157 protein-coding genes, 2 tRNA genes and 3 pseudogenes are annotated in these 196,712 nt (G+C 70.6%); 82 read left to right on the top strand and 80 right to left on the bottom strand.

Translation table 11 applies throughout. The annotated features are described in order from the left end of the window. Positions 1 to 114: 114 nt before the first annotated feature. The 10 genes from NYP07_RS13880 to NYP07_RS13835 all read right to left on the bottom strand — a co-directional run bounded on the left by NYP07_RS13880 (position 115) and on the right by NYP07_RS13835 (position 11,525). Positions 115 to 975, bottom strand: coding sequence for a type II secretion system F family protein (locus NYP07_RS13880; protein WP_268151422.1), 861 nt, complete (start codon positions 973 to 975; stop codon positions 115 to 117). Further along, complete coding sequence (locus NYP07_RS13875; protein WP_268151420.1) at positions 972 to 2,687, bottom strand: TadA family conjugal transfer-associated ATPase; 1,716 nt, start codon at positions 2,685 to 2,687, stop codon at positions 972 to 974. The genes NYP07_RS13880 and NYP07_RS13875 overlap by 4 nt, the downstream gene beginning before the upstream one ends. Before the next feature lie 10 nt (positions 2,688 to 2,697). Then, positions 2,698 to 4,800 carry a pilus assembly protein N-terminal domain-containing protein gene (locus tag NYP07_RS13870; RefSeq protein ID WP_268151418.1) on the bottom strand — a complete coding sequence of 701 codons (2,103 nt, stop codon included), beginning with the start codon at positions 4,798 to 4,800 and terminating at the stop codon, positions 2,698 to 2,700. Positions 4,801 to 4,855: 55 nt separating this feature from the next. Next, on the bottom strand, positions 4,856 to 5,758 hold the full coding sequence (gene cpaB, locus NYP07_RS13865) for a Flp pilus assembly protein CpaB (protein ID WP_268151416.1): 903 nt from the start codon (positions 5,756 to 5,758) through the stop codon (positions 4,856 to 4,858). 16 nt (positions 5,759 to 5,774) lie between these two features. Then, complete coding sequence (locus NYP07_RS13860; RefSeq protein ID WP_268151414.1) at positions 5,775 to 5,969, bottom strand: hypothetical protein; 195 nt, start codon at positions 5,967 to 5,969, stop codon at positions 5,775 to 5,777. Further along, positions 5,966 to 6,664 carry a hypothetical protein gene (locus NYP07_RS13855; RefSeq protein WP_268151412.1) on the bottom strand — a complete coding sequence of 233 codons (699 nt, stop codon included), beginning with the start codon at positions 6,662 to 6,664 and terminating at the stop codon, positions 5,966 to 5,968. Before NYP07_RS13855 ends, NYP07_RS13860 begins: the two co-directional genes overlap by 4 nt. After that, a complete protein-coding gene (locus NYP07_RS13850) occupies positions 6,664 to 7,410 on the bottom strand; it encodes a hypothetical protein (protein WP_268151410.1) in 747 nt (248 codons plus the stop codon). The genes NYP07_RS13855 and NYP07_RS13850 overlap by 1 nt, the downstream gene beginning before the upstream one ends. After that, the gene (locus NYP07_RS13845) at positions 7,407 to 8,255 is read right to left on the bottom strand and encodes a hypothetical protein (RefSeq protein WP_268151408.1); all 849 of its coding nucleotides are present in this window, start codon (positions 8,253 to 8,255) and stop codon (positions 7,407 to 7,409) included. The genes NYP07_RS13850 and NYP07_RS13845 overlap by 4 nt, the downstream gene beginning before the upstream one ends. Next, positions 8,252 to 11,155, bottom strand: a complete 2,904-nt coding sequence (gene lnt / locus NYP07_RS13840; protein WP_268151406.1) for an apolipoprotein N-acyltransferase — start codon at positions 11,153 to 11,155, stop codon at positions 8,252 to 8,254. Before lnt (NYP07_RS13840) ends, NYP07_RS13845 begins: the two co-directional genes overlap by 4 nt. A gap of 103 nt (positions 11,156 to 11,258) precedes the next feature. After that, positions 11,259 to 11,525 (bottom strand): hypothetical protein, encoded by a 267-nt coding sequence (locus NYP07_RS13835; protein WP_268151430.1) that lies wholly within the window; start codon positions 11,523 to 11,525, stop codon positions 11,259 to 11,261. A gap of 494 nt (positions 11,526 to 12,019) precedes the next feature. On the opposite strand from NYP07_RS13835, the gene NYP07_RS13830 reads away from it, so the two are divergent. From NYP07_RS13830 to NYP07_RS13760, 15 genes are all read left to right on the top strand, one after another. Beyond that, entirely contained in the window at positions 12,020 to 12,769 is a 750-nt protein-coding gene (locus NYP07_RS13830) for a TorF family putative porin (RefSeq protein WP_268151404.1), read from the top strand. Positions 12,770 to 12,787: 18 nt separating this feature from the next. Further along, positions 12,788 to 13,126, top strand: a complete 339-nt coding sequence (glnK, locus tag NYP07_RS13825; protein ID WP_268151402.1) for a P-II family nitrogen regulator — start codon at positions 12,788 to 12,790, stop codon at positions 13,124 to 13,126. A gap of 34 nt (positions 13,127 to 13,160) precedes the next feature. Then, the gene (locus tag NYP07_RS13820) at positions 13,161 to 14,699 is read left to right on the top strand and encodes an ammonium transporter (RefSeq protein ID WP_268151400.1); all 1,539 of its coding nucleotides are present in this window, start codon (positions 13,161 to 13,163) and stop codon (positions 14,697 to 14,699) included. A gap of 161 nt (positions 14,700 to 14,860) precedes the next feature. Next, positions 14,861 to 16,126, top strand: a complete 1,266-nt coding sequence (gene gshA, locus NYP07_RS13815; RefSeq protein WP_268151398.1) for a glutamate--cysteine ligase — start codon at positions 14,861 to 14,863, stop codon at positions 16,124 to 16,126. A 118-nt stretch (positions 16,127 to 16,244) separates the two neighbouring features. Beyond that, positions 16,245 to 18,266: a M13 family metallopeptidase gene (locus NYP07_RS13810; protein ID WP_268151396.1), complete on the top strand. Its 2,022-nt coding sequence runs from the start codon at positions 16,245 to 16,247 to the stop codon at positions 18,264 to 18,266. Between the two features lie 146 nt (positions 18,267 to 18,412). Next, positions 18,413 to 20,296, top strand: a complete 1,884-nt coding sequence (locus NYP07_RS13805) for a potassium transporter Kup (protein WP_268151394.1) — start codon at positions 18,413 to 18,415, stop codon at positions 20,294 to 20,296. A 22-nt stretch (positions 20,297 to 20,318) separates the two neighbouring features. After that, positions 20,319 to 21,491: a benzoate/H(+) symporter BenE family transporter gene (locus NYP07_RS13800; protein ID WP_268151392.1), complete on the top strand. Its 1,173-nt coding sequence runs from the start codon at positions 20,319 to 20,321 to the stop codon at positions 21,489 to 21,491. Positions 21,492 to 21,557: 66 nt separating this feature from the next. Next, on the top strand, positions 21,558 to 22,517 hold the full coding sequence (gshB, locus tag NYP07_RS13795) for a glutathione synthase (protein WP_268151390.1): 960 nt from the start codon (positions 21,558 to 21,560) through the stop codon (positions 22,515 to 22,517). After that, positions 22,514 to 24,205, top strand: coding sequence for a DUF885 domain-containing protein (locus NYP07_RS13790; RefSeq protein WP_268151388.1), 1,692 nt, complete (start codon positions 22,514 to 22,516; stop codon positions 24,203 to 24,205). Before gshB ends, NYP07_RS13790 begins: the two co-directional genes overlap by 4 nt. A gap of 46 nt (positions 24,206 to 24,251) precedes the next feature. Beyond that, positions 24,252 to 26,660 carry a tetratricopeptide repeat protein gene (locus NYP07_RS13785; RefSeq protein ID WP_268151386.1) on the top strand — a complete coding sequence of 803 codons (2,409 nt, stop codon included), beginning with the start codon at positions 24,252 to 24,254 and terminating at the stop codon, positions 26,658 to 26,660. Continuing rightward, complete coding sequence (locus NYP07_RS13780) at positions 26,657 to 28,777, top strand: FUSC family protein (protein ID WP_268151384.1); 2,121 nt, start codon at positions 26,657 to 26,659, stop codon at positions 28,775 to 28,777. The genes NYP07_RS13785 and NYP07_RS13780 overlap by 4 nt, the downstream gene beginning before the upstream one ends. Before the next feature lie 63 nt (positions 28,778 to 28,840). Further along, on the top strand, positions 28,841 to 29,245 hold the full coding sequence (locus NYP07_RS13775) for a hypothetical protein (RefSeq protein WP_268151382.1): 405 nt from the start codon (positions 28,841 to 28,843) through the stop codon (positions 29,243 to 29,245). A gap of 12 nt (positions 29,246 to 29,257) precedes the next feature. Next, on the top strand, positions 29,258 to 29,611 hold the full coding sequence (locus NYP07_RS13770; RefSeq protein WP_268151380.1) for a hypothetical protein: 354 nt from the start codon (positions 29,258 to 29,260) through the stop codon (positions 29,609 to 29,611). 10 nt (positions 29,612 to 29,621) lie between these two features. Then, complete coding sequence (locus tag NYP07_RS13765; protein WP_268151378.1) at positions 29,622 to 30,419, top strand: carbon-nitrogen hydrolase family protein; 798 nt, start codon at positions 29,622 to 29,624, stop codon at positions 30,417 to 30,419. Between the two features lie 76 nt (positions 30,420 to 30,495). Next, positions 30,496 to 31,788, top strand: a complete 1,293-nt coding sequence (locus tag NYP07_RS13760; RefSeq protein ID WP_268151376.1) for an MFS transporter — start codon at positions 30,496 to 30,498, stop codon at positions 31,786 to 31,788. Here the strand turns inward: NYP07_RS13760 and NYP07_RS13755 are convergent, their stop codons facing one another. The 3 genes from NYP07_RS13755 to NYP07_RS13745 form a co-directional block, all read right to left on the bottom strand. Continuing rightward, on the bottom strand, positions 31,789 to 32,343 hold the full coding sequence (locus NYP07_RS13755) for a hypothetical protein (protein ID WP_268151375.1): 555 nt from the start codon (positions 32,341 to 32,343) through the stop codon (positions 31,789 to 31,791). A gap of 70 nt (positions 32,344 to 32,413) precedes the next feature. After that, positions 32,414 to 33,040: a hypothetical protein gene (locus NYP07_RS13750; RefSeq protein WP_268151373.1), complete on the bottom strand. Its 627-nt coding sequence runs from the start codon at positions 33,038 to 33,040 to the stop codon at positions 32,414 to 32,416. 17 nt (positions 33,041 to 33,057) lie between these two features. Continuing rightward, the gene (locus NYP07_RS13745) at positions 33,058 to 34,239 is read right to left on the bottom strand and encodes an FAD-dependent monooxygenase (protein WP_268151372.1); all 1,182 of its coding nucleotides are present in this window, start codon (positions 34,237 to 34,239) and stop codon (positions 33,058 to 33,060) included. A gap of 73 nt (positions 34,240 to 34,312) precedes the next feature. Between NYP07_RS13745 and NYP07_RS13740 the strand changes: the two genes are divergently transcribed. From NYP07_RS13740 to NYP07_RS13730, 3 genes are all read left to right on the top strand, one after another. Beyond that, positions 34,313 to 35,293 carry a potassium channel beta subunit family protein gene (locus NYP07_RS13740; RefSeq protein WP_268151370.1) on the top strand — a complete coding sequence of 327 codons (981 nt, stop codon included), beginning with the start codon at positions 34,313 to 34,315 and terminating at the stop codon, positions 35,291 to 35,293. 142 nt (positions 35,294 to 35,435) lie between these two features. Beyond that, positions 35,436 to 35,564 carry a hypothetical protein gene (locus tag NYP07_RS13735; RefSeq protein ID WP_268151368.1) on the top strand — a complete coding sequence of 43 codons (129 nt, stop codon included), beginning with the start codon at positions 35,436 to 35,438 and terminating at the stop codon, positions 35,562 to 35,564. 49 nt (positions 35,565 to 35,613) lie between these two features. Next, complete coding sequence (locus NYP07_RS13730; protein ID WP_268151366.1) at positions 35,614 to 38,814, top strand: ligand-binding sensor domain-containing diguanylate cyclase; 3,201 nt, start codon at positions 35,614 to 35,616, stop codon at positions 38,812 to 38,814. On the opposite strand, the gene NYP07_RS13725 is transcribed toward NYP07_RS13730, so the two are convergent. Next, complete coding sequence (locus NYP07_RS13725; RefSeq protein WP_268151364.1) at positions 38,739 to 39,350, bottom strand: hemerythrin domain-containing protein; 612 nt, start codon at positions 39,348 to 39,350, stop codon at positions 38,739 to 38,741. The two genes, NYP07_RS13730 and NYP07_RS13725, sit on opposite strands and share 76 nt — an antisense overlap. A gap of 112 nt (positions 39,351 to 39,462) precedes the next feature. Here NYP07_RS13725 and tkt point away from each other — a divergent pair, with 112 nt between their 5' ends. The 4 genes from tkt to NYP07_RS13705 all read left to right on the top strand — a co-directional run bounded on the left by tkt (position 39,463) and on the right by NYP07_RS13705 (position 45,566). Further along, positions 39,463 to 41,478, top strand: coding sequence for a transketolase (gene tkt, locus NYP07_RS13720; RefSeq protein WP_268151362.1), 2,016 nt, complete (start codon positions 39,463 to 39,465; stop codon positions 41,476 to 41,478). Positions 41,479 to 41,592: 114 nt separating this feature from the next. Beyond that, entirely contained in the window at positions 41,593 to 42,273 is a 681-nt protein-coding gene (locus NYP07_RS13715; protein ID WP_268151360.1) for a 5-methylcytosine-specific restriction endonuclease subunit McrB, read from the top strand. Between the two features lie 93 nt (positions 42,274 to 42,366). Continuing rightward, positions 42,367 to 43,365, top strand: coding sequence for a type I glyceraldehyde-3-phosphate dehydrogenase (gap, locus tag NYP07_RS13710; RefSeq protein WP_268151358.1), 999 nt, complete (start codon positions 42,367 to 42,369; stop codon positions 43,363 to 43,365). 140 nt (positions 43,366 to 43,505) lie between these two features. After that, a complete protein-coding gene (locus NYP07_RS13705) occupies positions 43,506 to 45,566 on the top strand; it encodes a S8 family serine peptidase (RefSeq protein WP_268151356.1) in 2,061 nt (686 codons plus the stop codon). Here the strand turns inward: NYP07_RS13705 and NYP07_RS13700 are convergent. Genes NYP07_RS13700 through NYP07_RS13690 form a run of 3 tightly spaced genes read right to left on the bottom strand, consistent with a single transcriptional unit; the run spans position 45,552 to position 47,414 of the window. Further along, positions 45,552 to 46,226: a hypothetical protein gene (locus tag NYP07_RS13700; RefSeq protein WP_268151354.1), complete on the bottom strand. Its 675-nt coding sequence runs from the start codon at positions 46,224 to 46,226 to the stop codon at positions 45,552 to 45,554. The two genes, NYP07_RS13705 and NYP07_RS13700, sit on opposite strands and share 15 nt — an antisense overlap. Next, complete coding sequence (locus NYP07_RS13695; RefSeq protein ID WP_268151352.1) at positions 46,226 to 46,945, bottom strand: biotin--[acetyl-CoA-carboxylase] ligase; 720 nt, start codon at positions 46,943 to 46,945, stop codon at positions 46,226 to 46,228. Before NYP07_RS13695 ends, NYP07_RS13700 begins: the two co-directional genes overlap by 1 nt. 4 nt (positions 46,946 to 46,949) lie before the next feature. Then, entirely contained in the window at positions 46,950 to 47,414 is a 465-nt protein-coding gene (locus NYP07_RS13690; RefSeq protein WP_268151350.1) for an SET domain-containing protein, read from the bottom strand. Positions 47,415 to 47,606: 192 nt separating this feature from the next. On the opposite strand from NYP07_RS13690, the gene NYP07_RS13685 reads away from it, so the two are divergent. The 4 genes from NYP07_RS13685 to NYP07_RS13670 all read left to right on the top strand — a co-directional run bounded on the left by NYP07_RS13685 (position 47,607) and on the right by NYP07_RS13670 (position 57,168). Beyond that, positions 47,607 to 50,291, top strand: a complete 2,685-nt coding sequence (locus NYP07_RS13685; protein ID WP_268151348.1) for a DNA topoisomerase III — start codon at positions 47,607 to 47,609, stop codon at positions 50,289 to 50,291. Between the two features lie 235 nt (positions 50,292 to 50,526). Continuing rightward, positions 50,527 to 52,374, top strand: a complete 1,848-nt coding sequence (locus tag NYP07_RS13680; RefSeq protein ID WP_268151346.1) for an ATP-binding protein — start codon at positions 50,527 to 50,529, stop codon at positions 52,372 to 52,374. 76 nt (positions 52,375 to 52,450) lie between these two features. Continuing rightward, the gene (locus NYP07_RS13675) at positions 52,451 to 55,291 is read left to right on the top strand and encodes a M16 family metallopeptidase (protein ID WP_268151344.1); all 2,841 of its coding nucleotides are present in this window, start codon (positions 52,451 to 52,453) and stop codon (positions 55,289 to 55,291) included. A gap of 74 nt (positions 55,292 to 55,365) precedes the next feature. Continuing rightward, entirely contained in the window at positions 55,366 to 57,168 is a 1,803-nt protein-coding gene (locus tag NYP07_RS13670; RefSeq protein WP_268151342.1) for a hypothetical protein, read from the top strand. Here NYP07_RS13670 and NYP07_RS13665 read toward each other — a convergent pair. Continuing rightward, positions 57,165 to 58,175 (bottom strand): tripartite tricarboxylate transporter substrate binding protein, encoded by a 1,011-nt coding sequence (locus tag NYP07_RS13665; protein ID WP_268151340.1) that lies wholly within the window; start codon positions 58,173 to 58,175, stop codon positions 57,165 to 57,167. The two genes, NYP07_RS13670 and NYP07_RS13665, sit on opposite strands and share 4 nt — an antisense overlap. A gap of 98 nt (positions 58,176 to 58,273) precedes the next feature. Here NYP07_RS13665 and NYP07_RS13660 point away from each other — a divergent pair, with 98 nt between their 5' ends. Continuing rightward, positions 58,274 to 59,524, top strand: coding sequence for a glutamate-5-semialdehyde dehydrogenase (locus NYP07_RS13660; RefSeq protein ID WP_268151338.1), 1,251 nt, complete (start codon positions 58,274 to 58,276; stop codon positions 59,522 to 59,524). Between the two features lie 104 nt (positions 59,525 to 59,628). Here NYP07_RS13660 and NYP07_RS13655 read toward each other — a convergent pair whose 3' ends face one another. Then, the gene (locus NYP07_RS13655) at positions 59,629 to 61,221 is read right to left on the bottom strand and encodes a DUF4139 domain-containing protein (RefSeq protein WP_268151336.1); all 1,593 of its coding nucleotides are present in this window, start codon (positions 61,219 to 61,221) and stop codon (positions 59,629 to 59,631) included. A 54-nt stretch (positions 61,222 to 61,275) separates the two neighbouring features. Here NYP07_RS13655 and queC point away from each other — a divergent pair, with 54 nt between their 5' ends. Together queC and NYP07_RS13645 are read left to right on the top strand one after the other, a co-directional pair. Continuing rightward, positions 61,276 to 61,980, top strand: coding sequence for a 7-cyano-7-deazaguanine synthase QueC (gene queC / locus NYP07_RS13650; RefSeq protein WP_268151334.1), 705 nt, complete (start codon positions 61,276 to 61,278; stop codon positions 61,978 to 61,980). Then, the gene (locus tag NYP07_RS13645) at positions 61,977 to 62,540 is read left to right on the top strand and encodes a LemA family protein (protein ID WP_268151332.1); all 564 of its coding nucleotides are present in this window, start codon (positions 61,977 to 61,979) and stop codon (positions 62,538 to 62,540) included. The genes queC and NYP07_RS13645 overlap by 4 nt, the downstream gene beginning before the upstream one ends. A gap of 140 nt (positions 62,541 to 62,680) precedes the next feature. On the opposite strand, the gene folE is transcribed toward NYP07_RS13645, so the two are convergent. Further along, positions 62,681 to 63,373, bottom strand: a complete 693-nt coding sequence (folE, locus tag NYP07_RS13640) for a GTP cyclohydrolase I (protein ID WP_268151330.1) — start codon at positions 63,371 to 63,373, stop codon at positions 62,681 to 62,683. 43 nt (positions 63,374 to 63,416) lie between these two features. Between folE and rsmB the strand changes: the two genes are divergently transcribed. From rsmB to NYP07_RS13595, 9 genes and pseudogenes are all read left to right on the top strand, one after another. Beyond that, positions 63,417 to 64,730, top strand: a complete 1,314-nt coding sequence (rsmB, locus tag NYP07_RS13635; protein ID WP_268151328.1) for a 16S rRNA (cytosine(967)-C(5))-methyltransferase RsmB — start codon at positions 63,417 to 63,419, stop codon at positions 64,728 to 64,730. 1 nt (position 64,731) lies between these two features. Next, positions 64,732 to 65,298: a DUF4390 domain-containing protein gene (locus tag NYP07_RS13630; protein WP_268151326.1), complete on the top strand. Its 567-nt coding sequence runs from the start codon at positions 64,732 to 64,734 to the stop codon at positions 65,296 to 65,298. Between the two features lie 22 nt (positions 65,299 to 65,320). Then, positions 65,321 to 67,609, top strand: a complete 2,289-nt coding sequence (locus NYP07_RS13625; protein ID WP_268151324.1) for a sensor histidine kinase — start codon at positions 65,321 to 65,323, stop codon at positions 67,607 to 67,609. 168 nt (positions 67,610 to 67,777) lie between these two features. Continuing rightward, a pseudogene (locus NYP07_RS24135) lies at positions 67,778 to 68,138 on the top strand (response regulator); the annotation flags it as partial. Between the two features lie 155 nt (positions 68,139 to 68,293). Beyond that, positions 68,294 to 68,479, top strand: a pseudogene (locus tag NYP07_RS24130) (helix-turn-helix domain-containing protein); the annotation flags it as partial. A 68-nt stretch (positions 68,480 to 68,547) separates the two neighbouring features. Continuing rightward, positions 68,548 to 68,623 (top strand) — tRNA-Phe (locus tag NYP07_RS13615). A 393-nt stretch (positions 68,624 to 69,016) separates the two neighbouring features. Beyond that, positions 69,017 to 70,399, top strand: coding sequence for a tyrosine-type recombinase/integrase (locus tag NYP07_RS13610; protein ID WP_268151320.1), 1,383 nt, complete (start codon positions 69,017 to 69,019; stop codon positions 70,397 to 70,399). Between the two features lie 29 nt (positions 70,400 to 70,428). Then, positions 70,429 to 71,367 carry a hypothetical protein gene (locus NYP07_RS13605; protein WP_268151319.1) on the top strand — a complete coding sequence of 313 codons (939 nt, stop codon included), beginning with the start codon at positions 70,429 to 70,431 and terminating at the stop codon, positions 71,365 to 71,367. 403 nt (positions 71,368 to 71,770) lie between these two features. Next, on the top strand, positions 71,771 to 72,931 hold the full coding sequence (locus NYP07_RS13595) for a hypothetical protein (protein ID WP_268151315.1): 1,161 nt from the start codon (positions 71,771 to 71,773) through the stop codon (positions 72,929 to 72,931). A 46-nt stretch (positions 72,932 to 72,977) separates the two neighbouring features. On the opposite strand, the gene NYP07_RS13590 is transcribed toward NYP07_RS13595, so the two are convergent. The 3 genes from NYP07_RS13590 to NYP07_RS13580 all read right to left on the bottom strand — a co-directional run bounded on the left by NYP07_RS13590 (position 72,978) and on the right by NYP07_RS13580 (position 75,486). After that, positions 72,978 to 73,898 (bottom strand): nucleotidyl transferase AbiEii/AbiGii toxin family protein, encoded by a 921-nt coding sequence (locus NYP07_RS13590; RefSeq protein ID WP_268151313.1) that lies wholly within the window; start codon positions 73,896 to 73,898, stop codon positions 72,978 to 72,980. Continuing rightward, complete coding sequence (locus NYP07_RS13585) at positions 73,895 to 74,641, bottom strand: type IV toxin-antitoxin system AbiEi family antitoxin domain-containing protein (protein ID WP_268151311.1); 747 nt, start codon at positions 74,639 to 74,641, stop codon at positions 73,895 to 73,897. The genes NYP07_RS13590 and NYP07_RS13585 overlap by 4 nt, the downstream gene beginning before the upstream one ends. 206 nt (positions 74,642 to 74,847) lie before the next feature. Then, on the bottom strand, positions 74,848 to 75,486 hold the full coding sequence (locus NYP07_RS13580) for a hypothetical protein (protein ID WP_268151309.1): 639 nt from the start codon (positions 75,484 to 75,486) through the stop codon (positions 74,848 to 74,850). A 324-nt stretch (positions 75,487 to 75,810) separates the two neighbouring features. On the opposite strand from NYP07_RS13580, the gene NYP07_RS13575 reads away from it, so the two are divergent. The 6 genes from NYP07_RS13575 (at position 75,811) to NYP07_RS13550 (ending at position 82,403) form a co-directional block, all read left to right on the top strand. Then, positions 75,811 to 77,697, top strand: coding sequence for a site-specific integrase (locus tag NYP07_RS13575; protein WP_268151307.1), 1,887 nt, complete (start codon positions 75,811 to 75,813; stop codon positions 77,695 to 77,697). 155 nt (positions 77,698 to 77,852) lie between these two features. Then, positions 77,853 to 78,698 carry a Druantia anti-phage system protein DruA gene (locus tag NYP07_RS13570; RefSeq protein ID WP_276597273.1) on the top strand — a complete coding sequence of 282 codons (846 nt, stop codon included), beginning with the start codon at positions 77,853 to 77,855 and terminating at the stop codon, positions 78,696 to 78,698. A 568-nt stretch (positions 78,699 to 79,266) separates the two neighbouring features. After that, positions 79,267 to 79,506: a DNA-binding protein gene (locus NYP07_RS13565; RefSeq protein WP_268151305.1), complete on the top strand. Its 240-nt coding sequence runs from the start codon at positions 79,267 to 79,269 to the stop codon at positions 79,504 to 79,506. A gap of 171 nt (positions 79,507 to 79,677) precedes the next feature. Further along, on the top strand, positions 79,678 to 80,589 hold the full coding sequence (locus tag NYP07_RS13560; RefSeq protein WP_268151303.1) for a MazG nucleotide pyrophosphohydrolase domain-containing protein: 912 nt from the start codon (positions 79,678 to 79,680) through the stop codon (positions 80,587 to 80,589). Next, positions 80,586 to 81,293 carry a thymidylate synthase family protein gene (locus NYP07_RS13555; RefSeq protein WP_268151301.1) on the top strand — a complete coding sequence of 236 codons (708 nt, stop codon included), beginning with the start codon at positions 80,586 to 80,588 and terminating at the stop codon, positions 81,291 to 81,293. The genes NYP07_RS13560 and NYP07_RS13555 overlap by 4 nt, the downstream gene beginning before the upstream one ends. A gap of 6 nt (positions 81,294 to 81,299) precedes the next feature. After that, a complete protein-coding gene (locus tag NYP07_RS13550; RefSeq protein WP_268151300.1) occupies positions 81,300 to 82,403 on the top strand; it encodes a uracil-DNA glycosylase family protein in 1,104 nt (367 codons plus the stop codon). Positions 82,404 to 82,737: 334 nt separating this feature from the next. Here the strand turns inward: NYP07_RS13550 and NYP07_RS13545 are convergent, their stop codons facing one another. The 10 genes from NYP07_RS13545 to NYP07_RS13500 form a co-directional block, all read right to left on the bottom strand. After that, positions 82,738 to 83,535 carry an alpha/beta fold hydrolase gene (locus tag NYP07_RS13545; protein ID WP_277583791.1) on the bottom strand — a complete coding sequence of 266 codons (798 nt, stop codon included), beginning with the start codon at positions 83,533 to 83,535 and terminating at the stop codon, positions 82,738 to 82,740. A 1-nt stretch (position 83,536) separates the two neighbouring features. Beyond that, the gene (locus NYP07_RS13540; RefSeq protein WP_268151299.1) at positions 83,537 to 84,670 is read right to left on the bottom strand and encodes an MFS transporter; all 1,134 of its coding nucleotides are present in this window, start codon (positions 84,668 to 84,670) and stop codon (positions 83,537 to 83,539) included. Next, positions 84,667 to 85,125: a thioredoxin family protein gene (locus NYP07_RS13535; RefSeq protein WP_268151298.1), complete on the bottom strand. Its 459-nt coding sequence runs from the start codon at positions 85,123 to 85,125 to the stop codon at positions 84,667 to 84,669. The genes NYP07_RS13540 and NYP07_RS13535 overlap by 4 nt, the downstream gene beginning before the upstream one ends. Positions 85,126 to 85,135: 10 nt before the next feature. Then, on the bottom strand, positions 85,136 to 86,539 hold the full coding sequence (locus NYP07_RS13530; RefSeq protein ID WP_268151296.1) for an efflux transporter outer membrane subunit: 1,404 nt from the start codon (positions 86,537 to 86,539) through the stop codon (positions 85,136 to 85,138). Further along, positions 86,536 to 89,691: an efflux RND transporter permease subunit gene (locus tag NYP07_RS13525; protein ID WP_268151294.1), complete on the bottom strand. Its 3,156-nt coding sequence runs from the start codon at positions 89,689 to 89,691 to the stop codon at positions 86,536 to 86,538. Before NYP07_RS13525 ends, NYP07_RS13530 begins: the two co-directional genes overlap by 4 nt. Positions 89,692 to 89,705: 14 nt before the next feature. Beyond that, positions 89,706 to 90,890 (bottom strand): efflux RND transporter periplasmic adaptor subunit, encoded by a 1,185-nt coding sequence (locus tag NYP07_RS13520; RefSeq protein ID WP_268151292.1) that lies wholly within the window; start codon positions 90,888 to 90,890, stop codon positions 89,706 to 89,708. A gap of 145 nt (positions 90,891 to 91,035) precedes the next feature. Next, a complete protein-coding gene (locus tag NYP07_RS13515; protein WP_268151291.1) occupies positions 91,036 to 92,259 on the bottom strand; it encodes a multifunctional CCA addition/repair protein in 1,224 nt (407 codons plus the stop codon). Positions 92,260 to 92,294: 35 nt separating this feature from the next. Next, positions 92,295 to 92,603 (bottom strand): DUF1272 domain-containing protein, encoded by a 309-nt coding sequence (locus NYP07_RS13510; protein ID WP_268151289.1) that lies wholly within the window; start codon positions 92,601 to 92,603, stop codon positions 92,295 to 92,297. A 197-nt stretch (positions 92,604 to 92,800) separates the two neighbouring features. Continuing rightward, positions 92,801 to 93,481, bottom strand: coding sequence for a glutathione S-transferase (locus tag NYP07_RS13505; RefSeq protein ID WP_268151287.1), 681 nt, complete (start codon positions 93,479 to 93,481; stop codon positions 92,801 to 92,803). A 78-nt stretch (positions 93,482 to 93,559) separates the two neighbouring features. Then, positions 93,560 to 95,563 (bottom strand): lytic transglycosylase domain-containing protein, encoded by a 2,004-nt coding sequence (locus tag NYP07_RS13500; protein ID WP_268151285.1) that lies wholly within the window; start codon positions 95,561 to 95,563, stop codon positions 93,560 to 93,562. Between the two features lie 122 nt (positions 95,564 to 95,685). Here NYP07_RS13500 and NYP07_RS13495 point away from each other — a divergent pair, with 122 nt between their 5' ends. Both NYP07_RS13495 and NYP07_RS13490 read left to right on the top strand, forming a co-directional pair. Then, positions 95,686 to 96,231 carry a 5-formyltetrahydrofolate cyclo-ligase gene (locus NYP07_RS13495; protein ID WP_268151283.1) on the top strand — a complete coding sequence of 182 codons (546 nt, stop codon included), beginning with the start codon at positions 95,686 to 95,688 and terminating at the stop codon, positions 96,229 to 96,231. Between the two features lie 11 nt (positions 96,232 to 96,242). Next, the gene (locus tag NYP07_RS13490; RefSeq protein ID WP_268151281.1) at positions 96,243 to 97,898 is read left to right on the top strand and encodes a cation:proton antiporter; all 1,656 of its coding nucleotides are present in this window, start codon (positions 96,243 to 96,245) and stop codon (positions 97,896 to 97,898) included. Positions 97,899 to 98,270: 372 nt separating this feature from the next. Here NYP07_RS13490 and NYP07_RS13485 read toward each other — a convergent pair whose 3' ends face one another. Next, positions 98,271 to 99,230 (bottom strand): LysR substrate-binding domain-containing protein, encoded by a 960-nt coding sequence (locus NYP07_RS13485; protein ID WP_268151279.1) that lies wholly within the window; start codon positions 99,228 to 99,230, stop codon positions 98,271 to 98,273. A gap of 90 nt (positions 99,231 to 99,320) precedes the next feature. On the opposite strand from NYP07_RS13485, the gene NYP07_RS13480 reads away from it, so the two are divergent. Beyond that, entirely contained in the window at positions 99,321 to 99,617 is a 297-nt protein-coding gene (locus tag NYP07_RS13480) for a DUF2917 domain-containing protein (RefSeq protein ID WP_268151277.1), read from the top strand. On the opposite strand, the gene NYP07_RS13475 is transcribed toward NYP07_RS13480, so the two are convergent. Then, positions 99,567 to 99,971, bottom strand: coding sequence for a TfoX/Sxy family protein (locus NYP07_RS13475; protein ID WP_268151275.1), 405 nt, complete (start codon positions 99,969 to 99,971; stop codon positions 99,567 to 99,569). The two genes, NYP07_RS13480 and NYP07_RS13475, sit on opposite strands and share 51 nt — an antisense overlap. Positions 99,972 to 99,996: 25 nt before the next feature. On the opposite strand from NYP07_RS13475, the gene NYP07_RS13470 reads away from it, so the two are divergent. After that, entirely contained in the window at positions 99,997 to 100,575 is a 579-nt protein-coding gene (locus tag NYP07_RS13470) for a 5-formyltetrahydrofolate cyclo-ligase (RefSeq protein WP_268151273.1), read from the top strand. A gap of 260 nt (positions 100,576 to 100,835) precedes the next feature. Here the strand turns inward: NYP07_RS13470 and NYP07_RS13465 are convergent, their stop codons facing one another. Both NYP07_RS13465 and NYP07_RS13460 read right to left on the bottom strand, forming a co-directional pair. Then, positions 100,836 to 101,951, bottom strand: a complete 1,116-nt coding sequence (locus NYP07_RS13465) for a lactonase family protein (RefSeq protein WP_268151271.1) — start codon at positions 101,949 to 101,951, stop codon at positions 100,836 to 100,838. 3 nt (positions 101,952 to 101,954) lie between these two features. After that, positions 101,955 to 103,247, bottom strand: a complete 1,293-nt coding sequence (locus NYP07_RS13460) for an alanine racemase (protein ID WP_268151269.1) — start codon at positions 103,245 to 103,247, stop codon at positions 101,955 to 101,957. 171 nt (positions 103,248 to 103,418) lie between these two features. On the opposite strand from NYP07_RS13460, the gene NYP07_RS13455 reads away from it, so the two are divergent. After that, positions 103,419 to 104,399 carry a lytic transglycosylase domain-containing protein gene (locus tag NYP07_RS13455; RefSeq protein ID WP_268151267.1) on the top strand — a complete coding sequence of 327 codons (981 nt, stop codon included), beginning with the start codon at positions 103,419 to 103,421 and terminating at the stop codon, positions 104,397 to 104,399. A 4-nt stretch (positions 104,400 to 104,403) separates the two neighbouring features. Here NYP07_RS13455 and icmF read toward each other — a convergent pair whose 3' ends face one another. The 10 genes from icmF to NYP07_RS13405 form a co-directional block, all read right to left on the bottom strand. Further along, positions 104,404 to 107,772 (bottom strand): fused isobutyryl-CoA mutase/GTPase IcmF, encoded by a 3,369-nt coding sequence (gene icmF, locus NYP07_RS13450; RefSeq protein WP_268151265.1) that lies wholly within the window; start codon positions 107,770 to 107,772, stop codon positions 104,404 to 104,406. Positions 107,773 to 107,848: 76 nt separating this feature from the next. Next, complete coding sequence (locus tag NYP07_RS13445; RefSeq protein WP_268151263.1) at positions 107,849 to 108,718, bottom strand: LysR substrate-binding domain-containing protein; 870 nt, start codon at positions 108,716 to 108,718, stop codon at positions 107,849 to 107,851. A gap of 13 nt (positions 108,719 to 108,731) precedes the next feature. After that, the gene (locus NYP07_RS13440; RefSeq protein ID WP_268151261.1) at positions 108,732 to 109,799 is read right to left on the bottom strand and encodes a porin; all 1,068 of its coding nucleotides are present in this window, start codon (positions 109,797 to 109,799) and stop codon (positions 108,732 to 108,734) included. 166 nt (positions 109,800 to 109,965) lie between these two features. Next, positions 109,966 to 111,084, bottom strand: a complete 1,119-nt coding sequence (locus NYP07_RS13435; protein WP_268151259.1) for a TIGR03364 family FAD-dependent oxidoreductase — start codon at positions 111,082 to 111,084, stop codon at positions 109,966 to 109,968. After that, entirely contained in the window at positions 111,081 to 111,890 is an 810-nt protein-coding gene (gene phnX / locus NYP07_RS13430) for a phosphonoacetaldehyde hydrolase (protein WP_268151257.1), read from the bottom strand. The genes NYP07_RS13435 and phnX overlap by 4 nt, the downstream gene beginning before the upstream one ends. Then, positions 111,887 to 112,987 carry a 2-aminoethylphosphonate--pyruvate transaminase gene (locus NYP07_RS13425; RefSeq protein WP_268151255.1) on the bottom strand — a complete coding sequence of 367 codons (1,101 nt, stop codon included), beginning with the start codon at positions 112,985 to 112,987 and terminating at the stop codon, positions 111,887 to 111,889. The genes phnX and NYP07_RS13425 overlap by 4 nt, the downstream gene beginning before the upstream one ends. 17 nt (positions 112,988 to 113,004) lie before the next feature. Continuing rightward, positions 113,005 to 114,702 (bottom strand): putative 2-aminoethylphosphonate ABC transporter permease subunit, encoded by a 1,698-nt coding sequence (locus NYP07_RS13420; RefSeq protein WP_268151253.1) that lies wholly within the window; start codon positions 114,700 to 114,702, stop codon positions 113,005 to 113,007. Next, positions 114,699 to 115,805 (bottom strand): putative 2-aminoethylphosphonate ABC transporter ATP-binding protein, encoded by a 1,107-nt coding sequence (locus tag NYP07_RS13415; protein WP_268151251.1) that lies wholly within the window; start codon positions 115,803 to 115,805, stop codon positions 114,699 to 114,701. The genes NYP07_RS13420 and NYP07_RS13415 overlap by 4 nt, the downstream gene beginning before the upstream one ends. Positions 115,806 to 115,828: 23 nt before the next feature. Next, positions 115,829 to 116,377 carry a phosphonate degradation HD-domain oxygenase gene (locus NYP07_RS13410; protein ID WP_268151249.1) on the bottom strand — a complete coding sequence of 183 codons (549 nt, stop codon included), beginning with the start codon at positions 116,375 to 116,377 and terminating at the stop codon, positions 115,829 to 115,831. 35 nt (positions 116,378 to 116,412) lie between these two features. Beyond that, entirely contained in the window at positions 116,413 to 117,426 is a 1,014-nt protein-coding gene (locus NYP07_RS13405) for a putative 2-aminoethylphosphonate ABC transporter substrate-binding protein (protein WP_268151247.1), read from the bottom strand. A 227-nt stretch (positions 117,427 to 117,653) separates the two neighbouring features. On the opposite strand from NYP07_RS13405, the gene NYP07_RS13400 reads away from it, so the two are divergent. Beyond that, on the top strand, positions 117,654 to 119,642 hold the full coding sequence (locus NYP07_RS13400; RefSeq protein ID WP_268151245.1) for an OPT family oligopeptide transporter: 1,989 nt from the start codon (positions 117,654 to 117,656) through the stop codon (positions 119,640 to 119,642). 90 nt (positions 119,643 to 119,732) lie between these two features. Here NYP07_RS13400 and NYP07_RS13395 read toward each other — a convergent pair whose 3' ends face one another. Further along, entirely contained in the window at positions 119,733 to 121,112 is a 1,380-nt protein-coding gene (locus tag NYP07_RS13395; protein ID WP_268151243.1) for an MFS transporter, read from the bottom strand. 204 nt (positions 121,113 to 121,316) lie between these two features. Here NYP07_RS13395 and NYP07_RS13390 point away from each other — a divergent pair, with 204 nt between their 5' ends. From NYP07_RS13390 to NYP07_RS13375, 4 genes are all read left to right on the top strand, one after another. Then, positions 121,317 to 122,354: a branched-chain amino acid ABC transporter permease gene (locus NYP07_RS13390; RefSeq protein ID WP_268151241.1), complete on the top strand. Its 1,038-nt coding sequence runs from the start codon at positions 121,317 to 121,319 to the stop codon at positions 122,352 to 122,354. A gap of 5 nt (positions 122,355 to 122,359) precedes the next feature. After that, complete coding sequence (locus NYP07_RS13385; protein ID WP_268151239.1) at positions 122,360 to 124,147, top strand: branched-chain amino acid ABC transporter ATP-binding protein/permease; 1,788 nt, start codon at positions 122,360 to 122,362, stop codon at positions 124,145 to 124,147. Beyond that, complete coding sequence (locus tag NYP07_RS13380; RefSeq protein WP_268151237.1) at positions 124,144 to 124,875, top strand: ABC transporter ATP-binding protein; 732 nt, start codon at positions 124,144 to 124,146, stop codon at positions 124,873 to 124,875. Before NYP07_RS13385 ends, NYP07_RS13380 begins: the two co-directional genes overlap by 4 nt. A gap of 89 nt (positions 124,876 to 124,964) precedes the next feature. After that, positions 124,965 to 125,276, top strand: coding sequence for a hypothetical protein (locus NYP07_RS13375; RefSeq protein WP_268151235.1), 312 nt, complete (start codon positions 124,965 to 124,967; stop codon positions 125,274 to 125,276). Positions 125,277 to 125,477: 201 nt separating this feature from the next. Here the strand turns inward: NYP07_RS13375 and NYP07_RS13370 are convergent, their stop codons facing one another. From NYP07_RS13370 to NYP07_RS13360, 3 genes are all read right to left on the bottom strand, one after another. Then, positions 125,478 to 126,080 carry a DUF938 domain-containing protein gene (locus NYP07_RS13370; RefSeq protein ID WP_268151233.1) on the bottom strand — a complete coding sequence of 201 codons (603 nt, stop codon included), beginning with the start codon at positions 126,078 to 126,080 and terminating at the stop codon, positions 125,478 to 125,480. Between the two features lie 2 nt (positions 126,081 to 126,082). Further along, positions 126,083 to 126,952 (bottom strand): pirin family protein, encoded by an 870-nt coding sequence (locus NYP07_RS13365; RefSeq protein ID WP_268151231.1) that lies wholly within the window; start codon positions 126,950 to 126,952, stop codon positions 126,083 to 126,085. A gap of 147 nt (positions 126,953 to 127,099) precedes the next feature. Further along, entirely contained in the window at positions 127,100 to 127,714 is a 615-nt protein-coding gene (locus NYP07_RS13360) for an FMN-dependent NADH-azoreductase (RefSeq protein WP_268151228.1), read from the bottom strand. Between the two features lie 117 nt (positions 127,715 to 127,831). Between NYP07_RS13360 and NYP07_RS13355 the strand changes: the two genes are divergently transcribed. Then, positions 127,832 to 128,743 carry a LysR family transcriptional regulator gene (locus NYP07_RS13355; protein ID WP_268151225.1) on the top strand — a complete coding sequence of 304 codons (912 nt, stop codon included), beginning with the start codon at positions 127,832 to 127,834 and terminating at the stop codon, positions 128,741 to 128,743. Here NYP07_RS13355 and NYP07_RS13350 read toward each other — a convergent pair whose 3' ends face one another. Together NYP07_RS13350 and NYP07_RS13345 are read right to left on the bottom strand one after the other, a co-directional pair. Further along, positions 128,744 to 129,484: an energy transducer TonB gene (locus tag NYP07_RS13350; protein WP_268151223.1), complete on the bottom strand. Its 741-nt coding sequence runs from the start codon at positions 129,482 to 129,484 to the stop codon at positions 128,744 to 128,746. It lies immediately after the preceding gene. A gap of 132 nt (positions 129,485 to 129,616) precedes the next feature. Next, positions 129,617 to 130,024, bottom strand: a complete 408-nt coding sequence (locus tag NYP07_RS13345) for a MerR family transcriptional regulator (protein ID WP_268151221.1) — start codon at positions 130,022 to 130,024, stop codon at positions 129,617 to 129,619. 50 nt (positions 130,025 to 130,074) lie between these two features. Between NYP07_RS13345 and NYP07_RS13340 the strand changes: the two genes are divergently transcribed. Then, positions 130,075 to 131,133, top strand: a complete 1,059-nt coding sequence (locus NYP07_RS13340) for an MBL fold metallo-hydrolase (protein WP_268151219.1) — start codon at positions 130,075 to 130,077, stop codon at positions 131,131 to 131,133. Between the two features lie 210 nt (positions 131,134 to 131,343). On the opposite strand, the gene NYP07_RS13335 is transcribed toward NYP07_RS13340, so the two are convergent. From NYP07_RS13335 to NYP07_RS13305, 7 genes are read right to left on the bottom strand one after another with little or no spacing between them, the layout of a single operon-like run. Further along, positions 131,344 to 132,153 (bottom strand): M48 family metallopeptidase, encoded by an 810-nt coding sequence (locus tag NYP07_RS13335; RefSeq protein ID WP_268151217.1) that lies wholly within the window; start codon positions 132,151 to 132,153, stop codon positions 131,344 to 131,346. 7 nt (positions 132,154 to 132,160) lie between these two features. Further along, positions 132,161 to 133,015: a lysophospholipid acyltransferase family protein gene (locus NYP07_RS13330; protein ID WP_268151215.1), complete on the bottom strand. Its 855-nt coding sequence runs from the start codon at positions 133,013 to 133,015 to the stop codon at positions 132,161 to 132,163. Continuing rightward, a complete protein-coding gene (gene gmhB, locus NYP07_RS13325) occupies positions 133,015 to 133,668 on the bottom strand; it encodes a D-glycero-beta-D-manno-heptose 1,7-bisphosphate 7-phosphatase (protein WP_268151213.1) in 654 nt (217 codons plus the stop codon). The genes NYP07_RS13330 and gmhB overlap by 1 nt, the downstream gene beginning before the upstream one ends. Positions 133,669 to 133,671: 3 nt before the next feature. Then, positions 133,672 to 135,822, bottom strand: coding sequence for a glycine--tRNA ligase subunit beta (glyS, locus tag NYP07_RS13320; RefSeq protein ID WP_268151210.1), 2,151 nt, complete (start codon positions 135,820 to 135,822; stop codon positions 133,672 to 133,674). Beyond that, positions 135,822 to 136,751, bottom strand: coding sequence for a glycine--tRNA ligase subunit alpha (gene glyQ / locus NYP07_RS13315; RefSeq protein ID WP_268151208.1), 930 nt, complete (start codon positions 136,749 to 136,751; stop codon positions 135,822 to 135,824). Before glyQ ends, glyS begins: the two co-directional genes overlap by 1 nt. A gap of 29 nt (positions 136,752 to 136,780) precedes the next feature. Then, positions 136,781 to 138,223: an apolipoprotein N-acyltransferase gene (gene lnt / locus NYP07_RS13310; RefSeq protein ID WP_268151205.1), complete on the bottom strand. Its 1,443-nt coding sequence runs from the start codon at positions 138,221 to 138,223 to the stop codon at positions 136,781 to 136,783. After that, positions 138,220 to 139,101, bottom strand: coding sequence for an HlyC/CorC family transporter (locus tag NYP07_RS13305; protein WP_268151203.1), 882 nt, complete (start codon positions 139,099 to 139,101; stop codon positions 138,220 to 138,222). The genes lnt (NYP07_RS13310) and NYP07_RS13305 overlap by 4 nt, the downstream gene beginning before the upstream one ends. Before the next feature lie 113 nt (positions 139,102 to 139,214). On the opposite strand from NYP07_RS13305, the gene NYP07_RS13300 reads away from it, so the two are divergent. From NYP07_RS13300 to NYP07_RS13275, 6 genes are all read left to right on the top strand, one after another. Then, entirely contained in the window at positions 139,215 to 140,267 is a 1,053-nt protein-coding gene (locus tag NYP07_RS13300) for a CobW family GTP-binding protein (protein ID WP_268151201.1), read from the top strand. A 151-nt stretch (positions 140,268 to 140,418) separates the two neighbouring features. After that, a complete protein-coding gene (gene dksA / locus NYP07_RS13295) occupies positions 140,419 to 141,072 on the top strand; it encodes an RNA polymerase-binding protein DksA (protein WP_277583795.1) in 654 nt (217 codons plus the stop codon). Between the two features lie 13 nt (positions 141,073 to 141,085). Beyond that, positions 141,086 to 142,846: a hypothetical protein gene (locus NYP07_RS13290; RefSeq protein ID WP_268151197.1), complete on the top strand. Its 1,761-nt coding sequence runs from the start codon at positions 141,086 to 141,088 to the stop codon at positions 142,844 to 142,846. A gap of 91 nt (positions 142,847 to 142,937) precedes the next feature. Beyond that, positions 142,938 to 143,504 carry an ATP-dependent protease subunit HslV gene (hslV, locus tag NYP07_RS13285; RefSeq protein WP_268151195.1) on the top strand — a complete coding sequence of 189 codons (567 nt, stop codon included), beginning with the start codon at positions 142,938 to 142,940 and terminating at the stop codon, positions 143,502 to 143,504. Further along, a complete protein-coding gene (gene hslU / locus NYP07_RS13280; RefSeq protein WP_268151192.1) occupies positions 143,501 to 144,814 on the top strand; it encodes an ATP-dependent protease ATPase subunit HslU in 1,314 nt (437 codons plus the stop codon). Before hslV ends, hslU begins: the two co-directional genes overlap by 4 nt. Further along, entirely contained in the window at positions 144,811 to 147,540 is a 2,730-nt protein-coding gene (locus tag NYP07_RS13275) for a serine/threonine-protein kinase (protein ID WP_268151190.1), read from the top strand. The genes hslU and NYP07_RS13275 overlap by 4 nt, the downstream gene beginning before the upstream one ends. A gap of 15 nt (positions 147,541 to 147,555) precedes the next feature. On the opposite strand, the gene NYP07_RS13270 is transcribed toward NYP07_RS13275, so the two are convergent. The 4 genes from NYP07_RS13270 to NYP07_RS13255 form a co-directional block, all read right to left on the bottom strand. Continuing rightward, positions 147,556 to 148,224, bottom strand: a complete 669-nt coding sequence (locus tag NYP07_RS13270; RefSeq protein ID WP_268151188.1) for a helix-turn-helix transcriptional regulator — start codon at positions 148,222 to 148,224, stop codon at positions 147,556 to 147,558. Between the two features lie 134 nt (positions 148,225 to 148,358). After that, positions 148,359 to 150,911, bottom strand: coding sequence for an ATP-binding protein (locus tag NYP07_RS13265; RefSeq protein WP_268151184.1), 2,553 nt, complete (start codon positions 150,909 to 150,911; stop codon positions 148,359 to 148,361). A gap of 6 nt (positions 150,912 to 150,917) precedes the next feature. Next, positions 150,918 to 154,268 carry a hypothetical protein gene (locus tag NYP07_RS13260; RefSeq protein ID WP_268151182.1) on the bottom strand — a complete coding sequence of 1,117 codons (3,351 nt, stop codon included), beginning with the start codon at positions 154,266 to 154,268 and terminating at the stop codon, positions 150,918 to 150,920. A gap of 257 nt (positions 154,269 to 154,525) precedes the next feature. Then, positions 154,526 to 155,290, bottom strand: a complete 765-nt coding sequence (locus NYP07_RS13255; RefSeq protein ID WP_268151180.1) for a type III pantothenate kinase — start codon at positions 155,288 to 155,290, stop codon at positions 154,526 to 154,528. Positions 155,291 to 155,405: 115 nt separating this feature from the next. Between NYP07_RS13255 and NYP07_RS23955 the strand changes: the two genes are divergently transcribed. Beyond that, positions 155,406 to 156,956 (top strand): methyl-accepting chemotaxis protein, encoded by a 1,551-nt coding sequence (locus tag NYP07_RS23955; RefSeq protein WP_276597268.1) that lies wholly within the window; start codon positions 155,406 to 155,408, stop codon positions 156,954 to 156,956. Between the two features lie 81 nt (positions 156,957 to 157,037). Further along, positions 157,038 to 157,586 (top strand): annotated as a pseudogene (locus NYP07_RS13240) (RBBP9/YdeN family alpha/beta hydrolase). A gap of 69 nt (positions 157,587 to 157,655) precedes the next feature. On the opposite strand, the gene cobA reads toward NYP07_RS13240, so the two are convergent. Genes cobA through nirB form a run of 5 tightly spaced genes read right to left on the bottom strand, consistent with a single transcriptional unit; the run spans position 157,656 to position 164,744 of the window. Continuing rightward, a complete protein-coding gene (cobA, locus tag NYP07_RS13235; protein WP_268151178.1) occupies positions 157,656 to 158,408 on the bottom strand; it encodes a uroporphyrinogen-III C-methyltransferase in 753 nt (250 codons plus the stop codon). Beyond that, positions 158,405 to 161,146 carry a nitrate reductase gene (locus NYP07_RS13230; RefSeq protein ID WP_268151176.1) on the bottom strand — a complete coding sequence of 914 codons (2,742 nt, stop codon included), beginning with the start codon at positions 161,144 to 161,146 and terminating at the stop codon, positions 158,405 to 158,407. Before NYP07_RS13230 ends, cobA begins: the two co-directional genes overlap by 4 nt. Continuing rightward, complete coding sequence (nirD, locus tag NYP07_RS13225) at positions 161,146 to 161,529, bottom strand: nitrite reductase small subunit NirD (protein WP_268151174.1); 384 nt, start codon at positions 161,527 to 161,529, stop codon at positions 161,146 to 161,148. Before nirD ends, NYP07_RS13230 begins: the two co-directional genes overlap by 1 nt. A gap of 15 nt (positions 161,530 to 161,544) precedes the next feature. Then, complete coding sequence (locus NYP07_RS13220) at positions 161,545 to 162,327, bottom strand: type IV pili methyl-accepting chemotaxis transducer N-terminal domain-containing protein (protein WP_268151172.1); 783 nt, start codon at positions 162,325 to 162,327, stop codon at positions 161,545 to 161,547. Next, positions 162,327 to 164,744, bottom strand: coding sequence for a nitrite reductase large subunit NirB (gene nirB, locus NYP07_RS13215; RefSeq protein WP_268151426.1), 2,418 nt, complete (start codon positions 164,742 to 164,744; stop codon positions 162,327 to 162,329). Before nirB ends, NYP07_RS13220 begins: the two co-directional genes overlap by 1 nt. Before the next feature lie 455 nt (positions 164,745 to 165,199). Here nirB and NYP07_RS13210 point away from each other — a divergent pair, with 455 nt between their 5' ends. Further along, positions 165,200 to 166,954: a bifunctional protein-serine/threonine kinase/phosphatase gene (locus NYP07_RS13210; RefSeq protein ID WP_268151169.1), complete on the top strand. Its 1,755-nt coding sequence runs from the start codon at positions 165,200 to 165,202 to the stop codon at positions 166,952 to 166,954. Positions 166,955 to 167,024: 70 nt separating this feature from the next. Here NYP07_RS13210 and NYP07_RS13205 read toward each other — a convergent pair whose 3' ends face one another. Further along, the gene (locus NYP07_RS13205; RefSeq protein WP_268151167.1) at positions 167,025 to 168,302 is read right to left on the bottom strand and encodes an MFS transporter; all 1,278 of its coding nucleotides are present in this window, start codon (positions 168,300 to 168,302) and stop codon (positions 167,025 to 167,027) included. A gap of 228 nt (positions 168,303 to 168,530) precedes the next feature. Between NYP07_RS13205 and NYP07_RS13200 the strand changes: the two genes are divergently transcribed. Then, complete coding sequence (locus NYP07_RS13200; protein WP_268151165.1) at positions 168,531 to 169,751, top strand: ANTAR domain-containing response regulator; 1,221 nt, start codon at positions 168,531 to 168,533, stop codon at positions 169,749 to 169,751. 131 nt (positions 169,752 to 169,882) lie between these two features. After that, on the top strand, positions 169,883 to 170,125 hold the full coding sequence (locus NYP07_RS13195) for an ATP-binding protein (RefSeq protein WP_338091314.1): 243 nt from the start codon (positions 169,883 to 169,885) through the stop codon (positions 170,123 to 170,125). Between the two features lie 7 nt (positions 170,126 to 170,132). Here NYP07_RS13195 and NYP07_RS13190 read toward each other — a convergent pair whose 3' ends face one another. Both NYP07_RS13190 and NYP07_RS13185 read right to left on the bottom strand, forming a co-directional pair. After that, positions 170,133 to 170,567 carry a VOC family protein gene (locus tag NYP07_RS13190; RefSeq protein WP_268151163.1) on the bottom strand — a complete coding sequence of 145 codons (435 nt, stop codon included), beginning with the start codon at positions 170,565 to 170,567 and terminating at the stop codon, positions 170,133 to 170,135. A gap of 10 nt (positions 170,568 to 170,577) precedes the next feature. Next, positions 170,578 to 172,809, bottom strand: a complete 2,232-nt coding sequence (locus NYP07_RS13185; RefSeq protein WP_268151161.1) for a C1 family peptidase — start codon at positions 172,807 to 172,809, stop codon at positions 170,578 to 170,580. Positions 172,810 to 172,937: 128 nt separating this feature from the next. Between NYP07_RS13185 and NYP07_RS13180 the strand changes: the two genes are divergently transcribed. After that, positions 172,938 to 173,846 (top strand): rhamnan synthesis F family protein, encoded by a 909-nt coding sequence (locus tag NYP07_RS13180; protein ID WP_268151159.1) that lies wholly within the window; start codon positions 172,938 to 172,940, stop codon positions 173,844 to 173,846. Between the two features lie 17 nt (positions 173,847 to 173,863). Here NYP07_RS13180 and NYP07_RS13175 read toward each other — a convergent pair whose 3' ends face one another. After that, entirely contained in the window at positions 173,864 to 174,436 is a 573-nt protein-coding gene (locus NYP07_RS13175; RefSeq protein ID WP_268151157.1) for an NnrU family protein, read from the bottom strand. Positions 174,437 to 174,620: 184 nt separating this feature from the next. Here NYP07_RS13175 and NYP07_RS13170 point away from each other — a divergent pair, with 184 nt between their 5' ends. Beyond that, positions 174,621 to 176,405, top strand: a complete 1,785-nt coding sequence (locus NYP07_RS13170; RefSeq protein WP_268151155.1) for a DEAD/DEAH box helicase — start codon at positions 174,621 to 174,623, stop codon at positions 176,403 to 176,405. A 1-nt stretch (position 176,406) separates the two neighbouring features. Here NYP07_RS13170 and NYP07_RS13165 read toward each other — a convergent pair whose 3' ends face one another. Next, the gene (locus tag NYP07_RS13165) at positions 176,407 to 176,871 is read right to left on the bottom strand and encodes an Lrp/AsnC family transcriptional regulator (RefSeq protein WP_268151153.1); all 465 of its coding nucleotides are present in this window, start codon (positions 176,869 to 176,871) and stop codon (positions 176,407 to 176,409) included. Positions 176,872 to 176,992: 121 nt separating this feature from the next. Between NYP07_RS13165 and NYP07_RS13160 the strand changes: the two genes are divergently transcribed. The 11 genes from NYP07_RS13160 to NYP07_RS13110 all read left to right on the top strand — a co-directional run bounded on the left by NYP07_RS13160 (position 176,993) and on the right by NYP07_RS13110 (position 188,882). Beyond that, entirely contained in the window at positions 176,993 to 178,087 is a 1,095-nt protein-coding gene (locus NYP07_RS13160; RefSeq protein ID WP_268151151.1) for a saccharopine dehydrogenase family protein, read from the top strand. Between the two features lie 10 nt (positions 178,088 to 178,097). After that, the gene (gene amaB, locus NYP07_RS13155) at positions 178,098 to 179,618 is read left to right on the top strand and encodes an L-piperidine-6-carboxylate dehydrogenase (protein WP_378990981.1); all 1,521 of its coding nucleotides are present in this window, start codon (positions 178,098 to 178,100) and stop codon (positions 179,616 to 179,618) included. Positions 179,619 to 179,672: 54 nt separating this feature from the next. Then, positions 179,673 to 179,757 (top strand) — tRNA-Leu (locus tag NYP07_RS13150). Positions 179,758 to 180,088: 331 nt separating this feature from the next. After that, positions 180,089 to 180,430: an HU family DNA-binding protein gene (locus NYP07_RS13145; protein WP_088485602.1), complete on the top strand. Its 342-nt coding sequence runs from the start codon at positions 180,089 to 180,091 to the stop codon at positions 180,428 to 180,430. A 12-nt stretch (positions 180,431 to 180,442) separates the two neighbouring features. After that, complete coding sequence (locus NYP07_RS13140) at positions 180,443 to 181,480, top strand: LacI family DNA-binding transcriptional regulator (protein ID WP_268151144.1); 1,038 nt, start codon at positions 180,443 to 180,445, stop codon at positions 181,478 to 181,480. Between the two features lie 137 nt (positions 181,481 to 181,617). Continuing rightward, entirely contained in the window at positions 181,618 to 182,976 is a 1,359-nt protein-coding gene (locus NYP07_RS13135) for a GH1 family beta-glucosidase (RefSeq protein ID WP_268151142.1), read from the top strand. 320 nt (positions 182,977 to 183,296) lie between these two features. Further along, the gene (locus tag NYP07_RS13130; protein ID WP_268151140.1) at positions 183,297 to 184,598 is read left to right on the top strand and encodes an HD-GYP domain-containing protein; all 1,302 of its coding nucleotides are present in this window, start codon (positions 183,297 to 183,299) and stop codon (positions 184,596 to 184,598) included. A gap of 65 nt (positions 184,599 to 184,663) precedes the next feature. Beyond that, a complete protein-coding gene (locus tag NYP07_RS13125) occupies positions 184,664 to 186,730 on the top strand; it encodes a putative bifunctional diguanylate cyclase/phosphodiesterase (RefSeq protein ID WP_268151138.1) in 2,067 nt (688 codons plus the stop codon). A 33-nt stretch (positions 186,731 to 186,763) separates the two neighbouring features. Beyond that, positions 186,764 to 187,087 carry a DUF1840 domain-containing protein gene (locus NYP07_RS13120; RefSeq protein WP_268151136.1) on the top strand — a complete coding sequence of 108 codons (324 nt, stop codon included), beginning with the start codon at positions 186,764 to 186,766 and terminating at the stop codon, positions 187,085 to 187,087. Positions 187,088 to 187,089: 2 nt separating this feature from the next. Then, complete coding sequence (locus tag NYP07_RS13115; RefSeq protein ID WP_268151424.1) at positions 187,090 to 187,731, top strand: histidine phosphatase family protein; 642 nt, start codon at positions 187,090 to 187,092, stop codon at positions 187,729 to 187,731. Between the two features lie 164 nt (positions 187,732 to 187,895). Beyond that, a complete protein-coding gene (locus NYP07_RS13110) occupies positions 187,896 to 188,882 on the top strand; it encodes a porin (protein WP_268151134.1) in 987 nt (328 codons plus the stop codon). A gap of 79 nt (positions 188,883 to 188,961) precedes the next feature. Here the strand turns inward: NYP07_RS13110 and ruvB are convergent, their stop codons facing one another. The 4 genes from ruvB to NYP07_RS13090 form a co-directional block, all read right to left on the bottom strand. After that, positions 188,962 to 190,020: a Holliday junction branch migration DNA helicase RuvB gene (gene ruvB / locus NYP07_RS13105; protein ID WP_268151132.1), complete on the bottom strand. Its 1,059-nt coding sequence runs from the start codon at positions 190,018 to 190,020 to the stop codon at positions 188,962 to 188,964. Continuing rightward, positions 190,017 to 190,586 carry a Holliday junction branch migration protein RuvA gene (gene ruvA, locus NYP07_RS13100; RefSeq protein WP_268151130.1) on the bottom strand — a complete coding sequence of 190 codons (570 nt, stop codon included), beginning with the start codon at positions 190,584 to 190,586 and terminating at the stop codon, positions 190,017 to 190,019. The genes ruvB and ruvA overlap by 4 nt, the downstream gene beginning before the upstream one ends. A 77-nt stretch (positions 190,587 to 190,663) precedes the next feature. Then, on the bottom strand, positions 190,664 to 191,317 hold the full coding sequence (locus NYP07_RS13095) for a response regulator (RefSeq protein ID WP_268151128.1): 654 nt from the start codon (positions 191,315 to 191,317) through the stop codon (positions 190,664 to 190,666). Positions 191,318 to 191,333: 16 nt separating this feature from the next. Continuing rightward, positions 191,334 to 192,722, bottom strand: coding sequence for a sensor histidine kinase (locus NYP07_RS13090; RefSeq protein WP_268151125.1), 1,389 nt, complete (start codon positions 192,720 to 192,722; stop codon positions 191,334 to 191,336). 119 nt (positions 192,723 to 192,841) lie between these two features. Here NYP07_RS13090 and NYP07_RS13085 point away from each other — a divergent pair, with 119 nt between their 5' ends. Then, positions 192,842 to 193,810, top strand: a complete 969-nt coding sequence (locus tag NYP07_RS13085) for a PhoH family protein (RefSeq protein ID WP_268151123.1) — start codon at positions 192,842 to 192,844, stop codon at positions 193,808 to 193,810. Next, complete coding sequence (ybeY, locus tag NYP07_RS13080) at positions 193,807 to 194,262, top strand: rRNA maturation RNase YbeY (protein WP_268151121.1); 456 nt, start codon at positions 193,807 to 193,809, stop codon at positions 194,260 to 194,262. Before NYP07_RS13085 ends, ybeY begins: the two co-directional genes overlap by 4 nt. Here the strand turns inward: ybeY and NYP07_RS13075 are convergent. Both NYP07_RS13075 and hemB read right to left on the bottom strand, forming a co-directional pair. Then, positions 194,241 to 195,347: a magnesium transporter CorA family protein gene (locus NYP07_RS13075; protein ID WP_268151119.1), complete on the bottom strand. Its 1,107-nt coding sequence runs from the start codon at positions 195,345 to 195,347 to the stop codon at positions 194,241 to 194,243. The genes ybeY and NYP07_RS13075 overlap by 22 nt on opposite strands. Before the next feature lie 4 nt (positions 195,348 to 195,351). Continuing rightward, on the bottom strand, positions 195,352 to 196,368 hold the full coding sequence (hemB, locus tag NYP07_RS13070; RefSeq protein WP_268151117.1) for a porphobilinogen synthase: 1,017 nt from the start codon (positions 196,366 to 196,368) through the stop codon (positions 195,352 to 195,354). Positions 196,369 to 196,712: the final 344 nt, after the last annotated feature.

Below are 196,712 nucleotides of genomic sequence, written 5' to 3'. Positions count from 1 at the left end.
GGCCTGGTTGCGCGTGCTCTGGCGCGCCTGGACCGATCGCAAGACTTACGACGCCAGCCTTCATCTGTCCGCCCTCAAAGCCACTTCTTCTGGCGGGGGTTGACACTGGATGTCTCATACGTCGATGTCCACGATCTTGCGGATGACGACGATGCCGAAGAACTCGAACAGGCCGATCACCGCCAGCGTGGCCCAGCCCATGCGGGTGCTGAACATCAGGTGCATGGCCGCCGGCTCCATCTTGTTGAGCACCAGCATCAGGAAGAGCGGCAGCGCGCCCACGACCCAGGCCTGCAGCTTGCCCTGCGACGTGAGGGCGCGGATCTTGCCCTCCATGGCCAGCTTCTGGCGCAGGGTCTGGGCGGCGCGCTCCAGCGTCTCGGCGAGCTGGCCCCCGGTCTCGGTGGCGATGCGCATGGCCGAGACGGTCAGCGTCACGGATTGCAGCGGCACGCGCTGGCGCAGGTTCTCCAGTGCATCGTCCAGCGACACGCCCAGGCGCTGCTCGCGCAGCACGAGGTCGAACTCCTGCGAGATGGGCGCGCTCGCTTCCAGCACCAACTGCTGCACGGCCTGCGACAGGCTCACGCCGGCCTTGAGGCCGCCGGACAGCATCTGCAGCGCGTCGGGCAGCTGCTGCTCCAGCTTCTCGATGCGTCGCCGGCGCAGCCAGCGCAACACCACGCGCGGCCCGAAGGCGGTGGCCGCGGCCACGAGCAGGGCCGGCAGCGCGTTGCCCGTCAGCCCCCAGGTCAGTGCGCCCAGCAGCAGGATGAGGGCGACGTTCAGCATGTAGAGCCGCGCCGGGTCGATGAAGAGGAAGAGTTCGCGCAGGTCGACGTGGGCTCGCTCCGTGAAAAGGCGCCGGTAGCGCTCCATGCCACGGCTGACGAGGGAGGCGAGCGACCAGACCAGCAGCACGATGGACAGCGCCACGACACCTGCCACCAGGCTGGCCACCAGCGACGTGCTCATGCCGCCCTCCGGTTGAACAGCGACAGGTCGAAGACCACGCCCTGCTCGCGCAGCTCGTCGTAGAAGGTGGGCACTGCGTCGCAGCCGACGAACTCGCCGACGACCTTGCCGTCCGCACCGAAGCCGCGGGCCTCGTAGCGGAACAGTTCCTGCAGCTGGATCTTGCCGTTCTCCATGCCCGAGACCTCGGTGATGCTGGTCACCTTGCGCGAGCCGCAGGCGAAGCGGGACTGCTGCACGATGATGTCCACGGCCGAGGTGATCTGGTCGCGGATGGCGGCGATGGGCAGGTCCATGCCGGCCATCAGCACCAGGGTCTCCAGTCGGGCCAGGGCGTCGCGCGGCGTGTTGGCGTGCAGCGTGGTCAGCGAGCCTTCGTGGCCGGTGTTCATCGCCTGCAGCATGTCCAGGGCTTCGCCGCCGCGGCACTCGCCGACGACGATGCGGTCGGGCCGCATCCGCAGCGAGTTCTTGACCAGCTCGCGGATGGTGATCGCGCCGCGGCCTTCCACATTGGACGGCCGCGATTCGAGCGAGACCAGGTGCGAGTGGTTCAGCCGCAGCTCGGCCGCGTCCTCGATGGTGATGATGCGTTCGCCGTCCGGGATGAAGTTGGACAGCACGTTGAGCAGCGTCGTCTTGCCCGAGCCCGTGCCGCCCGAGACGATCATGTTCTTGCGCTGGCGCACGCACAGGTCAAGGAACTCGACCATCGCCTCGGACGTGGAGCCGAAGCTCACGAGGTCGTCCGACGTGAGGCGCTTCTTGGAGAACTTCCGGATCGTGATCGTCGGGCCCTTGAGGGCCAGCGGCGGGATGATGGCGTTGACCCGCGAGCCGTCCTTGAGCCGGGCGTCGACCAGCGGCGAGGACTCGTCGATGCGCCGGCCCAGCGGCGCGACGATGCGCTCGATGACGCCCATGATGGCGCGGTCGCTGGTGAAGGCCAGCGGATAACGCTGCAGGCGCCCACCGCGCTCGACGAAGATCTCGTCGGCGCGGTTGACCATCACTTCGGTGACGCTGGCATCGGCCAGCAGGTCTTCCAGCGGCCCCAGGCCGACGGCCTCGTCCAGCACCTCCTTGCGCAGGGCCTCGCGGTCGATGTGGGCGGGCAGATCGTCGAAGCGGTCGAGGATCTCGCGCACCAGGCGCTCGGTCTCGTCGCGCAGCTCGGCGTCGGTCATGCGGGTGAGGTCGCGCCGGCGCAGGTCGATGGTCTCGAGCAGCTGGTCGTGTACATGCTTGCGCCAGGGATGGCGGGCCTGGATGGCCAGCACCTCAACGCTCTCGGGCTCGTTGGACGCGGAGCTCGCGGGCCGGACCTCGGCGGGCTTGGATTGCTGAGGTTCGGCCCGGGCAACGCGCTCCTGGCGCGGCATCGTGTTGGGGCTGCGTGCCGGCGCCGCCAGGTCATCGGCCTCGCGCACGCGCAGCGTGGCGCTGCCGATGCGGATCTGGTCGGCGAAGGTCAGCGGCCCGTAGCGCACGATGCGCGCGCCGTTGACCCACGTGCCGGTGAACTGGCCTGCGTCTTCCAATGCCCAGCCGTCGGCCCCCTCGACGAGGCGCGCATGCGCCTTGCCGACGCGCCAGCCGCGCAGCTGTACCTCGCAGTCCTTGCCGCGGCCGATGCGCAGCTCGCGGGCGTCGAAGCGGTGTTCCTGCGTGTCGCCGTCGGCGTCGGTGACCTGGATGATGAGTTGCCCCATGTCTGTCTCCTCAGGGGGTGTTCATCGGCACCAGCCACTGGGCCAGCATCCAGCCGCGCTTGCCGCCGGCGCCGCTGCCCACCTGCACCGGCAGCCAGGCACCCTGGGCCGGCACCGACAGCCGGCGCACCACGTCGCCACGCACGCTGCGCGACAGCACGGCGGCATTCACATCGGGTGTCAGGCGCAGGGCCAGGGCCTCGGGCAGCACGCGCATCGGGCCGCCGAGCAGTTCGTCGTCGGTGCTGCCCAGCAGGGCCGGGCGCGCCGGGTCGGCGGGTTTGGCCGTCGCTGGGCGGGCGGCGGGGACTTCGAGGTCGCTGGGTCGCCAGGCGACCATGTGCTGCGACAGCACCCAGCCCTCCAGCTCGCCGACCCTGACGTCGACCCAGTGGTTTTCGCCGGCCAGCACGGCGTCGGCCTTGCCCAGCGTCACGGTCGCACCGCGCTCCAGCGCCATCAGCGTCGGGGCGTCGGCGGCCGGGCGGCTGCGCAGCTGCGTCTGCGGCACGGTGACGCGCAGCAGCGCACCCTCCGTCGAGCGGCCCACGCCGGCCGGCGCGGGCGGCTCGACCTGGTTGGCCGGCGCGGCGGCCGGGCCGGGCACGCGCTCCTGCACCTGGTCGGGCCGCTCGTAGGCGACGCCGGGCTGCAGCGGGTCGCTGAGGTAGGGCTGGGGGCCGAGGCGTTCGGTGAGCCGGGCCGTGGTCTGTTGAACGCGGTCGAGGTTGGCCGGTGAGTCGGCCGAGGCGATGCTGGGGGTCACGAAGACCACCAGCTCCGTCTCCTTGTTCTGGTAGCTCTTGGAGCGGAACAGTGCACCGAGGATGGGGATGTCACCCAGCCCGGGAAGCTTGTCGATGTCCTTCGAGGATTCGCGCTGCAACAGGCCGGAGAGCACGATGGTTTCGCCGCTGCGCACATTGAACTCGGTCTCGGTCTTGCGCGTCAGCAGGGCCGGGCCGGCCACCGTGGTGACGGAGCGGTCGATGCTGCTGACCTCGGACTCGAGGGTGGCGCGGATCACGCCACGGGCATCGACGCGGGGCGTGATGCTGAGCCTGACGCCGTACTGCTTGAACTGCACATAGACGCCGTCGCGGGTCGTCACCGCATAGGGGATCTCGCCGCCGGCGAGGAAGCTGGCCTTGGCGCCGTTGCGGGCCGAGAGCTGGGGTTCGGCCAGCAGCGCGGCCTTGCCCTCCTGGGCCAGCAGGTTGAGTTGGGCGTTCAGGCCCATGTTGAGCGCGCTGAGGATGTTCAGCCCGCTGGGCAGGAAGACCGGCCCGCTGACGGGGTTGGTGATCGGCGCCGCGTTGTCGGTGCCGGTCTGGATGTTGACTTGGTAGGGGCCGTCCGAGCCACGGCGGATGGGCGCCCAGATCGCGCCGACCGCGCCGCCGCCGGTGCCGTTCCACTTCAGGCCCGTCTGGGACAGCAGGCTGGTCGGGAACTCGACGACCTTGACGTCCATCGAGACCATCTTTTCCCAGCCGACGCGGTTGGTGAAGTTGACGATCTGCGGGTAGCGCTTGGCCAACTCGTCGATCTTCTGCAGGTCGGTGTCCGACAGCTGCTCGCCTTCGACAATGATGTTGGCGCCGATGACCGAGGCCTTGGCGTTGGGGATGGCGGACAGGAAGGCCGCGATCTCTCGGGCGTAGCGCGAGGTGTCGCCGGGGACGATGTTGATCTTGACCCGCTGGTAGCGGCCATCGGCATTCCAGACGAAGAGCGACGAGGTGCCGACGCCGTTGGCGAACAGGATGACCTCCTTGTCGTCCAGCGCGGCGGCCGACAGCAGCTTGCCGTTGCCCACGGCGATGCGGGCGACGCCGGGCGCGGGGAAGACACGCGACTCGCCGACAAACATCTCGATCTCGGCGATCTGGTTCTCGTCGGCCGTGGCCTGGATGGGTGTGTAGGGTGCGCTGGGGGTGCGGCCGCGCTTGGGCGTGACGGGCTTGAGCGTCTGGGCATAGCCGCCCTCGGGCGTGGGCGCAGGAGCAGGCGCGCCGCCGTCGCTGCCGGTCTCGGCCAGCACGGGCGAGGCGATGAGGGCGAGGCAGATGGACAGGGTGCGGGGCCAGGCCTGGGGTCTCGTGGAGATCACGCGAAGAATCCTTGTCGGGCTATGGGGTGGTTAGGCGCGAGGCGCGGCCAGGTGCTCAGGGCTTGGCGGCGGGATGGGCGGCCGACAGAACAGCGGGCGGTGCGGCGGCAGGGCTGCCGTCGTTGCTATCGCCGCGTTCGCCAAGGCGCGGGATGGGCTTGAGCTCACCACGGCCGCCGTAGACAACGGGCACGCCACGGGATTCGCCGCCGCCGGTGCCGCCCAGGCCGAGCAGCGCGAAGGCGTCGGTGCGGCTCTTGGGCGTGAGGGCGTTGTCGCCCGGCGCGCGCAGCATGGCGGCGAGCTTGCCCACCTCGCGCGCAGCCAGAACGCGGCGGGCATCCTCGGGTGTGGCTTCGAGCGTGATCGTGGTGAAGGTGCGCTTGGTGTTTTCCTTGCCGTCCCAGCCCGCCACGGGGATGGCCTGCGAGCCGGTGGCGAGGATGATCACGTTCTGCAGCAGCGGGAACAGATAGGTCTTGGACTCGCGCCGGGCCGATACGACCAGGTCGATGCGGTCGCCAGGCTGGATCAGGCCGGAGATGGAGTTGACCTCGTCCACCGGCACGGTGATGGCGCGCTGGCCGGTGGGCAGGCGGGTGGAGAAGGACGGCGCCCGCTGGCCCTCGAGCATGGCCCACAGGATCATCTCGCCGCTCGCGGCCGGGTAGGCCAGGGCCTGGCCTTCGACACGGTCGAACTGGGCCGGCGTGATGGCGTTGCTGTGGGCCCAGTCGGCCGGCACCTCGCGCACCGCCACGGCGGCCGAGCTCAGCGTGGCGCCCTTGGGCATGTCTTCCTTGGGCACCACCACCTTGACCATCTTCTGGCCGCGGCTGCGGGCCTCGATGTCTTCGACATGCTGCTCGATATAGCGCTTGACGCCATAGGCCGACAGGCCTCCCAGCACCAGGGCCACGCCGAGCAGCAGCCAGCTTCGATTGATCGCGAATTTCATAGCGGCTTGAGTGGGGTCAGACGGGCAGCGAGACGGCGCCCAGGAACTTGGCGAACGCGGTGCGTATGGCCTTGAGCAGCAGCACGATGACGGAGTCGCTGCCGGCGTTGCCGTCCCAGGGCGCGGCGAGCAGGGCCGTGACGATGCAGGCCACGACGAGGAACTCGACCATGGACTGGCCGCGCTGCGGAGGGATGCGATGCGTGTTCATGGCTGGTCGCCTCGCACGCGGTTGATCAGCACGGTGCGGTAGCGGCCGGCGTCGACCAGGGTGATCGTGGCTTCCTCGTGTGGGCCTTCGGCCCAGAGGGTCAGCGTGGGGTGGCCCTGGGGGCTGGCCTTGTCCTCGCGCACAACGCGCAGGCCGTGCTCGCGCAGCCGCTGCAGCACAGCGTCGCGGTTGGCCTCCAGGCCGACGGTGTTGGCCGCGGTCAGCATCAGCGAGCGCCGGTCGCCGTCGCGGCTCTCCATGGATTGCATCACCGCGGAGTCGGCCGGCAGCCAGCGCTGGGTCTCCTGCAGCGCCGCGCTGCGGCTGTCGCCGGAATCGAGCGAGGTGGTGATGACGGTGGCCTCGACGTGGCCGAGCGCGCCGGCGTGCAGTTGCACCGTCTGGAAGAAGGTGCCCTGCTTGGCCGCAATGACCTGGCTGCCGCGCAGCGAGTTCACGACATGCTGTTTTCCAAAGCGTTCACGGTAGAACGCGAGCGCGTCGTCCAGTGTGCCCGGCAGCGAGAGCTTGAGAATGCGGCTGCGCTTGCCGTTGAGCACGGTGTCGGCGGCCACGACCTCGGCACGGCCGCCGCTGGGCAGCTCAAGCTCCGGCCAGACCAGCGGCGCGGCGCGCAGGGCCGGCGGCAGCAGAAGCAGCGGCAAGGCGAGGCAGGCCAGGGAGCGGCGCATCATCAGCAGCCTCCCACGAGGCGGTCGCAGGGCACCACGTCCCAGTCGAAGGCGCTGACCACGATTGCGGGGTCATTCACCATGGGCGGGATGAGGCCAATCAGGGCGACCACTGGCTTGATCTGTCCGATCGGATAGACCAATACACCGCCGTTTTCGATGCGGCTGCGGATCTGGCCGTTGTTGCGCGCGGTCCAGGCATCGGCCAGCAGCACGGTGCGGCGGGTGGTCGACAGGCCGATCTTGTCGAAGGGGGCGAAGTTGGGGATGTCGGCGGGCTTGATCGTGACCGTGGCGTCGTACCAGTTATGAGTGCCCAGGCCGAGCAGCGGCGCAAAGGCTTTGGTGGCCACCACCGCGTTCTTGTCGGAGACGCTGGTGGAGACTTTGACGTCGTCCTCGAACTTGGCGAGCAGCGGGCGGCCGGCGTTGTCGCTCCACATCGGGTTGCGGTTGGCCGTGAAGTCTCCGGCGGCGTCGCCGGTCTTTACCGGCGCGTCGGAGTTGCTGAAGAAGCGCCGGCGCACCTCCAGGCTGAGCTCGGCATCGCTCTTCCATGAACTGGAGGAGTTGCGCGCCATGCCTTCAAAGGCGACGTAGCGGCTGGCCGCCTCGGTGGCCTGGAAGAGGTCGGCGTATTTGCCGAGCAGCGGGATGGCAATGAAGAGCGGCACCAGCACCAGGGCCGCTACGACGAACTCGACGGTGGCCTGGCCGAGGAGCGTGGTTGGTGACATGGAGCGTCTCATGGCGAGGCCTCCTTGAGGGCCGGCCCGGACCGTTCGCGGTAGGCGATGCCAGTGGGCGGGTCGAAGACGCCGCTGTCGACCTCGACATCGACCTCCAGTCGCTGCAGTTCATAACCCAAGCGCATGCGAGGCGTCGTGGGGACATGGGAGTCCGTAGACAGGGGCTCGCCCCACATGATTTTGGGCAGCCTGGGATCGGGCAGGGCGAAGCAGGCCTGCCTGATGGCAGGGCCGGCGGTGAGTTGGCGCAGCTCGCACTTGAAACCAGCCGCGCTGCCGTTGCCGATGACCGGCCCGAACACCGTCTCGAGCGCATCGGGGTGCGGCGGGTCCTTGAGCGGCGAAGGACGGGGAATGATGGCGTGCGTGCCTTTGGCCGTCTCCAGGGTGGCGCTCCAGCGGTTCAGCCGCCCGGCCTTCCAGTGGGTGATCTCGATCTGGTGCTCGACGTTGCGGCGGTAGTTGCAGGCGCATTCATTGCCATGTTTGAGCTTGGCCGGATCGTCGCAACCATAGAGGGTGGCCTCGGTAAAGGTCGCGGTCTGCGTGGCATCAGGTGTCCTGAATTGAACGCTGCGGGTCCGGGCGGGCTCGTCGTAGCCGGGCCCGAACTCGGGCATGCGCTGGGCGACGCCTTGCTCCATAGCGAATTTGCAGAACTCCTCGATGGCTGCGCGGTCGATGTGGTTGGGTACATGGCCGGCCCCCTCGCTGTAGTGCACCTGTCGCAGGCTGCCCGTGCTGCGGACGCCGAAGCCAGCTGGTGGCTCGACTGGGCTTGCGACAGCAGCCAGGGTGGCTAGCAGCAGTGCTGCCGCGAATGGGACGAGAAGGGTCTGCTTCACGGGATGTCCGGCAGTGCCATGCCGCCCTGTTGAGCCGCGGCCCAGGCGCGGTCGCCCGCCGTGGGGGCAACGAGGCGCACCCGCCAATAGGGGTTGTAGAGGCTGCCGATCTCGGTCTTGCCGTCCGCGCGCTTGGCGATGCGGTCGAAATAGACCTGGGCGCGGGCCAGAGCCATCATCCTGGCGCCCGCCGGCTTGTCGTTGAACAAGGCCAGTTCGCCCGCGGGCTTGGCGCTGGCTGCGCCGCCCGAAGTGAGCAGGTCGCTGTGCTGCTTGCTCACCAGGATGGTGATGCCGGTGCTGAGGTCGGCCTTGGGGTCGAGGCTCTTCAGTTCTCGCGCATCGGGAATGCCTGAGAACCGGTAGTTGGCGGGTTCCTCCATTTCGCTTTCGGCACGGCTTGCGGTTCTGCCGTTTTCACCGTAGGCATTGCCGTGGTAGCCCCGGCCCGCGTCGCCATCGCCGGTGTTGACGTTGACGGCCCCCCAGCCCAAGGGCTCCTGGATGTCGTCGCACCAGGACAGATGCCATTTGCCGCAGCCGAAGGTCTGGCCGTGCAGTTCCAGCGTGTCGACCCCGCGCCATTCGTCGTAGCCGACCAGGTCCGTGCCACCGCGCTTCTTGAGTGCACCGTTCTGGCGCACCAGCGGGATGTCGATGGAGCCGATGGTCCAATTGCGCTCACGGGTGAACAGGTCGCGTGAGCGCATCGTGACGTCCGCGAAGCGGCCGCGCTCGTCGCCCGTTTCGCCATCCCTGGCATAGGACTTCGTGAAATCGCCGAAGTCGTCGAAGTGGCCGGGGACGCGAACTACCTGTGCAGTCAGTGTTGGATCCATGGCCCTGGCCACCTGGTTGGCGATCTGCCCCTGGCGTATGCCCCATTTCAGATTTGAATGGGCCGCTTCCTGGGCTATGGACATGGCCGCCGCCACCGCGTCGTGCAACGTGATGAAGGGGCCGATGATCCCGTATGGCTCTTGGAGAACGTAGTCCGCGTATTCGTTGGCGCTACGTTGCGTGTAGTAGCGCAGCGCGACTTCCGTGACGCCAAATATGCCGACGATCTTGCTGGCCTCGAGGCTCGGTTCCAACATCAAGGCGACGTCACCTGCCGTGCCAGCGATGTTGTCTGCTGCGTTGGCAAAGTAGCGCAGCCAGCTGCCAATGCTGACCATCTGCGCAATGGCAATCTCGTTGGCCACCATGGCCCGGTTCAGATAGGCGTCGTAATTGAGCACCCGGGCCTCGACGATGCCCGCGCTGTAGGCGGCGGCATCGGACGCGTTGGTCACGCGCATCTTCTCGGTCACGGCCTGGCCGCTGTTGACCATGAAATAAAGCATCGCCGCGCTGACCAGCAGCAGTGCCACGGTGGCCATCAGGATCTGCCCGGTCTGCGCGACCCGGCCGCGGCCGAGGACGCGCAGCGCGGTGCTGCCGCGCATGTCTTCGCGGGCGGGGCCGGCGAGCAACGCCGCCAGCAGGCAGAGCAACGCAGCGCCGACGGCGAGGCTGTCGCCCAGCATCGCAAAAGGGGTCAGTCCTTGCCGGGGCTGCAGGCGCGCCGTGCCGGCCGGCACATCCAGCACATGGCCCCGATGATCGACAGCCAGGCCGGGGCCGACGTCAGTGCTGCGCAGCACCGGCTTCTGGAACTCCATCGCGCGTGCCTGCGCCAGCTGCCGGGCCTGGCGGGCGAGGCTGTCGCTGGGGTGGCTGCTGTCGCTGGACAGGTTGACGATGAGTTCGCTGGCGGCGGCCTCCTGGCGCCACAGCGACGCGAAGGCGAGTTCGAAGCAGATGTTGAGGCTGACGCGGTGGCCGCCCAGCCAGAGCGGGTCCTCGGGGCCACTGGCACGCGCCATGTCCTGCGCGCGCATGGGCAGCGAGGCTTGCAACCAGTCGCGCAGCGCCCCCCGCACCGGCAGGAATTCGCCGATGGGGAAGAGCTGGCGTTTCAGGTAGTGCTGGTCGCCTGAGGCGCCGAGTCCCAGCACGCTGTTGTAGAAGCCATCGGGTGCCTGGGCATAGAGGCCCAGCAGCAGGTCGGCGTCGTGCATGGCAAGGCGCCGGCGAGCCTGGTCGAGCAGGCCCGGCGGCAGTGCCTGCTCGGTCTTGGCCAGCATGAGCTGGGGCGTGATCAGAAGCCGGGCCGGCGATTCCGCCGCGGCCTGCATCAGCGTGTTCAGGGCTTGGCCGGTGCTGGCCTCGCTTCCGGGCGGGGCCTGGACGAAGGCGGCCTGGAGTTCTCCGCTGGCATGTGTCCAGTCCAGCCGGCCGAGGGCCGAGAGGCTTAACAACGCGAGCAGGGTCACGGCGGCGCGGCGCCTTGCGGGGCCGCGCTGCAGCAGAGCCAGCAGGGCTACGGCGCACCAGCCCATGGCGAGGCCGGCCAGCAGGCTGCCGCCCAGCGGCAGCAGGCCGGCCAGCGGGCCGGAGGCGGCCTGCAACGGGCCCAGGCGTAGCCAGGGCAGGGCGAGGTCGCTCTGGCCGAAGAGCCATTCCTGCAGCGCGTAGAGCGCAGGCCAGGTCAGGGCCCAGCGCAGCAGGCTGTTGCCGCTGACCCGGGCGCTCAGCAGGGCCGCGCCGGCACCCAGCAGCGCGTGCAGCGGGATCAGCAGCAGGCCGGTGAGCAGCAGGGCGCGGCCGTAGCTGGCTGAAAGGCTGAGAACGAAGCCGGCATAGCCTGCCGCGGCCATCATGGTCGCAAAGCAGGCGCCCGCCAGCGCGAGCCGGGCAGGGCGAAAACCCTGCGCGTTGACATGGCGCAGCAGCGCGAGCTGGGCGACCAGGGCGGCCTGGGCCGTCGCCCAGCCCCAGTCCTGGCCGAAGCTGATGCCCAGCATCAGGCCGAGCAGGGCAGAGCACGCCGCTACGGCGCTGGCTCGCGTCGTCATCAACACTCCCTGGATATTGGATTCCGGTCTGCGCCGGGTTGGCGGCACGCAGGGCGTGCCGCATGCGCCGGCCGCTTCCCGCGGCCGGTCCTGTCGTCAGGGCTTACTTGCCCTTGGCAGCATTGCCGGTGAAGTTGTCAAGGTTGCGCTTGGTCGCGGCTTCCGACTCGGCCTTGCTGCTGGCGGCTTGCGCATCGGACTTGGCCGAGGTGCCGTCATTGCCGGAAAGCTCCTGCGCGATGGCGGCGGTCTGGCTGCGCACCGTATTGCCGAAGAGCTGATAGACCGCGATCGCTGCGATGGCGATGAGGGCCACGATGATGATGTATTCGGTCATGCCTTGACCGTGCTGCTTGCGCTTCGTGCTGATAGCCATTGCTGTGCTCCGTCTGGATTTCCGTTGTGGAAGGCTCCTCCCTGGGTTGTTGCGGAGCCAGCTTTCGTCGGGTGGCGCACCGGCTGAGCAGGCGGCCTTCCGAAAGCGAGCGCAGTCTAGGAAGGCAAGTGCACATTACTTCACGTTCAGCGCAACTGGTTACACGAGTTGCTGAATTGGGCGGCTGACGGTGTAACTGTTACTTGACCTCTCCCGTGTTCTTGGGATCGTCGGCGGCGTGGATCCTGATAGAGCGGTGTCTGCTGCGGCTCGCTATCCCACGCAGGTGCGAATCTCGCCCTGTCCGTTGCGTGGCGCACCTATATGGTGCTTCCGCATTGAAGTGCCGAACATCTTTGGTGCGCCCGCCTGTCCCGTGGGCATCGGCGTCCCAGATTTGTGCGGCTTGACCGAGGCATGAGGCTTGGCACGGAAGCTGCAGATAGCTGCCGGACTGCATCCCCCAACTTGAAAACAGGAGCCCCGCCATGAAGTTTTCCCCTTCGCTGCTTGCCCTGGCGCTGTCCGCGGCCGTTCTGCCGGCCTTTGCGGATGAGCCGGCGCCGGCCGACCCGCTGTCCTTCAACATCGGTGCCGTCAGCGAATACCGTTACCGCGGCATCTCCCAGACCCGCCTGCAGCCGGCCCTGCAGGGCGGCATCGACTACGCCGCTGCGAACGGCTTCTACATCGGCACCTGGGCCTCCACGATCAAGTGGATCAAGGACATTCCGGGCGGCGGCAGCGCCGATGCCGAAATCGACATCTACGGCGGCTACAAGAGCGAAGTCGCCAAGGGCCTGACGCTGGACGTCGGCGGCCTGCAGTACTGGTATCCGGGCAACAAGCTGAGCAGCGCCGGGCTGGCCAATGCCAACACCTTCGAGCTCTACGGCGCGCTGAGCTTCGGCCCGGTCACGGCCAAGTATTCCCACAGCCTGACCAATCTGTTCGGCAACCCGGACAGCAAGAACAGCGGCTACCTCGACGTGTCGGCCAGCTTCGACCTCGGTGGCGGCCTCAGCCTCGCGCCGCATGTCGGCCACCAGACCATCAAGCACACCGCCGGCGGCTCCTACACGGACTACTCGCTGACGCTGACCAAGGACTGGTCGGGCCTGGCGCTGAGCGGCGCCGTCGTCGGCACCGACGCCGACAAGAGCTTCTACGCCAGCCCGGCCAACGGCAAGTTCCTGGGCAAGACCACGCTGGTCGTCGGCCTGAAGAAGACCTTCTGAATCTCAAAGGAGCGCGACATGAAACTGATCACTGCCGTCATCAAGCCCTTCAAGCTGGATGAGGTGCGCGAGGCGCTGAGCGCCATCGGCGTGCAGGGCCTGACCGTCACCGAGGTCAAGGGCTTCGGCCGCCAGAAGGGCCACACCGAGCTCTATCGCGGCGCCGAATACGTCGTCGACTTCCTGCCCAAGGTCAAGATCGAGGCCGCCGTGGGCGACGACATCGTCGAGCGGGTCATCGAGGCCATCGAGTCCTCGGCCCGCACCGGCAAGATCGGCGACGGCAAGATCTTCGTGTCGCCGCTGGACCAGGTCGTTCGCATCCGCACCGGCGAGACCGGCAATGACGCGCTCTGACGCGTCGCATCACCACCTGTTGGAGACCACTCAAATGAAGAAACTCCTTGCCGGCCTCGCACTCGCCGCCGGCCTGCTCGCGCCGGCCGCCTGGGCCCAGGACGGGGCCTCGGCGCCCGCCTCGGCCGTGGCCACCGCTGCGGCTCCCGCGGCTTCCGCGGCCGATGCCGCGCCCGCTGCTGCGGCCGCTGCTGCGGCCGCTTCCGCCCCCGCCGAGGCCGCTTCGGCGCCCGCCGTCGTGCCCAACAAGGGCGACACGGCCTGGATGATGGTGTCGACGCTGCTCGTCATCATGATGACGGTGCCCGGCCTCGCGCTGTTCTACGGCGGCCTGGTGCGCAGCAAGAACATGCTGTCCATCCTGATGCAGGTCATGGTCGGCTTCTCGCTGATCGTCGTGCTGTGGGTGCTGTACGGCTACAGCTTCACGTTCACCGAGGGCAATGCCTTCATCGGCGGCACCGACCGGCTGTTCCTGAAGGGCATCTGGAACAACGTCGCCGGCACCTTCGAGAACGCCGCCACCTTCAGCAAGGGCGTGGCGATTCCGGAGCTGGTCTACGCGGCCTTCCAGGCGACCTTCGCCGGCATCACCGGCTGCCTGATCGTCGGCGCCTTCGCCGAGCGCGCCAAGTTCGCCGCGGTGATGGCCTTCCTGGCGCTGTGGTTCACCTTCGCCTACATCCCGATCGCCCACATGGTCTGGTTCTGGCCCGGCCCGGATGCCTACACCTCGGCCGCCGTCGTCGATGCGACCAACGCCAAGGGTGGTCTGCTGTGGCAGTGGGGCGCGCTGGACTTCGCCGGCGGTACCGTCGTGCACATCAACGCCGCCGTGGCGGGCCTGGTGGGCGCCATCCTGATCGGCAAGCGCATCGGCTACGGCAAGGAGCAGTTCACGCCGCACAGCCTGACGCTGACCATGGTCGGTGCGTCGATGCTGTGGGTGGGCTGGTTCGGTTTCAACGCCGGCTCGGCGCTGGAAGCCAACGGCTCGGCCGCGCTGGCCTTCATGAACACCTTCGCCGCAACGGCCGCCGCCGTGCTGGCCTGGTGCGTGGGTGAAGCGCTGATCAAGGGCAAGGCCTCGATGCTGGGTGCTGCCTCGGGCGCCGTCGCCGGCCTCGTCGCGATCACGCCGGCCGCCGGCAACGTCGGCATCGGCGGCGGCCTGGTTGTCGGCCTCGTGGCGGGCTTCGCCTGCCTGTGGGGCGTGACCGGCCTGAAGAAGATGTTGAAGGTGGACGACTCGCTGGACGTGTTCGGCGTGCACGGCGTGGGCGGCATCCTGGGCGCCCTGCTGACCGGCGTGTTCAACGCACCCCAGCTCGGCGGCCCCAGCTTCCCGGTGGACTGGTTCAGCGGCACGCTGACCAGCGCGGACGCCTACTCCATCGGCGCCCAGGTGCTGGTGCAGGCCAAGGCCGTCGGCGTGACCATCCTCTGGTCCGGCATCGTCTCGGCCATCGCCTACAAGCTGGTCGACCTGACCATCGGCCTGCGCGTCTCCGAAGAGGAAGAGCGCGAGGGCCTGGACATCTCGTCGCACGGCGAGACGGCCTATCACAAGTGATCTCCCGGCGGCGGGGCACGCTGCCGGCCGCCTCTCACATGGAGCCGCCCCCCGGGGCGGCTTTTTTGCGCCCGTGCCGGCGGCGGCTTGTGATCGGGGCCCATGTCCCCAAGTGGGTCGCCCGCGCGCAGCCGCGCGCCAGCTTCTGACATCATTCGGCCATGGTTCCCCACCTCATCACCGCCCTGAAAGGCCCCATCAACGAGCTGGAGGCCCGCGTCCTGGAGTCCATGCCGGCCACGGAGCGCTGGTTCAGGCTCGAATGGATGGAGCACACGCCGACCTTCTACGCGTCGGTGGACCTGCGCAACGCCGGCTTCAAGCTGGCGCCGGTGGACACCAACCTCTTCCCCGGCGGTTTCAACCACCTGACGCCGCAGATGCTGCCCCAGGCCGTGCAGGCGGCCATGGCGGCCATCGAGAAGATCTGCCCGGAGGCGCGCAACCTGCTCGTCATCCCCGAGACCGACGCGCGCTGCAGCTTCTACCTGGAGAGCCTGGCCACGCTGGCGCGCATCTTCACGCAGGCCGGCCTGAACGTGCGCTTCGGCACGCTGGACAGCAGCATCACCGAGCCCACCGAGCTGGGCATGGCCAATGGCGACAGCCTGGTCGTCGAGCCGCTGGTGCGCAGGCGCGGCCGCCTCACGCTCAAGGGCTTCGACCCCTGCACCATCCTGCTCAACAACGACCTCTCCGCCGGCACGCCGCCGCAGCTGATGGGCCTGCACGAGCAATACCTGCTGCCGCCGCTGCACGCCGGCTGGACGGTGCGGCGCAAGAGCCAGCACTTCCGCGCCTACGAGGAGGTCGCCAAGCGCTTCGCCAAGCTGCTGGGCATGGACCCCTGGCTGATCACGCCCATGTTCGCCAGCGTGGACCTGCACGGCAAGAAGGGCTTGGAGGCGCTGCAGACCGCGGCCGACGCCCAGCTGACCAAGGTGCGGCGCAAGTACAAGGAATACGGCATCAACGAGAAGCCCTTCGTCATCATCAAGAGCGACGTGGGCAGCTATGGCCGCGGCGTGATGACCGTGCGCGACGCCAAGGACATCGAGACCCTGGCCGAACGCCTGCCCGAGAACCTCGGCCAGCAGGTCATCGTGCAGGAGGGCGTGCCCACGCACGAGCGCGTGCACGAGGCCGTGGCCGAGCCGGTCGTCTACATGATGGACCGCTACGTCGTCGGCGGCTTCTACCGCGTGCATGCCCACCGCGGCATCGACGAGAACCTGAACGCCCCCGGCGCCAGCTATGTGCCGCTGGCCTTTGCCGACTCGCCCCATCTGCCGCGCCCCGGCGAGAAGCCCGGCGCCAGCGCGCCCAACCGCTTCTATATGTACGGCGTCATCGGCCGCCTGGCCATGCTGGCCGCCAGCTACGAGCTGGAGGCGACCGACCCGCAGGCCGAGGCCGAGGCGGCCTGAAGCGCCCCTGACCTTTGGCACCCGGGCATGACTTGAGGGCCGGGGCCGGCGGCTGGTATAGGCTGCCAACCCTTCGCGGGGCGTTGTGCGTCCCTTCGTTCAATTTCCCCCTCAAGTCATGAAGAACACCCTCCGTCTCACGACCCTGGCCCTGCTGATGCATGTCAGCGGCCTCGCGCTGGCGGCGCCCACTGCCTCCGGCCTCGACCTCGGCGGCGCCGACAAGGCCGTGCGCCCGCAGGACGACCTGTTCCGCGCCGGCAACGGCCACTGGCTGGCCACCACCGAGATCCCCGGCGACAAGGCCTCCTACGGCACCTTCATCCAGCTGCGCGACCTGTCCGACAAGCGCGTGCGCGGCATCATCGAAGAACTCGCCAAGCACAAGGCCAGCCCCGGCTCGGTCGAGCAGAAGGTTGGCGAGTTCTATGCCGCCTACATGGACCTGGCCGCCATCGACAAGGCCGGCCTGGCCCCGGTGAGGCCGCTGCTGGACGGCATCGCCGCCATCCAGACCCGCCAGCAGCTCGCCGAGTGGATGGGCCGCAACATGGGCGTCGTCAACACGCCCGTGGGCCTGGGCATCGATGCCGACTTCAAGCAGCCCACCCTCAACCGCCTGCTGACCTGGCAGGGCGGCACCGGCCTGCCCGACCGCGACTACTACCTGAAGAAGGACGACGAGCGCCTGTCCAAGGCCCGCGCCGCCTACCTCGGCTACCTGGAGACGCTGGCGCACGAGGCCGGCATCAAGGAGCCGGCGGGCGCCGCCGCGCGCGTGCTGGCGCTGGAGAACCAGCTCGCCGAAGTGCAGTGGGACAAGGTCGACAACCGCAACCCGGGCAAGCTCTACAACCTGATGACGGTGGCCGAGCTGGCGCAGCAGGCGCCCGGCTTCGACTGGCAGGCCTTCCTCGCCGCCGCGTCGCTGCCCGGCATCGACCAGCTTTCGGCCTCGCAGCCCAGCTTCCTGACCGGCGCGGCCAAGCTGCTCGGCGAGGCGCCGCTGGACGACCTCAAGCTCTACCTGACGCTGCACACGCTGGACGCCGTGGCCGACACCCTGCCCAAGAGCTTCCGCGACGCGAGCTTCGCCTTCCACGGCGCGGCGCTGACGGGTGCCAAGGCCGAGAAGCCGCGCTGGCAGCAGGCCGTCGCCAACGTCAACGGCGCGCTCGGCGAGGCCGTCGGCGAGGTCTATGTGCAGCGCTACTTCCCGGCCGCGGACAAGGCCCGCATGCTGGTGCTCGTCAACAACCTGCTGGCCTCCTACAAGACCTCCATCGAGGCCCTGAGCTGGATGACGCCCGCCACCAAGGCCCAGGCCCAGGACAAGCTGTCCAAGTACATGGTCAAGATCGGCTACCCCGACAGCTGGCGCGACTACGGCCGGCTGGAAGTCAAGACCGGCGACCCGGTGGGCAACGGCCTGCGCGCCGCTGCCTTCGAGTGGCAGCGCCAGGTCGCCAAGGCCGGCAAGCCGGTGGACCGCCGCGAATGGGGCATGACGCCGCAGACCGTCAACGCCTACTACAACCCGACGCTCAACGAAATCGTGTTCCCGGCCGCCATCCTGCAGCCGCCCTTCTACAACACCAAGGCGGACGACGCGGTCAACTACGGCGCGATCGGCGCCGTCATCGGCCACGAGATCAGCCATGGCTTCGACGACTCCGGCGCCCAGTTCGACGGCGACGGCGCGCTGCGCAACTGGTGGACCGACGACGACCGCAAGGCCTTCGAGGCCATCACCGCCAAGCTGGTCGCGCAGTACGAGGCCTATCAGCCCCTCGCCGGCAAGCACCTCAACGGCAAGCTGACGCTGGGCGAGAACATCGCCGACCTGTCCGGCCTGCAGATCGCCTACAAGGCGTATCTGCGCTCGCTGGGCGGCAAGCCGGCGCCCGTCATCGACGGCCTCACCGGCCAGCAGCGCTTCTTCATGGGCTGGTCCCAGGCCTGGCGCGAGAAGGCCCGCGAGGAGCGCCGGCTGCAGCTGCTGACGGTGGACCCGCATTCGCCGCCGGAGTTCCGCGCCAACGGCGCCGCCGTCAACCATGACGGCTTCCACGAGGCCTTCAAGACCAAACCCGGCGACGGCATGTACAAGCCGGCCGAGGAGCGCATCCGCATCTGGTGACGCCGGCCGGCCCCTCTACGCAGATGCGCAGAGGGGCGTCAAGCCTCGTTTGTGCGGTTTGCTGCACTGCACAAAACGCCTCGCGGCGGGCGCAGAATGCCCGCTTTCGGTTCCTGGCCGCCCCAAAGCCGGCGGCGTTTCCCAAAGTGAGTTCCTCCCACACGGCCCCCAGCCGCTCGGCGCTGGCGGGCCTGACCCTCGGCGCCCTCGGGGTGGTCTACGGCGACATCGGCACCAGCCCGCTGTACGCCCTCAAAGAAGTCTTCCACGGCGGCCACGTCGCCACCACGCCCGACAACATCCTCGGCGTGCTCTCGCTGCTGTTCTGGACACTGACCGTCGTCGTCTCGGTCAAGTACGTGCTGCTGATCCTGCGCGCCGACAACAACGGCGAGGGCGGCCTCATCGCGATGCTGGCGCTGGCGACCATGGCCGTGCGGGACCGGCCGCCGCTGCGGCGCGGCCTGATGCTGGTCGGCCTGTTCGGCACGGCCATCTTCTTCGGCGACGCCGTCATCACGCCGGCCATGACGGTGCTGGGCGCCGTCGAGGGCATCGACGTCTATGCGCCGCAGTACCACGACGCCATCCTGCCGCTGACGCTGGTCGTCATGGTCGGCCTGTTCGCCGTGCAGCGCTTCGGCACCGGCGGCATCGGCAAGGCCTTCGGGCCCGTCATGCTGGTGTGGTTCCTGAGCATTGCGCTGCTCGGCCTGCCCCACATCGCCGCCAACCCCAAGGTGCTGGCGGCCGTGAACCCGCTGTATGCGCTGGAGTTCTGCCTGCGCTACCGCTGGGTGGCCTTCGTCGCGCTGGGCGCCGTCGTCCTCGTCGTCACCGGCGGCGAGGCCCTCTATGCCGACCTCGGCCACTTCGGCAAGCAGCCCATCCGCATCGCCTGGTACGGCATCGCGATGCCGTCGCTGGTGCTGAACTATTTCGGTCAGGGCGCCATGCTGCTGAACAGGCCCGAGGGCGTCGAGAACCCCTTCTTCATGCTGGCGCCGTCCTGGGCCGAGATCCCGCTCTTCCTGCTCGCCACGGCGGCGGCCATCGTCGCCTCGCAGGCCCTCATCACGGCCAGCTTCTCGGTGGCCAAGCAGAGCATCCAGCTCGGCCTGCTGCCGCGGCTGCGCATCCTGCACACCAGCGTGCGCGACATCGGCCAGATCTACGTCCCCTTCATCAACTGGGCGCTGATGCTGTTCGTCGTCGCGGCGGTGGTCTTCTTCGGCTCCTCAGAGAAGATGGCCGGCGCCTACGGCGTCGCGGTGACGATGAACATGACGATCACGACGGTGATGACCTTCTTCGTCATCCGCTACGGCTGGAAGTACCCGCTGGCGCTGTGCGTCGCCGCGACGGGCGTGTTCTTCATGATCGACATGACCTTCCTCGCGTCCAACCTGCTGAAGATCGTGGCCGGCGGCTGGTTCCCGCTGATGATCGGCATCGGCATGTTCACGCTGATGCTGACCTGGAAGCAGGGCCGCCGCCAGCTCTCCGACAAGCTGCGCGAGGACGCCATCGCGCTGCCGGACTTCCTCGCCGCCGTGTTCGTGAACCCGCCCACGCGCGTGGCCGGCACGGCCGTCTTCCTGTCGGCCGAGCAGGGCATCACGCCGAACGCGCTGATGCACAACCTCAAGCACAACCGCGTGCTGCACGAGCAGAACGTCTTCGTCAGCGTGCGCCACCACGAGGTGCCCTGGATCGGCTTCGACCGCCGCTGCGAGGTCCAGGCCCTGGGCCACTGCTGCTGGCAGGTGGCGCTGCATTTCGGCTTCAAGAACGAGCCCGACGTGCCGGAGGCGCTGGCCCTGCTGAAGAGCCAGGGCGTGCAGCTCGAGGAGATGGAGACCAGCTACTTCCTGAGCCGCGACATCGTCATCCCGACCGTCGGCGCCGGCATGGCGCTGTGGCGCGAGAAGCTGTTCGCCAGCATGCACCGCAACGCGGCGGCGGCGGCGGACTTCCTGCATCTGCCGACCAACCGCATCGTCGAGCTGGGCAGCAAGGTGGAGATCTGACCCTGGCGGCTATGCTGGCCCGATGAGTTCACTCACGAAAGACTTCTCGCCGTCCACCGTCGTCGCCGGCTTCGTCGCCGTGCTGGTGGGCTATACCAGTTCGGTCGCCATCATCTTCCAGGCCACCGTCGCGCTCGGCGCGTCGCCGGCGCAGACGGCCTCCTGGCTGTGGGCGCTGGGCCTGGGCATGGGCCTGACCAGCCTGGCCCTGAGCCTGTGGACGCGCCAGCCCATCCTGACCGCCTGGTCCACGCCCGGCGCGGCCCTGCTCGCGTCGACGACCGGCGTCGCCATGCCCGAGGCCATCGGCGCCTTCATCGTCTGCGGCCTGCTCATCGCCGCGGCCGGCGCCAGCGGCTGGTTCGAGAAGCTGATGGACCGCATCCCGCTGGCCATCGCGTCGGCCCTGCTGGCCGGCGTGCTCGGGCGCTTCGGGCTGGACGCCGTCGTCAGCGTCGAGACCGCGCCCGGCCTCGTGCTCTCGATGGCGGCGGCCTACGTCGCGGGCCGCCGGCTGTGGCCGCGTTATGCCGTGCCCGGCGTGCTGCTCGCCGGCATCGCGGTCGCGCTGGCCCAGGGGCGGCTCGACTTCGCCGGCATGGCCGGCGCCCAGGTCTTCGCGCTGCCGGTCTGGACGGCGCCCGAGTTCAGCTGGAACGCCGCCATCGGCGTCGCGCTGCCGCTCTTCCTCGTCACGATGGCCTCGCAGAACCTGCCCGGCGTCGCGGCCCAGCGCGCCAGCGGCTACGACACACCGGTCTCCGCCAGCATCGCCGTGACCGGTGCCGCGACGACGCTGCTCGCGCCCTTCGGCGGCTATGCGCTCAATCTCGCGGCCATCACCGCCGCGATCTGCATGGGCCGCGAGGCCCACGAAGACCCGGCGCGGCGCTACACGGCGTCCATGGCCGCCGGCCTGTTCTACTGCCTCATCGGCCTGGCCGGCGGCGGCGTCGCGATGCTGCTGGCGGCCTTCCCGCACGAGCTTGTCGCGGCCATCGCCGGCCTGGCCCTGCTGGGCACCATCGCCGGCGCGCTGGCCGCCGCGCTGAAGGACGAGGCTCACCGCGACGCCGCCATCCTGACCTTCCTTGTCGGCCTGTCGGGCTTCAAGCTCCTCGGCATCGGCTCGGCCTTCTGGGCCGTCGTGGCCGGCGGCATCGCCACCGCGGTCGCCGGCTGGCGCCGCGCATAGCCCCAGCGTCCGTGCCCGGCGCGGCGCTGTGCAACACTGGCCGACGCCTTATCTCAGCGCCAGACCATGAAGCTGCTCTTCGTCGCCGACCCGCTCGACACCTTCAAGACCTACAAGGACTCCACCTTCGCGATGATGCGCGAGGCCGCCCGGCGCGGCCATGCGCTGATCGCCTGCGAGCCGCAGCAGCTGGTCTGGCAGCGCGGCGGCCGCGTGACGGCGCGCGGCGCCCGCCACATCACGCTCACAGGACGGGATCAGAAAGACGGCCACGACTGGTTCAAGGTCGAGGCCACGGCCGACCTCGCACTGGCCGACGCCGGCGCCGTGCTGATGCGCAAGGACCCGCCCTTCGACAGCGAGTTTTTCTACGCCACCCACCTGCTGGGCCAGGCCGAGCGCGAAGGTGCCCGCGTCTTCAACAAGCCCGCGGCGCTGCGCGAGCACCCGGAGAAGCTCGCCATCCTCGAGTTCCCGCAGTTCATCGCGCCGACCCTGGTCACGCGCTCGCCGGCCGAGATCCGCGCCTTCCATGCCGAGCACCGCGACATCATCCTCAAGCCGCTGGACGGCATGGGCGGCATGGGCATCTTCCGCGTGAAGGACGACGGCCTGAACCTCGGCGCCATCATCGAGACGCTGAACCGCGACGGCGCGCAGACCGTCATGGTGCAGCGCTTCATCCCCGCCATCGCCGAGGGCGACAAGCGCATCCTCATCATCGGTGGCAAGCCCGTGCCGCATTGCCTGGCGCGCATCCCGCAGGGCGGCGAGGTGCGCGGCAACCTCGCGGCCGGCGGCAAGGGCGTGGCCCGGCCGCTGACCGCGCGCGACCGCGAGATCGCCGAGCATCTCGGCCCCATCCTCGCCGCGCGCGGCCTGCTGCTGGTGGGCCTGGACGTCATCGGCGAGAACGTCACCGAGATCAACGTGACCAGCCCGACCTGCTTCCAGGAGATCACCGACCAGAGCGGGTTTGATGTGGCAAGGATGTTTGTTGATGCCCTTGAGGATGCCCTGGCATGAAGCGCCGTGAATTCACCGTTCTGGGGTTGGGGGTGCTCACGTTTCCCGCACGGGCGGACCGACTCATCTTCGAGCGCATCGTCAATGACTTCCTCGAAGAACTTTGGGCGATCGATCCGGATGCTGCAGTGGCGGCGGGCCGGTTCGAGTTCGCCGGCCGCGTGACTCTGCCCAGTGCCGCCGTAAGGCAGAAGGCCCGCGCGTGGCTCATGGCTTGGCTGACTCGCTTCCAGGCGCTTGATGCGGGCGCTGACGTCAGCCGGCAGATGGACCGCGCCATGCTCATCGCCAAGCTGCAGAGCGACCTGTGGCGGCTGGACGTGCTCAAGGAGTGGTCGTGGAATCCCGCCGAGCACAACCCGGCCGGGCCGCTGGACCTGCTGCTCAACACCGACTACGCACCGCTGCCGCAGCGCCTCAACGGCCTGAAGCCGCGCGTCGCCGCGCTGCCGGCCTATTACCGCGCCGCCGCGGCCGGCCTGGCCGGCGTCACGCGCGAACACACCGAGCTGGCCATCCAGCAGGCGCCCGGCGTGCTCGGCGTGCTGGACGATATCGCCAGGCGCGCCGCCGAGGCCGGCCAGGCGGCGGCCTTCAAGGCGCCGCTGGCCCAGGCACGCGCGGCCGTGAACGGCTATGTGGCCCGGCTGAAGAAGCTGCTGCCCGCGGCCAGGCGCCCCTGGCGCCTCGGCGCCGAGCTCTACGAGCCCAAGTTCGCCCACGACATCCAGTCCGCCCGCACGGCCCGGCAGACCTACGAGCTGGCCCAGCAGCGCCGCGAGGAGGTGCTGGCCAGCATGCAGGCCCAGGCCGCCGCGCTGTGGCCCACGGTCATCGGCGCCGAGGCCGCGCCGGCCGACCGCTTCGAGCTGATCGGCCGCGTCATCGCCAAGCTCAGCGAGCGGCATGTGAAGCGCGAGCAATTTGTCGACGAGATCCGCGCGCAGATCCCGCAGCTCCAGGCCTGGGTGCGCGACCACGATCTGCTCAGCCAGGACGCCAGCAAGCCCTTGACCGTGCGCGAGACGCCCGAGTACGAGCGCGGCGTGGCCGGCGCCAGCATCGAGGCGCCCGGCGCCTATCGGCCCCAGGACAAGACCTACTACAACGTCACGCCGCTGGACGAGCTGACGCCCGAGCAGGCCGAGAGCTCGCTGCGCGAGTACAACCACTGGATCCTGCAGATCCTCAACATCCACGAGGCCATCCCGGGCCACTACACCCAGCTCGTGCACGCCAACCGCGTGCCGGGCAAGGTCAAGGCCCTGTTCGGCAACGGCGCGATGGTGGAGGGCTGGGCCGTCTACGGCGAGCGCATGATGATCGAGAGCGGCTACGGCGCCTCGCCCGAGATGATGCTGATGTGGGGCAAGTGGCATCTGCGCTCGGTGACGAACACGATGCTGGACTACAGCGTGCACGTGCTCGGCATGGGCGAGAAGGACGCGCTGGACCTGCTGGTGCGCCAGGCCTTCCAGGCCGAGAACGAGGCCAAGGAAAAATGGCGCCGCGTGCAGCTGACCTCGGTGCAGCTGACGAGCTATTTCAGCGGCTACAGCGAGATCTTCGCGCTGCGCGAGCAGCTCAAGACCAGGACGGGCTTCGACCTCAAGGCCTTTCACGAGAAGTTCCTCGGCTATGGCAGCGCGCCGGTGCGCCTGATCGCGGCGGACATGCTGAAGGCCTGAGGCGACGCTGCCTTAGCATGCCGGCTCCACAGATGGAGCTGCCCGCATGCCCTGGCGCCAACTGGCCATCACCCTGGCCGCCTGCCTGACCCTGAACGCCGCCGTTGCGGCCACCGACACCGCACGGCTGCAGACGCTGCTGACCGAGCAGCGCTACGCCCCGGCGCGCAGCGGGCTCGACGCGCTGCTGCGCGAGAAGCATCCCGATGCGGCCGAGCGCGGCCTCGTCTACCAGTGGCTGTTCGCCCGCGACGACGGCGCCGCCGTCGACCGCCGCACGCGCGGCGTGCTGCGCGAGGCCGGCACCGAGGCCGTCGACCTGCTGGCCGCCGGCCGGCTGGCGCTGGATCGGCGCGACTTCGACCGCGCCAGGCTCTGCTTAGAGCGCGCGCTGGCCAAGGCCACGCGGCCGGTGGACAAGGCCCAGGCCCTGCGCGGCCTCGGCCAGCGCCACTACCAGCTGCGCGAGTTCGACGCGTCGCTGCAGCGGCTGGAGGAAGGCCTCGCCGCCGAGCGCACGGCCGACGGCTTCAGCGCGCTGGCCGACACGCTGATCCGCCTGGGCCGCACGGAGGACGCCATCGCCGCGGCCGAGCAGGCCGTCGCGCTGAACCGCCATCACGAGATGGCCCACTATCTGCTTGGCAACGGCTATGCCCGCGAGAACTACAGCCAGCTCGGCCAGCGCCTGGGCGAGGGCTTCGCGCCGCTGATGGCCGACGTGCGCCGCGCGTCCGACGCCTTCGAGCGCGGCGACTTCGACGCCGCGCTCGCGATCAGCCTGGCCGTGCTGGAACGCTGCCCGCAGCTCGGCCGCGCCCACGCCATCGCGGCCAAGGCGCTGGAGTCGCAGCGCTTCGCCGTCGACGTGCACCGCGCCGGCTACGAGCGCCGCTTCGCCGCCACGCCCATGCCCGTCGTGCCCGGCATCGAGCGCTATGTGCTGAACTGGAAGCAGCTGTCGCCGCGCCACCAGAAGCGCGTGGCCCTGTCCATCGCGCCGTGGAAGGCCTTCATCCCCGTGCTCGTCGAAGGCGGGGCGACCCACTTCATCAAGCCGATGTGGATGCGCCTGTCCGAGACGCCGCAGGCCCATGCGCTGAAGGACGCGCGCATCGACTACGACTCGCGGCTGTGGGACGACGTGCGCGGCATGGGCGGCTATTTCACCGTCACCGGCATCGAGGACGTGGAGCGCAGCATCTTCGACAGATACAACACCGTGCTGCACGAGCTGACCCACCAGGTGCACGGCGTGCTGACGGCAGCCCAGGCGCGCGAGATCGAGGCTCATTACCAGCAGGCCAAGGCGCGCGATGCGGCGACCCGCAACGGCTTCCTGTCGCGCTACGCCGGCGGCTCGGTGTGGGAATACTTCGCCGAGGGCGCCAACGCCGAGGCGTCCCCGAGACGTGATGCGTTCGACGGCCGCGAGATCGTGCGCGAGCGCCTCGTCGCGATCGACCCCGCGCTGCGCACGCTGGTCCGGCAGTTCTTCGCCCAGCGCGACACGCGCGCCAGCCTGCCCATCGCCCTCGTCAATGCCGGCAACCAGAAGCTGGAGGACGGCCGGCTCGCCGACGCGACGCCGCTGTTCGAGCGCGCGCTCAGGCTCGCGCCCGACGACGAGAGCGCGCTGGCTGCGCGCCTGACTGCGCTGGCGCTGGAAGGCAATGGCGCGGCGGCGCGCGAGCTGTCGGCCCGCGCGCTGGCCCTGCACCCGGACAGCGGCCTGCTGCGCGTGAACACCGCCGATGCGCTCTGGCATGGCGGCGCGCCGCTGGCCGCCGAGGTCGTGCCCGGCCTGGCCAAGGGCCTGGACGCGTTGAAGGGCGAGGACCGCTTCCGCGTCGACCTGGCCCTGGCCGACCACTACCGCCGCCTGGGCGACGTGCCGCAGGCGCTGGCGGCCTACCAGGCCGTGCTGGCCTACCAGGGCGACCAGCCCGAGGCGCTGTGGGGCCGGGCGGCCACGCTGGCCCTGGACGGCCGCTGGGACGAGGCCTTCGCGCAGTACGGCGCCGTGCTGCGCCTGCGCACCGGCCTGCTGCCGCTGCGCCGCGACTATGCGCTGGACCTGCTGCGCGCCGGCCGCATCGAGGCCGCGCGCGCCCAGGTCAAGGAGGCGCTGATCCTCGACCCGCGCGACCCCGACACGCTGGCGCTGAAGGCCTGGCTGGTCCTGGCCGACGGCGACGCCGCCGCGGCGCTGCGTACCGCCGACGCGGCCCTGGCCGCCGGCCCCTGGAGCGACCTCGCCGCCATCCTGCGCGCCGCCGCGCTGCAGGCCCAGGGCCAGGCCGATGCGGCCCAGGCCGCGCTCGTGCCGCTGCGCCAGCGCATCGCCGGCGCCGCCGCGCCGCAATACGTCTACCGGCCCGAGAAATCCGCCTGGGCCTCGGCGCACGAGCTGCCGGCCGGCGAGCGCCGCGTGATGGAGCTACTCGTCAAGTGAAAGCCCTGTTCCAGCGCCTCGAGGCGGCCCACCTCAACGGCCTCAGCGTGGCGCTGGGCGTCGCGGCCACGCATGCCGTCGTCGGCGCGCTGTTCGGCGACACCGCCGGCCTCGCGGCCGTGGGCGGCGCGGTCTGCGCCAGCCTGCCCGACGTGCCCAATCCGCCGCAGCGCGTGCTGCCGCGCGTGCTGCCCGCCGCCGCCGCCGCGGCGCTGGTGACGCTGCTGGTGGGCCTGGCCGACGGCTCGCTGGCGCTGACCGTGGCCCTGGTCGCCGTCGTGGCCTTCCTGTCGCTGATGGCCCTGGCCTGGGGCCTGCGCGCCGGGCCGCTGTCCTTCACCCCGGTGCTGGCCATGGTCTTCGCGATGGCCTGGGACCGCACCGCCGGCGCGACCTCGCCCGCCGAGCACGCGGCCTGGGTGGGCCTGGGCGGCTGCGTCTACGCGGGCTGGGCGCGCCTGAGCGCCCAGCTGTTGCGCCACCGGCTGCGCCAGCTGGCGCTGGCCAATGCGCTGCGCGCGACCGAGCAGCGGCTGCGCTCGCGGGCCCAGCGCATCGCCGGTGCCGTCGGCGGCGAGGAGGCCCGCATCCGCGCATCCATCGCCGACGACGTCGTGCTGGCCGAGGCACTGCAGGCCGCGCGCGACCAGGTCTTCGCCGCGCGCCGCTCGCCGCGCAGCCGCCAGCAGACCGACCTCGTGCTCGGCCTCGTCGAGCTGCGCGACCTGCTGCTGGCCAGCCGCCTCGACACCGAGCTGCTGGGCCAAGACTTCCCCGGCCGCCAGTGGCGCGCCGCGCTGGCCGACACGCTGCGCCAGCTCGCCGACGTGCTGAGCGCGCTGGCCGACAGCATCGCCTACGGCGCGCCGCTGCCCGAGGTGTCGGTGGACGCCTGGCGCGCCCAGCTCGCCGCGCGGCTGGCCGAGGTCGGCGCGCCGGCCGGCGACAGCCGCAGCCATCTCGTCTCGGCGCTGCAGACGCGGCTGGGGCACATGCTGGACGACGTGGCCGCGATGGTCGCCCGCCAGGGGCAAAGCGACGACCCCGCCAGCCCCTGGACGCCTGAGCGCCTGGCGCCCTTCGTGTCGCCCGAGGGCTGGCCGCTGGCCGCGCTCAAGCCCCACCTGACGCTGCAGTCCAGCGTCATGCGCCACGCGCTGCGCTCGGCGCTGGCGCTGTCCCTGGCCTATGCGCTGGGCGCCTTCCTGCCCTGGGCGGCCCACCCCTTCTGGCTGATGCTCAGCGTGGCCGTCGTGCTGCGCGGCAACCTGGAGCAGACGCTGGCGCGCCGCAACGAACGCATCATCGGCACGGTGCAGGGCTGCCTGCTGGTGCTGCTGCTGGCCCATGTGCATTCGGTGCCGCTGCTGAGCCTGTGCTTCATCGCCGCGGTGGGCACGGCCCATGCCTATGTGAACCGCCGCTACCGCGTCGCCGCCACGGCCGCCACGCTGATGGCGCTGCTGCAGCCGCTGATGCTGGCGCCGGGCAGCAACCCGGCCGTCGTCGAGCGCCTGGCCGACACGCTGATCGGCGCCGGCCTGGCCTGGCTGTTCAGCTTCGTGCTGCCGTCCTGGGAGCGCTCGGCCGCGCCGCGCCTGGCCGGGCAGCTGCGCGGCGCGCTGGCGCGGCATGCGTCCAACATGCTGCGCTGGGCGCCCGGCGCCGAGGAGGAACTGGCCCAGCGCCTGAGCCGCCAGCAGGCCTATGCCGCGCTGGCCGCGCTGGCCGCGACGGCGCAGCGCACGCGCGTCGAGCCGCTCAGCGTGCGCCTGCCCGAGGCCGAGGTCGAGTCCGCGCTCAGCCACGGCTACCGGCTGATGGCCCTGCTGGGCGCCGTGCAGCACCAGGTGCAGCGGCGCGGCGCGCGGCTGGACGCCGCCCGCGCCGAGGCCGCGCTGCCGCTGGCCCGCCAGGCCTGCGTCGACCTGCTCAGGGGCGGGCCCATGAGCGCCACCGACCCCGCCGAGCTCCCCGACGGCGACGCCGGCGCCTGGCCCGAGCACCTCGGCCAGCAGGACCTGACGCCCTGGCTGCTGCGCCGGCTGCGGCTGTGCCGCCATGAGGCGCGCGAGCTCGCCGTCGCGCTGGAGCGGCTCCAGCCTTCTGCCGGATGACCGAATGCATTCCGGGCTACCCTCCATTGATTCTTCAACCCGGTGGGGCGTTGCGATTCAGGTTTGAAACCGCCCAGTAAATCGCGCGGCTTCCAGCGCTGCCTGCACATGCGAAAACAGAGAGACGTGGAAGGCCAGCAATGCGAATTGCCGGTCTTGATTGAAAGGCAGCAATGGAAGCTATGGCTTGCCGGAGTCATGTTGGCTGTCGGGGGCGCCGGCCTCTTGATGCCCGATGGCATCGGAAGAACGCTGGATGCTCCTGGTGTCGCCGTCCAGTTCGGGGCGATGGTGCTCTGCTTCGTCAGCTTGGGGTGGGCGGCCAATGCCGTTCGCTGCAAACATTGCGGGCTGAGGATCGTGATGTTCGCGATATCGTGCCAAAGCGTCGGGCAATGGCTGCACTGGCTGTTGACCGTGAAGCGGTGTCCGAAGTGCGGCTCAGACCATGCTCGCCGGCAACCTTGAAGGTGTCGCTCGTTGGTTGCTGAAGTGAAAAAACCTGCGGCGGCCTCTTTGGAAGAGATCGTTCGTCGGCGCGCGCTGCGGCATTTGGCTGAGGTGTTCGACGTGCCCGAGGGGACCCTGTCACTCGGTGCCCGCTTCGGGCAAGAGTTGACGGCGAGCCCGGTTTCCGACTTCAAGGCAAATCAGTTCGACATCGTTGATCGTGACATCAAGGATGTCGCTGATAGGCAGCTTCTCAAAGAGATGGCGCAAGGCAAGCTGGTCATCCAGACCGTGGGTGACTATTGCGAGCACATGGTCCGTTGCAGCAGCACCAATCCTGAAGAGGTCGTTCGCGTTCTTCGACTCAAGGCGCGCCTCCCTTAGCATCGGCCGCATGAAGATCGCCGCCTGCCAGATGGTCTCCGGCCCCGACCTGGCCGCCAACCTCGCCACCGCCCGCCGCCTGCTCGAAGACGCCGCCCGCCAGGGCGCCGCGCTGGCCGCGCTGCCCGAATATTTCTGCCTGATGGGCATGCACGACAGCGACAAGCTGGCGCTGGCCGAGGACGAGGGCCAAGGCCCCATCCAGGCCATGCTGGCCACGGCGGCGCGCGAGCTGGGGCTGTGGCTCATCGGCGGCACGCTGCCGATCAAGGCCGCGACGAGCGAGCGCGTGCGCAATTCGACACTGGTGTTCTCGCCCAGCGGCGGGCGCGTGGCGCGCTACGACAAGATCCATCTGTTCGCCTTCGACGACGGCCGCGAGAGCTACGACGAGGGCCGCGTGCTGGAGGCCGGCGGCACGCCCACGGCCTTCGACGCGAACGGCCTGCAGGTCGGCCTGTCGGTCTGCTACGACCTGCGCTTCCCGGAGCTCTACCGCGGCTACGCCGGCAGCGCGCTGCTGGCCGTGCCGGCCGCCTTCACCTACACGACCGGCCAGGCGCACTGGGAGCTGCTGCTGCGCGCCCGCGCCGTCGAGAACCAGTGCTATGTCGTCGCGCCGGCCCAGGGCGGCCGGCATGCCAACGGCCGCCGCACCTGGGGCCACAGCATGGTCGTCGACCCCTGGGGCCAGGTGCTGGCCGTGCTGCCGGAGGGCGAGGGCGTCGTCGTGGCGGACCTGGACCCGGCGCGGCTCGCCCAGGTGCGCCAGCAGTTGCCGGCGCTGGGCCACCGGCGCCTGGGTTGACCCTGATCCGGTGACGATCCACGCGGCGAGGCGGGGCTCTTAGACTCGCCCGCTTCTGCGCTTCCGGATCAGCGTCATGAGCTTCAAACCCGCGGCTGCCCCGTCGTTTGCCGCAGCGGCCCAGCCCGGCCGCGGCGTGGCCTGGGTCGTCGGCGTGCTGGTGGCCATCGCGCTGTTCGGCAACTTCTACGTCTACGACTCCATCGGCCCGGTGGCCGACCTGCTGCAGCAGCAGCGCGGCTTCTCGGACACGCAGGTCGCGCTGCTGAACGCGATCTACAGCCTGCCCAACGTCGTGCTCATCCTCGTTGGCGGCGTGCTGGTGGACCGCTTCGGCGCGGCGCGCATGACGCTGATGACGGCCGGCATCTGCGCGCTGGGCGCGGCGCTGACGGCCTTCAGCCCGAATTTCGCCGGCATGGCCGCGGGGCGGCTGCTGTACGGCATCGGCGCCGAGACCTTCAACATCGCGACGCTGGCCGCTGTGGCCGACTACTTCGGCGGCCGCAGCCTCGCGCTCGCGATGGGCGCGGAGCTGGCCGTCGGCCGCATGGGCTCCTACGGCGCCGACATGTCGCCCACCTGGTTCGCCGGCGCCTATGCCCAGGGCTGGCAGCCGCCGCTCGTCATCGCGACGGCCATCGCGGCCACGTCCTTCGCCGCGGCCTTCGGCTACTGGTGGGTGGACCGCGGCCCGCGCCGCGCCGGCCTGCTGCCGACGGGCAAGACGGCCGAGAAATTCCAATGGCGCGACCTGCTGCACTTCGGCCGCGCCTACTGGTATCTGCTGGCGCTGTGCGTGCTCTGGTACTCGGTCATCCTGGCCTTCCGCAGCACCTTCTCGATCAAGTATTTCCAGCATGCCCACGGGCTGGACCTGGCCACGGCCGGCGAGATGAACAGCTACGTCTTCCTCGCCGCCGTGTTCGCGACGCCCGCCTTCGGCTGGATGTGCGACCGGCTGGGCCGTTATGCGCCCTTCCTGGCGCTGGGCGCGCTGCTGCTGCCGGTGGCGCTGGGCGTGCTGGCGCTGACCCATTGGAGCCTGTGGCTGTCCACGGCGCTGATCGGCGTCAGCTTCTCGCTGGTGCCGGCCGTCATGTGGCCGCTGACCAGCCGCCTCGTCGCCCCCAACCGCTTTGGCACCGCCATCGGCCTGATGTGGGTGGCGCAGAACGCCGGCATCTCCGGCGCCAACCTGGCGGCGGGTTGGCTGAACGACCGATTCGGCGCCGGTGCCGCCAACCCGGCGGGCTATGGCGGCATGATGGCCTTCTTCGGCGCCGCCAGCGTGGCCGGCTGCGCCTGTGCGCTGCTGCTGTGGCGGACGGCCGGGCGCCGCCAGCATGAGCTGGCCCACGGCGGCTGATCAGGGCCGCAGCGTCACCAGGTCGCGCAGCAGCAGGTTGATGTTGCCGCGCAGCGCGCGCTCGTTGGCGATGCGCAGCCGCTCCGACGGCGACAGGATGGCTTCGCCCAGACGGGCTTCCTCCTGGCTGGCGATGAGGCGCTGGTAGACGACGCGGCCATCGGCCTTGTCGACCAGCGTGTAGCGCACCGCCACGCCCACCGTCACGCCGGCCACCGCCAGCCTGGGCTGCTCCAGCAGGGCCAGCTCGGCCCGCAGCTCGAAGCGCGGCAGGGGTTGCGGCGCCGGCGGCTTCATGCCCACGGCATAGAGCGACCCCTCCAGCGCCTGCTGCAGCGCGGCGGCGCTGACCTTGGAGCCCCACCAGTGCTCCGTCTCCGCGCCGCCCTGGACTTCGGCCAGCGCGACCTGGGCCTTCAGCGCGTCCGGCACCCAGCCGCGGATCTGCAGCGCATCGGCCGCCGTGACGGTCATGGGCAGCGGCCGGCTGGGCGTGCCGCAGCCGGCCAGGGCGGCCAGCAGCGCGGCGGCAAGGAGGCGGGCAGGGTGGGGCATCGGTCCATGCTAGGCCGGCGGGCGCGCCGCCGATCCGCCGAAACGGCCGGGTTTTGCGCCGCAGAAGTTTTCAGTCCACGTCCAGCGTGTAGGTCACGGCCTGGGACTGCTCGGGCAGGATGCCGCCGAAGTTCAGCGTGTAGCGGCCGCGCCTGAGCGGGCCGAGGGCGACGTAGAAGCCGTTGCCGGCGGCCAGCGTGTCGTCGCCGTCGACGACATGGAAGCAGCGCCGCGTCGCCTGCCGGTGGGCGTCCAGGCCGTGGAAGCGCCGGCCGTTGACCTCCAGCACCAGAGCCGAAGACGCCGGCGTCTGCCGCGCGGCGCGCCGCTTCAGCGATGCGCAGGACTCGTCCGCGTCGTCGGGCTCCATGGCGAGGGCGTTGACGAGCGGGAAGAACAGCGTCCTGCCGGCCGGCACATGGCAGCTGCGGATGGTGCGCGCCGTGCCATAGCTGCCGGCCAGAAACCAGACCGGGCCCGACTGGCCCGCGGCGCACCGGCTGCCGTCGGGGTCGGTGACCGGGCTGTCGTCGTCGTCGAAGGACAGGGCCCAGCGCCACCAGCGCTTGGACCATTCCTCCTGCGACACGCCGGCAACGGGCTTGGTTGGCGCGATCAGGGGCGCCGCCTGTGCCGAGGCGGCCTGGGCGGCGGCCAACAGCAGCAGGCTGGCCGAGAGGGGGAGGGCGTATCGCATCGGGGGTCTCGGGCTCATCACGCACCAAACATCATGCGGTGGGCGATGGTGCGCTTCAGCGGCGTGGCCAGCTCCAGCCCGGCCAGGGCCAGGCCGCGCAGGCCCGGCAGGCCGGGCAGCCGCCACGCGAAGCTGCGCGCGAGGAAGTCGGTCGCCACGATCATCGGCCAGCGGTCGGGGGCACGCTGCCGGTCGATGCGGGCCAGCGCGGCGTCCAGGCTGGCGCCGGTCTCGGCCGCCTCGCGCAGCGCGTCCACCAGGGCTTGCGCGTCGCGCAGGCCGAGGTTGAGGCCCTGGCCGGCCACCGGGTGCAGGGTCTGGGCCGCGTTGCCGATGCGCAGCGCGCGGCCCTGCAGCAGCCGCGTCTCGGCGTTCAGCCCGAGCGGGAAGCATTTCAGCGCCGAGATGCCGGCCAGGCGCCCGGCCACGGCGGGCAGCTGCTGCTGGATGACGACGAGGCGCTGCGCGTCGTCCAGCGCGGCGATGTCGTCTTCCGGCTGCGGCAGGCACCACACCAGCGCGGCGCGCGCGCCCTGGGCGTCGTCGGGCAGCGGCAGCAGGGCCAGCGGCCCGTTGCGCGTGAAGCGCTCGACAGCCAGGCCCTGCAGGCCCGGCGCGGCCAGGCGCACGGTGCCGACCCAGGCGTTCTGGTGGTAGTCGCTCTGGATGGCCTTGCGCTCCTGCTCGGCGAACACGCCGCCCTCGGCGACGACGGCGAGGTCGAAGCGGTCGACGACCGGGCCTTCGCCGCAGTCCAGCTCCACGCCGCCGGCCTGCGAGCGGATCGCATGCACGGCGGTGGCGAAGCGCGTGAACAGCCGCGCCGGCTGCGCCGCGGCCAGCGCCAGCCAACGCTGCTGCAGCGGCGCCACCAGCGCGCCATAGGGCAGCACGGCGCCGAGCTGCGGCACGCCCAGCTCGGCCGCGCGCAGCCACACCTCGCCGGCCACCGGCGCGGGCGGCGCCTGGCTGACGTGCACGGCCTGGATGGCCTGGGCCGCGTCGGGCCGCCAGGCGCCGAGGCGCTGCAGCAGCCGGATGCTGCCGAGGTTCAGCGCCAGCGTGCGCGCGTCGCCGCCGACGTCGCGGTCCAGCGGGCGGGTGTCGAACAGGTGGATGCGGGCCTGGGGCAGGCGCTCGGCGGCCAGCAGGGCGAGCGCGAGGCCGGCGGGGCCGGCGCCGATGACGGCGAGATTCATGCCCCCAACGATACCTGGGGCGATGCGCGCCGCTAAGCTGCCGCACCTTCCCCACACCCCCGCAGGATCTGCCATGCAATACCGCCGCCTCGGCCGTGCCGGCCTCCAGGTCTCCGAACTCTCGCTCGGCTCCTGGGTCACGTATCACAACCAGGTCGACACCAAGGCCGCCACCGAGATGCTGGCCGCCGCCTTCGACGCCGGCATCAACTTCTTCGACAACGCCGAGGTCTATGCCCAGGGCGAGAGCGAGGTCGTCATGGGCCAGGCCTTCAAGGCGCTGGGCTGGAACCGCCTGGACTACATCGTGTCGAGCAAATTCTTCTGGGGTCTGCAGCGCGACGGCGTGACGGTAAACCGCAAGGACACGCTGAACCGCAAATACCTGATGCAGGCCGTCGACGGCTCGCTCAGGCGCCTGCAGCTGGAGCACCTGGACCTGATCTACTGCCACCGCGCCGACCCGCACACGCCCATCGAGGAAACCGTCTGGGCGATGAGCGACATCATCCGCCAGGGCAAGGCGCTGTACTGGGGCACCAGCGAGTGGAGCGCGGCCGACATCCGCGCGGCCTGGGAGATCGCCGAGCGCCACCACCTGCACAAGCCCGTCGTCGAGCAGCCGCAGTACCACCTCTTCCACCGCCGCCGCGTCGAGCAGGACTATGCGCGGCTCTACGAGGACATCGGCCTGGGCCTGACGACCTGGAGCCCGCTGGCCTCGGGCCTGCTGACCGGCAAATACCGCCACGGCATTCCGGCCGGCAGCCGCGGCGCGCTGGAGAGCATGGGCTGGATGCGCGAGCAGCTGCAGGACAAGGCCAGGAACGACGCCGTCGGCCGGCTGGCCGAGATCGCCGCCGAGCTGGGCTGCAGCCTGGCGCAGCTGGCCATCGCCTGGATCAACCGCAACCCGCGCGTGTCCACAGTCATCCTGGGCGCCAGCCGCATCGAGCAGCTGCAGGACAACCTCGGTGCGCTGGCCGTCACGCCCAGGCTGACGGCCGAGGTGGTCGAGCGCATCGACGCGATCACCAAGCCGCTGGCGCAGTGACGCGGGCGGTGGCACGGCGGCCATCGTCCACGGCATCGTCACGGCGCTGGCCAAGGACGAGCGCGGCCTGATCCGGATCGGCACCAGCGTCGGCTGGTGCGCTACGACATGCCCCCCGGCAGGCGATGCGGTGCGGGTGCAGATGCGTGAGCGGCAGCCTGAGGTCTGCCGCGACGGCGACCACAGCGCGCGCTGGGTCGACGTCGTTGCCGCGGACGCCGGCCTGGACGCCGAGGTCCTGCAGATCCTCGGGAGCGCCGGCCCGATGTGAATCCGACCCTCGGGCCGGCGCGCCGATGCCATCGCGCAGAATGCGCCGCATGAAGGGATTCAGGACCTGCTGCGCCGTGCTGCTGGCGGCGGCGGCGATCAGCAGCGGCGCGCGGGCCATGGAGCCGCGCTTCGAACCGGTGGGGGAGCCGGGCGCCGTGCGGGACAACGTCGTGTCGGCGCTGACCCTGGATGCGCGCGGCCTGCTGTGGGCCGGTTCGGCCGAGGGCCTGCTGCGCTTCGACGGCTATGCCTTCCGCCGCTATCCGCTGTGCGCGCCCGACGGCAGCCTGCTGGCCGAGCAGTTCGTGCGCGCGCTGCTGGCCGACCCGCGCGGCTGGCTCTGGGTGGCGGCGGGCAATGCCGGCTTGGTGCGGCTGGACCTGGCCAGCGGCCAGTGGTCGCGCTGGGCGCGCAGCGGCGCCTCGGCCGACGAGACCGCGCCGGCCGCCAACACGGTGCGCGCGCTGGCGCTGGAGAAGGACGGCACGCTGTGGATAGGCGGCAGCGGCGGCCTGGACCGGCTGGACGTGCAGACGCAGCGCTTCACCCACCACCGCGGCCCCGACGACGGCCTGCCCGACGCGCGCGTGCAGTCCCTGCTCGTCGACCGCGCCGGCACGCTGTGGATCGGCAGCTGGCGGGGGCTGGCGCGCAAGGCGGCCGACGGCCCCATCGAGGCGCTGGACCTCGGCCTGAAGGACCAGCTCATCACGCTGCTGGCCGAGACCCAGGACGGCCGCATCATCGTCGGCACCGCCGAGGGCCGGCTGCGTGCCGTCGGTGCCGACGGCCAGGCGCTGCCCTTCAGCGCCGGCACCGGCAGCCACGGCGGCGCCTGGCCGGTGATGACCATGACCCAGGCCTCGGCCGAGGAGCTGTGGTTCGGCGACGCCTCCGGCATCGAGCGCCACCGCGCGGCCGACGGCGGCCTGATCGAACGCCTGCCGGCCGGCGGCGCTGGCAACGCGCCGCGCAGCGACGTGCGCGCGCTGCTGCGCGACCCCTCGGGCACGGTCTGGGTCGGCAGCTTCGGCGGCGGCCTGATGCGCCATGTGCCGCCGCTGCCGGGCCTGAGCATGGTGCGCGAGCCCATCGGCGCCGCCGCGGCCGGCGGCCTGGACGTGCGCAGTGCGCTGCAGCTGCGCAGCGGCGAGGTCTGGCTCGGCATGCTGGCCGGCGGCATCGAGAAGCGCGACCGCGAGCTGCGGCCGCTGGGCCGCATCGCGCCCGCTGTGCCAGGTGCGGGCGGCCTGCCGCCCGGCCGCGTCAACGCCCTCGGGCAGACGCGCGACGGCTCGGTCTGGGCCGCCGTCGACACCCAGCTGCTGCGCTTCGACGCCCGGGGCCGCTGGCAGCAGACGCTGCGCAGCGGCAACGCCGTGCCGCGCCGCCTGCATGCCACCGACGACGGCGCGCTGTGGATCGCGACGCTGGACGGCCTGATGCGCTGGACGCCCGCGCGGCCGGCGATGCGCGCCGTGCCCACGGCCGGCCTGGTGGGCGGCACCGGCGAGGTCAATGCCTTCGCCGACATGCCCGACGGCAGCCTGTGGGCCGGCGGCGCGGCGGGGCTGCTGCGCATCGCCCGGCCGGGCGCGGCCGAGCCGCTGGCCGAGTGGATCGAGTCCAGCGGCCTGACCGGCCAGACCGTGCTCGGCATGGCCGTCGACGCCAGGGGCGTGCTGTGGGTCGACACCGGCACCGGCCTGCACCGCCTCGTCGCGAGCGACGGCCACCATGCGCGCTTCGAGGCCGTCGCGGCGTCCGAGGTCGGCGGCGCCTTCGGGGCCAATCTGCTGCTCGACGCCAAGGGCCGCATCTGGTCGCAGCGCAATATGTTCGACCCGGCCAGCGGCGAGCGCCGCGAGCTGGGCGCGGCCGACGGCGCCGACCTCGGCACCGGCTGGTTCCGCGCCTATGCGGCGCTGGACGACGGCCGCATGCTGTTCGGCGGCGCGCGCGGCCTGCTCGTCATCGACCCGGCCAAGTTCTCGCCCTGGGCCTACCAGCCGCCGCTGGTCGCCTCCGAGCTGCGCGTCGAGGGCGGCGAGCGCGCGCTGCCGGCCGACGGCCAGCCGCTGGTGCTGGCGCCCGGCGAGCGCGGCTTCAGCCTGTCCTTCGCGTCGCTGGACTACAGCCAGCCCGGCCGCAACCGCTACCGCTACCGCCTCGACGGGCTGGACCGCCATTGGGTCGACGCCGGCGTGCTGATGCGCACGGCGGCCTACACCAACCTGTCGCCCGGCCACTACAGGCTGCATCTGCAGGGCAGCAACCGCGACGGCGCCTGGAGCCCCCACGAGCTGGTGCTGGACGTCGACGTGCATGCCGCCTGGTGGCAGGGCCGCTGGGCGCTGGCCCTGGCCCTGCTGCTCGCGCTGGCCGCCGTGGCCGCCATCGTCAACATGCGCACGCGGCTGCTGCTGCGCCACCGCCGCGTGCTGGAGGCCCGCGTGCGCGAGCGCACCGAGGCGCTGGAGGCCGCGACGACCGAGCTGGCCGCCAAGTCCGTCGAGCTGGAGGAGGCCAGCCTCACCGATCCGCTGACCGGCCTGCGCAACCGCCGCTTCCTGGAGCGCCAGATGCCGGCCGACGTCGCCATGGTCGTGCGCCACCACGAGCCCGCGCCGGGCGCCCCGCCCGCGGACGACCAGGACCTGCTGTTCTTCCTGATCGACTTCGACCACTTCAAGCGCATCAACGACGAGCGCGGCCATGGCGCCGGCGACGACGTGCTCAAGCTGATGCGCAGCCGGCTGCAGCAGGTCTTCCGCGAGGCCGACTACCTGATCCGCTGGGGCGGCGAGGAGTTCCTCGTCGTCGCCCGCGGCCTGCCGCGCGGGCGCGCGGCCGAGCTGGCCGAGCGCGCCCGCCACGCCGTCGCGGCCGAACCCTTCGTGCTGGCCGACGGCACGCCGCTGCAGTGCAGCTGCTCGGTCGGCTTCGCGGCCTTCCCGCTGTGCCCGGGGTTGCCGCGCGCCCTCGACTGGCGCCAGGTCGTCGACCTGGCCGACGCGGCCCTGTATGCGGCCAAGGCCGCCGACCGCAATGCCTGGGCCGGCCTGCTGCAGGCCCGCGCGGCCAGCGAGACCGAGCTGCGCCAGGACGCCCGCCGCGACCTCGCCGACTGGGCCGCCAGCGGCCGGCTGCAGCTGCAGGTGTCGGCGGCGCTTCAGGCCGCCAGCGCCGGCCCCCAGCCAAAGGGCGCCGGCAGCGCCGCCAGGATGCGCTCGCGCAGCGGCGCGTAGGCCTCGTCCACCTGCTGGCCCGGGCGCGGCGCGAGCGGGTCGCGGTGGCTGCCGAAGGCCTCGTCCAGCTCGGCCCAGTCCGCGGCGCCGAGGATGTCCGCAGCGAGCGGCAGCACCTCGGTCTCCTCGCGCTTCATGTGGCGCAGATAGCGCGCCGTGTAGACCTGGAGCTGCTGCTCGAACTTGTCCCGCCGCGGCTCGCCCATCTGCTCCCAGGCCAGCAGGCTGTGCTGCAGCTCGCGGATGGCGCGTTCGCCCTGGGCATGGTCGGCGTCCAGGTCGTCCAGCGTGTCGCGCAGCGCCGGCACGCGGGCGCGCAGCTTGGGAAAGAGCAGCTCGCTCTCCTTGGTGTGATGCAGGCGCTCAGGGAATTCGTCCACATAGAACAGCATCGCGCGCAGCGCGCCGAAGTCGGCCGGCGTGCCGCTGCGGCGCTGGGCTTGGAGCAGTAGCGGCAGCGTGCGCAGCATGGCGGCCAGCGCGTCGTGCTCGGCGCGGATGACGCGCAGGGCCAGGGGCAGTGTCGATGCAGGCATGCCGCAAGCGTCGCGCGGCGGCGACGGCCCGGCCTTGCGCTGGATCAAGGCGCGCTCAGGCACCCCCGTAAAATCCCGCGTTTTGCCCCTCCAGCCCAAGAAAGCCCCGGCCATGACTGCAACGCCCGCCTCCCCCACCCTCATGGCCAACGCGATCCGCGCCCTCGCGATGGACGCGGTGCAGGCGGCCAACTCCGGCCACCCGGGCGCCCCGATGGGCATGGCCGAGATCGGCGTCGCGCTGTGGAAGCGCCATCTGCGGCACAACCCGGCCAACCCGCACTGGGCCGACCGCGACCGCTTCGTGCTGTCCAACGGCCACGGCTCCATGCTGATCTATGCGCTGCTGCATCTGACCGGCTATGCGCTGCCCATCGAGGAGCTGCGCAACTTCCGCCAGCTGCACAGCCAGACGCCGGGCCACCCCGAGGTGGGTATCACGGCCGGCGTCGAGACGACGACGGGCCCGCTGGGCCAGGGCGTGACCAATGCCGTCGGCCTGGCCCTGGCCGAGAAGCTGATGGCGCGCGACTTCAACCGCGACGGCCACGCCATCGTCGACCACCACACCTATGTCTTCCTGGGCGACGGCTGCCTGATGGAAGGCATCAGCCACGAGGCCGCGTCGCTGGCCGCGGCCTGGAAGCTGAACAAGCTGATCGCCATCTACGACGACAACGGCATCTCCATCGACGGCCAGGTCGCGCCCTGGTTCGCCGACAACACGGCCCAGCGCTTCGCCGCCTATGGCTGGAACGTCATCGGCCCGGTGGACGGCCACGACGTCGATGCGGTCGACGCCGCCATCGCGCAGGCCAAGACCAGCGCCGACAGGCCGACCCTCATCATCGCCAAGACCCACATCGGCAAGGGCAGCCCCAACCGCGCCGACACCGCCAAGGCCCACGGCGAGCCGCTCGGCGCCGAGGAGATCAAGCTGACCCGCGCGGCCATCGGCTGGACCGCCGAGCCCTTCGTCGTGCCGGCCGAGGTCTATGCCGCCTGGGACGCCAAGGCCGCGGGCGCCGAGGCCGAGGCCGCCTGGGAGGAACGCTTCGACGCCTATGCCGAGGCCCACCCCGAGCTGGCCGCCGAGTTCCAGCGCCGCATGGCCGGCGTGCTGCCCGCCAACTTCGCTCAGCTCGCCGTGGACGCCGTCGTCAAGGCCCACACCGAGGCCCAGACCGTCGCCAGCCGCAAGGCCAGCCAGATCGCGCTGGAAGCCTTCACCGGCCAGCTGCCCGAGATGCTGGGCGGCAGCGCCGACCTGACCGGCTCCAACCTGACCAACACCAGTCACACGCCCAGCCTGCGCTTTGACGCCGCCGGCACGCCCAACAACGGCCGCCACATCAACTACGGCGTGCGCGAGTTCGGCATGGCCGCCGTCATGAACGGCGTGGCCCTGCACGGCGGCTTCATCCCCTACGGCGGCACCTTCCTGACCTTCAGCGACTACAGCCGCAACGCCATCCGCATGGCCGCGCTGATGAAGCAGCGCGTCATCCACGTGATGACGCACGACTCCATCGGCCTGGGCGAAGACGGCCCGACCCACCAGTCCATCGAGCATGTCGCTTCGCTGCGCCTGATCCCGGGCCTGGACGTCTGGCGCCCGGCCGACACGACCGAGACCGTCGTCGCCTGGACCATGGCGCTGGGCAACGCCCAGCGCCCCAGCCTGCTGGCGCTGAGCCGCCAGAACCTGGCCTACTCGCCCAAGACCAATGTCGACGAGATCGCCAAGGGCGCCTATGTGCTCGCCGAGCCCGCCAAGGGCAAGGCCAAGGCCGTCATCATCGCCACCGGCTCCGAGGTGCAGCTGGCCCTGGCCGCGCAGCAGCTGCTGGCCGCCGAGGGCGTGAAGGTGCGCGTCGTGTCGATGCCCTCCACCAGCGTGTTCGACCGCCAGGACAAGGACTACAAGAAGAGCGTGCTGCCCAAGGGCCTGCCGCGCGTGGCCGTCGAGATGGGCGTCAGCGACTTCTGGTGGAAGTACGGCTGCGACGCCGTCGTCGGCATCGACAGCTTCGGCGAATCGGCCCCGGCGCCGGTGCTGTTCAAGCACTTCGGCTTCACGGCCGAGAACGTCGCGGCGACCGTGAAGGCGGTGCTGAAGAAGAAGTAAGCCGCCCTGGGCCGCCGTTTCAGGCCGCTTGGAGTCACTGCGGGGTAAGCCTGGAGCTTGGTGACGACATTCCGGCGTTAAAAACCTGCGCTCACACAGAACAGGGAGTTCGACATGCACAAGCGGCGCGGGACTTGGCGGGCGGCCGTGCAGGGAGCGTTGGCGCTGCTGACCTGCGCCGTCGCTCAGGCGCAGACGTCCGATGCTGATCTTCGCGCCTGCCTGAAATGGCCGCCACGGGAAAGGATCGGCATCCATGCCGAGATGGCCCCCGAAAGAGGCCCGGACCTGGGGGTCGGCAACACGGTGCTCGAGATGGACTTCACGGCGCCGGGTACGGAGCCGCAGATCCGCGTTCTCTACAACTCGGTGAATCGGACGACTCGGGAGGCGGTCGTGGACTACGCCCGCCAGTACCGGCTGCCATGCCTGGCCGACGGTCGGGACTTCAAGCACCGCCAGGTTTTCAACTTCAACTGGACCGAGCGAGCGCAGCCGCAGTTCCTCCGCAGCGCATCGCTGCAGTCCCTGCTGGCGGCAATGAAGAACCTGCAAGCGCGGCCGGTGGCTTTCGACCTGGATGCCATGGGATGCCCGTTCCGGCTGACATGGCGACTCGGCCAGCCGGCCTTTGCCAATGAGGTGATCGAGCAGGGCGCGAGGAACGCCGCGCGGGCACCGCTGATCGAGTGGCTTGGCGAACTTGTGATGGACGTGAAGCGCCTGGACTTCGAGTACCTGCTGAACACCCCCATCACGGTGGATGTGCCCTGCGGCACCATCAAGCTGGACTGAGAGTGGAGGCGAAACCCGCTTGAATCCACCCCACCGCGCGAATCACCGAGAATCCCGCCCGACGCGAATTTTTCATCCTCTGGAGACTTTTCCATGACCATCAAGATCGGCATCAACGGCTTCGGCCGCATCGGGCGCATGGTGTTCCGTGCCGCCGTCGCGAATTTCAAGGACATCGAGGTCGTCGCGATCAACGACCTGCTCGAGCCCGACTACCTGGCCTACATGCTCAAGTACGACAGCGTGCACGGCAAGTTCGACGGCGACGTGGCCGTCGAGGGCAACACGCTGGTCGTCAACGGCAAGAAGATCCGCCTGACCGCCATCAAGGACCCGGCCGAGCTGAAGTGGAGCGAGGTCGGCGCCGACATCGTCATCGAGTCCACCGGCCTGTTCCTGGACAAGGCCGGCGGCGAGAAGCACCTGGCCGCGGGCGCCAGGAAGGTCATCATGAGCGCGCCGTCCAAGGACGAGACGCCGATGTTCGTCTTCGGCGTGAACCACGCCAAGTACGCCGGCGAGGCCATCATCTCCAACGCCTCCTGCACGACCAACTGCCTGGCCCCGCTGGCCAAGGTGCTGAACGACAAGTGGGGCATCAAGCGCGGCCTGATGACGACCGTGCACGCCGCCACCGCGACGCAGAAGACCGTCGATGGCCCGAGCAACAAGGACTGGCGCGGCGGCCGCGGCATCCTCGAGAACATCATCCCCAGCAGCACCGGCGCCGCCAAGGCCGTCGGCAAGGTCATCCCCGAGCTGAACAAGAAGCTCACCGGCATGAGCTTCCGCGTGCCGACCAGCGACGTCTCCGTCGTCGACCTGACCGTCGAGCTGGTCAAGGACGCGTCGTATGAAGAGATCTGCGCCGAGATGAAGGCCCAGAGCCAGGGCGCGCTGAAGGGCGTGCTGGGCTACACCGAGGACAAGGTCGTCGCGACCGACTTCCGCGGCGATGCGCGCACCTCCATCTTCGACGCCGACGCCGGCATCGCGCTGGACGGCACCTTCGTCAAGCTGGTGTCCTGGTACGACAACGAGTGGGGCTACTCGAACAAGTGCCTGGAGATGGTCCGCGTCGTGAACGGCTGAGCCTGCGCCGGCCGCGCCGAAGAAACCCTGCAGGACGGCCCGTCCTGCAGGGTTTCTGCTTTCTTGCGCCGTGACATTTGTTTGCTTCCTGCGCCGGGGCGGCACCTAAACTGGCCCGCTTCCTTGTTCTAGCCGTCGCCATGCTGCTGCGCCCCCTCCTCCTCGCCGCCGCCCTGGCCGCCCCCTTCGCAGCGCCGGCCCAGACGGCCCAGACAGCCGACGGCGAGGCCCGCGTCATCGTGCGCTTCAGGCCCCAGGCCGACAGCGTGCGCGCGAAGGCGCTGGCCCTGCGCGCCGGTGCCGCGGAGGCCCGCGATGTCGCGCAGACGCGCGCGACCGGGCTCGGTGCCCGCACCGGCCAGGCGCTGACGGCCGGCCTGAGCCTGGACGAGCGCACCCACGTGATGCATGCGCGCGGCCTGTCCAGCGCCGAGCTGGCGCGCCGGCTGGCCGCCGACGCCGAAGTGGAACTGGTGACGGTGGACGGCCGTCGCAAGGCGCTGGCGCTGCCCAACGACCCGCTGTTCGGCGGCGCGACGGTGAACGCACAGACCACCAATCCCGACGGCAGTGCGGCGCGCACCATCGACCAGTGGTATCTGAAGGCGCCAGGCGGTTCGACCAACCCGGCCGTGGTGTCCAACATCAATGCGCTGGCCGCCTGGGGTATCACGACCGGCGCATCCAGCGTCGTCGTCGCCGTCATCGACACCGGCGTGCGCCGCGACCACCCCGACTTCACGAACGTCGACGGCAGTAGCCAGTTCCTGAGCGGCTACGACTTCATCGGCTACAGCAGTCCGAGCGACCCAGCTAAGGCCATTGCGAACCGGCCGGCCGGCGCCGACCTGACGCTGGCGCTGGACTATGGAGATTGGGTCAGTAGCGCTGACCTGAGCCCTGTCAACACGCTCGGCAGCAACTGCACATCGGCCGACATCGGCAACAGTTCCTGGCACGGCACGCGCGTGTCGGGCCTGATCGCGGCGGCCAGCAACAACGGCCTGGGCATGGCCGGCGTCGGCTGGGGGCTGAAGATCCTGCCGCTGCGCGTGCTCGGCAAATGCGGTGGCTACGACAGCGACATCATCGCGGCGATGAAATGGGCGGTCGGCCTCTCGCTGCCCGGCGTGCCGGCCAATGCCAACAAGGCCAAGGTGCTCAACCTCAGCCTGGGCGGCAGCGGCAGCTGCGCGGCGACGGACTCGACGGGCTCGCTGTACCGTCAGGCGATCGACCAGGTCAGCGCGGCCGGCGCGACCGTCGTCGTCGCGGCCGGCAACTCCGAAGGCCAGGCGGTGGGGCTGCCGGGCAACTGCCCGGGCGTCGTCAGCGTCGCGGCGCTGCGCCATGTCGGCACCAAGGTCGGCTTCTCCAGCATCGGCCCCGAAGTGACCGTCGCGGCACCCGGCGGCAACTGCATCAACATCGGTGCAGGTCAGCCCTGCATCTATTCGATGGTCAGCACGACCAACAGCGGCACGACATCACCGGTGCCGAATGACGCGGCCTACACCGGCGGCACTGCCTCGGTGGGGACCAGTTTCTCGGCGCCTATCGTCAGCGGCATCGTGGGACTGATGGCCTCGGTGCGACCCAATTTGAGCGCTGCCGAGGCGACCCAAATCCTCAGGCTGACGGCACGCCCGTTCCCCACCAGCGGCGGGGGCAGCTCGGCCAACCCGACGCCGCCGATGTGCGCGCCACCCAGCGCTGCGGTGCAGGACGAGTGCTACTGCACGACCAGCACCTGCGGCGCCGGCATGGTGGACGCCTTCGCCGCCGTGAAGGCGGCGCAGGCCTTGGCCGGTGCAGCCGTGTCGATCACGCAGAACCCCGCTAGCGGCCTGCAAGCCGGCCAGGCCCTGACGCTGACCGCTGCCGCCAGCGGCCTGGCCAGCGGGCGCACCGTTGCTTCAACGGCTTGGGTGCTGGTCGACGGCGGCGGCATCGTCGGCGGCTTCTCATCCGGTGCGACCTCGGCCACGGCGACGCTGACGCCCACGGCGGCTGGCAGCTTTACGGTGCGCGCCGACATCACCGACAACCTCGGTCTGGTTTACAGCCAGCCGGTCACCATCAGCGTGGCCGCAGCGGCGGGCACGCCATCGACCTCGTCAGGCGGCGGCGCGGCCGGCCCGGCCTGGCTGGCGGCCCTGTTCTGCGCCGCGCTGGCGCTGCGCCGCTCAGCCCGCGGCTGACGACGCGGCCGAGGCCGTCGGCGCGGCGCTGCAGGCCCTGAAGCCGGCGGCCAGGGCCGGATCCTTGCTGGCCATCAGCCGGGCCGCGAGCAGGCCGTCGGCCTGGGCGACGACGAGGCTGTGGCGGGCCTGCGGGGCCTTCAGCGCCAGCACGCGCAGGCCCTTCAGGCCGCGCCTTTCCAGCACGCCGATCTCGGCGGCGGCCTCGGCCTGGCCTTCGTGCCGGCTCAGCACGAAGGCGGGCTGCTCGGCGGGCAGGCCGTCCAGCGGCTCGAAGGCGATGCGCAGCTGCTTGTAGGTGGCTTCCTTGCGGGCGCGGAAATCGGGGTCGGCGAGCCTGATGGTGGCCACCACCCACACGCCCGGCTGCTCGCTGCTGCGGACCTGGGCTTCGGCGCCCGCGGCCTTCAGCGCGGCCTGGGCGGCGGCCAGCGCCGCGTCGCCGTCCAGCGGGCCCAGCTCCAGGCAGCTGCGCTGCGCCAGCGCGGCCACGGCGCTGGCGGCCAGCGGCTGGATGCGCTCGGGATGCTGCTGGGCGGCCAGGCGCTGGGGCTCGCGGCCACCGTCGGCGGGGACGCCGCTGACCGTGTCCAGCCAGCCGCGCGACCAGGCGAAGAAGAGGGCGTTGACCGCCAGCAGCACGATGACGAGCGCACGCATCACGGGGATGTCTCCAGTCTGAGGCTGAGTTCGCCGGCGGCACAGGTCTGCACGCCGGCCTCGGTTTGCAGCAGCAGCTCGCCGCGCACGTTCACGCCGCGGGCGATGCCCGGCTGGCCGCCCACGCGCACGCGCTGGCCCGCAGCCAGGTCGCGGCGCGCGAACGCGGCCTGCCAGGGCGCGAAGCCCAGCGTCTGGAAATCGGCCAGCAGGCCCTGCAGCGCGGGTGCGAGGCGGTCCAGCGTGGCCTGTGCCGTTGCGGCCGGGTCCAGCGCCTGCAGCGCCGCGTGGCCGCTGGCGAAGGCGCCGCGGTCGGCGTCGGGCGGCAGGGCGCGCAGGTTCAGGCCGATGCCGATGACGACGCCGCGCCTGTCGCCGGGCAGGGGCACGGCTTCGATCAGGATGCCGCCGAGCTTGGCGCCGTGCAGGAAGAGGTCATTCGGCCATTTGAGCCGGATGCGATCGCCGGCCGGGTCCAGCACGTCGGCGACCGTGCAGCCGACGGCGAGCGACAGGCCGGAGAGATCCAGCTCGGCCGGCATGGGCAGCGCGACGGAAAAGGTCAGCGCGGCGTCATCGCTCTGCCAGGCCCGGCCCAGGCGGCCGCGGCCGGCGGTCTGGTGGCTGGCCGACAGCAGCAGCGGCCCGCCGCCGTCGCGCAGATGGGCCAGCGCCTCGGTGTTGGTCGAGCCGCATTCGGCGAGGTGGCGCCGCTCCATGGCGTCAGCGACGCTTCGGAGCGAGCATGGTGCCGCGGCAGGTGGCGGCGCCGCACCAGCAGGCGAACTGCTTCTTGACCTTGGCCGTGTGGCGCTCGTCCAGCACCAGGCCGTAGTCGTAGAACAGCTCCTCGCCGGGCTCCAGGTCGCGCAGCGCCTTGATGAAGACGCGGCCGTCGACCTCGTCGGCCTCGCAGTTGGGCTCGCAGGCGTGGTTGATCCAGCGCGCGTTGTTGCCGCCGTACAGCGCGTCGATGACGAGGCCGCCGTCGAGGTGGAAATAGAAGGTGTGGTTGGGCTGGCTGGGGTCGTGGGGGTGACGGTCCACCGCCTCCGCCCAGGAGATGCGCTCGCCCGTGTACTCGATGATCTTGGCGCCGGCCGCGATGGGGGCCACCGCGTAGACGCCCCGGCCGTGCACGCCGGAATCACGGACTTCGATCTTGCGGCGCGGGGTTTTAGGCGTCATCGGCGCTGTGGTACGGTGATTTCATGGGTGCGCGCGTGCGTAGGCGTGCGCGCGAGGCCCGGATTGTAGGCAGCTGCCTCAGCCTTCCGATTCAATGCAAAACGCAACCACAGAGGCACCGAGACACAGAGGAATCCAGCGGGGCTCGCTCCGTGTCTCCGTGCCTCTGTGGTTGCATTTCTTCCGTCGCAAATGACCAAGACACTCATCATTGCCGAGAAGCCCAGCGTCGCCCAGGACATCGTCCGGGCGCTGACCCCCGTGGCCGGCAAGTTCGACAAGCACGACGACCACTTCGAGAACGAGAGCTACGTCGTCAGTTCCGCCGTCGGCCACCTCGTGGAGATCGCGGCGCCCGAGGAGTACGACGTCAAGCGCGGCAAGTGGAGCTTCGCCCACCTGCCGGTGATCCCGCCGCACTTCGACCTCAACCCCATCGACAAGAACAAGGGCCGCCTCAACGCGCTCTCCAAGCTGATCCGCCGCAAGGACGTGACGGCGCTGATCAACGCCTGCGACGCGGGCCGCGAGGGCGAGCTGATCTTCCGCCTCATCGAGCAGTACGCACAGCCGGCCAAGGGCAAGCTGAACAAGCCCATCCAGCGGCTGTGGCTGCAGTCGATGACGCCGGCGGCCATCCGCGAGGGCTTCGAGAAGCTGCGCAGCGACGCGCAGATGCTGCCGCTGGCCGATGCCGCGCGCTGCCGCTCCGAGGCCGACTGGCTGGTCGGCATCAACGGCACGCGGGCGATGACGGCCTTCAACTCGCGCGACGGCGGCTTCTTCCTGACCACCGTGGGTCGCGTGCAGACGCCGACGCTGTCCATCGTCGTCGAGCGCGAGGAAAAGATCCGCAAGCACGTCGCCCGCGACTACTGGGAGCTGCGCGCCACGTTCCTGGTGCCCCCAGGCCCGGCCGATGGCCGGACCGCCCCCCGAGGGGGTGTCGCCGACTTGGGGCGGCCCGGCGTCGGCGTCGACGCCCAGGCCGGCCAGTACGAGGGCAAGTGGTTCGACCCGGCCTGGAAGAAGAACGACGACGCCGAGCGCCGCGCGGATCGGTTGTGGACGCAGGCCGAGGCCGACGAGATCGCCAAGGCCGTGCTGGGCAAGCCCGCCACCGTGACCGAGGAAAGCAAGCCCAGCACGACGAGCTGCGGCGCGCTCTACGACCTGACGACGCTGCAGCGCGAGGCCAACTCGCGCTTCGGCTTCTCGGCCAAGACGACGCTGTCCATCGCCCAGGCGCTGTACGAGAAGCACAAGGTGCTGACCTACCCGCGGACGGACTCGCGCTTCCTGCCCGAGGACTACCTGGCCGTGGCCAAGGACACGGCCAAGATGCTGGCCACCGAGGACCTGCCCGGCCCGCTGGCCGCGTTGTCCGGCCACGCCGCCAAGTCGCTGAAGGAGGGCTATATCAAGCCGACGAAGAAGGTCTTCGACAACGCCAAGGTGTCGGACCACTTCGCCATCATCCCGACGCTGCAGGCGCCCAAGGCGCTGACCGAGGTCGAGGCCAAGCTCTACGACATGGTCGTCAAGCGCTTCCTGGCGGTGTTCTTCCCGCCGGCCGAGTTCCTGGTCACGACGCGTATCTCCAAAGTCGACAACAAGCACCATTTCCAGACCAACGGCAAGGTGCTGGTCAAGCCGGGCTGGCTGGCCGTCTACGGCAAGGACGTGGACGACGAGGACGCCAACCTCGTGCCGGTGCAGCCGGGCGAGGTCGTGCGCACCGAGAGCGTCGACGTGAAGGCCCTGCAGACCAAGCCGCCGGCGCGCTACACGGAAGCCACGCTGCTGAGTGCGATGGAAGGCGCCGGCAAGCTCATCGACGACGACGAGCTGCGCGAGGCCATGGCCGAGAAGGGCCTGGGCACGCCGGCCACGCGCGCCGCCACCATCGAAGGCCTGATCACCGAGAAATACATGCTGCGCGAGGGCCGCGAGCTGATCCCGACGGCCAAGGCCTTCCAGCTGATGACGCTGCTGCGCGGCCTGGACGTCGAGGACCTGACCAAGCCCGAGCTGACCGGCGACTGGGAGTTCAAGCTCGCCGAGATGGAGAAGGGCCGGCTGAAGCGCGAGGTCTTCATGGCCGAGATCGCGGCGATGACCGAGAAGATGGTCGCCAAGGCCAAGGGCTATGACCGCGACACCATCCCCGGCGACTACGCGACGCTGAAGACGCCCTGCCCCAAATGCGGCGGCATCGTGAAGGAGAACTACCGGCGCTTCAGCTGCACGGGCAGGAGCGGCGGCGGCGACGATGCCTGCGGCTTCAGCATCGGCAAGATCCCGGGCGGGCGCAGCTTCGAGCTGGCCGAGGTCGAGACCTTCCTGGCGACCAAGAAGATCGGCCCGCTGGAAGGCTTCCGCTCCAAGGCCGGCTGGCCCTTCACGGCGGAACTCGCGCTGGTCTACGACGACGAGATCGCCAACTGGAAGCTGGAGTTCGACTTCGGCGAGGACGCCAAGAAGGCCGAGCACGACGGCGAGCCGGTGGACTTCTCCGGCCAGCAGAGCCTGGGCGCCTGCCCCAAGTGCCAGGGCCACGTCTACGAGCACGGCAGCAACTACGTCTGCGAGCACGGCGTCGGCGCCCATGTGACCTGCGACTTCAAGACCGGCAAGGTCATCCTGACCCAGCCCATCGAGCCGGCCCAGCTGCACAAGCTGCTGGCCGAGGGCAAGACCGACCTGCTGGAGAACTTCGTGTCCAACAAGACGCGGCGCAAGTTCAAGGCCTTCCTGGCCTACGACAGGAAGGAAGGCAAGGTCGTCTTCGAGTTCGAGCCGCGCAACGGCAAGCCGGCGGGCAAGGCCGCGCCGGCCAGGAAGACGGCCGCGAAGAAGGCGGCTGCCAAGGGTTGATGGCCGCTGCGCCGCGCACTGCTGCTGGCCATCGAGGCGCACCCCGCCGGCCAGGCTCGCGCCTGGCCAACTGAGGCCCGAGGTCTTCGCCACGCCGGCCGTCCGGCACGAGCGGACCGCTGCGCCGCCGCCGCGCCGGCTCCGGCGCGACGGGGCAGAGGGCCGAATGCCCCTATGCTCGCTGCCTGGGCCCACGGGGCCGGTTTCGGGGGGATGGCGGATGGCGCGGGCGCCGATGAGCATGGGGCTGCAGACGCGGCTGGCGGCGGGCATCGCATTGGTCGCGAGCCTCATCGTGCTGGCGGTGGGCTGGACCTGGACGGCGCGCGAGGAGGCCGAGCTGATGGACGGCCTGCGCGAGCGCGAGGCGCGCATGGCCGGCCTCATCGAGCGCGGCTTCGCCGGGCCGATCTGGAACCTGGACCATGTCGCCCTCGAGAACCTGCTCGACGCCGTCATGGCCGACCCCGAGGTGCATGCCATCGAGATCCGGGGCCTGGGCCTGCGCGGCGGCCTGGCCAGGCGCGAGCGCGAGCATCCGGCCAGCGGGCCGCTGCGGCGCGAGTTCGGCATCACCTACCAGCCCGCCGCGGGCGCGCCGGGCACGGCGGTCGCGGCGGCCGTGCTGGTCTTCACGCGCGATCTCGTCGACGAGCAGATCCGCCGCACGCGGGTCTTCGTCTTCGAGCTGCTGGCCGGCGTCGTCGCCGCGGTGGCCGTGGCCGGCTATCTGCTCGTGGACTGGCTGGTGCGTCGGCCGGTCGCGCGGCTGGGGGCGCTGGCCCAGCGCGTCGCCAAGGGCGACCTTGGCGCACAGGAGAAGGTCGAGCGTGCGGACGAGATCGGCCAGCTGACGATGCGCTTCAACGCGATGAGCCTGAAGCTGCGCAGCGCGGCCGACCAGGTGCAGCTCAGCTCCGAGGGCCTGCGCGCCAGCGAGGCGCGCTACCGCAGCCTGTTCGAGAACGCGACCGAGGGCATCTTCCAGGCCGATGCCGACGGTCGCGTGCTCAGCATGAACCGCGCCTTCACGCAGATGCTGGGCCTGGGGGCGCTGAGCCCGGTGGGCCGGCGGCTGCGCGAGCTGACCGGCATCGACCGCGAGGAGATGCAGCGCGTCAGCGCCATCATGAACGAGCAGGGCAAGATCCAGCAGGCCCAGCTGCAGCTGCAGGCGCCCGGCGGCCGGCCGCTGTGGGTCGAGCTGAACGCGCACTGGGTCGAGGCCGAGGGCGGCCGCCGCCGCATCGAGGGCATGGTCAGCGACATCTCGCTGCGCCGCCAGGCCGAGGCCGAGCTGACCCGCCACCGCGACCACCTCGAGGAGCTCGTCAACGAACGCACCGCCGAGCTCAGCGAGGCCAAGCTGCGCGCCGAGGCCGCCAACCAGGCCAAGGGCCGCTTCCTCGCGACGATGAGCCACGAGTTCCGTACGCCGCTGAACGCCATCCTCGGCTTCACGCAGCTGATGCAGATGGACGCCGCCGTGCCGGCCGGCCAGCAGGCCAAGCTGCAGCTGATGCGCGAGTCGGGCCTGCACCTGCTCGAACTCATCAACGACGTGCTCGACATGGCCAGCATCGAGGCCGGCAAGGTCAGCCTCAAGCCCAGCGCCGTCGACCTGCGCGCACTGTTGGACATGGCCAGCGACAGCGTGCGCCTGCGCGCCGAGCAGAAGAACCTGGCCTTCGGGCTGGACGTCGACGCGGGCCTGCCGCATCTCGTCATGGTGGACGGCCAGCGCCTGCGCCAGGTGCTGCTCAACCTGCTGGCCAACGCGGTCAAGTTCACCGACAGCGGCAGCGTGCTGCTGTCGGCCCGCGTGCTGGCGCAGGAGCCGGGCCGGGTGCAGCTGCGCTTCGAGGTGGCCGACAGCGGCATCGGCATGACGCCGGCCCAGCAGGCGCGCCTCTTCCAGGCCTTCGAGCAGGTGTCCGACGCGTCGCGCCACCTCGGCGGCACGGGCCTGGGCCTGTCCATCAGCCAGCAGCTCGTGCGCCTGATGGGCGGCCAGATCCTCGTGCTGAGCACGGCGGGGCAGGGCAGCAGCTTCGTCTTCGAGCTGAGGCTGGCGACTGCATGAGGCTGACTCCCGGCACTTCTGCGCCGCTGCCGCGGCGGCGCCCAATCCCCGCACCGCTCCCGGAGGACCGAACCGAATGCATGCTTCCTCATCCCGTCGTCTCGCCCGCCTGACGGCGCTGCTGGCGCTGGCCGGCGCGCTGCACGCCGGCCTGCCCGCCCGGGCCGCGCCGGCCGCGACGCCCGCCGTCGGCACCGCGGCCGGCCGGCTCGCCATCCGCCACGAGAAGCTCACGCTGGCCAATGGCTTCGAGCTCATCCTCGTCGAGGACCACCGGCTGCCGCTGGTGGCCTTCAACCTGTGGGTGCATGCCGGCCCGCGCAACGAGGCCGCCGGCCAGACGGGCTTTGCCCATCTGTTCGAGCACCTGATGTTCGCCGGCAGCCGCCATGTGCCGCGCGGCAGGTTCGACCAGTACGTCGACGCCGCCGGCGGCACCGACAGCAATGGCTCGACCAATTTCGACCGCACCAACTACTTCTTCACGCTGCCGTCCCACCAGCTGGAGCTGGGCCTGTGGCTGAAGGCCGACATGCTGGGCTGGATGATCGACGAGGTCGATTCGGTCGCGCTGGCCAACCAGCAGGACGTGGTGCGCAACGAGCGCCGCCAGAGCTTCGAGAACCGGCCCTACGGCATCGTCGAGGAGGCGATGTACCAGGCCCTCTACCCCGAAGGCCACCCCTATCGCGCGGCCGTCATCGGCTCGCATGCCGACATCCAGGGCATCAAGCTCGCCGACGTGAAGGCCTTCGCCCGCACCTACTACCGGTCCAACAACGCGACGCTGGTGCTGGCCGGCGACTTCGACCCCAGGCAGGCCAAGGCCCTGGTGCAGAAGTATTTCGGCAGCCTCAAGCCCGGCCCCAGGGTGCCGGAGGTCAAGGTCGCGATGCCCGAGATCACGAAGGAGCGCCGCCTCGTCGTGACCGACCGCATCGAGCTGAGCCGCCTCGACCTGGCCTGGCACACGCCGGCCATGTTCGCTGCCGGCGACGCCGAGCTGGACATCGCCGCCCATGTGCTGGGCGGCGGCAAGGCCAGCCGGCTCTACGGCCTGCTGGTGCGCGACAGGCAGCTCGCGCAGAGCGTGGAGGTCGGCCAGAGCTCGCAGTCGCTGAGCTCGGTCTTCAATATCGAGGTCGTGGCCCGCCCCGGCGCGTCGCTGGACGAGATCGAGACACTGGTCGACGGCGAGCTCGCCAGGCTCGCGGCCACGCCGCCCAGCGAGGCCGAGATGGCCCAGGCCCGCGCCACCATCCAGACCCAGCTGCTGCAGCGCATGGAGAAGGTCGCGTCGCTGGCCGACCTCGTCAACAGCTACAACCAGATGGCCGGCGACCCCGGCTACGTCGGCAAGGACCTGGCCCGCTACGCACAGCTGACGCCGGCCGCCGTCAGCGCCACCGTGGCGCGCTGGCTGCAGAAGGACCGCCGCGTCGTCGTGCTCGCCCAGCCCGGCGAGCAGGTGCTGCCGCCCGAGGTGGCGACGCCGCCGGCGCCGACGAAGGCCGCCAAGGGTGAGCGCGAGTCGCTGAATGCACTGGAGGCCTGGCGCGGCAAGGCGCCCGGCGCCGCCCGGCCCAAGCCGCTGACGCTGCCCGCCGCGCAGAGCTTCACGCTCGCCAACGGCCTGACCGTCATCCACTCGCAGAAGGCCGGCCTGCCGCTGGTCAGCGCCAGCCTTGTCGTGCGCGCGGGCCAGGGCGCCGACCCGGCCGACCGGCCCGGCCTGGCCGGCTTCGTCGCGGCCATGCTGCCCGAGGGCACGACGACGCGCAGCGCGCAGCAGATCGCCGAGGCCGCCGCGGCGCTGGGCGCGACGCTGACGGCAGAGGCCGGCAGCGAGGAGGCGCGCATCGACTTCTCCGGCCTCAAGGCCAGCGCCAGCGAGGGCCTCAGCCTGCTCGCCGACCTGGCCCTGCACCCGGCCTTCGCCGCGCCCGAGATCGAGCGCCAGAAGGCCCAGCGCCTCGCGGCGCTGGCGCAGACGCGCGAGCAGGCCCCGCTGCTGGCCAACGCCGTCGCCAACCGCGTGAGCTACGGCGAGGGCCACCCGCTGGCCGCCAACGCGCTGGGCAGCGAGGCCAGCATCCGGGCCGTCGACGCGACGGCGCTGCGCGGCTTCTGGCAGGCCCGCTACCGGCCCGAGAACGCGGCCCTCGTCGTCGCCGGCGATCTCGGCGAGGCCGAGCTGCGCGCGCTGGTCGAGCCGCTGTTCGGCGCCTGGAAGGGCGAAGGCGCCGCGCCCGCCGCGGCGCCGCTGCCGCCGGCCCGGCCCATCGCCGCGCGCACCGTCGTCGTCGACAAGCCCGGCGCGCCGCAGACGGCCCTGGCCGTCGTCGCGCCCGGCCCCTTCGCCGGCGTGCCGGACGCGGCCGACATCAAGGTCATGAACGCGGCCCTGGGCGGCCTGTTCACGTCGCGCATCAACACCCAGCTGCGCGAGGTCAAGGGCTACACCTACGGCATCTACTCGGGCTACGCGATGGGCCGCGAGCGCGGCCAGTTCGGCATCCGCGGCAGCGTGCGCACCGACGTGACCGGCGCGGCCCTCGCCGACATGTGGAAGGAGATCGACGGCATGCGCGCCAAGCCCATGGGCGCGGCCGAGCTGGGCCGCGTGCGCAATGCGCAGCTGCTGTCGCTGCCGGGCCGGTTCGACACCAATGTCGCCGTCGTCGGCGGCTATGCGGGCAACTGGTCCGCGGGCCAGCCGCTGGGCGCCATCGCGGCGCTGCCCGCCAAATACGGCGCCGTCACGGCGGCCACGGCGCTGAAGGCGGCCCGGCGGCATCTCGACCCGGCCCGGCTCATCGTCGTCGCCGTGGGCGACAAGGCCAAGCTGCTGCCGCAGCTGGAGGCCATCGGCCGCAAGGCCGAGGTGCTGGACGCCGACGGCAAGCCCCAGCCCTGATCGGGGCGCGGATTGCGCACCGGCCCGGCCGGTGCGAGCATGCGCGCCTGGCCCCTGCCGGGCCCGGAGGTCGCATGCCATCAGGCCCTCGCCCCGCCCGCCTGCTGCGGACGCTCGCCGCCCTCGGCCTGGCCGCCCTCGCCGGCGGCGCTGAAACCGCCACCGCCTTCGACCCGCTGCTGAGCCAGTCGGGCGGCGTCTGCCAGCCGCTGGCCGGCGGCCGGCCCGTGCTGCTGCAGGCGCTGCTGGCGGCGGCCAGCGCGCGCGCCAAGTCCGAGACCGCGCCCTTCCAGCCCGCGACGATGCAGGCCGCGCCGGGCCAGGTGCCGGTCTACAAGGACCTCGGCCGCATGAGCTTCAAGCTCGGCCGCGCCAGCCCCAAGGTGCAGGCCTATTTCGACCAGGGCCTGCGGCTGTCGTTCGCCTTCAACCATGCCGAGGCGCAGCGCGCCTTCCAGGCCGCGCAGAAGCTCGACCCCGGCTGCGGCCTGTGCTTCTGGGGCGAGGCCCTGGTGCTGGGACCCAACATCAACGTGCCGATGCAGCCCGAGGCCGTCGCGCCGGCCTGGGCCGCGCTGCGGCGCGCCGTCGCGCTGAAGGGCACGCTGCCGCCGCGCGAACGCGTGCTCGTCGAGGCCCTGCAGGCGCGCTACCGGGCCGAGCCGCCGGCCGACCGCGCGCCGCTGGACGCGGCCTATGCCGACGCGATGAAGCGCGTGGCCGCCCAGTACCGCGCCGAGGACCTGATGCAGGTGCTGGCCGCCGAGGCCGCGATGGACACCCAGCCCTGGGACTACTGGGAGGCCGCCGGCGCCCGTCCCAAGGGCCGCACGGCCGACATCCTGGCGCTGCTCGAGGCCGTCATCAAGCGCAACCCCAACCATGCCGGCGCCATCCACCTCTACATCCACGCGGTCGAGGCCTCGACCTCGCCCGACCGCGCGCTCGCGCCCGCGCGCCGCCTGGCCGCGCAGATGCCCGGCGCCGGCCACATCGTGCACATGCCGGCCCACATCTACTACCGCGTGGGCCTGTACCGCGAGTCGCTGCAGGCCAATGTCGACGCCATCGCGGCCGACGAGGCCTATTTCAGGAACTCGCCGTCCGACCCGCTCTACCGCTCGGCCTACTACCCGCACAACATCCACTTCCTGATGGTGTCGGCGCAGATGGGCGGCGCCGCGAAGACGGCCATCGAGGCCGCCGCCAAGCTCGACGCCGCCCTGCCCGACGAGGTCGTCAAGGCCTTTGCCGTGCTGCAGCCCGTGAAGGCCGCGCCCTACACGACGCATGCGCAGTTCAGCGCGCCCGAGGACATCCTGAAGCTGCCCGCGCCCGGCGCCGACTTCGTGCTGGTGCGCGTGATGTACCACTACGCCCGCGCGCTGGCCCAGGCCGCGCGCCACGACGCGGCCGCGGCCCAGCAGGAGATCGCGGCCATCGCCGCACTGGAGGCCGGTGCCGACTTCAAGCCCTTCGACCCCTGGGGCGTGCCGGCCAAGGCCATCGCGCAGACGGCCCGCCTCGTCGCCACGGCCCGCGTGGCCGATGCCCAGGGCGACCTGGCCGGCGCCGCCGCGGCGCTGGAACAGGCCGTGGCCATCGAGGAAGGCCTGGCCTACACCGAGCCGGCCTACTGGTACTACCCGGTGCGCCAGTCCCTCGGCGCCGTGCGCCTGCGCCAGGGCCGGCTGGACGAGGCCGAGAAGGCACTGCGCGACTCGCTCGCGCGCGTGCGCAACAACGGCTGGGCGCTGGCCGCGCTGGCCGAGGTCTACAAGCGCAAGGGCGACGCCGCGGCCGAGCAGGCCGCCCGCGACGCGTTGAAGAGGGCCTGGTTTGGCGGCGAGGCCGGCCCCGATCTGGCCAGGGTCTAGTCTTCCTTCATCTGCGCGGCCTTGGCGATCGCCCCCAGCCGCGCCTTCTCGGCGGCCAGGAAGGCGCGGAACTCGGCGCGGCTGCCGGGCATCGGGTCGATGGCCAGCGGGATCAGCCGGGCGCGCAGCTCGCTGGACTTCAGCGCCGCGTTCACGGCGGCATTGAGCCTGTCCAGCACGGCCTCGGGCGTGCCCTTGGGCGCGAACACGCCCGACCAGTGGCCGATGACGACATCGGCGAAGCCCTGCTCCTGGGCCGTCACCACATCGGGCAGCGCGGCGATGCGCCGGCTCCAGGTGGACGCGATGGCGCGCAGCCGCCCGGCCTTGACCATGGACAGCACGACGGGGCTGGCCTCGGAGGTGGCGTCCACCTGCCTGGCGAGCACGGCCGTCATGCCTTCGGAGCCGCTCTTGAACGGCACCACCTGCAGCCTGGCGCCCGCGCGCAGCTTCAACATCTCGGCGACGAAATGTGGCGTGCTGCCAGTGCCGGCGGTCGCGAAGTTCAGGCCCGGGCCCTGGTGCGAGGCCGCGATCAGGCCCTTCAGGTCCTTGATCGGCGAGTCCGGGTGCACGACGACGACCGAGGGGCTGACCGCCATCATGGCCACGGGAACCAGGTCGCCTTCCTCGTAGGGCATGCGCGCCCGGATCATCGCGTTGGTGATGACGCCGGCCGCAGGCGCGAGGAAGGTGTAGCCGTCCGGCGCGGCCTTGGCGACATAGGCCGCGCCGACGATGGAGCCGGCGCCCGGCCGGTTCTCGATGACGATGGGCTGGCCCAGCTGGCGGGCCGTGGCCTCGGCCACCGCGCGGGCGACGATGTCGTTGGCGCCGCCGGGGCCGAAGGGCACGACGAAGTGCAGCGGCTTGCTGGGCCAGGCGTCCTGCGCGAGCGTCGGCCAGGGCGCGAGGGCCGCCAAGCCCGCACCCAGCAGCCGGCGGCGGCCGGGGGATTCGAGTCCGGTGAAGCGGGCTTGTGCGTGATGCGAAGACGGCGCCATCTCGAGGCTCCCGGCCCTGGGGAGCGGGCCCGTGCGCCGCATTGTGGGCGATGGCCGTGCGCGGGCCGGCCGTGATGGCCTCGGTGAAAATCCCTGCCATGTCACTGACCGCCTACATGGACGACCTCGGCCGCGCCGCCCGCGCCGCCGCCACGCAGATGGCCGCCGCCTCCACGGCCGCCAAGAACGCCGCGCTGCTGGCCCTGGCCCGCCGCCTGCGCGAAGCCGGCCCGGCGCTGGCCGATGCCAATGCGCGCGACCTCGCCGGCGCCGCCGAACTGAGCGGCCCGCTGCGCGACCGCCTCAAGCTCGACGCGAAGACGCTGGCCACCGTGGCCGAAGGCTGCGAGCAGATCGCTGCCATGCCCGACCCCATCGGCGAGATCACCGGCGTGAAGCGCCGTCCGAGCGGCATCAGCGTGGGCCAGATGCGCGTGCCGCTGGGCGTGTTCGGCATGATCTACGAGAGCCGCCCCAATGTGACCATCGAGGCCGCGTCGCTGGCCATCAAGAGTGGCAATGCCTGCATCCTGCGCGGCGGCTCCGAAGCCATCCACTCCAACCTGGCGCTGGCCGAGCTGGTGGCCGCGTCGCTGCAGGAAGCCGGCCTGCCGCGCACCGCCGTGCAGCTCGTCAACACGACCGACCGCGCCGCCGTCGGCCTGCTGATCAGCCGGCCGCAATGGGTGGACGTCATCATCCCGCGCGGCGGCAAGGGCCTGATCGAGCGCATCTCGGCGGAAGCCAAGGTGCCCGTCATCAAGCACCTGGACGGCAACTGCCACAGCTATGTCGACGAGGTCGTCGACCTGGACCTGGCCGTCAAGGTCACCGACAACGCGAAGACGCAGAAGTACAGCCCCTGCAACGCGACCGAATCGCTGCTCGTGCATGCGGCGCAGGCGCCTGCCTTCCTGCCGCGCATCGCGGCGGTGTTCAAGGCCAAGGGCGTCGAGATGCGCGGCTGCCTGCGCACGCTGGCGCTGGTGCCGGGCGCCGTGCCGGCGACGGAGGAAGACTGGTCCACCGAATACCTCGCGCCCATCATCAGCATCAAGGTCGTCGACTCGCTGGACGAGGCCATCGCCCACATCAACCGCTACGGCTCGCATCACACCGACGCCATCCTGACCGCCAACCACCCGAACGCGATGCGCTTCCTGCGCGAGGTCGATTCGGCCAGCGTGATGGTCAACGCCAGCACGCGCTTCGCCGACGGCTTCGAATACGGCCTGGGCGCCGAGATCGGCATCTCCACCGACAAGTTCCACGCCCGCGGCCCGGTGGGGCTGGAGGGGCTGACGTCGATGAAGTGGGTGGTGTTGGGGCAGGGTGAGGTGAGGAGGTGAGAGGGCCAGCGGGAGGCCTTTGGCGTTGGCGGGGCGGAATCCCGCGGTAGTGCAGAGCGTCGAAGGGCTCTTCGCGAAAGCAACCCAAAGCAAAGCTGGCTGCGTCAACGCAACCCCGTCACCTGCGCCTCCTTCGGCGCACTGATGACGTAATCCGCCGTGAACCGCTGGCTCTGCCCCGCCGCCAGCGGCTGCTCCCACAGCACCAGGCCCGGCTGCCTGCGCCAGGCCTGCGTGGCCGGCGCCGGGCTGAACTGGGCCTGGACCTTGATGTCCTCGTGCTGCGACACCGGTGCGGCTTCGACGACCTGCAGCGCGACCGTGCCCGCCGTGTGGCGGTTCTCGACGACGTAGCCGCGGGTGTAGCGGTGCTCGGCACGGGCGCCGATGAAGCCGGTGTTGCCGGCATTGCGCTGCTCGGGCTCGATCTGCACGCGCACGGCGTCGTCGCGGCCGAAGGGCAGCTCCAGGCGCTCGCCACCGCCGGCGATGTTGAGCGTGCTGCTGCCCACCAGCGCGCCGTCGCGCACCAGTTGCAGCGTGCCGCGCGGCCACGAGCCTGCGGGCCGGGCCAGGTCGGCGACGAGGTAGGCCGCCGCCTCGCTCTGCGGCTGCACGCGGGCCAGCACCTGGGCCTGCAGCTTCTCGCTGCCAAGCGCCAGGCTGGCGCGCTGCGTGCCGCTGTCGACGCTGACGCGCAGCGGCAGCGCGAACTCGGTGGCATGGCTGCCCTGGAAGACGCTGGGGTCGAAGCGTTCGGCCTCGGGCTCGGCCGCGGCGCGCGAGCCCGGCGCGGCCAACTGCATCGCCATGGCCGGCGCGGGTGCCGGGAGCGGTGCCATCTTCGGCGGGGCCATCACCGCAGGTCGTGCGAGATCGAGCAGCCAGGGCCAGGGCGGGTTCTGGCCGACCTTCTGGGCCGCCTGGGCGGTCGACAGCCGCAGCTTCACGTTCTTCCAGTCCTCGCCGCTCTGCTGGGACACCTGGGCCAGGCGCTCCAGCGTCAGCGCGCCGCTGGCCGTGTCGAGCAGCGCGCGGTAGCTCGGCGCCCAGCCTGCCTGGTTGACGCGGTAGTGGAGCCGGAGTTCCGCCTCCCTGGCCGTGGACAGCCGCAGGCGCAGGCTGCGCCATTGCGGGTTGGCGGCGACCAGCCTTTCGCGCTCGCCCTGCAGCGGCGCGATCTGCTTGTCCAGCTCCTCCAGCTGGCGGCGGATCTGCCCCTGGCGCAGCAGCGCGTCCTGCGCCGCCCGGCGGATGCTGTCGGCCGTGGCCGCGATGCCGGCGGCCGGCGTCGCCTTCGCGTCGCCCGAGCCGAGCGCCTTCAGGTAGCCAAGGCTGGCCTCCAGTGCGCTCGACTCGGCCGTCAGCACGTCGCGCTGGCCTTCCAGCTTGCGCAGGTTGTCGTCCAGCGGGCTGGTCGCGCACTCGGGAGCGCGCTCGCGCGGCAGCGTCTCGAGCTGCACCGGGCCGAGGTTGACGCCGGCCGGCGCGTCGATCTGCAGCGAGTCGGGATCGAAGCGGGCCGACAGGCAGTTCAGCACCAGCTCGCGCGCACCGGCGGCCACCGTGGCCAGGCGCGTCACCTGGGCACCGCCGGGGTAGACGAGGACCTCGTCGATGCGGCCGGACGAGGGCGGCTGGGCGAAGGCGGCCGGCGCGCAGAGCAGGGCGGCGGTCAGCAGGGGCGCGTTCTTCATGGCGGAGGGGCTCTCAGCCCGCTTGGATGGGACGGCAAAGGTAGCATTCCGCCCATGCAAGACACCCGCAAAGCGCTCGTGCTTTTTTCCGGCGGCCAGGATTCCACGACCTGCCTGGCCTGGGCCCTGAACCGCTATGCCGAGGTCGAGACGCTGGCCTTCGATTACGGCCAGCGCCACCGCGTCGAGCTGGACTGCCGCAACACGGTGCGCGAACAGATCGCGCGCCAGTTCCCGCACTGGGCCGGCAGGCTTGGCGCCGACCATCTGCTGGACCTGGCCGTGCTGGGGCAGATCAGCGACACGGCGCTGACCAGCGAGCGCGCCATCGAGCTGCAGGCCAACGGCCTGCCCAACACCTTCGTGCCGGGCCGCAACCTGCTGTTCCTGACCTTCGCTGCGACGCTGGCCTACCGCCGCGGCGCGTCGGTGCTGGTGGGCGGCATGTGCGAGACCGACTTTTCCGGCTACCCGGACTGCCGCGACAACACGATGAAGGCCATGCAGGTCGCGTTGAGCCTGGGCCTGGACGCGCCGATGACGCTGGAGACGCCGCTGATGTTCACGACCAAGGCCGCCACCTGGCGCCTGGCCGAGGGCCTGGGCGGCGTGGCTCTCGTGAAGCTCATCGTCGAGGACACCCACACCTGCTATCTCGGCGAGCGCGGCGCGCTGCACGACTGGGGCCGCGGCTGCGGCCATTGCCCGGCCTGCGCGCTGCGGGCCAAGGGCTTCGCCGCTTACCGGGCCGCGGCATGACGGCCTGGCTGAACTGGTTGAACTGGCAGACGGCCGGCGTCATCGCGGCGGCGCTGCTGTTCTTCTGGGGCGTGGGCGCCTACAACCGGCTGATGTCGCTGCGCAATGCCATCGGCGAGGCCTTCGCGCAACTCGACGCCCACCTCAAGGCCCGCGGCGAAGCCTGCGACAAGCTGCTGGCCGCCGTCGCGCCGCGCCTGCCCAGCGAGCAGGCCACCTTCGACGCGCTGGCCAGCGCCCAGGCCGAATCGCAGTCCGCCGCCCAGGCCTCGCGGGCCCGGCCCTGGGCGCCCGACCCGGTCGGCAGCCTCGCGGTGGCCAGCGCGCTGCATGCGGCGGCGCTGACCCGCCTGCTGTCGCTGCTGGACCACCAGGCCGAGCTGCGCAGCGAGACCGACATCGACGCGCTGGTCAGCGAACTCAAGCTCATCGAACGCCAGCGCGCGTTCACGCGCCAGGTCTTCAACCAGGCCGTCGGCCAGTACAACGAGGCCCTGCACCAGTTCCCGACCCGCATCCTGGCGAACCTCTACGGCTTCACCGAGGCGCGTTCTCTGTAGGCGTTCGGGCCGAGCGCCGGGCCGCCCCAAGCCGGCCCGTCTGGCGATGTGCGAACGGGGCCACCCCCGTGAGCATCGCCGTCCCCCAGGGGGCCGTCCAGACTCGCCTGCGTTCAGCAGGGCGAGACTGGACGAGGGGCTCACTTTTTCGGCATCAGCGCCAGGAACTCCCGCCTCAGGTTGGCGTCGGTGAGGAAGGCCCCGCGCATGACGCTGTTCGTCATCGCGGCCTGGTTGTCCTTCACGCCGCGCCAGTGCATGCAGAAGTGGTCGGCCTCCATGACGACGGCCAGGCCGTCGGGCTTCACGCGGTGCTCCAGCTCGTCGGCCAGCATGATGACGGCCTCTTCCTGGATCTGCGGGCGGTTCATGACCCAGTCGGTCAGCCGCACATACTTGGACAGGCCGATCAGGTTGGAGTGCTCGTTGGGCATGATGCCCACCCACACCCGGCCGAGGACCGGGCAGAGGTGGTGGGAGCAGGCGCTGCGCACCGTGATCGGGCCGACGATCATCAGCTCGTTGAGGCGGCTGACGTTGGGGAATTCGGTGACCGGCGGTGCCTCGACGTAGCGGCCGGCGAAGACCTCGCGCACGAACATCTTGGCCACGCGCTTGGCCGTCTCCTGCGTGTTGTGGTCGCTGTCGGTGTCGATGACCAGGCTCTGCAGCACGGCCTGCATCCTGGCCTGCACTTCTTCCTGCAGCGCGTCCAGCTCGCCGGGCTCGATGAAGGCGGCGATGTTGTCGTTGGCGTGGTGGCGGCAGCCGGCCGACACGAGGCGGTAGCGGATGCGCTCAGAAACGGGGGCGTCGGCGGCGGGTGCATTCATGGGCGCGGATTCTCGGGCGAAAGCCCACTTCTACACTTCGGCCATGTCCCAAAGCCCCCAGTCTGCCCCCCTGCACCGGCTGCTCTCCCAGGCCGCGGATGCGGTCCAGGGCGTGCGCGAGGGCCGCTCCCTCACCGAGCTGCTGGCCCGCGTGCCGGCCGAGCTGCGCCCCGGCACCCAGGCCCTGGCCTTCGCGGCGCTGCGCCGCCTGGGCTCCGCCGAGGCCGCGCGCCAGCAGCTCGCGCCCAAGGCGCCGCCGCCGCGCGTGGATGCGCTGCTGCTGGTTGCGCTGGCCCTGCTGTGGCCCGACCCCGAGCCGGCCTATGCCGACCACACCCTGGTCGACCAGGCCGTCAACGCCGCCAGGCAGCGTGCGCCGGCCAGCGCGGCCTTCGTCAACGCCGTGCTGCGCCGCTTCCTGCGCGAGCGCCAGGCCCTCGTGAGCGCGGCCGAGCACAGCCCGCAGGGCGCCTTCAGCCACCCGGCCTGGTGGATAGAAAAGCTGCGCCAGGACTGGCCCGCGCAGTGGCAGGCCCTGCTGGCCGCCAACAACCGCCCGCCGCCGATGACGCTGCGCGTGCATGCCGGCCGCGCGACGGCGGCCGGCTATGTCGAGCGCCTGGCCGAGGCCGGCATCGGCGCGCGCGCGCTGGGCGCGCCCACGCCTCAGGCCGTCGTGCTCGGCAAGCCCGTGCCGGTGTCGGCCCTGCCGGGCTTTGCCGAGGGGCTGGTGTCGGTGCAGGACGCCGCCGCCCAGCTCGCCGCGCCGCTGGTCGTCGGCAGCGGCCTGCGGCCGGGCGCGCGCGTGCTCGACGCCTGCGCCGCGCCCGGCGGCAAGACCGCCCATCTGCTCGAACTGCAGCCCGACCTGCAGCTGACCGCGCTGGACGCCGACGCGCAGCGCCTGGTCCGCGTGCAGGACAACCTGAACCGCCTGCAGCAAAAGGCCACGCTGAAGGCGGCCGACGCGCGCCAGACCGCCAGCTGGTGGGACGGAACCCCCTTCGACGCCATCCTGCTCGACGCGCCCTGCAGCGCCTCCGGCATCGTGCGCCGCCACCCCGACGTGCGCTGGCTGCGCCGGCCCGACGACATCGCGGCGCTGGCCCAGGTGCAGGCCGAGCTGCTGGACGCGCTGTGGCCGCTGCTCGCGCCGGGCGGCCGCCTCGTCTACGCGACCTGCTCGGTCTTCAAGGCCGAGGGCCAGGCCCAGCTCGACGCGTTTTTGCAACGCCGGCCCGATGCCAGCAGCGTGGCCGTGCCCGGCTTCACGGGCCATCTGCTCCCCCTGGCCGACAATGCCGCCAGCCCGTCGTCCCTGGACGGCTTCTTCTACGCCCTGATCCTGAAGCCCTGAGTTGACCCTCGTTCGCGCCGTCATCGTTGCCTGGCTTGCCGCACTGATCGCCCTGATGCCGGGCGCAGCGCGGGCCGAGGGCGTGGAGCTGGCCCAGCTGGCCACGCACCGGGTCGACGACGGCCTGGAGCTGAGCTTCTCGACCCGCTTCGAGCTCAGCCGTGCCGCCGAGGACGCGCTGCACAAGGGCGTGCCGCTGTATTTCGTCGCCGAGGCCACCGTGCTGCGCAGCCGCTGGTACTGGCGCGACGCCCGCGTCGCCCAGACCGAACGCAGCTGGCGCCTGGCCTGGCAGCCGCTGACCCGGCAGTACCGCGTCTCCACCGGCGGCCTGCACCAGAGCTTCGCGACGCTGGACGAGGCCATGACCGCGCTGCGCGGCCAGAGCGGCTGGCGCGTCGCCGAGCCCAAGGACATCGAGGACGGCGGCAGCTACTACCTCGAATTCAGCTACCGGCTGGACGTCAGCCAGCTGCCGCGGCCGATGCAGATCGGCCTGCAGGCGGGCTTCGCGCTGAGCGTGGACCAGAAGCGCCAGTTCGGCGCGGACTTCGCGCTGAAGCCGTGAACCGGGTCGAGCGCAGGGCCGCATGACCAGAACCGCGCGATGGGGCTGGGTCATCACGCTGGTGACCCTGACCGGCGTGGCCGGCGTGCTGGCCTTCCTGCTGTCCGTCGGCACGACCAGCGAGCGCGGCTTCTTCGAGCGCCATTATCACTGGCTGTTCTGGGTCAACGTGGCGGTGGCCGCCGTGCTGACCCTGGTCATCCTGGTCGCCGCGGTGCGCCTCGTCATGCGCGTGCGCCGGGGCCGCTTCGGCAGCCGGCTGCTGTTCAAGCTGGCCGGCATCTTCGCCCTCGTCGGCGTCGTGCCCGGCGTGATGATCTACGCGGTGTCCTACCAGTTCGTGAACCGCAGCATCGAGACCTGGTTCGACGTCAAGCTCGCCACCGCGCTGGAGGCCGGCCTCAACCTCGGCCGCGGCACGCTCGACGCGCTGGTGGCCGACCTCGGCACCAAGACCCGCGACGCCGCCGACCAGCTCTCCGACGCCAACACGCCCCAGCTGCTCGCGCTGGAGCGCCTGCGCGACAAGCTCGGCGCGCGCACCGTCGCCATCGTCGGCGGCCGCGGCCAGATCCTGCTCGAGAGCGGCGGCGACACGCGCCAGCTCACGCCCGACCGGCCCAGCGACGGCCTGCTGACGCGGGCCCGCGGCGGCGTGCCGGCCAGCCAGCTCGAAGGCCTGGAGGACGAGACCGAGGCCCTGCGGGGCGGCGCCCAGGTCCGCGCGCTGGCCCTGCTGCCCAACACCGAGCTGCGCCTGGGCCTGGGCGAGCGCTATCTGATGGTGGTGCAGCGCATCCCGGCCAGCATGCTCAGCAACGCGCTGGCCGTGCAGGCCGCCAACAGCGAATACCAGCAGCGTTCGCTGGAACGCGTCGGCCTGCGCCGCATGTATCTGGGCACGCTGACGCTGGTGCTCATCCTCGCCGTGTTCGCGGCCCTGCTGCTGGCCGTCACGCTGGGCAACCAGCTCGCGCGGCCGCTGCTGATGCTGGCCGACGGCATGCGCCAGGTGGCCCAGGGCGACCTGTCCGTGCGGCCCGTGCTCGCGTCGCGCGACGAGCTCGGCGGCCTGACCCGCTCCTTCGCCGACATGACCGAGCAGCTGTCCGACGCGCGCGAGCAGGTGCAGCGCAGCGTGGCCGAGCTGGAGAGCGCCCGCACCCATCTGCAGACCATCCTCGACAACCTGACCGCCGGCGTCCTCGTCTTGGACGCGGCGGGCCACCTCGAGACCGTGAACCCCGGCGCCACGCGCATCCTGCGCCTGCCGCTGTCGGCCTATGCCGGCCGGCCGCTGGCCGACGTGCCGGGCCTGGCCGAGTTCGCCGCCGCGCTGGACCGGCGCTTCGCCCAGCACCTCGGCCCCGACCCCGCCGAGCGCGACATGGACCGCGAGCTCTGGCAGGAGTCCTTCGAGCTGCAGCTCGACCCCAAGCAGGACCCGCTGACCCTGCTGGTGCGCGGCGCGCCGCTGCCCCAGCGCGCCCGCCTCGTCGTCTTCGACGACATCTCAGAGATCGTCTCGGCCCAGCGCTCGGCGGCCTGGAGCGAGGTCGCACGCCGCCTGGCCCACGAGATCAAGAACCCGCTGACGCCCATCCAGCTCTCCGCCGAGCGCCTGCAGCACAAGCTCGAAGCCAAGCTCGAAGGCGCCGACCAGGGCATGCTCGTGCGCTCCGTGGCCACCATCGTCAACCAGGTGCAGGCGATGAAGCAGCTCGTCAACGAGTTCCGCGACTATGCCCGCCTGCCGTCGGCCCAGCTCAAGCCCCTGGACCTCAACGCCCTCGTCCAGGAGGTGCTCAGCCTCTACGCCGAGGCGCAGGAGAAGGGCGGCCTCACGGCCGAGCTGGCGCCGCGCCTGCCCTTCATCAAGGGCGATGCCAGCCAGCTGCGCCAGGTCATCCACAACCTCGTGCAGAACGCGCTCGACGCCGTGCACGACCGCGCCGACGGCCGCGTCGTCGTGCGCACCTCGCTGTCGCTGACCGAGGCCGGCGCGCCGCGCGCCGTGCGCCTGCACATCATCGACAACGGCCACGGCTTCGCCGAGAAGGTGCTCAAGCGCGCCTTCGAGCCCTATGTGACGACCAAGACCAAGGGCACAGGCCTGGGCCTGGCCGTCGTCAAGAAGATTGCCGACGAGCACGGCGCCAGCATCGCGCTGCGCAACCTGCATCCCGCTCCCGATGCGGGTTCTCCCCCGGACGACGGCCACGAGGCCGCCGTGATCGGCGCGCAAGTTTCGCTATCATTTTCCAATCTGGCGCCTGCCACCGAGCCCGGTGCACAGGGCGCCAAGACTTGAGAAGCTGTGAACGAACCCCACACGACCGCTCGTGACCCCGCAACGCCGCCATCCGGCGTTGCAAATGCTCACCGCAGCCCGCGCTGCGATTCCGCTTTGCGCCTTGACTGGCAACGTCGCGGCGGCCCGCTCGGCCGCGCGGGATTCATTCACAGCTTCTGAGGATTCATGGCCACCATTCTTGTTGTCGACGACGAACTGGGCATCCGCGCCCTGTTGTCCGAAATCCTCAGCGACGAGGGGCACACCATCGAGCTTGCCGAGAACGCCACCCAGGCCCGGGCGGTGCGCGAGCGCATGCGCCCCGACCTCGTGCTTCTCGACATCTGGATGCCCGACGTCGACGGCGTGACCCTGCTCAAGGAATGGGGCGGCGCCGGCCTGCTGACCATGCCCGTCATCATGATGAGCGGCCACGGCACCATCGACACGGCGGTCGAGGCCACCAAGTTCGGTGCCATCGCCTTCCTCGAAAAGCCCATCACGCTGCAGAAGCTGCTGCGCGCCGTCGAGCAGGCCCTGGTCAAGGCCGCGCCGCCGCGCCCCGCGCCCGCCGCGGCCGGCCTGCCCAGCTATGCCCGCCCCGAGCCCAGCGGCCTGCCCGCGGTGCCCAGCCATGGCGTGAACCTGTCCGGCCACATGGCCGGCGGCGGCATGCTCGCGTCCGAGCAGAGCTTCGAACTCGACCGCCCGCTGCGCGAGGCGCGCGACGCCTTCGAGAAGAGCTATTTCGAGTTCCACCTCGCCAAGGAAAACGGCTCCATGACCCGCGTGGCCGAGAAGACCGGCCTGGAGCGCACCCACCTCTACCGCAAGCTCAAGCAGCTCGGCGTCGACCTCAGCCGCAACAAGCGCGGCGCGGGCGGCTGACCGACGGGCGCTGTGCTATAGTCGCGGACTTCGCTGAAACGCGGTACGCGTTGAGGTGACCAGAACAAGGCCTGGTAGCTCAGTTGGTAGAGCAGCGGATTGAAAATCCGCGTGTCGGTGGTTCGATTCCGCCCCAGGCCACCAGAACACAAGTCCTTTACCAACAAGGACTTAGCGTAAACGGCGGCCCCGAAAGTGGTCGCCGTTTTGCGTTTAAAACCCCTGTTTCTGGCACTCGTCTGGCAATGCAACAGGCCGACACTGCGCGCCAGCGACATTGCCCGCGTGGTGCTGCGCTTGTTTGCGCTTCGCTGCGCAGGACGCGCAGGGTTGAAAACGCAGCCGCGGTGGCCGCACTCCGTGAAGGAATTCACGCGAGAGGGCGGTTTCGAGCCCAGGAATAAACCCGTCTGAATACACGCAACTCCTAGGTAATTGGAGTTGTCATGAGGACATCCGTTTCGCTCGCGGCCGCCGGCTCGCGATTTTTTGCCACCGCCCTGGCCATGTCTGGCGCTACCTCGACGGAGGTGCGTCATGGCTAAGCAAGCTGAGCCGCGCAAGGAAGGCATTGGCTGGTCCCTGCGTCGACGCGTTTTTGGGCAGGACTTCTACGTGTCGGGCAAGGCGACCAAGGCTGCGGCCGAGAAGGCCATGGAGAAGCTGCTCAAGCCGCTGAGCGAGCGTGGCCGCCCCAAGGGCTTGGGGCCGCGCCGAACGACGCTGGCCCAGGCTCTGCAGGACATGGCTTGCGACCGTCTCCCGTTCTTGAAGGGCGCCGTCCAAGAGGCCCGGCGCATCAACGTCTATCTGCGTGCAGCGGGACTCGCCACGCTCAAGGTCACCAAGTGCACGGTACAGGCCTCGGCTGAAGGCGAAGCGCCGGAGCAAGCCGCAGGGGAGCGTCAGTACTTCAAGGTGGCGCTGGTGCCCCCGCAAGAGGCACGCGCCATCCCTCGAGGGCTCACCCAGCATCGCAACGAGCAGGCCAGCGAGACGGCGCGAGCAGACGCCGTGCGTGCGCGCTTGGCGGGCATGAAGGTTTGCGACATTCAGCCCTACGACGTGCAGGAGCTGATGGACGAGCTGCGCAAGGCCCGAAAACCGGCCACCTTGCAGCTGGAGCGGGCGCTCCTGCGAGGCAGCTTCAACTACATGCGTCATGTGTGGTGCTGGAGCGAGCCGGAGGCCAACCCTGCCATCCGGCTGAAGATGCCCAAGGTCGACAACGGTCGCGACCGCGTGATGTCCGCCGACGAGCAGCGGCGATTGGACGAAGCCATTCAGGAATGCCGCAACCAATTGGTTGGCCCCACCATGACCCTGCTCACGGAAACGGCCATGCGCAGCGGCGAGCCGCTGGAGTACGCGTGCTGGAAGGATGTCGACTGGGACAGCAAGCTGCTGAAGCTGCGAGATTCAAAGAATTCGATGCGCGACGTCCCGCTCTCGCCCAAGGCCATCGAGGCCTTGAAGGAGCTCGCCCGACTCAATCCTCCCGACCCCGACGCCCCCATCGTCGAGATGAGTTACGAGTCGCTCAAGGCGGCGTGGAAGCGGGCCTGTGAGCGCGCGGGCATCGCCGACCTGCGTATTCACGACCTGCGGCACACGGCGGCCACGCGCATGGCGCTGCGGACCGGCAACATCTTCTTGGTGAGGGCGCTGACGGGGCACAAGACCTTGTCGCAGCTGGAGCGCTACGTGAACGTCAAGGCCAGCGACGTGGTGGCCGTGCTGCATGCGCCGCAGCCCCTTGCTGCAGCACCAGCCGCAGCAGCCACGACGCCGGCCGAGGAAGCCCCGGTGCATTCAATGCCGCCCGCCGATAGCGTGAGTGACACAGGCGTCGATACCGTGGGCAATGTGGTGCGACTGGATTTCCGCGCGCGTCGCGGTGCGTGGTCTGGCCGACGGTGAGCGCTGAACGAGGGCAGGCGCTCGCTACCATGCGTGCCCTGCTTTTTGTTGCTCTTGCGCCTGCACCCCGCCTGATGATTGGTATCGACCCGAACACGAACCTCGTCTACGAGGGCCTCTCGAATTTCGGGCATGGCCTGTGGCCCGCACCTCTGTTGCTGCGTGCGACGTTCATTCGTGAACCCGAAGACTGGGCCCAGGTGCCCAATACGGGCGCGCTGCGCAACGCCTCGGTGGTCTTCAGAGAAGACTTCTTCGACCCCGTGTCGCGCATTCGGCGCGGTCGCTTCTACGAGCCCAGTCTGAGTGCAGGCCAACCGGCGCTGTGGTGGGTCCATCCACATCCGACGGCCAGCGATGCGAGCAAGACGAAAAACGGCGCGGGCCAAGTGAACCTGTCGCTGCTGACGTTCGTGCCGATGACGCGGCTCGTGGAGCGGCTGGGGCCCTCGCCGGAACCTGTGGTGGTTCTTGGCGCCCAACCTGCTGTGACGGCATGGAGCGTCGTCGCGGTGGAGCGCGCGGACCATGACCACGATGTCGTGACCCTGAAGGCGCGCTTGAACTTTGGCTTCTTGCCGGAGTTGCTGACCGAGGCCATCCCGGCCGCTGCTCGCAAGCGAGTGACCGAGGCGGTCGCCAAAGTGGTGGACGCCGCCCATCGTCAGAGTGGCATTGCTTTGGTGGACTTGTGCCGGGCGGCGGCGACGGTGGTGCTGGCGGAAATGCTGGTCGAGCAGGGGAAGGCCCGGGACCTGCTTGAGAAGGACCTGGGGGAGGTCGTTGCCGCTTTGCCCGAGCAAGCCAAGCTTCGGCGCAGCGCGGCCGACATCATCCGCATGCTGCATCCACGTGGGAAGCCGAACGAGCAGGTCCGGCTGGGCACGCCGCCGGTGACGGAAGCGGACGGCTTGTTTGCGCTCGAAGCGTTTGCCTTCCTTCTGCGTGACTTAGGCTGGGCTCGCTGAGAGCGCCAGCCAACACGTGCCTTAGCGGGGGCGCCATGCCTCCTGCGGCCCAAACATGCGCGCCTTCCACGCGTTGACCGCAAGTTCACTCCAGTAGACGTGCTTGCCTAGGCGAACTGGGGGAGGGAATGCGCCCTCCTTGACCTTGCCTTCCAGGGCACGGACAGACATCGACAGGCGTTGGCAGACCTCGGCCTTTTTAAGCAGGATGGGGGAAGTAGCAGTGGACATCGCGGGTGGCCTCATGAAAAACAGGTGATGTCCCGTTTAGGCGCTGATGTTTATCCCGCCGTTCGTCTTGAGCCGTGTTGCCGCATCCAGTCTGGGCTGCGTGCCATTGGTGAGGGTCGAAGGGCTCTTCACGAAAATGCCGTCAGCCCCAGGGACGGGCGGGTGCGGCCGAATGGATTTCATCCCGTGCCAGGGTGCTTTCAGCGCGGAGCCGTGGATGCAAATTTCTCGCAGGGACCTCTATCAACGCGTGTGGCACACACCGATTCGCATCTTGGCGAAGGAGTTTGATATCTCGGACGTCGGGTTGTCGAAGGCCTGCCGAAAGCACGGCGTTCCGACTCCGCCCGTGGGCTACTGGGCCAAGGTGCGGCATGGACAAACCGTGTCGCGTCCACCGCTGTCTGGTTCGGGCGATGAGATGGTGACGCTGAACGCTCAGCAGCACCGGCTCCCCGCCGTGGCGGAGGCATCAGTTCCTGCGCCAGCGGTGGCCGTCACCGTGCGCGATTCGGAGGCCGAGGTCTTGGCGCCCGTGGCCGCTGCGACGCTTGCTGCGCTCTCGAAAGCGAAACCGACGGCCAGTGGCTTTTTGGGCTGCGGCTCAGCCCAGGTGGTGCGCTGCAGTCTGTCGGCGCAGACGGTTCGTCGCGCCGCGCTTAGTTTGGATGCCCTCGAACGCGTCTTGCCTCAAGTCGGTGCTGCGCTGGTCCATGACAAGGAAGGCAAGCGGGTCGCCATCCGCGTCCAGGGCGAGCTGCTCGGGGTGAGCCTGACGGAGGGCCATCGACGCATTGAGAGGCCGGTCAAACCGTCGCCGCACAGCTACTTCGACAGGCGCGAATACGACTACAAGTTCAATGGACAGTTGAGGCTCAGCTTGGAAGGGCACTACGCCGGGCGTAAGAGCTGGGGCGACGGCACGCGTGACCGGCTGGAGAACAAGCTTGCGGCCATCGCTCACGGCATCGTCGCGGCGGGCGAGGCCACCGTGCGCTTGCGTCAGGAGCGTGAGGCCCAAGCCCGACACTGGGCGGAGCAGCGAGCCATCCGAGAAGCCGCCGAGCGGCGCCGCCAGCAACGCAAGAACTTTGCGGAAGGACTCGCCAAGGAGGCTCAGGCTTGGCGACACGCTGTTGACCTTGGAGGCTATCTGCAGGCGTTGTCGGTGGCCATCGGTGACACCGAGCTCCCGCCGGAGGCCCGGGCATGGTTGGACCTGGCGACGGAACTCGTGGCGGAGATGAATCCGATGGACAGACGCGTCTCAGCGCTGCGAGAGCCGCCCGAATCGTGCTCGTGGTTGGGGCCCTTCGTTAAGCCCGTCGTGTAAGGGTTGGGCTGGCGCTTTGTGGCCTGCGATAGGGTGCACTGGCGCACTACAGCGTGTCAAAGCCATGGGCCAGCAGGCTTTCTTGCTCTCCGAACCGGGCGGCGTTGCGTTTCTTGAGGGTGGCGAGGTTCTGCAGCTTCCAGCGAATGGCGGGCAGGTCCTGGAGCTGCTCGAAGGGCATCAAGGGCCAATCGGGGGCGCCGCGCACCAACGACAGCAGGAACTCGCGATGACGAGGGGCGAGTTGCCGAGGCAGCTCGTGGCGCAGCTGGGCTTGGGTCTCTGCAAGCATCGCAAGGGGCACTTCGTCTCGCGTCATGCCAACGAACTCGTTCGTGAACGCGGGCTCCAAAGACTTCGCGGGGCCAAAGAGAACTTCGTGCACGGGCCGGTTGTGGCCGGCCAGGTAGGCGACAAAGCAGTCGACCACCTCGGCCGTCCATCCGAAGCGCTGCAACATGTGCATCACATCGAAGATGTCGCGGGGGTGTTGGCGGTCCATGGCTGCCACGAGCTTGCTGCCATAGAGCTCCGCGGGGGCGAGGACGGGCAGCGACACATTCGTTGTGAACAAGTCCTGCGCGCTGAGTGCCAAGGGTTGAGATTGGACGGGCAACACCGTGCCCCGGAAGACGAAGTTCACCTCCACTTTGACCTGGGCGTTGGGGCCATTGACCGACAACCGCACCTCGTCGCCTTGCGCGTTGCCCGGCAAACGCACGACCAGCCCACGGTCTTGGAGCGCTTGCTGAACATTGCGAAGTTCGGCACCAATGGCGGCCAGCGCGGCCTCGCGGTCCGGCGCGTGGTCGACAAAGACGACGTCGATGTCGACCGAGAGGCGAGGCATGTCCTGCACGAACAGGTTCAGGGCCGTGCCGCCCTTCATCGCGAAGAGGCCCGAACGAAACACGGTGGGGGCGATGTCCAGCAGCAAGCGGACGGTGGCGATGTAGTCGTCGGTCATGGTTTTTTGAAGTCCAGGCGCTCACCGGTCTTGGACACCGCAATCCAGCGGGTGCCGCCGCCGATGCGCAGGCTGTGCTGTTTGGCCATGGCGGCCCAGGGAAGGTTCAGCTCAGCGGCCAAGCTGGCTGCTGCTCGGACCACTTTGATGCGGAGGGTGTGCGAGAGCAGCTCATCCAGTACCTGGAGGCGTAAGTTGGGCAGGCCCTCGACGAGCTCGCGTGCTTCGCTCAGGGATTGGGTTTTGCCAAGGTCGCTCAGCAGCTCCAGGAGGGCCCGCTCGGGTACGGACACCAAGACGCGGGTGTCGCCGTTCGGTAGCGGTTGCAGGCCGAGCCCGACGGGCAGCGTGTCGTCGAAGAGCTGGGTCGCTTGGTAGCGCGCCTGAAAACGCTGGGTGAACCAGGCGGGGAGGGGTTTGGCGCGGTCGCCCCAGAGGGTCAAGGTCTCGCGAAAGGCGATGTTCTGCCGCACGCCTCGCCAGGAGAGGGCCGTCTTGCTGCCAACATGAAGTCCGGGAATCTGCTCGGCCAGGAAGGCCAGGGAGCCGTCTCTGCTGAGGGTGTCTCCGGGCAACATGTAGACGCCGCGGGCGAGGTGGTCGAGCCAGCCGCTGCGGGCCAGCGCCGAGGCGCGGAATGGGGTGACACCAAGGCGTTTGAGCGCGGCGGTACCGAGGGGCTCGCCTCTCGGGTGGGCCCGGAGAACCTCTTTGAATGAAACGGTGTCGGTTGTTGACGACATGTCGCAACATTAGAGGATTTTTCATTCAGTGGCAAATCGCATGAATGATGTAGACCGAGAAGTTGGCTCCAAACGCCAACAAACAGGAATTTTTCATTCGTGGGCTCGTCTCTGGCGCGGGAGCCGCTGCCGATGGCGGGGCAAGAAAAGGGAGCGAGGCCTGCGGCCGCGCTCCCTATGAATGACGCAGTCTCCCGGCGACGCCGTCAATGGCAGGCTGACGAGCCAGCTTGCCCCAGAGCCGCGTCTCGCAGTGCCCGTAGCGCTCGCAAGAGGTCAACGTCAGCGATGACAACAGCGATTGCATCTGTCACCTGAACGCCCTCAAAGAGCGACGGCACGGCGTTGACGTCGGCTATCAACCGCGTGAGCTCGGTGACTGCCTCCGCACTCGTCTTCCCCAGCGGGCAATCTTCAAAAATCTTCGCCAAGAGCGCCGGGCTTGAGAATCTTCCCGGCATTTCAAGCGCCAAGACTTGCGAGGTGTTTTCCGGCGTGAGAAGCATATGCAAGCGTCCACGATGTGAGCAGTCCTGCAGATATTTCCGGACGTCCGCCGCATGCAGCGACATCAATACCCGCAGCTGCGTTCCCTTCGATTGAGCGACACAGAACCCAAAAAGGTCCGAGCTACCGTTGGCGCGGATGACGCCGAACTGCGTGAGTCGACCGGCATTGCCTTCAAGCGCGCACACGAGCCAGTTCGGCACGCTCACACCGAGACTGAAGCACTCCATTTCGAGCGGCGGTAAGAACTGAGCACCTTGCGCACGCACAGCCTCCGGTCCGAGTACCTCGCCTACGCGCACGCGGCTAACTGCATCTATTTCGTCTACGAAATCCATGGTTTCCTTTTAAAAAAATGGCCTAGGGACTTCGTATAGACAGCGAAACAGACGCCCTGAGAATTTTTCGTCGATGCTGACGAGAATTTAAAAAGTCCGCGCTACACGCTTGGCGAAGTGAAATTTCGCCCAGCCCTTGTCGCTGCGAGCACCCAATATCTGACTACCTGCATTTGTCCCTCCCTTAAATCAGAAGGGTGGGATATCAAAGTGAGGAAAAGTTATGAAAAATCATTGGGTTACGAAGTTCGCAGGTATTTCGAGCCGTCGCCAATTCCTGCTTCGCGGGCGACAGCTTCAGGGGTGCGGGCGCGGAGAAAGCCCGTGGCTCAGCCCATCACCTACCAAGACCTCCTGGACATTCAGGAGCGCCTCGTCCAACAAGACATCGTCAAGCAGCAGACCGCAGCGAACCGGGCGGCAGCGCTGCGCTCGTTCCTTCGCCACAATCACCTGGAGGTGAACGACCCCGTGGGAACGGAATTCCGCGTGAGCTTCAGCGAGAAGCTTCGAGAATTTGCCGAGGGCCTCGCCGAACGAGGGACGACTCCCCGGAACGTCACCAACACGTTGGCCGCGCTTCGGCCCTGGCGGGACATCCTCGTCCGCCTCGATACCGAGCGCGCCATGGCGGGCGAGAACCTGCCGCCCTATAGCCAGGCATTCAAAGCCCTGCTGAAAGACATCCCTGCCGACCGGCTGGCCAAGCTGCTCACCATCCCTCGCGACATGGTCTACGGTTGGCTGAAGGGGAAAAAGCCGCGCATCAGCAGCCTCAAGCACATCTACAAGGTGGAGCGGCATTTCGGCATCAGCGAAGGCGAATTGGCGACCTTGGCAGGATTCCGACGCGGTGTCCGCGAGCGGGTGGTTCCCATTGGCCAGCCACCGGCAGTCTCATACCGAGACGAACTGTCCGAGCGCACCAGCCTGCATTACTTCGCCAAGCCCGAACCTGAGTCGCCGTTGCGAGCCCAGTGGCAGGAGTTCGTGCGATACAAGACAGACTTCCATCCGGTCTTGCTGAGAAGCAACCGGGGAAGTTGGCGGCCTGCGCCGTTCGAGTTCCGTCCTGAGACGCCGAGCTCTTGGGCTGAGTACCTTGATGGCGTGGAAATTCCGAGCGCGCGCATGACCTGGGCCAAAGTCGCGGCTTATTTGGGCTGGCTTTCGCTTTCTCCCGAGCACGGCGGCCTGGGCATGCCAAAGGAGCAGTCTGAAACCCTCGCCTGGCTCGCCGTCAGGGAGAAGGTCGACGCTTATGTCCGGTGGATGGTGCGACGTAGCGGAGGCAAGTACAACGGCTCAGCGTTTGAATTTTTCGCCAAAGCGAATTCCATGCTTCGGGCGAGCGTTGGCTACCTCTGGCAGCTCCCGAGCATGAAGGACACGCTGCCGCCCGAGTTTCGTGAGCGGGACTGGCAACGCATGTGCGAGGAGACATACCAGCTTCTCAACGCGATGTCCGTTAAGACGCAAAGCTCACGCGTCCAAACCCGTGACCCTCGCGCGCCGATGCGACACATCCTGGACCTGGAGAAGCCTTTGGAGATGGTTGCAGACATGGTGCAGCGCCTGCGAGCGGACCGGCCCATCGGTGGCGCTCCGATGAGAGAGGCCATTTGGGCGCGTGACGTCGCGCTCATCAAGCTCCTGGTCTCTAATCCGCTGCGCCTTCGCAATCTGGCGGTAATGACCTGGCGGGCAGACAACACTGGGGAGCTCTATCAGCGTGGGGACGGCTCCTGGTGGCTTCGAATTGAGCGAGGGCACTTCAAAAACACGCGTGGTGCCGCGGGCGACAACGAATACGACATGCCTGTGCAGCAGATGGCTTGGTCAGACCTCGAGCGGTACTTGAAGGTCTATCGCCCCCGAATGCTGCGCTGCGATTCCGACTACGTGTTCCTGGCTGGGAGTCATGGAAGCACCGTGAGAGACCCGGCACTGCCGTGGACCGACCTTTCCAGGCGGGTGGAGCACTTGACCGCCAAATACCTATGGCGATGCGCAGGCATCGGCACGCACGCTTTCCGGCACCTCGTGGCGACCGCCATCATCAAGGCTTCAGACCTGTCGGACTTCAAGACGGCTGCGCTCGTCTTGAACGACCGGATGAGCACTGTGGAGAAGAACTATGCGCACCTACGGTCTTCGGAGGGGGCGAACCGCATGACCGAGTTGCTAGGGGCGACGTTGCGGCGAATGTGAGTGCTGCTCCGGTGCAGTCGACCAAAGGCCGCGTCAGGGTGCTCGCCGCATGGCATTCTTCGGGGAGGCTGCCGCAGGCGGGGACCCCTCGGCTGGGCGGTTAACAAAGGTTTACCATGTTGCTCCGCGCTCGGGAGGCGCTGGCAAACACAACGATGACCGTCAAGAAAGCTGCGGAGGCCTTTACGCCTGAGGCGCGCATCAAGCGTCACCTCAGACAGCATCTTGCTGACCTAGGTTTTAGCAAGGACGAAACCGGTGCGCTGGTGCTGCCTGACGCGTCCAAGGACACCGTCCGGACATTGCACCGAAAGCAGCGCGAGGACAAGCTTGCTGAGAACGCTGCTTTCGTCGCGGCCAACCTGTCAACGCTAAAGAAGTACTTCGCCTCTGGCAGTGACGTACGCCCCGAGGCGATTCGGCCGGTCCTCCAGCTCGTGACTGGTGCTGGTCTTGAGGCAAAGCTCTTCCGACTGGCCTCGCTGACCTGGTCTGTTCCCGTCTCCGCTGGCTTTGGACGACGTCTGCGCTACCTAGTTTGGGACAAGTCCAACGGAAAGCTGATTGGCATCTTCGCGATTGGCGACCCGGTCTACAACATGAGCGCGCGGGACAACCACATCGGATGGACCTTCGCCGACCGTGAGCACCGCTTGGTCAATCTGATGGACGCGTACGTGCTGGGGGCGGTGCCGCCCTACAACATGCTGCTCGGCGGAAAGCTCATAGCCAGCCTGATTCGAACGCGCGACGTCTACAACGATTTCAAGGAGCGGTACGGCGGGACTGAGGGCGTCATATCTGGGGAAGCCAAGAACGCCAGATTGGTTGCTGTCACGACCTCTTCTTCGATGGGGCGTTCTTCGCTCTACAACCGCCTGAAGCTCGATGGCAAGAGCTACTTCAGCTCCATCGGATTCACTGGCGGCTGGGGTCATTTCCATATCCCGGACGACCTTTTTGAAGAAATGCGGGCCTACCAGTGCCGGCCAGCGGCGTAGCAGCTCGGCGGCGTCTAGCGTAGGCTGGAGGTCCGTGCCCGCAGTTTCCGCCTCCTCGAGCGTCACCACCGGGTAGCGCCACAGCGCCGGCTCCAGCAGGCACCTGTCATACAGCAGCCGCCAACGGCCGACGAGCGCGCCGGGACAGTTGCTTGCCACGTGGGCGAAGAGCTCTACGGACATCAGCTCGCTGAGTCGGCGCTCCAAATGGCCGTCGCCAGCGGCGCAGGAATCCACGACGAGGCGCTCGACCCATTCGGCCAGACCTTGTTGATGACGCTGCGCCTCGGTGAGTGCGGCGCTCGTGACCGCGGGGCTCAGGTGCAGCACCGTGCGTACCGATTGATGGGCAGGTTTGATGAGGGTGTGCAAGTCGCAGCTCCCAGAGTTGTGGTGCCGCTAATCCTGCGGGGCGAGCTTTAAACGCGCCAGCGATTCCGGTTACGTAACGGCGGTGTGCGGCCCTTTGCAGGGCAGCCTTGAACCCTCGCTACACGCTGCAGGCAGCGCACTTCCGCGCTGCCGCAACCAAGCGAGGACATCAATGGGAAGACCAGGCATAACGAGCGTGGACGTCGTGCGTGCATACGTTGCGCTGCTCCGGCAAGGGCGCATTCCGGGACCGCGTAACCTGCGGTTGGAACTGTCGGCGGGGAGCTACACCACCATCGCCAAGCATCTGAATGCACTGGCGTTGCGACATGTGGCGCTCCGGCCTCCGCGCAAGCGCACCGGGCGGACCGACCGCGGTTCAGAGCATGACGAGCTGGGCGAAGCCGCGCGGGTCAAGCGCACGGGCTACCGATGAGCTGAGCACCGCTGACTTGATTCGATGCCCCGGCGAGCGCTGGGGCATCTTTATACGAATGGACTGGCTGCGTCGGTTCCTGTTTGGAGACTGGGGAAAATCTGACGCTGTCAGCTCACAAATTGCGTTAAGTTCCCGCCAAATGCGCTCAAGGCGCGATGGAGGGAGCGGATGCCAAGCCCAACAGGCCGCAAGGACAGCGGCCCGAAGCCGATTCGTACGTTCGCCGAGTACCAGGCCATGGTCGAGCGAACTGACGAGCGCAAGAAAGTCATCGTGTCCTTGCTCGGACTGGCGGGTGAGCTCGGCGACCTCAATTCGACCTTCAAGAAGCTGGTGCTGCAACGCGACAGCCGAACGCTTCGCGGCGACCTTCGCGAAGACATCGGCGACATCCTCTGGTACCTGACCAGTCTCGCGGTCCTACACAAGATTCCGCTGCAGGAGGTGGCACGGGAGAGTGCGCGCAAGGCCGAGCGTCTTTATTCTCAAGGTGAGGTGAACCACTTCGATGACGGCTTTGATGAGGAGGAGCGCCTGCCTCGGCAGTTCAGCGTCACGTTCTCGGAGAAGCGCAACGCCAAGCAAGTGCTGGTCCGCATCATGGTCAGTGGCGTCATCGTCGGCGACACCCTGACCGACAACGCCCACAAGGGGGATGGCTACCGCTATCACGACGTCTTTCACCTGGCCTACGCCGCCGTGCTCGGCTGGTCACCGGTCATCCGCAGCCTCTTGCGGCGCAAGCGCAAGAGTAATTCGCGCATCGACGAAATCGAGGACGGTGGCCGTGCGGCAGTGGTCGAGGAGGCCATCTCGGTGCTTGTCTTCAATGAAGCGCCGCAGCGAGCTTGGTACAGCGAGGAGAGCTCGGTCGACATCGGACTGCTCAAGACCATCATCCGCCTGACCGCGGGGCTGGAAGTCCACAGCTGTACCGCAAAGCAGTGGAAGGCCGCAATCCTCCAGGGCTACTCGGCGTTCAAGCAACTGCAGCAACACCGTGGCGGCACGGTCGACGTGGACCTGGACCGCCAGACCCTGACCTACCACCCGCCGCCGGTAGCCGGGGACGCGCTGTGACTGCCCGCAATGTGGCCGGTACCACGCCGCTGGATGGCTGGCGCCAGGGCGTGCAAGCCGTGCTGACGGAGACCGAGGTCTTCAACTTGTTCACGACCATCGAGCAGCCCATCTTTTTCGACCTGAACTGGCTTCAGGCCCATTCGCCGCGACGCAGGGGATTCGTCGGGGACGACCTGCGCGAGGTCATCAAGACCATCTTTCCGTACGACCTGGCCCAACGCATCGCTGACCGGCCAGAGCTGTACCGCGAATACCTGCGGCGGCACGACCGCGCTATGCGGTTCGTTCGCAACCGCGGGACCTGGGGAACCTACTTCGAGCGGCTCGTCCGTTTTCCCGACCATCCCGACACCAACCAGCTCGAGACTGTCATCAGCAAGCTCAGCACTTGGCCGAAGCGCAGCGGGACGAGCCTGGTGTTCCATCTGTCGACGCCGGCCCGCGATACTCCCCGCACTCGCGGCGGGCCCTGCTGGCAGTTCGGCGAAATCGTCTGGCATCCAGGCGACCGGCTCGACCTGGTGGTGGTCTACCGCAACCACGACTTCTTCAACAAGGCGCTGGGCAACTTCATCGGCCTGGGCCAGCTCCTGAACTTCATATGCGCCGCATCGGGCAAGACGCCCGGTCGCTTGCTGTGCCACTCGGTGCACGCCTACAACGGCGGCAAGGTCGAAGCATTGCGCGCCCTGGCGGCTTGAACGGTGATGGCGGATAAAGAACAGCAATTTGTTGACCTTGTGCGCCGCGTGAAGGCATGCCAGCGCTGCCCGCGCATGGCGGACAGCGCGCGGGTTCTGGGCGCGGGCTGCGGCTCGCTCAGCGCCAAAGTGATGTTCATCGGCGAAGCCCCGGGACGGCTCGGCGCCGACGCCTCGGAGCTGCCGTTCCATGGCGATAAATCCGGCCACAACTTCGAGTCGCTCTTGGAGCAGGTGGGGCTGAGCCGCTACGACGCCTTCGTGACCAACGCCGTGCTGTGCAATCCGAAGGACGAGAACGGCAACAACGCCACGCCGTCTCACTCGGAGGTGGCCAACTGCGCCCCGTTCCTGAAGGAGCAGCTGGAGCTGGTGGGCGCCCCGGTGGTCGTGACGCTGGGCGCAGTCGCCCTGCGAGCCACAGCACTGGTCACGGCTCACACGCTCACCCTCAAGGACAGCGTGCGCAAGGCTCACCCCTGGGCGGGGCGCCAGCTCATTCCGGCCTACCACCCGGGCCAGCGCGCGATGGTGCATCGCAGCTTCGCCAACCAGCTGGCGGACTACCAGTTCATTGCCGAGGCCGTGCGCCGCGGCAGCGGTGCAGTGCGGCGCAAGCCCTCGGCCAAGCTGAGCCGGGCGTCGGAGAAGGTCGGTGCTGCAGCGCGGGTGCTGCTCGAGGAAAGCGGGGAGCTGAGCTACTTCGCCCTGCACAAGCTGCTGTTCATGGCCGAGGTCCGGCACCTCGAGGCCGCCTCGGAGCGCCTCACGGAGGGCTACTACGTGCGCCAGAAAGATGGCCCCTACTGCGTCGAGCTGCACGCCAGCCGGTTGGCCGCGCTCATCCCGGGCTGCTACACGCGCACCATCGGCAAGCACCTGATGGTGTCGCTCGGCCAGGAGGACCTGCTCGGAGGCGCGTCGCAGGTCGATGTGCTCAGCGCGGCCGCCAGGCGCACCCTGGCGGAGGTGGCGACCAAGTATGGCCACCTGCCTTCGGCCAAGCTGAAGACGGCGATTTACCTGACGGCGCCGATGCGCGAGCTGCTGCGCCGGGAGAAGACCCTGAGGATGAACCTGTTCAACAGCGCGGTGCTGCCTCCTCCTTGAGCCCGCCCGGTCCGGGGCGGCCACGGTGTCGCGGCGAACAGGCGGTTGCTACACTTCTCAGGCGTGTGACGGCCAGGGGCTAGAGGTATAGAAATTTCTGGCGCTGGTCTGGCAGTCACGACGGGATTCGAGTGCGCGGGGATGCGTTTGACTGCGGTCGAGTGCGCTCTAAGTGCTTGATTTTGTTAATTGTTGCGTGTGGGTTCGTTCCTGCCGCGCACGCGGATTCCCATTGAAAATCCGCGTGTCGGTGGTTCGATTCCGCCCCAGGCCACCAAACGCAACGGCTCCCCTCGGGGAGCCGTTGTCGCTTGAGGCATCTCCCTTGGCCGCTTCAGCCGGCCGACGCCAGCAACGCCGCGACCGCTTCGAGCACCGCTTCGGGCCGTTCGCGATGCGGCACATGCCCGGTCTGCGCCAGCAGTTCGATCCGGACCGGAGCGCCGGCCCGGGCAGCGATCAGGGCCGGATGCGCCGGTGACCCGTACTCGTCGTCCGCGCCGTGAATCGCCAGTGCCGGGCATCTCACGCGCGGCAGCACGCCCTCCAGCGACCACCCCGCGAACTCGGCGCTGAGCCAGGTCCCCAGCCAGGCCTCCAGTACCCACGCGGCCTTGTCGCCGTGGTACCTGGCCAGCCGCTGCATCTGCGCTGGCTCCTTGAACTGCTCCCGGGCGACCCGCAGCCCCTGCACGGTGCGGTCTTCGACGAAGGCCTGGGCCGACACGGTGACCAGCGCCTCGCAGTCGTCGGCCCACCGTGCCGCGCAGTTCACCGCCATGCCGCCGCCGACGCTGTGGCCGAAGGCGACGAAGCGCCGCATGCCCAAGGCCTGCAGCACGACGGGGAAAAAGCGGCTCGCCTCGTCGGCGATGAAGTCCGGCGGCATCGGGCCGTCGCGCACGTCCGAGCGGCCGAAGCCCAGCCGGTCGTAGGCGACGACGCGCCGGCCGGTGGCCTCGCACAGCGCGGCGGGGAAGTCGCGCCACAGCTCGACGCAGCCCAGCGAATCGTGCAGCAGCACGATGGGCGCCCGGCGCGCCGCAGCGCCGGCCGCCGCCCAGGAGCGCGCGAACAGCCGGCCGCGCGGATGGGCGATCCGGTGGTCTTCGACCTGCAAGGGTGTTGCCACATCAGCTCCGCATCGCGCGTTTGGCCGACAGCGCCATGAAGACGGCGAACACGATGACGACGACCAGGCCGGCGCCGAGCGATGAATGTTCGGCGACGAGGCCGATCAGCGGCGGGCCGGCCATCATGCCGAGGTAGCCGACGCCCGACACGGCCGCGATGCCGTGGGCCGGCGACACGCCGGGCGCCTGCGACGCGGCGCTGAACAGCACGGGCACGACGTTGGACAAGCCGATGCCGACCAGCGCGAAGCCGGCCAGCGCCGCCACGGGCGAGGGCAGGGCCAGCGCGAGCGCCATGCCCAGCGCGGCGAGCACGCCGCTGGCGCGCATCAGCCGGCGCGGCGCCAGGCGGGCGCGCACCCAGTCGCCGCCGAAGCGGCCGGCCGCCATCGCGCCGCTGAAGCTGGCATAGGCCAGCGCGGCCGTGCTGGCATGGCTGGCGCGCTCCTGCGTCATGAAGAGCACGCTCCAGTCGTACATCGCGCCCTCGGCGATCAGGCCCATCGCGGCCAGCACGCCGAGCAGCAAGAGGGGCCCGCGCGGCAGGCTCAGCGGGTGCTTCTCCTCGGCGGCCTTGTCGGGCACGGGCAGCATCGCGCGGCTGGCGGCCAGCACGACGAGCGCGCCCAGGCCCGAGGCCAGCAGCAGATGGCCCTGCGGCGTCAGGCCCAGCGCGGGCGCCGCGCTGCCGAGGCTGGCGCCGGCCATGCCGCCGAGGCTGAACATGCCGTGGAAGCCGCTCATCAGGGGCCTGGCCGCGAGGCGCTCGATCTCGGTGGCCTCGGTGTTGATGGCCACGTCGAGCAGGCTGCCGGTGATGCCGAAGGCCAGCATCACCGCCAGCAGCCCCGCATAGCCCGCGCCCGCCAGCAGGCAGGCGATGGCGGCGCAGCACAGCACGCCCATCGCGGCGGACACGCTGCGCGGCCCCCAGCGGCCGACGACGCGGCCCGCCTGGGCCAGGGCCATCAGTGCGCCGGCGCCGCTGGCCAGCATCGCGATGGCGAGGGCCTGTTCGCCGAGGCCGTAATGGCCCTTGACGGTGGGCACGTGCACGCCCCAGGTCGCGAACATCACGCCGAGGACGAAGAACTGCGCGCGCAGCGCACGCGACGCGCCGGCGACGGGGCTCACCTGGCGTCGGCGGTGATGCGGGCGAAGAAGTCGTAGACGCCCTGGTCGCCCATCCTGCGCGCGTCGGCCAGTTCGCCGCCCTCGGTGGCGTAGATGAGCCGGCCCTCGGGCGACAGCACGGCCACGGCCGGGATGCCCTTCTTCAGCGGCACGCGGTAGGCCTCGGCGATGTCGACGTTGCGGTCGAAGCGGCCGACGTCGACCTTGACGACCTTGAAGCTTTTGGCGATCAGCGGCGCGCTGGCGCCGTGCTTGAAGCTGTTGTCCAGCATGCGGCAGTCGCCGCACCAGTTGGCGCCGAAGACGACGAGCACGGGCAGCCGGGCCTGCGCGGCCTCGGCCAGCGTGGCGCGGATGGCGGCCTTGGCGTCGGCGCCTTCGTCGTAGATGGCGGGCGGGCCGGCGTGGGCGGCAAGGCCGGCGCCGAGCAGCAGGGAGGCGATCAGGAAGCGCATGGCGTGGGTCTCAACGGGGCGATGGGGTCATGGCGGAGGCGTCGGCCCCGCCGCCGAGGGCGCGGTAGAGCGCCACCAGGTTCTGCGCGCGCTGGCTCTGCAGCTGCACGAGGGACTGCCGGGCCGCGAACAGCGAGCGCTGCGCGTCCAGGCGGTCCAGCGCGCTGGCGACGCCGGCCGCGTAGCGCTGCTCGGCCGCGGCGAGGCGGCGCGTCTCGGCGTCCGCCTGGGCGGCCAGCGCGGCGCGCTGTTCGGCCAGCGTGGCGCGGCCGGCGAGGCCGTCGGCCACCTCGCGGAAGGCGGTCTGGATGGCCTTCTCGTACAGGGCCAGCGCGATGTCGCGCGCCGCCCGCGCACCGGCGAGGTTGGCGCGGTTGCGGCCGGCGTCGAAGATGGGCTGCACCAGCGACGGCGCAAAGCTCCAGGCCGTGTGCCTGAACAGGCCCGACAGCTGGCTGCTGGCCGTGCCGAACTGGCCCGTCAGCGTGATGCGCGGCCAGAAGGCGGCGCGGGCCGCGTCGATGTCGGCGTCCGCGGCGGCCAGCGTGAACTCGGCCTGGCGGATGTCGGGCCGGCGCGTCAGCACGTCGCTGGGCAGGCCGGCGGGCAGTTCCGCCAGCGGTTCGAAATCGGCGAGGTCGCCGCTGGGCGCGGGCAGGTCGGCGGGCAGCGGGCCGCCGAGCAGCAGGGCCAGTGCGTTCTCGTCCAGCGTGCGCTGGCGCTGGGCCTGGGCCAGCGCGGCGCGCGCGGTCTGCAGCGAGGACTCGGCCGAGCGCAGGTCCAGCTCGTTGGCGACGCCGCCGTCGAAGCGCTGGCGCGTCAGGTCCAGGGACTGTTCCCGCGTCGCCACCGTGTCGCGCGTGAGCTTCAGCAGCGCCTCGTCGGCCTGCAGCGCGATCTCGGCATTGGCCACGCCGGCGACCAGCGCCGTGCGCACGGCCTGCTGGTTGGCCTGGGCCGCCAGCAGCTGGGCCGCGGCCGCGGCGCTCAGGCCGCGCAGGCGGCCGAACAGGTCCAGCTCGTAGGCCGACACCTGCAGGCCGGCCGTGTAGAGGCTGTTGATGCCGCCGGCCGCCGTCGGCGTGCGCGAGCCGCTGATGCCGGCGCTGACGGTGGGCCAGAGGTCGGCGTCGCGCGCGCCGGCCGTGGCGCGCGCGGCCTCGATGTTGAGGGCGGCGACGCGCAGGTCGCGGTTGTTGGCCAGGGCCAGCGGGATGAGGCGCTGCAGCCTCTCGCCCTTGAAGGCCAGGGCCCAGGGCAGCTCGGCGGCGGCCGTGCCGGCACCGCCGGCCTGCGGGAAGGCCGCGGGCACGGCCGCGGCGGCGGCCTCGGGCGCGCTGGGGCGCCCGGGCTCGGGGCCGGCGCAGGCCGCGAGCAGCGCGGCGGCGGCGAGCAGGGTCGGCGCGGCCTTCATGCCTGGCCTCCCGAGGCCTCTTCGGCCTCGTGGGCGTCGCGCCGCCGCTGGCGTTCGCTGCCGGGGAAGAAGCGGCGCACGGCGACGAAGAACACCGGCACGAAGAACACCGCCAGCAGCGTCGCCGACAGCATGCCGCCCATCACGCCGGTGCCGATGGCGCGCTGGCTGGCCGAGCCGGCGCCGCTGGCCAGCACCAGCGGCAGCACGCCAAGGATGAAGGCCAGCGAGGTCATGATGATGGGGCGGAAGCGCAGATGGGCCGCCTCGCGCACCGCGTCGAAGACGCTGCGGCCACGGGCCTGCAGCTCCTTGGCGAACTCGATGATGAGCACGGCGTTCTTGGCCGACAGGCCGATGATGGTGATCATGCCGACCTTGAAGTAGACGTCGTTCTCCAGCCCGCGGAAGGTGGCGCCCAGCACGACGCCGAGCACGCCCAGCGGCACGACGAGCAGCACGGACAGCGGGATGCTCCAGCTCTCGTAGAGCGCGGCCAGGCACAGGAAGACCGCCAGCAGCGAGAAGCCGAACAGGATGAAGGCCGTGGAGCCGGAGAGCTTTTCCTCGCGCGACTGGCCGGTCCACTCGTAGCCGAAGCCCTCGGGCAGCTGGGCCGCGAGCTTCTCCATCTCGGCCATGGCCGTGCCGGTGGACACGCCCTTGGCCGGCTCGCCGAGGATGCGCATGGCCGGGTAGCCGTTGTAGCGCACGGTCTGCATCGCGCCGGTGATCCACTTGCTGGTGGCGAAGGCGGACAGCGGCACCGGCTGGCCGGTGGCGTTCAGCACATGGAGCCTGAGCAGGTCCTCGGGCTGCATGCGGGCCGGGGCGTCGGCCTGCACGATGACGCGCTGCAGCCGGCCGGCGTTGGGGAAGTCGTTGACGTAGGTCGAGCCCAGCGAGGTGCCCAGCACCGCGTTGACGGCGCCGATGTTCAGCCCCAGGGCCTGGGCGCGGTCGCGGTCGATGTCGAGCTGCAGCTGGGCGGCGTCTTCCAGGCCGTCGGGGCGCACGGCCGTCAGCAGCGGGTTCTTGGCGGCGGCGGCCAGCAGCTGGTTGCGCGCGGCCAGCAGTTCGGCGCGCGTGTGGCCGCTGCGGTCCTGCAGGCGGAAGGCGAAGCCGTTGGCTCGGCCCAGGTCGCGGATGGGCGGCGGGCTGACCGGGAAGATGATGGCGTCGCGGATCTTGCCAAGCGCCGGAAAGGCGCGCGCCACCAGGCCCTGCGCGGAATGCGCGGTGCCGTGGCGCTCGTCCCAGGGCTTGAGCGTGATGAAGCCCAGGCCGGCGTTCTGGCCCGAGCCCGAGAAGCTGAAGCCGATGACGCTGACCATGCTCTCGACCTCGGGCTGCGCGAGCATGTAGGCCTCGGTCTGCTTCATGACCTCCAGCGTGCGCTGCTGCGTGGCGCCCGGCGGCAGCTGCACGTTGACGAGGATGTTGCCCTGGTCCTCGTTCGGCACGAAGGAGGTGGGCAGCTTCTGGAACACCAGCACGTCGGCGCCGATGACGGCCGCGTAGACGACGGCCATGCGGCCGGCGCGGCGGATGAACTTCGCGACCCAGCCCTCGTAGCCCTTGGCCGTGCGCGCGAAGCCGCGGTTGAAGCGGCCGAAGAAGCCACCCTTCTCGATGTGGTGGCCGGCCTCGACGGGCTTGAGCAGCGTGGCGCACAGGGCCGGCGTCAGCGACAGGGCCAGGAAGGCCGAGAACGCTATTGCCGAGACCATCACCGCCGAGAACTGGCGGTAGATGTTGCCGATGGCGCCCGAGAAGAAGGCCAGCGGCACGAACACCGAGATCAGCACCACGGTCACGCCGACGATGGCGCCCGAGATCTGGCCCATGGCCTTGCGCGTGGCCTTGAGCGGCGACAGGCCCTCCTCGCTCATCACGCGCTCGACGTTCTCGACGACGACGATGGCGTCGTCCACGACGATGCCGATGACCAGCACCATGCCGAACATCGTCAGCACATTGATCGAGAAGCCCAGCGCCAGCAGCGTCGCGAAGCTGCCCAGCAGCGCGATGGGCACGACCAGCGTCGGGATGATGGTGTAGCGGATGTTCTGCAGGAACAGGAACATCACGAGGAAGACGAGGGCCACGGCCTCCACCAGCGTCTCGACGACCTGGGTGATGGAGATGTCGATGAACAGCGAGCTGTCGTAGGGGATGTCGGCCTTCACGCCGGCCGGGAAGTAGGGCGCGAGCTGCTTGAGGCGCTGCTTGATGAGCTTGGCCGTCTGCAGCGCGTTGGCCGACGGCGCCAGTTGCACGCCGACGCCGACCGACGGCTTGCCGTTCAGCCGCGTGGAGCGGCCGGTGTAGTTGTCGGAGCCCAGCTCGACGCGGGCCACGTCGCGCAGCCGCACCGTGGAGCCGTCGGCGTTGGCGCGCAGCACGATGTTGCCGAACTGCGCGGCGCTGGCGAGCTGGCCGCGCACGACGACCGTAGCCGCGATGGGCTGGCCGGGCACATTGGGCAGGTCGCCGATGGAGCCGGAGCTGACCTGGGCGTTCTGCGCCGCGATGGCCGCGTTCACGTCGGCCGGCTGCAGCCTGTAGCCGACCAGCTTGGCCGGGTCCAGCCAGATGCGCATCGCGCGCTCGGTGCCGAACAGCAGGCCCTGGCCGACGCCGGGCACGCGCTGGATCTCGGGCAGCACGGTGCGCGAGGCGTAGTCGCCCAGCGCGATCGGGTCGAAGTCAGCGTTGCTGCTCGACATGATGATGAAGAGCAGGAAGTTGGGGTTGGCCTTGTCGATGCGCACGCCCTGCTGGATGACGACCTGCGGCAGGCGCGGCTGGGCGCGGGCGTAGCGGTTCTGCACGTCCACCTGGGCCAGGTCGGGGCTGGTGGCCGGGTCGAAGCTCAGCGTGATCGAGCCGGTGCCGTCGGCCTGTGCCACGGCCTCCATGTAGATGAGGCCGGGCGAGCCGTTCATCTCGCGTTCGATGACGCTGATGACCGAGTCCTCCAGCGTCTGCGCGGACGCGCCGGGGTAGCTGACCGACAGCACGATGGACGGCGGCGCCACCGGTGGGTATTGGGAGATCGGCAGCTGCGTGACCGCAACGATGCCGATGACCGTGATGAAGAGGGCGATGACCCAGGCAAAGATGGGCCGGTTGATGAAGAACTGCGCCATGTCGGTTCTGCCCCTCAGCGCGAGGCCGCCGAAGCAGGCGCCGCCGCGGCCCACGGCACGGGCCGCGCCTTGCCGCCGGCCCTGGTCTTCTGCAGGCCGTCGACGACGACCTTCTCGCCCGCCTTCAGGCCTGCCAGCACCAGGGCCTTGCCGTCCTGGGCCGGGCCCAGCCTGACCGGCCGCGCGCTGACGCTGCCGTCGTCGGCCACGACGAGCACGCTCTCGCCCGTCGCACCCCGGGCCACGGCCTGCTGGGGCAGCCAGACGGCGTCGTCCACCTCGGCCTGGGCGAGGCGCACGCGCACATACAGGCCCGGCAACAGCAGGCCCTTGGGGTTGGGCAGCTCGGCGCGCAGCGTGATCTGGCCGGTGCCGGGGTCCACGCTCAGGTCCGAGAACAGCAGCTTGCCCGGCTGGGCGTAGACGCTACCGTCCTCCAGCAGCAGCTGCACCTTGGCGGCGTCCTTGCCGGCGCCCTGCAGCCTGCCGTCGGCCAGGGCCTGGCGCAGCCGCATGACCTCGGCGGCCGACTGCGTGAAGTTGACGTAGAGCCTGTCGATCTGCTGCACCAGCGCCAGCGGCGTGGCCTCGCCCTGGCCCACCAGCGCGCCTTCGGTCACCAGCGCGCGGCCGATGCGGCCGGCGATGGGCGATGTGACGCTGGCATGGCCGAGGTTGATCTGCGCCGTCTGCACGGCGGCCTTGCCGGCGGCCACGTCGGCCTTGGCCTGGGCGGCGGCGGCCTGGGCGTTCAGCGCCTCCTGCTGGCTGACGGCCTGGGTCCTGGCCAGCGGCGCATAGCGGTCCGCCAGCCCTTCAGCCTGCAGCAGATTGGCCTCGGCGCGGGCGAGCTGGGCCTGGGCGCCGGCCAGCGCCGCGCGGTAGGGCGCCGCGTCGATCTCGAACAGGGCCTGGCCGGCCTTGACGTCGCTGCCCTCGGTGAAGAGGCGCTTGTTCAGGATGCCGGCGGCACGCGCGCGCACCTGGGCGACGCGGTAGGCCTCCAGCCGGCCCGGCAGCTCGGTGGACAGGTCGGCGCGGGCCGGCGCAACGGTGACGACGCCCACCTCGGGCGGCGGCGGTGCGGCGGCGGCCGTCTGGCCGTTGGACCGGCTGCAGCCGCCCAGCAGGCTGCCCAGCCCCGCACCCAGGATGACCACCGTGCCCAGGCGGGCGCTGCTACCCCATGCCAACTTCATCTTCGCGACCCTGTTCGACCGTTCTTGGAGGCTCGCCCCGGGCCGCCGTGGCGCCTGGAGCAAAACCAGCGACTGTAGCGATGCAAGCGCTGTCACGCGGGTGAAGCAAGGCATGGCCTCGCCTGCTCAAGGTCTCGGCCGGGGTTCAGGCGGTCAGGGCGGCCAGGCGTGCCCGCCGGACGGCGCGGCCGATCTCCGGCCCCTGGGCGCCGCGCGCGATCGCCGCGGCGCTGGCGGCGGCGAGGTCGACGGCCTGCGTGGCGGCCAGGTCGGCGAGCAGGCATTCGCGCTGCGGATAGGGTCGGTCCTCCAGGCCCAGCCGGCCGCGGGCGTCGCATTCGCAGGCCCACAGCAGTTCGGCAAAGCGCTCGGGGCGGCGCCAGGCGTCGCAGCGCTCCATCAGCCGCAGCCGGGCCTCGGCGCCGAAGCCGCCGCTCTGGTGCACATGGGTGTGCTCGCGGGCGACCAGGGCGGCCAGCTCGCGGCAGTCGGCCGGCACCTTCCAGCGTGCGCTGACGCGGGCCGCCAGCTTCTCGCTGCGGGCCTCGTGGGCGATATGGCGCGGCAGCTCGGCCTTGGGCGTCGTGCCCTTGCCGAGGTCGTGGCAGAGGCAGGCATAGCGCACGGTCAGCGGCGCGCCCTGCCGCGCGCACTGGTCCAGCACCATCAGCAGATGGAGGCCGGTGTCGACCTCGGGGTGGTGGGCCTCGGGCTGGGGCACGCCGAACAGGGCCTCGACCTCCGGCAGCAGCCGGGCCAACGCGCCGGCCTCGCGCAGCACGTCGAGCATGCGCGAGGGCCTGGCCTCCATCAGCCCGCGGGACAGCTCCTGCCAGACGCGCTCGGGCACCAGCGCATCCACCTCGCCGGCGGCGACCATCGCGCGCATCAGCGCGACGGTCTCGGGGGCGACCGTGAAGTCCGCGAAGCGCGCGGCGAAGCGCGCCAGCCGCAGGATGCGCACCGGGTCTTCGGCGAAGGCGGGCGAGACATGGCGCAGCACCTTGCCCTGCAGGTCGCGCCGGCCGCCGTGGGGGTCGACGACATGGCCGGCGGCGTCCTCGGCCATCGCGTTGATGGTCAGGTCGCGGCGGGCGAGGTCCTGCTCCAGCGTGACGTCGGGCGCCGTGTGGAAGGCGAAGCCGTGGTAGCCCGCCGCGGTCTTGCGCTCGGTGCGGGCGAGGGCCACTTCCTCGTGGGTCTCGGGGTGCAGGAAGACCGGGAAGTCCTTGCCGACGGGCTGGTAGCCGGCGTCGAGCAGGGCCTGCGGCGATGCGCCGACGACGACCCAATCGCGGTCCTGCACCGGCAGGCCGAGCAAGCGGTCGCGCACGGCGCCGCCGACGAGATAGGTCTGGAAGCGAGGCATGGCGGGATTCTGCTTGCCGGCAGCGCGGCGCCAACCTATCTGCGCTCCGGCGGCAGTCCTCCCAGCGCGGCGACCAGCTGCGCGTGAGCCTCCAAATCCACCGGCCTCAGCTTGGGCTCGGCCCTCGCCGGGTAGTTGCCGAGATGGTTTCCGCCCTTCCAGTTGCGCGCCGGCCGCACCGGCCGCGGCACGAAGCCGCCGCCGCAGTTGGGGCAGACGTTGCCCAGCAGGCCCTCGGCGCAGCGCGCGCAGAAGGTGCATTCGAAGCTGCAGATGCGGGCTTCGAGGGCGTCGGGTGCGAGCGTCGCCGCGCAGTGCTCGCAGCAGGGCCTGAGCTCCAGCATGTCAGTTATCCATTCCGCGTTCGCGGCACCCGCGACGCATGAAGCCGTGTATTCCGGGCCGAGCGCCGGGCCGCTCCCGAGCCGGCCCGCCTGAGGCTGATTGCGGCTTAACGCCGCAAACGGCCTCGTCCCCGCGGGGGACCGACCGGGCTCGCCCGCGTTCAGCGCGGCGAGACCGGGCAAGGGGCAGTTTCACTTCAGCGCGCCTTGCGGTAGGGCTCGTCCTCGGCGACGAAGTCCTGCTCGCGCATCGCGTCGGCCACCCAGTCCTCGACGGCGGGGTGGGCCAGCAGCGCGTCGCGATAAGCCGCCGCGGCCTCGGACAGCGGCAGGCCGAAGCGGCTCAGCCGCACGGCCACCGGCGCGAAATAGGCGTCCGCCGCGCCGAAGGCGCCGAACAGGAAGGGCCCGCCGCTGTTGCCGAGGGCGTCGCTCCAGGCCTCGTCCAGCCGCGCGACGTCGGCGCGCAGCGCGGCGTCCTCGGCCCAGAGCCGGCGGCCGATGTCGGGGAAGAAGACCTCGATGTTCATCGGGCAGACCGTGCGCAGCCGCGTGAAGCCGGCGTGCATCTCGGCGCACAGGCTGCGCGCGCGGGCGCGGGCCTGGACGTCGCGCGGCCAGACGGCGTGCTCGGGGTGGCGGTCGGCGACGTACTCGGCGATGGCCAGCGTCTCCCAGACCGCGAAGCCGTCGGCTTCGACGAGGACGGGCACGCGCCGGGTCGGGCTCACGCCGGCGATGACCCGGTGCCACTCCGAGCCCGCGCTGAAGTCGAAGCGCAGCCTGACCTCCTCGAAGGGGATGCCGAGGGCCGCCAGCAGCACGCCGCTGCGCATGGACCAGGACGAGTAGTTCTTGTTGCCGATATAGAGCTTCATGGGGCCTTCCGTGATGGTGCCGCGCAGCTTAGGCGGCGGTGCGCCGGTCGGGGATGAGCAATCCGCAAGGGATTGATGTCAGGGCGCTGACGCCGCGGCGGCCGGAGGCACGTCGGCCAGGCCGGCCTCGCGGGCGCCGGCCGGGCCGACGCTCGCGCCCAGGCGCTCGCGCAGCGAGGTCAGCGGCAGCCCGAGGATCTGCGCATAGACCGCACCGCCCAGCAGCACCTTGCGGACGTAGTCGCGCGTCTCGTTGAAGGGGATGTTCTCGGCCCAGACGGCGGCGTCGATGACGGGGCCGTCGCGCCAGCGCGCGGGCCGGTTGGGGCCGGCGTTGTAGGCCGCGGCGGCCAGGGCCTGGGCGCCGTCGAAGCGGTCCAGCACCAGCTTCAGATAGCTGGTGCCGATGCGCAGGTTGAAGTCGCGGTCGTGCATCAGCTCGGGGCTGTAGGCCAGGCCGACCTTCCTGGCCGTCCATTTGGCCGTGGCCGGCATGACCTGCATCAGCCCGGCCGCGCCGACATGGGAGCGCGCATCCAGCACGAAGCGCGATTCCTGGCGGACCAGTCCGTAGACATAGGCCGGGTCGATGCCGCTGGCCTGGGCCTCGCGCATCAGCTCGGCGCGGTGGGGCGTCGGGTAGCGCTGGGCGATGTCGATCTCGGCCCGGGTGCGCTCGCTGGTGTTGATGCAGCGGTCCCAGACCTCGCGGTCGCAGGCCTCCTGGGCCGCGGCCAGCAGCGCGCGGTCGCCCATGCCGCGCAGCGAGAAGTTCCATTCGCGCACGCCCTCGCTGCGCAGGCCCAGCGCGATCAGCTGCAGCGCACGCGCCAGGCCGGGCTGGCTGCGCGCGGCGCGGCGCTCGTCGGCCGTCAGCGGCGCCGGGGCGGCGGGCAGCGGCGTGGCCAGGCCGAGCTCTTCGGCGGCCAGGCGGCCGAAGTAGTTCAGCGGCGCCGTCGCGAGTGCGGCAAGCTGGGCGCGGGCGCCGGCGGCGTCGCCCAGCAGCCGCGTGGCGCGCGCCTTCCAGTAGGCCCAGGCCGCCTCGCGCTGCTCGCTGGCGCCCAGGCGCTCGATGGCGCGCAGCGCCGCGGCCGGCTGGCCGGCGCGCAGTGCGGCGCGGGCGTTCCAGGCCAGTGCGTCGTCGCTCCAGGCCAGCTCGGGTGCGAGCCTGGCGGCGCGCTCGAAGGCGGCCAGGGCGTCGTCCTGCAGGCGCAGCGCCGACTGGCGCCCGATCTGCACCCACACCCAGGCCTGCAGGTCCTTGGGCAGCCGGCTCCACTTGTCCTGCAGCAGGTCGCCGGCCTGGCCGGGGTCGTTGGCGGCCACGCGGGCCAGGGCCAGAGCCGTCAGCTCGGCCTCGGGGCGCGGGCCGCTGCGGGCCTTGCGGGACAGGTAGCGGCCGGCGTTGTCCTGCAGCTCGGCGAGCTGCTGGTCCAGCGGCCTGGCGGCCAGCAGGGCCACGGCCTGGCGCGCGGCGCGCGGGCGGCCCTGCTCGGTGGCCTGGCGGGCCTTGGCCCACAGCGTGTCGGGCTTGAAGCGGCCGGCATCGACCATCGCGCTGGCCAACTGCTGGCAGCCGTCGTCGCCGTCTTTCTGCGCCATCCAGGCGGCCTGCGCGGCGTCGGTGGCGATCCTGTTGCCGCTGGCGTGATCGGCCAGCAGTGCATAGCAGGCCACCTCGCGGTCGTCGCGCATCTGGTAGCCCGCATGGTCACGCCGCAAGCCCGCCCAGTCGCGGCGCCGGCCCAGCTCCAGCAGCCAGTCGTTGCGCAGCCTGTCCTCGACATAGCTGCCGGCGTGGCGCGTGTAGAAGCCGTCCAGGTCCGGCTGGCGCAGCTCGCTCAGGCGGGCGTTGAGGTCGAAATACTCGACCCAGCCGGCCAGCGGGTGGTTCTGCGCGCGGGCCGCGTCGACGAGGTCGGTCAGGCGCCTGCGGTCGCGCTTGGCCCAGGCCTCGCGGGCCTGCACGGCGAGGTCGGCGTCCGGGTCCGGGGCTGTGGGTGCGGCCTGGGCGCCGAGAGCCGCTGCCGTCAGCAGCGCCAGCGTCGCGCGCGCCATGTCTTTGAAAACTTTCCCGTCCATTCGACTCATCCCTGCTAGGCCCGTGACTGCACCCGCCAGAGGGCAATTTAACCCAGGGGCGCGGCCCGCGCCGGCTGCTGCGATGAGTTCCAATGCGCCCAGCCCCGACGACCGCTGCGCCGATGACCTCTGCCGCCCCCACCGACCGTTCCGAACTGCGCCGCAGCCTGCTGGCCGCGCGCCGCGCCTTTGCGGCCACGCCGGCCTTCCGGGCGGCCGAGCATGCGCTGCGCGAGGCGCTGGCACCGCTGCTGGAACAACTGGAGCCCGAGCTGCTGGGCGTCTACTGGCCGCTGGCGGGCGAGTTCGACCCCGGCGCCTTGCGCTGTCCACGCGCCCTGCCGTTCGCACGCCGCGATCCGGCGCAGATGCAGTTCCGCCGCTGGGACGGCGCCGCGCCCACCGCGCAGGACGAATGCGGCATCGCGGCGTCGACCGGCACCGTCGCCGTGCCCGACGTCGTCCTCGTGCCCTGCGTGGGCTTCACGCGCGAGGGCTTCCGCCTCGGCTATGGCGGCGGCTATTTCGACCGCTGGCTGGCCGAGCACCCCGGCGTGACGACCATCGGCCTGGCCTGGTCGGGTGCCGAGACCCATTTCTCCGTCGAGGCCCACGATCACGCGCTGACCTTGATCCTCACCGAACGCGAACTGATCGCCCCTGACTGAAAAGGACATTCATGCACGACGGCATGACCCTGATCTCCACGCTGGCCGCCGCCTTCGGCCTGGCCCTGGTGTTGGGGCTGCTCGCGCAGTGGGCGCGGCTGCCGGCGCTGGTGGGCTATCTGCTGGCCGGCGTGCTGATCGGGCCGCACACGCCGGGCTTCGTCGGCGATGTGCACCTGGCCCAGCAGCTGTCGGAGGTCGGCGTCATGCTGCTGATGTTCGGCGTGGGCCTGCACTTCTCGGTGCACGACCTCGTGTCGGTCAAGGGCATCGCCCTGCCCGGGGCGCTGGTGCAGATGACGGCGGCCACGGCGATGGGTGCCGCACTGGCGCATGGGGGGTGGGGCTGGGACCTGGCCGCGTCCCTGGTGTTCGGCCTGGCGCTGTCGGTGGCGAGCACGGTCGTGCTGCTGCGCGCGCTGGAGTCGCGCGAGCTGCTGCACACGGGCAATGGCCGCATTGCCGTGGGCTGGCTGGTGGTCGAAGACCTGGCCATGGTGCTGGCCCTGGTGCTGATGCCGGTGCTGGGCGGCAAGGGGCAGACCGGCGGCAATCTGGCGCTGACCATCGTCACGACGCTGCTGGCCGTCGCGGCCTTCGTGGCCGTCATGCTGATCGCCGGCCGGCGCCTGCTGCCCTGGCTGCTGTGGCAGGTCAACCGCACGGGCTCGCGCGAGCTGTTCACGCTGGCCACCGTGGCCGCCGCCGTCGGCCTGGCCGTGGGCGCGGCGGCGCTGTTCGGCGTCAGCGTCGCGCTCGGCGCCTTCTTTGCCGGCCTGGTGCTGCGGGAGTCGGCCTTCAGCGAGCGCGCGGCCCACGAGAGCCTGCCGCTGCGCGACGCCTTCGCGGTGCTGTTCTTCGTCGCCGTCGGCATGCTGTTCGACCCACGCGTGCTCATCGACGAGCCGCTGGCCGTGCTGGCCACGGTGGCCGTCATCCTCGTGGGCAAGACCTTGGCCGCCGGCGTGCTGGTGCTGCTGCTGCGCTACCCGCTGAGCACCGCGCTGACGGTGGCGGTCAGCCTCGCGCAGATCGGCGAGTTCAGCTTCATCCTGCTCGGCCTGGGCCAAAGCCTCAAGCTCGTGCCGGCCGACGCGACCAGCCTGGTCGTGGCCGGCGCCATCGTGTCCATCGCGCTGAATCCGCTGCTGTTCTCGGGCGTCGAGCCGCTGCGGCGCTGGGTGCTGAAGCGCTCGGCCTGGGCGCGCAGGCTCGAGGCGCGCGACGACCCGCTGGCCGAACTGCCGGCCGACACGCCGGCAGGCGCGCTGGCCGGCCAGATCGTGATCGTCGGCCATGGCGCGCTCGGCACGGCACTGCGCGAGCAGCTCGGCGGCCGGCCCGTCGTCGTCGTCGACCGCGATCGCGAAGTCATCGAGGCGCTGCGCACCGCCGGCGAGGCCGCCGTGCTCGGCGATGCGGGCGAGGCGATGACGCTGGTGCAGGCCCACATCGCCCAGGCCGCCTGGCTGGTCGTCGCGCTGGCCGACGTGCGCGGCGTGCCGGCGCTGCTGGCCCTGGCGCGCCAGCTCAACCCGGGGCTGCGCTGCGCGGTGCTGGCGCATACCGACGAAGAGCAGCAGTGGCTGCGCGACGCTGGTGTCAGCCATGTGCTGCGCTCGCAGCAGGCGTTGGCGGAGGCATTGGCGCGGGTGGTGATGGCTTGACAGCCGCTGCGCGAGAGGCGCGCTGAAGCGGCAGAGCGGCCAGTTGTTGCCTGCCACGCCGCTCAACCGCAGCAGCAGGCCCAGACCGGCGGCGGTGCGTGTGATCCAGGTGTCACGTCCAGCCGGCTCGGTGGCGTGCCAGGGAAAGGTCAGCGTGTCCACGACATACCGCACCGGGTCCACGCTGCCGCCGAGCAGTAGCAGGCCGGCGCCAGCATCCTCCAGCGCATCGAAGGCTTCGCCGTAGGCCCAGTCGCGGCCGGCGGCGATGAGGCAGACGACGGCGCCGGCCATGCACAGCGCGCAGAGCAGGTATTCAGTGACCGAGTAGTCGGGCCAGTCGCGCCTTGGCATCGCGCGGGTCCGGCAGGGTCAGACGCCGGCCAGTTGGTCGCGCGTGAGGGCGGCCTGCTCGCGCACCCAGTCGGCGAACTGCTTCACCTCGGGCCGGCGCGCCGCGTTCGACCCCGTGATGAGCCAGTAGCTGAAAGGGCTGCCCAGCCGCCCGGCCTTGCCGAAGGGTTCGACGAGTTCGCCGCTCTGCAGCTGTTCGCGCACCATCGGCAGCCGTGCCAGCGCCACGCCCTGGCCGGCCAGCGCGGCCTGGATCTGCTGGTAGGTGAAGTTGAAATACATCCAGCGCAGCGGCTCCAGCTCCGGCTGCCCCTGGGCGGTCAGCCAGCGCCGCCAGCTCAGATAGGTGGCGCTGGGGCGCGGGTCGTCTTCCTCGGTCAGCGCGTGGGCGGCGAGGTCGGGCGGACGGCGCAGCGGCGGCAGCCGGCCGCTCTGCGTGCTCTCGGCATACCAGGGGCTGATCACGGGCGACACGGTCTCCTCGAACATCAGCTCGGCCGGCATGCCGAGTTCGCCGGCCGAGGCATAGCGCAGCGCCAGGTCGTGCTCGCCGTCGTCGAGGTCGGCGATGCGGTCCAGCGCCGACACGCGGATGTCGATGTCGGGGAAATGCTTCTGGAACTGGCACAGCCGCGGGATCAGCCACAGCGACGCGAAGGAGGCGAAGGTCGTCACGTTGACGACGCTGCGGCCGCGCGAGCGGCGGATCTGGCGCACGGTCTGGTCCAGCCGCGACAGCACGGCCACGGCGGTGGGCAGCAACTGGGCGCCGTCGCCGGACAGCTCGACCTTGCGCGTGCCGCGCAGGAAGAGGGTGCAGCCGATCTCTTCCTCCAGGGCCTGGATCTGCCGGCTGATCGCGGACTGCGTCAGGCTCAGTTCCTCGGCCGCGGCGCGGAAGCTCAGCAGCCGGGCCACGGCCTCGAAGGCGCGTAGCGGGCCGATCGAAAGCGGCCTCTGCCGCATGGGCTGATTCATGAGCGGATGGTATCAATCCCTGCGGCGGAGTCATTGGACCGCCCTGGGCAGTCTACGCAGAATCCCGGATATCAACCCAGGAGAGACATCATGAGCGATGCGCAATCCACATGGCATCTGGACGGCGGCCGGGCGATGACGCTGGCCGGCAGCGGCGAGGCGCGCCGGCTGGCGGTGGCGCGCGGCCGGGTCTGGCTGACGCTGTCCGGCACGGCCGAGGCGCCGGCCGAGGACCAGTGGCTGGAGGCCGGCGAGGCCCTGGCCCTGGCACCCGGCCAGACGGCGGTGCTGGAAGGCTGGCCGGCCGCGGATTTCCAGCTGCTGCTGCCGCCGGTTTCAGCCGCGGCCGGCCGCGGTCTTCTTGGCCGCCGTTTTTTTGGCGGCTGACTTCTTCGCCGCCGGCTTTGCGGCCTTGGCGTTCGCGGCGCGCAGCGCGGCCTCCAGGGCCAGCCGCGCCCAGGGCAGCATCAGCGGCGGCGACTCCAGCGCTTCCTCCGGCGGGCGGTAGTAGCTCATCACCATGCGCTCGCCGTCCTTGGTCGTGTAGGTGAAGGGCAGGCAGCCGGCGGCGGCGAAGCGCTCGCGCGTCGCGTCGTCGGCCTTCAGGAACAGCTGGCCGTCGTCGATCAGGGCCATGAAGAGGCCGTCCAGATAGACGCCGCGGCCCCCGAACATCGCGCGGGTGCGCACGGGGCCCAGGGGCGACAGCAGCTCGACGCAGAGTTCGGTGAAGGCATCCATGGCGGCCACTGTAAGCTCGCGCGCCATGGATGCGAACGACCGCGCCGCCATCCGGCACAAGCTGATCGAACAACGCCTGGCCCTGCCCGACCGCCTCGCGCTCGCCGCCGAACTGCAGGAGGTGCTGCGCGTGTGGCTGCTGCGGCGCCGGGAGCTGACGATAGGCGCCTACTGGCCCATCAAGGGCGAATTTGACCCGCTGCCCGCGCTCTACCGCTGGAGCGAGGACGCCCCCGACGGCCAGCAGCGCCGCATCGGCCTGCCCGTCGTCGACAAGGTCCACGGCACGCTGCGCTTCCATGTCTGGCACCCCGGCTGCCCGATGGAGGAGGACGCCTTCCACATCCCCAAGCCCAAGGGCACCGAGGCGTTCCGGCCGCAGCTGATGCTGGTGCCCTGCCTGGGCTATGGCCCCTGCGGGCTGCGCCTGGGCTATGGCGGCGGCTTCATGGACAAGACGCTGGCCGAGATGCAGCCCCGTCCCGCCGCCGTCGGCATCGGCTATGCGCACGGCTTCCTGCCGCTGCTCAAGCCCGGCCCGCTGGACGTGGCGCTGGATGCGATGCTGACCGAGGAGGGGGTGGTCTGGGATCGTGAGGGGTGACTAGTCCACTGCGTCGGGGAAATGACACCCCCGTGAGGCCCCAAGCCGGCCCAATCAAGGCGCGAGGCGCAGCCGGGGTCAACCCCGGCAAGTCCGAGCAACGCCGAGTGGGCCGGCTTGGGGCCTCACCCTGCGGGCCGGGGCGTCTGGGCAGGCATGCGGCGTTGCTCGTCGTTGTGGGTCCCGACCCACTGCCTCCTCGCGCCTTGCCTGTCTGCCCAGACGCCCCGGCGGGGGTGCCATTTCCCCGACGCAGTGGACTAGAGCGCGCAGGCCCCCGCCGGGCTCGGCACGCTGGTTTGCCGGCCGGTAAAGCGCGGCGCCTCGGGCCGGCTCAGGTCGAAGTGGCTGAGCTGGTCGCTGCGCTGGTTGCAGACATAGAGGTGCTGGCCCACGCGGCAGGCGCTGCGCGGGTAGCTGCCGTGCACCCAGTGATGGTCCAGCAGGCGCGGTGCCGCGGGCCGGGCGAGCGCCAGCACGGCCAGGCTGTCGTGCAGACGGTTCAGCGCATAGAGATGCCGGCCGTCGGGCGCGACGATCAGGTCGGACGCATAGCTGGTGCCCGCGAAGCCGGCCGGCAGCACCGAGATCTCGCCGCGCAGCCGCGGCCCGTCTTCCGTGAGCTCGACCGTGGACAGCGTGGACGACTCCTCCTGCAGCACATAGACCCAGCGCGGGTCCTCGGCGTGGAAGGCGAAGTGCCGCGGGCCGGAGCCGGGGCTCAGCGCCAGTTCGCGCGCGGCCGCCTGCGGCGTGCCGGCCGCGAGCGGCCACGCGAGCAGGCGGTCGCTGCCCAGGTCGGTGCCGAGCAGCCAGCGGCCGTCGGGGCTGGCCTGGATCATGTGGGCATGCGGTGCGTCGTGGCCGCTGCGGGCCTGGCTGCCGGGCGGCCCGCTCGGCGCCTGCTGCGGGCCGGGGCCGCGGTCGGTGCCGCCGCAGCCGGGCCAGCTCTCGGCGGGGCCGAGGCGGCCGTCGTCCAGCAGCGGCAGCGCCGCGAAGCGGGCGTCGCCATAGTGCGCGGCCCAGAGGCGGCCCGCCGCGAGGCTCAGGTGCACGGGGCCCTGGCCGCCGCTGGGCTGGCGCTGCAGCAGCCGCAGCGCGCCGGTGCCGTCCGGGGCATAGACGGCGATGTGGTCGCCGCCCTCCTCGGCGGCATAGACGCGCTGGCCGCCGGCCACCAGCCAGCTCGGGCTGTTGGCATTCGGCGTCAGGCCCAGCGGCCTGAGACTGCCGTCGGCCGCGATGGCAAAGCCGTAGAGGCCCTGCCCGAGCGGCGCATAGCTGCCGACGTGCAGGAAGCGGGGCGGCAGGGGCGGGGCGGCGGTGGCGGGCATCAGGGCGGCGGCGCAGAGGCCGAGCAGGTGGCGGCGCTGCATGCGTCAGGCGAAGTGCGTCGTGATCGCGTCGACGACGCGGTCGTCCTCGTCGACGACGGCCATCCAGGCCCATTTGTCGAAGGTCGTGCAGGGGTGGGACGGGCCCAGCGCGACGCGCTCGCCGACGGCCGGGCCAGCGGTTTCGGCCGGATCCCAGCACAGATAGGCATGCTGGTCGTTCAGGCCCGTCACGCGCCAGCCCGCCGGCGCGGCGCGCCGCACGCCATCGCGCAGATGCCAGACCGGCAGCGGCCAGCCCTGGTCGAAGGACACGTCGCGCCGGCCGGCGTTCAGCAGGGCCAGGCCCGGTTCTGGGCAGGACAGCACCTGGGTCCACACCTCCAGCGCCGGCTGCAGGCTGGGCTGCCCCAGCGGCGTGCCCAGGCGCTCGTCCATCGCGCGCAGGTAGCGGCCGTAATGCTCCCGGTCGTGGCAGACATAGCAGCCCGAGCGCAGCAGGCCGATCCGGCCGGGCCTGCCGGCCAGCACCGGCGCGACGAGGTCGAACAGCGCCGAGCCGCCGCCGCTGAGCCACAGCGGCCGGGCGTCGGCGTCGATCAGGCCCTTGGCCTCGATGTCGGCCAGCAGGGCCTCGATGCGGGCCTGCCATTGCTGCATCAGTGCGCGGTCGGTCTCGCTCCGGCCGCTGGCCTGCAGGCCCTCGTAGAAGCCGACGCCGCGCAGCCGCAGCGCCGGGTGGGCCTTGAGCGCGCGCGCCAGCGCCAGCGCCGGCGCATGCTCGCGCAGGCCGCAGCGCGAGCTGCCCAGCTCGATCAGCACGTCGACGCGGGCCTCGCCGCGGCCGAGCCCTGCCCAGTGGCCGGCGATCAGGTCGAGCTGGGCCTGCGAGTCGACGAAGAAGGCCAGCTCCAGGCCGGCGTGGCGGCGCCGCAGTTCGAGCAGCTCCGCCAGCTCGGCCGCGGCAATGACCTGGTTGGCGATCAGCGCCCGCCGCGCGCCCGCGCCCAGGCCCAGGCGCAGCTGGTGCACGTTGGCGAAGCTCAGGCCCCAGGCGCCGGCGGCCAGCTGGCGCTGGAACAGCTGCGGGCTCATCGTCGTCTTGCCGTGCGGCGCGAGCTGCACGCCGCGCGTGGCCGCGAAGTCCTGCATCCAGGCGATGTTGTGGGCCAGCGCCTGCCGGCGCACGACGGCCAGCGGCATGGGCAGCTCGGCGCCGCGCAGCGTCCAGCCGCGCCGGGCGACATCGGCCAGCGGCAGCGGCGGCTGCGTGGCCGGGAAGCCTTTCAGCCAGGGCCCCAGCCAGCCGGGGCGTGGGGTGTCGTCGTCGTGATCCATGCGGGCATCATCGCCTGGCAGGCGGCCGATGCCGAGCGCCGCTGGCCGCGCATGGCCCCCATGATCGTGACGATGATGGCGGTGGCGCCGTCGCTGAAGGCTTGGAGGCGGGCCTTGTTCGTTCGAACGAGTCTAGACTTTCGCCCCTCGCCCGCCCTCCCGGACCGACCCTTGCGACGCCTGCTGCTGCCCCTGTTGTTTGCCGGTTCGGCGGCCGTTGCCCAGGTTCCTTCGCTGACGCTGGAGCAACTGCCGCGCCCGACCATGCCGCCCGGCGAGCGCGGGCCGGTCGTGCCGGCTCAGGTGGAGCGTTGGCGGCTGGAGGCCAAGGCGCTGGAGTATGGCGACGGCGTCAGGCGCGACGAGGTGGCCGCGGCCAAGCTCTATTGCCGCGCGGCGCGCTACGGCGACGCCGAGGCCCAGTACAGCCTGGGCTGGATGCTGACGAATGCGCGCGGCATCCAGCGCAACGACGCCGAGGCCGCCCATATGTTCGCCGCCGCCGCCGAGCAGGGCATGGCCCAGGCGCAGAACATGCTGGACACGCTGGGCGGCACGCCGCTGGGTGACCCGCCGCCCTGCCTGCGCCCGCCCGAGGCCGACCCCGTCGCCGTGGCACCCGTGCCGCCGCGCGGTGCCCGGCCGGTCTCGCGGTGGGCCGCGCTGCCGCTGCCGGCCAACGCGCCGCCGGCCATCGTGAACTACGTGAAGCTGGTGGCGCCCGAATACCAGCTCGCGCCGGCCCTGGTGCTGGCCGTGATGGCCCAGGAGTCCAACTTCGACCCGCTGGCCGAGTCGCCCAAGAAGGCCCAGGGCCTGATGCAGCTGCTGCCCGAGACGGGCGCCCGCTTCAACGTGCTGCGGCTGCGCGACCCGTCGCAGAACATCCGCGGCGGCATGGCCTATCTGCGCTGGCTGCTGGCCTATTTCGAGGGCGACGTGCAGCTCGCGCTGGCCGCCTACAACGCCGGCGAGAAGGCCGTGGACCGCTACCTGGGCGTGCCGCCCTATGCCGAGACGCGGCTCTATGTGCGCAGGATCATGGCCGCCACCGGTGGCCAGCGCCTGCACCCCTTCGACGCCCGCGTGACGGAGGCGTCGCCGATGCTGCAGCGGGTGAGGGCGGCGATGCAGGCGATCCAGGCGCGCTGACCGATCACATGCTGCGGCGGTACTGCCCGCCCACCTCGAACAGCGCGGCGGTGATCTGGCCCAGCGAGCAGACGCGCACGGCGTCCATCAGCACCTCGAACACATTGCGGTTTTCGATGACGGCCTGCTGAAGCCGGGCCAGCATGGCCGGGGCCTCGGTCGCGTGGCGGGCGTGGAAGTCCGCCAGGCGCGTCAGCTGCGACTGCTTCTCCTCGTCCGTCGAGCGCGCCAGCTCGATGTGTTCCAGCACCGTCTCGCCATGCGGGTTGCGGAAGGTGTTCACGCCGATGATGGGGTACTCGCCGGTGTGCTTCAGCATCTCGTAGTGCATCGACTCTTCCTGGATGCGGCCGCGCTGGTAGCCGGTTTCCATCGCGCCGAGCACGCCGCCGCGTTCGCTGATGCGCTCGAACTCGCGCAGCACGGCCTCTTCGACCAGCTCGGTCAGCTCGTCGATGATGAAGGCGCCCTGCGACGGGTTCTCGTTCTTGGCCAGGCCCCACTCGCGGTTGATGATGAGCTGGATGGCCATCGCGCGGCGCACGCTGTCCTCGGTCGGCGTCGTGATCGCCTCGTCGAAGGCGTTGGTGTGCAGCGAGTTGCAGTTGTCGTAGATGGCGATCAGCGCCTGCAGCGTGGTGCGGATGTCGTTGAAGGCGATCTCCTGCGCATGCAGGCTGCGGCCCGAGGTCTGCACGTGGTACTTCAGCTTCTGCGAGCGCTCGTTCGCGCCGTAGCGGTCGCGCATCGCGACGGCCCAGATGCGGCGCGCGACGCGGCCCAGCACGGTGTACTCGGGGTCCATGCCGTTGCTGAAGAAGAACGACAGATTGGGCGCGAAGTCGTCGATGTGCATGCCGCGCGCGAGATAGGCCTCGACGAAGGTGAAGCCGTTGGACAGCGTCAGCGCGAGCTGGCTGATCGGATTCGCGCCGGCCTCGGCGATGTGATAGCCCGAGATGCTGACCGAGTAGAAGTTGCGCACGTTGTGGTGCACGAAGAACTCGGCGATGTCGCCCATGACCTTGAGGCTGAACTCGGTCGAGAAGATGCAGGTGTTCTGGCCCTGGTCTTCCTTCAGGATGTCGGCCTGCACGGTGCCGCGCACATTGGCCAGCACCCAGTCCCTGATCTTGGCGGCCTCGTCCAGCGTCGGTTCGCGGCCGTTGTCGGTCTTGAACTTCGCGAGGTTCTGGTCGACGGCCGTGTTCATGAACATGGCCAGGATCGATGGTGCCGGGCCGTTGATCGTCATCGACACCGACGTGCTCGGGCTGCACAGATCGAAGCCGTCGTAGAGCACCTTCATGTCGTCCAGCGTCGCGATGCTGACGCCGGAGTTGCCGACCTTGCCGTAGATGTCGGGCCGCGGCGCGGGGTCGGCGCCGTAGAGCGTGACCGAGTCGAAGGCCGTGGACAGGCGCTTGGCGGGCATGCCCTCGCTGACGAGCTTGAAGCGGCGGTTGGTGCGGAAGGCGTCGCCTTCGCCGGCGAACATGCGGGTCGGGTCCTCGCCCTCGCGCTTGAAGGCGAACACGCCGGCCGCGTAGGGGAAGCTGCCGGGCACGTTCTCCAGCATCAGCCACTTCAGCAGCTCGCCGTGGCATTCGTAGCCGGGCAGCACGACCTTGCGGATCTTGGTGCCCGACAGGCTCTGCGTGACGAGGGCCGTGCGGATCTCCTTGTCGCGGATCTTCACGACGTACTCGTCGCCGGCATAGGCCTTGACCATGTCGGGCCATTGCGCGAGCAGCTGGCGGGCGTCGCCGTCGAGCCTGGCGCGGCGCTGCTCGGCGAGGTCGCCCAGCGCGGTGCGGGCGCCGTTCTTGTCGGGGTTGGCGGCCTCCAGCATCGCGCGGCTGGCTTCGAGCTGCTGGATCTCGCGGGCCAGCGCGGCCTGGCGGCGGGCGCGGGCCTTGTAGCTGCGCACGGTGTCGCTGATGTCGGCCAGGTAGCGCACGCGGGCGGCCGGCACGATGGGCGTCTGGTGGGTGCTGTGGCGGGTGCCGACCAGCGGCAGGCGGCCTTCGGTCAGGCGCAGGCCCAGGTCGCCGAGGCGGGCCTTGAGCGCCTGGTAGAGCGCCGTCACGCCGTCGTCGTTGAAGCGGCTGGCCATGGTGCCGAACACGGGCATCGCGTCGGGCGAGGTGTTGAAGGCCTCGCGGTTGCGCTGCACCTGCTTTGACACATCGCGCAGCGCGTCCAGCGAGCCCTTGCGGTCGAATTTGTTGATGGCGACGAACTCGGCGAAGTCCAGCATGTCGATCTTCTCGAGCTGGCTGGCGGCACCGAACTCGGGCGTCATCACGTACATCGGCACGTCGACGAGAGGCACGATGGCCGCGTCGCCCTGGCCGATGCCGGAGGTCTCGACGATGACGAGGTCGAAGCCGGCGACCTTGGCCGCGGCGATGACGTCGGGCAGGGCGGGAGAAATCTCGCTGCCGAAGTCGCGCGTGGCCAGCGAGCGCATGAAGACGCGCGCGCTCTGGCTCCAGGGGCTGATCGCGTTCATGCGGATGCGGTCGCCGAGCAGCGCGCCGCCGCTCTTGCGGCGCGACGGGTCGATGGAGATCAGCGCGACGCGCAACTGGTCGCCCTGGTCCAGGCGCAGGCGGCGGATCAGCTCGTCGGTCAGGCTGGACTTGCCGGCGCCGCCGGTGCCGGTGATGCCGAGCACGGGCGTCTTGATGCCCTTGGCCTGCTCGCGCAGTGCGTCCACCAGCGCCGCGTCGGCCTTTTCGTTCTCGAGCGCCGTCAGCAGCTGGGCCAGCGCGCGCCAGGCGGCTTCCGAGTGGCCGGTGATGGCGGCCAGGCTCTGCGGCGCGTAGACGCTGAAGTCCTGGTCGGCCTTCATGACCATCTCGCCGATCATGCCTTGCAGGCCCATGCGCTGGCCGTCCTCGGGGCTGAAGATGCGCACGCCGTGCTCGGCCAGCTCGCGGATCTCGGCCGGCACGATGACGCCGCCGCCGCCGCCGAAGACCTGGATGTGCGCGCCGCCGCGCTCCTTGAGCAGCTGCACCATGTACTTGAAGTATTCGACGTGCCCGCCCTGGTAGGACGAGATGGCGATGCCCTGGGCATCCTCCTGCAGCGCCGCGGTGACGACCTCGTCCACCGAGCGGTTGTGCCCGAGGTGGATGACCTCGGCGCCCATGCCCTGCAGGATGCGCCGCATGATGTTGATGGCGGCGTCATGCCCGTCGAACAGGCTGGCGGCGGTGACGAAACGGACCTTGTGGGTCGGGCGGTACTCGGCCAGCGCCCCGGCGCCGCTGGACCGCTCCGAGGCGACGGAGCCCCCTCGGGGGGCAGCGCCGCCACCGGCGGTGCGTGGGGGCCGAGTGACTTCGGCGGCGAGATCGGTCATGGCTTGTCTCCTTGCTGGGGCGCGATTTTAGGCGGCCAATTGACGTTAACGTCAATTAGCCGTTCGCGACACCGGCCTAGACAGCATGAGCCGGCTGGACCTGCCCCAGAAACGCCTTGATCAGCAGCGACTGGCTGCGGTCGCGCAGGCAGTACAGGTATTCGACGATCTGCGGCAGCGTCTCGGTGAAGGGCAGGGCCACCAGGTCGGGGTGGAAGCCGGCCTCGTGGCGGGCGAAGACGCTGATCCCCATGCCGCGCAGCACGGCCTCGCGGATGGCCTCGCGGCCGGCGATCTCCAGCCAGCGCCGCGGCTGCACGCCGGCCTCGGTGAGCGCCTCCTCGGTCAGGCGCCGCGTGATCGAGCCGCGCTCGCGCACGATCAGGTCCTGGCCCTGCAGTGCGGCCAGGCTCACCGCGGCCTGGCTGGCCAGCGGATGGCTGCGCGGCAGCAGCAGGGACAGCGGGTCCTGGCCCAGCACCTGGCAGTGCAGGCGCTTGTCGGTTTCGAGGTTGGACGAGGTCGCCACGTCGACGCGGAACTCCAGCAGCGCATCCACCATCTGGCGCGAGTTGCCGGTGCTCATCGCCACGTCCACCAGCGGGAAGGCCTGGCCGAAGCGCTGCAGCAGGCCCAGCACGTAATAGGGCGAGGTGGCCCCGACGCGCAGATTGCCGCGCAGCCCCTCGCCCGCCTGGCGCAGCTCGAACTCGACATTGATCTCCTGCTGCAGCAGGCGGTCCACCGCCGGCAGCAGGCGCACGCCCTCGTCGCTGAGCCACAGCCGGCCGCCCTGGCGGCGGAACAGCTCGATGCCGTAGTGCTCCTCCAGTGCGCGGATCTGCGACGTGACGGTGGGCTGGCTCAGGCCCAGCTGGCGCGCGGCCTGCGTGACGCTGCCCAGCCGGGCCACGGTGAAGAAGGACTTGAGCTGCGTGACGAACATGGCCGCTGGCCGATCAGAACTTGGTGCGCAGCCCCAGCATCGTCGTGGTGACGGCGCTGGAGACGCCCGAGGGCGACATCGCGGCGACCATGCCGTCCTTCAGGCTGGTGTGCTGCAGGCTGGCGTACACGTCGGTGCGCTTGGACAGGCTGTAGTCGGCCAGCAGGGACAGTGTATGGGCCGTGCCGTCGCCGGCCGGCGTGGCGGCGCCGGTCTTGTCGGTCGTGCCGCTCTGCTTCTGGTCGTAGAAGCCGGCGTGCAGCGCGAGTTCCTTGGAGGCCTGGCAGCGGGCGCCCAGCCACCACACGCTGTTCTTGCGGCCGAAGCCGCCGGCGGCGTGGAAGTCGTTCTTGACCTCCACCCAGCCCAGGTAGCCGGTGACGTCGCCCAGCGTGTAGGTGCCGCCCAGGGTCAGGCCGCTGGCCTTGTTGCTGCCCGTGCCGTCCTTGGTCTGGTCGTAGGCGGCCTGAACATTGAAGCCCGCGGCGCCGTAGCCCAGGCGCGCGCCCAGGGTGCTGCCGGCCGAGGTGCTGCCGGCGACTTCGCCGAAGGCATAGAGCAGGCCCGCGGTGATGCCGTTCTGCTCATAGCTGTACTTGATGGAATTGTCGCGGCGGGCGTTGACCACCTGGTAATCGGCGAACTGCACGACGGGTGCGTCGCCGCTGTTGCCCAGCGGGCTGAAGTTGGCGAACTGCACCGGGTCGAGGTCGGCCTGCACGTCGTAGGAAAAGATGGTGTGGCGGCCCGCGGTGAGGCGCCCGAAGCTGCCGCTGACGCCGACGTCGGCCTTGCGCGAGAAGGCCAGCGACGCGCTCTTGTTGGCGCCGGTGTCCACGGCGAACTGGTTCTCGAGGTCGAACACCGCCTTCAGGCCGCCGCCCAGGTCCTCGCTGCCCTTGAAGCCGTAGCGGCTGCCCTGGATGCCGCCGGAGATCAGGCTGTTGCGGTGGCCGCCGGCCACGCCGTCGGTGGTCTGCAGCGCGGCGTCGATCAGGCCGTAGAGGGTCACCGACTGGGCCTGTGCGCCAGCGGTGGCGGCGAGGGCCAGGGCGGCCGGAATCAGAACGTGCTTGTTCATCGGAAAGAGATCCTGTTGTCTTGATCGGAGCGATCGGGTTGGAGGTGCGAAACCGCCGCTAACTCTAAGAAAGCACGGTGAAACGAAGTTGTCATTCGCAGCCGATTCGCTGAAGCGCGTATTGCCCGAATTGCCTGGGGCGACACGCGACTGACACACGGCGCGATCAGTCCCGGAAATGCCTCTCGCCCAGCGCCAGCCCGATGCTCATGCCCACGCCCGAACCCATGGCCACGCAATGCACCCGGGGCTCGGCCTCGAAGCGCTCGTAGGCGGCCGGTCCCGAGCCGTACACGCCCTGCCAGCGTTCCAGCACCGTCATCGGCATGGGCAGCAGCGCGCGGAGCTGGGCCAGCAGCAGCGTGTCCACGGCCTCGCTCTGGAAGGGCGACGGCGTCTCGCCGTAGTGGTGCGAGTCGCCGACGATCAGCTCGCCGCCGGCGCCGACCTGCTGCACGATGAGGTGGATGCCGTGTTCCAGCAGCGCGGGCGTCGTCGCCTGCACATGCTCGCGCAGCGCGTCCAGCGGCGCGCGCAGCTCGGCGCGCTCGGTGAAGGAGGGGTAGTGCAGGCAGGACAGGCCGGTCAGCAGCGCCGGGCCTAGCCTGAGCCCCGGCGCGGCCAGGCGCAGCATCTGCAGGCTGCAGCGGCGCAGCCGGCGCTGTGCGAAGGCCTCGGGATAGAGCTGCTGGTATTCGTGCCCCGAGCAGACGATGAGCTCGTCGGCCTCGAAGCGCCCGCGGCTGGTGTGCAGCCGCGGAGGTTCGACGGCCCGCACCAGCGTGCCGAAATGGAATTGCACGCCGTGCCGCTCGGCCAGCCAGGCCGCGAAGGCCGGGATGGCCAGGCGCGACTCCAGCGCGATCTCGTGCGGGCTGAGCAACGCGCCCAGACCGTCCAGCCCCGGCGCGGCCGGCAGCGTGCGCAGCGCCGGCGCGCCGACCAGCGCCGTGCCATAGGCCTCGCCCGCGGCGGCCTGGAAGGCCTGCAGCACGGCCCACTGGGCCGCGTCCCGGGCCACGGTCAGGCTGCCCTCGGCCTTGTGCCAGGCCTTCAGCGCGGGCAGCAGTTCCAGCCACAGGCCGCGGCTGTGCCGTGCCAGCTCCAGCAGCTCGCCCTCGGGCTGGCCGAGCAGCAGGCACAGGCCGAAGTTGCGCACGGAGGCGCCCAGCGGCGCGGCGTCGCGCTCGAACACCTGCACGCGGTGGCCGCGCTTGGCGGCGGCCCACGCATGAGCCAGGCCCAGGATGCCGGCGCCGACGATGGCGACGCGGCGTGAGCTCAAGGCCGTTCCCCGCGGGCCAGGCGGGCGTCGATGTCGGCCAGCACGGCGGGCAGCTCGGCCACGCTGTCGATGACGACATGCGCGCCGGCCGCCACCAGCTTGGCGGCGGCGCGCTCGCGCAGCCGGGCCTGCTCGGCCGGCGGCAGTGCCAGCCATTCCGCGCGGCTCAGGCCCACCTCGTTGCCCGAGGCGCTCAGGCCCACGGTCCACATGCCGGCCGTGCGGCCCTCGACGATGCCGGGCGCGGTGTCGTCCACCTTCACGCAGGCGGCCACGTCGCCGATGCCGAGCGCGATCACATTGGCCAGGGCCATCCAGGGGCCGGGGCGGCCGCCCACGGCGAGGTCGTCGGTGGCGACGGCATGGTCCACGCGCAGGCCCAGGCCCCGCGCATGGGCGAGCAGCGGGTCCATCACGGCGCGGGGGTAGCCCGAGCAGGAGCCGATCCTGAGGCCGCGCTCGCGCAGCCCGGCCAGCAGTTCCAGCACGCCGTGGATGGGGTCGGAATACCGCGCGACCTTGGCGATCTGCAGCGGCATGAAGGCGGCGTAGAGGGCGTCGACGTCGGCGCGGCCCATGTCGCGGCCATGGGCGGCGCGCCAGCGGGCGGCGATCTCCGGCTGCTGGCCCAGCGCGTGGATGTGGTCCCACTTGGCCAGGCCCATGGGCCCGCGGGCCTCGGCCAGGCTCAGCGGCACGCCGAAGCCGGCGAAGGCGTCGATCAGCACCTGGGTGGGCGCGAAGCTGCCCCAGTCCACCAGCGTGCCGGCCCAGTCGAAGATGAGGGCTTGCAGGGTGGTCTTCATGGCTGGAGTCCGAGTTCGTTGAGGGCGTGGGCGATGGCGTCGATGGCCTGGCCCATCTCGGCGGCGCCGATGGCGCCGATGCAGCCGACGCGGAAGGTCTCGACGCTGGTGAGCTTGCCGGGGTAGAGCACGACGCCGCGCGCCTTCACGGCGGCGTAGAAGCGCTGGAAGTCCCAGGCCGTGCCGGCCGGTGCGTGGACGGTGACGATGACGGGCGCCTGCAGCTCGGGCGCCAGGAAGGGCTTGAGGCCCAGACGCTCCAGGCCGCCGAGCAGTGCCGCGCAGTTGGCCTGGTAGCGCGCCAGCCGCGCCGGGCGGCCGCCCTGTTCGTCGTACTGACGCAGCGCGGCGGCCAGCGCGGCCACCACATGGGTGGGCGGCGTGTAGCGCCACTGGCCGGTGCGCTGCAGATAGCGCCACTGGTCCAGCAGGTCGAGGGACAGCGAGGGGCTGTTGCCCTCGGCGGCGGCCAGGGCCGTCTCGCGCACCAGCACGAAGCCCATGCCGGGCACGCCCTCCAGGCATTTGTTGCTGCTGGCGATGACGGCGTCGAAGGCCAATTCGCCGGCCAGGATGGGCAGCGCGCCGAAGCTGCTCATCGCGTCGATGACGAGGCGCCGGCCGGCGGCGGCGACCACGGCGGCCACCTCGGCCAGCGGGTTCAGGATGCCGGTGCTGGTCTCGCAGTGGATGACGCCGACATGGGTGATGGCCGGGTCGGCCGCGAGCGCCTCGGCCACGCGGCGCGGGTCCACCGGCGCGGTCTCGCCGAAGTCGATGACGGCATGGGCGCGGCCCATCTGCGCGGTGAGCCTGGCCATGCGCTGGCCATAGGCGCCGTTGGCGAGCACGAGCAGCTTGCCGTCGCGCGGCAGCAGGCTGCCGACGGCGGCCTCGACCGCGAAGGTGCCGGAGCCCTGCAGCGGTACGCAAACGAACTGGCCTTCGCCGTCGATGAGCCGCACCAGCCGCTGGCAGACGCCGGCCGTGAGGGCGTTGAAGTCGCTGTCCCAGGATCCCCAGTCGCGCAGCATGGCGGTCTTGGTTTTCAGCGTGGTGGTGAGCGGGCCGGGGGTCAGCAGTATGGGTTCTCTCATGGTCGGGGTCGGTGCGGTCAGGGCTTGCGCCAGGATTGGGTGCGGCGCTCCAGCCACCAACCCAGCGCGTTGAGCGCGAGCGTGGCGGCGAGGGAGGTGGCCACGATCAGCGTGGCCATGGCGGCGGCGGGGGCGGTGTCGCCGGCGTCGTCCATGCTCAGCACGGCGACCGAGGCCAGCATGCTGGACGGCGTGTAGAGGAAGATCACGGCGCTCACCGTCGTCATGGCCGACACGAAGAGGTAGCGCGCCACGTCGAGCAGGGCCGGCAGGCACATCGGCAGCGTCACGTGCAGCAGCGCATGCCACCAGGGCCGGCGCAGGCTGCGGCTGACGGCCTCGATCTCGGGGTCGAGCTGGCGCAGCGCGGTCAGCAGCGTCAGGTGGGCCGTGGTGTAGAAGTGCGCGACCGTCGCCGCCACCATCAGGCCCAGCGTGCCGTACAGCGCATGCAGCGGGTGGCCGACGGCGTTGAAGCTGAAGATATAGCCCAGGCCCAGCACCAGGCCCGGCACGGCCATCGGCAGCAGGGCCAGGCTGTGGAGGGTCGCGGCGGCCGGCGCGGGCACCGGGGTCTTGCTGACGAGGTAGGCGCCGGCGAAGACGACGCCGCTGCCGATGACCGTCGTCCACAGCGCCAGCTTGAGGCTGTTCGTGAACGCGGCCCAGCCGCCGCCGTCGAACTGGTCGAACTGGTAGTGGTCCAGCGTGAACTGCAGCTGGTAGGGCCAGAGCTTGATGAAGGAGGCCACGACGGCCACGCCCAGCAGGGCCAGCAGCCCGGCCAGCACGGCGGCGCAGAGCAGGGCCAGCAGGCCGTCGCGCCAGCCGTTGGGCCGGGCGCGGTAGGCCACCGAGCGCCCGCCCAGGCTGGCCGCATGGCCGCGCGCCAGCCAGCGCTCGACCGCGAAGCTGAGCACGGCCGGCAGCAGCAGCAGCAGGCCCACGGCCGCGCCCTGGGCGAAGTTCTGCTGGCCGATCACCTGCTTGTAGGCCTCCAGGGCCAGCACATTGAACTGGCCGCCGATCACCTTGGGCACGCCGAAGTCGGTGACGACCAGCGTGAAGACGACCAGGGCCGCCGAGATCAGCCCGTAGCGCGCATTGGGCAGCGTGACGGTGAGCAGGCGCCGCAGCCTGGACGCGCCGAGCGCCTCGGCCGCCTCGTAGAGCCGCGCATCGGCGACGGCCAGCGCCGTGGCCAGGATCAGCAGCGCATGCGGGAAGGTGTAGAAGACCTCGCCGAGCACGATGCCCAGCGGTCCGTAGATGCCCAGGCCCCAGGGCGCCAGCCAGCTCTTCAGCAGGCCCTGGTTGCCGAACAGATAGACCAGCGAGATGGCGGGCATCAGCGAGGGCGCGAGCAGCGGCGACAGCGCCAGCACGCGCAGCAGCGGCCGGCCCGGCAGCAGGCTGCGGGTCAGCGCGAAGGCGAAGCCCAGGGCCAGCGGCAGCACGACCGCGGTGGTGGCCACGGCGATCCAGACGCTGTTCCAGGCCGCCTGGCGCAGCCGCGCCTCGGCCAGCAGGCCGGCCAGCCGGCCCAGGCCGACGAACTCGCCCTGCGGGTCCTGCAGGGCCTGGGCCAGGATGGCGGCCAGCGGCAGCGCGATGAAGACGACGAGCAGCAGCGCCAGCCCGCAGGCGAGCGTGGCGGCGAGGGCGTCGTCGGCGCCGCGCACCGGGCCGCGGCGTTTCAGCGTGAGCAGGTTCACTGGGCGGCGCCTGCGTCGAACAGGCGCAGGCCCTGCGGCTGCAGCCGCACCGGCACGCGCCGGCCCGGCAGCAGCGCGGCGGCGCCGGGGTCGTGGGGCGCCACGTCGGCCCACAGCGTGAGCTCGGGCTGGGCCATCAGGCGCAGCTCGGCGCGGCGCAGGCCGCCCATGAAGTCCACGCGGTCCACCGTGGCCAGCAGCGTGTTGGCGCCGGGCTGCCACTCGGGCTGGACCTGCACGTCCTCGGGCCGGCAGAACAGCGTGGCGCGCTGCGGCGCGGCGGCGCCGGCCGGCCCGGTGCGCACGAGGGCCGCGGGGCAGTCGATGCTGCAGCCGGCCAGCCGGACGCGGCCGTCGGCATCGAGCTGCACCGGCAGCCAGTTGGCGCGGCCGACGAAGTCCGCGACGAAGCGCGTGGCGGGCTCGCGGTAGATCTGCTCGGGCGTGCCGACCTGCTCCAGCCGGCCGGCGCTCATGACGGCGATGGTGTCGCCCAGGGCCAGGGCCTCGTCCTGGTCGTGGGTGACCATCAGCGTCGTCACGCCCAGGCGCTGCTGCAGGCTGCGCAGCTCGCGGCGCAGGTGTTCGCGCACCTGGGCGTCCAGGGCCGACAGCGGCTCGTCCAGCAGCAGCAGGCTGGGCGAGGTGGCCAGCGCGCGCGCCAGCGCCACGCGCTGCTGCTGGCCGCCCGAGAGCTGGGCCGGGTAGCGGGCCGCGCTGCCGGGCAGGCCGACGAGGTCCAGCAGCTCGGCGATGCGCCGCTCGCGCGGTGCGCGCGGCAGGCGCAGGCCGTAGCCCACGTTGCCGGCCACCGTCAGGTTGGGGAACAGGGCATAGCTCTGGAACACGATACCGTAGTCGCGCTGGCTGGGCGGCAGGCGGCCGATGTCCTTGCTGCCCAGGTGCAGCGTGCCGGCGTCCTGGGCTTCCAGGCCGGCGAGGATGCGCAGCAGCGTGGTCTTGCCGCAGCCCGAGGGGCCGAGCAGGCAGACGAACTCGCCCTTGCGGATGGCCAGGTCGATGCCGGCCAGCGCCTCGAAGTCGCCGAAGCGCTTGCGGATGCCGGCGAAGCGCAGCCAGGCGTCGTCGGTGCCGGCGGTCATGGGTGGGGAGAGGCTGTCGCGTTTCATGGGTTTGCCAGCCGGTGCAGGCGGGACAGGTAATGGGCCAGCGGCGGCGTGACGAGGCCGACGACCTTGGCCGCGTCGTCATGCCGGCGCAGGCGGATGGCCGCCTGGGCGTGGGGGCGGGCCAGGAAGTCGGCCGCGTCCGCGGCCGACATGACGCCGCCCTGCAGCGCCAGGCTCAGCGCCGAGGCCGGCGACAGGGCCGCGCGATAGCCCGGTTCGGTGGCGCAGAGGTAGCGCTTGGCCTCCACATGCAGCGCGATGGGCTGGACCACGGCGGTCGGCAGCAGCGGCCGCAGGAAGGGCAGCACCTTGTGCTGGTGCAGGTCGTCGACGTGCCGGGCCAGGTCGTCGTCGCCCTGGCCGGACAGCAGATGGCCGAGGTCGTGCAGCAGGCAGGCGGCGACCGTCGCGTCGTCGTCGCCGGCCTGCTCCGCCAGCCAGGCGGCCTGCAGCGCATGCTCCAGCTGGCTGACGGCCTCGCCGCCGTAGAGCGCCTCGCCGCGCTGCTCGAACAGGGACTGGATGTCGCCGATGCCGAGTGCCATCCGGCCTCCCGCTCAGGCCTCGGGGCCGAGGGGCATCACTTCTTTTCCGACTTGCCGTCGTAGCGCCGGGTCCACTCGGTCAGGATGCGGTCGCGCTGGGCGGCGGACCACTTCAGGTCCTGCTTGATCAGCAGCTGCTCGTAGTTGGCGGGGATGAGGGCATCCGGCCTGGCCACGCCGGGGTAGGCGACGATGGCGAAGTTCTTCTCGTACAGCTCGTTGGCCTGGCGGGATGCGGCCCAGTCGGCATAGACCTTGGCGGCGTCCAGGTTCTTCGTGCCCTTGACGATGGCCGTCGCCTCGACGTCCCAGCCCAGGCCCTCCTTCGGGAAGACCAGGTCGATGGGCGAGCCGCCGGCCTTGAGTTTGGCGGCGCGGTACTCGAAGGCGATGCCGATGGGGAACTCGCCGGCCGCGGCCTGCTTGCAGGGCTTGGAGCCCGAGTGGGTGTACTGCGCGATGTTGGCGTGCAGCTTGTCCATATAGGCCCAGCCGCCTTCCTCGCCGAACAGCTTCAGCCAGGCCGTCACGTCGAAATAGCCGGTGCCGCTGGACGCCGGGTTGGGCATGACGATCTTGCCGGCGTACTCGGGCTTGAGCAGATCCTTCCAGCTTTCGGGCTTGGGCAGATGCAGCTTGGCCGCCTCGACGGTGTTGAAGCAGATCGTCGCGCCCCAGACGTCCATGCCCACCCAGGCCGGCGTCTTGGCGTTGTCGACATAGGCCTTGCTCAGCTTCTCCACGCCCTTGGGCGCGTAGGGCAGCAGCATGCCTTCCTTGTCGAGGATGAGCAGCGACGTGGCGGCCAGGCCGGTGATGACGTCGGCCTGCGGCGCGGCCTTCTCGGCCAGCAGCTTGGCCGTGACGATGCCGGTGGACTCGCGCACCCACCTGAGCTTGATGTCGGGGTGCTCGGCCTCGAAGCCGGCCTGGTAGGCCTTGAGCTGGTCGGCCTCCAGGGCCGTGTAGACGGTCAGCGTGGTGTCCGCGTGGGCCACGCCGCCGAGGGCGCAGGCGGCGAGCAGTGAAAACACGACGTGGCGGGGCATGGGGGGCTCCAGAAAAACGGTGGATGGGAAATGGCCTCGGAACGGCCGGCACTCTATGGATGTGCCGTGACAGCCCATTGACGTTCGACGCATTCGTCGCGATGCCCTTATTTGGAAATTTCGCCGGTCCGCCCCCCGCGCCCCCCGGGTAATCCGGCCCCGGGCCGGGCCCGGTCTGCCACGATGATGCGCACCTCGCCAGATCCGGCGTTCCCATCCATCGTCGAATGAGCACCTCATCGCCCACCTCCACGCCCGAACTGGGCACCGAACTGACGCTGCGCGGCATCGTGCTGGGCATCGTCATCACGCTGGTCTTCACGGCCGCCAACGTCTATTTCGGGCTGAAGGCCGGCCTGACCTTCGCGACCTCCATCCCGGCCGCCGTCATCTCGATGGCCCTGCTGCGCCGCGCGGCGGGCAATTCCATCGGCGAGACCAATATCGTGCAGACCATCGCCTCGTCGGCCGGCACGCTGTCGTCCATCATCTTCGTGCTGCCCGGCCTCGTGATGATCGGCTGGTGGAGCGGCTTCCCGTACTGGATGTCGACGGCGCTGTGCGCTTTAGGCGGCGTGCTGGGCGTCATGTATTCCATCCCGCTGCGCCGCGCCCTTGTCACGAACTCGCCGCTGCCCTACCCGGAGGGCGTGGCCTGCGCCGAGGTGCTCAAGGTCGGCCATGCGGCCGACAGCGGCGAGAGCAGCCGCCAGGGCCTGGCGGCCATCGTCACCGGCGCCGTCGTGTCGGCGGGCTTCAGCATCGTCGTCGCGACGCAGGTCTTCGCGGCCAACCTGGCGCAGTATTTCCGGCTGCCCGGTGGCGAGAAGAGCGGTGATGGACCGGCAACGGGCTACGACCTGAACTTCAGCTTCGCGCTGCTGGCCGTGGGCCATCTCGTCGGGCTGTGGGTGGGCATCGCCATCCTCGTCGGCGCTGCCATCGGCTGGCTCGGCGGCGTGCCGCTGCTGACCCAGGGCGTGGACGGCGCGGCCGAGGCCGTCGCGATGTTCGCCTGGAGCAAGAAGGTGCGCTTCATCGGCGCCGGCTGCATCGCCGTCGCGGCGATCTGGACGCTGGTCAAGCTGGCCAAGCCCGTCGTCGCCGGCCTGCACTCGGCGGCCATGTCGGCGCGCGTGCGCAAGGCCGGCAAGGGCGACACGCTGCCGCGCAACGAGCGCGACATCCCCATCGGCACGGTCGGCCTCGTCACGCTGGCCTGCATGCTGCCCATCGGCTTCATGCTGTCCAGCTTCGCCGGCTCGGCCGGCCTGGGCGACCAGCTCGGCCTGCTGGTCGTCGGCGGCGTCGTCTACGTCGTGCTGATGAGCTTCTTCGTCGCCGCCGTCTGCGGCTATATGGCCGGCCTGATCGGCTCGTCCAACAGCCCGCTGTCGGGCGTGGGCATCCTCGTCGTCATCGGCGTGTCGCTGCTGCTGGCCCTGGTCGTGAAGCCCCTGCTGCCGGCCGGCACCGGCCAGGCCCTGGTGGCCTTCGCGCTGTTCGTCACGGCCGTCGTCTTCGCCGTGGCCACCATCTCCAACGACAACCTGCAGGACCTGAAGACCGGCCAGCTGGTGGACGCCACGCCGTGGCGCCAGCAGGTCGCCCTCGTCATTGGCGTGCTGGCCGGCGCCGTCGTCATCCCGCCGGTGCTGGACCTGCTGAACCAGGCCTATGGCTTTGCCGGCGTGCCGGGCGCCAACCCCAAGACGGCGCTGGCCGCACCGCAGGCCGCGCTGATCTCGGCGCTGGCCAAGGGCGTCATCCAGGGCGACCTGAACTGGAACCTGATCGGCATCGGCGCCGCCATCGGCGCGGCCTGCATCGTCGTCGACGAGGGGCTCAAGCGCTCGACCTCGGGCCGCGCCCATCTCGCGCCGCTGGCCGTGGGCCTGGGCATCTACCTGCCGATGAACAGCACGCTGACCATCGTCGTCGGCGCCGTGGCCGGCTGGCTGTTCGAGCGCGCCGCCGCGCGCCGGCGCGACGCCGAGGCCACCAAGCAGCTCGGCGTGCTGATGGCATCGGGCCTGATCGTCGGCGAGAGCCTGCTGGGCGTCATCCTCGCCGCCGTCGTCGTGTTCTCGGGCAATGGCGCGCCGCTGGCGCTGGTGGGCGACAGCTTCGCCACGGCCGGCCAGGTGCTGGGCCTGCTGGCCTTCGCCGGCATCGGCTTCGGGCTCTACGCCTGGCTGCTTAAGCGCCGCGACTGAGCCTAGAAACGGCAGTTGACCGCTCCCTACTCATCGAAGTCTCTGTGCATCAATGCCATTCGCCTGGCGCGATGTTCACCACTCCGATGATCAACGCTGCGCGCCCGCTGGCCCGCCGCTTCGGGCCGCCGGCGGCGTTGCTCCTTCTCGTGGGCATGAGCCCACTTCGTCGTCGCGCCTTGCCGGCTGCCCGCCTCGGCTGTCCCTCGGGCGTGCCCAACTGCCGTCTCCAGGCTGCGCCGCGCCGCGCTGCAGGCGCCAGATCAGCACGCCGACGACCAGCGTCGTGCCGATCAGCACATTGCCCACCCAGGGGAAGTGCTCCAGCCGGCCGTCCGCCGCGATGTGCACGATGTGGCCGGACACCAGCGCCGCCAGGCCGCCGGCCAGTTGCTGCAGCGCCGCGTTGATCGCGCTGAACGAGCCGCGCTGCTCGGGCGCCGGGATGCCGGCGACGATGACCTGCCAGGGCACCATGCGCGAGAAGATGCCGGCGAACAGCACCACGTTGACGAGGATCAGCAGGGCCAGCGGCGAGGGGCCGAGCCGCGTGTAGACCGCCACCATGGCGATGGTGAGCCCGCTGCCGGCGTAGAACACCGGCAGCGGGCCGATGCGGTCAGTCAGGCGGCCGACGGCCGGCGCGACGAACAGCGTGCTGATGCCGGTGACGAGGTAGACCATGGGCAGGTGGTCCAGCGCGATGCCGACGTTATGCACCGAGAACGCGCTGGCGAAGGGCATGATCATGAAGCCGCCCGTCGTCAGCAGCGCCGTGATCGCGAAGGCCTGCAGGTGGCGGCCGTTGGCGACCGTGTGCAGCAGGTGCTTGAAGGCGCTGCGGTCGTTGGGCAGGGCCAGGTGGGCGTCCACCGGCTTCATGCGCCAGGCGATCAGCAGGCCGCCGAGCGCGCCGAAGGCGGCCAGCGCGATGAAGGGCGCATGCCAGTCCCAGTGCGTGGCCAGGAACAGGCCGAAGGGCAGGCCCAGCACCTGGCTGGCCGCGAAGCCGCCCTGCAGCAGGCCCATCACGCGGCCGCGCAGCGCCGGCTCGAACAGGTCGGCCGTGATGGCCATGACGATGGAGCCGATGACGCCGCCGAACAGGCCGGTCACGACGCGCGCCAGCAGCAGCATCTCGAAGCTGGTGGCCAGGCCGCACCAGACGGTGCCGAGCAGGAAGCCGGTGTAGAAGAACAGCAACAGCTTCTTGCGGTCGAAGCGGTCGGCGAAGCCGGCCGTCAGCAGGCCCGAGATGCCGGCGCTGAAGGCATAGGCCGACACGACGAGGCCGAACTGCTGCGCGCTCATGGACAGCGCCGGCATGATCAGCGCGCCCAGCGGCGACATGATCATGAAGTCGAGGATGACGGCGAACTGCAGCAGCGTCAGCAGCGCCGTCGCGAAGCGCTGGTAGGGGCTGAAGGCCGGTGGCGGGCCGGAGGAGGCGGGGGCTTCGGGCTTGGGCATAACGTGGCGGCTGGTCGGTAGCCGCCCAGTGTCCGCGAGCGCCGGTCCAGGATTGGCAGCATCCCGCGGCGCAGGATTGGCCAAGCCTGGCTTTGCCAACGGAGAAAGCAGCCCGCCGTGGAGCGCGCCGCGCCTGGGTGATATCCCGACCGCACGGTCGAGATATCGCCGATACCATCGAATGCCCTTCCACCCCGCGCCGCCATGGACCTCACGATTGCCGCCATCCTCGGCCTCGACGGCCTGACCAACGGAGCCATCTACGCCCTCGTGGCGCTGGCCCTGGTGCTCGTCTTCTCGGTCACCCGCGTCATCTTCATCCCGCAGGGCGAGTTCGTCGCCTTCGGCGCGCTGACGCTGGCCGCGCTGCAATCGGCCAAGGTGCCGGGCACGGTGTGGCTGCTGCTGATGATGGCCGTCGCCGCGGCGCTGCTCGACCTGGCCGCGGGCCTGCGCGAGCGCTGGCCCGCGGCGCGCCTCGCACGCAAGCTGCTGGCCACGCTGGGCTTCCCGCTCGCGGCCGCGGGCCTGACGTACGGGCTGGCGCCGCAGCAGCCCCCGCTGCTGGTGCAGGTGGCGCTGGCGCTGGCCGTCGTCACCGCGATGGGGCCGCTGCTCTACCGCCTGGCCTTTCGCGCGCTGTCGGCCGCCAGCGTGCTGACGCTGCTCATCGTGTCGGTCGGCGTGCACTTCGCGCTGACCGGCGTCGGCCTCGTCTTCTTCGGCGCCGAGGGCTATCGCACGCCGGCCTTCTGGGAGGTGCGCTTCGACGTCGGGCCGCTGGGTTTCAGCGGGCAGACGCTGATCATCTTCGGCGCGTCCGTTGCGCTGCTGGTAGGCATGTGGCTGTTCTTCGAGCGCACGCTGACCGGCAAGGCGCTGCGGGCCACCTCGGTCAACCGCACCGGCGCGCGGCTGATGGGCATCTCGGGCGACGCGGCCGGTGCGCTCACGTTCACGCTGGCGGCCTTCATCGGCGCGCTGTCGGGCCTGCTGATCTCGCCGTCCACGACCATCTATTACGACACCGGCTTCCTGATCGGCCTGAAGGGCTTTGTCGCCGCGGTGTTCGGCGGCCTGGCCAGCTTCCCGATGGCGCTGGGCGGCGCGATCGGCGTGGGCCTGGTCGAGAGCTTCGGCAGCTTCTGGGCCAGTGCGTTCAAGGAGGTCATCGTGTTCACGGTGATCCTGCCGGTGCTGCTGTGGCGGTCCTTCGTGGACCCGCATCACGAGGAGCATTGAACTTGATGAAGCGCTCCCATCTCGCGGCCGTCGCCGCCGTCCTGCTGCTTGTCCTGCCCTTCGTGCCGGTGCCGGACTTCTGGATCACGCAGCTCAACTACATCGGCCTGTTCTCCCTCGTCGTGCTGGGCCTGGTGCTGCTGACGGGCGTCGGCGGGCTCACCTCCTTCGGCCAGGCGGCCTTCGCCGGCATCGGCGCCTATGCCACGGCCTATCTGACCACGGTGCTGGGCCTGTCGCCCTGGCTGGGCCTGGCCGCGGGGCTGGGCATCACGCTGGTGCTGGCCCTGGTCATCGGCGCGCTGACGCTGCGCATGTCGGGCCACTACCTGCCGCTGGCCACCATCTGCTGGTGCCTGGCGCTGTACTACCTCGTCGGCAACCTGGAGGCCCTGGGCAAGTACGACGGCCTGCTCGGCCTGCCGGCCATCCAGCTCGGCGACTTCAGCTTCCAGAGCGAGCGCCGCATCTATCTGCTGATCTGGCTGGCGGCGCTGCTCGCGGCCGTGGCCGTCACGCGGCTGCTGGACTCGCGGCCGGGCCGCATCATGCGCGCCCTCAACACTAACCGCGGCGGCGGCGCGACCATGCCCGAGGCCATGGGCGCCTCCACCTTCCGCTACAAGCTGGTCATGTTCGTCGTCGCGGCGCTGCTGGCCTGCGTGTCGGGCTGGCTGTACGCCCATATGCAGCGCAGCGTGAACCCCTCGCCCTTCGGCATCAAGTTCGGCATCGAATACCTGTTCATGGCCGTGCTGGGCGGCATCGCCACCGTGGGCGGCGCCTTCACCGGCGCGGCGCTCGTGAAGCTGGCGGAGGACCAGCTGCAGGTCTGGCTGCCGCTCGTCTTCGGCGGCTCGGGCAACTACGAAATCATCGTCTTCGGCATCGCGCTGGTGCTGGTGCTGCGCTTTGCGCCGGACGGCCTGTGGCCCTTGATCTCACGCGCCATTGCACGCCGGCTGCCGGCGCGCAGCGCGCGCGCGGTGGACGAGAACGCGCCGCGCTTAAGCTCGCGCAGCCACCCCGAGCGCGGCGCGCCGCTGCTGGACGTGCGCCGGATCCGCAAGCAGTTCGGCGGGCTGGTGGCCGTCAACGACATCAGCTTCGCGATCCGCGCCGGCGACATCGTCGGCCTCATCGGCCCCAACGGCGCCGGCAAGAGCACGACCTTCAACCTCGTTTCCGGCGTGCTGCCGCTCACCAGCGGCGAGGTCGAGCTGCTCGGCCAGCGCGTCGACGGCCGCGGCAGCCGCGACATCGCCCGCGCCGGCCTCAGCCGCACCTTCCAGCATGTGAAGCTGGTGCCCGACATGACGGTGCTGGAGAACGTCGCGCTGGGCTGCTATCTGCGCACCCGCAGCGGCACGGCGGCCGCGATGCTGGGCCTGGACCGTGCCGAGGAGATCCAGGCCCGCGCCGAGGCGCTGCGCCAGCTGCGCCGCATCGGCCTGGCCGAGCAAGCCCACGAGCTGGCCGGCAACCTGGCCCTGGGCCCGCAGCGCCTCGTCGAGATCGCCCGCGCGCTGGCCAGCGACCCGTCGCTGCTGCTGCTGGACGAGCCCGCCGCCGGCCTGCGCCACAAGGAGAAGGCCGCGCTCTCCGAGGTGCTGAAGCAGCTCAAGGCCGAGGGCCTGTCGCTGCTGCTCGTCGAGCACGACATGGACTTCGTCATGAAGCTGACCGACCGCATCGTCGTCATGGAGTTCGGCCGCTACCTGATGGACGGCACGCCGGCCGAGGTGCAGGCCAGCCCGGCCGTGCGCGCGGCCTACCTGGGAGCGGACGAATGAGCGCCTTGCTGGAGGTTGTGGACCTGCACGCTGGCTACGGCCGCGCCGAGGTTCTGCATGGCCTGAGTTTCACGGCGGCCGAGAAAAGCGTCGTCACCGTCATCGGTCCCAACGGCGCGGGCAAGTCGACGCTGCTCGGCGCGCTGATGGGCCTGATCCCGTCGCGCAGTTCGGCCCTTCGCTTCGCGGGCGAGGACATCGCCCGGCTGACGCTCGAAGAGCGCGTCCTGGCCGGCCTCGCGCTGGTGCCCGAGAAGCGCGAGCTGTTCGGCACCATGAGCGTCGAGGACAACCTGCTGCTCGGCGGCTGGCGGCCCAGGAAGCTGGGCGACGGCAAGTGGCGCGACGGGCTGGAGAGCGTCTATGCCCGCTTCCCGCGGCTGAAGGAGCGCCGCCAGCAGGCGGCCGGCACGCTGTCCGGCGGCGAGCGCCAGATGCTGGCCCTGGGCCGCGCGCTGATGGGCCAGCCCAAGCTCCTGATGCTGGACGAACCCAGCCTGGGCCTCGCGCCGCTGATCGTGCGCGAGATCTTCACCATCGTCGAAGACCTGCGCGCCACCGGCGTCAGCATCCTGCTCGTCGAGCAGAACGCCCGCGCCGCGCTGCGCGTGGCGGATCACGGGCATGTGCTGGAAACCGGGGAGTTGGGCTTGAGTGGGCCGGCAGATCAGCTCGCGCAAGACCCGCGGGTGATCGAGACGTATCTGGGGGCGGGGCGGAAAGGCTAACCGGCAGGGGGCGTCACATACCGATGAACTCGATTCGACGCTTCTGTTCTTGGCTTGGGCGCTTCAGACCCAAGCCGCTTGGCGACCTCTTGGCTATCGAATTTGATGACGTCGGCGCCCGAGTGATCGTGCTCGATAGACTCGAACCGGATTGGAACCAAGCCTTTGCTTGGCAGGACGTTCTGCGAGTCTGCTTCAAGGATGCGGGACTCTACCGGTCTGACGTGCTCTTCATCACCGTTGTTGGACGCTCAAAGCCGGTGGTCGTTCTGATGGAAGCCAGAGGTGCTCCAGTCTTGATCGGCGAACTCGCCAAACGAAATTTGTTTCCGGAAAAAGTCTGGCGCCGAGCATTTGGGGATACCAGCGGCGGTACTCACTGCTGGCCCCCGGAGCAATAGTGCTTAGCGGTTCACTGGCGGTCTTCGCTAACCCAGGCGCTATGCATCGTCATCGTCCGCTGCGTCCCACACCAAGTCTTGTTGTGTACTAGGCCGAAGACGGTGAGCGCCGGTCTCGTCGACTGAGCAAAGTGCTTGACCAGCCTCGGCATGGCCAATGCGGCTGGTGGCGGTGCTGGCTTGGAGGCAGCTAGCTGAGGATCAGCCCGCGCGCACCCAGATCAGCAGCTTGTTGTTGGCCGGCATGTCCAGCCGCTCCCGCAGCGCGAGGCCCGCGGCTGCGGCCTGCCCGCCGACATCGGCCAGCCGCCTCAGGCCCCAGGCCGGGTTGCGCGCCCGCAGGTCGGCGTCGAAGGCCAGGTTGCTCGGCGCCGTCGGCTCGTCGTCCAGCAGATAGGGGCCGTAGGTGAGCAGCAGGCCCTGCGGCGCGAGGTGGCGCGCGGCGCCCTGCATCAGCGCGGCCGTGCAGGCCCAGGGCGCGATGTGGATCATGTTGGCGCAGTAGATCGCGTCGACCACGGCCGGCGCGGCGGGCCAGCTCGCGTCGAGCACGTTCAGCACGACGGGCGGGCGCAGGTTCGCGAGGCCCTCGCACCAGGCGGCGATGGAGGGCAGCGATTCGGCCGCCACGTCGCTCGGCTGCCATTGCCAGCCGGGCAGGCCCACGCCGCAGAAGGCGGCATGCTGGCCCGTGCCGCTGGCGATCTCCAGCAGCAGGCCCGTGGGCGGCAGCAGGCGCTGCAGGGCCGCCAGGATGGGCGGCCCGTTGCGCTCGGCGGCGGGGCTGTGGCGGCGCTCGCTCATGGTCAGGCCAGCCGGCCGGCCTGGAAGTCCCGCACCGCCTGCACCAGCTCGGCCTCGGTGTTCATCACGAAGGGGCCGTACTGCGCGATGGGCTCGCCCAGCGGCCGGCCGGCAATCAGCAGCGCCTTGGCCGGCGCGTCGCCGGCCTGCAGGCGCACGCCGTCGCTGCCCGGCGCGTTGGCCAGGATGGCCATGCGGCCGGCGGGCTGCAGGCAGCCGCCGTCGTACTTCAGCGCGCCCTCGTAGACGTAGACGAAGGCGTTGAACTCGAGCGGCAGCGGCTGCTCGAAGCGGGCGCCGGGCGCGAGCCGCACGTCGAGGTACAGCGGCTCGGTGTGCTCGCGCTGCACGGCGCCGGCCACGCCATGGCTCGCGCCGGCGATGACGCGCACCTTGGCGCCGCCCTGCTCGAACTCGGGCACCTCGCTGCTCGCGATGTCGCGGTACCAGGGCTCGCGCATCTTGTCCTTGGCGGGCAGGTTGAGCCAGAGCTGGAAGCCGGCCATGCGGCCCTCGTTCTGCTCGGGCGTCTCGCTGTGGATGACGCCGCGGCCGGCGGTCATCCACTGCACGCCGCCGTCGCTGATCAGGCCTTCGTGCCCGGCCGAATCACGGTGGCGCATGCGGCCGTTGAGCATATAGGTGATGGTCTCGAAGCCGCGGTGCGGGTGGTCGGGGAAGCCGGCGATGTAGTCGTCGGGGTTGTCCGTGCCGAAGGCGTCCAGCATCAGGAAGGGGTCGAGCCGGCGCTGCAGGTTCTGCGTCAGCACGCGGTTGAGCTTGACGCCGGCACCGTCGCTGGTCGGCTGGCCGGCGACGAGGCGTTCGACCTCGCGCGGTTGGGTCAGAAGGGATGTGACGACGGTGTTCACGGTTGATCCTTTCAATGGTTCCCGGGCCGAGCGCCGGGCCGCTCCCAAGCCGGCCCGCTTGGGCGATGTGCTTGCCGGTCGAACCGGCAAGCATCGCCGTCTCCTCGGGAGACCGGCCAAGGTACTCCTTGGACGAGAGGCGCCAGCTCAGGCGGCGAGCAGATCAGCGATTTGAGAGCGTGCTTGCGACAGGCCGCGGTCGGCGGATTCCGGCCCCATGTTCAGTCCTTCAGCGTAGACGAAGTCCACATCGGTCATGCCGAGGAAGGCCAGCACGGTGCGCAGATAGGGCGTGACCTGGTCGGTCGGCTGGTTGCGGTGCACGCCGCCGCTGGCGTTGACGACATAGACCTTCTTGCCGGTGAGCTGGCCGACGGGGCCGGTCGGGCCGTACTTGAAGGTCACGCCGGCGCGGGCCACCGCGTCGATCCAGTTCTTCAGCTGGGCGCTGATGTTGAAGTTGATCATCGGCACGCCGATGACGATGGTGTCGGCGGCGAACAGCTCGGCGATGAGTTCGTCGTTCAGCGCGACGCGCTCGGCCTGCTCGGGCGTGCGGTCCTCGGCCGGCGTGAACAGCGCGCCCAGCGCGGCTTCGTCGAGCACGGGCAGCGGGTTGGCGGCGAAGTCGCGCACGGTGAGCGTGGCGCCGGGGTTGGCGGCGCGCAGGCCGGCGCTCATCTCGTTGGCCAGGCGGGTGGACACCGAGCCCTGGTCGTCTTGCAGGCGGCGGGCGCTGGAGTTGATTTGCAGGATGTTCATCTGGGGCTCCTGGAACAGGTCGGTTGCGATGGACTGAACTCTAGGATTCGTCAATCGCCCGCGGAAGTCGCCGCTTTGCATAAGATTGTTCCGTCATTGGATCAATGAGGCGAAATCATGGAATCGGATGCCGACGATCTGCTGCTGTTTGCCCGGGTGATGGACGCCGGCAGCTTCAGCCGCGCCGCCGAGCGCGTGCGCTGGCCCAAGAGCACGGTGTCGCGGCGCATCGCGGCGCTGGAGACGCGCCTGGGCGAGAAGCTGCTGCAGCGCACGACGCGCAAGCTCTCGCTGACGGACTTCGGCGCCGGCGTGCTGGAGCATGCGCGGGCCGTGGCCGCCGAGGTGGACGGCGCGCTGGCCCTGGCCCTGCACCGCCAGAGCAAGCCCAGCGGGCGGCTGCGCGTCAGCATGCCGGCGGACGTCGCGCAGAACGTGGCGGCGGGCATGCTGGCCGAGTTCGCCATCCAGCACCCCGAGGTGCAGCTGGAGCTGGACCTGACGCCGCGGCGCGTGGACATCGTCGGCGAGGGCTTCGACCTCGCCATCCGCATGGGCGACCTGGGCGAGGACGGCCAGCTCGCCGCGCGGCGGCTGGCGACGACGCAATGGGGGCTGTATGCGTCGCCGGCCTATCTGGCGCGCGTCGGCGAGCCGCTGCTGCCGCAGGCGCTGGAGAGCATGCACGCGCTGATGCTGCTGGGCCGCAGCGGCGAACCGCTGCCCTGGCGGCTGAGCCGCGAGGGTGGCGAGGCCGTCGTCGTGCGGCCCGCGCAGCGCACGCTGGCCAATGCGCCCAGCCTGCTGGCCCAGCTGGCCGAGGCCGGCGTGGGCATCGCGGGCATCGACCGCCTGCTCGTCAGCGACGCGCTGCGCCTGGGGCGGCTGCAGCGGCTGATGCCGCAATGGCAGCTGCCCGGTTCGACCGCCTGGGCCGTGTTCCCGGAGCGGCGGCTGATGCCGCTGCGCACGCGGGTGTTCCTGGAGGCGATCTCGGCCCTGCTGGCCGGCTGCCCGACGCCGGCCTGATCAGCCCTCGTCGCTGTTGAAGGCGATCTCGACGCCGGCCTCGCGCGGCTTCGGGATCGGCGCGAAGCGCCACTGCCGCACGGCCTCGACGGCCGCGCTGCCCAGGCGGGCGTGGCTGGCCTTGATGACCTGCACCTGGCCGACCTTGCCGTCGGGCTGGACCGTGAACTGCACCTGGGCAAAGCCGTTGTGGAGACTCTGCCCCCGCAACTGGCGCGGGATTTCTGGGTTCACCTTGGACAGCAGCTTCAGCGGCAGCTCGTCCTCGGCGGGCGGCGGCGGGGGCTCGACGGCCTGGGCCGCGGCGGCCAGCGGCGCGGCCGGCACGAGCGTGGGCTGCGCCGAGGCCAGCAGCACCCGCGGCGCCTCCTCGGGCTCGGAGGCGACGGGCGCGGCGGCCTGCGCGACGACGGGCTCGGGTGCCGGGCTGGAGGCGGTCTGCGCAGGAGCCGGCGTCGGTGCGGGCCGCGGTGCCGCGGCGGCGGCGGGCTTGCGTGCGACGGGGGCCGGCGCAGGGGCGGGTGCCGGCGCAGGCGCCTGGCGGCTGGCGCCCTTGTCGGCGTTGAGCTTGATCCAGTGGAAGACGGAGTCCGCGGCCTTCTGGGCGCGCTCCAGGCTGCCGTCGGTCTTGGGCGGGTCGCCGGCCTGCGCGCCGGCCGCCTGGCTCAGGCTCAGCAGGGCGCTCGCGAGGGCGGGCAGGGCAAGCGCCAATTTTGGGCGGCGCTGGGGTCCGAGTGTCATGACTGCTCCACAGAGACGGGCCCGGCGCGGTGGTGTGCACGCCGGCGGCGGAACTCTAGTCAAGCCCGGGGCGGGGTGACAGCGGGGTTTGCCCCGCAAAGCGCGCAAATTAGAGCGATCTCCCGGCAAACATCACGCTTGGCCGAGCAGCATGCGGCAGCGCTTCTCGTGCTGCTGGATCTCGCCCAGCGTGACCTCGATGTCGTGGCGCTGCTGCTCCAGCTGCTCGCGGTGCTGGGCCAGGATGGCCAGGAAGGCGCGCAGCTGCGGCGCGGCGCTGGCCTGGCTGTCGTACATGTCGACGAGCTGCTTGATCTCCTGCAGCGCCAGGCCCAGGCGCTTGCCGCGCAGCGTCAGCTTCAGCCGCGTGCGGTCGCGCGGCGTGTAGACGCGGTTGCGGCCCTTGCGGCCGGGCTCCAGCAGGCCCATGTCCTCGTAGAAGCGGATCGCGCGCGGCGTGATGTCGAACTCGGCGGCGAGCTCGGTGATCGTGTACGTGGGGTTGTCGGTCGCGGCGGCGACAGGTCGGCGGGGCGGCATGGCTAAACTGAGTTGACGTAAACGTCAGTCTAAGTCCCCCGAGCTGCACCATGGCCAACGCACGCGAATCCGAACTCCACTATCCCCTGGGCGAAACCCTGCCCCAGCCCGGCGAGGCCCTCGATCTCGCGCCCGGCCTGCGCTGGGTGCGCATGGGCCTGCCCTTTGCGCTGGACCACATCAACCTGTGGCTGCTGCGCGACCGCATCGATGGCCGCGAGGGCTGGACCATCGTCGACTGCGGCATCGCCAGCGACGACACGCGGGCCAACTGGGAGACCGTGTTCGCCGGCCGCCTGGACGGCCTGCCGGTGCTGCGCGTCATCGCCACGCATTTCCACCCCGATCACCTGGGCCTTGCGCACTGGCTGACCGAGCGCTGGGGCTGCCGCCTGTGGATGAGCGCGACGGACTTCAACCTCGCGCGCCTGGCCAGCAGCTCGACGGTGGGCATGGGCGGCGCGTCGGCCGCGGCCTTCTTCGGCAGCCATGGCCTGACCGATCCCGAATCGCTCGAGAAGATTCGCGCGCGCGCCGACTACTACCCGAAGATGGTGCCCGTCGTGCCGGCCAGCTATCGCCGGCTGATGGACGGCACCGAGGTCGACATCGGCGGGCGGACCTGGCGCTGCATCGCCGGCTACGGCCATGCGCCGGAGCACATCAGCCTGTATTGCGACGCAGCCCGGCTGGTGATCTCGGGCGACATGGTGCTGCCGCGCATCTCGACGAATGTGTCGGTCGTGGACGTCGAGCCCGAGGCCGACCCGCTGACGCTCTATCTGGACTCGCTCGCCCGCTACCTCGAGCTGCCGGCCGACACGCTGGTGCTGCCCTCGCACGGCAAGCCCTTCACCGGCCTGCACCAGCGCGTGGACCAGCTGCGCGAGCACCATGACGAGCGCCTGGCCGAGGTCACGGCGGCCTGCGCCGCTCAGCCCACGCATGCGGCCGGCCTGCTTAACGTGCTGTTCAAGCGCAAGCTCGACCTGCACCAGACCACCTTCGCGATGGGCGAGGCCATCGCCCACCTGAACGCGCTGTGGCTGAAGGGCGAACTCAGACGCGAGCTGGGCGCCGACGGCGTCTACCGCTTCGTGCCGGCCTGAGCCAAAAGAAAAGCCGCCGCGGGCATGCCCGGCGGCGGCGTTTCGGCCTTGCTCGGTATCTTCACTCCCATTCCCTGCCGGCTCTCGCCGACCTTGATACCCGTGTGACAGCGTCGTGGGGAGTGTTGCGGAGCGCGACTGCGATCGGATGACGGTCGGCCGGGAAAATTCACCAGCAAACCATTGCAGGCGGCTCGCGACCGTGCCGCCTCACTGCACGACGATGGACTCGTCGCGCAGCGCCTCGCGCGAGCGCTCAAAGTCGGGCAGCACGGAGCGCACCGTGTCCCAGAAAGCCGGGCTGTGGTTCATCTCGCGCAGATGGGCGAGTTCGTGGGCGACGACGTAGTCGATGATGGCCGGCGTGAAGTGGATGAGGCGCCAGTTCAGCCGGATGCTGCCGTCGGCGCTCGCGCTGCCCCATCGGGTCTGGGCCGAGGACAGGCGCAGCGAGCTCATCGTCACGCCCAGCAATGCCGCAAAGCGCTGGCAGCGCGGCAGGAAGTCCTCGCGCGCCCGTGCCTTCAGCCAGGCCTGGGCGAGGTCGCGAACCTGCTCGGCCGCGGCGCCGCCGGGCAGCGGCAGGCGCAGCTCGCGCGTGGCCGTGTCCCAGACCACCTCGCGCTCGCCCGGCGCGACGACCAGGGTCAGCGCCGCGCCGAGATAGGGCAGCTGGCCGCCGTCCAGCCAGTCGATGCGCGCGGCCTGCATGCGCTGCTGGCGCTCGCGCTGCTCGACGAGCTTGCGCAATATCCATTCGCCCTTGTGATGCAGCGCGCGCTCGATCTCGTTGATGGGCACCCAGCGCGGTGCGCTGACGCGCAGGCCCTGCGGCCCGACGACGAAGCCGATGCTGCGCCGGCGCGCGCGCTTGAGCTCGTAGCCGATGCGGTGCTGGCCCAGCCACAGCTCGCGCAGCGCCCGGGCCGCGCCGGGCTCGGCGGGAGCGATCTCCGGCGCCACGTCGAACAGCGACAGTTGGCTGTCCTGCAGGAGCGGGGCCGGGCGCTTGGCGGGCATGGTGGCGTCAGTGCGAATCGTGGGTTTGATCGAGTGACTGCCGCGGAGCCGGCTTTGCCGGGCCGCTGGCAGTGCCCCCTTCGAGGGGGCCGGCGAAGCCGGTAGGGGGTGGGCTATATCCATCGGGATCGAGGCGGTGCATCTCGCCCTCGATCCAGTCCTTGACCTCCTGCATCAGCTCGGTCGGGTTGCGACCTTCGGGGCGGATCTGGCGGCCGATGGAGATGTCCACCACGCCGGGCCGCAGCAGGAAGCTCTTGCGCGGCCAGCAGCGCGCCGCCGTGGCGGCGATGGGCACGACGGGCAGGCCGGCCTCGATGGCCAGGCGGGTGCCGCCGGTCTTGTAGTCGCCGGCCTGGCCACGCGGGATGCGCGTGCCCTCGGGGAACATGATGACCCAGTTGCCCTGGCCGCCCAGACGCTTGCCCTGCTTCAGCACCTTGTTCCAGGCCTCGGTGCGGCGGCCGCGGTCGATGTGGATCATGTCCATGCGCGCCATCGCCCAGCCGAAGAAGGGCACGTAGAGCAGCTCGCGCTTGAAGACATAGGCCAGCGGATGGCTGAGCAGGGCCGGGTAGGCGAAGGTCTCCCAGGTGCTCTGGTGCTTGGACAGCAGCACGACGCCGGCACGGCGGTCCGAGGCCGAGGGCAGGTTCTCAGCCCCAGAGATGCGCCAGCGGATGCCGCAGATGAAGCGCGCGCTCCAGATCGCGACCTTGAGCCAGCCGGCGCAGGCCCAGTAGACCGGGTCGCCGCGGCGGAAGACGGACAGCAGCAGCACGCCCAGCGCCCAGGGGATGACCGTCACGATCAGCACGACGACGAAGATCAGCGAGCGGATGGCGCTCAGCAAGGTGGACATCAGTTCAGGTCTCCGGCCTGGGTGTCGGGGGTGAGGGCCTCGCCGCGGGCCTCGGCGAGGCGGCGGCGCTCTTCCTGGACGATGGCTTCGGCAAAGCTCGCCAGGTCGTCGTGCACGCGGGCCTGGGGCGCCTGCACGAGCAGCTTGGCGAGCTCCTCGGCGCTGAGGCTGCCCAGGGGGCCGGTCAGCACGAGGTGGGGGATGCAGCCGGCGTTCTGGGCCGTCAGCAGGTCGGTCAGCGATGCGCCGACCATGTGCACCGCGCTCAGCTCGACGTCGAAGCGCTCGCCGATCTGCTTGACGAGGCCCGGCAGCGGCTTGCGGCAGTCGCAGCCTTCCTCGGGCGTGTGCGGGCAGAAGAAGGCCGCGTCCAGGCGCCCGCCCTTCTCGGCCAGCAGCTGGTTCAGGCGCAGGTGCACCGCGTTCAGCGAGGCCATGTCGAGCAGGCCGCGGCCGATGCCGGCCTGGTTGGTGGCCAGCACCGTGTGCCAGCCCGCGTGGTTGAGCCGCGCGACGGCCTCCATCGCGCCCGGCAGCGGGTCCAGCTCCTCGGGCGCCTTGACGTGGTCGTCGCGGTAGCGGTTGAGCGTGCCGTCGCGCCCGAGGATGACGAGCTTCATGCCGTGGGGGTGGTCGACGCGCAGCATCGGCATGGTTCAGCTGGCCAGCTTGGCCAGGTCGGCCACGCGGTTCATGGCCGTGTGCAGGCGGCCCAGCAGCGCGAGGCGGTTGGCGCGCAGGGTCGGGTCTTCGGCATTGACCATCACGCCGTCGAAGAAGGCATCGACCGGGCCCTTGAGTGCGGCCAGGCGTTGCAGCGAGCCGGTGTAGTCGTGCTGCTCGAAGAGGGTGTCGGCCTGCGGCTGCACGGCGGCAATCGCCGCGGCCAGGGCCTGCTCGGCGGCTTCCTTCAGCAGCTCGGCCTTGACCTCGGTCGGCAGCTCGCCCTCGACCTTCTTCAGGATGTTGCCGACGCGCTTGTTGGCCGCGGCCAGCGAGGCGGCTTCGGGCAGCGCGGCGAAGGCGCGCACGGCCTCCAGGCGCTTGGGCACGTCGCCCAGGCGCGTGGGCTGCAGCGCCAGCACGGCGTCGACCTCCTGGGCGCTGTAGCCCTGGTCGCGCAGGCTCACGGCCAGGCGGTCGGCGAAGAACGACAGCAGCGCCTCGCGCGGGTTCGTGATCAGCTCGCCGAACGGCGGCACGGCGGTGTCGATCAGCGCCGGCAGCTCCAGCGGCAGATTCTTCTCGACCAGGATGCGGATGACGCCCAGCGCATGGCGGCGCAGCGCGAACGGGTCCTTGTCGCCGGTGGGCAGCTGGCCGATGCCGAACAGGCCGACCAGCGTCTCCAGCTTGTCGGCCAGCGCGACGACCGTGCCGGTGTGGTTGCGCGGCAGCGCGTCGCCGGCGAAGCGGGGCTTGTAGTGGTCCTCGATCGCGATGGCGACGCCGTCGCGCAGGCCCTCGTGGCGGGCGTAGTAGCCGCCCATGATGCCCTGCAGCTCGGGGAACTCGCCGACCATGTCGGTCAGCAGGTCGCACTTGGCCAGCGTGGCGGCCTGCCTGACTTTGCTGTCCAGCACCTTGAACTCGTCGTCGGCGTCGACCGTGTAGGGCAGGGTCGCCATGCTGAGCTGGTTGACGATGGCATGGGCGATGGCCGTGACGCGCTCGGCGCGCTCGCCCTGCGAGCCCAGCTTGCCGTGGTAGACGACCTTGGCCAGTCCGGGCAGGCGGTCTTCGAGCTTTTTCTTGCGGTCCTGGTCGAAGAAGAACTTCGCGTCGGCCAGGCGCGGGCGCACGACGCGCTCGTTGCCGCCGGTCACGGCGCTGGCGTCGGCCGGGGAGATGTTGCTGACGACGAGGAAGTGGCGCGTCAGCTTGCCGGCGGCGTCCAGCAGCGGGAAGTATTTCTGGTTGGCCTTCATCGTCAGGATGAGGCACTCCTGCGGCACGGCCAGGAACTCGGGCTCGAAGGCGCAGGTCAGCACATTGGGGCGCTCGACCAGGGCGGTGACTTCGTCCAGCAGTGCGTCGTCGGCTATGGGCGTCAGGCCCGGCGCGTCGGCGGCGGCCCTGAGCTGGCGGGCGATCTCGGCGCGGCGCTCGGCGAAGCCGGCGATGACGGCGCCCTGTTCGAGCAACTGCGAGGCATAGCTGTCGGCCGACTCAATGCTCACGGTGGGTTGGGCCGCCTCGAAGCGGTGGCCCTGCGTCGTGCGGCCGGAGGTCAGGCCCAGGGCCTGCACGGGCACGACCTCGCCGCCGTGCAGCGCGATCAGGCCATGGGCCGGGCGCACGAACTTCACGTCGGTCCAGCCGTCGGCGAGCTGGTAGCTCATGACCTTGGGGATGGGCAGCTTGGCCAGCGTCTCGTCCAGCGCCTTCTGCAGGCCCTGGGCGAGCGTGGCGCCGGGCTGCACGCTGTCCCAGAACAGGGCCTCGGCCTTGCCGTCGGGCTGGCGCTTGAGCTGGGGCACGACCTCGGGGCCGGCGCCGACGGAGGCCAGCTTCTTCAGCAGCGCCGGCGTGGCCTGGCCATCGGCGGTCAGCGCGACGGCGACGGGCATCAGCTTGATTCGCTCGGTCCTGTCTGCTGCTTTTGCAAGTACGTCCGGGATGAAAACCGCCAGCCGGCGTGGGCTCGCGAAGTCTTGGCGCCCGCCGCTGGCCAGGGCTGAGGCGTTGGTGATCAACTGAGCTTTATTTAGCCAGTTAGCAACGCCGTCGGCAAATGCGGTTCCCAGCGACTTCAGCGCCTTCGGGGGCAGCTCTTCGACAAACAGTTCAACGAGCAGGTTGGACATCACGCGGCCGCCTTCTTGTTCTTCAGTTCGATCTGCGCGACGACTTCGTCGGCCCAGGCCTTCGGCGCCATCGGGAAGCCCAGCCGCGCGCGGCTGTCGACATAGCTCTGCGCGACGGCGCGCGCCAGGTTGCGGATGCGGCCGATGTAGGCGGCGCGCTCGGTCACCGAGATGGCGCCGCGGGCGTCCAGCAGGTTGAAGCTGTGGCCGGCCTTCAGCAGCTGCTCGTAGGCGGGCAGGGCCAGCTTTTCGGCCATCAGCGCCTGGCTCGTCTTCTCGTGAGCGGCAAAGGCCGACAGCAGGAAGTCCACGTCGCTGTGCTCGAAGTTGTAGGTGCTCTGCTCGACCTCGTTCTGGTGGAAGACGTCGCCATAAGTCAGGCCGTCGGTGTAGACCAGGTCGTAGACCGACTCCTTGCCCTGCAGATACATGGCCAGGCGCTCCAGGCCGTAGGTGATCTCGCCGGTGATGGGCTTGCAGTCGATGCCGCCGACCTGCTGGAAGTAGGTGAACTGCGTGACTTCCATGCCATTGAGCCAGACCTCCCAGCCCAGGCCCCAGCAGCCCAGCGTCGGGTTCTCCCAGTCGTCCTCGACGAAGCGGACGTCGTTCTTCTTCAGGTCGAAGCCGAGAGCTTCCAGCGAGCCCAGGTAGAGCTCCAGGATGTTGGCCGGCGCGGGCTTGAGCACGACCTGGTACTGGTAGTAGTGCTGCAGGCGGTTGGGGTTCTCGCCGTAGCGGCCGTCCTTGGGGCGGCGGCTGGGCTGCACATAGGCGGCCTTCCAGGGCTCGGGACCGAGGGCGCGCAGGAAGGTGGCCGTGTGGCTGGTGCCGGCGCCGACCTCCATGTCGTAGGGCTGGAGCAGCGCGCAGCCCTGTTTGGACCAATAGTCCTGAAGCGTCAGGATGATTTGCTGGAAGGTCAGCATGGGATCAGGCAGATGAGGGGTGGCCGATTCTATTGGGCGGCCCTGCGCAGCCCCAGCAGCGCCAGCAGGGTGGCAGCCCACAGCGGCCACAGTCCCCAGGCGGCCAGCCATCGCGCATAGGGCGTGCTGCCGGCGCGGCCGTCCACCTCGGCTTCGAGCACGCCGCGCACCAGGGCCGGCAGGCGCGCGGTGACGAGGCCGTGGTGGTCGACGACGGCGGTCGCGCCGGTGTTGGTCGAGCGCACGACGGGACGCTGGAATTCGAGGGCGCGCATCTGCGAGAACTGCAGATGCTGGTCCTGGATCATCAGGGTGCCGAACCAGGCCAGGTTGCTGACGTTGACGAAGACGGTGGCGGCATCCGGCCCGACGGCGCTCTGCACGATGTCCTCGCCGAACAGATCCTCGTAGCAGATCAGCGGCCGCAGCCGCTGGCCGGCCACGGCCCAGGGCCGCTGGTGGTCGCCGCGGGCCTGGTCGTCGAGCGGGATGTTCATCGCATGCACGAACCAGCCGAAGCCCGGCGGGATGAATTCGCCGAAGGGCAGCAGATGGCGCTTGCCGTAGTGGTAGCTGCCGCCCAGGGCCACGACGGAATTGACGAAGCCGTCGTGTTCGTTGCCGAGGAAGCTGCCGAGCAGGGCCGGGCGCTCGGGGCGGGACAGGCGCGCGAGCGTCGCGGGGTCCAGCTCGGCCAGCGGCAGCGGCACGACGGACTCGGGCGTGATGACGGCCCGGCCGCGCGCCGATTCGATCAGGCTGGCCAGCGTCTCCAGGTTGGCCGAGAAGCGCGCGGCGTCGAACTTCTGGTCCTGCGGGATGCTGGGCTGCACGAGGGACACGGCCAGCTTGCCGGTGGAGCTCGTGAAGTCCTGCGGCAGCAGCAGGCCGGCGAGCGGGACCAGCAGTGCGGGCGCGGCCCAGGCCACGGCGCCGCGCTTCAGCCAGACCAGGCCGGCGGCGGCCAGCGCGGCCAGCGCGCAGATGCCGTAGACGCCCAGCCACGGCGCCCAGCCGGCCAGCGGGCCGACCGTGTGCGCATAGCCCGAGGCGATCCACGGGAAGCCGCTGAAGCAGCTGGCCCGCGCCAGCTCGGCCAGCAGCCAGGCCGGCACCAGGGCCAGCACGCGCCAGCGCCCGGGCGCGATCCAGCGGGCCGTCAGCCCCAGGGCCAGCGCGTAGTAGCCGCTCAGGAAGGCGGCCAGCAGCGCGACCGCGAGCGCGGCGGCCAGCCAGGGGATGCCGCCGAACTGGTGCATGCTGATGTGCAGCCACCACAGGCCCGAAGCCAGCCAGGCCAAGCCGAACAGCGCGCCGGCCAGCGCCGCGGCCCGGGGCGTCGCGCGCTCGACGATGGCGAACAGCAGGGCCAGCGCGAGGATCTGCAGCCACCAGGCCCCGGTGGGGGCGAAGGCGGCCGTGTGCAGCAGGCCCGCGCCCAGCGCGAGGGCCGCGGCCTTCGCGCCGCTCACGCCTCGGCCGCGTCGTCGGGCGCGCGCGTGACCTTGAACCAGCGCACCGCGCCGCCGCGGGTCAGCATGACGGCGAAGTTCAGGCCGGCGATGCGCACGACCTCGCCGCGGCGCGGCACGCGGCCGTGCTCATGGGCCACGAGGCCGCCGATGGTGTCGAAGTCGTTGTCCGGCAGCGCCAGCCGGAAGGCGCCGTTGACGGCGGCGATGCTGGCGTCGCCGGCCACGCGCTGGCTGCCGTCGGCCAGCGTGTAGATGCCGGTGTCGGAGCTCTGCTCGTCGAACTCGTCCTCGATCTCGCCGACGATCTCCTCCAGCACGTCCTCGATGGTGATGAGGCCGGCCGTGTTGCCGAATTCGTCGATGACGATGGCCAGGTGGCTGCGGTTGGAGCGGAAGTCGCGCAGCAGCTCGTTCAGGCCCTTGCTCTCGGGCACGAAGACCGTCGGGCGCAGCAGCGCGCGCAGGTTCAGCTCGGGGGCGCGCTGCATCTTCAGCAGGTCCTTGGCGAGCAGGATGCCGATGATGTTGTCGCGCGCGCCCTCGTAGACGGGAAAGCGCGAATGGCCGCTGTCGATGACGATGCCCAGCAGCTCGTCATAGGGCGCGTCGATGTCCAGCAGGTCCATGCGCGGCGCGGCCACCATCGCGTCCCCGGCCGACAGCTCGGCCATGCGCAGCACGCCCTCCAGCATCTGGCGCGACTCGGGTTCGATCAGCTCGCGCTGCTCGGCGTCGGCCAGGGTTTCGATCAGTTCGGTCTTGGAGTCGGGGCCGGGGTGTAAAAACTCCAGCATGCGCTCCAGCAGGCCTCGCGCCTCGGGCGGTTGTTTGGCGGCCCCGCGAGCTGGGGGCCGACCTGAATGCGGTTCGCTCAAGGGGAGCTTCAGGGGTTTGCGGAAAGGACAGAATAGCCGATTGGTTTGACAAGACCTTGTCCCGGGGCGCCCCGCCCCCATCTCTGCTGCCTTCGACGAAAACGGCCCCCATCATGTCCACTGCCCCCGGTCTCATTCCCGCCACCATCCTCACGGGCTTCCTCGGCGCCGGCAAAACCACGCTGCTCAAGCGCGTGCTGACCGAGGCCCACGGCCAGAAGATCGCCGTCATCGAGAACGAGTTCGGCGAGGAGAACATCGACACCGACATCCTCGTGTCGGACACCAACGAGCAGATCATCCAGATGAGCAACGGCTGCGTCTGCTGCACGATCCGCGAAGACCTGCGCACGACGCTGTCCGACCTGGCCGCCAAGCGCCGCAAGGGCGAGCTGGACTTCGAACGCGTCGTCATCGAGACCACCGGCCTGGCCGACCCCGGCCCGGTCGCCCAGACCTTCTTCATGGACGACGAGATCGCCGAGGCCTATCTGCTCGACTCCATCCTGACGCTGGTCGACGCCAAGCACGCCGACGGCCAGCTCGACACCCGCCAGGAAGCACGCATGCAGGTGGGCTTCGCCGACCAGATCTTCATCAGCAAGAGCGACCTGGTCGAGCCGGCGGCCGTCGACGCGCTGGTGCACCGCATCAGGCACATGAACCCGCGCGCGCCCATCCAGACCGCGCATTTCGGCGAGGTGGCACTGAGCCAGGTGTTCGACCTGCGCGGCTTCAATCTGAACGCCAAGCTGGAGATCGACCCCGATTTCCTCAAAGCGGACGATCATGGCCACGACCATCATCACCATGATCACGACCATGAGCATGGCGAGCATTGCGACCACCCGCACCACCATCATCACGACGACGACGTGAAGAGCTTCGTCTTCCGCTCCGACAAGCCCTTCAACCCGGCCAAGCTGGAGGACTTCCTCGGCGCCATCGTGCAGGTCTACGGACCCAAGATGCTGCGCTACAAGGGCGTGCTGAACATGAAGGGCACCGACAAGAAGGTGATCTTCCAGGGCGTGCACCAGATGATGGGTTCCGATCTCGGCCCGAAATGGATGCCGGGCGAGAAAAAGCAGAGCAAGATGGTGTTCATTGGCATCGATCTACCGAAGGAAGTGCTGATGCAAGGTCTGGAAGGCTGTCTGGCGTGATGTTTTTGGCTGCTGCAAGCCGGGCTTTCAGGGGGCGGCAGACGCATGAATCCGCATGGCTACAATCCGCCGCGCTCAAAATCGGGCAGCCGGCTGAAAAGCAGTGGGATCAAGGTCTGACACCGCGCCGATGCCCACCCAGAGCGAGGAGATGACTGTGAGCAAGACCCCGGCCCCCAAATCCGCCGCCGCACCCGCCAAGGGCGCGAAGACGGCCGCCAAGCCCGACGCGGGCGTGGCAACGCTCGACGCTCCGGCGCCGAGCAACCGCTTTGCCGACCGCTTTGCTCCGCCCAAACCCCCGGTGCGCGGCGCGGCCGTGGCCGACGAGGCCCCGCGCGTGGCCGCCAAGGGCGATCCCAAGCTGGCCAATGCCTGGAAGACCAAGGCGGGCGCCGAGCTGACCGACGCCGAAGTGCTGGCCATGCCGGACTCGGAGTACATGAATGCCAAGCAGATCGAGTTCTTCCGCGCCAAGCTCACCGAGCTGAAGGACGGCGTGCTGTCCAACGCCGGCGAGACGACCGAGCATCTGCGTGAGGACACCACCATCGTCCCCGACCCGGCCGACCGCGCCACCATCGAGGAAGAGCATGCGCTGGAGCTGCGCACCCGCGACCGCGAGCGCAAGCTGCTGAAGAAGATCGTGCAGTCCATCGCCCGCCTGGACAGCGGCGACTATGGCTTCTGCGACGAGACCGGCGAGCCCATCGGCCTCGGCCGCCTGATCGCCCGCCCGACCGCGACGCTGTCGCTCGAAGCGCAGCAGCGCCGCGAGCTCAAGCAGAAGATGTTCGGCGATTAAAACCACGCCGCCCATGTCCGACTCCAAGCCCGCAGACCCCAAGGAAGGCGACAGCTTCTTCCGCAAGGTGGCGCGCTTCGTCGCCAACCCGACGACGGACTGGGCGGAGATCAACTCGCGCCAGGACGACCCCGAGGGCGACCTCGCCAAGGCCGAGCTGCGCGCGATGGTCGAGCGCAAGCGGCGCAACGACTTCGTGCGCAAGCGCGAGCTCGACATGCTGCGCCGCATCCGCCGCGAAGGCCTGACGCCGGAGCAGCTGGCCGCGCTGGCCTCGTCGCCGTCGCGGCTGGGCGACGACGAGCGCCTCAGCGAGCCCAACTCCAAGATCGACCTCGGCGTGAAGGCCAAGATCGACGAGATCGAGCAGCAGATGGTGGGCGAGAGCTTTGCGACGACGCAGGCCGTGCCCAAGCACCAGCCCGGCTTCTTCGAGACCAGCACGCGGCCCGCGGCCTTTGCGCCCACCGTGACCGTGCCGCCGGGCATGGAGGCCGGCGGGCGAGTCAGCGAGTTCTCCAGCCCCCAGGAGGTCGAGCGCCTGTCCACGCCGCCGCCGCCCGCCGCCGTCACGATGGGGGCGGCCATCCCGCCGCTGTCCGACGCGCCGCCCAGCATGCTGCCCGAGCTGCCGCCGCTGGACATGCCGCTGTCCTTCGCGCTGGCGGATGCCTCGGCGCCCGTCGAGGTGCAGGAGGTCGTGCACGACCCCGAGCTCGACGAGGCCGTCATCGCCTTCGCCAATGCCGACTACGACACCAGCGAGCGCGCGCTGACCGAGCTGGTGCGCCCGGGCGGCAGCCGCAACCTGCACGGCGAGACCTGGCTGGTGCTGTTCGACCACTACCGCGCCACCGGCGCCCAGGGCAGGTTCGAGGCCTTGGCCGTCGAGTACGCCCAGCAGTTCGGCCTGTCGGCGCCGCAGTGGTTCTCCATGCCCAAGCTGGTCGCCGAATCGGCCCGCCAGGCCGGCCGCTCGCCGATGGCCAAGGCCAGCCAGGTCAGCTGGACGGCGCCGCCCACGCTGACCGCCGACGACGTGGCCCTGCTGCAGAAGCGCGCCGAGACCCTGCCCATGCCCTGGGTCTTCGACTGGAACTCGCTGGACGAGGTCGAGATCGACGCCGCCATCCAGATGCGCCAGCTGTTCCGCCAATGGGCCCAGCAGCAGGTCGACCAGCGCTGGGTCGGCGGCGACCGCTTCCTGAACCAGCTGAAGGAACTGGCCCCGGTCGGCGAGCGCGACACCGATCCGGCGCTGTGGATGCTGCGCCTGGAGGCGTTGCGCCTGGCCAACCGGCCCGACCAGTTCGACGAGACCGCCATCGATTACTGCGTGACCTACGAGGTCTCGCCGCCGTCCTGGGAGCGCGCCAAGTGCCGCGTGCGCGTCGGCGGCAACGGCAGCTCGACCAACAGCCCCGCGACGAGCTCGATGCAGGCCGATGGGCAGTCGACTTTCCTCGACACCGACGCGCACGACGCGGCCCACCGGGCCGCCCAGCTGGAGCTGATGGGCCAGCTCAGCGGCGACATCTCGGACCACCTGCGCGCGATGTCCGGCGAGGTCGGCGAGGCCAGCCTCATCAACATCTCCTGCACCAAGCTGATCCGCCTGGACTTCATGGCCGCGGGCGACCTGCTGAACTGGGTGCTGTCGCGCCGCAGCGAGAACCGCATGGTCGTCTTCACCGACGCCCACCGCCTCGTCGCGCTGTTCTTCGGCGCGATGGGCATCAACGAGCATGCCAAGGTCAAGGTCAGAATCAACTAGGGTCTGTTAGCGCTACGGCAGCGGCCCGCTTCCGTAGCGCTAACAGACCCTGGCCTTGCGAAACTCGGGCCGGACCACAACTGGAACGGCCATGTCCTCTGATTCCTCTTCCGCCGTCTACCACGGCACCACCATCGTCTCGGTGCGCCGGCAGACGCCCGCCGGCTGGCAGGTCGCCATCGGCGGCGACGGCCAGGTCACGCTGGGCAACACCATCGTCAAGGCCAGCGCGCGCAAGGTGCGCAAGCTCTACCGCGAGCAGGTGCTGGCGGGCTTCGCCGGCGCGACGGCCGATGCCTTCACGCTGTTCGAGCGCTTCGAGGCCAAGCTGGAGAAGCACCAGGGCCATCTGGTGCGCGCCGCCGTCGAGCTGACGCGCGACTGGCGCACCGACCGCGTGCTGCGCCGCCTGGAGGCCATGCTGGCCGTGGCCGACCGCTCGGCCTCCCTCATCATCACCGGCAACGGCGACGTGCTGGAGCCCGAGCAGGGCATCGTCGCCATCGGCTCCGGTGGCCCCTTCGCGCAGGCCGCCGCCAAGGCGCTGCTCAACCACAGCGAGCTGAGTGCGGCCGACATCGTCAAGCGCTCGCTGGAGATCGCCGGCGAGATCTGCATCTACACCAACCAGAACCACACCCTCGAGGTGCTCGAATGAGTTCGATGACCCCGCAGGAGATCGTCTCCGAACTGGACCGCCACATCGTCGGCCAGCAGGCCGCCAAGCGCGCCGTGGCCATCGCGATGCGCAACCGCTGGCGCCGCCAGCAGGTCGACGAGAAGCTGCGCGCCGAGATCACGCCCAAGAACATCCTGATGATCGGGCCCACCGGCGTCGGCAAGACCGAGATCGCGCGCCGCCTGGCGCGGCTGGCCGGCGCGCCCTTCGTCAAGGTCGAGGCGACCAAGTTCACCGAGGTCGGCTATGTCGGCAAGGACGTCGACTCCATCGTGCGCGACCTCGTCGAGGTCGCCGTCAAGCAGGAGCGCGAGGCCGCGCTGCGCCGCTGCCAGACGCGCGCCGAGGACGCCGCCGAGGAGCGCATCCTGGACGCGCTGCTGCCGGGCTCCGAGCCGGACAACGCGACGCGCCAGAACTTCCGCAAGAAGCTGCGCGAGGGCCAGCTCGACGACAAGGACATCGAGCTCGACCTCGCCGCGCCCAAGCCCAGCCTGGAGGTGCTGACGCCCTTCGGCAACCAGCCTGGCATGGAAGACATGGCCGAGCAGCTCAAGGGCCTGTTCGGCCAGATCGGCGCCGGCCAGAAGAAGCCCCGCAAGCTGAAGATCGCCGAGGCCCTGCGGCTGCTGGTGGACGAGGAAGCCGCCAGGCTCGTCAACGAGGAAGAGATGCGCGCCGCGGCCCTGGCCAATGCGCAGGAGATGGGCATCGTCTTCATCGACGAGATCGACAAGGTCGCGTCGCGCCAGGAGCAGGGCGGCGCGGAGGTGTCGCGCCAGGGCGTGCAGCGCGACCTGCTGCCGCTGGTGGAGGGCACGACCGTGTCCACCAAGTACGGCCTCGTGCGGACCGACCACATCCTCTTCATCGCCAGCGGCGCCTTCCACCTCAGCAAGCCCAGCGACCTGATCCCCGAGCTGCAGGGCCGGCTGCCGATCCGCGTCGAGCTGGACTCGCTGTCGGTGGCCGATTTCGAGGCCATCCTGACCAGCACCCATGCCAGCCTCGTGAAGCAATACCAGGCCCTGCTGGCCACCGAGGGCGTCATGCTGGAACTGCAGCCCGACGCCGTGCGGCGCATCGCGCAGATCGCCTACGAGGTCAACGAACGCACCGAGAACATCGGCGCGCGGCGCCTCGCGACGGTGATGGAGAGGCTGCTCGACGAGATCAGCTTCGACGCGCCGCGCCATGCCGGCCAGGCCGTGGTGCTGGACGCGGCCGCCGTCGATGCCAAGCTCGGCGCGCTGGCCGCCAACGAGGATCTGTCGCGCTTCATCCTGTGACGCAGGATCTCGGCGCCCAGCTCGACCGGCTGCTCGATCAACCTACCGCCGCCAGGGACGGCTGGCTGCGGGCGCTGGCGCGGGAGCATCCCGAGCTGGCCGCGCGGCTGCGCCGCCTCTGGGAGGGGCTGAGGCAGGCCGACGAGGCCGGCTTCCTGGACACCCCGGCCCAGCTGTCGGCGGGCGATGCCGCCGCCGCGACCGAGGGCGCCCTCGTCGGCCCCTGGCGGCTGCTGCGGCCGCTGGGGCGGGGCGGCATGGCCGAGGTCTGGCTGGCCGAGCGCGCGGCGGGCGACTACGAACGCCAGGTCGCGCTGAAGCTGGCCCGCGCGTCGGCCGGGCAGGCACGGCGCTTCGAGCGCGAGCGCGACGTGATGGCCGCGCTGACCCACCCCTGCATCGCGCGGCTCTACGACGCCGGCGTCAGCGACGGCCAGGCCTGGATCGCGATGGAGTTCGTGGCCGGCGAGCTGCTGCCGGCGGCAGCGGCCCGGCTGACGCTGCACGAGCGCGTCGAGGTGCTGGCGCGGCTCGCCGAGGCCGTGCAGCACGCGCACGCCCGCCTCGTCGTGCACCGCGACATCAAGCCCGGCAATGTGATGCTGGACGCGGCGGGCCAGCCCCGGCTGCTGGACTTCGGCATCGCGCGGCTGCTGGACGGCAGCGTCGACCTGACGCGGCTGGGCGCGTCGCCGCTGACGCTGGAGTTCGCCGCGCCCGAGCAGCTGCGCGGCGAACGTGTCGGCGTGGCCTGCGACGTCTACGGCCTGGGCCTGCTGGGCTTCGTGATGCTGGCCGGCGCCAGCCCCTTCGCGGCCCGGCGCGGCGACAGCGCCAGCCTGATGGCGGCCATCCTGCAGGGCCGCATCGCCCGGCCGTCGAATGCCGCGGGCGACGCAGGCCGCGGGCTGCGCGGCGACCTCGACGCCATCCTGCTGCGCGCGGCCGCGCTGGAGCCCGAGGCCCGCTACGCCAGCGCGCAGGCGCTCGCCGACGATCTGCGCCGCCATTTGCGGGGCGAACCCGTGCAGGCCCGCCCCGCGCGGCTGGCCTATGTGGCGGGCCGCTGGCTCAGGCGCCACCACGTCGCGGTCGCCGCCGGCGCGCTGGCGGCGCTGACCCTGGTCGGCGCCGCGGCCTGGGCCCTGCACAGCGCGCAGGCGCAGGCCCGCTCGGCGCGCCGGGCAGAGGCCCAGTACGACTTCTTCCGCCGCCTGCTGGTGCACGACGAGTCCGAAATGTCCGACGTCGCGCACCGCGATGCGCGCGTCGAGGACGTGCTGCGCCAGGCGGCCAGGGAGCTGCCCGCCGCGCTGCAGGACGCGCCCGAGGCCCGCTATCAGCTGATGCGCGACCTCGCCCCGATGCTCGACGGCCTCGGCGAAGGCGCCGCCGCCATCCAGCTGCTGCAGACCCAGCGCGCGCAGGCCCGGCGCAGCCATGGCGAGCACGGCGTCGAGGCGGCCAAGCCGCTGCTCGTGCTGGCACAGCTGCAATGCGAGGCGCGCGACGACTTCCGCTGTGCCTACGACATGGTTCACCAGGCCTGGCGCGACTTCCGCGATGCGGGCCTCGACGACGCCGAATGGCTGGGCGGCAGCGAGGCCCTGGTGGGTTATTACGGCTGGCGGGCGCGGGGGCGCGTGGGGGCCGAAGACCTGGCGCGCACCGAGCACGCCGCCGCGCTGCTGCGCGAGCACCCCGAGACGAAAAGCCTCGCCAACGACGCGCTGGCGCTGCTGGCCGAGATGTACCGCGCCGATGGCCGCCCCGACGACGCCCTCGCGGCGGCCCGCGAGGGCGTCGCCTTCAACCTGCGCTGGCTGGGGCGCGACAACTGGCACACCGCCGAGCTGATGGGCCAGGCCAGCAGCGCCGCGCTGGCCGCGGGCCGGCTGGACGAGGCCCTGGCCTGGCAGCAGGACGCGCTGGCGATCCAGGACCGCGTATGGCCGCAGGGCCACCCCTGGCAGGTGCGCGACCGCGCGCTGCTGGCGCGGCTGCTGGTGCTGGGACGCGACCAGGGCCGCGCCGTGCGCCTGCTGGCCGAGGCCCGCGAGCTGGTGGGCCGGAGCGTCAGCCGGGGCAGCAGCGGCGGCCAGCGCCAGCAGCAGCGCCTGCGGCTGGGCGAGCTGATGGTGCAGGGCGTTCTGGGCCGCTGGCCGCCCGACGAGCCGGATTGCCGGCCCGGCGTGACGCCGGCCGAGGATTCGCTGCGCCTGAACTGGTGGCAACGCTGCGCGCAACGTGCGCTGGCGGCGGGGGACCTCCCCGCGGCCGATGCGCTGCTGACCCAGGCCGAAGGCCTGCCGCGCCCGCCGGCGCCGGGCTATGCCGAACTCCGCCGCGCCGAATGGCGGGCCGCACGCGGCGAGACGGCCGCCGCGCGCGACGCATTGCAGGCGCTGCTGCGCGGCGCGCCGCACACCGACTGGCTGCTGCGCGCCGACGCCTGGCTGGCCCTGAGCCTGGCTGCGCCGCAGGCGGTGGACGAGAGGGCGCTGAAGTCCGAGCGCGCCGCGTTGCCCGCCGGCACCGGCGAGGCCGCCGCGCTGCTGGACGAAGCCCTGGGCCGCAGCCTTCGGGCCCGCGGCGAGCGCGAGGCCGCCAGGCAGGCGCTGGCGGCGGCGCTGCGCTGGCGCGAAAGCCAGCCCGCGCAGGCCGGCGGCCTGTGGCTGGCGCGCGTCAGGTCGGCGCTGGAGCAAGGCCGGCCGCCGCCGGGCTGACGGCGCGGCCCCGGGTCAGTTCAGCAGCGTCCGTGCGCTGCCGGTCCAGCGCAGCAGCTGCATCAGCGACGGCGCCTGGGTCTTGCCCAGCAGGTTGCGCACATGGCTGCGCAGCGTGGACAGCTGCAGGCACAGGTGCCGGGCCGCGAGCTCGACCGTCATGCCGTCGGCCAGCAGCATCAGCACATGGCGCTCCGTGGGGCTGAGGCGGCAGGTCTGCGCCAGCACGTCGATGCGGGCGCACTGGGTCAGCGCCGGCTGGTCGATCTGCAGGACCAGCAGCACCGTGCCCTGCGGGCCGTGCAGCCCGTCGGCGAACTCCGGGCAGGGCGTCGCCAGCGCGCGCAGCCAGCCGGTGGACAGGTTCTTCTCGAACCAGATGCCGCAGTCGCAGCCGCCGCTGGCGTCGGCATTGCGCAGCATCTGCGCGATCTGCAGCGTGCCCAGCTGGCCCAGGGACGCCAGCCGGCCGTCGGCGATCTGCAGGCATTGATCCTGGAGCAGGCGCTGGGCGCGCTGGTTGCGCACCAGCACCATGCGGTCGCGGGCCACGACGAGCACGGCCTGGGGCAGCAGCTCCAGCATGGTCCAGGCGCTGGTGCGCCGCACGGCGGGGACGGCGCTGCCGTCGAAGCTCGGCGCGTCGAAGCGGGGCAGGGCGGGCGCGGTGGCCAGGGCACTCATGGCAACTCCTTTGCGGCTGGGGCCAGGCTCCGGAGTCTTGCCATGTCCGCGGCGGGCGTCCTGAATCCGTACTAAAGCTGCGGGGGCGCCTTCCTAAAAATTGCTAATCCGGGCCAGGCGCTGCTGTCGGGGCTTCATGGGGCGGTCTCCGGGGCGTCGTGGAGCGCGGCGGGCGCCGGCGCGAACTGGGCGCGGACGAGGGCCATCAGCTCGGCCTCGTCGGCGATGGCGCCCTGGTGGCGCCAGTGCTGCAGGTCGTCGGCCGCGAGCCGGGGCTCGATCAGCGCCAGCGCGCGCTCGCGGGCCATGCAGGAGATGGGGTCGCGCTCCATGCCGCTGCTGGCCGCGAACTCGTCGCCGGCCCCGAGGAACTGCGCGGCGGCCGGCAGCGCGCCCGCGGCGGCGGCGACCCAGGCAAAGATGTCGCAGCGCGAGCGCAGCAGGTTTTCCTGCCGCAGCGCCTGCGCGGTGCGGATGACGGCGCCGGCCGCCTCGTCGACGCGGCCGGCGGCGACCAGGGCCGCCGTCAGCCCCGTCATCGCGCGCGCCCGGGCCAGGCCGAACCTGAGGTTGGCGCCCTGCAGGTGCACCAGCAGGTCCTGGCAGCTGGCCACGGCCGCGTTGGCATGCCCGACCTGCAGATGGCTCCAGGCCATGTCGGCGATCAGCAGCATGCGGTAGTGCTCGAACTCGTGGGCCTCGGCCAGCGGCAGGGCCGTCTGCGCGTGCAGCAGCGCCATGCGGTGGTCGCCCCGGGCCGCGGCGAGCAGCACCTCCACGCGCAGCCGGCGCACGCGGTCGGAGGCGCGCGGCCGGGGCCCTTCGAGCGCGCGCGCGGTCTGCAGATGGGCTTCGGCCAGGTCCAGCCGCCCGGCCAGCAGCTGGGCCTCGGCCAGGTGGCGCTGGCAGCCGTGGCGGTGCAGGGGCTCGCCCTGGTCCTGGAACATCGCGTCGGCCTTCTGCAGGTAGTCGATGCACAGCGAGCCCGGCAGGCGGCCCTCGACGCCGAGCCGGCCCAGCCAGTGCCAGTAGCGGGCGCGCAGCGCTTCGGGCAGCTCGTCGGAGATCAGGTGCTGCACCCGCAGCAGGTTGTCGATGGCCTCGCCGATGGCGCCGGTCGCGCCCAGCACGACCGAGGTGTAGGTGGCGATCGTGGCCGCGACCTCGCCGTGGCCGGGGTGGGCCAGGCTCCAGGCCAGCGCGGCGCGCATATTGGGCATCTCCTGGTGCAGCCAGACCGTGTCCCGCTCGCGGGCGCCCAGCAGGCACAGCGCGGCCATCGCCCGCGCCAGGCGGCTGTGCCAGTCGATGCCGTCCTGCTCCTGGCCCAGGCAGTCCAGCGCGAAGGCGCGCGTGGTCTCCAGCATCCGGTAGCGGCGCCGCCCCTCGGCCTGCAGGGTCACGAGGGAACGGTCCACCAGCAGGTTCAGGTGCTCGACGAGGTCCGAGTCCGACTCGGCCGTCAGCAGCAGGGCCGCGCCCTCCAGGCTGAAGCCGCTGGGGAAGACCGCCAGCCGGTGCAGCACGTGCCGCGTGCGCCGGCTGAGCAGTTGGTGGCTCCATTCGAGCGCGGCCTGCAGGCTGCGGTGCCGGGGCGGCGCGCTGCGCTGCCCGCCCGTGAGCAGGCGCAGGCGGTCGTGCAGGCGGCTGCGCACGCCGGCCGGGCCGAGCAGCGGGATGCGGCTGGCCGCGAACTCCAGCGCGAGCGGAATGCCGTCGAGCTGGCGGCAGATCTCGACCAGGTGGACGATGTCGGCGGCGTCGGGCTCGAAGTGCCCGCCCATGGCCGCGCGCACCCGCTCCAGCAGCATGCGCACGGCGCCGTAGCTCTGGACGTCGGGGCAGTCCACCGAGTCCGGCACGGCCAGCGGGGCCAGGCGCAGCAGATGCTCGCCGCGCACGTGCAGCGGCTCCTGGCTGGTGGCCAGCACCTGCACGCGCTCGGCGCGGGCCAGCAGCGCGTCGACGAAGGCGGCCGCCGCATCGACGACATGCTCGCAGTTGTCCAGCACCAGCAGCAGCTCGCGGTGCTGCAGCTGGGCCAGGCAGGCGGCCAGGGCCTCGCGCTCGTCGCCCGGCTCCAGGCCGATGGTGTGGCAGATGGCCAGGCCGAGCTGCCCGGGCTCGCGCACCTGGGTCAGGTCGATGCACCAGGCGCCCTGGGCATGGCGCTTGCGGCCATAGAGCCGGCGCGCGGCGACCTGGGCCAGCGTCGTCTTGCCGATGCCGGCCAGGCCGCAGACGGTGACACAGTCGGCCTGCGCGAACTCGGCCAGCAGCTGCGCGAGCTCGGCCTCGCGGCCGTACAGCGCGGGCGGGCGCACCGGCAGGTTGCCGGGCGGGGCTTCGCCGGCATCGGCGGCCGCCGCGTCCGGCAGCGGCGCGGTGAACTGGTAGCCGCGCCCGCTGACCGTCTTGATGACGTCGGCGCCGAGCGCCTTGCGCAGCGCCGAGATCTGCACGCTGAGGTTGTTGTCCTCCACCACCAGCCCGGGCCAGACCTGCTGGAAGATCTCGTCCTTGGTGACGACGCGCTCGTGCCGGCGGGCGAGCAGCAGCAGCAGGTCGAAGGCGCGCCCGCCCAGCGCCACGGCACTGCCGCGCACCCATACTTGGCGCAGGCGCGGGTGGATCTCGAAGTGCTCGTACTTCAGCGCGGCCGGGGCGTCGTGGGCGTTCGCGTTCATGGGCGCTCAGATCGCCACGGGCAGCGACTCCAGGCCGCGGAAGTAGATGTTGTCGATCCAGGCGGGCACGGCGTGCGGGTCGACGAGGCGCATCCCCGGTGCCCTGTCCATGATGCCGCCGAGCAACTGCGGCAGCATGAGCTGCTGAAGCGCCGCGCCTATGCAGTGGTGGGGGCCGGCGCCCAGCGAGAAATGCGGCGGGGCGAGCCCGCGGTTCCAGAGGAAGTCATCCAGCCGCGCATGCGGGCCGCCGTCGCGGTTGGCCGAGGCGGCGACGGCGAACACCGGCGTGTCCGGCGGCAGGGTCACGCCGCCGATGCGGACCCGGCGCGCCGTGTAGCGCTGGATGATGGTGACCGGCGGGTCGAAGCGGCGCGACTCGTCGAGGGCGGTCGCGAGCGGCGCGGCGCGGGCGGCGGCCGGCTGCAGCGCCGCCAGATGCGCCCAGACGGAGAGGCCCGGCGCAGCCTCGTGGGCCAGGAAGTTGTACGTCGCGGAGCTGAACAGCAGCTGCGGCGCCAGTTGGCCCGCCAGCACGAACTGCAGCAGCGAGGTCGCGGCGGTCTTGAAATCCAGCGTCCGCTGCGGGCCCGACCGCGCGGCAAGGCCGGGGATCGGCAGGCGCGTGCGCGCGGCGATGCCGCCCAGCAGCGTGCCGGCATAGGGGCTCCCGCCCAGCGGCGCGAGATCCCACAGCATGGCCAGCGCCAGTTGCACGGCCAGATGGCCCCAGAGCCTCGCGAGGGCATTGCCGGCGGCCAGTTGCGCCGCGCCGCGGCGGGGCACCGGCTGGCAGAACTGCCGCATGGCCAGTGCCGCGTGATCGCTGCAGGTCTTGCGGTCTTCCTCGGGCAGGCCGAAGAACTGCCAGTAGACCTCGCTCAGCACCGGGACGCCGAGGTCGCGCACGATGTCGAACTGCGGCAGCTCGCCGAGTTTTCCCCAGTGTTCCTGCAGGGCCGCGTTGAGCCTGGCGGAGACGGCGGCGAAAGGCGCCTCCATGCTGTCCCGGAAGGCCTGGCGGACCCGGTCGTGGTCCTCGCCGTCCAGCGTGATGATGCCGCGCAGCCCGGCCGTCGAGGGCGCCTGCACGAAGTCGCCCACGTCGGTCAGGATGCGCTCCACCTCGGCGCGCCGCAGCGCCAGGAAGGCCTGGTGGGAGGGCTCCCAGAAGAAATCGATGCCGCGCGCCCGCAGGCAGCGGTAGCGTGTGCAGGGGTCGGCAATGAAATGCGTCGACAACGCGTGGAGGTCGTGGGCCCGCGCCGTGGTCAGGTCGCCGAGGTCGGGCGGCGCTGTCGGCGCCCGGCCCTTCAGCTTCTCGGCCACCCATCCGCTGGACAGCACATGGCGCACCAGCCATTCGATCGCGAACTCGCTGATCCGCGGCGGCAGGCCCCGGATGGCCTGCGCCCGCACGCGCAGCACGCGCTCCAGGCCCTGCGGCTCGGGCCAGGTCGCGACGGGCGGCAGTTCGGGGCCGGGGCGGTCGAGAGCCGGCAAGCCGCGCAGCATGGAAATGCCGGGAAAGAACAGGTAGAGGCTGCCCCGCGTGCGAACCAGCGGCGGGATGTCGGCGCTCTGGGTGGGCGACCAGCGGAAGGGCGCCGTCCCGCTGCGCAGGCCGGCGATGGGGTCCGAAAGGCCGCTTTCGCCGCCCTGCACCCATTGGCGCTGGATGAACTCGAACTGGCGTTCCAGGTCGGCGCACAGGAAGAGCCCCATCAGCCCCTTGCGGTCTGCCTCGCCGTCCTTCCACTGCGCCGGCATGCCGCGGCGCAGCAGCCGGCGCGTGTGGCGCACGCCCGGCGCGCGGTGGGAGCGCGCATTGGTGCGGCGGATGTGGGCGTCCAGCGGGCAGCGCCGGCCGTCGTGGTCCAGCGGCTCGCCCGGGTACTCCCAGTTGGGCGCGTAGTCGAAGTCGTTGCGCGGCATGATGCCCGGCGGGAGCGGCCCCGGGTCGCTGCGATGCTGGCTCAGCGGCTGGCCGTCGGGCCAGCGGCCCAGCAGCCGGGCGGCCGCGTCGCTCGGGCGGCCGCCGAATTGCGCCGCCAGCCCGGCGGTGACCTGCTCGAACCGGGCCACATCCTGCTCGATCAGCCGCAGCGCGCCGAAGCAGCCATTGCGAGCGAGGTCGGGCGGCATGTGGCGGGGCAGGGACTCGCCGCCATAGATGCTGTCGTAGCCCGGGCCCAGCAGGAACTCGCCCGGGCTGGATGCCGGCTGCATGGACAGGCGCCGGCCGGCCGGGAGGCGCTGGCCGGCGATGCGCGGGTCGGTGATGCCATCGCGGTAGTCGAAGTAGATGCGGTCGTCCTCCAGGGCCTGGGCGTTCTCGCTGTGCACCAGGGCCAGGCCGTTCGCGGCGGCCCCGGCCGTCAGCCGCGCGACGTCCGCGGCGTAGTCCGCCGAGGCCGGCGGCTTCAGCCCGTACAGCGACAGCAGCACATGCACAGGCCGCGTGACGGAGCCGCCGAAGCGCCACAGCGCCGGCGCGCTGTCGGCGGCGTCGCCGTTGCCCGCCGCGCGCTGCGCCGGGCCTTCGCGGAAGGCCTGGGGAAAGCGCGCGAGATCCTCCGAGCGCGTCGGCAGCAGGGCCTGCAGGCCCTCAAAGGTGAAGGCCACGTTGAGCAGGGCGTGCTTGGGTTTGGTGTCGCCCCAAGGCCGGCTGTCCTGCACGGGCAGGCCGGCCAGCCAGACCCGCGCCGTCGCCGCATCGGTCACCTGCAGCATCAGATGGGTGGCCTTCCAGGCATGGAAGCCGCGCAGGATGTTCCCCTGCACGTCGGCCAGGTGGACCTTGGCGGCGCGGCGGTCCGGCGCGGGGCGCAGGCCATCGGTGGCCGGGTCGCGCGGCCCGGCGATGTCGACGACGGTCCGGGTCGGGTAGGCCGAGTAGACGGGGTAGTCGAAATCCGGCGGGAACACATTGCCGGTGCTGTTGCCGCTGCGCGGCGCATAGGGCACGCGGTTCCATTTCTCGACATAGGTCCAGAACTCGTCCGGGTATTGCTGCACGGGCAGCGGGGGCGGCTCCTCGACATAGGACAGCAGCTTGTTGAACACCTCGCCCAGCGCGATGACGAAGTCCATCACATAGGGCTTCAGCGGGCCGTCGAACTCGGTGACGACGACCAGGGCCGAACCGTCCCAGGAGGGCAGGAAGCGGGCGAAGTGCAGGAAGGACAGATCGTTCAGCGCGCGCTGGATGATGGGCTGCGAGGTCGCCACGTCCAGCAGCATCAGCGGCAGCCTGGCCGGGTCGGCCAGCTTGAGCACCAGGTTCAGCGCATGCGGGTGCTGGCCGGGGCTGGTGCCGGCGATCAGGCCTTCGGCCCAGTCAGGAAACTTGTCCACGATCCCTCCCGTCCTGCGCGGGCCGGCGGCCGTGCCGGGGCGCCGCAGCGGCCCTGTACCGGTACGGGTTCGGCCCACGACCCGGCGAATGTAGTCATTTGCAACGGCCGCCGAAAGCCGGGCCCGCCGTGCATCGGCGCGTCGAGGCGCTGCGATGCCTGCGGTTGCGGTCGAGCGTTCGGACGTTCGGGACCGAACTCTAGGAAGCGGCCCGCCGCGCGTCCTCGTCTGAATTGATGAGGCGGCGGGGCCGGGCGTCAGGCCCGGTGCGCGTCCATCGCCAGCAGGCCGTCGAAGATCAGCCCTTCGATGAGCTCGTGTGGCGCATCCAGTGCCGGCGCCACCTTCCAGCCCGCGCCGCCCGTCATCAGCAGCAGGGGCTCGCGGCCCTCGCGCTGGGTCAGCAGCCGCTGCATGCGCTCGATGGCGCCGGTGATGGCGAAGGTGCCGCCGGTCGTCAGCGCGTCGCTGGTGTTGGTGGGGAAGTCGCGCACCTCGCCGGTGGGCACGCGCAGGCCGGCCGTGCCGCCTTCCAGCGCGCGCAGCATGATGCCGTGGCCCGGCAGGATCAGGCCGCCGAGGAACTGGCCGTCGCCGGAGAGGGCGTCCACCGTCACCGCGGTGCCGATCATCACGGTCAGCACCGGGCCGTCGAAGCCGCGCTTCCTCGCATGGGCGTGGGCGCCGATGACGGCCACCCAGCGGTCGGCGCCCAGCCGGGTCGGGTGGTCGTAGCCGTTGCGCACGCCGGCCGCCTCGGCCGCGGGCACGACCCAGCGAGCATTGAGGTCCCAGTGCTCCATCTGCTCCTCGACGCGGCGGCGCACCGCGTCGCCGGCCACATTGCTGCCCAGCATGCGCGTCGGCGGCGCCAGGCCCTGCCAGTCCTCGTCGGCGAGGCGGTCGATGTTCTCGAGGAAGACGGCGCCATGCTGCAACGGCGCGCTGCCCGGCTCGGCGCCGTCTGCGTAGACGGCCCACTTGAGCCGGGTGTTGCCGATGTCGATGGCCAGAAAGCTCATGGTGGGCCGTGCCGTGAAGGATGGCGCGAGCCTACCAGCAGGTCTTGCGCGTCCGGCCGCGGGTTTCTGCTTCAATCGCAGGCCTGCCTCGCTCTTCGTCGACCGGGAGAACCTCATGCTCAGACGCCTGCACATCCAAGCCCGCCTGTGGCTGGCCTTCGGCATCATCCTGGCGATGACGGCGCTGCTGGTGGCCGTGGGGGGCTTCGGCCTGAACGTGTCGCAGAAGGCCATCCAGGGCATCACGCAGAAGCTCATCCCGACGTCCAACATCACCGTCGCCGCGCGCAGCCAGTTGCTGCAGAGCAAGACGGCCACGTCCACGCTGGTGGCGTCCATCTTCAACAAGGAAGGCACGGCCCGCGCCCGCAAGGAATGGGACGCGGCCCAGGCGGGCCTGGACAAGGCCATGGACGACTTCGGCGCCGTCACGACCGAGGACAAGGGGCGCGAGGCGCTGGCCAGGTTCCGCGGCCTGATCGCCGACTACCGCAAGGCCGTCAGGCCCGCGGCCGAAAAGCTGGTGGCCGACGGCTACCCCGACGCCCAGGCCGCCTTCGAGGACATGAAGGCGGCCGACGGCGCCTTCGACCCCGCGCTGGCCATGCTCACCAGCATCGAGGGCGACCTGAGGAAGCGCGGCGACGAGGTGTTCGCCAAGGTCGACGGCCTGGTCAGCAGCCTCTTCGTCGGCCTGATCGTCGCCTTCCTGGCCTGCGTCGCCGTCGGCGGCATGCTGGCCGTGCAGATCTCGCGCTCCATCATCGGCCCGCTGACGGCGGCCAAGCGTTTCGCCGAGCGCATGGCCGAGGGCGACCTGTCGCGCGCGCCGGAGGTGAGCGGCACCGACGAATCCGCCGAGATGATGCAGGCCCTGGCCGCCATGCAGCGCTCGCTGTCCGAGATCGTCGGCCAGGTGCGCGAGTCCGCCGAGAGCATCCAGGTCGCGTCGGCCGAGGTGGCCAGCGGCAATATGGACCTGTCCCACCGCACCGAGCAGACGGCCTCCAGCCTGCAGCAGGCCTCCAGCTCGATGACCGAGCTGACCGGTACCGTCGGCCAGAGCGCCGACTCGGCCATGACGGCCAAGCAGCTGGCCGGCGCCGCCGCCGAGACGGCCGGCCGCGGCGGCGAGGTGGTGGCGCGCGTCGTCAGCACGATGGGCGAGATCAACGCAGCCAGCCGCAAGATCGGCGACATCATCGGCACCATCGACGGCATCGCCTTCCAGACCAACATCCTGGCGCTGAACGCCGCGGTGGAAGCTGCCCGCGCGGGCGAGCAGGGCCGCGGCTTCGCCGTCGTCGCGGGCGAGGTGCGCTCGCTGGCCCAGCGGGCCGCCGAGGCCGCGCGCGAGATCAAGGCGCTGATCGGCGCCAGCGTCGAGCGCGTCGAGGCCGGCACCCATCTCGTCAACGACGCCGGCACGACGATGACCGACATCGTCGGCTCCGTTCAGCGCGTGACCGACATCATCGGCGAGATCAGCGCCGCGGCCGCCGAGCAGAGCGCGGGCCTGCATCAGGTCAACGGCACCGTGACCGAGCTGGACCGGATGACCCAGCAGAACGCCGCGCTGGTGGAGGAATCCGCCGCGGCGGCCCAGTCGCTGAAGGAGCAGGCGGTGCGGCTGGCGGGGTTGGTGAGCAGCTTCAAGCTGAGCTGAGGCGGCCACGGCGTTGCGCCGACGCTGACGAAGGCGGCAGAGCGGGAGCATCATCAGCCCTGCGCAGCAACCCGAGGCAGCATGTCGACCCCGCCCATCCTCATCGTCCCGGGGCTGCACGGCTCGGGGCCGGGCCACTGGCAGAGCCGGTGGGAAGCCGCCGACTCGTCGTGCTCGCGCGTGATGCAACGCGACTGGGACCGGCCCGACCTCGCGGAGTGGCTCGACACATTGCAGCGCTGCATCGCTTCGTGCGCATCGCCTCCGGTACTGGTCGCGCACAGCCTGGCCTGCGCCCTCGTCGCGCATTGGGTCGGGAAGTTTGGGCAGGGTGCGAGTGCCGCATTGCTCGTGTGCCCATCTGACGTCGAATCGGCCGCGCATACGCCGCCGGAGGTGCGTTGATTCGGCCCTATGCCCCTGGTGAGCTTTCCCTTCCGGAGCATCGTGGTGGCCAGCACGAATGACCCGCGTGTCGACCTCCAGCGTGCGGGGTTCTTTGCCGCATGCTGGGGCAGTCGCTTCGTCACCGTCGAGGACGCCGGCCACATGAACGAGCAGTCGGGCATTGGCGATTGGGCCGCCGGCAGAGGGCTGCTGCTGGAACTGCTGGGCGCGGCGACCGCATAGCCGAATGGTGAGCCCGGTGCCTGCCGGATCTGGGGTCGCCGCCGGCCGGTCCGTGTCCGAAGACGCGCCTCAGCCCGCCTGTTGTCGGCCCAGCGGCAACGCGTCGAGCGCCGCCATGGCGGCCACCTCGCCCACCACCAGCAGCGCCGGGCTTTGCAGCCCTTCGCGCTCGATGCAGTCCGGCAGTCCGGTCAGCGTCGTCACCGCGTGGCGCTGCCGGGCCGTGTGCGCGGCGCTGACGACCGCCGCGGGCAGGTCGGCGCGCAGGCCGGCGGCGAGCAGCTGAGAAGTTATGTCCGCCGCACGGGCCACGCCCATGTAGATGACCAGGGTCAGGCCGGTGCGGGCCAGGGCCGCCCAGTCGGGCTCGGCGCGGCCTTCGCCCGGGTGGCCGGTCACGAGAATGACGCCGGGCGACGCGCGGCGGTCGGTCACCGGGATGCCGACGGCGGCCGGGCCGGCGATGCCGCTGGTCAGGCCCGACACGACCTCCACGTCGAGGCCGGCTTCGCGCAGCGCGTCGACCTCCTCGCCGCCGCGGCCGAAGACGAAGGGGTCGCCGCCCTTGAGCCTCACGACGCGGTGGCCGGCGCGGGCCTCGCGGATCATCAGCGCGTGGATGAAGTGCTGGTCCGTCGAGATGCAGCCGCCGCGCTTGCCGACGCGCAGCAGCCGGCCTTTCACGAGGGCCAGCACGCGCGGGTCGATGAGGTCGTCGGCCAGCACGACATCGGCAGCCTCGATGCGCTTCAGTGCGCGGACGGTCAGCAGCTCCGGGTCGCCGGGGCCGGCGCCGACGAGGTAGACGGGATGTGCGTTCATGCGGGCACCTCTTCGGGAGTCGCAGCAACAAGGCGGCGCAAGGCCGGCAGGCAGGAGCCGCATTGCGTGCCGCAGCGCTTCTCGGCCTGCAGCTGGGCGAGGCGCTCGGCGGGGCTGCCGCTGCAATGCGACAGCGTCAGGCGGATGACGTCCTCGCGCACGTCGAAGCAGTTGCAGACCTGCGCGCTGGCGGCGGCGGTGTTCGTCGGCGGCGCGCCGGGCGACAGCAGCCAGCGGCCGACCGTGGATGCGGCGGTGCGCTCGCGCCACAGGTCGACGAGCCAGGCGCCTTCGTCGTGCTGGCCGACGCGCAGCAGGGCCTGCAGCGGCGCGGCCTGCAGGTCGTCGCCGTCGAGATTGAGCAGGCGCAGCCGGCCGCGCTGGGCATCGGCATAACGCAGCACATGGGCGCCATTCAGGCCGAGGGCGGCGGCCAGCTCGTCGATCAGTTCAGGCGCGGGCGCGTCGGCGCTGGCGGCCTCGAAGGCCCAGCCGATGAGGCCGGTGCGGGTCGGCTCGGGCAGGCAGTGGGCATAGCCGAAGCGCGGCATCAGCGCGCGCAGCTGCTCGCGCAGCGCGGCACCGCGCTCGGGGGCGACCCAGGCGCAGGCGCTCAGCCGCCAGGGCAGGGCGGCGGGCTCGATGGCGACGGCGCTGAACTTCAGCTCGGGCTGCTTGGAGTCGGGGCAGAAGGCGCCCTGCGTGACGGCGTTGATGCCGTCCTGCGCGCCGATGAATTCGTCGCCCCAGTGCATCGCGATATCGGCACCGGCGGGCGGCAGGTTCTCATCCAGCTTCAGCGGCAGCACGAGCTCGCCGCGGCGCGAGCGCACCGTGACGAGCTCGCCCTCGGCCAGCTTGCGGCGCGCGGCATTGGCAGGGTGCATGCGCACGGCCGGGCGGCCCTCGTGGGCGAACAGGCCGGGCACGCTGCCGCTGCGGCTCATGCCATGCCACTGGTCGCGCAGCCGGCCGGTCGTCAACGCGAAGGGCAGCCCGGGGCTGGGCTCCTCGGCCGGCGGCTGGTAGGGCTTGGCGACGAAGCGGGCGCGGCCGTCGGCGGTGGCGAAGCGGCCGTCGGTGTAGAGGCGCGGCGTGGCGGCGTTCACGAAGGGCCATTGCTGCGGGCCGTCGGCGTCGAGCTTGGCCCAGCTCAGGCCGGTGATGTCGAGGTCGCGGCCCCGCGTGGCGGCGCGGTGCTCCAGCCAAAGGGCCTCGGGCGTGGCGGCGGCCAGGCGCGGCGGGCGGCCCAGACCGGCGTCGATCAGCGCGGCGATGTCGCGCGCGATGCGCCAGTCGGCACGCGCCTCGCCGGCCGGCGGCACGGCCGGGCGCACGCGGCTGATGCGGCGCTCGCTGTTCGTCACGGTGCCTTCCTTCTCGCCCCAGGTCGCGGCGGGCAGCAGGTAGTCGGCGTACTTGGCCGTGGCCGTGTGGGCAAAGGCCTCCTGCAAGATGACCAGCTCGCAGCGATCCAGTGCGCGGCGCACGACGGCCTGGTCGGGCATGGACTGGGCCGGGTTGGTGCAGACTATCCACAGCGCCCGGATTGAGCCGCGCGCGGCGGCCTCGAACATCTCGACGGCGGTGTGGCCGCGCCTGTCGGGCAGATCGGGCACGTTCCACAGCGTGGCGACCTCGGCCCAGTCCTCGGGCCTGCCCGGGTCGCGGTGGCCGGGCAGCAGCGTCGCCATGCCGCCGCTCTCCCGGCCGCCCATCGCATTGGGCTGGCCGGTCAGCGAGAAGGGGCCGGCGCCGGGCTTGCCGATCTGGCCGGTGGCCAGGTGCAGGTTGATGAGGGCGGTGTTCTTGGCCGTGCCGCTGCTGCTCTGGTTCAGGCCCTGGCAATAGAGGCTCAAGGACGAAGGCGACGTGGCGAACCATTCGGCGGCGCGCCAGATGTCGGCCTCGTCCAGGCCGCAGACCTGGGCGGCGCGCGCCGGCGTCCAGTCGCGCACCAGTTCCTTCAGTTCGTCGAAGCCTTCGGTCGACTCGGCGATGAAGCCGGGCGCCGTCCAGCCCTGCCAGATGACGGCATGCAGCAGGCCGTGGCACAGGGCCACGTCGGTGCCGGGGCGCAGCTGCAGATGCAGGTCGGCGAGCTCGGCCGTCTCGGTGCGGCGCGGGTCGATGACGATGAGCTTGTGGCCCGTCTTGGCGGCGCGCGCCGCTTCGAGGCGGCGGAACAGGATGGGGTGGGCCCAGGCCGGGTTGGCGCCGCTGACGAGCACGCAGTCGGCCAGCTCGATGTCTTCGTAGCTGCAGGGCGGCGCGTCGGCGCCCAGGGACTGCTTGTAGCCGACGACGGCCGAGCTCATGCACAGCCGCGAGTTGGAGTCGATGTGGGGCGTGCCGATGACGGCGCGGGCCAGCTTGTTGAAGGCGTGGTAGTCCTCGGTCAGCAGCTGGCCGGAGATGTAGACGCCGATGGATTCCGGGCCGTGGGCGGCGCGGATGGCCAGCAGCCGGTCGGCGATCTCGCGGTTGGCCTGGTCCCAGCTCACGACCTCGGGCCGGGCGCTGCGCGTCGCGCGCTTTTGCGGTTGGCGCAGGCGCTGGTGCTGGATGACGACGGGCGTGGCCGTCAGGTGCAGATTGCTGCCCTTGGTGCAGAGCCGCCCGAAGTTGGCCGGGTGGTCCGGGTCGCCGCGCACACCGGTGATCTGTCCGTCCTCATGCTCGATGACGACACCGCAGCCGACGCCGCAATACGGGCAGGTGGATTTGGTTTCAGCCATCACGCCGCCGCAATCGGAATCTTCGGTCCCGCCACGGGTGCGACGAGGTCCACGGCCAGGGTTTCGAGCTCGGCCCTCAGCAGGAAGACCTCGCCGCCGTCCAGCTTCACCTGGAAGGCCGGCGTGCAGCCTTCATCCGGCTCCCGGGCGCAGCCGTTGCCCAGGCCTATCGTCCAGTTGTGCAGCGGGCAGGCCACGCTGTTGCCGAAGACGATGCCTTGGCTCAGCGGGCCGCCCTTGTGCGGGCAGCGGTCCAGCAGCGCGAAGACCTCGTCCTCGGCGTTGCGGAACAGGGCCACGTCCATGCCGGCCGGGCGCTGCACGCGGCGCGAGCCGAGCACGGGGATGTCCTGCAGGCGGCAGATGCGGGTCCAGTCGTTCATCGTCGTCATCCCTCGTCAACCCAGCTGGCGGGCGAACTGCCCGGTCACGGTCTCCATCACGGCCAGCAGGTTCTCGCTGGCGACGAAGACATCGCTGGCCGCCTGCGGGCCCTGGCTCTGGCCGGCCAGCGCGGCCTGCAGGAAGACCCACTGGTTGCGCGCCAGGCCGAGGTTGGCGCGGATGGCGGGCGAGGCCTCGGCCGCGGCGGACAGCGTCTCCAGCGCGACCTCGAACTCCGCGCGGGCGCGGGCCGTTTCGGCGCCGACCAGCTCGGGCCGCGCGCCCTGCTGGCCGGCCAGGAAGTACAGCGCCAGGCGCTGCGACAGCATGCGCTGGCGGCCCGACAGGTTGACGAGGCGGGCCGAGTCCGCGAGCGAGCGCTGCTGCAGCTGGCCGGTGGCCCTCTGCGCGATGCTGAGCATCTCGCCCGAGCACTGCAGCAGCTCGTCGACGCGCTCGCGGCAGGGCGCGCATTGCAGCAGCGCGCGGTAGTCGTCGAAGCGGTGCCGCATGGCCCTGTAGCTGCCGGCGATCTCGGCCGTGGGCGCATAGGCCAGCAGCTCGCCGAGCTGGCGCTCGAAGCGGGCCTCGCTGGCCTTCAGCACGGCGCGGGCGCGCTCGGCCAGCTCGGGGCGCAGCTGGCCCAGCCAGGCCTTGCCCATGCGCTGGCTCAGCATGCGCTGGGCGCCGGCCATGTCGATGGCCTCGCCGAGCTGGCTGATGTGGCCGCCCTGGGCGAGCGTGGGCAGGCCGGCCGAGGCGAGGCCGGCGAAGAGGGTGCTGCGGCGGGTCAGCATCACGCACCGACCTTTTCGAATTGCCGCAAATCCACGCCGGCCGTGTCGAACTCGAACCACGGGTCGGGCTCGCCGGCCAGGCTGAACTGCAGCTGGGACCACAGCGCCTGGCGGTTCACGGCGTCGTCGAGGATCTTCTTCTTCACATGGTCGAGGCCGACCCGGGCCACGTAATGCACCGTGCGCTCCAGGTACCAGCCCTCCAGCCGGTAGAGCTGCAGGAAGGCGCCGCTGACCTCCAGCACCTCCTCGGGCGTCCTGACCTTGCAGAGGAACTCGGCCACCTCGGTCTTGATGCCGCCGTTGCCGGCGACATAGATCTCCCAGCCCGAGTCGACGCCGATGACGCCGACGTCCTTGATGCCGGCCTCCGCGCAGTTGCGCGGGCAGCCCGACACGGCGATCTTGACCTTGTGCGGCGCATACATGCGCCACAGCGCCCGCTCCAGGTCCTTGCCCATCTGCGTGCTGTCCTGCGTGCCGAAGCGGCACCACTCGCTGCCGACGCAGGTCTTCACCGTGCGCAGCGCCTTGGCATAGGCATGGCCGGAGGGCATGCCGATGTCTTGCCAGACGTTGACGAGGTCTTCCTTCTTCACGCCCAGCAGGTCGATGCGCTGGCCGCCGGTGACCTTGACGGTGGGGATCTTGTACTTGTCCACCGCGTCCGCGATGCGGCGCAGCTCGGTCGAAGTCGTCTCGCCGCCCCACATGCGCGGGATGACGGAGTAGCGGCCGTCCTTCTGGATGTTGGCGTGCGAGCGCTCGTTGATGAAGCGGCTCTGCGGGTCGTCCACCGCCTCCTTGGGCCAGGTGCTGATCAGGTAGTAGTTGATGGCCGGGCGGCAGGTCGCGCAGCCATTGGGTGTGCGCCAGTCCAGCGCCTTGAAGACCTCGGCCGAGGTCAGCAGATGGCCCTTGACGATGGCGTCGCGCGTGTCCTGGTGGCTGGCCTCGGTGCAGGCGCAGATGGCCTTCTTCTTGGGTGCGGCCGAGTAGTCGCCGCCGGCCGTGAACATGATGAGCTGCTCGACGAGGCCGGTGCACGAGCCGCAGCTCGCGCTCGCCTTGGTGTGCTTGCGCACCTCGTCCAGCGTGAACAGGCCCTTGTCGCGGATGGCCTTGCAGATGCTGCCCTTGGCGACGCCGTTGCAGCCGCAGACCTCGTCGGTGTCGGCCATCGCGGCCGCGCGGCTGACGCCCTGGTGGCCCACGTCGCCGATGTTGGCGCCGGCCTCGCCGAACATCAGCTTGTCGCGGATGTCGGCGATCTTGCGGCCCTCGCGCAGCAGCTTGAAATACCAGCCACCGTCCACCGTGTCGCCATACAGGCAGGCGCCGACGAGCTGGTCGTTCTGGATGACGAGCTTCTTGTAGACGCCGGCGAAGGGGTCGCTCATGACGATCTCCTCCGTGCCCGCGCCGCCGCTGAAGTTGCCGGCGCTGAAGAGGTCGATGCCCGTGACCTTGAGCTTGGTGCTGACCGACGAGCCCAGGTAGCGGCCGATGCCGAACTGCGCCAGATGCGTCGCGCAGACCTTGCCCTGCTCGAACAGCGGCGCGACGAGGCCGTAGGCGATGCCGCGGTGGGCCGCGCATTCGCCGACCGAGTAGACGCGCGGGTCGGTGACGGTCTGCATCGTGTCGGTGACGACGATGCCGCGGTGGCAGTGCAGGCCGGCGCTCTCGGCCAGCACCGTGTTCGGGCGGATGCCGGCGGCCATGACGACGAGGTCGGCCGGCAGCTCGGTGCCGTCCTTGAGTTGCAAGGCGCGCACGCGGCCGGCCTCGTTGCCCAGCAGCGCCTGCGTCTGCGCGCCGAGGCGGAAGTCCAGGCCGCGCTCGACCAGGGACTTGCGCAGCAGGTCGCCGGCCACGGTGTCGAGCTGGCGCTCCATCAGCGTGTCGGTCAGGTGCACGACGGTGACCCGCATGCCGCGCAGCATCAGCCCGTTGGCGGCCTCCAGCCCCAGCAGGCCGCCGCCGATGACGACGGCGTGCTTGTACTTGGCGGCCGCGTCGATCATCGCGTTGGTGTCGGCGATGTCGCGGTAGGCGATGACGCCTTCCAGTTCCTTGCCCGGCACCGGCAGCACGAAGGGGTTGGAGCCGGTGGCGATCAAGAGCCGGTCGTAGTCGGCCGTTGTGCCGTCGGCGGCGACGACGCGGCGGCGCACGCGGTCGATCTGCGTGACGGTCTTGCCCAGGTGCAGCGTGATGCCGTTCTCCTCGTACCAGGAGAGCGGGTTCAGGATGATCTCGTCCAGCGTCTGCTCGCCGGCCAGCACCGGCGACAGCAGGATGCGGTTGTAGTTGGGGTGGGGCTCGGCGCCGAAGACCGTGATCTCGTAGAGGTCCGGCGCGATCTTCAGCAGTTCCTCCAGCGTGCGCACGCCGGCCATGCCGTTGCCCACCATCACGAGCTTTAACCTGGGTACGGCAGTCGAGCGCACCCGCTGGGCTGGCGCTTCGGGCCGCGGGCTGCGTTGCTCCTCCTTGTGGGCAAGAGCCCACTGCGTCGTCGCGCCTTGCTCGCGACCCGCCTCGCCCGCCCCTCGGTCGCGCTCCACTACCGTACCCAGGTCCTTCTTCATGCCACACCTCAAACAACAGAGCTGGTCTGCCCTTTGCTTTGCAAGGCATGTGCCAGCGATGAAGCTGGCCTTTCCACCCTGCCGCAGCCAGCGGCGCCCCACGCCGAAGCGGTTTTTGGCCCGGTGCGGGTGCACTCGTCTCGAAACTTGCACCAAGTGCGGGCATCGGCCCGCCCATAAAAATGCAACCACTGAGGCACGGAGACACAGAGAAATTCAGGACTGCTTTCCTCTGTGTCTCTGTGCCTCTGTGGTTGCATTCCCGACTTCCCACTCCCATGCGCTTCGAACTCGACACCGGCCTGTCCAGCCTGCAAGGCAAGCGCCCGCGCAACGAAGACTTCGCCGGCGTGCAGGCGCCGCAGCCGCACGAGGCCGAGCGCGGCTGGGTCGCGGCGCTGGCCGACGGCGTCAGCGGCGGCGGTGGATCGGGCAGTGAGGGGCTGATGGCCGCGCAGACCTCGGTGATGAGCCTGCTGCGCGACTTCCACGCGGTGCCGGCCGACTGGGACAGCAGCGTGGCGCTGGACCGCCTGCTCGGCCACCAGAACGCCTGGCTGGCCGCGCACAACCGCCGCCCCGGCCCGCAGGGCGAGCCCCGCGAGGCGCTGACGACGCTGACGGCCGTGGCGCTGCGCGGGCGCCGCTATGCCATCGCCCATGTCGGCGACAGCCGCGCCTGGCTGCTGCGCGACGGCGACTGCCTGCTGCTGACGCAGGACCACCGCCTGGAGCGCCGCGACTTCGCCGGCCTCACGCGTGCGCTGGGCCTGGACGACGCGCTGCGCCTGGACCACAGCCAGGGCGAGCTGCGCGTGGGCGACCGCCTGCTGCTGACCAGCGACGGCGTGCACGGCGCGCTGCGCAGCCGCCAGATCGCCGACCTGCTGCGCGCCACGCCCGGCGCCCAGGCCGCGGCCGACGCGCTGACCGCCGCGGCCCTGGCCGCCGGCAGCCACGACAACGCGACCGCGCTGGTGCTGGACGTGAAGGACCTGGCCGACCCCGGCCTGAACGACCTCGCCGCGCTGGGCCGCACGCTGCCCAGCCCCGGCCCGCTGGGCGTGGGCGCGGTGCTGGACGGCTACCAGGTCACCGCCCTCGTCGCCGACAACGGCGTGCACCGCCTGCTGCAGGCGCGCGAGGCGGCCAGCGGCCGGCTGGTGGCGCTGAAGATGCTGCGCCCGGGCCGCGCCGACGACCCCGAGGAGCGCGCCATGCTGGCCCACGAGATCTGGCTGGGCCTGCACCTCGCCGAGGCGCCGCGCCATCGCCGTGGTGCCGCGGCCGGCGGCAGCGGCTTCGTCCGCGTGCATGCGCCGGCCGACGGCGCGACGCATTTCTATGCCGTCTTCGACTGGCATGGCGGCCAGACGCTGGAGCAGCTGCTGGCCAAGGGGCCACTCGACGCGGCGCAGGCGCTGGCCCTGGGCCAGGCGGTGGCGCGGTCCTTGAGCCTGCTGCACGCGGCCGGCGTCGTGCACCGTGACCTCAAGCCCACCAACCTGCACCTGGGCGACGACGGCCAGTGGCGGGTGCTGGACCTCGGCGTCGCGCTCAGCCGCCGCTCGTCGGCCGCCGCGCGCGAGCTGCATGCCGGCACGCCCAGCTACATCAACCCCGAGCAGTGGCAGAACCCGCCGGCGCCGCCCGATGCCGGCTCCGACCTGTTCGCGCTGGGCGTCACCCTCTACCGGGCGCTGACCGGGCGCCTGCCCTATGGCGAGATCGAGCCCTGGCAGCTGGCCCGCTACCGCCGCGAGCCGCAGGGCGTCAGCCGCCTGCAGCCCAGCGTGCCGATGCCGCTGGACCGCGTCGTCATGCGCGCCGTCGCGCGCGAGGCCAGGGCCCGCTTCGAGACGGCCGATGAGCTGTTGCTGGCGCTGGAGCGCTGCGCGGCGCGCGACCAGCCTGCGCCAGCGCGGCCGCCGCGCAATGGCGGCGACCCGGTGCTTGGCTGGCAGATCGCCTTCGGCCTGTCGCTGCTGCTCAATCTCTTGCTTGTGGCCTGGCTGCTGTTCCTGCCGCGCTGATCAGGCGCGCTGGTAGTGCACCGGCTCGTCGGCCTGGGCCGCGGCGCGGCGCGCGCGGCCGCCCTTTTGGCTACGGCCGCCCGCGGAGCGGGCTTAACTTGGCTGGCGCCAAGTTAGCCTTCGCCGAAAGGGAGGCATGGCCTCTGGCCTTGCCTCCCTTTTCGGCCCAGGTCCGCGTCCAGCGGATCTGCATGACGCGCATGACGCCGAGCATCAACACGGCCAGCACGGCGAACACGACGAAGCCCCAGGCATAGGTGCCGGCATGCTGCCTGGACAGGCCCATCAGATTGGGCACGAGGCCGCCGCCCAGCGCACCGACCTCGCCGATCATCGAGCCGGCCACGGCCGTGGCCGCGGGCCAGCGCAGCGGCACGAGCTGGAACAGCGCGCCGTTGCCGGCGCCGAGTGCCGCGAAGCAGACGATGAGCAGCAGCGTCGTCAGCGCCAGCGAGCCGCTGCTCAAGCCCACGGCGGCCAGGCTGAGCGCGACGACGACCAGCACGCCGGTCAGCATGTTGACGCCGCCCCAGCGGTCCGACAGCCAGCCGCCGACGACGCGCACCGCCGCGCCCATGAAGGCCGCCAGCATCGTCAGCTGGCCGGCCTGCACCTTGGAGACGCCGAACTGGTCGTAGTAGTAGGTCGGCAAAAAGGTCGTCAGGCCGATGAAGCCGCCGAAGGTCACGCCGTAGATCAGGCTGAAGGCCCAGCCGTCCTTCTCGAACAGGCAGGCCGCGTGCTCGCGCAGCGACGCGTGGGCGTCGACGTCGGGTGGTTCCTTGGCGAAGACGATCATCACGATCATCGGCAGCAGGATGGCGCCGGCCGCGCAGGCATAGACCGTCTGCCAGCCATAGGCCTGGGCCAGCGGCGGCGCGACGAGCACGGAGACGGCCGTGCCGACATTGCCCGCGCCGACGAGGCCCATGGCCAGGCCCTTGTACTGCGGCGGGAACCAGCCCGAGCCCAGGCTCAGCGCCACGCCGAAGCTCGCGCCCGCGATGCCCAGCAGCACGCCCATGGCCAGCAGGTCGTCGTAGCTCTTGACCATGAAGAAGCCGTAGAGCATGGCCACGGCGATCAGGCTCATCTCCACCAGCGTCGCGTTCTTGCGGCCGATGTATTGCGACAGCACGCCGAGCGGGAAGCGCATCAGCGCGCCGGCCATGATCGGGATGGACAGCATCAGCCCCTTCTGGGCCGGCGTCAGGTGGTAGGTCTCGCTGATGAAGGGGGCCAGCGCGCCGTTGAGCACCCAGATGCAGCAGGAGAACGCGAAATACAGGAAGGCGGCGAACAGCGTGGGGCTGTGGCCGGCGCGTTTGAAGTTTTGCAGTGCAGACATCTCGAGCTCGCTAGGGCTGTTTGCCGCCTGCCCACGCCTGCCCGCCGGTCGCGTGCCAGGGCTGGCTCGGACATCGCAGCGGGGAGGCGGTCCGCACCATTGCGGGCGCCACGCGCCGATACTCGCAAGCCCCATGCCCGCCCGGGGCCGGCGCCCGCTGGCCTGCTTCTTGCGCCGTTTTGGGGCGTGAAGAACGAAGCCATGCCCGATACCGCCTCCGCCCCCTCTGTGACTACCCTGCTCTGCTGCCCCGAGATGCCGCCCCAGGCGGTCGCGCTGCAGGCCATGGGCTGGTCGCTGCGCGCCGTTGCGGAACTCGCGCCGCCCGCCGACGGGCCGGCCCTGGGCCTGCTGTGGTGCCCGGACCGCACCGCGTTGGCGCAGCAGCTGCACTGCGAGCGGGCCTTCGGCCTCCCGGTGGTGCTGCTGGCGCCGCCGCCCGACGCCGCCGAGCGCCGCGCGCTGCAGGCCCGCGGCGCGCTGGCCTGGCTACCGGCCGACGCCGAGGCCGGCCTGCTGGCCGACACGCTGCTGTGGGCCCAGGACCTCGCCGCGCAGCTGCAGGCGCGCGACAGCGCGGCCCAGGCCAGGCTGGACGAGCGCAAGTGGACGGAGCGCGCCAAGGGCCTGCTGATGCAGGCGCGCGGCATCGACGAGGCCGCCGCCTTCGCGCTGCTGCGCAACACCGCGATGCAGACGCAGTCCAAGCTGCCCGAGGTGGCGCGCGGCGTCGTGCACACCTCCGAGCTGGCCGAGGCGCTGGAGCGGGCCGGCGCGCAGCGCATGCTGAGCCAGCGCCTGGTCAAGCTGCAGGCCCTGCGCCAGTGGCCGCGGCTGGCCCCGCCCGAGAAGCGCGAGGCGCAAGCCCTGCTGGATGCCTCGGCCGAGCGCGTGGCGGCCAATCTGGCGCGGCTGGCCGAGCTGTTGCGCCACGACCTGGCGGAGGAACTGGCGGAGGTGTCGGGCGCCTGGGCCCAGCTCGACGAGGCGCTGGGCAGCCGCCAGGTCGACCTGGCCCGCAGCGACCGCGCGGCCCAGCGCCTGCTGGAGAGCAGCGAGGCGCTGGTCACGCGCCTCTCCGAACGCGCTGGCCAGCGGCCGGTGGGCCTGCTGGCCCAGGTCACGCGGCTGCGTCTGCTGAGCCAGCGCCTGGCGAAGCAAGGGCTGCTCGCCCAGCTGCTGCCCGGGCACGACGTGAGCGGCCTGGCGGGCGGGCTGGACGAATTCATCAAGGCCTACGACGAGGTTCGCGCCGCGCCGCTGGCCGGCCCGGCCCTGCAGCCGGCGTTCGCGGCGGTCGACGAGGCCTGGCTGCTGCTGCTGCGCGGGCTGCGCGTGGAGCAGGGGGATGCGGTGCAGCGCATGCATCAGGGCAGCGAGAGGCTGTTGCAGGCGCTGGAGGTGTTGATTCAGGCGTTGCAGGGGTCGTTGCAGTTGATCTTGGGGTAGGTTGGCCAGGCACAAGGTAGCCCGCAGTGGGCTGCCTTGTGCCTGGCTCAGCCCCTCGAGGGTGGGTAACCTTTCTTTGTCGCGCCAGAGAAAAGTCACCAAAGGAGAGGCGCCTTTACTGAACCCGTTTCATGCGGGCGTTGTCGGCCGGCGTCACCCGCTTCGTCGTCGAGGACGACGGCCCGGGCATCCCCGAGGCCAAGCTGGAGCGCGTGCGTCAGCCCTTCCGCCGCGTCGAGGGCTCGCGCAACCCTGCCGCCGGCGGCACGGGCCTGGGCCTGTACATCGCGCAGCAGCTGGTACGCCGCCAGGGTGCGCTGCTGGTGCTGGGGAATCGGCCCGAAGGCGGGCTCAGGGCCGGGGTGGTTTTCTAGCGGCTGCTCACCAGCTGCCCGTGTTGGGCATCGACGCCCAGGGCTCGGCCGGCGCGAGCGCAGGGCCGGCCTGCAGCAGTTCCACCGAGATGCCGTCAGGCGAGCGCACGAAGGCCATGTGGCCGTCGCGCGGCGGGCGGTTGATGGTCACGCCGTGGTCGGCCAGCCGCTGGCAGGCGGCGTAGATGTCGTCCACTGCGTAGGCCACATGGCCGAAGTTGCGGCCGCCGGTGTAAACCTCGGCCTGGCCGTTGGCGTCCGGCCAGTTGTAGGTCAGCTCGATCTGGGCGTCCGCGTCGCCGGCGGCGGCCAGATAGACCAGCGTGAAGCGGCCGGCCTCGTGCTCGGAGCGCCTGACCTCGTGCAGGCCGAGGGCGTCGCGGTAGAAGCGGATCGACGCGTCCAGGTCATGGACGCGGACCATGGTGTGCAGGTATTTCATGGTGCCATTGTCAGTAGTCCAGCCATTCCATGGGCGAAACCAGGGCTTGGCCGCGGATGCGCTCCAGCGTGGCCGTCATCAGCTCGATGTTGTTGTCGAAGCTGCCGTGGCTGGCGGGGATCCGGTCGCCGGCCTTGGTCGTGCGGACCTGGGGCGTGGCGACCTTGTTCAGCAGCGCGCCGCCCGGCCAGAGCTTGAGCCAGGCGGCGACGTCGGCGTTGGGGGGCGCGGCCCACTGGTCGTCGGCCCAGGCCGGGTCGGGCTGCATCTGTGCGCGCTCCATGCCCAGCAGCGGCTGCTTGCGGATGTCGTCCAGCGCGCGCGAAACGAGGTAGAGCAGGCTCTTGCCGTAGAGCTCGCGCTCGGCGCTGGGCAGGCCGTCGGCACGCTCGTTGGCGTCGGTCAGCACGTTCAGGCGCAGGGCCTGCAGCGGCAGCACGCCGGCCCTGTCGGCCGCGCCGTAGTGCTGCACGGAGAAGCCGCTGGAGCAGGCGGCGGCATGCAGCTCGCAGCTGGCGACCTTGACGGCGTCGGCGCCGGCCAGGCGGTCCAGCAGGTGGCCGAGCAGGATGGCGCCGGCCGAGTGGCCGATGAGGTGGACCTCCAGCGCCTTGCCGCCCTTGGCGAGCGCGTCGCGCAGTTCGCGCAGCATGCCCGCGGCGAGGTCCAGCACATGGCCGGCCACGGCGCCGCCCTCGGCGTTCTCGCGCATCTCGCTCCAGATGCCGCGCGCGAACTGGCGGGCCAGGGCCTCGATGGCGCGGTCCTTGGCCTCGGCGGCGGCGTCGTGGAGCCGGTCCAGCATGCCTTCGCTGCGGTCGTCGGTGCCGCCGACGACGCGGCGGCCCAGGTCTTCGAGCATGTCGGCCAGGGTCTCGCCGGCACCGGTCCTCCAGGCGAAGAACAGCGGGTAGATGCCGTTGGCGAGGAAGTAGGGCGCCAGCACGCGGATGCGCTGGACGGCGTCGTTCTCGGAGTTCAGGCCGCCGTGGGCGTAGACGGCGAGCTTCAGCGTCTTGCCCGCCTTGCCGGCCTTGAGCCAGCGCAGCGGCCGCTCGACGACGATCTCGCGCGCCAGGCCCTCGCGGTCGCTGCGCGCGCGGGTGAAGTCGGTCGTCATCAGCTGGCCGTCGTTGCCTGAGACCAGGGTGTGGGTGTAGGCCTCGGCCGTGCGCAGCGGCTGGTAGGGCGGGTGCGCGAAGGCGTGGTTGAAGGGCCAGGGGTCGTCGCGCGGGTTGTCCGGCACGCCCAGCGTGGCGCCGACGGCGGCCAGGCCATGCCCGGCCGCCGCGCGAAAGCCGCTGGCCGCGCGCGCCGTCTTGCCGGCGACCTTGGCCTGGGGCTGGTCGGCGCGGAGGTCGGACAGGTCCTGCGGCACGCCCAGGGCCACGGCCCAGCAGTCGGTGCCGTTGCTCACCCAGTCCTCGTAGCCGAGCACGGCGAAGCCGCTCGCGCCCCAGCCGGTGCCCCAGCTGTTCTGCACGACGAAGCCATGCTCGTTGAAGCCGACCAGCGCGAAGGCGTGGCCGCCGGTCTTCTTGCTCATGCGCTTGATGCGCGGCAGCTGGGCATGGCTGGACGGCAGGGGCGTGGCGTCCAGGCCCCAGCCGTCGTGCACGCTGCCGGACACGTAGACGGCGCCGATCTCGTAGATGGCGGCCTGCATGTCGACGACGCTCTTCCTGTCGACGCGGTAGTAGACGCCCAGCGGCCGGCTGGGCGCGTCCTGGTCCCAGCCGGGCGAGGGCCGCACGAAGAGGCCGTGGCCGGCCTTGTCCAGCGGCAGGGGCCAGAGATCCCAGCTGCAGACGCCGTGCTTGTGCCAGCCCTTGAGCGCGCCGCGGCAGGACGAGCCCTCGTAGTCCTGGCCCGGCCATTCGTCGTAGAGCTTGGCCAGCTCGTAGAACATGCGCGCGCTGACCAGCGGCGGCGCCTTGCTGCGCGGCGTGCCGAGGTGGCGCAGCCAGTACAGATAGTTGGTCACGCAGGCCAGGCCGAAGCCGGTGCAGGCGCCTTCGTCGCCCTGGTTCAGGATGCGGCCGGCCTTCACATAGGCGGGCAGCAGCCGCTTCAGGTCGGCGTCGAGCGGCCAGCGCGCGGGCAGCGAGCGCAGCGGCGCGCGATAGGGCAGGTCGCGCAGGTCGAGGCGGTCGGGGCGGGCGTCCAGCGTGGGCCTGGGCGCGGTGTCGTGGATTTTCGGCGCCGCTGCCGCGGCCTTGCTCTTCTTCGCCGAGGTGGCCATGGGTGTCTCTCTCCTGATGGGCGCCGCATCATGGCCGCAGGCCCGCGCCGGGACAAGGGCGCGCGCGAGACTGATCCTCATGTTTAAGGTCGGCCTGGGGGCCATCGGCCACTCGCTGCGCCTTTAGCATGGCCGCCATGCAGCCATTGGACGAGCCCGTGTCATCCCCTGCCATCCCGGGCCTGATTCGCAACTGGACCTTTCAGCCGTCGCCGGTGCGCTGGGGGGAGAGCGTGCGCACGGTCAGCCGGGTGCTGCGGCATGCCAGGCGCGCGCCGGCATCGGCCGTGCTGAAGCCGGCGTCGCCCGCCGCACGCTGGGTGGCCTACTTCGTCTACGTGCCCGACGGCGAATTGACGGCCGGCCAGCGCTTCACGCTGGAACGCCTGAAGGCATCGGCGCTGCCGCTGCTGGTGGTGTGCGCCTGCCGGCGCGACGCCGCCGTGCTCCAGGCGCTGCGGGGGCTTTGCGATGCCCTGTTGTGGAAGGACCTGCCGGGCTACGACTTCTCCGCCTACCGGCTCGCGCTGTCGCACCTGGCGGCGCACTCACCGGGCGCCGACGTGCTGGTGATGAACGACTCGGTGTACGGCCCGTTCTCGGACCTTCGCGAGGTGTTCGACACCGTGCCCTGGGCGCTGACCGGCTTCACCGCGTCCAACCAGCGCGCGCCGCACATCCAGTCCTATGCCTTTTTGCTGCGCGACCTGCGGCCGTCGACGATGGCGCGGCTGGCGCCGGTGCTGCTGCCCGGCATCGCGTTCGACCAATTCCGCCACATCGTCGACCTGCAGGAACTCCGCTTCGCCCGCGTCGCCGCGCGCTCGATGTCGGTCGGGGCGCTGTGGTTCGGCGACGTGCGGGAGGTGAACGACCCCACGCTCGTCCGCCCGATGGAACTGCTCGACTGCGGCTTCCCCTTCCTCAAGCGCTCGTTGCTCGGCAAGCATCAAGGCTTCATCGAGCGCGATGTGGTCCTCGCCCGCCTGCAGGCCTTCGGGCACCCGCTGCCGTCCGGCGCGGCCGACCCGGTGTGACCGGGGCCTGCAACTGATCACCGCCCCAGCGGCGCCACCCCCAGCCACACCGCGTGCAGCCAGAGCGCAATGACCGCCCACAGCGCGACGCCGGCGACGATGGCCGCCACCGTGCCGGCGGCGGTCGGTGCCGCGATGACGGGCGCGGCGCGGCGGCGCGCCGCGCGGAAGACGAGGACGGACCAGACCAGGAAGCTGCCGAACAGCATCACGTCGGCCAGTGTGTTGTTGGCGATCAGGTGGGCAAGGGCCCAGACCTTGACCGACAGCGTCATCGGGTGCTGCAGCCTGGCCTTGAGGTGGTTGCGCGGCACATAGGCCGCGGCCAGCAGGATGGTGGCGACGAGCATCAACGCGGCCGTCGCGTGGCTGATGCCGGGGATGCGCGGCCACAGCACGATGGGCTGCTGCCGCGCCTGCGAGAAGCCCCACAGGATGAGGCCGAAGCCAACCAGGGACACGAGGGTGTAGATCCCCTTCCAGGCCTTGTCGCCGAGGCGGGCGATCTGGGCGTCGCGCCAGTTCGGCGCCAGCGCGCGGGTCATGTGCATGCCGAGGAAGAGGGCGAGGCCGAGGGCAAGCCAGGTCATGGGTGGACTCCTTGTGCGGGCGGATGATGCCGCCTTTTTGCGGCGCGCGAATCGGCCGACCCCGTCACGGCGCTGGCGCGCGCGGAGACGGCTCCTGGATGCCCCGCTACATTCGGACTAACTTTCCGGCCGGTGAATTGGCGTGGCAACACTCATCCCTTCGATCAGTACCTGCGTGTCGCGCATGACCACGGGCGAACGCCGGCTCGCAGAGCGTTTGGAGCAGAAGCTCGATGACGACTACCTCGCCTGGTACGACGTGCCGGTCGGCCCGCGCCAGGCACATCCGGATTTCGTGATCCTGCATCCGCGGCGCGGCCTTCTGATTCTGGAGGTCAAGGACTGGCGGCTCGACACCATCCGGCAGGCCAGCCGGCAGACCTGGGAAATCCTCGGTCACAGTGGTCCGAAGAACGTCATCAATCCCATCGAGCAGGCGCGGCATTACACCCATCAGGTGGTGGACGCGCTGGCGCGTGACCGGCAACTGGTTTTACAGGAGGGCAGCCACAAGGGCGGACTGTCTTTCCCCTGGAGCTACGGTGTGGTCTTCACCCACATCACGCGGCGCCAGTTCGAGGGTGCCGGGCTGAGCCAGGCCATCGAACCGCACCGTGTCATCTGCGCCGACGAAATGACGGAGGGAGTCGACGCCGAAGCGTTCCAGAGCCGGCTGTGGGACATGTTCCCGCTATTGATGCGCGGCGTGCTGTCGCTGCCGCAGATCGACCGCGTGCGCTGGATCCTCTTTCCCGAAGTGCGAGTGAATGCCCAGCCGGCGTTGTTCGATGATGGGGCTGAAGCCGTGGTGCCGGACCTGCTGCGCGTGATGGACCTGCAGCAGGAGCAACTGGCGCGCAGCCTGGGCGATGGGCATCGGGTCATTCATGGCGTTGCAGGCTCGGGCAAGACCATGATCCTGAGCTATCGGGCTGAGCAACTCGCCAAGGCTGCAACGGCCCAGAAGCCGGTACTGGTGTTGTGCTTCAACGAGCCGCTGGCCGTGAAGCTGGCAGCTGTCATGGGCGCGAAGGGGCTGGGCGACCGCGTGGTCGTGCGCAACTTTCACAAGTGGTGCCGGCAGCAACTGGTGGCTTACGGCCAACCCATCCCTGTTCAGGGGCGGGCGATGTTCGACGAGATGGTCGACAACGTCATCCGTGGCGTGGACCGGCGGCAGATTCCTTCTGGCCAATACATGGCGGTGCTGGTCGACGAGGGGCACGACTTCCGGCCCGAGTGGTTGAAGTTGGTGTCGCAGATGGTCGACCCGAGCACCAACAGTCTGCTGCTGCTCTACGACGATGCCCAGAGCATCTACGAGCGCCAGCGGACGCGGCAGTTCAGCTTCAAGAGCGTAGGCATACAGGCGCAGGGGCGCACGACCGTGCTGAAGATCAACTACCGCAACACCCGCCAGGTGCTTCAGACGGCCAACATGATCGCGGCTGACCTGCTCAAGCCAGAGGACAGCGGCGACGACGGCATCCCGATGCTGCAACCCATCAGTTGCGGCCGGGAGGGCCATGCGCCGCTCATCGTCACGCTGCCCGGGCTGCGCGACGAGGCGAACAAGCTCGCCGAACTGCTGGCAGCAGCGCATGAGCAAGGTACGTCCTGGGGCGACATGGCCATCATTTGCCGGCGCTATGCGGTGATGGAGGAATGCGCTGCCGCTTTGGGACGGCGCAGGCTGCCGCATCAGATGCGAAAGGGTTCGGGGCGCTGGGATCCGTCCGCCGACGGGATCAGCATCATGACCATGCACGCCAGCAAGGGTCTGGAGTTCCCGCTGGTCGCGTTGCCTGGTGTGGGGCAGATGCCGGAGCCGGGCGAGTCGGAGGCCGACGAGGCGCGTCTCTTCTACGTCGCCGCCACGCGATCGACCCGGTCGCTGATCATCACGTTGAGTGGGCAGGGCGCGTTCGCCGCACGGCTGGCTGGCGGCGTTGCGCTGGCCTCGGCCTGATTCAGGTCTGCCTGTCCACCCGCAGCGCGAGCACGACCGAGCTGTTGGTGCGCAGCACGCCGTCGATCTCGCCGATCTCGTCGAGCAGCGCGTCGAGCCGGGCCGTAGTGTCGGCCCGCAGCAGGGCCATGTAGTCGAATTCACCGCTGACGCTGGCGAGCTGGCGCAGCTCGGGCAGTTCTGATAGGCGCTTGACGACCTCGCGCCCGGCCTTGGGGCTGACGCTGATGCCGACGAAGGCCTGCACGCTGCGGCCCGCCTCGTCGCCGCCCAGCCGCGCGGTGTAGCCGACGATGCGCCCGCTGGCCTCCAGCCGCGCCAGCCGCGCGACGACGGTCGTGCGTGCCACGCCCAGCTTGCGCGCCAGCGTGGCCGTGCTCGCGCGCGCGTTGGCCTGCAGCAGCAGGATCAGCCGGCGGTCGAGGTCGTCGGGCGGCGGGGCCGTGTTTACCCGTGAATCATCCATATCGACGAATCATCGCGACGATTCGTCGAATCAGCAATTGATTTCGTCGGAGTAGTGCTTTCTTTCGTCGGCGGCCCTGCCTAGAGTCCGCGCCAACGACAACCCCTCGACGGAGCTCCCCATGAAGATCGCCCTGCTCGGCGCCGGCCATATCGGCCAGACCATCGCCCGCCTGCTGCACGCCACCGGCGACTACCAGGTGACCGTGCTCGACAGGAACGCTGCCTACCTGAAGGTGCTGGCCGCCGAGGGCATCGCGACGGCCGAGGTCGACAGCGACCACCGCGCCGCGCTGGCGGCCCAGCTGCGCGGCAAGGACGCCGTCGTCAATGCGCTGCCCTACCACCTGGCCATCACGGCCGCGGAACTGGCGCTGGAATGCGGCTGCCATTACTTCGACCTGACCGAGGACGTGGCCGCCACCAAGGCCATCATGAAGATGGCGGAAGGCTCCAAGACCGCCTTCATGCCCCAGTGCGGCCTGGCGCCGGGCTTCATCGGCATCGTCGCCCATCACCTGGCCACTCAGTTCGACGAGGTGCGCGACGTGCAGATGCGCGTCGGCGCGCTGCCGGCCTTCCCCACCAACAAGCTCAAGTACAACCTGACCTGGTCGGTCGACGGCCTGATCAATGAATACTGCCACCCCTGCGAGGCCATCCACGACGGCGAGACCATCGCCGCGCTGCCGCTGGAGGGCCTGGAGCACTTCAGCCTGGACGGCACCGAGTACGAGGCCTTCAACACCTCCGGCGGCCTGGGCACGCTGTGCGAGACCTGGGCGGGCAAGGTGCGCAACCTCGACTACAAGACCGTGCGCTACCCCGGCCACCGCGACCTGATGCAGTTCCTGCTCGGCGACCTGGGCCTGAAGGGCGACCAGGGCAATCTGAAGGACATCATGCGCAGGAGCATGCCGGCGACGATGCAGGACGTCGTGCTCGTCTTCGTCACGGTGTCGGGCATGAAGGGCGGCGTGCTGCTGCAGGAAGTCTTCGCCCGCAAGATCTTCGCCACGCGCGACGGCGCCCAGCCGCTGTCGGCCATCCAGATCACGACCGCCGCCGGCATCTGCGCCGCGGTGGACCTGTTCCGCGAGGGCAAGCTGCCGCAGACCGGCTTCATCCGTCAGGAAGAGGTCAGGCTGCCCGACTTCCTGGCCAACCGCTTTGGTTCGGCCTATCAACAAAGCCGTCAGGTCGAGTCCATTTCCTGATCGCGGGACAATGTTCGCCATGAAGCAACAGACCCTTTCCCTCCTCGACGCCCTGGGCGTCCACCTGCCGGCCTCGGGCGACCTGACCGTGCGCTCGCCCATCGACGGCGGCGTGCTGGCCCAGTTCCCGACGGCCGGCGCCGCCGACATGAAGGCCGCCGTGGGCCGCGCTCACGAGGCCTTCAAGGCCTGGCGCGTCGTGCCGGCCCCGAAGCGCGGCGAGCTGATTCGCCTGTTCGGCGAAGAGCTGCGCGCGCACAAGTCTGAACTGGCGCAGCTGGTGTCGATCGAGGCCGGCAAGGTCATCAGCGAAGGCCTGGGCGAAGTCCAGGAAATGATCGACATCTGCGAGTTCGCCGTCGGTCTGAGCCGCCAGCTGCATGGCCTGACCATCGCCAGCGAGCGCCCCGGCCACCGCATGATGGAGCAGTGGCTGCCGCTCGGCGTCGTCGGCATCATCTCGGCCTTCAACTTCCCCGTGGCCGTCTGGGCCTGGAACTCGGCGCTGGCCCTGGTGGCCGGCGATGCCTGCGTGTGGAAGCCGTCCGAGAAGACGCCGCTGACCGCGCTGGCCACGCAGGCGCTGTTCGAGCGCGCGCTGCAGGCCTACCGTGCCGCCGGCCATGCCGCGCCCGACGGCCTGTCCGAGCTGATCATCGGCCGCGCCGACGCGGGCGAGGCCCTGGTGGACGACGCCCGCGTGGCGCTGGTTTCCGCGACCGGCTCGACCCGCATGGGCCGGGCCGTGGGCCCGCGCGTCGCGGCGCGCTTCGGCCGCTGCCTGCTGGAGCTGGGCGGCAACAACGCCATCATCGTGACGCCCAGCGCCGACCTGGACCTGGCCGTGCGCGGCATCCTGTTCGGCGCCTACGGCACGGCCGGCCAGCGCTGCACGACGACGCGCCGCGTCATCGTGCACGAGAGCATCCACGACGCGCTGGTCGAGCGCCTGGACCGCGCCCGCGCCCAGCTGCCCATCGGTTCGCCCGTGGAAGCCGGCACGCTGATCGGCCCGCTGATCGACGCGCAGGCCTTCGATGCGATGCAGTCCGCGCTGAACGCGGCGCGCGAGCAGGGCGGCGCTGTGTCAGGCGGCGAGCGCGCGCTGGCCGAGCGCTTCCCCGAGGCCTTCTACGCCGTGCCGGCGCTGGTGCGCATGCCGGCGCAGACCGAGGTGGTCCGCCACGAGACCTTCGCGCCCATCCTGTACACGCTGAAGTACCGCACGCTGGACGAGGCCGTCGCGCTGCAGAACGGCGTGCCGCAGGGCCTGTCGTCGGCCATCTTCACGACCGACATCCGCGAAGCCGAGGCCTTCATGAGCGCGGCCGGCAGCGACTGCGGCATCGCCAACGTCAACATCGGCACCTCGGGCGCGGAGATCGGCGGCGCCTTCGGCGGCGAGAAGGAGACCGGCGGCGGCCGCGAGAGCGGCTCGGACGCGTGGAAGGCCTATATGCGCCGCACGACCAACACCGTGAACTATTCCAGCGAGCTGCCGCTGGCCCAGGGCGTGAAGTTCGACATCTGAGTCGACTTCGCCGGGGAGGGCTGAAAACTGGGCTATAGTCCGGCCTCCCTGAAAGCCCAGGTGGCGGAATTGGTAGACGCACTAGTTTCAGGTACTAGCGGGTAACTCCGTGGAGGTTCGAGTCCTCTCCTGGGCACCAAACGAAGAAGGCCAGCACGAAAGTGCTGGCCTTCGCCGTTTGGGGACCAGGAAGCGATGTCCAGTGGTCATCGCGGGAGGACGAGAAAGGCTTGGAGCTGCGCTCCAAGCCGGGGTCGCGGCACGTGACCGAGTCCCCGCCGAGGGCCTCTCGATGGGGCCTTCGGCGAGCCTTCCTGCGCTGCAGCGAGCATCCATCGCGTCAAAGTTGGCACCCCTGCTCGCCAACCCCGATGAATTCGGACCTCCCGCCGCGCGGCAGCGCCCTCGGCATGCGCCACAATCGCGCCCGCCCGAGCCGTTCGGGCGCGTTTTTGGACGAGACCCCCCGCATGAACAAGACCGATCTGATCGAACACCTGGCCGCCAAGCATGAGCTGAGCAAGGCCGAAGCCGGCCGCATCCTCGAGACCCTGCTGGACGCCGTCGTCACCACCGTCAAGAAGGGTGGCGCCGTGTCGATCCCGGGCTTCGGCTCCTTCAAGCAGCACGCCCGTGCCGCCCGCAACGGCGTGAACCCCAGCACCGGCGCGAAGATCAAGATCGCCGCCGCCAAGCTGCCCAAGTTCACCCCGGGCGCCGGCTTCAAGGCCGCCGTCGATCCCAAGGCCGCCGCCAAGAAGGCCGCTGCCAAGCCGGCCGCAAAGCCGGCCGCCAAGGCCAAGAAGAAGTAATTCTTTGAGCCGATGAGCACGCGAGGCGCCAGCCCCACCATCGTCGACGTCGCCCGCGAGGCAGGCGTGTCGATCAAGACGGTGTCACGCGTGCTCAACCATGAACCCGGCGTGCATCAAAGCACCCGGGATCAGGTGCTCAAGGTGGTGGAGGCGCTGCGCTACCGGCCCAAGCAGTCGGCGCGCAGCCTCGCAGGCGGTCGCTCCTTCCTGATCGGCCTGCTCTATTACGACCCCAGCGCGATCTTCGTCGGCAGCGTGCAGCAGGGCGCCACGCTGCGCTGCCGCGAGCTGGGCTATCACCTCGTCGTCGAGTCCCTGCACAACGACGCGCCCGACCTGCGCCAGCAGATCGACCGCATGGTGCTGGCGCTGCGGCCCGACGGCATGATCCTGACGCCGCCGCTGTGCGACAACCCCGAGGTGCTCGCGGCCCTGCGCGAGAGCGGCACGCCCTGCGTGCTGATGTCCCCGGAGCGCGACATCCGCGGCGTGCCCTCGGTGCGCATGGACGATGTGCATGCGGCCGAGGAGATCACCAATCTGCTGCTCAGCCTCGGCCACCGGCGCATCGCCATCATCAAGGGCCCGCCGGACCAGTCCGCCAGCGCCGCGCGCTACCAGGGCTTCGTCAATGCGCTGCGCGCGCATGACATCGAGCCCGACCCCGAGCTGGTCCAGCCGGGCGCCTTCACCTTCGCCAGCGGGCGCGACGCCGCCCACAAGCTGCTCAGCGGCCGCCGGCGCCCGACGGCCGTGTTCGCCAGCAACGACGACATGGCGCTGGGCGTGCTCGCCGCCGCGCACCGGCTGGGCCTGAGCGTGCCCGGCGAGCTGTCGGTGGTGGGTTTCGACGATTCGCCCACCGCCGCCCTCGTCTGGCCGCCGCTGACGACCGTGCGCCAGCCGGTCGCCGAGATGGCGCGCGCCGCGGTCGAGATGCTGGTGGCGGTGCAGCGGCCCGACATGGCCGCCCCGACCGCCGCCGCCGGCCTGCACCAGGTGCTGCCGCACGAACTCGTCGTGCGCGATTCGACCCGGGCTCGCTGAGCCTTCGCTCCTTTTCCACGCGGCACCGCCTTCGCGGCTGGCCGCCGGATTGATTGCGCAACCAGATATCGATGTCATTTGATTGACAGCGTTGTCAGACATCGGCAAGATGCGCGCCGCCAAGCCCATCCAAGACCATGAACCTGCTCGACCTCGACCGCCTCGACCCCGCCACCCTCGCCAAATCCTTCCCGCCCGGCTTCCTGTGGGGCGCGGCCACCAGCGCCGCGCAGATCGAGGGGGCCGCCTTCGAGGACGGCAAGGGCGCGTCCATCTGGGACCGGTTCTGCCGCCAGCCCGGCCGCATCAACGACGCCTCCAACATCGACATCGCCTGCGACCACTACCACCGCTACCGCGACGACGTCGCGCTGATGCAGGGCCTGGGCCTGGACTGCTACCGCTTCAGCTTCTCCTGGCCGCGCGTGCAGCCGCTCGGGCAGGGCGCCTGGAACGAGGCCGGCTTCGGCTTCTACGACCGCCTCATCGACGAACTGCTGCAGGCCGGCCTGCAGCCCCATGCGACGCTCTACCACTGGGATCTGCCGCAGGCGCTGGACGAGACCCTCGGCGGCTGGCTGTCGCGCGATGTCGTCGCCCGCTTCGCCGACTACGCCGCCGAGATCGCGCGCCGCTTCGGCAGCCGCCTGGCCGGCATCGCGACGCACAACGAGCCCTGGTGCACGGCCACGCTGGGCTACGAGACGGCCCAGTTCGCACCCGGCCACAAGAGCCGCGCCGAGAGCCTGCAGGTGGCCCACCACCTGATGCTGTCCCACGGCGACGCGGTCAGGGCGATGCGTGCCGAGACGAAATCCCCGCTCGGCATTGTCCTCAACCACACGCCGTCCTTCCCCGCCACGCCCGCCGAGGCCGACCGCCGCGCCGCCCGCATCGACGACGGGCTGAACGTGCGCTGGTACATGGACCCGATCTTCCGCGGCGCCTACCCGGCCGACGCCCTCGAGTTCGTCGGCGCCGACGCGCCCCGCATCGAGGACGGCGACCTGGAACGCATCCGCCAGCCGCTGGACTTCCTCGGCATCAACTTCTACACGCGAAGCCTCTTCGGCGCGGACGGCAGGCCGGTCAAGGGCCCGGGCCGGCGCGGCTTCACCGACATGGGCTGGGAGATCGTGCCCGAGGTCTTGGCCCAGCACCTGGTGCGCCTGGCCCGCGAGTACAACCCGCCGCCGCTGTTCATCACTGAGAACGGCATGGCCAACGCCGACCGCATCGTCGACGGCCGCGTGCCGGACGCCGAACGCATCGCCTACCTGTCCGCCCATCTGCAGGCCCTGGCCGCGGCCATGAGCCTGGGCGCCGACGTGCGCGGCTATTTCTACTGGAGCCTGCTCGACAACTTCGAATGGAACTCGGGCTACGACAAGCGCTTCGGCCTGGTCCACGTGGACTACGCCACGCTGGAGCGCCTGCCCAAGGACAGCGCGCACTGGTATCGCGACTTCATCGCCCGGCACCGCGCGGCGCGCTGAGCCTGCAGCCCATCCCGGCGGGGCGCCGGCCCGTCGGGCCGTGGCGTTGCTGCCGAACGACCCGCCGGACGGGTGCCGCAGATGGCGGCCCGGGGGGCCGAGCATGCAATCCTTCGCGTTTGCCCCGACAAAGTGACGGGATTTCGGTCACGATCAGGCGCTAAGCTCCGCATTGCGCGACGGACGTGATTTTTCCCTCAAGTCCGTGGGCGCAACGGGCCGAATTGACGTACAGCTCCAGGCTGTCTCAAGTCACCGGCACAAGGTCGTGCCGGCGACGAGTCAAGGAGAGCCCGGTGCATCACGGGTTTCATGAGCGAATGCAGGACAGAACAAGCGATCCGCTGATCGATGTCAGCCAACTGGCCGTCGGGATGTTCATTCATCTCGACCTGGGCTGGATGTCGCACCCCTTTCCGCTGTCGAGCTTCAAGATCGCGTCCAGCGACCAACTGCTGATCCTGCGCCGCCTCGGCCTGACCCAGGTGCGCTGGAGCCCGGCCAAGAGCGATCTGGCCGAGCCGGTCGACGCCGTCGCGCTGCAGGCCGTCGCGCCCGCGACACCCGAGACATCCGCCGCCGCGGCGACCGACGAGCCCACGCCCGAGGTGCTGGCGCGCGAGGCCCATCGCCACGCGCTGGCCGCCCAGCGCCAGGCGCTGCGCCTGTGCGAGGCCCAGTACGGCGAGGCCGCCGACGGCTTTCGCATCGTCGTCGACCTGGTGCGGGGCGACCCCCACCAGGCCCGGGCCCAGGCCGAAAGCCTGACCGCCGCGCTGCTCGACAAGATGCTGGTCGAGGGCGACCTGAACATGCGCCTGCTCAACGAGGCCGCGGGCGACCGCAGCACCGCGCATGCGCTCAACGTCTGCATCATCGCGCTGCTGCTGGGCCGTGCCTTCGGCCTCGGTCGCGAGGAAATGATGGACCTGGGCGTCGGCTCGCTGCTGCACGACGTCGGCAAGCTCGAGATCGCCGCGCGCCTGCGCCACCGCGACGAGAGCTTCACGGCCGCCGAGACCCAGGCCTACCAGCAGCACGTCGCCAAGGGCGTGGCCATCGCCCAGGCCATGGGCCTGGCGCCCGCGCCGCTGCTCATCATTGCCCAGCACCACGAGCACGCCGACGGCAGCGGCTTCCCGCAGCGCATCAACATGGACCGCATGAGCACCGGCGCGCGCATCGTCGCGCTGGTCAACCGCTTCGACGGCCTGTGCAACCCGCTGATCAGCTCCAAGGCGATGACGCCCCACGAGGCGCTGTCGCTGATGTTCGCCCAGGGCCGCAACCGCTTCGACGCGACCATGCTGAACGCCTTCATCCGCATGATGGGCGTCTACCCGCCGGGTTCCACCGTGCAGCTGACCGACGACCGCTACGCCCTCGTCGTGTCGGTCAACTCGGCGCGGCCGCTGAAGCCCCGCGTCATGGTCCACGACCCCAGGGTGGCCAAGGAAGAGGCCCTCATCCTCAATCTCGAGGAAATGCCCGACCTCGGCATCCGCCGCAGCCTCAAGCCCCAGTTCCTGCCGCGGGCGTCGCTGGACTACCTCAGCCCGAGGGCGCGCATCGCCTATTTCTTCGACTCGGTCAGCACGGGCCCAGGGGAGTTGGCGGCGTGAGCGCCAGCCGCGAGGCAAGTCCCCACCAGCTTCGCGTCTCCGAGGCGCCGCCCCTGATTGGCGCCGTGCTTGAAGGCCTGCCCGAGCCCGCCTGGCTGGTGGATGGCGACAGCCTCACGGTCAGCGCCGTCAACCGCGCGGCGCTGCGCCTGCTCGGCCTCAAGCCGGAGCGCGCCATCGGGCAGCCGCCGACCGCGCTGTGCTGCTCGCTGGAGGACGAGGCCTTCTGGCAGGGTGCCGCGCGCGACCCCTTCGCGCGCATCCGCTCCGACACCGTGCTGACCCACACCGACGGCCAGCCGCGCTGGGTCAGCCGCAGCATCAGCCCCATCCACACGCCCGACGGCAGCCGCCACTGGCTGGTGCTGCTGCACGACCAGACGCGCCGCCGCCGCGCCGAGGCCGAGCGCGAGACCCTGCTGGCCGAGCTGCGCGCGACGCTGGAGTCCACCGCCGACGGCATCCTCGTCGTCGACCTGGCCGGCCGCGTGCGCAGCTTCAACCGCCGCTTCGCCAAGCTCTGGGGCCTGCCCGGCGGCCTGCTGCACGAGCCCGGCGACGCCGGCCTGTGGCTGAGCCTGCAGCGCGTCATGCGCGACGGCGAGCAGTACCGGCTGCGCATCGAGGCCCTGCTGGACGCGCCGCTGATGCGTTCCAGCGACGTGCTGCGCCTGGCCGACGGCCGCGTGCTGGAGCAGGTCTCGCTGCCGCAGATGAGCCGGGGCGAGCCCATCGGGCGGGTGTTCTCCTTCCGCGACCTGTCCGAGAAGCTGGCCGCCCACCAGCGCATCGAGGAGCTGGGCCGCTCCGACGTGCTGACCGGCGCCCCCAACCGCCGCGCGCTGGCCGACCGCATCGTGCAGCAGATGGCCGCCGTCGACACCGGCGACCCGCCGCCCGTCTTCGCGCTGCTGCACCTGGACCTGGACCGCTTCAAGCAGATCAACGACACGCTGGGCCACAGCTACGGCGACCGCGTGCTGCGCGAGATCGTCGAGCGCCTGCGCGGCGCCGTCGGCGCCAACGACACGCTGGCACGGCTGGGCGGCGACGAGTTCGCGCTGCTGATCGACGGCGCCCAGGTCTTCGAGGCCGAAGCCGCGGCCCGCCATGTGCAGCAGCTGCTGGCCCAGCCCTTCAGCTTCAACACGCTGAGCTTCACGGTGACCGCCAGCTGCGGCATCGCCCTCTATCCGGGCGACGGCGGCACGCCCGACGAGCTGATGGCCAGCGCCGAGCGGGCGATGCACTGGGTCAAGGAAGGCGGCCGCGCCGGCTTCCGCTTCCATGTGCCGCGCAAGGAGGTCGACCTGCTGTCGCGCATGCGCCTGGACCACGCGATGCGCCAGGCCCTGGCCGAGGGGCGCTTCCGCCTGCACTACCAGCCCCAGGTCGAGCTCGGCAGCGACCGCGTCATCGGTGCCGAGGCGCTGATCCGCTGGCGCGACCCGCAGCGCGGCGACATCTCGCCGGCCGAATTCATCCCGCTGGCCGAGGAAAGCGGCTTCGTCGTCGCCATCGGCGACTGGGTGCTGCGCGAAGCCATCGCCCAGGCCGCCTACTGGCTGGGCCGCGGCCTGCGCATGCCGATTGCCGTCAACGTGTCGGCGCTGCAGTTCCAGCAGGCCGGCTTCGTCGAGCAGGTTGCCGAGGCGCTGCACGAGGCCGCGCTGCCGGCCAGCCTGCTGGAGCTGGAGCTGACCGAGGGCGTGCTGCTCGGCGACGCCGACGAGGGCCTGAAGCGCATGCGCGCGCTGGCGGGCCTGGGCGTCACGCTGTCCATCGACGACTTCGGCACCGGCTATTCCTCGCTGGCCTATCTGAAGCGCTTCCCCATCCAGCGCCTGAAGATCGACCGCAGCTTCGTGCAGGGCCTGCCCAGCGACGCCAGCGACGTCGGCATCGCCAATGCCATCGTGCAGATGGGCCGGGCCCTCGGCCTGCAGGTCATCGCCGAGGGCGTCGAGAGCGAGGCCCAGCGCGATTTCCTGGCCCAGGCGGGCTGCCATGAATTCCAGGGCTATCTCTATGCGCCGGCCTTGCCGCCCGAGGAGTTCGAGCGCCGCGTGCGCCCGCGCCGCCATGTCGTCGACGCGGCCGTTTCCGGCTGGCTGGGCCTGGCCAGCGGCTGAGCCACGGCGCCGGCCGCGCGACACAATGCGGCCATGCTCTACCGCTTCAAATCCAAGGCTGGTGCCGACGTCGTCATGCTGGCCGAGTCCGGTGACGCCGTGCTGCGCCTGCTCGGCCGCGAACCCGCCCCCCAGGGCATCCTCGAAGCCGCGGCGCTGCCGGGGCTGATGCAGGCGCTGGAGGCCGGCGTCGCGGCCGACGAAGCCCGGTTCCAGCAGGCCGTCGACGCGGCCAGGGGCGCCGGCGAGCCCGTGCCGCGCCGCCAGGGCGTGACGCTGCGCCAGCGCGCCTGGCCGCTGCACGAGCTGATGCAGCGGGCCCGCAAGGAAGACGCCGACGTCGTCTGGGGCGTCTAGTGCTGGACCAGGCCACCCGACTGATCCTGATCCGCCACGGCGAGACCGCCTGGAACCGCGCGACGCGCATCCAGGGCCACACCGACATCCCGCTCAGCCCGCTGGGCCTGCTCCAGGCCGAGCGCCTGGCCGAAGCGCTGGCCGACGAGCCGCTGGCGGCCCTCTATGCCAGCGACCTGAGCCGCGCCCGCCAGACCGCCGAGGCGCTGGCCCGTCGCCGCGGCCTGGCCGTTCGGCTCGACCCCGGCCTGCGCGAACGCGCCTTCGGCCGCTTCGAGGGCCTGGACTGGGCGCAGATCACCGAGGGCCACCCCGAGGACGCGGAGCGCTGGCGCCGCCGCGAGCCGGGTTTCGCGGTCGGCGGCGGCGAGAGCCTGGATGACTTCAGCGCCCGCTGTCTGGCGGCCGTCCGGCGCGCGGCCGCCGCCCATCCGGGCCAGGGCATCGCCGTCGTCGCCCACGGCGGCGTGCTCGACTGCCTCTACCGGGCCGCGACCCAGGTGGCGCTGGACGCGCCGCGCAGCTGGCAACTGGGCAATGCGACCATCAACCGCCTGCTCGCAACGGCCGACGGCTTCACCCTCGTCGGCTGGAACGACGACCAGCATCTGGCCGGACTCGGCGCCGACGACGTCAGTGCCTGAATGGCGACCAGCCGGGGCCGGCGCTTTTCAAGGCCCCTAGGCTCACTGTTGCATCCACGCGTCGCTCTGGCCCGATCCGGGGAGGCCCGCTTCTATACTGATCATCACTTGTCCTTCATGGCAGGGTCGTCAACCCCGCCGCAACCCATCTGCAAAGGCACCCAATGAAGAAGATTGCACTCGTCGCCGCGCTGGCCGCTGTTGCCGCCCCGGCTTTCGCTCAAAGCTCCGTCACCCTGTGGGGTCGCCTGAACACTTCGGTTGAAAGCCAGAAGTTCGGCAACAACGACCGCATGGTTGCGGTGCAGAACAACTCTTCGCGCCTGGGCTTCCGTGGCACCGAAGACCTCGGCGGCGGCCTGAAGGCCAGCTTCAACCTGGAGCATGGCTTCAAGTCCGACACGGGTACCCTCCAGACTTTCGGCGGCCCGTCGAACACGTTCTGGTCGCGTCAGGCCAATGTCGAACTGTCCGGCGATTTCGGCACGGTTCGTCTGGGCACCTGGTTCCCGGATTCCTACTTCTCCACGGTTGACCGCACCAGCAACCACAACCACGACACCGGTACCTCGTCGGATGCCTTGTTCTCGGACTTTGCATTCGCTCGCCGCACCAACAAGGTCGGCTATTTCTCGCCGACCTTCGAAGGCTTCAGCTTCATCGTCTCCGCGCATGCCGGCGAAGGCGCCGCGAACGACAGCCGCGCCTTTGATCTGTCGGCCAACTATGAGGTTGCCGGTCTGCACGTGGCTGCCACCTATGCGCAGGCCGACGCGGTCGGCGCCTGGGCCAAGCACAAGGCCTTTGGCCTGGAGTCCGACTACGCCTTTGGCCCCTTCCTGGTGACCGGCTACTACCAGCGCGAGCAAGTGGATGGCTTTAAGTCCCGCGACATCGGTCGTCTGTCGGCCATGTACACGCTGGGCCAATCGGAATTCCACGTCAACGTCGGCGGCACCCGCTCCGGCAGCGACGGCACCTTCAAGAACGGCGGTGCCTCGCAGTGGACGCTGGGTTACAACTACAACCTGAGCAAGCGCACCAAGGTCTACGGCTTCTACACCAGCATCGACTACAAGGATCCGGTGCAGAACGCCAGCTCGGATAACTTCAAGTCGTCGCTGGCCGTCGGTATCCGCCACAACTTCTGATCCCTCAGGGTCCGGAAACAGAAAAGCGCTCCCCGGAGCGCTTTTTTCATGGGCGGCACCTGGCGTCAGGTGCTGCTTCTCATTCGCCGAACAAATCCGGCGACGCCTTGCCGGTCGGCGGTGCGAGCCCGAGGTGCCGCCAGGCCGCCAGCGTCGCGACCCGCCCGCGCGGCGTGCGCTGCAGAAAGCCCTGCTGGATCAGATAGGGCTCGATGACGTCCTCGATCGTGCCGGCCTCCTCGCCGATGGCGGCGGCGACGTTCTCCAGGCCGACCGGGCCGCCGTCGAAGCGGTGCACGACGGCTTCCAGCAGCTTGCGGTCCATCAGGTCGAAGCCCTGCGAGTCGACGTCCAGCATCGCGAGCGCCTTGTCGGCGATGCCGGCGACGATGCGGCCGTCGCCCTTGACCTCGGCATAGTCGCGCACGCGGCGCAGCAGGCGGTTGGCGATGCGCGGCGTGCCGCGCGAGCGGCGCGCGATCTCCAGCGCGCCGTCGGCATCGATGGGCGCGCCGAGCAGCCCGGCCGAGCGCGTCACGATGCGCTGCAGTTCGGCCGGCGTGTAGAACTCCAGGCGCGCGACGATGCCGAAACGGTCGCGCAGCGGGTTGGTCAGCATGCCGGCGCGGGTCGTCGCGCCGACCAGCGTGAAGGGTTGCAGGTCCAGCTTGATCGAGCGCGCGGCGGGGCCCTCGCCGATCATGATGTCGATCTGGTAGTCCTCCAGCGCCGGGTAGAGGATTTCCTCGACGACGGGGCTGAGGCGGTGGATCTCGTCGATGAAGAGGACGTCGTTCTTTTCGAGGTTGGTCAGGATGGCGGCCAGATCCTTGGGCTTCTCCAGCACCGGGCCGGAAGTCTGGCGCAGGTTCACGCCGAGTTCGGCCGCGATGATGTGCGACAGCGTCGTCTTGCCCAGGCCGGGCGGGCCGAACAGCAGCACATGGTCCAGCGCCTCGCGGCGCTTGCGGGCGGCACCGATGAAGATCTCCAGCTGCTCGCGGGCCTTGGCCTGGCCGACATAGTCGTCCAGCAGCTTGGGCCGCAGCGCGCGCTCCAGCGCCTCCTCGCGGCTGGACTCGGGCGCGGCGTTCACGAGCCGCGGCGCCGGGGCGAAATCGTCGGTCTGGATGCTCATGAAAGTCTCTTGAGGGCCAGCTTGATGCCTTCGCTGACGCCCACGTCCGGCGGCAGCGCCTTCAGGGTCGCGGCGGCATCCTTCTCGCTGTAGCCCAGCGCGACCAGGGCTTGCAGGATGTCGGCCTGCGCGTCGTTGGCCACGGCGGCCGGCAGCGCAAGGTCGGGGCCGAGCTTGCCCTTCAGTTCCAGCAGCAGGCGCTCGGCGGTCTTCTTGCCGATGCCGGGCACCTTGGTCAGCCGGCCGGCTTCCTGGCGCGACACGGCCTGGGCGAGTTCGGCGACGGACAGGCCCGACAGCAGGCCCAGTGCCATCTTGGGGCCGACACCGCTGATCTTGATGAGTTGGCGGAAGGTGGCGCGCTCTTCGTGTGTAAGGAAGCCGAACAGCTGATGCGCGTCCTCGCGTACCGTCAGATGGGTCAGCAGCACCGCCCGCTCGCCCAGGCCGCCGAGGTTGAAGAAGGTGCTCATCGGCACGTCCACCTCGTAGCCCACGCCAGCCACGTCGATGACGACCTGTGGGGGCGATTTCTCGGCGATGACGCCAGTCAGTCTTCCAATCATCGGCCCATTATCCGGGCCGACCTAAGTCAGTTGAGGACGGAGCTGCGCGCTGCGCGCACAGGTCCATCCCCAAGCCATTAGTTTCGGCCGAACAAACCCAGGCGCTGAGCCTCCAGCGCGGCCTCGGCACGCGAGCTCACGTTGAGCTTGCGGTAGATCTGCTTCACATAGTCGGCGATGGTGTGGCGGGACAGGCCCAGCTGCACGCCGATCTCGGGCAGCGTGAAGCCCTTGGCCACGCGCAGCAGCACCTCGGTCTCGCGGTCGGTCAGCGACACCTCGTGCAGCAGCGCCTGCGAGCTGGGCTTGGCATGGGCCGCGAAATAGGCGATGACCTTGCGCGCGATGGACGGGGACAGCGGCGGTTCGCCCTGGCTCATGCGCTGCAGCTGCTCCACCAGCAGCTCGCGCGACTGCTCCTTCAGCAGGTAGCCGAAGGCGCCGGCCTGCAGCGCCGGGAAGAGGTGTTCGTCGTCGTCGTGGATGGTGACGATGACCGACTGCACCTCGGGCTGCTTCTCGCGCAGCGCGGCGATGACCTCGACGCCCGAGCCGTCGGGCAGGCCCAGGTCCAGCAGCGCGAGCGTGAAGCGCTGGCCGTTGACCAGGGACAGCGCGTCCTGCACGCGCGAGCATTCGGTGATCTGGGCGTTGGCGAACACCTGCTTGACCAGGGCCTTGAGCCAGGCACGGATCTCCGGGATGTCTTCGAGCAGCAGGATGTGGTTCATGGAAACCTCGACAGGATCAGAGCGGAATCGTCAGGCGGATGACAGTACCCCAGCCGGGGCCGGATTCAACCAGGCATTGGCCATGCATCTGCTTGGCGCGTGATTTCATGCTCGCCATGCCGTGGCCTCTGTCCAGCCGGCCGTCCAGTTCGGCCGGGATGCCCTGGCCGTTGTCCTGGATGGTCAGGATGAAATCGCCGGCCTGCACGGCGCTGGAAATGGTGGCGTGCGTCGCGCCGCTGTGCTTGATGATGTTGGACACCGACTCGCGCAGGATGCGCGTCGTCTGCACATAGGAGCGCGCCTGCAGCGTGTGCTCGACGTCCTCGGCCGGCGACTTCCACTCGGCCAGGATGTTGGCCTGGCCCAGCCGCGACACGACCTCGGCGCGCCAGTCGCCCAAGGCGTCGATCAGGTGCACCGGCCTGCCGGTCAGGCCGCGCACCGACAGGCGCATCTCCTCCAGCGCCTCGCGGGCCAGCGTCGAGATGCGGTCGGACTCGCTGGTGTGCACGATGGTCAGCAGCTTGGCGCCGAGGTCGTCGTGCAGGTCGGCCGCGATGCGCTTGCGCTCGCGCTCGGTGACCTGCTCCAGCTTCTGCTCGGCCAGCTGGCCATGCACGCGCTCCACCTCGGCGACGCGGTCGGCCATGCGCTGCTCGGTGGCCGCGACGCGCCGCTCGGCGTCCACGCGGGCGTGGGCCACGCCGCTCACCAATTGCAGGCCCAGGGCCAGCGTCAACAGCGGCAGGGCCAGCGTGAGCCAGGGCGATGCCGTCAGCCACAGCGACTCGCTGACGGCCGCGAGCAGCATCTCGGCCAGCAAGGCCGCCATGGCGGGCAGCAGCAGCAGGGCCATCAGCCGGAACTCGCGGGCCTGGGCCGCGTCGGGGTCGGCCCGCAAGTGCCGACGGCGCAGCCACAGCGCCCAGCCCATCGCCGCGATCAGCTCCAGCTCCAGCACGACATACCAGGCCACGCCCAGCAAGCCGACCTGGCCGCCGGGCAGCAGCAGGCTGGCCGGCACGACCAGGCACTGGATCAGCAGCGCATGGTCGAGCCAGCCGCGCTGCCAGCTCATCTGGCGCAGCAGATATTGCACGGCGCACAGCACCAGCAGCGTCATCAGCAGCGGCTTGAGCCCGGCGGCACCGGGCGCGGCCGCCGCACGCAGCACGACCCAGCTCAGCATCATGCCGACGAGGAAGTTGGCCGGCCGCTCGCGCGGGTGTCGGCCGGAGACCAGGCCGATGACGGTCGCCATCAGCGCCAGCATGGCGGCCACCCAGCCATGCAGCGTGGCGGCCCAGTACAGGCTGGCCGGCATCTGGGCTTGCGCCTGGGCGACGGCCGGGCAGCACAGCACCGTGGCCGGCAGCAGGACGAGGGGGAGTCGCCGGGCCATCGGGGCCCCCGGCGCGGTCGAGGCAATCATGGGGCGGCATTGTGAGGGAGGCCCGGGCCCGCCGTGCCGGGGAATGCACCAGCGGCGACAATCCGCGTCCCGAGTTTCCCGCGCCCATCGTGATCCTGCGCTTCCAGTTCGAGCCCGTCGACAACACCCGCCTGGCCCGCGTCTGCGGCAGCCTGGACGCCCATCTGCGCGAGATCGAGGCGGCGCTCGGCGTGAAGATCTCGCGCCGCGACGCCGAGTTCCGCATCAACGGCGCCAAGGCCGCCGCCGAGCGCGCCCAGGCGCTGCTGGAGGGCCTCTACGAACGCGCCCGCCGCCCGCTGTCGGCCGAGACGCTGCAGCTCGCCCTCGTCGAGGCCAAGGCGCCGTCCGACAGGCCCGCGCCCCGGCCCGGCGACGACGGGCCGCTCGTGCTGCGCACGCGCCGCGCCGACCTGTCGGCCCGCACGCCGCGCCAGCACCAGTATCTGCAGCAGATCCTGTCGCACGACATCACCTTCGGCCTCGGCCCGGCCGGCACCGGCAAGACCTTCCTGGCGGTGGCCTGCGCGGTGGACGCGCTGGAGCGCGCCGGCGTGCAGCGCATCATCCTGACCCGCCCGGCCGTGGAGGCCGGCGAGCGCCTGGGCTTCCTGCCCGGGGACCTGACGCAGAAGGTCGACCCCTATCTGCGCCCGCTCTACGACGCGCTCTACGACCTGCTCGGCTTCGACCGCGTGACCAAGGCCTTCGAGAAAGGTCAGCTCGAGGTCGCGCCGCTGGCCTTCATGCGCGGCCGCACGCTCAACCACGCCTTCGTCATCCTCGACGAGGCGCAGAACACCACGCCCGAGCAGATGAAGATGTTCCTGACCCGCATCGGCTTCGGCAGCCGCTGCGTCGTCACCGGCGACACCAGCCAGATCGACCTGCCGCGCGGCGTGCAGTCCGGCCTCATCGACGCCGAGCATGTGCTGGCCCGGGTCAAGGGCATCGCGATGACGCGCTTCACCAGCGCCGACGTCGTGCGCCACCCGCTGGTGGCCCGCATCGTCGAGGCCTACGAGGCGCGCGCCAAGCGCGAAGCGAGGGAAGCATGAGTCAACCGGAACTGAGCCTGTCCCTGCAGTTCGCCGACCCGCGCCACCGTGCGCTGCTGCCGCGCCACAAGGTGCAGCGCTTCATCCGCGCGGCGCTGGAGCTGCCGGGCGAGATCGCCGTGCGCATCGTCGATGCCGAGGAAGGGCGCGCGCTGAACCGCGACTACCGTGGCAAGGACTACGCGACCAATGTGCTGACCTTCGACTACAGCCACGAGCCCGTCGTCGGCGCCGACCTCGTCATCTGCGCCGAGGTCGTCGAACGCGAGGCCGCCGCGATGGGCATCCCGCTGCTGGACCACTATGCCCACATGCTGGTCCACGGCACGCTGCATGCCCAGGGCTACGACCACGAGCAAGACGCCGAGGCCGAGTGCATGGAGGCGCGCGAGAGCGAGATCCTGGCCGGGCTCGGCGTGGCCGACCCCTATCAGCGCCCGCTGCCCAGGTAGCGCTTGCGGCGGAAGAAGAACCACAGCCCGAAGGCCACGGCGCACATCAGCATCGCGGCATCCCAGAAGCCGCCGGCGCTGTGGATCAGCGGCATCCACTCGAAGTTCATGCCGAAGATGCCGGTGATGAGGTTCAGCGGCAGGAAGATGGCCGTCAGCACCGTCAGCGTGCGCATGATGCTGTTGGTGCGGTGGCCCAGCGCGCTGAAGTGCATCTGCACGGCCGACTCGGCCGAGGACTCCAGCCGCCGCACATGGGTCAGCACGCGCTCCACATGCTCCAGCACGTCGCGCGAGCGCACGCGCAGCAGCTCGCGCTCGCGCGCGACGTGCGGGTCGCCGTCGGCCGGCCATTCGTCCAGCGCGTCGATCCACTCCTGGACGGCGCTGCGCTGGTCCTCGCAGGTGTCCTCCAGCCGGTGCAGCGCGTCGCGGCTTTCCAGCAGCAGCGGCCAGTCGTTGAACTCGCTGTTCTGGTCCAGCAGCACGCGCTGCAGCGTGCCGAGCTGGCGGGTCAGCAGCCGGCGCAGCTCCAGATAGCTGTCCACCATGTGGTTGACCATGCGCAGCATCAGGTCGGCCGGGCTGGCCGGCAGGCGGGCGCCGCCGCGCGCGTCGCGCTTGTCGCGGCCCTCGGTCAGGCGGTCGAGCTTGTGCGCGAAGAACTCGCGCACCTGGCAGTCGGTGGGGTGAACCGTGACGAGCACGCGGTCGAACACGGCGAAGCCGACGGGGCTGGTGTCGATGGCGCGCAGCGCGCGCTGGGCCGAGGCCAGCGTGCCGTGCTCGTCGTCGACGAACAGATCCTGGCTGCCCGGCGCCGCGGCCAGGCGACGGAACACCAGCATGTCGTACCAGGACGTGTAGTCGAAGTGCGAGGGCAACTGGTTGTTGATCAGGTCCGACACGTGCAGGTCGACGATGTTGCCGCAGCCCCAGCGCGCCAGCGCATGCTGCAGCACCGGCTCGCCCACCTCGAACACGCGCCGGCCATAGCCCAGCCACAGGAAGCCGCGTTCGGGCAGGGCCTCGGGCAGGGCCGCCAGCTCCCTGAAGCCGTCCGGCTCGATGTGGAAGACCCGCACGCGTTCAGCCCTGCTTCAGCAGCCTGGCGGCATCGAGCGCGAAATAGCTCAGCACGCCGTCCGCGCCGGCGCGCTTGAAGGCGAGCAGGCTCTCCATCACCACGGCGTCATGGTCCAGCCAGCCGTTGGCCGCGGCGGCCTTGAGCATCGCGTATTCGCCGCTGACCTGGTAGGCGAAGGTCGGCACGCCGAACTCGTCCTTCACGCGGCGCACGACGTCCAGATACGGCATGCCGGGCTTGACCATGACCATGTCGGCGCCTTCGGCCAGGTCCGCCGCCACTTCGCGCAGGGCCTCGTTGCTGTTGCCGGGGTCGACGTAATAGGTCTTCTTGTCGGCCTTGCCCAGCGCGCTCTTGGAGCCGACGGCATCCCGGAAGGGGCCGTAGAAGCTGCTCGCGTACTTGACGCTGTAGGCCATGATGCGCGTGTGGATCAGGCCGGCCCGCTCGAAGGCCTGGCGGATGGCGCCGATGCGGCCGTCCATCATGTCGCTGGGGCCCACCATGTCGGCGCCGGCCGCGGCCTGCGTCATTGCCTGGCGCACCAGCAGCTCGACGGTGGCGTCGTTGATCAGATAGCCCGTCTCGTCGGGCAGGCCGTCCTGGCCGTGGCTGGTGTAGGGGTCCAGCGCCACGTCGGTCAGCACGCCGAGTTCCGGGAAGCGCGACTTCAGCGCCCGCACGGCGCGCGGGATCAGCCCGTCCGGGTTGAAGGCCTCGGCGCCGTCCACCGTCTTCAGATGCGGCTCGATGGCCGGGAACAGCGCGAGCGCCGGGATGCCCAGCCGCAGCGCTTCCTCGGCGGTGTGCAGCAGCAGGTCCAGGCTCTGCCGCGCCACGCCGGGCATGGACGGGATGGGCGCGGCCAGGTTCGTGCCCTCGTGCACGAACACCGGCAGGATCAGGTCGCTGGGCAGCAGCGAATGCTCGCGCACCAGGGCGCGCGTGAAGGCGTCGCGGCGCAGGCGGCGCGGGCGCGCCGTCGGGAAGGCGGGGGGGGTGAAGGCGGAGCGGGGCACGTCAAATCCTCGGACGGGACAGGCAGATGAGGGGGCTGCGGCCCGGCGCGTGATGGTTGACACATCCAGACGTCATTTATTCGTGACGTCGCCGCTCAGGCGCGCTAAACTCGTTCTCGAATGATAGCCGCAAGGTGGTCATTCCCTGCTTTTCCTCCCTGAGCAGGAGCCTTAGCGTGATGACAGCGATAAGGCTTTCTCGGCCCCGGTCCTGACCGGGGCTTTTTTTTTGGTGCGCCCGGCAGGGTGCACCTACTCGGAGGTGAGAGTCCTCTATCAGCCCGGCAAGGGGAATGGTTAGCCAATGGCAAGGGTTCCGCGGGTGACTGTGGGTCTGAAGGAAG

Origin of the sequence: Pelomonas aquatica, assembly GCF_026712205.1 — a bacterium.
Classification (GTDB): Bacteria; Pseudomonadota; Gammaproteobacteria; order Burkholderiales; family Burkholderiaceae_C; genus Pelomonas; species Pelomonas aquatica.
This window is presented reverse-complemented; position numbering and strand designations above follow the sequence as displayed.

Coding starts and splice junctions, on each gene's coding strand:
- gap (WP_268151358.1), top strand. CDS start 42,367: ATGACCATCAAGATCGGCATCAACGGCTTCGGCCGCATCGGGCGCATG.
- NYP07_RS13735 (WP_268151368.1), top strand. CDS start 35,436: ATGCGTGAGCGGCAGCCTGAGGTCTGCCGCGACGGCGACCACAGCGCG.
- dksA (WP_277583795.1), top strand. CDS start 140,419: ATGACTGTGAGCAAGACCCCGGCCCCCAAATCCGCCGCCGCACCCGCC.
- NYP07_RS13470 (WP_268151273.1), top strand. CDS start 99,997: ATGGATGCGAACGACCGCGCCGCCATCCGGCACAAGCTGATCGAACAA.
- NYP07_RS13730 (WP_268151366.1), top strand. CDS start 35,614: ATGAAGGGATTCAGGACCTGCTGCGCCGTGCTGCTGGCGGCGGCGGCG.
- phnX (WP_268151257.1), bottom strand. CDS start 111,890: ATGAAGACCACCCTGCAAGCCCTCATCTTCGACTGGGCCGGCACGCTG.
- NYP07_RS13415 (WP_268151251.1), bottom strand. CDS start 115,805: ATGACCGCCGGCACCGACGACGCCTGGCTGCGCTTCGCCGGCATCCGC.
- gshA (WP_268151398.1), top strand. CDS start 14,861: ATGGTTCCCCACCTCATCACCGCCCTGAAAGGCCCCATCAACGAGCTG.
- NYP07_RS13180 (WP_268151159.1), top strand. CDS start 172,938: ATGGCCGCCATGCAGCCATTGGACGAGCCCGTGTCATCCCCTGCCATC.
- NYP07_RS13610 (WP_268151320.1), top strand. CDS start 69,017: ATGGCTAAGCAAGCTGAGCCGCGCAAGGAAGGCATTGGCTGGTCCCTG.
- NYP07_RS13480 (WP_268151277.1), top strand. CDS start 99,321: ATGAGCGATGCGCAATCCACATGGCATCTGGACGGCGGCCGGGCGATG.
- NYP07_RS13660 (WP_268151338.1), top strand. CDS start 58,274: ATGTCACTGACCGCCTACATGGACGACCTCGGCCGCGCCGCCCGCGCC.
- NYP07_RS13830 (WP_268151404.1), top strand. CDS start 12,020: ATGAAGTTTTCCCCTTCGCTGCTTGCCCTGGCGCTGTCCGCGGCCGTT.
- NYP07_RS13410 (WP_268151249.1), bottom strand. CDS start 116,377: ATGGCACTCGGCATCGGCGACATCCAGTCCCTGTTCGAGCAGCGCGGC.
- NYP07_RS13340 (WP_268151219.1), top strand. CDS start 130,075: ATGGCCAACGCACGCGAATCCGAACTCCACTATCCCCTGGGCGAAACC.
- hslU (WP_268151192.1), top strand. CDS start 143,501: ATGAGTTCGATGACCCCGCAGGAGATCGTCTCCGAACTGGACCGCCAC.
- NYP07_RS13725 (WP_268151364.1), bottom strand. CDS start 39,350: ATGCCTGCATCGACACTGCCCCTGGCCCTGCGCGTCATCCGCGCCGAG.
- NYP07_RS13255 (WP_268151180.1), bottom strand. CDS start 155,290: ATGAGCTTTCTGGCCATCGACATCGGCAACACCCGGCTCAAGTGGGCC.
- NYP07_RS13740 (WP_268151370.1), top strand. CDS start 34,313: ATGCAATACCGCCGCCTCGGCCGTGCCGGCCTCCAGGTCTCCGAACTC.
- NYP07_RS13400 (WP_268151245.1), top strand. CDS start 117,654: ATGAGCACCTCATCGCCCACCTCCACGCCCGAACTGGGCACCGAACTG.
- NYP07_RS13190 (WP_268151163.1), bottom strand. CDS start 170,567: ATGAAATACCTGCACACCATGGTCCGCGTCCATGACCTGGACGCGTCG.
- NYP07_RS13475 (WP_268151275.1), bottom strand. CDS start 99,971: ATGGATGCCTTCACCGAACTCTGCGTCGAGCTGCTGTCGCCCCTGGGC.
- NYP07_RS13790 (WP_268151388.1), top strand. CDS start 22,514: ATGAAGCGCCGTGAATTCACCGTTCTGGGGTTGGGGGTGCTCACGTTT.
- NYP07_RS13665 (WP_268151340.1), bottom strand. CDS start 58,175: ATGGCGCCGTCTTCGCATCACGCACAAGCCCGCTTCACCGGACTCGAA.
- NYP07_RS13140 (WP_268151144.1), top strand. CDS start 180,443: ATGAGCACGCGAGGCGCCAGCCCCACCATCGTCGACGTCGCCCGCGAG.
- rsmB (WP_268151328.1), top strand. CDS start 63,417: ATGTCCCAAAGCCCCCAGTCTGCCCCCCTGCACCGGCTGCTCTCCCAG.
- NYP07_RS13595 (WP_268151315.1), top strand. CDS start 71,771: ATGGATTTCATCCCGTGCCAGGGTGCTTTCAGCGCGGAGCCGTGGATG.
- NYP07_RS13350 (WP_268151223.1), bottom strand. CDS start 129,484: ATGACACTCGGACCCCAGCGCCGCCCAAAATTGGCGCTTGCCCTGCCC.
- NYP07_RS13165 (WP_268151153.1), bottom strand. CDS start 176,871: ATGGATGATTCACGGGTAAACACGGCCCCGCCGCCCGACGACCTCGAC.
- NYP07_RS13380 (WP_268151237.1), top strand. CDS start 124,144: ATGAGCGCCTTGCTGGAGGTTGTGGACCTGCACGCTGGCTACGGCCGC.
- NYP07_RS13095 (WP_268151128.1), bottom strand. CDS start 191,317: ATGAACCACATCCTGCTGCTCGAAGACATCCCGGAGATCCGTGCCTGG.
- NYP07_RS13820 (WP_268151400.1), top strand. CDS start 13,161: ATGAAGAAACTCCTTGCCGGCCTCGCACTCGCCGCCGGCCTGCTCGCG.
- NYP07_RS13090 (WP_268151125.1), bottom strand. CDS start 192,722: ATGGCCCGGCGACTCCCCCTCGTCCTGCTGCCGGCCACGGTGCTGTGC.
- NYP07_RS13690 (WP_268151350.1), bottom strand. CDS start 47,414: ATGACGCCTAAAACCCCGCGCCGCAAGATCGAAGTCCGTGATTCCGGC.
- NYP07_RS23955 (WP_276597268.1), top strand. CDS start 155,406: ATGCTCAGACGCCTGCACATCCAAGCCCGCCTGTGGCTGGCCTTCGGC.
- NYP07_RS13850 (WP_268151410.1), bottom strand. CDS start 7,410: ATGAGACGCTCCATGTCACCAACCACGCTCCTCGGCCAGGCCACCGTC.
- gshB (WP_268151390.1), top strand. CDS start 21,558: ATGAAGCTGCTCTTCGTCGCCGACCCGCTCGACACCTTCAAGACCTAC.
- NYP07_RS13695 (WP_268151352.1), bottom strand. CDS start 46,945: ATGGAGCGGCGCCACCTCGCCGAATGCGGCTCGACCAACACCGAGGCG.
- NYP07_RS13220 (WP_268151172.1), bottom strand. CDS start 162,327: ATGCTGACCCGCCGCAGCACCCTCTTCGCCGGCCTCGCCTCGGCCGGC.
- NYP07_RS13395 (WP_268151243.1), bottom strand. CDS start 121,112: ATGCCCAAGCCCGAAGCCCCCGCCTCCTCCGGCCCGCCACCGGCCTTC.
- NYP07_RS13390 (WP_268151241.1), top strand. CDS start 121,317: ATGGACCTCACGATTGCCGCCATCCTCGGCCTCGACGGCCTGACCAAC.
- NYP07_RS13515 (WP_268151291.1), bottom strand. CDS start 92,259: ATGCCTCGCTTCCAGACCTATCTCGTCGGCGGCGCCGTGCGCGACCGC.
- NYP07_RS13270 (WP_268151188.1), bottom strand. CDS start 148,224: ATGAGTGCCCTGGCCACCGCGCCCGCCCTGCCCCGCTTCGACGCGCCG.
- NYP07_RS13205 (WP_268151167.1), bottom strand. CDS start 168,302: ATGTCTGCACTGCAAAACTTCAAACGCGCCGGCCACAGCCCCACGCTG.
- NYP07_RS13500 (WP_268151285.1), bottom strand. CDS start 95,563: ATGGACGGGAAAGTTTTCAAAGACATGGCGCGCGCGACGCTGGCGCTG.
- icmF (WP_268151265.1), bottom strand. CDS start 107,772: ATGACCGATCTCGCCGCCGAAGTCACTCGGCCCCCACGCACCGCCGGT.
- NYP07_RS13625 (WP_268151324.1), top strand. CDS start 65,321: ATGACCAGAACCGCGCGATGGGGCTGGGTCATCACGCTGGTGACCCTG.
- NYP07_RS13700 (WP_268151354.1), bottom strand. CDS start 46,226: ATGCGTGCGCTCGTCATCGTGCTGCTGGCGGTCAACGCCCTCTTCTTC.
- NYP07_RS13385 (WP_268151239.1), top strand. CDS start 122,360: ATGAAGCGCTCCCATCTCGCGGCCGTCGCCGCCGTCCTGCTGCTTGTC.
- glnK (WP_268151402.1), top strand. CDS start 12,788: ATGAAACTGATCACTGCCGTCATCAAGCCCTTCAAGCTGGATGAGGTG.
- tkt (WP_268151362.1), top strand. CDS start 39,463: ATGACTGCAACGCCCGCCTCCCCCACCCTCATGGCCAACGCGATCCGC.
- NYP07_RS13405 (WP_268151247.1), bottom strand. CDS start 117,426: ATGCCCCGCCACGTCGTGTTTTCACTGCTCGCCGCCTGCGCCCTCGGC.
- hslV (WP_268151195.1), top strand. CDS start 142,938: ATGTCCTCTGATTCCTCTTCCGCCGTCTACCACGGCACCACCATCGTC.
- NYP07_RS13495 (WP_268151283.1), top strand. CDS start 95,686: ATGACCTCTGCCGCCCCCACCGACCGTTCCGAACTGCGCCGCAGCCTG.
- NYP07_RS13185 (WP_268151161.1), bottom strand. CDS start 172,809: ATGGCCACCTCGGCGAAGAAGAGCAAGGCCGCGGCAGCGGCGCCGAAA.
- NYP07_RS13265 (WP_268151184.1), bottom strand. CDS start 150,911: ATGAACGCGAACGCCCACGACGCCCCGGCCGCGCTGAAGTACGAGCAC.
- folE (WP_268151330.1), bottom strand. CDS start 63,373: ATGAATGCACCCGCCGCCGACGCCCCCGTTTCTGAGCGCATCCGCTAC.
- NYP07_RS13675 (WP_268151344.1), top strand. CDS start 52,451: ATGCATGCTTCCTCATCCCGTCGTCTCGCCCGCCTGACGGCGCTGCTG.
- NYP07_RS13130 (WP_268151140.1), top strand. CDS start 183,297: ATGCAGGACAGAACAAGCGATCCGCTGATCGATGTCAGCCAACTGGCC.
- NYP07_RS13810 (WP_268151396.1), top strand. CDS start 16,245: ATGAAGAACACCCTCCGTCTCACGACCCTGGCCCTGCTGATGCATGTC.
- NYP07_RS13440 (WP_268151261.1), bottom strand. CDS start 109,799: ATGAACAAGCACGTTCTGATTCCGGCCGCCCTGGCCCTCGCCGCCACC.
- lnt (WP_268151406.1), bottom strand. CDS start 11,155: ATGACGACGCGAGCCAGCGCCGTAGCGGCGTGCTCTGCCCTGCTCGGC.
- NYP07_RS13135 (WP_268151142.1), top strand. CDS start 181,618: ATGAACCTGCTCGACCTCGACCGCCTCGACCCCGCCACCCTCGCCAAA.
- NYP07_RS13590 (WP_268151313.1), bottom strand. CDS start 73,898: ATGACCGACGACTACATCGCCACCGTCCGCTTGCTGCTGGACATCGCC.
- NYP07_RS13520 (WP_268151292.1), bottom strand. CDS start 90,890: ATGAAGTTGGCATGGGGTAGCAGCGCCCGCCTGGGCACGGTGGTCATC.
- NYP07_RS13670 (WP_268151342.1), top strand. CDS start 55,366: ATGCCATCAGGCCCTCGCCCCGCCCGCCTGCTGCGGACGCTCGCCGCC.
- NYP07_RS13290 (WP_268151197.1), top strand. CDS start 141,086: ATGTCCGACTCCAAGCCCGCAGACCCCAAGGAAGGCGACAGCTTCTTC.
- NYP07_RS13170 (WP_268151155.1), top strand. CDS start 174,621: ATGACCACGGGCGAACGCCGGCTCGCAGAGCGTTTGGAGCAGAAGCTC.
- glyS (WP_268151210.1), bottom strand. CDS start 135,822: ATGTCCAACCTGCTCGTTGAACTGTTTGTCGAAGAGCTGCCCCCGAAG.
- NYP07_RS13485 (WP_268151279.1), bottom strand. CDS start 99,230: ATGAATCAGCCCATGCGGCAGAGGCCGCTTTCGATCGGCCCGCTACGC.
- glyQ (WP_268151208.1), bottom strand. CDS start 136,751: ATGCTGACCTTCCAGCAAATCATCCTGACGCTTCAGGACTATTGGTCC.
- NYP07_RS13335 (WP_268151217.1), bottom strand. CDS start 132,153: ATGCCCGCCAAGCGCCCGGCCCCGCTCCTGCAGGACAGCCAACTGTCG.
- NYP07_RS13175 (WP_268151157.1), bottom strand. CDS start 174,436: ATGACCTGGCTTGCCCTCGGCCTCGCCCTCTTCCTCGGCATGCACATG.
- NYP07_RS13510 (WP_268151289.1), bottom strand. CDS start 92,603: ATGCTGGAGCTCAGGCCCTGCTGCGAGCACTGCGCGGCGACGCTCGCA.
- ruvB (WP_268151132.1), bottom strand. CDS start 190,020: ATGAGCATCCAGACCGACGATTTCGCCCCGGCGCCGCGGCTCGTGAAC.
- nirB (WP_268151426.1), bottom strand. CDS start 164,744: ATGGTGGGCAACGGCATGGCCGGCGTGCGCACGCTGGAGGAACTGCTG.
- gmhB (WP_268151213.1), bottom strand. CDS start 133,668: ATGCCGATGCTGCGCGTCGACCACCCCCACGGCATGAAGCTCGTCATC.
- NYP07_RS13460 (WP_268151269.1), bottom strand. CDS start 103,247: ATGGATCACGACGACGACACCCCACGCCCCGGCTGGCTGGGGCCCTGG.
- NYP07_RS13860 (WP_268151414.1), bottom strand. CDS start 5,969: ATGAACACGCATCGCATCCCTCCGCAGCGCGGCCAGTCCATGGTCGAG.
- NYP07_RS13755 (WP_268151375.1), bottom strand. CDS start 32,343: ATGCCCCACCCTGCCCGCCTCCTTGCCGCCGCGCTGCTGGCCGCCCTG.
- NYP07_RS13570 (WP_276597273.1), top strand. CDS start 77,853: ATGACCGTCAAGAAAGCTGCGGAGGCCTTTACGCCTGAGGCGCGCATC.
- NYP07_RS13490 (WP_268151281.1), top strand. CDS start 96,243: ATGCACGACGGCATGACCCTGATCTCCACGCTGGCCGCCGCCTTCGGC.
- NYP07_RS13765 (WP_268151378.1), top strand. CDS start 29,622: ATGAAGATCGCCGCCTGCCAGATGGTCTCCGGCCCCGACCTGGCCGCC.
- NYP07_RS13345 (WP_268151221.1), bottom strand. CDS start 130,024: ATGCCGCCCCGCCGACCTGTCGCCGCCGCGACCGACAACCCCACGTAC.
- NYP07_RS13525 (WP_268151294.1), bottom strand. CDS start 89,691: ATGGCGCAGTTCTTCATCAACCGGCCCATCTTTGCCTGGGTCATCGCC.
- NYP07_RS13800 (WP_268151392.1), top strand. CDS start 20,319: ATGAGTTCACTCACGAAAGACTTCTCGCCGTCCACCGTCGTCGCCGGC.
- NYP07_RS13705 (WP_268151356.1), top strand. CDS start 43,506: ATGCTGCTGCGCCCCCTCCTCCTCGCCGCCGCCCTGGCCGCCCCCTTC.
- NYP07_RS13465 (WP_268151271.1), bottom strand. CDS start 101,951: ATGCAGCGCCGCCACCTGCTCGGCCTCTGCGCCGCCGCCCTGATGCCC.
- NYP07_RS13505 (WP_268151287.1), bottom strand. CDS start 93,481: ATGAAGCTCTATATCGGCAACAAGAACTACTCGTCCTGGTCCATGCGC.
- NYP07_RS13160 (WP_268151151.1), top strand. CDS start 176,993: ATGAAGATCGCCCTGCTCGGCGCCGGCCATATCGGCCAGACCATCGCC.
- NYP07_RS13685 (WP_268151348.1), top strand. CDS start 47,607: ATGACCAAGACACTCATCATTGCCGAGAAGCCCAGCGTCGCCCAGGAC.
- NYP07_RS13550 (WP_268151300.1), top strand. CDS start 81,300: ATGGCGGATAAAGAACAGCAATTTGTTGACCTTGTGCGCCGCGTGAAG.
- NYP07_RS13585 (WP_268151311.1), bottom strand. CDS start 74,641: ATGTCGTCAACAACCGACACCGTTTCATTCAAAGAGGTTCTCCGGGCC.
- NYP07_RS13445 (WP_268151263.1), bottom strand. CDS start 108,718: ATGTTCGTCACGCAGCTCAAGTCCTTCTTCACCGTGGCCCGGCTGGGC.
- NYP07_RS13580 (WP_268151309.1), bottom strand. CDS start 75,486: ATGGATTTCGTAGACGAAATAGATGCAGTTAGCCGCGTGCGCGTAGGC.
- NYP07_RS13535 (WP_268151298.1), bottom strand. CDS start 85,125: ATGCGCTTCCTGATCGCCTCCCTGCTGCTCGGCGCCGGCCTTGCCGCC.
- NYP07_RS13370 (WP_268151233.1), bottom strand. CDS start 126,080: ATGAGCGAGCGCCGCCACAGCCCCGCCGCCGAGCGCAACGGGCCGCCC.
- NYP07_RS13745 (WP_268151372.1), bottom strand. CDS start 34,239: ATGAATCTCGCCGTCATCGGCGCCGGCCCCGCCGGCCTCGCGCTCGCC.
- NYP07_RS13120 (WP_268151136.1), top strand. CDS start 186,764: ATGCTCTACCGCTTCAAATCCAAGGCTGGTGCCGACGTCGTCATGCTG.
- NYP07_RS13210 (WP_268151169.1), top strand. CDS start 165,200: ATGCGCTTCGAACTCGACACCGGCCTGTCCAGCCTGCAAGGCAAGCGC.
- nirD (WP_268151174.1), bottom strand. CDS start 161,529: ATGAACGACTGGACCCGCATCTGCCGCCTGCAGGACATCCCCGTGCTC.
- NYP07_RS13880 (WP_268151422.1), bottom strand. CDS start 975: ATGAGCACGTCGCTGGTGGCCAGCCTGGTGGCAGGTGTCGTGGCGCTG.
- NYP07_RS13300 (WP_268151201.1), top strand. CDS start 139,215: ATGTCCACTGCCCCCGGTCTCATTCCCGCCACCATCCTCACGGGCTTC.
- NYP07_RS13645 (WP_268151332.1), top strand. CDS start 61,977: ATGACGGCCTGGCTGAACTGGTTGAACTGGCAGACGGCCGGCGTCATC.
- NYP07_RS13195 (WP_338091314.1), top strand. CDS start 169,883: ATGCGGGCGTTGTCGGCCGGCGTCACCCGCTTCGTCGTCGAGGACGAC.
- NYP07_RS13330 (WP_268151215.1), bottom strand. CDS start 133,015: ATGTCCACCTTGCTGAGCGCCATCCGCTCGCTGATCTTCGTCGTCGTG.
- NYP07_RS13875 (WP_268151420.1), bottom strand. CDS start 2,687: ATGGGGCAACTCATCATCCAGGTCACCGACGCCGACGGCGACACGCAG.
- amaB (WP_378990981.1), top strand. CDS start 178,098: ATGTTCGCCATGAAGCAACAGACCCTTTCCCTCCTCGACGCCCTGGGC.
- NYP07_RS13230 (WP_268151176.1), bottom strand. CDS start 161,146: ATGGCTGAAACCAAATCCACCTGCCCGTATTGCGGCGTCGGCTGCGGT.
- NYP07_RS13680 (WP_268151346.1), top strand. CDS start 50,527: ATGAGCATGGGGCTGCAGACGCGGCTGGCGGCGGGCATCGCATTGGTC.
- NYP07_RS13145 (WP_088485602.1), top strand. CDS start 180,089: ATGAACAAGACCGATCTGATCGAACACCTGGCCGCCAAGCATGAGCTG.
- NYP07_RS13360 (WP_268151228.1), bottom strand. CDS start 127,714: ATGAACATCCTGCAAATCAACTCCAGCGCCCGCCGCCTGCAAGACGAC.
- ybeY (WP_268151121.1), top strand. CDS start 193,807: ATGAGTCAACCGGAACTGAGCCTGTCCCTGCAGTTCGCCGACCCGCGC.
- NYP07_RS13560 (WP_268151303.1), top strand. CDS start 79,678: ATGCCAAGCCCAACAGGCCGCAAGGACAGCGGCCCGAAGCCGATTCGT.
- cpaB (WP_268151416.1), bottom strand. CDS start 5,758: ATGAAATTCGCGATCAATCGAAGCTGGCTGCTGCTCGGCGTGGCCCTG.
- NYP07_RS13760 (WP_268151376.1), top strand. CDS start 30,496: ATGAGCTTCAAACCCGCGGCTGCCCCGTCGTTTGCCGCAGCGGCCCAG.
- ruvA (WP_268151130.1), bottom strand. CDS start 190,586: ATGATTGGAAGACTGACTGGCGTCATCGCCGAGAAATCGCCCCCACAG.
- queC (WP_268151334.1), top strand. CDS start 61,276: ATGCAAGACACCCGCAAAGCGCTCGTGCTTTTTTCCGGCGGCCAGGAT.
- NYP07_RS13750 (WP_268151373.1), bottom strand. CDS start 33,040: ATGCGATACGCCCTCCCCCTCTCGGCCAGCCTGCTGCTGTTGGCCGCC.
- NYP07_RS13355 (WP_268151225.1), top strand. CDS start 127,832: ATGGAATCGGATGCCGACGATCTGCTGCTGTTTGCCCGGGTGATGGAC.
- NYP07_RS13425 (WP_268151255.1), bottom strand. CDS start 112,987: ATGAGAGAACCCATACTGCTGACCCCCGGCCCGCTCACCACCACGCTG.
- NYP07_RS13605 (WP_268151319.1), top strand. CDS start 70,429: ATGCGTGCCCTGCTTTTTGTTGCTCTTGCGCCTGCACCCCGCCTGATG.
- NYP07_RS13855 (WP_268151412.1), bottom strand. CDS start 6,664: ATGATGCGCCGCTCCCTGGCCTGCCTCGCCTTGCCGCTGCTTCTGCTG.
- NYP07_RS13655 (WP_268151336.1), bottom strand. CDS start 61,221: ATGAAGAACGCGCCCCTGCTGACCGCCGCCCTGCTCTGCGCGCCGGCC.
- NYP07_RS13110 (WP_268151134.1), top strand. CDS start 187,896: ATGAAGAAGATTGCACTCGTCGCCGCGCTGGCCGCTGTTGCCGCCCCG.
- NYP07_RS13715 (WP_268151360.1), top strand. CDS start 41,593: ATGCACAAGCGGCGCGGGACTTGGCGGGCGGCCGTGCAGGGAGCGTTG.
- NYP07_RS13785 (WP_268151386.1), top strand. CDS start 24,252: ATGCCCTGGCGCCAACTGGCCATCACCCTGGCCGCCTGCCTGACCCTG.
- NYP07_RS13530 (WP_268151296.1), bottom strand. CDS start 86,539: ATGAAGGCCGCGCCGACCCTGCTCGCCGCCGCCGCGCTGCTCGCGGCC.
- cobA (WP_268151178.1), bottom strand. CDS start 158,408: ATGAACGCACATCCCGTCTACCTCGTCGGCGCCGGCCCCGGCGACCCG.